Origin of the sequence: Mesorhizobium sp. NZP2077 (assembly GCF_013170805.1) — a bacterium.
GTDB lineage: Bacteria > Pseudomonadota > Alphaproteobacteria > Rhizobiales > Rhizobiaceae > Mesorhizobium.
This window is the reverse complement of sequence record NZ_CP051293.1, coordinates 1125581-1350986: the sequence shown is the minus strand read 5'-3', so window position 1 is coordinate 1350986 and position 225406 is coordinate 1125581. Positions and strand designations below refer to the sequence as shown.

General features: G+C 63.3%; 221 protein-coding genes, 1 tRNA gene, 1 other RNA gene, 3 pseudogenes and 1 riboswitch (1 of these 227 only partly in view). Of the genes and pseudogenes, 98 read left to right on the top strand and 128 right to left on the bottom strand.

The genetic code is table 11. The features are described from left to right. Positions 1-5 precede the first annotated feature (5 nt). The 6 genes and pseudogenes from HGP13_RS06605 to HGP13_RS06585 all read right to left on the bottom strand — a co-directional run bounded on the left by HGP13_RS06605 (position 6) and on the right by HGP13_RS06585 (position 4503). Positions 6-1136, bottom strand: a complete 1131-nt coding sequence (locus HGP13_RS06605) for a sterol desaturase family protein (RefSeq protein WP_172223014.1) — start codon at positions 1134-1136, stop codon at positions 6-8. Between the two features lie 188 nt (positions 1137-1324). After that, positions 1325-1504 (bottom strand): hypothetical protein, encoded by a 180-nt coding sequence (locus HGP13_RS38515; protein WP_281410999.1) that lies wholly within the window; start codon positions 1502-1504, stop codon positions 1325-1327. An 86-nt stretch (positions 1505-1590) separates the two neighbouring features. Beyond that, a pseudogene (locus HGP13_RS38510) lies at positions 1591-1872 on the bottom strand (chloramphenicol phosphotransferase); the annotation flags it as partial. 17 nt (positions 1873-1889) lie between these two features. Further along, the gene (locus tag HGP13_RS06595; protein WP_172223011.1) at positions 1890-2744 is read right to left on the bottom strand and encodes a lytic transglycosylase domain-containing protein; all 855 of its coding nucleotides are present in this window, start codon (positions 2742-2744) and stop codon (positions 1890-1892) included. Between the two features lie 5 nt (positions 2745-2749). Next, a complete protein-coding gene (gene ispG, locus HGP13_RS06590) occupies positions 2750-4003 on the bottom strand; it encodes a flavodoxin-dependent (E)-4-hydroxy-3-methylbut-2-enyl-diphosphate synthase (protein ID WP_172223009.1) in 1254 nt (417 codons plus the stop codon). Positions 4004-4323: 320 nt separating this feature from the next. Further along, positions 4324-4503 (bottom strand): YdcH family protein, encoded by a 180-nt coding sequence (locus HGP13_RS06585; RefSeq protein ID WP_010911953.1) that lies wholly within the window; start codon positions 4501-4503, stop codon positions 4324-4326. Between the two features lie 240 nt (positions 4504-4743). Between HGP13_RS06585 and HGP13_RS06580 the strand changes: the two genes are divergently transcribed. Continuing rightward, positions 4744-4947, top strand: coding sequence for a YdcH family protein (locus HGP13_RS06580; RefSeq protein ID WP_172223006.1), 204 nt, complete (start codon positions 4744-4746; stop codon positions 4945-4947). A gap of 10 nt (positions 4948-4957) precedes the next feature. Here the strand turns inward: HGP13_RS06580 and HGP13_RS06575 are convergent, their stop codons facing one another. After that, complete coding sequence (locus HGP13_RS06575; RefSeq protein WP_172223004.1) at positions 4958-5746, bottom strand: IclR family transcriptional regulator; 789 nt, start codon at positions 5744-5746, stop codon at positions 4958-4960. Between the two features lie 171 nt (positions 5747-5917). On the opposite strand from HGP13_RS06575, the gene HGP13_RS06570 reads away from it, so the two are divergent. From HGP13_RS06570 to HGP13_RS06505, 14 genes are all read left to right on the top strand, one after another. Further along, on the top strand, positions 5918-6748 hold the full coding sequence (locus HGP13_RS06570) for a transporter substrate-binding domain-containing protein (protein ID WP_172234627.1): 831 nt from the start codon (positions 5918-5920) through the stop codon (positions 6746-6748). A gap of 70 nt (positions 6749-6818) precedes the next feature. Then, positions 6819-7484 carry an amino acid ABC transporter permease gene (locus HGP13_RS06565; RefSeq protein WP_172223001.1) on the top strand — a complete coding sequence of 222 codons (666 nt, stop codon included), beginning with the start codon at positions 6819-6821 and terminating at the stop codon, positions 7482-7484. Between the two features lies 1 nt (position 7485). Then, positions 7486-8136 (top strand): amino acid ABC transporter permease, encoded by a 651-nt coding sequence (locus HGP13_RS06560; RefSeq protein WP_172222999.1) that lies wholly within the window; start codon positions 7486-7488, stop codon positions 8134-8136. A gap of 4 nt (positions 8137-8140) precedes the next feature. Further along, a complete protein-coding gene (locus HGP13_RS06555) occupies positions 8141-8929 on the top strand; it encodes an amino acid ABC transporter ATP-binding protein (RefSeq protein ID WP_172222997.1) in 789 nt (262 codons plus the stop codon). A gap of 68 nt (positions 8930-8997) precedes the next feature. Next, positions 8998-9459 (top strand): RidA family protein, encoded by a 462-nt coding sequence (locus HGP13_RS06550; RefSeq protein WP_172222995.1) that lies wholly within the window; start codon positions 8998-9000, stop codon positions 9457-9459. Positions 9460-9484: 25 nt separating this feature from the next. After that, positions 9485-10690 carry an aminotransferase class V-fold PLP-dependent enzyme gene (locus HGP13_RS06545; RefSeq protein WP_172222993.1) on the top strand — a complete coding sequence of 402 codons (1206 nt, stop codon included), beginning with the start codon at positions 9485-9487 and terminating at the stop codon, positions 10688-10690. Positions 10691-10830: 140 nt separating this feature from the next. Continuing rightward, positions 10831-11034 carry a hypothetical protein gene (locus HGP13_RS06540; RefSeq protein ID WP_172222991.1) on the top strand — a complete coding sequence of 68 codons (204 nt, stop codon included), beginning with the start codon at positions 10831-10833 and terminating at the stop codon, positions 11032-11034. Between the two features lie 37 nt (positions 11035-11071). Next, positions 11072-11611, top strand: coding sequence for a sigma-70 family RNA polymerase sigma factor (locus HGP13_RS06535; RefSeq protein WP_172222989.1), 540 nt, complete (start codon positions 11072-11074; stop codon positions 11609-11611). Next, on the top strand, positions 11608-12507 hold the full coding sequence (locus HGP13_RS06530) for an anti-sigma factor (protein WP_172222987.1): 900 nt from the start codon (positions 11608-11610) through the stop codon (positions 12505-12507). The genes HGP13_RS06535 and HGP13_RS06530 overlap by 4 nt, the downstream gene beginning before the upstream one ends. A 186-nt stretch (positions 12508-12693) precedes the next feature. Then, complete coding sequence (locus tag HGP13_RS06525; RefSeq protein WP_172222984.1) at positions 12694-13683, top strand: sugar phosphate isomerase/epimerase family protein; 990 nt, start codon at positions 12694-12696, stop codon at positions 13681-13683. Positions 13684-13696: 13 nt separating this feature from the next. Then, positions 13697-14572 (top strand): MurR/RpiR family transcriptional regulator, encoded by an 876-nt coding sequence (locus HGP13_RS06520; RefSeq protein ID WP_172222981.1) that lies wholly within the window; start codon positions 13697-13699, stop codon positions 14570-14572. Next, positions 14569-15468, top strand: a complete 900-nt coding sequence (locus HGP13_RS06515; protein ID WP_172222978.1) for a ribokinase — start codon at positions 14569-14571, stop codon at positions 15466-15468. The genes HGP13_RS06520 and HGP13_RS06515 overlap by 4 nt, the downstream gene beginning before the upstream one ends. A gap of 102 nt (positions 15469-15570) precedes the next feature. Next, positions 15571-16068, top strand: a complete 498-nt coding sequence (purE, locus tag HGP13_RS06510) for a 5-(carboxyamino)imidazole ribonucleotide mutase (RefSeq protein ID WP_172222975.1) — start codon at positions 15571-15573, stop codon at positions 16066-16068. Continuing rightward, positions 16065-17141: a 5-(carboxyamino)imidazole ribonucleotide synthase gene (locus HGP13_RS06505; protein WP_172222972.1), complete on the top strand. Its 1077-nt coding sequence runs from the start codon at positions 16065-16067 to the stop codon at positions 17139-17141. Before purE ends, HGP13_RS06505 begins: the two co-directional genes overlap by 4 nt. 15 nt (positions 17142-17156) lie before the next feature. Here the strand turns inward: HGP13_RS06505 and HGP13_RS06500 are convergent, their stop codons facing one another. Continuing rightward, positions 17157-17576, bottom strand: a complete 420-nt coding sequence (locus HGP13_RS06500) for a lysozyme inhibitor LprI family protein (RefSeq protein ID WP_172222970.1) — start codon at positions 17574-17576, stop codon at positions 17157-17159. Positions 17577-17808: 232 nt separating this feature from the next. Here HGP13_RS06500 and ykgO point away from each other — a divergent pair, with 232 nt between their 5' ends. From ykgO to HGP13_RS37760, 4 genes are all read left to right on the top strand, one after another. After that, positions 17809-17934, top strand: a complete 126-nt coding sequence (gene ykgO, locus HGP13_RS06495) for a type B 50S ribosomal protein L36 (RefSeq protein WP_006327841.1) — start codon at positions 17809-17811, stop codon at positions 17932-17934. 109 nt (positions 17935-18043) lie between these two features. Continuing rightward, the gene (locus HGP13_RS06490; protein WP_172222967.1) at positions 18044-18652 is read left to right on the top strand and encodes a hypothetical protein; all 609 of its coding nucleotides are present in this window, start codon (positions 18044-18046) and stop codon (positions 18650-18652) included. 247 nt (positions 18653-18899) lie between these two features. Beyond that, complete coding sequence (locus tag HGP13_RS06485; protein WP_172222964.1) at positions 18900-19967, top strand: alpha/beta hydrolase; 1068 nt, start codon at positions 18900-18902, stop codon at positions 19965-19967. A gap of 6 nt (positions 19968-19973) precedes the next feature. Then, positions 19974-20162: a hypothetical protein gene (locus tag HGP13_RS37760; RefSeq protein WP_246707300.1), complete on the top strand. Its 189-nt coding sequence runs from the start codon at positions 19974-19976 to the stop codon at positions 20160-20162. Positions 20163-20508: 346 nt separating this feature from the next. Here HGP13_RS37760 and pyk read toward each other — a convergent pair whose 3' ends face one another. After that, positions 20509-21945, bottom strand: a complete 1437-nt coding sequence (pyk, locus tag HGP13_RS06475; protein WP_172222962.1) for a pyruvate kinase — start codon at positions 21943-21945, stop codon at positions 20509-20511. Then, positions 21942-22388: a DUF1036 domain-containing protein gene (locus HGP13_RS06470; RefSeq protein WP_246707430.1), complete on the bottom strand. Its 447-nt coding sequence runs from the start codon at positions 22386-22388 to the stop codon at positions 21942-21944. Before HGP13_RS06470 ends, pyk begins: the two co-directional genes overlap by 4 nt. Here HGP13_RS06470 and HGP13_RS37755 point away from each other — a divergent pair. The 4 genes from HGP13_RS37755 (at position 22345) to HGP13_RS06455 (ending at position 25103) form a co-directional block, all read left to right on the top strand. Beyond that, entirely contained in the window at positions 22345-22533 is a 189-nt protein-coding gene (locus HGP13_RS37755; protein ID WP_246707504.1) for a hypothetical protein, read from the top strand. The two genes, HGP13_RS06470 and HGP13_RS37755, sit on opposite strands and share 44 nt — an antisense overlap. A gap of 143 nt (positions 22534-22676) precedes the next feature. Next, positions 22677-23474, top strand: coding sequence for an N-formylglutamate amidohydrolase (locus tag HGP13_RS06465; RefSeq protein ID WP_172222956.1), 798 nt, complete (start codon positions 22677-22679; stop codon positions 23472-23474). Between the two features lie 11 nt (positions 23475-23485). Continuing rightward, positions 23486-23794: a DUF1244 domain-containing protein gene (locus HGP13_RS06460; RefSeq protein WP_172222954.1), complete on the top strand. Its 309-nt coding sequence runs from the start codon at positions 23486-23488 to the stop codon at positions 23792-23794. Positions 23795-23927: 133 nt separating this feature from the next. Then, complete coding sequence (locus tag HGP13_RS06455) at positions 23928-25103, top strand: MFS transporter (protein ID WP_172222951.1); 1176 nt, start codon at positions 23928-23930, stop codon at positions 25101-25103. Here the strand turns inward: HGP13_RS06455 and HGP13_RS06450 are convergent. Then, on the bottom strand, positions 25067-25975 hold the full coding sequence (locus HGP13_RS06450; protein ID WP_172222948.1) for a LysR family transcriptional regulator: 909 nt from the start codon (positions 25973-25975) through the stop codon (positions 25067-25069). The two genes, HGP13_RS06455 and HGP13_RS06450, sit on opposite strands and share 37 nt — an antisense overlap. Positions 25976-26088: 113 nt before the next feature. Here HGP13_RS06450 and HGP13_RS06445 point away from each other — a divergent pair, with 113 nt between their 5' ends. Further along, a complete protein-coding gene (locus HGP13_RS06445; protein WP_172222945.1) occupies positions 26089-27048 on the top strand; it encodes an SDR family oxidoreductase in 960 nt (319 codons plus the stop codon). 27 nt (positions 27049-27075) lie between these two features. Here the strand turns inward: HGP13_RS06445 and HGP13_RS06440 are convergent, their stop codons facing one another. From HGP13_RS06440 to HGP13_RS06420, 5 genes are all read right to left on the bottom strand, one after another. Next, the gene (locus tag HGP13_RS06440) at positions 27076-27234 is read right to left on the bottom strand and encodes a DUF3309 family protein (protein WP_172222942.1); all 159 of its coding nucleotides are present in this window, start codon (positions 27232-27234) and stop codon (positions 27076-27078) included. 114 nt (positions 27235-27348) lie between these two features. Next, positions 27349-30519, bottom strand: coding sequence for an efflux RND transporter permease subunit (locus HGP13_RS06435; RefSeq protein WP_172222940.1), 3171 nt, complete (start codon positions 30517-30519; stop codon positions 27349-27351). Between the two features lie 73 nt (positions 30520-30592). After that, on the bottom strand, positions 30593-31768 hold the full coding sequence (locus HGP13_RS06430) for an efflux RND transporter periplasmic adaptor subunit (RefSeq protein WP_172222937.1): 1176 nt from the start codon (positions 31766-31768) through the stop codon (positions 30593-30595). Positions 31769-32647: 879 nt separating this feature from the next. Then, positions 32648-33778, bottom strand: coding sequence for a patatin-like phospholipase family protein (locus tag HGP13_RS06425; RefSeq protein ID WP_172222934.1), 1131 nt, complete (start codon positions 33776-33778; stop codon positions 32648-32650). 209 nt (positions 33779-33987) lie between these two features. Further along, entirely contained in the window at positions 33988-35064 is a 1077-nt protein-coding gene (locus HGP13_RS06420; protein WP_172222931.1) for a citrate synthase/methylcitrate synthase, read from the bottom strand. A gap of 94 nt (positions 35065-35158) precedes the next feature. Here HGP13_RS06420 and HGP13_RS06415 point away from each other — a divergent pair, with 94 nt between their 5' ends. Next, positions 35159-36301, top strand: a complete 1143-nt coding sequence (locus tag HGP13_RS06415) for a citrate synthase (RefSeq protein WP_172222928.1) — start codon at positions 35159-35161, stop codon at positions 36299-36301. 15 nt (positions 36302-36316) lie between these two features. Here the strand turns inward: HGP13_RS06415 and ftrA are convergent, their stop codons facing one another. Next, positions 36317-37330 (bottom strand): transcriptional regulator FtrA, encoded by a 1014-nt coding sequence (ftrA, locus tag HGP13_RS06410; protein WP_172222925.1) that lies wholly within the window; start codon positions 37328-37330, stop codon positions 36317-36319. A gap of 109 nt (positions 37331-37439) precedes the next feature. On the opposite strand from ftrA, the gene HGP13_RS06405 reads away from it, so the two are divergent. Next, positions 37440-37859: a rhodanese-like domain-containing protein gene (locus HGP13_RS06405; RefSeq protein WP_172222922.1), complete on the top strand. Its 420-nt coding sequence runs from the start codon at positions 37440-37442 to the stop codon at positions 37857-37859. Beyond that, the gene (locus HGP13_RS06400) at positions 37856-38344 is read left to right on the top strand and encodes a GNAT family N-acetyltransferase (RefSeq protein WP_172222919.1); all 489 of its coding nucleotides are present in this window, start codon (positions 37856-37858) and stop codon (positions 38342-38344) included. Before HGP13_RS06405 ends, HGP13_RS06400 begins: the two co-directional genes overlap by 4 nt. Positions 38345-38386: 42 nt before the next feature. On the opposite strand, the gene phaR is transcribed toward HGP13_RS06400, so the two are convergent. Together phaR and HGP13_RS06390 are read right to left on the bottom strand one after the other, a co-directional pair. Then, complete coding sequence (gene phaR, locus HGP13_RS06395) at positions 38387-38995, bottom strand: polyhydroxyalkanoate synthesis repressor PhaR (protein ID WP_172222915.1); 609 nt, start codon at positions 38993-38995, stop codon at positions 38387-38389. A gap of 81 nt (positions 38996-39076) precedes the next feature. Continuing rightward, positions 39077-39256 carry a hypothetical protein gene (locus HGP13_RS06390; protein ID WP_172222912.1) on the bottom strand — a complete coding sequence of 60 codons (180 nt, stop codon included), beginning with the start codon at positions 39254-39256 and terminating at the stop codon, positions 39077-39079. A 41-nt stretch (positions 39257-39297) separates the two neighbouring features. Between HGP13_RS06390 and HGP13_RS06385 the strand changes: the two genes are divergently transcribed. Together HGP13_RS06385 and phbB are read left to right on the top strand one after the other, a co-directional pair. Further along, positions 39298-40482, top strand: a complete 1185-nt coding sequence (locus HGP13_RS06385) for an acetyl-CoA C-acetyltransferase (RefSeq protein ID WP_172222909.1) — start codon at positions 39298-39300, stop codon at positions 40480-40482. Between the two features lie 90 nt (positions 40483-40572). Next, positions 40573-41298 (top strand): acetoacetyl-CoA reductase, encoded by a 726-nt coding sequence (gene phbB / locus HGP13_RS06380; protein ID WP_172222906.1) that lies wholly within the window; start codon positions 40573-40575, stop codon positions 41296-41298. A 49-nt stretch (positions 41299-41347) separates the two neighbouring features. Here phbB and HGP13_RS06375 read toward each other — a convergent pair whose 3' ends face one another. After that, positions 41348-42598, bottom strand: a complete 1251-nt coding sequence (locus tag HGP13_RS06375) for an NAD(P)/FAD-dependent oxidoreductase (RefSeq protein WP_172222903.1) — start codon at positions 42596-42598, stop codon at positions 41348-41350. Between the two features lie 84 nt (positions 42599-42682). Here HGP13_RS06375 and HGP13_RS06370 point away from each other — a divergent pair, with 84 nt between their 5' ends. The 5 genes from HGP13_RS06370 (at position 42683) to HGP13_RS06350 (ending at position 49314) form a co-directional block, all read left to right on the top strand. Continuing rightward, entirely contained in the window at positions 42683-43264 is a 582-nt protein-coding gene (locus HGP13_RS06370; RefSeq protein ID WP_172222900.1) for a TetR family transcriptional regulator, read from the top strand. Positions 43265-43889: 625 nt separating this feature from the next. After that, complete coding sequence (locus HGP13_RS06365) at positions 43890-47261, top strand: helicase-related protein (protein WP_172222897.1); 3372 nt, start codon at positions 43890-43892, stop codon at positions 47259-47261. Between the two features lie 127 nt (positions 47262-47388). After that, positions 47389-47775 carry an RNA-binding S4 domain-containing protein gene (locus HGP13_RS06360; protein WP_172222894.1) on the top strand — a complete coding sequence of 129 codons (387 nt, stop codon included), beginning with the start codon at positions 47389-47391 and terminating at the stop codon, positions 47773-47775. Between the two features lie 248 nt (positions 47776-48023). Continuing rightward, the gene (gene fdxA, locus HGP13_RS06355; RefSeq protein WP_095201183.1) at positions 48024-48362 is read left to right on the top strand and encodes a ferredoxin FdxA; all 339 of its coding nucleotides are present in this window, start codon (positions 48024-48026) and stop codon (positions 48360-48362) included. 370 nt (positions 48363-48732) lie between these two features. Further along, positions 48733-49314 (top strand): CarD family transcriptional regulator, encoded by a 582-nt coding sequence (locus HGP13_RS06350; RefSeq protein ID WP_010911999.1) that lies wholly within the window; start codon positions 48733-48735, stop codon positions 49312-49314. An 80-nt stretch (positions 49315-49394) separates the two neighbouring features. Here HGP13_RS06350 and HGP13_RS06345 read toward each other — a convergent pair whose 3' ends face one another. From HGP13_RS06345 to HGP13_RS06335, 3 genes are all read right to left on the bottom strand, one after another. Beyond that, the gene (locus HGP13_RS06345; protein WP_172222891.1) at positions 49395-50168 is read right to left on the bottom strand and encodes an amino acid ABC transporter ATP-binding protein; all 774 of its coding nucleotides are present in this window, start codon (positions 50166-50168) and stop codon (positions 49395-49397) included. Continuing rightward, positions 50165-50845, bottom strand: coding sequence for an amino acid ABC transporter permease (locus HGP13_RS06340; protein WP_172222888.1), 681 nt, complete (start codon positions 50843-50845; stop codon positions 50165-50167). Before HGP13_RS06340 ends, HGP13_RS06345 begins: the two co-directional genes overlap by 4 nt. Before the next feature lie 127 nt (positions 50846-50972). Next, positions 50973-51746 carry an amino acid ABC transporter substrate-binding protein gene (locus HGP13_RS06335; RefSeq protein ID WP_172222885.1) on the bottom strand — a complete coding sequence of 258 codons (774 nt, stop codon included), beginning with the start codon at positions 51744-51746 and terminating at the stop codon, positions 50973-50975. Positions 51747-52074: 328 nt separating this feature from the next. On the opposite strand from HGP13_RS06335, the gene HGP13_RS06330 reads away from it, so the two are divergent. Then, positions 52075-52938 (top strand): RNA polymerase factor sigma-32, encoded by an 864-nt coding sequence (locus HGP13_RS06330; RefSeq protein WP_172222882.1) that lies wholly within the window; start codon positions 52075-52077, stop codon positions 52936-52938. Positions 52939-52955: 17 nt separating this feature from the next. Here HGP13_RS06330 and HGP13_RS06325 read toward each other — a convergent pair whose 3' ends face one another. From HGP13_RS06325 to thiB, 4 genes are all read right to left on the bottom strand, one after another. Continuing rightward, on the bottom strand, positions 52956-54425 hold the full coding sequence (locus tag HGP13_RS06325; protein ID WP_172222879.1) for a M48 family metalloprotease: 1470 nt from the start codon (positions 54423-54425) through the stop codon (positions 52956-52958). Positions 54426-54685: 260 nt separating this feature from the next. Continuing rightward, entirely contained in the window at positions 54686-55462 is a 777-nt protein-coding gene (gene thiQ, locus HGP13_RS06320) for a thiamine ABC transporter ATP-binding protein (RefSeq protein ID WP_172222876.1), read from the bottom strand. Then, complete coding sequence (thiP, locus tag HGP13_RS06315) at positions 55455-57080, bottom strand: thiamine/thiamine pyrophosphate ABC transporter permease (protein WP_172234626.1); 1626 nt, start codon at positions 57078-57080, stop codon at positions 55455-55457. Before thiP ends, thiQ begins: the two co-directional genes overlap by 8 nt. An 8-nt stretch (positions 57081-57088) precedes the next feature. Next, complete coding sequence (gene thiB / locus HGP13_RS06310) at positions 57089-58087, bottom strand: thiamine ABC transporter substrate binding subunit (RefSeq protein WP_172222874.1); 999 nt, start codon at positions 58085-58087, stop codon at positions 57089-57091. 43 nt (positions 58088-58130) lie between these two features. Continuing rightward, positions 58131-58245: riboswitch (TPP riboswitch) on the bottom strand. An 88-nt stretch (positions 58246-58333) separates the two neighbouring features. Here thiB and HGP13_RS06305 point away from each other — a divergent pair. The 4 genes from HGP13_RS06305 (at position 58334) to HGP13_RS06290 (ending at position 61463) form a co-directional block, all read left to right on the top strand. Then, complete coding sequence (locus tag HGP13_RS06305; RefSeq protein ID WP_172222872.1) at positions 58334-58993, top strand: thiamine diphosphokinase; 660 nt, start codon at positions 58334-58336, stop codon at positions 58991-58993. Between the two features lies 1 nt (position 58994). Next, on the top strand, positions 58995-60815 hold the full coding sequence (locus tag HGP13_RS06300) for an ABC-F family ATP-binding cassette domain-containing protein (RefSeq protein WP_172222870.1): 1821 nt from the start codon (positions 58995-58997) through the stop codon (positions 60813-60815). Positions 60816-60921: 106 nt separating this feature from the next. Then, a complete protein-coding gene (locus tag HGP13_RS06295) occupies positions 60922-61164 on the top strand; it encodes a type II toxin-antitoxin system CcdA family antitoxin (RefSeq protein ID WP_027053876.1) in 243 nt (80 codons plus the stop codon). After that, positions 61164-61463, top strand: coding sequence for a CcdB family protein (locus HGP13_RS06290; RefSeq protein WP_172222868.1), 300 nt, complete (start codon positions 61164-61166; stop codon positions 61461-61463). The genes HGP13_RS06295 and HGP13_RS06290 overlap by 1 nt, the downstream gene beginning before the upstream one ends. 26 nt (positions 61464-61489) lie before the next feature. On the opposite strand, the gene HGP13_RS06285 is transcribed toward HGP13_RS06290, so the two are convergent. Next, positions 61490-63205 carry a hypothetical protein gene (locus tag HGP13_RS06285; RefSeq protein ID WP_172222866.1) on the bottom strand — a complete coding sequence of 572 codons (1716 nt, stop codon included), beginning with the start codon at positions 63203-63205 and terminating at the stop codon, positions 61490-61492. Between the two features lie 76 nt (positions 63206-63281). Further along, positions 63282-64580, bottom strand: a complete 1299-nt coding sequence (locus HGP13_RS06280; RefSeq protein WP_172222864.1) for an adenylosuccinate synthase — start codon at positions 64578-64580, stop codon at positions 63282-63284. A 213-nt stretch (positions 64581-64793) separates the two neighbouring features. Here HGP13_RS06280 and HGP13_RS06275 point away from each other — a divergent pair, with 213 nt between their 5' ends. Beyond that, a complete protein-coding gene (locus tag HGP13_RS06275) occupies positions 64794-65705 on the top strand; it encodes a DMT family transporter (protein ID WP_172222862.1) in 912 nt (303 codons plus the stop codon). A gap of 54 nt (positions 65706-65759) precedes the next feature. Here the strand turns inward: HGP13_RS06275 and serA are convergent, their stop codons facing one another. From serA to glmM, 5 genes are all read right to left on the bottom strand, one after another. After that, entirely contained in the window at positions 65760-67361 is a 1602-nt protein-coding gene (gene serA, locus HGP13_RS06270) for a phosphoglycerate dehydrogenase (RefSeq protein WP_172222860.1), read from the bottom strand. Positions 67362-67422: 61 nt separating this feature from the next. Beyond that, positions 67423-68598, bottom strand: coding sequence for a phosphoserine transaminase (locus HGP13_RS06265; protein ID WP_172222856.1), 1176 nt, complete (start codon positions 68596-68598; stop codon positions 67423-67425). 202 nt (positions 68599-68800) lie between these two features. Beyond that, positions 68801-69583 (bottom strand): outer membrane protein, encoded by a 783-nt coding sequence (locus tag HGP13_RS06260; RefSeq protein ID WP_172222853.1) that lies wholly within the window; start codon positions 69581-69583, stop codon positions 68801-68803. 239 nt (positions 69584-69822) lie between these two features. Continuing rightward, on the bottom strand, positions 69823-70665 hold the full coding sequence (locus HGP13_RS06255; protein ID WP_172222850.1) for an outer membrane protein: 843 nt from the start codon (positions 70663-70665) through the stop codon (positions 69823-69825). 256 nt (positions 70666-70921) lie between these two features. Continuing rightward, on the bottom strand, positions 70922-72274 hold the full coding sequence (glmM, locus tag HGP13_RS06250) for a phosphoglucosamine mutase (protein ID WP_172222847.1): 1353 nt from the start codon (positions 72272-72274) through the stop codon (positions 70922-70924). A 367-nt stretch (positions 72275-72641) separates the two neighbouring features. On the opposite strand from glmM, the gene HGP13_RS06245 reads away from it, so the two are divergent. Together HGP13_RS06245 and HGP13_RS06240 are read left to right on the top strand one after the other, a co-directional pair. Beyond that, the gene (locus HGP13_RS06245) at positions 72642-73493 is read left to right on the top strand and encodes a hypothetical protein (RefSeq protein WP_172222844.1); all 852 of its coding nucleotides are present in this window, start codon (positions 72642-72644) and stop codon (positions 73491-73493) included. Positions 73494-73876: 383 nt separating this feature from the next. Beyond that, on the top strand, positions 73877-74257 hold the full coding sequence (locus HGP13_RS06240) for a hypothetical protein (protein WP_246707299.1): 381 nt from the start codon (positions 73877-73879) through the stop codon (positions 74255-74257). 197 nt (positions 74258-74454) lie between these two features. On the opposite strand, the gene ftsH is transcribed toward HGP13_RS06240, so the two are convergent. The 12 genes and pseudogenes from ftsH to ybgC all read right to left on the bottom strand — a co-directional run bounded on the left by ftsH (position 74455) and on the right by ybgC (position 86716). Continuing rightward, a complete protein-coding gene (gene ftsH, locus HGP13_RS06235) occupies positions 74455-76383 on the bottom strand; it encodes an ATP-dependent zinc metalloprotease FtsH (protein ID WP_172222841.1) in 1929 nt (642 codons plus the stop codon). 123 nt (positions 76384-76506) lie between these two features. After that, positions 76507-77901: a tRNA lysidine(34) synthetase TilS gene (gene tilS / locus HGP13_RS06230; RefSeq protein WP_172222839.1), complete on the bottom strand. Its 1395-nt coding sequence runs from the start codon at positions 77899-77901 to the stop codon at positions 76507-76509. 58 nt (positions 77902-77959) lie between these two features. Further along, on the bottom strand, positions 77960-79075 hold the full coding sequence (gene ybgF, locus HGP13_RS06225; RefSeq protein WP_172222836.1) for a tol-pal system protein YbgF: 1116 nt from the start codon (positions 79073-79075) through the stop codon (positions 77960-77962). A gap of 224 nt (positions 79076-79299) precedes the next feature. Beyond that, positions 79300-79806, bottom strand: coding sequence for a peptidoglycan-associated lipoprotein Pal (gene pal, locus HGP13_RS06220; RefSeq protein ID WP_172222833.1), 507 nt, complete (start codon positions 79804-79806; stop codon positions 79300-79302). Positions 79807-80346: 540 nt separating this feature from the next. Continuing rightward, a complete protein-coding gene (locus HGP13_RS06215) occupies positions 80347-81414 on the bottom strand; it encodes an acyltransferase (protein WP_172222831.1) in 1068 nt (355 codons plus the stop codon). Between the two features lie 215 nt (positions 81415-81629). Next, positions 81630-82940 carry a Tol-Pal system beta propeller repeat protein TolB gene (tolB, locus tag HGP13_RS06210; protein WP_172222828.1) on the bottom strand — a complete coding sequence of 437 codons (1311 nt, stop codon included), beginning with the start codon at positions 82938-82940 and terminating at the stop codon, positions 81630-81632. Positions 82941-82979: 39 nt separating this feature from the next. Beyond that, entirely contained in the window at positions 82980-84158 is a 1179-nt protein-coding gene (locus tag HGP13_RS06205; protein WP_172222826.1) for a TonB family protein, read from the bottom strand. A gap of 7 nt (positions 84159-84165) precedes the next feature. Continuing rightward, complete coding sequence (tolR, locus tag HGP13_RS06200) at positions 84166-84618, bottom strand: protein TolR (protein ID WP_027141797.1); 453 nt, start codon at positions 84616-84618, stop codon at positions 84166-84168. Positions 84619-84629: 11 nt separating this feature from the next. Further along, positions 84630-85340: a protein TolQ gene (gene tolQ, locus HGP13_RS06195; RefSeq protein ID WP_027059218.1), complete on the bottom strand. Its 711-nt coding sequence runs from the start codon at positions 85338-85340 to the stop codon at positions 84630-84632. 260 nt (positions 85341-85600) lie between these two features. Beyond that, positions 85601-85888 (bottom strand): annotated as a pseudogene (locus tag HGP13_RS06190) (type II toxin-antitoxin system RelE/ParE family toxin); the annotation flags it as partial. 13 nt (positions 85889-85901) lie between these two features. Next, complete coding sequence (locus HGP13_RS06185; RefSeq protein WP_172222823.1) at positions 85902-86177, bottom strand: type II toxin-antitoxin system ParD family antitoxin; 276 nt, start codon at positions 86175-86177, stop codon at positions 85902-85904. A 56-nt stretch (positions 86178-86233) separates the two neighbouring features. Continuing rightward, on the bottom strand, positions 86234-86716 hold the full coding sequence (gene ybgC, locus HGP13_RS06180; protein WP_172222820.1) for a tol-pal system-associated acyl-CoA thioesterase: 483 nt from the start codon (positions 86714-86716) through the stop codon (positions 86234-86236). 158 nt (positions 86717-86874) lie between these two features. Here ybgC and HGP13_RS06175 point away from each other — a divergent pair, with 158 nt between their 5' ends. Continuing rightward, complete coding sequence (locus HGP13_RS06175) at positions 86875-88125, top strand: cellulase family glycosylhydrolase (RefSeq protein ID WP_172222818.1); 1251 nt, start codon at positions 86875-86877, stop codon at positions 88123-88125. A 15-nt stretch (positions 88126-88140) separates the two neighbouring features. On the opposite strand, the gene HGP13_RS06170 is transcribed toward HGP13_RS06175, so the two are convergent. The 8 genes from HGP13_RS06170 to HGP13_RS06135 form a co-directional block, all read right to left on the bottom strand. Further along, positions 88141-89037, bottom strand: coding sequence for a metallophosphoesterase (locus HGP13_RS06170; RefSeq protein ID WP_172222815.1), 897 nt, complete (start codon positions 89035-89037; stop codon positions 88141-88143). 160 nt (positions 89038-89197) lie between these two features. Further along, positions 89198-90235 (bottom strand): Holliday junction branch migration DNA helicase RuvB, encoded by a 1038-nt coding sequence (gene ruvB, locus HGP13_RS06165; RefSeq protein WP_172222813.1) that lies wholly within the window; start codon positions 90233-90235, stop codon positions 89198-89200. A gap of 43 nt (positions 90236-90278) precedes the next feature. Continuing rightward, positions 90279-90899: a Holliday junction branch migration protein RuvA gene (gene ruvA, locus HGP13_RS06160; protein WP_172222810.1), complete on the bottom strand. Its 621-nt coding sequence runs from the start codon at positions 90897-90899 to the stop codon at positions 90279-90281. Positions 90900-90914: 15 nt separating this feature from the next. Beyond that, positions 90915-91328, bottom strand: a complete 414-nt coding sequence (locus HGP13_RS06155; RefSeq protein WP_172222807.1) for a type II toxin-antitoxin system VapC family toxin — start codon at positions 91326-91328, stop codon at positions 90915-90917. A 2-nt stretch (positions 91329-91330) separates the two neighbouring features. Next, complete coding sequence (locus HGP13_RS06150) at positions 91331-91582, bottom strand: AbrB/MazE/SpoVT family DNA-binding domain-containing protein (protein ID WP_013529138.1); 252 nt, start codon at positions 91580-91582, stop codon at positions 91331-91333. 61 nt (positions 91583-91643) lie between these two features. Next, complete coding sequence (gene ruvC / locus HGP13_RS06145; RefSeq protein ID WP_027042013.1) at positions 91644-92153, bottom strand: crossover junction endodeoxyribonuclease RuvC; 510 nt, start codon at positions 92151-92153, stop codon at positions 91644-91646. Positions 92154-92249: 96 nt separating this feature from the next. Then, positions 92250-92783: a DUF1465 family protein gene (locus HGP13_RS06140; protein WP_172222804.1), complete on the bottom strand. Its 534-nt coding sequence runs from the start codon at positions 92781-92783 to the stop codon at positions 92250-92252. A gap of 382 nt (positions 92784-93165) precedes the next feature. Beyond that, positions 93166-93546, bottom strand: a complete 381-nt coding sequence (locus tag HGP13_RS06135) for a hypothetical protein (protein ID WP_172222802.1) — start codon at positions 93544-93546, stop codon at positions 93166-93168. Positions 93547-93876: 330 nt separating this feature from the next. On the opposite strand from HGP13_RS06135, the gene HGP13_RS06130 reads away from it, so the two are divergent. After that, on the top strand, positions 93877-94428 hold the full coding sequence (locus HGP13_RS06130) for a DUF2269 family protein (protein WP_172222799.1): 552 nt from the start codon (positions 93877-93879) through the stop codon (positions 94426-94428). Between the two features lie 30 nt (positions 94429-94458). Here HGP13_RS06130 and HGP13_RS06125 read toward each other — a convergent pair whose 3' ends face one another. The 3 genes from HGP13_RS06125 to HGP13_RS06115 all read right to left on the bottom strand — a co-directional run bounded on the left by HGP13_RS06125 (position 94459) and on the right by HGP13_RS06115 (position 96557). Beyond that, positions 94459-95229: a sulfite exporter TauE/SafE family protein gene (locus tag HGP13_RS06125; protein WP_064991206.1), complete on the bottom strand. Its 771-nt coding sequence runs from the start codon at positions 95227-95229 to the stop codon at positions 94459-94461. A gap of 89 nt (positions 95230-95318) precedes the next feature. Then, positions 95319-96047, bottom strand: a complete 729-nt coding sequence (locus tag HGP13_RS06120) for a class I SAM-dependent methyltransferase (protein WP_172222797.1) — start codon at positions 96045-96047, stop codon at positions 95319-95321. Positions 96048-96104: 57 nt separating this feature from the next. Then, positions 96105-96557: an Lrp/AsnC family transcriptional regulator gene (locus tag HGP13_RS06115; protein WP_172222794.1), complete on the bottom strand. Its 453-nt coding sequence runs from the start codon at positions 96555-96557 to the stop codon at positions 96105-96107. A gap of 132 nt (positions 96558-96689) precedes the next feature. Between HGP13_RS06115 and HGP13_RS06110 the strand changes: the two genes are divergently transcribed. The 9 genes from HGP13_RS06110 to HGP13_RS06070 all read left to right on the top strand — a co-directional run bounded on the left by HGP13_RS06110 (position 96690) and on the right by HGP13_RS06070 (position 104635). After that, positions 96690-97595 carry a DMT family transporter gene (locus tag HGP13_RS06110; RefSeq protein ID WP_172222791.1) on the top strand — a complete coding sequence of 302 codons (906 nt, stop codon included), beginning with the start codon at positions 96690-96692 and terminating at the stop codon, positions 97593-97595. A 132-nt stretch (positions 97596-97727) separates the two neighbouring features. Further along, positions 97728-98375 (top strand): thiamine phosphate synthase, encoded by a 648-nt coding sequence (locus tag HGP13_RS06105; RefSeq protein ID WP_172222789.1) that lies wholly within the window; start codon positions 97728-97730, stop codon positions 98373-98375. Position 98376: 1 nt separating this feature from the next. Continuing rightward, positions 98377-99417 carry a tetratricopeptide repeat protein gene (locus HGP13_RS06100; protein WP_172222786.1) on the top strand — a complete coding sequence of 347 codons (1041 nt, stop codon included), beginning with the start codon at positions 98377-98379 and terminating at the stop codon, positions 99415-99417. A 142-nt stretch (positions 99418-99559) separates the two neighbouring features. Next, positions 99560-100126 carry an elongation factor P gene (gene efp, locus HGP13_RS06095; protein WP_027031631.1) on the top strand — a complete coding sequence of 189 codons (567 nt, stop codon included), beginning with the start codon at positions 99560-99562 and terminating at the stop codon, positions 100124-100126. An 84-nt stretch (positions 100127-100210) separates the two neighbouring features. Then, positions 100211-101011: an inositol monophosphatase family protein gene (locus tag HGP13_RS06090; RefSeq protein WP_172222784.1), complete on the top strand. Its 801-nt coding sequence runs from the start codon at positions 100211-100213 to the stop codon at positions 101009-101011. 98 nt (positions 101012-101109) lie between these two features. Next, positions 101110-101796: a hemolysin III family protein gene (locus HGP13_RS06085; protein WP_172222781.1), complete on the top strand. Its 687-nt coding sequence runs from the start codon at positions 101110-101112 to the stop codon at positions 101794-101796. 105 nt (positions 101797-101901) lie between these two features. After that, on the top strand, positions 101902-102927 hold the full coding sequence (locus HGP13_RS06080) for a MotA/TolQ/ExbB proton channel family protein (protein WP_172222778.1): 1026 nt from the start codon (positions 101902-101904) through the stop codon (positions 102925-102927). Position 102928: 1 nt separating this feature from the next. After that, complete coding sequence (locus HGP13_RS06075; protein ID WP_172222776.1) at positions 102929-103960, top strand: peptidoglycan -binding protein; 1032 nt, start codon at positions 102929-102931, stop codon at positions 103958-103960. A gap of 246 nt (positions 103961-104206) precedes the next feature. Continuing rightward, complete coding sequence (locus tag HGP13_RS06070) at positions 104207-104635, top strand: hypothetical protein (RefSeq protein ID WP_172222773.1); 429 nt, start codon at positions 104207-104209, stop codon at positions 104633-104635. A 77-nt stretch (positions 104636-104712) separates the two neighbouring features. On the opposite strand, the gene HGP13_RS06065 is transcribed toward HGP13_RS06070, so the two are convergent. Further along, the gene (locus HGP13_RS06065; RefSeq protein WP_172222771.1) at positions 104713-105066 is read right to left on the bottom strand and encodes a DUF1304 domain-containing protein; all 354 of its coding nucleotides are present in this window, start codon (positions 105064-105066) and stop codon (positions 104713-104715) included. Positions 105067-105309: 243 nt separating this feature from the next. Between HGP13_RS06065 and HGP13_RS06060 the strand changes: the two genes are divergently transcribed. The 5 genes from HGP13_RS06060 to HGP13_RS06040 all read left to right on the top strand — a co-directional run bounded on the left by HGP13_RS06060 (position 105310) and on the right by HGP13_RS06040 (position 108930). Further along, positions 105310-106794 carry a carboxypeptidase M32 gene (locus HGP13_RS06060; protein ID WP_172222768.1) on the top strand — a complete coding sequence of 495 codons (1485 nt, stop codon included), beginning with the start codon at positions 105310-105312 and terminating at the stop codon, positions 106792-106794. A 232-nt stretch (positions 106795-107026) separates the two neighbouring features. Then, entirely contained in the window at positions 107027-107788 is a 762-nt protein-coding gene (locus tag HGP13_RS06055; RefSeq protein WP_172222765.1) for a DUF3857 domain-containing protein, read from the top strand. Positions 107789-107791: 3 nt separating this feature from the next. After that, positions 107792-107929 (top strand): hypothetical protein, encoded by a 138-nt coding sequence (locus tag HGP13_RS06050; RefSeq protein ID WP_172222762.1) that lies wholly within the window; start codon positions 107792-107794, stop codon positions 107927-107929. 21 nt (positions 107930-107950) lie between these two features. Then, positions 107951-108583 carry a hypothetical protein gene (locus tag HGP13_RS06045; protein WP_172222760.1) on the top strand — a complete coding sequence of 211 codons (633 nt, stop codon included), beginning with the start codon at positions 107951-107953 and terminating at the stop codon, positions 108581-108583. Continuing rightward, a complete protein-coding gene (locus HGP13_RS06040) occupies positions 108475-108930 on the top strand; it encodes a hypothetical protein (protein ID WP_172222758.1) in 456 nt (151 codons plus the stop codon). Before HGP13_RS06045 ends, HGP13_RS06040 begins: the two co-directional genes overlap by 109 nt. Positions 108931-108945: 15 nt before the next feature. Here the strand turns inward: HGP13_RS06040 and HGP13_RS06035 are convergent, their stop codons facing one another. Beyond that, positions 108946-110745: an ABC transporter transmembrane domain-containing protein gene (locus tag HGP13_RS06035; RefSeq protein ID WP_172222756.1), complete on the bottom strand. Its 1800-nt coding sequence runs from the start codon at positions 110743-110745 to the stop codon at positions 108946-108948. 207 nt (positions 110746-110952) lie between these two features. Between HGP13_RS06035 and rpmE the strand changes: the two genes are divergently transcribed. After that, complete coding sequence (rpmE, locus tag HGP13_RS06030; protein ID WP_096451251.1) at positions 110953-111174, top strand: 50S ribosomal protein L31; 222 nt, start codon at positions 110953-110955, stop codon at positions 111172-111174. A gap of 54 nt (positions 111175-111228) precedes the next feature. Here the strand turns inward: rpmE and HGP13_RS06025 are convergent, their stop codons facing one another. Beyond that, positions 111229-111936 carry a hypothetical protein gene (locus HGP13_RS06025; RefSeq protein WP_172222754.1) on the bottom strand — a complete coding sequence of 236 codons (708 nt, stop codon included), beginning with the start codon at positions 111934-111936 and terminating at the stop codon, positions 111229-111231. Positions 111937-112097: 161 nt separating this feature from the next. Between HGP13_RS06025 and HGP13_RS06020 the strand changes: the two genes are divergently transcribed. After that, positions 112098-113177: an AraC family transcriptional regulator gene (locus HGP13_RS06020; protein ID WP_172222752.1), complete on the top strand. Its 1080-nt coding sequence runs from the start codon at positions 112098-112100 to the stop codon at positions 113175-113177. Between the two features lie 16 nt (positions 113178-113193). Here HGP13_RS06020 and HGP13_RS06015 read toward each other — a convergent pair whose 3' ends face one another. Next, entirely contained in the window at positions 113194-113823 is a 630-nt protein-coding gene (locus HGP13_RS06015) for a TetR/AcrR family transcriptional regulator (protein WP_172222750.1), read from the bottom strand. A gap of 125 nt (positions 113824-113948) precedes the next feature. Between HGP13_RS06015 and HGP13_RS06010 the strand changes: the two genes are divergently transcribed. Both HGP13_RS06010 and HGP13_RS06005 read left to right on the top strand, forming a co-directional pair. After that, positions 113949-114776 (top strand): NAD(P)H-binding protein, encoded by an 828-nt coding sequence (locus HGP13_RS06010; RefSeq protein ID WP_172222748.1) that lies wholly within the window; start codon positions 113949-113951, stop codon positions 114774-114776. A gap of 1 nt (position 114777) precedes the next feature. Further along, a complete protein-coding gene (locus HGP13_RS06005; protein ID WP_172222746.1) occupies positions 114778-115254 on the top strand; it encodes a DUF1772 domain-containing protein in 477 nt (158 codons plus the stop codon). A gap of 45 nt (positions 115255-115299) precedes the next feature. Here the strand turns inward: HGP13_RS06005 and HGP13_RS06000 are convergent, their stop codons facing one another. The 9 genes from HGP13_RS06000 to HGP13_RS05960 all read right to left on the bottom strand — a co-directional run bounded on the left by HGP13_RS06000 (position 115300) and on the right by HGP13_RS05960 (position 121135). Further along, positions 115300-115611 (bottom strand): SelT/SelW/SelH family protein, encoded by a 312-nt coding sequence (locus HGP13_RS06000; RefSeq protein WP_172222744.1) that lies wholly within the window; start codon positions 115609-115611, stop codon positions 115300-115302. Next, entirely contained in the window at positions 115608-116393 is a 786-nt protein-coding gene (locus HGP13_RS05995; RefSeq protein ID WP_172222741.1) for an RDD family protein, read from the bottom strand. Before HGP13_RS05995 ends, HGP13_RS06000 begins: the two co-directional genes overlap by 4 nt. Before the next feature lie 105 nt (positions 116394-116498). After that, positions 116499-117248: a YebC/PmpR family DNA-binding transcriptional regulator gene (locus HGP13_RS05990; RefSeq protein WP_112559692.1), complete on the bottom strand. Its 750-nt coding sequence runs from the start codon at positions 117246-117248 to the stop codon at positions 116499-116501. Between the two features lie 221 nt (positions 117249-117469). Continuing rightward, positions 117470-118237, bottom strand: a complete 768-nt coding sequence (locus HGP13_RS05985; RefSeq protein WP_172222738.1) for a TerC family protein — start codon at positions 118235-118237, stop codon at positions 117470-117472. A gap of 68 nt (positions 118238-118305) precedes the next feature. Then, positions 118306-119130: a YmdB family metallophosphoesterase gene (locus HGP13_RS05980; protein ID WP_172222735.1), complete on the bottom strand. Its 825-nt coding sequence runs from the start codon at positions 119128-119130 to the stop codon at positions 118306-118308. A 53-nt stretch (positions 119131-119183) separates the two neighbouring features. After that, entirely contained in the window at positions 119184-119684 is a 501-nt protein-coding gene (locus HGP13_RS05975) for a DUF3592 domain-containing protein (protein WP_172287157.1), read from the bottom strand. A gap of 108 nt (positions 119685-119792) precedes the next feature. Next, complete coding sequence (locus tag HGP13_RS05970; protein WP_172222730.1) at positions 119793-120377, bottom strand: 5-formyltetrahydrofolate cyclo-ligase; 585 nt, start codon at positions 120375-120377, stop codon at positions 119793-119795. A 97-nt stretch (positions 120378-120474) separates the two neighbouring features. Further along, positions 120475-120630, bottom strand: a non-coding RNA gene (ssrS, locus tag HGP13_RS05965) — 6S RNA. A gap of 25 nt (positions 120631-120655) precedes the next feature. Beyond that, the gene (locus HGP13_RS05960) at positions 120656-121135 is read right to left on the bottom strand and encodes a DUF4345 domain-containing protein (protein ID WP_246707297.1); all 480 of its coding nucleotides are present in this window, start codon (positions 121133-121135) and stop codon (positions 120656-120658) included. Positions 121136-121226: 91 nt separating this feature from the next. Between HGP13_RS05960 and HGP13_RS05955 the strand changes: the two genes are divergently transcribed. From HGP13_RS05955 to msrB, 6 genes are all read left to right on the top strand, one after another. After that, complete coding sequence (locus HGP13_RS05955; protein WP_172222727.1) at positions 121227-122066, top strand: MoxR family ATPase; 840 nt, start codon at positions 121227-121229, stop codon at positions 122064-122066. A gap of 2 nt (positions 122067-122068) precedes the next feature. Then, positions 122069-122410: a hypothetical protein gene (locus HGP13_RS05950; protein ID WP_172222724.1), complete on the top strand. Its 342-nt coding sequence runs from the start codon at positions 122069-122071 to the stop codon at positions 122408-122410. 85 nt (positions 122411-122495) lie between these two features. Further along, positions 122496-122942 carry a GNAT family N-acetyltransferase gene (locus tag HGP13_RS05945; protein WP_172222721.1) on the top strand — a complete coding sequence of 149 codons (447 nt, stop codon included), beginning with the start codon at positions 122496-122498 and terminating at the stop codon, positions 122940-122942. 8 nt (positions 122943-122950) lie between these two features. Beyond that, a complete protein-coding gene (locus HGP13_RS05940; RefSeq protein WP_172222718.1) occupies positions 122951-124141 on the top strand; it encodes a VWA domain-containing protein in 1191 nt (396 codons plus the stop codon). Positions 124142-124159: 18 nt separating this feature from the next. Continuing rightward, on the top strand, positions 124160-124957 hold the full coding sequence (locus HGP13_RS05935; RefSeq protein WP_172222715.1) for an MBL fold metallo-hydrolase: 798 nt from the start codon (positions 124160-124162) through the stop codon (positions 124955-124957). A 100-nt stretch (positions 124958-125057) separates the two neighbouring features. Further along, positions 125058-125456: a peptide-methionine (R)-S-oxide reductase MsrB gene (msrB, locus tag HGP13_RS05930; RefSeq protein WP_172222712.1), complete on the top strand. Its 399-nt coding sequence runs from the start codon at positions 125058-125060 to the stop codon at positions 125454-125456. A 70-nt stretch (positions 125457-125526) separates the two neighbouring features. Here msrB and HGP13_RS05925 read toward each other — a convergent pair whose 3' ends face one another. From HGP13_RS05925 to HGP13_RS05865, 13 genes are all read right to left on the bottom strand, one after another. Further along, a complete protein-coding gene (locus tag HGP13_RS05925; RefSeq protein WP_172222709.1) occupies positions 125527-125823 on the bottom strand; it encodes a hypothetical protein in 297 nt (98 codons plus the stop codon). 6 nt (positions 125824-125829) lie between these two features. Continuing rightward, positions 125830-126270: a hypothetical protein gene (locus HGP13_RS05920; protein WP_172222707.1), complete on the bottom strand. Its 441-nt coding sequence runs from the start codon at positions 126268-126270 to the stop codon at positions 125830-125832. A gap of 50 nt (positions 126271-126320) precedes the next feature. Continuing rightward, a complete protein-coding gene (locus tag HGP13_RS05915; RefSeq protein WP_010912082.1) occupies positions 126321-126581 on the bottom strand; it encodes a DUF2312 domain-containing protein in 261 nt (86 codons plus the stop codon). A 327-nt stretch (positions 126582-126908) separates the two neighbouring features. After that, complete coding sequence (pyc, locus tag HGP13_RS05910; RefSeq protein WP_172222704.1) at positions 126909-130367, bottom strand: pyruvate carboxylase; 3459 nt, start codon at positions 130365-130367, stop codon at positions 126909-126911. 300 nt (positions 130368-130667) lie between these two features. Next, positions 130668-131786, bottom strand: a complete 1119-nt coding sequence (locus HGP13_RS05905) for a branched-chain amino acid ABC transporter substrate-binding protein (RefSeq protein WP_172222701.1) — start codon at positions 131784-131786, stop codon at positions 130668-130670. Between the two features lie 138 nt (positions 131787-131924). Next, complete coding sequence (locus tag HGP13_RS05900; protein WP_172222699.1) at positions 131925-132272, bottom strand: DUF6867 family protein; 348 nt, start codon at positions 132270-132272, stop codon at positions 131925-131927. Positions 132273-132384: 112 nt separating this feature from the next. Further along, positions 132385-133113, bottom strand: a complete 729-nt coding sequence (locus HGP13_RS05895; RefSeq protein ID WP_172222696.1) for an ABC transporter ATP-binding protein — start codon at positions 133111-133113, stop codon at positions 132385-132387. After that, positions 133113-134711 carry an ABC transporter ATP-binding protein gene (locus HGP13_RS05890; RefSeq protein ID WP_246707296.1) on the bottom strand — a complete coding sequence of 533 codons (1599 nt, stop codon included), beginning with the start codon at positions 134709-134711 and terminating at the stop codon, positions 133113-133115. The genes HGP13_RS05895 and HGP13_RS05890 overlap by 1 nt, the downstream gene beginning before the upstream one ends. Continuing rightward, on the bottom strand, positions 134711-136306 hold the full coding sequence (livM, locus tag HGP13_RS05885; RefSeq protein WP_172222693.1) for a high-affinity branched-chain amino acid ABC transporter permease LivM: 1596 nt from the start codon (positions 136304-136306) through the stop codon (positions 134711-134713). Before livM ends, HGP13_RS05890 begins: the two co-directional genes overlap by 1 nt. Positions 136307-136310: 4 nt before the next feature. Further along, on the bottom strand, positions 136311-137213 hold the full coding sequence (locus tag HGP13_RS05880; protein WP_172222691.1) for a branched-chain amino acid ABC transporter permease LivH: 903 nt from the start codon (positions 137211-137213) through the stop codon (positions 136311-136313). A gap of 330 nt (positions 137214-137543) precedes the next feature. Then, positions 137544-138545 (bottom strand): 4-hydroxyproline epimerase, encoded by a 1002-nt coding sequence (locus tag HGP13_RS05875; protein ID WP_172222688.1) that lies wholly within the window; start codon positions 138543-138545, stop codon positions 137544-137546. 33 nt (positions 138546-138578) lie between these two features. Beyond that, positions 138579-139892: an FAD-binding oxidoreductase gene (locus tag HGP13_RS05870; protein ID WP_172222684.1), complete on the bottom strand. Its 1314-nt coding sequence runs from the start codon at positions 139890-139892 to the stop codon at positions 138579-138581. A 14-nt stretch (positions 139893-139906) separates the two neighbouring features. Next, positions 139907-140842 (bottom strand): dihydrodipicolinate synthase family protein, encoded by a 936-nt coding sequence (locus HGP13_RS05865; protein WP_172222682.1) that lies wholly within the window; start codon positions 140840-140842, stop codon positions 139907-139909. Between the two features lie 123 nt (positions 140843-140965). Here HGP13_RS05865 and HGP13_RS05860 point away from each other — a divergent pair, with 123 nt between their 5' ends. Continuing rightward, complete coding sequence (locus HGP13_RS05860) at positions 140966-141604, top strand: GntR family transcriptional regulator (protein WP_246707295.1); 639 nt, start codon at positions 140966-140968, stop codon at positions 141602-141604. Between the two features lie 111 nt (positions 141605-141715). On the opposite strand, the gene HGP13_RS05855 is transcribed toward HGP13_RS05860, so the two are convergent. From HGP13_RS05855 to HGP13_RS05845, 3 genes are all read right to left on the bottom strand, one after another. Further along, on the bottom strand, positions 141716-142132 hold the full coding sequence (locus HGP13_RS05855; protein WP_172222677.1) for a type II toxin-antitoxin system VapC family toxin: 417 nt from the start codon (positions 142130-142132) through the stop codon (positions 141716-141718). Then, complete coding sequence (locus HGP13_RS05850; protein WP_172222674.1) at positions 142129-142521, bottom strand: hypothetical protein; 393 nt, start codon at positions 142519-142521, stop codon at positions 142129-142131. The genes HGP13_RS05855 and HGP13_RS05850 overlap by 4 nt, the downstream gene beginning before the upstream one ends. 132 nt (positions 142522-142653) lie before the next feature. Then, complete coding sequence (locus HGP13_RS05845) at positions 142654-144150, bottom strand: CoA-acylating methylmalonate-semialdehyde dehydrogenase (protein WP_172222671.1); 1497 nt, start codon at positions 144148-144150, stop codon at positions 142654-142656. A gap of 161 nt (positions 144151-144311) precedes the next feature. Here HGP13_RS05845 and HGP13_RS05840 point away from each other — a divergent pair, with 161 nt between their 5' ends. The 3 genes from HGP13_RS05840 to HGP13_RS05830 all read left to right on the top strand — a co-directional run bounded on the left by HGP13_RS05840 (position 144312) and on the right by HGP13_RS05830 (position 147939). Next, positions 144312-145193, top strand: a complete 882-nt coding sequence (locus tag HGP13_RS05840; RefSeq protein WP_172222669.1) for a LysR family transcriptional regulator — start codon at positions 144312-144314, stop codon at positions 145191-145193. A 152-nt stretch (positions 145194-145345) separates the two neighbouring features. Continuing rightward, complete coding sequence (locus tag HGP13_RS05835; protein WP_172222666.1) at positions 145346-145789, top strand: hypothetical protein; 444 nt, start codon at positions 145346-145348, stop codon at positions 145787-145789. Beyond that, positions 145786-147939 (top strand): phosphatidylserine/phosphatidylglycerophosphate/cardiolipin synthase family protein, encoded by a 2154-nt coding sequence (locus HGP13_RS05830; protein ID WP_172222664.1) that lies wholly within the window; start codon positions 145786-145788, stop codon positions 147937-147939. The genes HGP13_RS05835 and HGP13_RS05830 overlap by 4 nt, the downstream gene beginning before the upstream one ends. 67 nt (positions 147940-148006) lie before the next feature. Here the strand turns inward: HGP13_RS05830 and HGP13_RS05825 are convergent, their stop codons facing one another. From HGP13_RS05825 to obgE, 13 genes are all read right to left on the bottom strand, one after another. Beyond that, on the bottom strand, positions 148007-149263 hold the full coding sequence (locus HGP13_RS05825) for a D-amino acid dehydrogenase (protein WP_172234622.1): 1257 nt from the start codon (positions 149261-149263) through the stop codon (positions 148007-148009). A 105-nt stretch (positions 149264-149368) separates the two neighbouring features. After that, positions 149369-150514 carry an alanine racemase gene (gene alr, locus HGP13_RS05820; protein WP_172222636.1) on the bottom strand — a complete coding sequence of 382 codons (1146 nt, stop codon included), beginning with the start codon at positions 150512-150514 and terminating at the stop codon, positions 149369-149371. Between the two features lie 74 nt (positions 150515-150588). Beyond that, the gene (locus HGP13_RS05815) at positions 150589-151107 is read right to left on the bottom strand and encodes an RNA pyrophosphohydrolase (RefSeq protein WP_172222633.1); all 519 of its coding nucleotides are present in this window, start codon (positions 151105-151107) and stop codon (positions 150589-150591) included. 49 nt (positions 151108-151156) lie between these two features. Beyond that, the gene (locus HGP13_RS05810; RefSeq protein WP_172222631.1) at positions 151157-152338 is read right to left on the bottom strand and encodes a divergent polysaccharide deacetylase family protein; all 1182 of its coding nucleotides are present in this window, start codon (positions 152336-152338) and stop codon (positions 151157-151159) included. A 208-nt stretch (positions 152339-152546) separates the two neighbouring features. Further along, positions 152547-153878: a S41 family peptidase gene (locus HGP13_RS05805; RefSeq protein WP_172222628.1), complete on the bottom strand. Its 1332-nt coding sequence runs from the start codon at positions 153876-153878 to the stop codon at positions 152547-152549. A 1-nt stretch (position 153879) separates the two neighbouring features. Next, positions 153880-155241 carry a murein hydrolase activator EnvC gene (locus HGP13_RS05800; protein WP_172222625.1) on the bottom strand — a complete coding sequence of 454 codons (1362 nt, stop codon included), beginning with the start codon at positions 155239-155241 and terminating at the stop codon, positions 153880-153882. 205 nt (positions 155242-155446) lie between these two features. Then, complete coding sequence (gene rlmH / locus HGP13_RS05795) at positions 155447-155929, bottom strand: 23S rRNA (pseudouridine(1915)-N(3))-methyltransferase RlmH (RefSeq protein WP_172222622.1); 483 nt, start codon at positions 155927-155929, stop codon at positions 155447-155449. Between the two features lie 72 nt (positions 155930-156001). Beyond that, positions 156002-156379, bottom strand: coding sequence for a ribosome silencing factor (gene rsfS, locus HGP13_RS05790; protein ID WP_023777607.1), 378 nt, complete (start codon positions 156377-156379; stop codon positions 156002-156004). A gap of 179 nt (positions 156380-156558) precedes the next feature. Continuing rightward, positions 156559-157854 carry an MFS transporter gene (locus tag HGP13_RS05785; protein WP_172222619.1) on the bottom strand — a complete coding sequence of 432 codons (1296 nt, stop codon included), beginning with the start codon at positions 157852-157854 and terminating at the stop codon, positions 156559-156561. 96 nt (positions 157855-157950) lie between these two features. Further along, the gene (locus HGP13_RS05780; RefSeq protein ID WP_246707294.1) at positions 157951-158583 is read right to left on the bottom strand and encodes a nicotinate-nucleotide adenylyltransferase; all 633 of its coding nucleotides are present in this window, start codon (positions 158581-158583) and stop codon (positions 157951-157953) included. Positions 158584-158610: 27 nt separating this feature from the next. Then, positions 158611-159897, bottom strand: coding sequence for a glutamate-5-semialdehyde dehydrogenase (locus HGP13_RS05775; RefSeq protein ID WP_172222617.1), 1287 nt, complete (start codon positions 159895-159897; stop codon positions 158611-158613). Positions 159898-159900: 3 nt separating this feature from the next. Then, a complete protein-coding gene (gene proB, locus HGP13_RS05770; RefSeq protein WP_172222615.1) occupies positions 159901-161037 on the bottom strand; it encodes a glutamate 5-kinase in 1137 nt (378 codons plus the stop codon). Between the two features lie 3 nt (positions 161038-161040). Continuing rightward, complete coding sequence (gene obgE / locus HGP13_RS05765) at positions 161041-162072, bottom strand: GTPase ObgE (protein WP_172222613.1); 1032 nt, start codon at positions 162070-162072, stop codon at positions 161041-161043. 132 nt (positions 162073-162204) lie between these two features. On the opposite strand from obgE, the gene HGP13_RS05760 reads away from it, so the two are divergent. Then, positions 162205-163074, top strand: a complete 870-nt coding sequence (locus HGP13_RS05760; RefSeq protein WP_172222611.1) for an endonuclease/exonuclease/phosphatase family protein — start codon at positions 162205-162207, stop codon at positions 163072-163074. Positions 163075-163081: 7 nt separating this feature from the next. Here HGP13_RS05760 and HGP13_RS05755 read toward each other — a convergent pair whose 3' ends face one another. From HGP13_RS05755 to HGP13_RS05740, 4 genes are all read right to left on the bottom strand, one after another. Then, the gene (locus tag HGP13_RS05755) at positions 163082-163615 is read right to left on the bottom strand and encodes a GNAT family protein (protein WP_172222609.1); all 534 of its coding nucleotides are present in this window, start codon (positions 163613-163615) and stop codon (positions 163082-163084) included. A 21-nt stretch (positions 163616-163636) separates the two neighbouring features. Continuing rightward, entirely contained in the window at positions 163637-164224 is a 588-nt protein-coding gene (locus HGP13_RS05750) for a GNAT family protein (protein WP_172222607.1), read from the bottom strand. A gap of 117 nt (positions 164225-164341) precedes the next feature. After that, positions 164342-164611 carry a 50S ribosomal protein L27 gene (gene rpmA, locus HGP13_RS05745; RefSeq protein WP_095771984.1) on the bottom strand — a complete coding sequence of 90 codons (270 nt, stop codon included), beginning with the start codon at positions 164609-164611 and terminating at the stop codon, positions 164342-164344. A gap of 98 nt (positions 164612-164709) precedes the next feature. Further along, positions 164710-165393, bottom strand: coding sequence for a 50S ribosomal protein L21 (locus HGP13_RS05740; protein ID WP_172222605.1), 684 nt, complete (start codon positions 165391-165393; stop codon positions 164710-164712). 244 nt (positions 165394-165637) lie between these two features. On the opposite strand from HGP13_RS05740, the gene HGP13_RS05735 reads away from it, so the two are divergent. Both HGP13_RS05735 and HGP13_RS05730 read left to right on the top strand, forming a co-directional pair. Beyond that, positions 165638-166732 carry a serine hydrolase domain-containing protein gene (locus HGP13_RS05735; RefSeq protein WP_172222603.1) on the top strand — a complete coding sequence of 365 codons (1095 nt, stop codon included), beginning with the start codon at positions 165638-165640 and terminating at the stop codon, positions 166730-166732. A 125-nt stretch (positions 166733-166857) separates the two neighbouring features. Continuing rightward, positions 166858-166947: transfer RNA gene (locus HGP13_RS05730), tRNA-Ser, on the top strand. A gap of 179 nt (positions 166948-167126) precedes the next feature. Here HGP13_RS05730 and HGP13_RS05720 read toward each other — a convergent pair. Next, the gene (locus HGP13_RS05720; protein ID WP_172222598.1) at positions 167127-168017 is read right to left on the bottom strand and encodes a LysR family transcriptional regulator; all 891 of its coding nucleotides are present in this window, start codon (positions 168015-168017) and stop codon (positions 167127-167129) included. Positions 168018-168128: 111 nt separating this feature from the next. On the opposite strand from HGP13_RS05720, the pseudogene HGP13_RS05715 reads away from it, so the two are divergent. The 6 genes and pseudogenes from HGP13_RS05715 to HGP13_RS05690 all read left to right on the top strand — a co-directional run bounded on the left by HGP13_RS05715 (position 168129) and on the right by HGP13_RS05690 (position 172608). Next, positions 168129-168842: pseudogene (locus HGP13_RS05715) on the top strand (SDR family oxidoreductase). Next, entirely contained in the window at positions 168842-169159 is a 318-nt protein-coding gene (locus HGP13_RS05710) for an Atu4866 domain-containing protein (protein ID WP_172222595.1), read from the top strand. The pseudogene HGP13_RS05715 and the gene HGP13_RS05710 overlap by 1 nt, the downstream one beginning before the upstream one ends. A 160-nt stretch (positions 169160-169319) precedes the next feature. Further along, positions 169320-170162, top strand: a complete 843-nt coding sequence (locus HGP13_RS05705; RefSeq protein WP_246707293.1) for a transporter substrate-binding domain-containing protein — start codon at positions 169320-169322, stop codon at positions 170160-170162. Between the two features lie 143 nt (positions 170163-170305). Further along, complete coding sequence (locus HGP13_RS05700; protein ID WP_210266343.1) at positions 170306-171052, top strand: ABC transporter permease subunit; 747 nt, start codon at positions 170306-170308, stop codon at positions 171050-171052. A 9-nt stretch (positions 171053-171061) separates the two neighbouring features. Then, positions 171062-171793, top strand: coding sequence for an ABC transporter permease (locus HGP13_RS05695; protein WP_172222590.1), 732 nt, complete (start codon positions 171062-171064; stop codon positions 171791-171793). Then, on the top strand, positions 171793-172608 hold the full coding sequence (locus HGP13_RS05690) for an ATP-binding cassette domain-containing protein (RefSeq protein WP_172222588.1): 816 nt from the start codon (positions 171793-171795) through the stop codon (positions 172606-172608). The genes HGP13_RS05695 and HGP13_RS05690 overlap by 1 nt, the downstream gene beginning before the upstream one ends. 21 nt (positions 172609-172629) lie before the next feature. On the opposite strand, the gene recQ is transcribed toward HGP13_RS05690, so the two are convergent. Beyond that, entirely contained in the window at positions 172630-174465 is a 1836-nt protein-coding gene (recQ, locus tag HGP13_RS05685; protein ID WP_172222585.1) for a DNA helicase RecQ, read from the bottom strand. A gap of 253 nt (positions 174466-174718) precedes the next feature. Between recQ and HGP13_RS05680 the strand changes: the two genes are divergently transcribed. Beyond that, a complete protein-coding gene (locus HGP13_RS05680; RefSeq protein WP_172222582.1) occupies positions 174719-176140 on the top strand; it encodes a coniferyl aldehyde dehydrogenase in 1422 nt (473 codons plus the stop codon). A 183-nt stretch (positions 176141-176323) separates the two neighbouring features. Here the strand turns inward: HGP13_RS05680 and HGP13_RS05675 are convergent, their stop codons facing one another. Continuing rightward, positions 176324-176662, bottom strand: a complete 339-nt coding sequence (locus HGP13_RS05675) for a cupin domain-containing protein (protein ID WP_172222580.1) — start codon at positions 176660-176662, stop codon at positions 176324-176326. Between the two features lie 46 nt (positions 176663-176708). Further along, positions 176709-178118, bottom strand: coding sequence for a glucuronate isomerase (uxaC, locus tag HGP13_RS05670; protein WP_172222577.1), 1410 nt, complete (start codon positions 178116-178118; stop codon positions 176709-176711). Positions 178119-178272: 154 nt separating this feature from the next. Here uxaC and HGP13_RS05665 point away from each other — a divergent pair, with 154 nt between their 5' ends. Beyond that, positions 178273-179775: a mannitol dehydrogenase family protein gene (locus HGP13_RS05665; RefSeq protein ID WP_172222575.1), complete on the top strand. Its 1503-nt coding sequence runs from the start codon at positions 178273-178275 to the stop codon at positions 179773-179775. A gap of 27 nt (positions 179776-179802) precedes the next feature. Here HGP13_RS05665 and lepB read toward each other — a convergent pair whose 3' ends face one another. From lepB to HGP13_RS05620, 9 genes are all read right to left on the bottom strand, one after another. Next, positions 179803-180543 carry a signal peptidase I gene (gene lepB / locus HGP13_RS05660; RefSeq protein ID WP_172234619.1) on the bottom strand — a complete coding sequence of 247 codons (741 nt, stop codon included), beginning with the start codon at positions 180541-180543 and terminating at the stop codon, positions 179803-179805. A gap of 324 nt (positions 180544-180867) precedes the next feature. Then, positions 180868-181275, bottom strand: coding sequence for a F0F1 ATP synthase subunit epsilon (locus HGP13_RS05655; protein ID WP_172222572.1), 408 nt, complete (start codon positions 181273-181275; stop codon positions 180868-180870). Between the two features lie 60 nt (positions 181276-181335). Further along, entirely contained in the window at positions 181336-182928 is a 1593-nt protein-coding gene (atpD, locus tag HGP13_RS05650; protein WP_172222569.1) for a F0F1 ATP synthase subunit beta, read from the bottom strand. A gap of 70 nt (positions 182929-182998) precedes the next feature. After that, a complete protein-coding gene (locus HGP13_RS05645) occupies positions 182999-183883 on the bottom strand; it encodes a F0F1 ATP synthase subunit gamma (protein ID WP_027043027.1) in 885 nt (294 codons plus the stop codon). A 32-nt stretch (positions 183884-183915) separates the two neighbouring features. After that, positions 183916-185445 carry a F0F1 ATP synthase subunit alpha gene (gene atpA, locus HGP13_RS05640; RefSeq protein ID WP_172222567.1) on the bottom strand — a complete coding sequence of 510 codons (1530 nt, stop codon included), beginning with the start codon at positions 185443-185445 and terminating at the stop codon, positions 183916-183918. Continuing rightward, entirely contained in the window at positions 185445-186005 is a 561-nt protein-coding gene (locus tag HGP13_RS05635; protein ID WP_172222564.1) for a F0F1 ATP synthase subunit delta, read from the bottom strand. The genes atpA and HGP13_RS05635 overlap by 1 nt, the downstream gene beginning before the upstream one ends. A gap of 246 nt (positions 186006-186251) precedes the next feature. Further along, complete coding sequence (locus tag HGP13_RS05630) at positions 186252-186647, bottom strand: DUF4345 family protein (RefSeq protein ID WP_069090425.1); 396 nt, start codon at positions 186645-186647, stop codon at positions 186252-186254. 95 nt (positions 186648-186742) lie between these two features. After that, the gene (locus HGP13_RS05625; protein WP_172222562.1) at positions 186743-187438 is read right to left on the bottom strand and encodes an aspartate/glutamate racemase family protein; all 696 of its coding nucleotides are present in this window, start codon (positions 187436-187438) and stop codon (positions 186743-186745) included. A gap of 45 nt (positions 187439-187483) precedes the next feature. Beyond that, positions 187484-189667 carry a primosomal protein N' gene (locus HGP13_RS05620; protein ID WP_172222559.1) on the bottom strand — a complete coding sequence of 728 codons (2184 nt, stop codon included), beginning with the start codon at positions 189665-189667 and terminating at the stop codon, positions 187484-187486. Between the two features lie 91 nt (positions 189668-189758). On the opposite strand from HGP13_RS05620, the gene fsa reads away from it, so the two are divergent. Continuing rightward, positions 189759-190415, top strand: a complete 657-nt coding sequence (fsa, locus tag HGP13_RS05615) for a fructose-6-phosphate aldolase (RefSeq protein WP_172222557.1) — start codon at positions 189759-189761, stop codon at positions 190413-190415. Between the two features lie 86 nt (positions 190416-190501). Here the strand turns inward: fsa and HGP13_RS05610 are convergent, their stop codons facing one another. From HGP13_RS05610 to leuS, 3 genes are all read right to left on the bottom strand, one after another. Continuing rightward, entirely contained in the window at positions 190502-193084 is a 2583-nt protein-coding gene (locus tag HGP13_RS05610) for a DNA translocase FtsK (RefSeq protein WP_172222554.1), read from the bottom strand. Positions 193085-193340: 256 nt separating this feature from the next. Next, the gene (gene lptE, locus HGP13_RS05605) at positions 193341-193925 is read right to left on the bottom strand and encodes an LPS assembly lipoprotein LptE (RefSeq protein ID WP_172222551.1); all 585 of its coding nucleotides are present in this window, start codon (positions 193923-193925) and stop codon (positions 193341-193343) included. Beyond that, on the bottom strand, positions 193912-196536 hold the full coding sequence (leuS, locus tag HGP13_RS05600) for a leucine--tRNA ligase (protein ID WP_172222548.1): 2625 nt from the start codon (positions 196534-196536) through the stop codon (positions 193912-193914). Before leuS ends, lptE begins: the two co-directional genes overlap by 14 nt. A gap of 155 nt (positions 196537-196691) precedes the next feature. Between leuS and HGP13_RS05595 the strand changes: the two genes are divergently transcribed. From HGP13_RS05595 to HGP13_RS05585, 3 genes are all read left to right on the top strand, one after another. Beyond that, positions 196692-197354: a YggS family pyridoxal phosphate-dependent enzyme gene (locus HGP13_RS05595; RefSeq protein WP_172222545.1), complete on the top strand. Its 663-nt coding sequence runs from the start codon at positions 196692-196694 to the stop codon at positions 197352-197354. A gap of 53 nt (positions 197355-197407) precedes the next feature. Next, positions 197408-197662, top strand: a complete 255-nt coding sequence (locus HGP13_RS05590) for a type II toxin-antitoxin system Phd/YefM family antitoxin (RefSeq protein ID WP_172222543.1) — start codon at positions 197408-197410, stop codon at positions 197660-197662. Positions 197663-197813: 151 nt separating this feature from the next. Continuing rightward, positions 197814-198863, top strand: a complete 1050-nt coding sequence (locus tag HGP13_RS05585) for an aldo/keto reductase (RefSeq protein WP_172222540.1) — start codon at positions 197814-197816, stop codon at positions 198861-198863. 57 nt (positions 198864-198920) lie between these two features. Here HGP13_RS05585 and HGP13_RS05580 read toward each other — a convergent pair whose 3' ends face one another. After that, on the bottom strand, positions 198921-199826 hold the full coding sequence (locus HGP13_RS05580) for a LysR substrate-binding domain-containing protein (protein WP_172222537.1): 906 nt from the start codon (positions 199824-199826) through the stop codon (positions 198921-198923). 139 nt (positions 199827-199965) lie between these two features. Between HGP13_RS05580 and HGP13_RS05575 the strand changes: the two genes are divergently transcribed. Next, positions 199966-201147 (top strand): MFS transporter, encoded by a 1182-nt coding sequence (locus tag HGP13_RS05575; RefSeq protein WP_172222534.1) that lies wholly within the window; start codon positions 199966-199968, stop codon positions 201145-201147. A gap of 59 nt (positions 201148-201206) precedes the next feature. Further along, positions 201207-202241 carry an aldo/keto reductase gene (locus HGP13_RS05570; protein WP_172222532.1) on the top strand — a complete coding sequence of 345 codons (1035 nt, stop codon included), beginning with the start codon at positions 201207-201209 and terminating at the stop codon, positions 202239-202241. 49 nt (positions 202242-202290) lie between these two features. Here HGP13_RS05570 and HGP13_RS05565 read toward each other — a convergent pair whose 3' ends face one another. Beyond that, positions 202291-202683, bottom strand: coding sequence for a DoxX family protein (locus tag HGP13_RS05565; protein ID WP_172222529.1), 393 nt, complete (start codon positions 202681-202683; stop codon positions 202291-202293). 124 nt (positions 202684-202807) lie between these two features. Beyond that, on the bottom strand, positions 202808-203080 hold the full coding sequence (locus HGP13_RS05560) for an usg protein (protein WP_027060428.1): 273 nt from the start codon (positions 203078-203080) through the stop codon (positions 202808-202810). Positions 203081-203383: 303 nt separating this feature from the next. On the opposite strand from HGP13_RS05560, the gene acs reads away from it, so the two are divergent. From acs to HGP13_RS05545, 3 genes are all read left to right on the top strand, one after another. Beyond that, the gene (gene acs, locus HGP13_RS05555; protein ID WP_172222526.1) at positions 203384-205339 is read left to right on the top strand and encodes an acetate--CoA ligase; all 1956 of its coding nucleotides are present in this window, start codon (positions 203384-203386) and stop codon (positions 205337-205339) included. 51 nt (positions 205340-205390) lie between these two features. Continuing rightward, complete coding sequence (locus HGP13_RS05550) at positions 205391-206131, top strand: MOSC domain-containing protein (RefSeq protein WP_172222524.1); 741 nt, start codon at positions 205391-205393, stop codon at positions 206129-206131. A 156-nt stretch (positions 206132-206287) separates the two neighbouring features. Further along, on the top strand, positions 206288-207106 hold the full coding sequence (locus HGP13_RS05545) for a sugar phosphate isomerase/epimerase family protein (RefSeq protein ID WP_172222521.1): 819 nt from the start codon (positions 206288-206290) through the stop codon (positions 207104-207106). A 19-nt stretch (positions 207107-207125) separates the two neighbouring features. Here the strand turns inward: HGP13_RS05545 and HGP13_RS05540 are convergent, their stop codons facing one another. The 3 genes from HGP13_RS05540 to HGP13_RS05530 all read right to left on the bottom strand — a co-directional run bounded on the left by HGP13_RS05540 (position 207126) and on the right by HGP13_RS05530 (position 211305). Then, positions 207126-208388, bottom strand: coding sequence for a cyclopropane-fatty-acyl-phospholipid synthase family protein (locus HGP13_RS05540; protein WP_172222518.1), 1263 nt, complete (start codon positions 208386-208388; stop codon positions 207126-207128). Between the two features lie 373 nt (positions 208389-208761). Next, entirely contained in the window at positions 208762-210123 is a 1362-nt protein-coding gene (locus HGP13_RS05535; RefSeq protein ID WP_172222516.1) for a pilus assembly protein, read from the bottom strand. 312 nt (positions 210124-210435) lie between these two features. Then, a complete protein-coding gene (locus HGP13_RS05530; RefSeq protein WP_172222514.1) occupies positions 210436-211305 on the bottom strand; it encodes a transglutaminase family protein in 870 nt (289 codons plus the stop codon). 165 nt (positions 211306-211470) lie between these two features. Here HGP13_RS05530 and HGP13_RS05525 point away from each other — a divergent pair, with 165 nt between their 5' ends. After that, the gene (locus tag HGP13_RS05525; RefSeq protein ID WP_172222513.1) at positions 211471-212136 is read left to right on the top strand and encodes an HAD-IA family hydrolase; all 666 of its coding nucleotides are present in this window, start codon (positions 211471-211473) and stop codon (positions 212134-212136) included. Positions 212137-212299: 163 nt separating this feature from the next. Here HGP13_RS05525 and HGP13_RS05520 read toward each other — a convergent pair whose 3' ends face one another. Next, positions 212300-212521, bottom strand: coding sequence for a DUF1674 domain-containing protein (locus HGP13_RS05520; RefSeq protein WP_172222512.1), 222 nt, complete (start codon positions 212519-212521; stop codon positions 212300-212302). A gap of 105 nt (positions 212522-212626) precedes the next feature. Here HGP13_RS05520 and htpX point away from each other — a divergent pair, with 105 nt between their 5' ends. The 4 genes from htpX (at position 212627) to purH (ending at position 218587) form a co-directional block, all read left to right on the top strand. Continuing rightward, the gene (gene htpX, locus HGP13_RS05515; protein WP_172222500.1) at positions 212627-213646 is read left to right on the top strand and encodes a zinc metalloprotease HtpX; all 1020 of its coding nucleotides are present in this window, start codon (positions 212627-212629) and stop codon (positions 213644-213646) included. Next, the gene (locus HGP13_RS05510; protein WP_172222497.1) at positions 213637-215025 is read left to right on the top strand and encodes an RsmB/NOP family class I SAM-dependent RNA methyltransferase; all 1389 of its coding nucleotides are present in this window, start codon (positions 213637-213639) and stop codon (positions 215023-215025) included. The genes htpX and HGP13_RS05510 overlap by 10 nt, the downstream gene beginning before the upstream one ends. A gap of 136 nt (positions 215026-215161) precedes the next feature. After that, positions 215162-216886, top strand: coding sequence for a heparinase II/III family protein (locus HGP13_RS05505; RefSeq protein WP_172222495.1), 1725 nt, complete (start codon positions 215162-215164; stop codon positions 216884-216886). Between the two features lie 84 nt (positions 216887-216970). After that, the gene (gene purH, locus HGP13_RS05500) at positions 216971-218587 is read left to right on the top strand and encodes a bifunctional phosphoribosylaminoimidazolecarboxamide formyltransferase/IMP cyclohydrolase (RefSeq protein ID WP_172222492.1); all 1617 of its coding nucleotides are present in this window, start codon (positions 216971-216973) and stop codon (positions 218585-218587) included. A 152-nt stretch (positions 218588-218739) separates the two neighbouring features. Here purH and HGP13_RS05495 read toward each other — a convergent pair whose 3' ends face one another. Beyond that, a complete protein-coding gene (locus HGP13_RS05495) occupies positions 218740-220116 on the bottom strand; it encodes an MFS transporter (RefSeq protein ID WP_172222489.1) in 1377 nt (458 codons plus the stop codon). A 198-nt stretch (positions 220117-220314) separates the two neighbouring features. After that, positions 220315-225105: an NAD-glutamate dehydrogenase gene (locus tag HGP13_RS05490; RefSeq protein ID WP_172222487.1), complete on the bottom strand. Its 4791-nt coding sequence runs from the start codon at positions 225103-225105 to the stop codon at positions 220315-220317. A 137-nt stretch (positions 225106-225242) separates the two neighbouring features. Between HGP13_RS05490 and HGP13_RS05485 the strand changes: the two genes are divergently transcribed. Further along, on the top strand, positions 225243-225406 hold the 5' end (the start) of the coding sequence (locus HGP13_RS05485) for a peroxidase-related enzyme (protein WP_172222484.1). It continues 400 nt past the right edge of the window; the window shows 164 of its 564 coding nt (coding positions 1-164); it begins with the start codon at positions 225243-225245; the stop codon falls past the right edge of the window.

Genomic DNA, 225406 nt, shown 5'->3' with positions numbered 1-225406 from the left:
TAAATTCAGCCGCGCCGAAAGGGATACAAAAATTGCCGCCAATATCCCTTCGGCACGGGGTGGCCGTGGATGCCATAGCCCTTCGGCCATCGTCCCTCAGGCAGATGGTAGGTACCGAACAGCCGGTCGAGCAGCGGGAAATGGATGGCGAAGTTGACGTCGAACGCCTCTTTCTCGAGGCCGTGATGCCAGTGGTGATAGCGCGGCGACACCAGCAGTTTTTCGGCCGGGCCAAAACTGGTTCCAATGTTGGAATGGATGAACGACGAATACACATAGACGATCAGGATATAGGTCTGGATCGCCGATTCATCGAACCCCAGCACGAACATCGGCGTGGCGGTCAGGCTGCGCAGCACGATGATTTCCAGGAAATGCATCCGCGCGCCGGCAATCCAGTCCATCGACTTGGCGGAATGATGCACGGCATGGAAGTTCCACAGAAAGGGAATGCGGTGGAAGGCCCGGTGCACCCAATATTGGGCGAGGTCGGTGAGGAACATCACCGCCACCAACTGCACCAACCAAGGCAGGTCGTGGACCCAGGCGCGCACCGAGCCAAGACCGCCCTGCGCGTTGACCAGATTGGACGGCGCCAAGGTCAAATAGGTCAATATCTGCACCAGCAGCGACGAGACCAGATAGTAAAACAGGTCTTCGCGCCATTCGTCGCGGAACACCGTCTGGTCTTTGTTGCGGGCGAGAATGCGTTCGAGCGGAACAAACAGCACACCCATGAAGAGCGCGTTCAGAATGAAGAAATCGAGACCGAAGAAGACGCCGTCAATCTGCAACTGATGACGAACCGGCAGCATGCCGAGCAGCGAGGCCAGCAGCACGGTGAACATCGCCGCCGCGCCGAGCGTCTTTTCCCTGCGCAGCATCATGCTCAGTATGGCCAGGATATAGCCGGAGATGAGCACGAAATAGAGCACCGGCTTGAAGAACAGCATCTGATGGATAGGCGCCAGATCCGGCATCGAGGTCAGCGACGGGTAGCGCAAGACGATGACCATCAGCAGGCCAGTGACTCCGGCAAGCAAAGCAATCGAGCCGGACAGCCAGCCGGAACCGAATGGCCGCTTGGAGCGCGGCGTTTCGAGTTCGCCGACAATCTTTCTAAGGAAATTTGCCATCGGTATGATGCCCCCTGGTCAAAGGGCGCGAACATAGCTGGGCCGGAAATACTGGTCCTGCCTTTGCTATAGCACAACTTGTTAAGATTTAATCGACGCTGCTCTGACCGACGCCGCTTGCTGCAACGTCAGCTGCGGGCATTGTTGTTAAGTGGTGAAAGCTGTCGCCGTGATAAGAGATGCCTCCGCTATAGATGGAATCTTTGCTGGATGCGCTGGGCGCATTCGAGCGGCGTAAGCCGACTGGTGTCGACTTCGAGATCATAGCGTGTTCCCTTGTGCACCCGGTCATACTGCCAACGCGCCAGCCCCGGCAGCCTGTCTGCTCGCTGGGCTTCGCGGACCTCCAGGACCTCCAGCGGCGCCATGACGCCGACCAGATGGAGGTCGAAGGCAAGAGTTCGACATAGTCCGATATCCCGCCATTGCACAGAACCTCATCGAGGATGAGGTTGTTGCCCTGCCCGGCCATGGCGGCGACGGCGTGGCGCATGCCGCGCAGGGTTCTTTCGCCCACCGGTCCGACCCTGATCACAACCGCGGACTTGCCGTCCTGTTTAACGGTTTCATAGGAGAAACCATCGGCATGGTCCTGCAAGGCATCGGGCAGCATGTCGAGAAAACTGTCCATCTGGACATGCAGGAACGGTGCGGCGGTTATTGTCTGCAACGCCCTGGCGATCGAACTTTTGCCGGCGCTGCCGACGCCATTGAGCAGGACGATCCTTGCTTTCACGCCGATGCTCCTTCGAACTACCGGTTGCGCACCACCACGCAGGCCCCGCCAACGCTCTGCAATTTCTGGCAGATAACGTTGGCCGTGGCACGATCGTCGATGCCGATCCTGACGGCATAGATGCCGCGTCGGCCGATCGGCGTGCGCACCCGGCTCACCACCGGAACATGGCCGGCGAGCAAGGCCGGAAACCGGCTCCTCACCCGAAGCCACTGGTTGATCGCCGCCCCGCGCCTGAAATTGCCGGCGACCTGGACGCCCCACGGCTTTATGTTGATCGAGGCCATCGCCACGGTCTGCGACATGATCACCGGTAGCTTGCGGCAGGCAACCGCAAAGCTCGCCTTCTTGTCGAGCGGCTGGATGGTTCCGGCATAGCTGGTATCGGCGAACTTGTCCGCTGGCTCGCCCATGATGTCGAAAACATAGCTCTCGGTCTCCATCGGCAGGAAGCCGCCCGAGCCCAGCCAGCGCGACACCCGGCTTTCGCCGGCATTGTAGGCGGCCGCCGCCAGGCCAAGATTGCCATAGCTGGTCTTCATTTCGGCGAGGTATTTCGCCGAGGCCGGGATCGCCTGGTTGATGTCGAAGGAATTTTCGAGCCCTCGCATCTTGGCAGTGCCCGGCATGAACTGGGCGATGCCCTCGGCGCCGACGGGGCTGACGGCGTCGGGGTCGAAACGGCTTTCCTTCCAGATCAGCCGGGCGAAGAAATCCCTGGGCAGGCCGTTCTGGTCGGCATGGGCCTGGATCAGGTTGCAGACCTTGTCGATCAGCCTCTGCTTGGCCGATTGCGGCGGATCGGCCTCGACAAAAGTCGACCAGGCCATACCGCACAGGACAATCAGCGCCGCCCAGAGGAAACGCTGCATATGGTCTACTCTGCCGCGGCTTTGCCGCCGCGACCGAACCTCTGATCTATATAGTCGGCGACCATTTTCTCGAAATCCGCCGCGATCGACGGTCCGCGCAGCGTCGCCGCCTTCTTGCCGTCGACGAAAACGGGCGCCGTCGGCGTCTCGCCGGTGCCGGGCAGCGAAATGCCGATATCGGCATGCTTGGACTCACCCGGGCCGTTGACGATGCAGCCCATCACCGCGACCTTGAGGTTCTCGACGCCTGGGTATTTTTCGCGCCACACCGGCATGTTCTTGCGCAGATCCGCCTGGATGTTCTGGGCGAGCTCCTGGAACACGGTCGAGGTCGTGCGGCCGCAGCCGGGGCAAGCGGCGACGATCGGCACGAACTGTCTGAAACCCATGGTCTGCAGCAATTCCTGCGACACCTGCACTTCGCGCGTGCGGTCGCCATTCGGCTCCGGCGTTAGCGAGATACGGATGGTGTCGCCAATGCCTTGCTGGAGCAGGATGCCCATGGCGGCGGACGAGGCGACGATGCCTTTCGAGCCCATGCCGGCTTCGGTGAGGCCGAGATGCAGCGCATGGTTGGAGCGGGTCGCGAGTTCGGTATAGACGGCGATCAGGTCCTGCACGCCGCTGACCTTGGCCGACAGGATGATCTTTTCGCGGCCGAGGCCGATCTCTTCGGCCATCTCGGCCGACAGGATCGCCGACTGCACGATCGCCTCGCGCGTCACTTCCTGCGCCGTCAGCGGAAAACCCTTGTCCTGGTTGTCGTCCATCAGCCGGGTCAACAACTCCTGGTCGAGCGAGCCCCAGTTGACGCCGATGCGCACCGGCTTGTCGTGCTTGATCGCCATCTCGACGATAGCGGCGAACTGCCGGTCCTTCTTGTCCTTGAAGCCGACATTGCCGGGATTGATGCGGTATTTGGCCAGCGCCTCGGCGCAGGCCGGATGGTCGGCGAGCAACTTGTGGCCGATATAGTGGAAGTCGCCGACCAGCGGCACGTTGATGCCGAGGCGCAAAAGCCGCTCGTGAATGCGCGGCACGGCGGCGGCACTCTCGTCGCGGTCGACGGTGATGCGCACGATCTCGGAACCGGCACGATGCAACGCCGCGACCTGCGCGACGGTCTGATCGATATCGGCGGTGTCGGTGTTGGTCATCGACTGCACGACAACCGGGGCGCCGCCGCCGACGACCACGCCGCCCACATCGACGCCGACCGAGGTGCGGCGGGGGAAAGGAAAAGAAAAATATCCGGTCATGCCGGCAGCCTTTTGTCTCTGGGGCGCCGTGCGCCCGCTTGGACGCGCAAGGTGCGCTCCGGGCCGATGCGCTGAGGTTCGGGCATGAGGTGGAGGAGCAAAGATGGCTTGTCAATGGCGACAGGTCGCCACTGGCCGCATTTGATCCCCGCCGGCGACCTAAAAGCAGGGCCCGGCCCGGCGATGGTCAGGCATGATACAGGTCTGAAAGGATATTAGCTGCGGCTTATGGCTCGGTGCTGAAATCAAACCGACCACACCGGCGGCGATCGCCGCCGGCAAGGAAGACCGCAATAGTGGGCGGCTATGTCAGTCAGTCATCAATGCGTGGTCGGTTGCGCTTTCAGTTTCTCAATCGCATCCTTGAGTGCCAGCTTGCGTCGCTTGAGATTCACGATTTCGAGGTCGTCCACCGACGGGTGGTTCATCGCGTCATCGATTTCGCGTTCGATGTCGCCGTGTTTCCGCTGCAACTCATCAAGATGGGAAGCAAGAGACATGATTGGTTCTCCCTTTCATGGTTTCCTCGATTGCTACCGCCAAAGGCGCGTCCACCGCAGGTCGCTTCTGTGACGGCACAATGACACTTTGCCACCTTCCGACTGCGATGTCGAATGCTGCGTGGTAGCATTCCACGGCAATGTGAAATGTGATATGGCGTGCGCGCCGGTGGCAGAGATTGCCGCCCCCGCCCAATCAGGCCCAGTTTTTGGGCGCCGCAGACGTGCAGACGGTAGAGAATGTCCGATCAGGAAAAGGCCGATATTCGCCTCGAATTTTCCCGGCTGAAGCAGGAACACGCCGATTTCGACGCGGCGATCAACGCGATGATCGCTACCAACTGCGATCCCCTGCAGATTCAGCGCATGAAAAAGAAGAAGCTGGCGCTCAAGGATCGGCTGATGACCCTGGAAGACAGGATCATTCCCGACATTATCGCCTGAACGCTTTCCCCTATCCGCCGATCGAAAGCCGGCCGGCGCGATCACGCAGCAGGCCGATGAGACTGCCCGTCCGCTCGTCCGACGTGTCGATGGGGACCACCAGACACATCGTCGCCTCGACCTTGCCAGGCGCTGAAAAGACCGGCACGGCAAGGCATTTCGTATAGGCATCGACCAGGCCCGAAGTGACACAGTAGCCGGTCACCCGCGCCTTGGCGATATCGTCAATGAAATCATCGAGACGCAGCTTGCGGCCGTCGGGCAGCAAGAGATCGTCGTCAGACACCATGGCTTCGATCTCGGCCCGCTCCAGCCCCGCCAAAAGCAACCGGCCAGACGCGGTCCACGGCAGCGGTATCTGCAGGCCGGTGGCGGAGCTGATACGGAACGGCCGGGTGCCCGGGCTTGCGTGGACGATGGTGTAGCGGCCGCTCTGCAGCATGCACAATTCCGACGTCTCGCCGGTCTCCCGTGACAGATGGTCGACCTCCTGGCGCCCGCGCCGCAACAGGTCGTTGCCGCGCACGTAATCCATTCCGTAGAGATAGAGCTTCTTGCCGAAATAGACGCGGTTGCCGTCGCCTTCCATCTCCAGCAGGCCGGCGTCGACCAGCGAGCGCACCAGGGTGTAGGTCGTCGAACGCGGGGCATTCACCCCCTTGGCAAGGTCGCCAATGCCGATCGCCCGCTGCGTCGTGTGCAGAAAGTCCAGGATCTCGAGCACCCGGTTGAGCCCCTTCTCGCGGGAAGCCGTGGTCTTTTCGTCAGCTGAAACTGCCAAGGCATTGCCATCTTGCATTGTCGATTCCTAGTGCTAGTATCTGTCTTGTACAGGATACATGCGTCTCTTGTAAGAGACAATCTTACCCTAATCACCGTCGCGTGTATTGCCTGTGCGTAGGGGAACACAACACGAAAGGAGGTCGCCGTGAACGACACATCCGGAAGACGTGATTTTCTGAAATTGGGAATGGCGGGACTGGCCACCGCCGGCGTGCTGGCAACCGTCGATGCCCAGAAGGCCGCTGCCCAGGCCGCATCCGACAGTCTGCTGCGCACCGTACTCGACCGCGGCAAGCTGATCGTCGGCACCGGCAGCACCAACGCGCCTTGGCATTTCGAGAATGATGCCGGCGAACTGGTCGGCATGGACATCACCATGGGGCGCATCCTGGCCAAGGGCCTGTTCGATGATCCGACCAAGGTCGAGTTTGTCATGCAGGACCCGGCGCAGCGCATTCCCAACGTCACCACCAACAAGGTCGACATCACCATACAGTTCATGACGATGACGGCGCAGCGCTCGCAGCTGATCAACTTCACCCGGCCATACTACGTCGAAGGCGTTGCCTTGCTGACGCTGCCCACCGCCGAGAACAAGACCTTCGACAAGTTGCTTCCCGGTGGCGCGGCGACGCGCATCTCCATCCTGCAGAATGTCGATGCCGAAAGCTCCGTCCACTACGCCTTGCCGCAGGCGCAGGTGCTGCAGATCGACACCCAGGCCAATGTGCTGCAAGCGCTGGAATCCAAGCGCGCCGACGCTGCCGCGGTCGATCTGTCCACCGTGCGCTGGCTCGCCTCGCGCAATCCGGACAAGTACTTCGATGCCGGCAAGAGCTGGTATTCAATGCTCTACGGCGCGGCATTGCGGCAAGGCGATCTCGACTGGCTGACCTTCGTCAACCAGACCTTCACCATCGCCATGTTCGGCCATGAATCGGCGCTCTACGACGCCGCCTTCAAGGATTATTTCGGCCAGGAGCCGCCGGCGCGCCATCCCGGCTTCCCGGTGATCTAATCCCATTGCGGAAGGGCGGCATTCCGCCCTTCCGCAATCTATTCGACGCCCTTCACATCGAGGCGGACGTATGGGCTATGCCCTCAATTTCAATCTGATCTGGCGGCATTTCGACAAGCTCTGGGGCGGTCTGCTGCTCAGCCTCGAGCTTGCGGTGATCTCGATCGCCATCGGCGTCGTCATCGGCCTGGTGCTCGCGGTCTGGTATGTCTCGGCCGGTCGCACGGTGCGCACGGTCATCGCTGCCTATGTCGAATTCATCCGCAACGTGCCGCTGATCCTGCTGGTCTATCTCGTCTTCTACGGCCTGCCGACCGTGGTTGACCTGGCCTACAGCGCGCCGACCTCGTTTGTCCTGACGCTGTCGGTCTATAGCGGCGCTTATCTGGTCGAGGTGTTTCGCTCAGGGCTAGAGGCCGTCCCCCGCGGCCAGCTCGATGCCGGCAAGGCAATCGGCCTTACGCCCTGGCAAAGGCTGATCCACGTGCGCCTGCCGACCATGCTGCGCATCACGCTGCCGGCGCTGTCCAACACCTTCATCTCGCTGTTCAAGGACACCTCGATCGCCTCGGTGATCTCGGTGCCGGAGCTCACCTTCGGCGCCCAATGGATCAACTTCAACACTTTCCGCATCGTCGAGGTCTATCTGGTGACGACGGCGATGTATCTGGTGACCGGCTACATCCTGCTTTTCGGGCTCAGGCTCGTCGAGCGACGGTTCAGGGCGGCGCGCTGACATGCTGAGCCAGATCCTCTACGCCCTACCCTTCCTCGCCAAAGGCTTCGCCCTGACCTTATGGGTGTCGCTGCTGGTCGTCACCCTGTCGCTTATCGCCGGCGTCGTGCTGGGTGTCGGCCTGGTCTATGGCCCTGCCCCGTTGCGCTGGGCGGTGCGCATCTTCTCCGACACCATCCGCGGCATTCCGATCCTGGTCTTGATGTTCTTCGTCTATTACGGCCTGCCCGCCATCGGCCTGCATCTGCCGTCCTTCTGGGCCGCCGTGCTGGCGCTGACCCTGTTCAAGACGGCGCAGGTCATCGAATATCTCAGGGGCGCGGTCGGCTCGATTCCGAAAGGCCAATCCGAGGCCGCGATGGCGATCGGTCTGACCTTTCGCCAACGCCTCACCTACGTCATCTTTCCGCAGGCCTTCAGGCGCTTCCTGCCGCCCTGGATCAACGGCGTCACCGATGCGGTCAAGGGCAGCGCCCTGGTGTCGCTGCTCGGCATCACCGATTTGATGCAGGCCATCAACCAGGTCATCGGCCGAACCTATGAGGCGATGCCGCTCTATATCATCGGCGCGCTCATCTATTTCGCGGTCAACTACGCGCTCTCGCTCGCCAGCCGACGGCTCGAGCGGCGCTTCTCCTTCATTCGGGAATAGCACGATGTCCGACGCCCCCAGTCCCGCGCTGCTCGACGTGCGCGATGTCTCCAAGGCCTTCGGCCCTGTCGAGGTGCTGCGTTCCGTCAGCCTTCAGGTGAACCGCGGCGAGGTGGTGACCGTCATCGGCCCCTCCGGCAGCGGCAAGACCACGCTGCTGCGCTGCGTCAACTTCCTCGAAAGCTACGACTCAGGCTCGATCCGCATCGACGGCAAGGAGGTCGGCTACCTCTCAGCCGGAACGCGCCAGCGCCGCAGCGAACGCGACTTGGCCAGCATGCGCGCCGAGACCGGCATGGTGTTCCAGAGCTTCAACCTGTTTCCGCACCTGACGGCGGCCGGCAACATCATGCTCGGCCTCACCAAAGTGCGCGGAAAGAGCCAGGCCGAGGCGCGCCAGGTCGCCGAACATTGGCTCGGCCGCGTCGGCCTCGCCCACAAAGCCGACAGCCTTCCTGCCGAACTCTCCGGTGGCCAGCAGCAGCGCGTCGGCATCGCGCGCGCCGTGGCGATGGAGCCGAAAATCCTTTTGCTCGACGAGATCACCTCGGCGCTCGACCCCGAATTGGTCGGCGAGGTCCTCGCCGTAGTGCGCAGCCTCGCCGAGGACGGCATGACCATGCTGATGGTGACGCACGAAATGGCCTTCGCCCGCGACGCTTCGAGCCGCATCGTCTTCATGGCCGATGGTGGCGTCAGCGCCGTCGGCCCGCCCAAGGAGATCCTCGCGGCGGAGACCAGCAACGAGCGCCTCCGTACCTTCCTGGCGCGCTTCCGCGCCTCGCATTTCTGACATTGGACGGTCGACGCCATTTACTTTCGACATCGGATGGCCGAAGCCATCCAAGGGAGCCTTCTTCCATGACGCCTTACATCCGGCTCGCCGAACTCGGCCTGACGCTGCCCGAGCCGCCGACGCCCATCGCCAACTTCGTCACCCATGCCGAGAGCGGCCGGTTGATCTTCCTGTCCGGCCAGGGGCCGCTGCGCGCCGACGGCACGCTCTGCACCGGCAAGGTCGGCGAGGATGTGACGGTCGAGCAGGCCTATGAGCATGCGCGCTTGACCGGGCTCAACCTGCTTGCCGTCATGCATGCCGCCGCCGGCGATCTCGGCCGCATCGTGCGCGTCGTCAAGCTGCTCGGCTTCGTCAACGCGACGCCGACCTTCAGCGACCACCCCAAAGTCGTGAATGGCTGTTCCGATCTTTTTGCCGATGTCTTCGCTAATATTGGCGGCCACGCCCGATCGGCTATCGGCGTCGGCTCGCTGCCTAGAAACATCACAGTCGAAATCGAAGCGGTCGTCGAGATTGCCGCTTGACCTGCCACCCACGGGATCTGCTCACATGAAAACCACCTCCGCCGCCGGCTCCAACACCACCATCCGCGAACGGCTCGGCCTTCGCCCGATCATCAATGTCTCGGGCACCATGACTGCGCTCGGCGCATCGATCATTGTTCCCGAGGCGATCAGCGCTATGGCCGAAATGGCTTCGCAATGGGTGGAGATGGACGACCTGCAGCGCGCCGCGAGCACGGTCGTCGCGCGCCTCACCGGCGGCGAGGCCGGCTTCATCACCGCCTGCTGCGCCAGCGGCATCACCATGGCAATCGCCGGTGCGATGACGGGAACCAACCTGCTTGCCATCGAACGCCTGCCTGACGACACCGGCGACCTCAAGACGGAGGTCGTCATCCAGCTTGGCCACATCGTCAATTACGGTGCGCCGATCGACCAGTCGGTCCGTGTCGCCGGCGCCAAGGTGGTGCCTGCCGGCACGGTCAGCGTGACGCAGGACTATCATGTGCGCGAAGCGATCAACGACCGCACGGCGGCGGGCCTTTATGTCGTCGCCCACCACACCGTGCAGTACGGCATGCTGTCGCTGGAGGAATTCTGCGAGATCTGCCACGCCAAGGGCGTGCCGGTGATCGTTGATGCCGCGTCCGAATACGATCTGCGCGGTTTCCTGGCGCGCGGCGCCGACGTCGTCATCTACAGCGGCCACAAATTCCTGAGCGGACCGACCAGCGGCATCGTCACCGGCCGCAAGGACCTGGTGCGATCAGCCTATCTGCAGAACCGCGGCGTCGCCCGCGCCATGAAAGTCGGCAAGGAAAGCATCGCCGGCACCATGGCAGCGCTGGAAGCCTGGGAGAAGCGCGACCATTCCGGCATCCGCCGGCGCGAGGAGGCGGCGCTCAATCTATGGAAAGACGCGTTGCAGGGACTGCCGGGCATCTTTGCGAAAATTATCCCGGACCCGACCGCCAATCCGCTCGACCGGCTGCAGATCTTCGTATCGCCCGAGAGCCGCTTCAGCGCCGCCGGCCTCACCTCGGCGTTGGCCGCAGGCTCGCCGCCGATCATCGTGCGCAACCACGAAGTCGAGCGCGGCCATTTCTTCCTCGACCCCTGCAACCTCCATCCCGGTGAAGCGGAGATCGTCGCCGAACGCCTGCGCGCCATATTGACCGCGAAGGACCGTCCCGCCGATGCGATGAAGGTCGCCCGCAAGGATTCGTCCGGCGTCTTGCGTTGGCCAGATTGAGCGCCAAACCGACCAAAGATCCCCAAAAGCGCCGGCTGATCACGCGACTGTGAACAGCCGGATTTGTTCGCGGCGGGAATAAACCGGCGCCGTGACAAGTCTCTTCAGCATACGCCACGGCTGGCGTTGAGGAGATCGGCATGCCCCGTCAATGCGAAAACAGCGACCATGGCTGCGGCACCGACCGTGATCATGCGCTGGCGCGCATAATCGTCATCAGTCTCTCTTCCATGGCGCTTGACACTGGTGATGCAGATGAATTCACTTTCAGCGGGACAGGCAACTTTACCTGTTACAGGGGGCTTTCCCCCCACGAGCAGGCCAAGGTCGCCGTCGCATCTTGAGGCGGCCCGGCCCGGAGTATCGGATCATGGTGCTGCGTTGAGCGAGAGGGCCCTGGCAGAACGTTTCAACCAGGTGGTGCTGCCGCATCTCGGCGACGCGCTGGCGCTTGCCCGCTGGCTGACCGGCAATGCCGCCGACGCCGAGGATGTGGTGCAGGACGCCTGCATCAAGGCGCATGCCGGCATAGCAGGCTATGCCGGCGGCAACGCCCGCGCCTGGCTGCTGACCATCGTGCGCAACACCTCCTACACCTGGATGGCGCGTAACCGGCCGCGTGGCATGCTGGCGGTCGGCGACCTCGGCGATCTCGACGACATGGCGGCGGCACACGGCACCAGCCTGCCCGACGAAGACGGCCCGGAGGCGAGCCTGATTGCCAAGGCTGATACGGCAGCACTGGAAGCCGCGATCGCTGCCCTGCCGCAGCCGTTTCGCGAAACGCTGGTGCTGCGCGATATCAACGGCCTCAGCTATCGCGAAATATCGACCATGCTTGGCGTGCCGATCGGCACGGTCATGTCGAGGCTCGCCCGCGCCCGTGGCCTGCTGGCGTCTGAACTGGGGAAAGCGTCATGACGCACGACGACGGACTGCCCAACGATCCCGAAGGTATCAGACTGATGATCCATGCCCTTGTCGATGGCGAGCTTGATGCGGCGGCCGCTCTTGCCGTCGAGCGTCGCATCACCGCCGACCCCAAGCTTGCCGCCGAGCATGCCCGCATTGTCGCCTTGCAAGGCGCGGTCAGCCGCCTGCCGCGCCCCGATGTCAACGACGCGTTTCGGGCCCGCATCGCGTCGATCGGCATGGCGAGCACCGGACAGCAGGCGCCGGTCGAGGCGGAGCCCCAGCGGGATACGCCGTCGGCGCTGTCGGGGTTGATTGCAGGCGGCGGCCAGAGGCGAGACGCCGGAACACGCCCCTCCCAAACGCGTGCACAGCCAAGGGCGCGCCGTTTCGGCTCGTTCGACTGGCGGGCCATGGCGGCGTCGATTATGATCAGCGCGGTGCTGGCCAGCGGGGCGACACAATGGGTGATGCAGAGCGGCGTCGACGACGGCTTTGCCGCCGCGGTCGCCAGCGGCCATCGCCGCAGCCTGCTTGCGGCGAGCCCGATCGACATCGTCTCGTCCGACCGCCACACCGTCAAACCATGGCTTGATGCCCGCATCGGCGTCTCGCCGCCGGCGCCGGACCTTGCCCAGGACGGCTTCGCGCTGATCGGCGGCCGGGTCGAGGTGATATCAGGTCGGCCGGTGCCAGCCCTGGTCTACCGTCACCGCGAGCACCTGATCACGCTGGTCGCCGAGCCACAGCAAGGCGGCAAGACCACTCAGCCCGACGACCTGTCATCAGGCGGCTTCTCGATGGTGCACTGGAGCGACGGCGCCTTCTCCTACTGGGCGATCTCCGACATGGAGCGCCCCGAACTCGACGACTTCGTCGCCCGCTTCCGTAAGGCGGCTGTTTGAGGGCAGTCCTGCCCCATTGTTGATCCTAACGCTCTGAGGCAGTCGCCCGACCGGGAGACTGCCGGCGCGCCCGTGCGTGCTCAGCCCCGGCTACAAGCCGGCTCGCCGGGCCTCGCGGTTTCCCTCAAACAATAACTTTACAAATATTTTTATTTATGTGAAGTCATGACGATTGAAGGGTCGACCATGACAGCCAATCGTTTCGCCACGCGTCTCAATTCCTTTGCCTCGCGGCCGCAGGCCGAATGGCCCGCCCTTACCGGAAAGCCGTCGCTGATGCAGATGGCGGCGCGCGCCGCCAAGGTCGAGGGGCTTACCGATCTCGACCTCAACTTCCCTGACCATGTCGGTGAAAAGCCCGTGGAAATCGCGCGCAAACTGGGCGATCTCGGGCTTTCCATTAACGGCTTTGCCATGCGCTACTATTCCAACCCCGCCTTCAAGCTCGGCGCCTTCACCAATCCCGATCCGGCGGTGCGCCGCGAGGCCATCGATCTGACCAAGGCCGGCATCGACGCCACGCGTGAAGCCGGCGCCAGCCTGATGACGCTGTGGCTGGGACAGGATGGCTTCGACTACGCCTTCCAGGCCGACTATGCGACGCTCTGGCAACACGAGATCGATGGAATTCGTGAAGTAGCGGCGCATGATCCCGACTGCCAGATCAGCCTGGAGTACAAGCCCAACGAGCCGCGTTCCTATTCGCTGATACCGGATGCCGCGACCACCTTGCTGGCGATCCGCGAGGTCGGCCTGCCCAATCTCGGCGTCACGCTCGACTTCGCCCATGTGCTCTACGCCGACGAGCAGCCGGCCTTTGCCGCTGCCCTCGTTGCCCGGCACAGCAAGCTGCTCGGCGTGCATCTCAACGACGGCTACGCCAAGCGCGACGACGGTCTGATGGTCGGCGCCGTGCACACGCTGCAGACGATCGAATTGCTGCGCCAGATCCGCCACGACGGCTACGCCGGCGCCATTTATTTCGACACCTTTCCCGACATGACCGGGCTCGATCCGGTGCGCGAGTGCGAGGTCAACATCGCCACCGTGAAGCGCATGCTCGGCGTCGTCGAGCGGCTCGACAAGGACAACCGTCTGTCATCCGCCATCGACCGCCAGGACGCAGTCGCCACGCAGTCCATCGTCCAGGAGATCATGCTCGGGGCGATCGCGTAACGAGGGGGCGTGGATGACCTTGAGCTGGCTGGACCTGAAAGCGGTAGGACCGCGCATCCGCATGATGATGCCGCATCTCACCCCACTGGAAGCCAAGGTGGTGGAAACCGTCTTCGGACGGCGCGGCTTCGACGAGACGATCCCGTTGAAGCAGATCGCCGAGGAGTCCGGCGTGTCCGAGGCGATGGTGGTCAAGATCGCCAAGAAGCTCGGCTTCTCCGGCTACCGCGACTTCCGCACCGCCGTCTATGAATACAGCCGCCTGCCGACCGCCGAGATGCACCAGGAATTGTCGTCCGACGACAGTTCGGCCGAGATCGTGCAGAAAGTGTTCCGCACTTCCATCCAGGCGCTGGAGGAGACCCTCGCCATCCTCGATATCGAGGATTTCGACCGCGCCGCCGAGCTGCTCTTCCGGGCGAAGAACCGCGACTTCTACGGCGTTGGCGGTTCGGCGCAGATCGCGCGCGACGTCTCGCACAAATTCCTGCGCATCGGCATCCGCGCATCGGTCTACGACGATTCGCACATGATGCTGATGTCGGCCTCACTGCTCGGCGCGGATGACATTGCCGTCGGCTTCTCGCATTCGGGCAACACCTCGGCCGTCATCGACGCGATCCAGCTCGCCCGCAAGAATGGCGCCCGGACCCTGGCCATCACCAATTACGACAACTCGCCGCTGGCCCAGGTCGCCGACATCGTGCTGTGTTCGACCGCGCAGGGCTCGCCGCTTATGGGCGAGAACGCGGCGGCGCGCATCGCCCAGCTCAACATTCTCGACGCGCTGTTCGTGGCAGTGGCGCAGCGCGACTACCAGGCAGCGGAGCGCAATCTCGGCCGCACCATGTCGGCGGTGACATCGAAACGAAAAGACCGGGGCTCATGACGCCGTCGACAACACCGCTCGTCACTGTCTTCGGCAGCCTGCATTACGACATCATGGTCGACGCCCCCGACCGCCCGCGCAAGGGCGAGACGGTGACCGGCCATGCCTGGCACCCGAAATGCGGCGGCAAGGGCGGCAACCAGGCGGTTTCAGTGGCACGAGCCGGCGCCAGATCCGCAATGATCGGCGCCGTCGGCGACGACGATTTCGGACGCGCGCTGCTGGGCAATCTCGATCGCGCCAAAGTCGACCGCAGCTTCGTGCGGGTGGCAACAGGCGTTGGCTCCGGCATGAGCGTGGCGATCTTCGACAGTGATGGCGACTATGGCGCGGTGATCGTCTCCGGCAGCAATCTCACTCTTGGCGAAAGGGATGTCGCGGCCGCTTCCGAAATGATCGCCCGAACGGCGGTGCTCCTGTTGCAGAATGAGGTGCCGGAAGCCGCCAACATTGCCGCTGCGTACGCGGTGAAGGCGCAAGGTGGCCGCGTCGTGCTCAACGCGGCGCCGGCACGCAAACTCTCAGACGACTTGATCGCACTGGTCGACATCCTCGTGGTCAACGCCATCGAGGCGGAATTCCTGGCCGGCATAGCGGTGGTCGAGACGCTCGACGGTGCCGCGCAAGCGGCACGGCGTCTGGTCGATCTCGGTCCCGTGGTGATTGTCACCGCGGGCGGCGAGGGCGTCGCCTGTTGCGACCGGAACGGCGAGGCCTTCGCGTTGCCGGCCATCCCGGTCAAGCTCGTCAGCACGCATGGCGCGGGCGACGAATTCGTCGGCGCTTTGGCCGCGGCATTTGCCCGTGGCGAGGACATGCGAATGGCCGTCACCGCCGCCAACGCCGCTTCGGCCCTTCTGGTCTCGACGCCCGAAGCCGAGCGTCAAAGCATCTAGTAGGCTGGTTTCCGCCTTGCCGGGCGGCAGGCATGCCTGCCTATCCTTGCCGTCACTGCCAAATTCCGCTAAGGCGCGCCTTTGTCGCCGGGGAGCACGAGCTTGGACGATCAACGCGCCGACGTCGCCATCATCATGGGCAGCCAATCCGACTGGGCAACGATGCGCCAGGCGGCCGAAACGCTGGAGGCGCTGGGCGTCCCGCACAAGCGGCTGATCATCTCGGCGCATCGCACGCCCGACCGCCTCTATGAGTTCGCCAAGGGCGCCAAGGCCGCCGGCTACAAGGTCATCATCGCCGGTGCCGGCGGTGCGGCGCATCTGCCCGGCATGACGGCGGCTATGACGCCGCTGCCGGTGTTTGGCGTGCCGGTGGAATCGAAGGCGCTTTCGGGGCAGGATTCGCTGCTCTCCATCGTCCAGATGCCGGCCGGCATTCCCGTCGGCACACTGGCCATCGGCAAGGCGGGTGCGGCCAATGCTGCCTTGCTGGCTGCCGCGGTGCTGGCGCTGAATGACGACAAGCTTGCCCAGCGCCTCGATGCCTGGCGCGCCGCGCAGACCGCCAAGGTTGCCGCTGAACCGACGGATACGCCGTGAGCCTGCCCGCCGGATCGACCATCGGCATCATTGGCGGCGGCCAGCTCGGCCGCATGTTGGCGATGGCTGCCGCCCGCCTCGGCTACCGTACCGTCGTGCTGGAGCCGCAGCCGGATTGCCCGGCCGCGCAGGTCGCCAACCGGCAAATAACAGCCGCCTATGACGACCGGGCGGCGCTTGCTGAGCTGGCAGCGGCGAGTGCCGTCATCACCTACGAGTTCGAGAACGTGCCCGTCTCAGCCGCCATTTCGCTTGGCGCCCAGGTTGCGGTCTATCCGCCGGCGCGTGCGCTTGACGTGGCGCAGGACCGAGTGAGCGAAAAGACCTTCCTCAACGGCATCGGCATCGCCACCGCCGATTTCCGTGCGGTTGACACTGATGAAGAGCTGACGGCGGCGCTGAAAGCGTTCGGCGGCAGCGGCATATTGAAGACGCGGCGCATGGGCTATGACGGCAAGGGCCAGCGGGTCTTCCGCAACATGGAAACGGGTGGCTTTGCCGGCACCTGCGAGGCGATGGGCAATGTGCCGCTGATCCTCGAAAGTTTCGTGCCTTTCGAGCGCGAGATTTCGGTGATCGCCGCGCGTGGATTGGACGGCGCTGTGGCTGCCTACGATCCGGCCGAGAATGTCCACCGCAACGGCATTCTCCACACCTCCACCTTGCCTGCCAGTGTCAAACTTGACAGGGCTGACGCGGCGCGCGCAGCGGCGGCAAAAATCCTGTCGGCGCTCGATTATGTCGGCGTCATCGGCGTCGAGTTCTTCGTGCTGGCCGACGGTTCGCTACTGGCCAATGAGATCGCGCCACGTGTGCACAATTCCGGCCACTGGACCGAAGCCGCCTGCATCGTTTCGCAATTCGAACAGCACATCCGCGCCGTTGCCGGCCTGCCGCTCGGCAGCCCGGACCGCCATTCCGACTGCGTGATGGAGAACCTTATCGGGAACGACGTGTTGCGCGTGCCGGCCCTGCTCGCCGAGCCTGACCTGATGCTGCATCTCTACGGCAAGGCCGAGGCGCGCCCCGGCCGCAAGATGGGCCATTTCACCCGTATCAGCTCGCGTACCTAAATGCCGGACACGAGCCTATTGCACCTCGTCGCTGTCCTGGTCGGGACTGGCGCAACTCGCATCACCCTCCTTGCAATTGGCCGAGGCCGCAAGCTGCTTGATGCGATCATTGGTCAGCCTGGTCAGGCATTGCGAAACCTCCATCGCGTGGATGGAACCGCCTGTGCTGGCGGCGGTGGTGTGCGCGCACTCGGCGTCGCGGAAGCTGATCCAGGCCCGCTGTGCCGCCTGCAGCAGTCCCTTCTCATCGGCATCATCTGAGCCGATCAGCGCCTGATAGGCCGCATTGAGCTTGGCGTCGGCGGCCTGATAGTCCTCGCCGGCACAGATGTTCATCATCTGCTGGCTGTCGTCAGAGCGATCGCATTCCTGAGCGCGAGCAACCGAAGCTCCCGCCAGCAGGACAAGGCAGGCAGACAGGAGTTTTCGGCGCATCGTCGTCCCCCAAATCACTTGAAATACACGGCATCATCCCAGCCGGCCCATGGCCGCGCAATGCCGCACGACCGACATGGCGGATATTTGATGATATGGGGGTGTGGAGCACGCTTGCGGTTGACACGGACAAGGCTCCTCGTTTATGAGCCACCCACCGTTGAAAAGGCGCGTCTTCTGGCGCGCCTTATAATTTCGACCCGGAACCGGGTTCACACCGACAGGCAAGACCATGAAGATCAAGAATTCGCTTAAGGCGCTGAAGGCGCGTCATCGCGACAACCAGCTGGTTCGCCGCAAGGGCCGCGTTTACATCATCAACAAGACCGCCCCGCGCTACAAGGCACGCCAGGGCTGAGTTTTAGGCCGGAGGCTTTTTGCCTCCGCCCATTGATGTTTGTCGGCCTGCCGAACAACTCACGGTAAAATCACTTTGCTGTTCCGCCGCCCGGGACTAGGATCGGGCGATGCGGATTCTTTTTGCATTTTTGACAGCTCTGCTTGTTTCCGGCGCCATGAGCTTGCCGGCCAGAGCCGCGGACGATCAGCCGGCGGCGCCGGCCACCCCGGATGCTCCGGCCGCGCCGATGACCAAACAGGCCCGGCTCGACAAGCTGTTCTCCGACCTCAAGCGCGAACGCAACGAAAAGGCCGCCGAACGCATTGCCGGCAACATCTGGAGCGAATGGTTCCAGTCCGGCAGCGCCTCGATCGACCTGATGATGCTGTGGTCGCAAAAGGCGATGGACAATCAGAAGTTCGATGTCGCGCTCGATTTCCTCGACCAAGTGGTGACCTTGCAGCCGACCTACGCCGAGGGCTGGAACCGGCGCGCCACGGTCCATTTCATGATGAAGAACTACGGCAAGTCGATGGCCGACATCGACCGCACACTGCAGCTCGAACCGCGCCATTTCGGTGCGCTGTCGGGTCTGGCGCAGATCATGGCCCTGACCGGCCACAAACAGTCGGCGCTCGAAGCCTGGCAGAAGGTGCTGGCCATCTATCCCATGATGCGCAGCGCCCAGGACCAGGTCGCAACGATTTCGGAAGAGCTTGCCGGCGAAGGAATTTGATCCCTGAAGGCAGTAGGGGAATAGGACAGTAAGGCAGTAGGGGTTGAGGAACACACTTCCTACTGCCCTACTGCCCTACTGCCCTACTGCCCTACTGCCCTACTGCCCTACTGCCCTACTGCCCTACTGCCCTACTGCCCTACTGCCCTACTGCCCTACTGCCCTACTGCCCTACTGCCCTGCTGCCCTGCTGCCCTACTGCCCATCCCCCCAAAACTAATCCGGTCCCACCCCCGTATATCCCCGCATGAACCTGATCTACGCCGCGCTCGCCTTCCTTTTCGCACTTGTCTTCACCCTGGTCGGCGTTACTCGCGTCGGCTCGTGGCTGATCGAGCGCCGCTATCAGCCGATCGGTGAATTCGCCGACATCGGCGGCGCGCGCATCCACTATGTCCACATTCCCGCCCCGGCCAATGCGGACCTGCCGCCGATCGTCTTCATCCATGGCGCCAGCGCCAACCTCCGGGATCAGATGTTGCCGCTGCGGCCACTGCTCGAAGGCCGCACTGAGATGCTTTTCTTCGACCGACCGGGCTTTGGCTGGTCCGGGCGCGGCCCCGGCAATAATGAGGATCCGTCGGCGCAGGCCAACACCATCGCCACCCTGATGGACCGTCTCGGCATCAAGAAGGCGATCATCGTCGGCCATTCCTTCGGCGGCGTGGTGACGGCGGCTTTCGGCCGCGAGCATGCCGACAAGACGCTCGGTCTCGTCTTCCTGGCACCGGCGACCCATCCCTGGCCGGGTGGCGCGACGTCCTGGTACTACGACTTGACCACCATTCCTTTGATCGGCCGGCTGTTTTCCGAGACACTGACCTACCCGGCCGGAACGCTGCAAATGGCCGATGCCACGACCTGCGTGTTCTCGCCCAACAAGGTGCCGGACAATTATCTCAACACAGCCGAGATCCCGCTGGTGCTGCGGCCGCCGGCCTTTCGCGCCAACGCCACCGACGTTGCGGGGCTCTATGCCTATGCACTTGGCGCCGCACCACACTACAACCAGATCACCGCGCCGACCGTGGTCATCTCCGGCGACCGCGACAAGGTCGTCTACGCGCATATCCATTCCGTCGGCCTGGTGCGCGACATAGCAGGCGCCGAACTCGTCTGGGTGCACAATCTCGGTCACAAGCCCGACTGGATCGCCGCCGACCTCGTCGTCGGTGCCATCGGCGAGGTCGCCGGCAAGGACGTCGATCTGAAGGCGATGGCCAGGACAGTGGAAGCCCGGATCGCCGGCGACACCTATGGCGCCGGCAAATGCGCCGACCTCAAAGTCCCTGAAGCCGAACTCGCCCCGACCTGACAGGGCATGTATGTCCTGAAGCACGGCATCAAGAAAAACCCTGAAAAATTCTGGGCGCTGCCGGACCGCATCTTCTTCGGTTACGGCGCCTGTCCCATCCTGGCGGGTACCTTCCTCAAATACCTCCCATGGACGGATTTTACGGCGAGCGGATCATTCCGGGTGGGGATTTTTCCGGAAACCATATCTTTGTGACGAACGGCGTGATCGCCTTCGACTACCACGGCTATTCCATCCGTGAGCGGCTTCTGGAACACCATCGAAGAGGATGGGCTTCGCACGGCGCCGGTTGGCACTGCACGCTGGAAAGGGTCGATTTCGATCTGCTCGACACCGCCGAAGTCAATCGGAGAAAGATGCGAGGTCCGGATCAGTATCTATGGGACCCTGTCCCGCGCGCTGTTCGGTTCCTTGGGCGCATAGAGCACGCCAAAACCGCGGCAAGAGTGCTTGCAATTGCAACGGGTCCGAGCAGTTCGGCCCCTGGCGTACAGACTTGAAGCGCGACGCGCTTCAAGTCGATGTTTGGAGCAGACCGGGCTTAGTGGCCGGCCTGTGCTTCCGACCCGACATAGGCGATGCGCAGCATGTTGGTCGAGCCGGGCGTCCTCAGCGGCACACCGGCCGTGATGATGACGCGATCGCCCGGCTTGCCGAAGCCTTCTTCCAGCGCAATGCGGCAGGCGCGGTTGACCATGTCGTCGAGATCGGTCGCATCGGGCGAGACAACGCAATGCGTGCCCCACAAGAGCGACAGCCTCCGCGCGGTGTTGAGGATCGGCGACAGCGCTATGATCGGCACCTGCGGCCGTTCGCGCGCGGCGCGCAGGCCGGTGGTGCCGGACGCCGTGTAGGTGATGATCGCCGCCAGTTTCAGCGTCTCGGCGATTTCGCGGGCGGCCAGCGAAATGGCATCCGCGCCGGTCGCTTCCGGCTCGGAGCGCTGAGCGTTGATGATGCCAGCATAGGTCGGGTCGGTTTCGACCTTGGTCGCGATGCGGTTCATCATCGCCACGGCTTCGACGGGATAGGCGCCCGCCGCCGATTCCGCCGACAGCATGATGGCGTCGGCACCCTCGAAGACGGCGATCGAGACGTCGGACACTTCGGCGCGGGTCGGCACCGGTGCGGTGATCATCGATTCCAGCATCTGCGTGGCGACCACCACCGGCTTGCCGGCGCGGCGCGCGGCGCGGGTGATCTGCTTCTGGATGCCGGGCACGGCTTCCAGCGGCATTTCGACACCGAGATCGCCGCGGGCGACCATCAGCGCGTCGGACAGTTCGATGATCTCGGCCAGGCGGGCGACGGCCTGCGGCTTTTCGATCTTGGCCATGATCAGCGCCCGGCCGCGCGCGATCTTGCGCGCCTCGGCCAGATCTTCCGGCCGCTGCACGAAGGACAGTGCGACCCAGTCGACGCCCGTGGCGAGCACCGCGTCGAGGTCCTTGCGGTCCTTCTCGGTCAGCGCGCCGACCGGCAGGTCGGTATCGGGCAGGCTGACGCCCTTCTTGTCGGAAATCGTGGTGCCGGCAATGACGGTGCAGACGATCGACTTGCCGTCGCTCTTCACCGCCTTCAGTTCGAGCTTGCCGTCATCGATCAAAAGACGGTGACCAGGCTCGACCGAACTCAGGATTTCCGGATGCGGCAGATAGACCCTGGTCGACGTGCCGGGCTCCGGATTGTCGTCGAGCGTGAAGGTCTGGCCTTGTGTCAGCACTTCCTTGCCATTGGCGAACTTGCCGACGCGCAGCTTGGGGCCCTGCAGGTCGGCGAGGATGCCGATAGGCCGGCCGACCTTTTCCTCGACGGCGCGGATGCGGCCGACCAGCGTGCGCATCAGTTCGTGATCGGTATGGCTCATATTGATGCGGAACACATCGGCGCCCGCTTCGAACAATTTCTTCAGCATCTCCTCGGAAGAGGAGGCCGGACCGATTGTGGCTAGGATCTTGACCTTGCGGCTGCGTCTCATTGACTGTTGGTTCCCGGGGCGGCTGGAGCGCCTCCCGTTGCGGGCTCATCGGTCAGCTGGACCATCCAGCTTGCCTGTTCGCCCGTGTCATATTCCTGAAATCCGGCGCGCTGGAAGCCCCGGGCGACGCAGTCGTTTACGCCGGCGATCTTGAACTCTTTTTCAGCCACGCACATGTTGATCGGGCCGTCCCAGCGTCCACCGCGCTCTGCGTCTTCTGCATAAAGATAGTAAAACCTTGATGACAGCGGCCCTTCGATCAACGTCTTGCAGCTCGATCCTTCAATGTGCCACCAGCCTTCGGTGATCCAGCCGGCCTTGGCGCGATAGCCGATGCCGACACCGACCAGGTTCTGTGTGGCGTTGCAGACGCGGAAATCGGCGCGCGCCGGCGAGGCCATGACCATCGCCGACAGGCCAATGGTCAAGGTCAGGAGCGGCATGGCAAAGGCAGAGCGCATGCGCTGCCTGCCGGCGGAACCCATCCCAAAACCCCTCAACAACCACATCAGCATCTCTCTGCGCCCCTTTTCGGAAAAGTCCGGGCGCATGTCAACGCGCCGTTTTGATCAATTCCAATCGATTTAGGAAGGCTGCCGGCGCACTATCCGTCGCCCCTTGCCAGATTTCCCGGGAAACCTTGGCCAAACAACGGCATTGCACACGCGTCGTCTTCGTGGAATGACGATAGCACCCTCCCCGGAAGCCAGCGAACAGACCATTTCCCGCCAATGACCCGATCCACAGTTTTCGCGCCTCTCGACATTGTCGAGGGCGACCGCAAGCGGGGCATCGTGCTTCTGGCCGATCATGCCCGCCGCGACCTGCCCGACGAGTATGGCAGCCTCGGCCTGCCCGCGGCGGAATTAGACCGCCACATCGCCTACGATATCGGCGTCGAGGCGGTGACGCGCGAGCTCGCCGCCTCGCTCGGCGTGCCGGCGCTGATCGCCAATTTTTCACGGCTGTTGATCGATCCCAATCGCGGCGAGGACGATCCCACGCTTATTCGCCAGCTCTATGACGGCACCGTCGTGCCGGGAAACTATCCTATGGCGCCGGAGGAACGCGAAAGGCGGCTCGACCGCTTCTACCGGCCCTATCACGACGCCGTCGGCGCCATGATCGCTTCCGTCGCGCAGGCTTCTGGCCAGGCGCCTTTCATCTTCTCGGTGCATTCCTTCACGCCAGTCATGCAGGGCAGGCAGCGTCCCTGGCATGTCGGCATTCTCTGGGATCTGGACGACCGGGTAGCGCGGCCGCTCATCGATATGCTGGCCGAGGACAAAAAACTCCTCGTCGGCGACAATGAGCCTTATGACGGCGCGCTGCGCGGCGACACCATGTTCAAACACGCCATCGTCAACGGCTATGCCCACGCGCTGATCGAGATCCGCCAGGACCTGATAGCGGATCAGAAGGGCGCACTCGACTGGGCCGAGCGTCTGGCGCCGATCGTTGACGCGATCGACCGTCGTCCCGATATACATGTCGTGAAGATGTTCGGCTCTCGCACCGGGCCGTTATAACGGAGGTTTCGATGACTGAACTCAGCGACGAGCAGAAGCGCGATTTCGAAGCCGCCGCCTTTCGCCGGCTCGTCGAGCATCTCAGGGAACGCAACGACGTGCAGAATATCGACCTGATGAACCTCGCCGGCTTCTGCCGCAACTGCCTGTCGAACTGGTATCGCGAGGCAGCCAATGCCGAAGGCGTCGATCTCTCCAAGGACCTGTCGCGCGAGATCGTCTACGGCATGCCTTATGCGCAATGGCAGGCACTCAACCAGACTGAAGCATCGGATGCCAAGAAGGCGGAGTTCGAGGCCAGGCGGCCGAAGGACCATTAGGTCCTCCGTCGACACACCCTCCATCGCTTCAAGCCTCCGTTTGGTCCAAGCACTTCCTCAAGGCCGGTTCTTGACTACGAATTGAATCGATCTAATTTGCCGCGCAAAGCCATTTCCTGACCGGATTCGCCTTATGAACGCGCAAAACGCCATGCAGACTGCCATTCGCGGGCGATCGGCCGTGGCGGCCATTTTCCTCGCCAATGGCTTCCTGACCGGCAGCTGGGCGCCGCAGATCCCTGTCTTCCTGACCCGGCTCGACATTTCGAAATTCACGCTTGGGCTGCTGATCCTTTTGTTCGGCGCCGGCGCGGTCACAGCCATGACCTGGTGTGGCCACCTGATCTCGAAGCACGGCTCGCGCACCGTGCTGCGCTGGTTCGGCTTGTGCGGCAGCCTCGGCCTGCTGGTCGTGGCCCTGGCGCCCAACGTACCGCTGGCGGCCATCGCCATGTTCATCTTCGGCGGCTCGATCGGCGGCATGGATGTCGCCATGAATGCCAATGCGGTGGTGGTCGAGCGAAAATTGTCCCGCGCCATCATGTCGTCCTCGCACGGCTTCTGGAGCCTCGGCGGCTTCGCCGGCGGCGCCCTCGGCGGCTTCGCCATCCAGCACTACAGCCACCTCGCCCATGCCGCGGTCGTGACCGCGCTTGCCTTCGCGGCGATCGCGATGGCGGTCGGGTGTCTCGTCGCCGAGGACAGGCCGCAGGCGGCCGAGCATCATAAATTCACGCTGCCGGCAAACCCGCTGGTCTACCTGATCGGCCTGATGGCGCTGCTGACGATGGTCTCCGAAGGCGCGGTGCTCGACTGGGCGGCACTGTATCTCCGGCAGGAACTTGGCGCCGACCTTGCCGTCGCCGGTCTTGCCTACGCCGCCTTTTCCGGCGTCATGGCGATCATGCGCTTTTTCGGCGACGGCGTGCGCAACCGCTTTGGCGCGGTGACGACACTGCGTGGTTCGGCCATCGTTGCCGCCGCCGGCATGCTGGTCGCCGGCCTGTCGCCATCACCCTGGCTCGCCATCGCGGCCTTTGCCCTTTGCGGCTTCGGCATCGCCAACATGGTGCCGATCATCTTTTCGGCCGGCGGCAACCAGGAAGGCATGTCGTCGGGCACCGGCATGAGCGTCGTCACCACCATGGGCTATTCCGGCATTCTGGTGGCGCCGTCGGCGATCGGCTTCGTCGCCGAACATTCCAGCTTCGGGCCGATCTTCATTGCCATGTCGGTGCTCCTGATCGTCGTCTTGCTGATGGCGGGCCTCGCTCACCGCGCCGAATTCGCCGCCGCCCCCGCCGAATAGAATTTCAGCTCCTCGTGGAGAAAATCCGCCACGCGGCGGATGCGCACGCTGCTGCGCACATCGCGATGCATGGCCAGCCACACCGGCAGGCTTGGCAGCGGCAGGCCAGGCAACACCTTCTCCACCAGCGGATCGCGATCGGCCAGCGGCTCCTGGCCAAGGCCAATGCCGTTTCCCGCCCGCACCGCCTCCCATAAAACGATCTGGTTGTCGGCCCTGAAGCGGAAACTGCCCCGGGTGACAGGGATGCCGAATTGCGTGAAGCCTCGGATGATCTCATCGCTGCGATCGAACCCTATCAGGTCATGATTGAGGAGATCAGCGGACCCGAGCGGGCGGCCACGCCGATCAAGATAGGAGGCCGCCGCGCAGGCGCAGAGCGGGATATCGCAGACCTTGCGCGCCACCAGTTCGTTCTGCGCCGGCTTGACCATGCGGATGGCGATGTCGGCATCCCGGCGCAGCAGGTTCTCGACCTGGTTCGAGGCAACGATCTCGACCTCAATGCCGGGTTCCTCGATGCCGAGCCGCGCCATCATGTCGGGCAGCACATAGGCAGCCACCACTTCGCTGGCGGCAATGCGCACCGTGCCTTCGATGGCCTCGACCGAACCCAGCGCCAGCCGTGAAAAGGCGCTCGCCTGTTCGCTGACCGCCTTGCCGCGCTCGAACAGCGTGGCGCCGGCTTCCGTCAGCGCATAACCGTTTCGCCCGCGCCGGAACAGCGTGACACCCAGCGCCTGTTCCAGCTCCCCGATGTGACGGCCAAGCGTCGGCTGGCTGGCCGACAGTTTGCGCGCCGCCGCCGACAGGCTGCCGGTTTCCGCAACCGTGACGAAACTCTTGATCAGGTTCCAATCGATGTCCGTCATTCATTTTTGAATATCAAAACTCCATACATAGTCAATTTCTATTCGAATGTGATGCGCCGATATTCGACCTGCAAACAACGACACCCCAGCAAACACCAAGCAGGAGAACTCAAATGACCAAGATCGCAATTCTCGGCGCCAATGGCCGCCTCGGCCGCGTCGTCGGCAAAGCCTTCATCGACGCCGGTTTCGATGTCCGCGCCATCACCCGCACCGGCAAGGTGCCGGCGGAACTCAAGGGCGCCACGGCGGTTGCCGGCGATGCGCTGGACCGTCAATCGCTGATCCGCGCCACCGAGAGCGTCGACATCATCTTCAACGGCCTCAACCCGATCTACACCGACTGGGGCAAATGCCTGCCGATGGCCGAAAACGTCATGGCCGCTTGCCATGCCAACAACGCGCTGCACCTCTTCCCGGGCACCGTCTACAATTACGGCTCGCCAATGCCGGCGGCGATCACCGAAGACACACCTTTCCACCCGACGACCGAAAAGGGCCGCATCCGCTGTGCCATGGAGGATCTGTTCCGCCGTGAGGCGGACGCGGGCCGGGTGCGCACCATTCTTCTGCGCGCCGGCGATTTCTTCGGCGGCACCGGCAGCGGCTCGTGGTTCGACCTGGTCGTCGCCGCCAAGATGAGCAAGGGCGTCTACACCGCGCCCGGCCCGGCCGACCTGGTGCATGAATGGGCCTATCTGCCGGACTTCGCTATGGGTTTCGTCGCATTAGCCAAGAACCTCGACAAGCTCGGCTCCTATGAGGCGTTGAATTTTCCCGGCCACGCGATCACCGATCTGCAGATCAATGCCGCCGCAGAGAAGGCGCTCGGGCGACCGCTCAAGATGACCTCGATGCCTTGGTGGGTGCTGCGGGCCGGCAGCCCGTTCGTGGCAATGTGGCGCGAGATCGTCTCGATGTCCTATCTGCGCTTCGAGCCGCACCAATTGGCCTCGACGCGGCTGGAAGGCATCATCGGTGAAATCCCGCACACGCCGCTTAATCGGGCCGTCGCCCAGGCGCTCGAGGATATCGGCATCGCCACTGTGAAGGGCACGTCGAAAGCTGCCTGAACGCAAAGCTGGAGTCGGCGCATCAGCTCAGAGCCGCCCCATCAGCAACAACACCAGAACCACCACCAGCACCACGCCAAGAATGCCCGACGGTCCATAACCCCAGGAGCGCGAATGCGGCCAGGCCGGCACCGCGCCGATGAGGATAAGAATCAGGACGATGATGACGATGGTGGTGATTGGCATGAGACTTCCCCGCGCATTGTTTCGGGGCAATGTCTTCACATTGCCCCGGGGGGACAATGCAAAAGGCCGCCCGGTTGTTCCGGACGGCCTTTGCCAGTCAGATCGGCAACCGGCCTATTCGGCGGCTTTCGGGAAGGCGATCGCAGGCTCGGCATCCGCTATCGGCGCATCCGATGAGATCTCGCCCTTGCCACGCCGGAACAGCCGGCTTAACAGACCGCGCCGGGCGCCGGGCTTGACCTTGGCGCGGGTGAACACCATCAGCATCGACGGCGTCACCACGAGCGTCAGCACGGTCGCGAAGGACAGGCCGAAGACGATCGCCGAAGACAGCGAAATCCACCACTGCGTCGACGGCGCGTTGATCGTCGTCTCGTGATGGAAGATTTCCAGCCCCAGGCCGAAGGCGATCGGCAGCACGCCGAGAATGGCCGACACCGCCGTCAGCACCACCGGTCGCGCACGCTCGCGGCAGGTCTGCAGCACGGCCTCCATCTTGTCCCAGCCTTCATCACGCAACCGGTCATAGGTGTCGATCAGCACGATGTTGTTGTTCACCACCACGCCGGCCAGCGCGATAACGCCAATGCCGGACATGACGATGCCGAACGTCTCGCCTGTTATCAGCAGCCCAAGGAACACGCCGATCGTCGCCATGACCACGCAGGACAGCACCAGCCAGACGCTGGTGAACTTGTTGAACTGCGCCAGCAGCACCAGGAAGATCAGGAAGATCGCCGCACCGAAGGCCTTGCTGAGGAAGGCGCTGGCCTCGGCGCTGTCCTCGTTCGAGCCGGCGAGCTTCCAGCGGATGCCGCTGCCGAGATTCATATCGGTGACGGCCTGGGTGACCTCCTGCTGAACGGCAGCGACCTGGGCGCCGGCAGCGACGTTGGCCTGCACCACCACGGTGCGAGCGCCGTCGATGCGGTTGAGGATGCCGACGCTCGGCTTCGCCTTGCGGACGACGAAGTTGGAGATCGGCACCGATCCTTGCGAGGTCTGCACCCTGAGCTCGTCGAGCGTCGACAGCGTGCGCCGGTCCTCCGGCAAGCGCAGGCGGATGTCGACGGCCTTGTCGGCACCGGCGGGCCGGTATTCCGAGAGCTTCAGGCCGTTGGTGACGAGCTGCACCACCGTCCCGACCGAGGTCGGGCTGATGCCATATTGCGCTGCCTTGGCGCGGTCGACCTCAAGCGCCCAGTCGACGCCGGGCGGCGGCAAGCCATCGGAAATGTCGATAACGCCGGGCACCTTGGCGATACGCGCCGCCACCGCACGCGCCTTCTCGTCCAATCCCTCGGGGTCGATGGCCGAAAGCCTGATCTGGATCGGCTTGCCGGTCGGCGGGCCGGCCTCCGGCACGCGCACCTCGACGTCGACGCCGGGAATGCCTGCCATCACGCCGCGCAGGTCGCTCAGGATCTGGTTAGCCGACTTCCGTTCGCGCCAGTCGGTGAACTCGTACTGGATGACGCCGACGACGTCTTCGGGCACATCCTGGCCGCCGCCGTCGGATTTGCCGACGCGGGTATAGACCGACTTCAGGCCTGGCCAACCGAGCAGCCGATTTTCGGCAATCTTGGTCGCCGTGTCCATTTCGGCCAGCGAAAGGTTGCCGCGGGCGTGCACATAGAGCAGGCCGTAGTCGGGCTCGACACTCGGGAAGAACTCGACGCCGGCGCCATATTTCGAATAGCCAACGAAGATGCCGGCCAGCAGCACGACGGTGAGCACCAGCACGGTAATGGGGAAGCGCACCGCCTGCTTGACGACCGCCATGTACCAGCCGTCGCGATTGTCATCCTCGTGATGCTGCGGCGCCTTGGCGAAGATCGCCCCCAGCGTCGGCGCGAAGACCAGCGCGTAGAGCATCGAGGCCGACAGCGTGACGATCAGCGTGATCGGCATGTACTTCATGAAGTCGCCGATGATGCCGGGCCAGAACAGCAGCGGCGAGAAGGCGGCGATGCGCGTCATCGTCGCCGCGATGACCGGACCGGCCATGCGCTTGGCGGCAAGCGCGAAGGCTTCCTGCTTGGGCATGCCCTCGCTCATCCGTCGTTCGGCGAATTCGGTGACGATGATGGCGTCGTCGACCAGCATGCCGACCGCCAGGATGAGGCTGAACAGCACGATCATGTTGATCGTGTAGCCCATCATGGCGAGCAACAGGATGCCGATCAGGAAGGACGACGGGATGGCGAGGCCAATGAGCAGCGAGGCGCGGCCCGACAGCGCGTAGAGGATGACGATGAACACCAGGATGACGGCGATCATCACGTGGTTCTGTAGGTCACCCAGCAACTGGTTGACGAAAACCGACTTGTCCTGCGTGTAGGTGACGTGCATCCCTTCTGGCATCGTCTTGACGAAGGTATCGGACACCTCCCGCACCTTCGTCAGCGTGTCGATCAGATTGGCGCCGATGCGCTTCTTGACTTCGATGGCGATGGCCGGCTTGCCGTTCAGGCGCGTGATCGTCGTGGCGTCGGCGAAGGTCGAGCGGATCGTCGCGATGTCCTTGGCCTGCACCACGGCATTGGGGCCGGCGACCACGGGGAGTGCAGCCACATCTTCGGGCGTCTCGATCAGTGATGGCACCTTGACGGCGTATTTGCCTTCCGAGCCCTCGATGTTGCCGGCGGCGACAAGGCTGTTGGAAGCGCCGACGGCGCCGATCAGCTGATCCAGCTGCAAGCCGTAGGACGACAGCTTCATCGGATCGATGACGACTTCGACCAGATCGTCGCGTGAGCCCTGCAGCGAGCCTTCGAGAACGCCCGGTACCTCCTCGATGCGGTCACGCAACTCGCGTGCCGCGGCGGCCAGTACGCGTTCGGGCAGTTCGCCGGACAAAGTGACGACGAGCACCGGGAATTCGGAAATGTTGACCTCGGTGACGACAGGTTCCTCGGCCGCCTGCGGCAAGTCGGCCTTGCCGTCCTGCACCTTGGAGCGTGTATCCTGCAGCGCCGTCGCCAGGTTGGTCTGCGGCTGGAACTCGACCAGCACATAGCCACCACCCTGGAAGGCAGCCGAGCGCATTTCCTTGAGGCCCTTCAGGCTTTTCAGCTTGCTTTCCATCGGCCGCAGCAGAAGGCGCTCGGAATCTTCAGGCGAAATGCCTTGATAGATCAGGCTGACATACATCATCGGAATCGGAACGTCGGGTTCCGCTTCCTTCGGCGTCGACTGATAGGCGACCCAGCCTGCAATCAGCAGGAAGACCAGGACCGAGATGGTCAGGCGGGCATTGTTGATTGCGAGTCTGACGATATCCATGACTTGTGCCTGCTGTTGATTTCGGCGAACGGACTGACGTCGCCGGGCAAGGCCCGGCGCCGGCGCCCCTGCGCTACTGCGTCCCGCCGGTGGCTTCGCCGATCAGCTTGTTGATGGTCGCCTGGTCGGCTTCGACCGGCTTGACCTCATCGCCTTCCTTCACCAGCTCCTGGCCGGCAACGATGATGCGCGCGTCGGCCGGGATGCCGCCAAGCACGAGGCCGGTCGGCGTGTCATCGACAAGATCGATCGGGAAGAACGCCACCTTGTTGTCCTTGCCGACGGCGCGGATGCCGAGATCGCCCTTGTCGCCGAGCGTCACCACCGAACGCGGCAGCAGAACCGCGTCGGTCGGCAGCGCGCTGAGCTGGATTTCCGCCGTCATGCCGGCCGGCACCGAGCCGTCGGCATTGGGGATGGCAACCTCGACACGGAAGGTGCGGGTCGCCGACGACGCGTCGCGGCTGATATAGCGCACGGTGCCTTCGACGGTCTGGCCGCTGACCAGCCGAACGCTGGCCTTGTCAGCGATCTTGAGATAGCCGAGGTCGCGCTCGCTGATCTCGCCGCGCGCGATCACCGGATCGAGCTTGAGGATGGTCGCCACCTCGCCGCCCTGCATGACGGAGCTGCCGAGTTCCACGGGGACCCGGTCGATGACGCCGTCGAAAGGTGCCTTGACCTCGTTGCGATCGAGCTCGGCCTGCGCGGTATCCAGCTGCGATTGCGCCAGGGTCAGATTGGAGCGGGCGGTGTCGAGCTGCAGCTTGGGCAGATTGCCTGATTTCATCAGCCGCAGCGACGCGTCCAGCTCGGCCTGCCGCTGCGCGACAAGCTGCTTGGCATTGTCGACCATCGAGATCTTTTCCTCGGCGGCCAGCATCAGCACCAGATCGCCGGTCTTGACGTGATCGCCTTGCTTGACCGGCAGCTTGTCGATGACGCCGGCGACCCGTGTGGCAAGCACCGCGCGCTTGTCGGCCTCGGTCAGCCCGGAAATGCGGATGGCGCGCGCATAGGTCTTGCGTGGCGGCGTCACCACCGCGACGGTGCGCAGCGGCACCTTCGGTTCGGCTTCGGCGGCCTTCGGCTTGCTCGCGTCCGGCGTCTTGCCCTGCTCGACTTCGGCCGCCTTGGCCTTGTTGGCCGCTACGCTGCCGACCGACGAGAACTCGCCTGTCCCCATCCACGCCGCGAAACCAATGAGCACAACAATGGCTGCAAGCTTGTGAAACCTGATTTTAGGCATCGTCATTTTTCCACTGCGGGTTCGGCCAGCACCGCGCCTTCATGACGCGGGCGCGTCGCCGATATGGGTGCGCGCCTGACCGTGTTCAAATTGCCGTGATAGGCGAGCGCGCTTCTACATCAAAGTTGCACCGCAATATAGTCCGAAAGTTGCAGCAGCATTGCGTAGCCGGGCAAGGTGTGGCCGCCGCGAAACTCTTCTCGACCTGCTAAAATACCGGTTCAGCGGGCTTGCAGCCGGCTAACGATCCGCCGCTCATGATCAACCGCGAACGACCGATCGGTTATCGCCGACAGGCAGCGCGATGCTCCCCGAAATACAGCCGCCATCACTCGCCTAATCGTTTACCGAATGCGGATTCTGACCGACGGGCCAGATCATTTTCGGTTAGCGAACGAAATCAAACCGGGGCGACGTGGCGCCCGACCAATACATTGGAATTGCTCGGGAAATTACAGGGCATGCCGTTCGATCGGGAACCACCTGAGGCCAGTTTGTTGACATGGAACCCAGCGTCGAGAACGCCGGCACCCGTGGCCCCGGAACGGTTAGGATCGGCGTGGCCCACCAGTTCGTAAGGTGATGCGAGCACGCTGCGGCTACGGAGGCTCGGACTATGTTCTGTGTTATTCGCAGGGCTGGTGTCTACCGTTCCGCTTGCGATTGCCCAGCGACATCGCACCGCCTCGTCAGGATGTCGGTGGCAGCAGGCGTCAGCATGATGAAGTGTTCTCCGCACGCAAAGGTTGCTGCCTTGCCGGATCGCGCTATCAGCCGTTCCGATTTCCGAAAGAGATCGCAGATGGTCTTGATCGATCCGGGGATAGCCGGGCAGCGCCTGACGCAGATCGGCTATCGCTCCTTCGGCAACCGGTGGGCTCAGGCCCGCCGGCGCTCCGCCTCCGGGTTCTTGCGCGCTGCAAGAAACTCCTTCACCCGGCGGCCGGGCGCCGGCCCGCGCACCGGCTTGAAACCGTCGTCGAGTTCGCCGGAGAGATCGAGCGTAGGCCGCTTGCCGACGGCATCGTAGTTCTCTTCCAGCCAGTCGCTGGCCGCCGTGCGGCCAAGGTCTCTGAGATAGCTCAGGAACGCCCATTCGGCGTTGACCTTGGACGATGCCGACAGGTCCTTGAACGCCTCGTCGGCATCGATGCGATGCATACGGATGTCGCGGTACTCGCCATGCGGCAGACGGCCGGCGGCGATCAGTTCCTTGACGAAGGCGATCGAACGAAATTCGCGCAGCAGCCCGGCATTGAAGGTGATCTCGTCGATGCGGTTCTGGATCTCGTTGGCGCTCTTTGGTGTTCCCTCGCGCACCACCGGGTTGATCTGCACCAGAAGCACGTCCTCGGTCGCTTCCGTCTTGAAGAATGGGAACAGCGCCGGGTTGCCGCCATAGCCGCCATCCCAATAGGGCACGCCCTTGATCTCGACGGCACGAAACAATTGCGGCAGGCAGGCCGAGGCCATCACCGTATCGAGGTCGATCTCGCCGTCGGAAAACACCCGCAACTGCCCGGTCTCGACATTGGTGGCGGAAATGAACAGTTCCATCGATTTGCAGGCGCGGACGTTCTTGAAATCGATCTCCTGTGCGACCACGTCGCGCAGCGGATTGAGGCCGAGCGGGTTGGCGACATAGGGCGAAAACACCCGCGAGATGGTGTCGAAGACGACGTAGCCAGGCGTGTTCTCGATCGACCAATTGCCCCAGGCGACGTCCCACGGCAGGCGTTGCACCGGGCTGAACCGGCCTTTCGCCGCCACAGCACGCCAGAAATCGTCCAGCTTCTTGCGCGCGCCCTCGACACCGCCGCTCACATATCCGTCGGCCAGCGCCACGGCGTTCATGGCGCCCGCGCTGGTGCCGGAGACGGCCGATATCTCCAGCCTGCCGTCCTCCAGCAGCCGGTCGAGCACGCCCCAGGAAAAGGCGCCATGCGAGCCGCCGCCCTGAAGCGCGATGTTGATCTTCTTCTTTTCCTCCGCCTTGCCGTTCTTCGTCATGGCGTTCCTGTCATCCTGATGCGCCTGCCTGCCCCCACGTCATTGAAGGAAGCAGTCCCCGGCGGCCTATGTTGCAGTGCAGCATATAAGGACGGACCAAGGCAAGAACACGAACACGGTCGCGTGATCACATGAAATTTCGGTCATACGGAAAAGCCCCTCCGTTTGAAGCGGAGGAGCCCCGAGTCTTTCGAAACAGGCAAGGACGCCTAAGCGACGAGGTCCGGCACCGGGCCGATATAGCGCGATTGCGGGCGGATCAGCCGTCCGGTCGTCTGCTGCTCGCGCGCATGCGCGATCCAGCCGGAAACGCGCCCTGCGGCAAAGACATTGCTGAAGGCTTCAGGCGGAAAACCCGCAGCTTCCAGCACGAGCGCGGTGTAGAACTCGACATTGGTCTGCAGCGCGCGCTGCGGCTTGGCGATCCGCAGCACTTCAAGCGCCGTCTGTTCGACCTTTTCGGCGAAGGCCAGCCGGCGGCCGGTTTCGCCCTCATTGCCGAGCTGCCGCACCACCGCCTTCAGCACATCCGCGCGCGGATCGCGCACGCGGTAGATGCGATGGCCGAAGCCCATGATGCGCCTGCCCTCAGCGATCTCGTCGCGCAGCCAGCCGGCGGCATCGCCATGCGCCTGGATCGCATCCAACATCTCGATCACGGGGCCGGGCGCGCCGCCATGCAGCGGCCCCTTGAGCGCGCCGAGCCCTGCCAGCACCGACGATGTCAGCCCGGCCAATGTCGAGGCAACGACGCGGGTGGCGAAAGTCGAGGCGTTGAGGCCGTGGTCGCAGACGGTCACCAGATAGGTGTCGAGCGCTTTCGCCAAGGCCGGCGAAGGAACGGAACCCCTGAGCATCCGCAGCATGTCGGCGGCATGGTCGGCCTTGCCATCCGGCGAGATCGGCTGCTCGCCGCGCTGCAGGCGCAGCAAGGCGGGCGTCAGCACCGCCGGCGCCGCAATCAGCCGAAGCGCGTCCGTCAGCGTCTCGCCGTCCGGCAACAAGGCCATGCCGGCGCGCATGGCGCTGTAGATTTCAAGCGACGCCAACAACGGCAGCGAAGGCTTGAGCCGCTCGAACACCTCGACGCGTGCCTTGCCCAATTCGGCATCGCCAGGCAGATGCTCGAAGAACCCATCCAGCAACAGGCGAACCACTTGCGGATAGGTCCATCGTCCGGCCAGTTCCGGCAGCGAATGGCCGCGGATCGTCAGGTGGCCGCCCAGACCATCCACGTCTGACAGCACAGTTTCAGCCGCCACCACGTCATCGAGCCCATTCGCCATAGCCTTAGTCTCCTTGAAGCTTTTCCGGATCGGAGATAAGGCTGGGCGGCGTTGCCATCAATCTTGATCAATAGAATCAATATCAGGGCCCGAAATGTCGGAATGGTTGTCGCGGGAAGAAGCGCTGGAAAGGCTCAAGGTGAGGCCGCAGACGCTTTACGCCTATGTCAGCCGCGGCCGCATCGGCATGCGTCCGGACCGGGTTGATCCGCGCCGCAGCGAATATCGCGCCGACGATATCGCGGCGCTCGCAACCCGCCGGGCGCGCGGGCGCAGCCCGTCAGCCATCGCCGAAAGCGCCATTGCCTGGGGCGAGCCGTCGATCGTCACGGCGGTTTCGACCGTTTGGCACGGCCAGCTCATCTATCGGGGCAAGAACGCCGCTGCGCTGGCCGACCATGCCACTCTGGAAGAGACAGCCGCTCTGCTTTGGGCCTTGTCTGAGCCGGTCCGTTTCGAAGCGCCGCAGCCGGATGCGCCGCGCCAGTTCGGCCGTGCCCCGGCCTTTGCGCAACTTGCTTTGCTGGCCGGCCAGGGCCGGCCTTCGCTTGGCCGCAACGGTGCCTCGTTGTGCGCCGACGCCGCACGCGCGATCGGTGTGCTGGCCAGTGCCCTTGGTGCCGAGGCGGGACCGGATCCGGTGCATCGGCGACTGGCGCGGGGCTGGGCGGTCGAAGATGGCGGCGCGGACGCGATCCGGCGTGCGCTTGTGCTGCTCGCCGATCACGAGCTCAACGCATCGACCTTCGCGGCCCGCGTCGCGGCCTCGACCGGAGCCTCACCCGCCGCTTGCCTGCTGGCGGGCCTCGCAACACTGTCCGGCCCACGCCACGGCGGCGCCGGCGAAGCGGTGATGCAGTTGGCGGAAGATGCGGCGCGGCATGGCGCCGATACCGCGATCCGACGCTGGCTCGGCCATGACCGGCCTTTGCCGGGCTTCGGCCACCAGCTCTATCCTGAGGGCGATCCCCGCGCCACGGCGCTTCTGGCGGCCATCGGCAACCCTGACGACACATTGCGGTCACTGGAAACCGCAGCGATTGCAGCAACCGGCGCCCAGCCGAACATCGATTTTGCCCTGGCCGTGCTGACGCGCGGTCTTGGCTTGCCGCGCGATGCGCCGTTCCATCTGTTCGCACTTGGGCGCAGCGTCGGCTGGGCCGCGCATATGGTCGAACAGATCGTGAGCGGCAGCATCATCCGGCCGCGCGGCCGTTATGAGGGACTTTTGCCCTGACAGCTTACAGCGCGGTCAGGTGGAGTTGGCATTGGTCCCGAACCGTGCCCGGTACGCGGCGGGCGTGGTGGCGAATTGCTGCCGGAAGTGATGCCGCAGTGTGCCTGCCGCGCCAAATCCGGCGGTCTCGGCAATTCGCTCGATCGGCATGGCGGTGTCCTCCAGCAATGTGCGCGCCCGCGAAAGCCGTTCCGAGAGCAGCCATCGCGCCGGTGTGACGCCGGTTGCGGCCGCGAAGCGGCGCAGAAATGTCCGCTCGCTCATTCCAGCCAGGCCGGCCAGGGTGGCGACGGGATAGTCGGCGGAAATATCGGCGCGCATCCTGTCGATCAAAGGCCCAAGCCGACTGCGTTCGTGCGGCTCGGGAACGGAACTCTCTACAAACTGCGCCTGGCCGCCGTCGCGATGCGGCGGCACGACCAGGCGACGCGCCACCATGTTGGCCGCCTTTGTGCCGAAATCGCGCCGAACCAGGTGCAGGCAAAGGTCGATGCCGGCCGCGCTGCCGGCCGATGTCAGGACATTTCCCTCATCGATGTACAAAACGTCAGGAACCACGGTGATGTCGGGATACAGCTCCCTCAGTTTCTCGCTGTAGCGCCAATGCGTGGTCGCCTTCTTGCCTGAGAGCAGGCCTGCGGCGGCAAGCACGAACACACCCGAACAGATGGACAGGATGCGTGCGCCCCGCGCGTTGGCCTTGCGAAGCGCCTCGATCAGCAAAAGCGGTACCGGACAATCCACGCCGCGCCATCCAGGCACGATCACCGTGCCGGCCTCGCCGATCAGATCGGGTCCGCCATCGGCGACGATGCGCACGCCGCCCATCGCCCGCATTTCACCGGCGTCTATGCCGGCGACGGCAAAACGGTACCAGTCCGCACCCATCTCCGGTCGGGGCAAGGCGAACACCTCGGCCGCCACGCCAAATTCGAACGTGCACAGCCCGTCATAGGCGACAGCAACGACCAGTGGATTGGCAAGGGGCGGATTGGCAAGAGGCCGATTGGCGGGGGGCACATTTGGCATGATCTTGACGATATATGGCAAATCCGCCAGCTGCAATCGCCCGGTGTGGTGCGCTACCTCAACTCCATCAGTGATGGAGACCAGCTCCATCAGCCAATGGAGAAGCTTGATGAGCTACGTGACAGACATTCCTGCGGCATCGCCGGAGATTGCCCGAGACCATTTCTTGCGCCGGCTTTCCGTTGAGACCGACTGTTCCGACGTTGCAGCAGCACTGCGCACTGGAGAGCCGGATTTTGTCCTTCTGCATGTGGTCGGCTCGCCGGAAGCCTATGAACGCCGCCATGTGCCCGGCGCGTTGCATCTGCCGCACCGCGAGATATCGGCCGAGCGGATGGCACAATGGCCGGCAGGCACGCTGTTCGTCGCCTATTGCGCCGGACCGCATTGCAACGGCGCGGATCGGGCAGCTTTCAAGCTGGCCAGCCTCGGCCTGCCGGTGAAGATCATGAACGGCGGCATAACCGGCTGGCAGGATGAAGAGCTTCCTTTCGCTTCCGGCAAGGAGCCCGGTGCTCTGCGGGCATGATCCAGACCCGGAGCCCCGCGCGCAAAACGGCGGTTGCCATCCGTCCGTTCGAGCGGGGGGATGTCGGCGCGGTACTCGTCCTCATGCGGGCCCTCGCCGTCTTCGAAGGCTATGCCGACAAGTTCAGTGTCACCGAAGCCGACATCGTCGAACACGGGCTGGGGCCTTCGCCCTGCTTCGGGGTGTTCGTGGCGGACGTCGGCGGAGCGATCGTCGGCATCGCCGTCCACTACCTCATCCCGTGGACTTATGACCTGAAGCCGGTTGTGTGGCTGAAGGAACTCTACGTGGCCGAGACGGCGCGCGGCATGTCGGTCGGCCATGCCCTAGTGAAACGGCTCCGCGACCATGCCATCGGCATTGGTGCATCCGCCATCAAATGGACGGTGCTGCGATCCAACCTGCCCGCCAAGGCTTTCTATCGCTCGCTTGACGGGCGGGCCGACGAGATCTGGGAATCGTGGCAGATGACGATCGACGCATAAGAAGGCACGGCCGGATTGGCCTGAGCCTTACCGGCGGTCGGCTTACGACATCGTGTCGAGCTTGCGCTGCATGGCCGCGATCTGGCTCTTCAGCTCCTGAAGGTCGTCGGACTTTTCCGGCACTTCCTTCTTGGCTGGCTCGGCTGGAGCTGCGGCTGGCGCGGACCCAGCTGGCGGGAACGGCGTGAACAGCCGCATCGCATTCTGGAACATTTCCATGTTGCGGCGCGTCTGTTCTTCCAGCGCCTTGATCGGCGTCGCGATCTTCATCACGTCCAGCGGCGACTTGCCGATGGCGCCCTTCATCTGCTCGCGGAAGCGTTCCTGCTCCTTGGAGAAGGCGATCATAGACTGTTCGAGGAAGCTCGGCACGATCATTTGCATCTGGTCGCCGTAGAAGGCGATCAGCTGGCACAGGAACGGGATCGGCAGCATGTTCTGCCCATCCTTGTTCTCCAGTTCGAAAATGATCTGCGTCAGCACCGGATGTGTGATGTCGTCGCCGGTCTTGGCGTCCTGGACGGTGAACTCCTCGCCCTTCTTGACCATCTCGGCCAGATCCTCGAGCGTCACATAGGTGCTCGTCCCCGTATTATAGAGCCGGCGATTGGCGTATTTCTTGATAATGATCGGCTCGTCTTTTGCGGCCATCTGTATCCTCCCCGGACACCGGCACGCCTGAGTAAGCAGCCGGTAACGATTGCGCCCTTTTCGAGGATATGCGCAAAAGCCTCATAATTCCAAGCAGTTTGTGCAGTGCGGGATCACATAATGCTGCATAGCAGGCAAAATATGCTGCGCAGCAGCGGCCTGCCCGCCGGCACCGCGACGCGTGACCTGCTTGCGGCGCATCGGCGCCATGCCGATTTCCGGTTTGACTTGGATCATGGAAAGGGCAAGAAAAGTCGCCAACAATGCCCAAAAATACGACAGCTCGAAGTCTGGAGAAGAAAATGTCCTCTGCCAATTCCATCGTTGTCGCCAGTGCCGCACGCACGGCCGTCGGCTCCTTCAACGGTGCTTTCGCGGCCATCCCGGCACATGAACTCGGCGCCGTCGTCATCAAGGAACTTTTGTCGCGCGCCGGTGTCGAAGCCGCCGAGATCGACGAGATCATCCTCGGTCAGGTGCTGACCGCCGCTCAAGGGCAGAACCCGGCCCGCCAGGCCTCGATCATCGCCGGCCTGCCCAAGGAGACCACCGCCTGGGGCCTCAATCAGGTTTGCGGCTCGGGCCTGCGCGCCATCGCGCTCGGCATGCAGCAGATCGCCACCGGTGACGCCAAGGTGATCATCGCCGGCGGCCAGGAATCGATGTCGCTGTCGCCGCACGCCGAGCATCTGCGCGCCGGCGTCAAGATGGGCGACTACAAGATGATCGACACCATGATCAAGGACGGGTTGTGGGATGCCTTCAACGGCTATCACATGGGCAACACCGCTGAAAACGTCGCCCGCCAGTTCCAGATCACCCGCGACGATCAGGACCAGTTCGCGCTGGCCTCGCAGAACAAGGCCGAGGCGGCGCAGAAGGCCGGCAAGTTCAAGGACGAGATCGTCGCCTTCACCATCAAGGGCAAGAAGGGCGACACCATTGTCGACCAGGACGAGTACATCCGCCACGGCGCCACGATCGATGCCATGACCAAGCTGAAGCCGGCCTTCGACAAGGACGGCACGGTGACCGCAGCCAACGCCTCCGGCATCAATGATGGCGCGGCCGGCGCGCTGCTGATGAGCGAAGCGGAAGCCGTAAGGCGCGGCATAACCCCGCTGGCGCGCATCGCGTCCTGGGCAACCGCCGGGGTCGATCCGGCGATCATGGGCACCGGGCCCATTCCCGCCTCGCGCAAGGCGTTGGAAAAGGCCGGCTGGTCGGTCGGCGATCTCGACCTGGTCGAGGCCAACGAGGCTTTTGCCGCCCAGGCCTGCGCCGTCAACAAGGACATGGGCTGGGATCCCTCGATCGTCAACGTCAATGGCGGCGCCATCGCCATCGGCCATCCGATCGGCGCCTCGGGCGCCCGCATCTTCAACACGCTGGTTTTCGAGATGCGCCGCCGCGGCGCCAAGAAAGGCCTCGCCACCCTGTGCATCGGCGGCGGCATGGGCGTCGCCCTGTGCGTGGAAGCGCTCTGACAAAAACTGAGGATGGGCGGCCCGAGCCGCCCGTTTCCTATCCAGTGCCTGCCAAGCCCGACAACAGGGTGATATCAAAAGGGGAAATGCATGACCAAGGTTGCAATCGTCACGGGTGGATCGCGTGGCATCGGTGCGGCGATCTCGATCGCTTTGAAGAACGCCGGCTATTCGGTTGCCGCGAACTATGCCGGCAATGACGAGGCGGCGGCGAAGTTCAAAGCCGAAACCGGCATTCCGGTCTACAAATGGTCGGTCGCCGACTATGACGCTTGTGCTGCCGGCATCAAACAGGTCGAGGCCGACCTCGGCCCGGTCTCGGTTCTGGTCAACAATGCCGGCATCACCCGCGACGCCATGTTCCACAAGATCACGCGCGAGCAGTGGAAAGAGGTCATCGACACCAATTTGTCCGGTGTTTTCAACATGACGCATCCACTGTGGAACGGCCTGCGTGAGCGCAAGTTCGGCCGCGTCATCACCATCTCCTCGATCAACGGCCAGAAGGGCCAGGCCGGCCAGGTCAACTACTCCGCCGCCAAGGCCGGCGACATCGGCTTCTCGAAGGCGCTGGCTCAGGAAGGTGCTCGCGCGGGCATCACCGTCAACGTCATCTGCCCCGGCTACATCGCCACCGAGATGGTCAAGGCGATCGACGAGAAGGTGCTCAACGAGCGCATCATCCCGCAGATCCCGGTCGGCCGCCTCGGCGAACCGGAGGAGATCGCGCGCTGCGTCGTCTTCCTCGCTTCGGAGGATGCCGGCTTCATCACCGGCTCGACCATCACGGCCAATGGCGGCCAGTACTTCGTCTGAGGCTTGGCGACGCTCGGCAACCGCCTGGCTGCCTGACAATCGCGATTTGTCAGGCAGCCAGTTTCAGTTCGGGTCCGGCTTCAGACTTGCTGGCCGCGACTGATCCCGGCTTGCCCGAAGGCGCCGGAAGCCGGGCCAGCGACGCCCGGCTTAGCCCTGACAGTTTCAGCGCGATGCGACGCTTCAGGAGCGGGCTGAGGTTCACCACGGAAAGCGCCAGATTGCGCAGGAACCGCTTCACCGGATTGCGGGCAAGCGCCATGTCGGTCATCCTGCCCGCGAGTCCGAGGACCTCCTGAGCCGCCGGGCGGCGCAGCGTTTCATAAAGGTCGAGTTCCGCCTCGGAACGAACGCCGTTCACCACATCGCCAAGCAATTGGCCAAGCACGACAGCATCGATGATGCCTGTGTTCATGCCTTGCCCACCCGCCGGGCTATGGACATGGGCGGCATCGCCCATCAGGAACAGCCGGTCCTTGCGATAGGCCCGGACCAAGCGATGATGAACGCGGAATCGCGAACTCCAGGTGATGCCAAGCACCCGGGCTCTCTTTGTTGTCGGTCCACGGCTGTCGAGCAGCGCCTGGATGTCGGCGACATCAGGTTTCTCCGGCGCCTCATCCATTGTCGCGACGACACGATAAGATCCGTCCGGAAGTGGTGCCACAACCACCAGTCCGGCCGGGGCAAAGAACAGCGACACCTCTGTCGGCCCCACCGGCCAGTCGAGACGAACGTCTGCCAGCACAAACGAGCCGTCATACGCCTCGCCGTCGAACTCGATGCCTGTCGACTTGCGTACCAGGCTCTGCATGCCGTCGGCGCCGACGACGTAGCGCGCCGATATGATTTTCTCTTGGCCGTTTTCGACCACTGTCACCCGCGCGCCGTCACTGTCTTGAGCAAACGCCACAGCCTCGACTTCGCGATGAATGGTGCCGCCAAGTGCGAAGATCCGTTCGGCGAACACCTGCTCGGTCAGATTCTGCGGCAGCATCATCAAGTAAGGATATCTTGATGGGAGCTTGCCGAAATCGAGCTTGAGCAGCGCCCTGTTTCGGTCGCGTATGGTGAAATCTTTCAGCTTCACCGAAAGCTCGCTCAGCCGCTGCGTGACGCCGAGCGGTTCGAGCGATTCCAGTGTTTGCGCATGGATGACACCGGCGCGCGACGTCTGCAGGCCCTGCGCAAGCTTCTCGATCAGCACGTGATCGACACCGGCCTGGTGCAGTGCAATGGACAGCGCCATGCCGGTCGGACCAGCACCTATGATCAGGACTTCAGTTTTTTCGGGCAGCATTTTCCCACCTCCATTTATCAACAATCGTTGACTTTTTAGCGAACCGCATTGCATTTGTCAACAGGTGTTGGCATACGCATTTTCATGACCGAGAATCAGCCGAAAAAAATAACCAAGTCAGACCGTACACGGGCTCAAATCCTCGAAGCCGCGCGCCAACTTTTCGCCGAGCACGGCTATGACGGCGCCTCCATCCGAGACGTTGCAGCACAGGCCTCAATCGATCCGGCGATGGTGATCCGTTATTTCCACAGCAAGGACGAGTTGTTCGCCAGGGCGGCAGTCGTGAACCTGCAACTGCCCGATCAGCGGATCGATCCAGCCGCTATCGGCGAAACGCTGATCAGGCGCTTTCTCGTGAACTGGGAAGGTCCGGCCAACGGACCCGGAATGATAATCCTGCTGCGCTCGGCGGCTTCGAACGAGCACGCAGCCGACAAGGTCCGCGATGTCTTCGCCAACCAGGTGAGGCCCATGGTCGCTTCGATCGGTGACCCGGCGGATGCCGGTAGACGCGCCGGGCTGGTTGCCAGCCAGTTGCTGGGTCTCGCCATGTGCCGATACCTGCTACGGCTTGAGCCGGTGGTCGCGCTATCCCATGAAGACATCATCCGAAACATCGGCCCCGTATTACAACGCTACGCTATGGGTCACGACGCGCATTGACTTTGGGGATGTGCCCCAATCCGGCACGCAAAGGTTAATGGCGGCAGCGCCGCGTGTGCGAACCATGTGGGCAAGCCTGTGAATTCTCGGTGGATAAGCTGTTCACAACACCAGATATTGGCGGAACAAAACGGGAAAATTCCGCCAGCGCTGTTTTGTCTCCTATTCGTTCTGGCTTTGAGCGGAAGTTAACGTTAATGGCCCGGAATCGCCTGTAATTCTTTAACACCCGGTTCAGAAAGATTAACAATTTCATTACCTTGGGCGACCAGCATCGCGTCGTCTCCCTCGTTTCACGGCAAAGATTAATAGCTAAGCTCGCCTAGCATAAAACGGGCCAGTTCGGCGATTCAGCATGTGGTGAGACTCATGGTCACGAAATCCACATGTAGCCGTGAACAAAAGCTGAATCTGTCGGAGTCACTGATTCGTCGCCGATTCGTTCCAGACTCGTTCCAACTCTTAATCAGCAACCACTTAAGGGCTTGACAGCGAGGCCTTCGAGCCGCTGGCGGAACATTCCGCTTTCGCTTCGCGCCCGAAATCCCTATGTGTCGCCTGTCATACGCGCCAGTTGGGGCGCGCTCCCGACAACCAGAGGCCAGAAAGCCTTATTTCCAGGTCGATGAACATCCAGCCGAAACACACTGAGCCGCTGATCCTGTCGGGCCGCGACGTGACCGCGGTGCTTGGCCCGACCAACACCGGCAAGACCCACCTCGCCATCGAGCGTATGGTGGCGCACGAAACCGGTGTCATCGGCCTGCCGCTCCGGCTGCTGGCCAGGGAGGTCTACAGCCGCGTCTGCGAAAAGGTCGGCGCCCACAAGGTCGCGCTGATCACCGGCGAGGAGAAGATCCAGCCGCCCGGCGCGAAATATTCTGTCTGCACCGTCGAGGCCATGCCGCGCGAGACAGACGCCGCCTTCGTCGCCATCGACGAGGTGCAGCTGGCCGGCGACCTCGAACGCGGCCACATCTTCACCGACCGCATCCTGCATCTGCGTGGCCGCCAGGAAACGCTGCTGCTGGGTGCCGCTACCATGCACGGCATCCTCCAGCGCTTGCTGAAGGGCGTCTCGGTGGTGACGCGGCCGCGGCTGTCGCATCTGGCCTATGCCGGTTCGAAGAAACTGACCCGACTGCCCCGCCGCACGGCGATCGTCGCTTTCTCGGCCGACGAGGTCTATGCCATCGCCGAACTGATCCGCCGCCAGCAGGGTGGAGCGGCCGTCGTGCTAGGGGCGCTCTCGCCGCGCACCCGCAATGCCCAGGTGGCGCTGTTCCAGTCAGGCGATGTCGACTATCTCATCGCCACTGACGCCATCGGCATGGGCCTCAACCTCGATCTCGACCATGTCGCCTTCGCCCAGAACCGCAAATTCGACGGCTACCAGTATCGCAATTTGACGGCGGCCGAGCTTGGCCAGATCGCCGGCCGCGCCGGCCGGCATCTGCGCGACGGCACCTTTGGCGTTACCGGCCAGGTCGACCCGCTCGACGAAGACCTGGTCAAGAAGATCGAAGGCCATGATTTCGAGCCGGTGAAGGTGCTGCAGTGGCGCACCGCCCATTTCGACTTCGCCAGTCTGGATGCATTGAAACGCTCGATCGAGACCAACGCGCCGGTCGAGGGCCTGACGCGGGCGCTGCCGGCGGTGGACGCGCAGGCGCTCGAATACCTCTCCCGCGACGAGGACATCCGTGCGCTCGCCACCAATGCCAAGCGCGTGGCGCTGCTGTGGGAAGCCTGCGCGCTGCCCGACTACCGCAAGATCGCGCCCGCCCAGCATGCCGACCTCATCGCCTCGATCTATATGGACCTTGCCCGCCATGGCCATGTCGACGAAAACTACATGGCCGAGCAGGTGCGCCGCGCCGACACCACCGAGGGCGACATCGACACACTGTCGCACCGCATTGCCCAGATCCGCACCTGGACATTCGTGTCGAACCGGCCCGGCTGGCTGGCCGATCAGGCACACTGGCAGGAAAAGACGCGCGAAATCGAAGACAGATTGTCGGATGCGTTGCATGAGCGGTTGACGAAACGCTTCGTAGACCGCAGGACTTCCGTCCTCATGCGGCGCCTTAGAGAAAATACCATGCCTGAAGCCGAAATTAGTCCTACCGGAACCGTTCTTGTCGAAGGCCACCATGTCGGCGAGTTGCAAGGGTTCCGCTTCACCGCCGACCAGACCGCCGGCGGCGAAGACGCCAAGGCCGTGCGCACGGCCGCGCAAAAAGCGCTGGCCGCCGAATTCGAGGCGCGCGCCGAACGTTTTGGCGCTTGCGCCAATGGCGACCTCGCACTTGGCTCGGACGGCACACTGCGCTGGATCGGTGCACCGATCGGGACGCTGGTTTCCGGCGAAGACGCGCTGAAGCCGCGCCTGGTTCTGCTGGCCGACGAACAGTTGACCGGCCCGGCGCGCGACAAGGTCGCCGCGCGCGCCGAACGTTTCGTCAATTTCCAGATTGAAAGTCTGTTGAAGCCGCTGGTCGACCTGAAGAACGCCGACCAGATTTCCGGCATCGGTCGTGGCATCGCCTTCCAGCTGGTCGAGAATTTCGGCCTCATCAACCGCCGCGATATCGCCGAGGAGATGAAGTCGCTCGACCAGGAGGGTCGTGCAGCGCTACGCCGGCTTGGCGTGCGCTTTGGCGCTTATCATGTCTTCGTGCCGGCGCTGATCAAGCCGGCGCCCGCCGGACTGGTGACCTTGCTGTGGGCGCTGACGAATGACGGCAAGGACAAGCCTGGTTTCGGCGACGTGGTCCACGCGCTGGCGTCCGGCCGCACGTCCGTGGTCATCGATCCGGCCTTCGACAAGGCCTTCTACAAGCTTGCCGGCTACCGCAATCTCGGTCGCCGCGCCGTCCGCATCGACATATTGGAACGGCTGGCGGATCTCATCCGTCCGGCGACCAACTGGAAGCCCGGCCTCGGCCAGCGTCCGGATGGCGCCTATGACGGCCAGTCCTTCATGGTGACGCCGCCGATGATGTCGATCCTCGGCGCCACCGCCGACGACATGGAAGAGATCCTCAAGGGTCTCGGCTATCGCGCCGAGCCGAAGCCGGCGGCGGAGGTCAAGGCGCGGCTCGAAGCGCAGGACACTGCCGCGCGGGAAGCCGTGGCTGCGAAACGTGCAGCGGAAGAGGCTGCACGTGCCGAGCAGGCCAGGGCTGCAGAGGCTGCCGCAACAGATGCGGTGGCGGAGGCAGCAGTCGAGGGTTCGGAACCGGCTGCTGTCGAAGCGCCGGCTGAAGTGATCGCCGAAACGGCAGAAGAACCTGTCGCCGAAGAGCCGACCGAAGCTCCGGCCGAGGTCACGGAAGAGCCCGCAACAGCGGCTGCCGCCGAAGCGGCTGCTGAACCTGCTGCCGAGCCAGAAGCGGAAGCCGAAACTGTCGAGGCCGCGGCAGCGGATCCGGTTTTCGAAGCTGTGCCGGCGACGGAAGCGGTTTCGGGCGAACCCGCAGTGGTGGCCGAGGCGGCCGCCGGCGAGCCCGCCGCCGAAGCCGAAGCACCCAAGCCGATCCTGTTGTGGCGTCAGGGCCGTTTCGAACAGCGCCCCCGCCATCACGAAGGCCGCAACAACCGCCAGCGCAACGGACAAGCACGTGGACGCAGCAATGCGCCGGCCGATGCCGCCGGCGCTCCGGCCGCAGCTGCACCTGGAGAACGCCCTGCGCACGAGGGACGACGTGACGGTGCCGGCAAGCCGCGCTTCGACCGCTCGAAGTTCAAGCCCAAGCCGCAGGCCGAAGGCGAACAGCGCCGCGACGGTCGCCCCCAAGGCGAGCGTCCTGAGCGTCGTGACGGCCGTCCCGACTGGAAGGGCGGCAGGCCCGAAGGCAAGGGCGGTCGCCCCGATCAGGGCGGCGCAAAGCCCGCCTTCCAGCCAAAGCCGCGCGAGGAGCGCCCGGTGCGCTTCGATCCGGATTCGCCCTTCGCCAAGCTCGCCGCCTTGCGCGACCAGCTGAAGAAGTAGGCCAGAGCCGGATGATTTCAGGTCGACTCGACCTGAAATCTGAATCCGCCTCTAAACTAAGAGATGGAGCATGATGTCGCCCGAAAACCGCTTCGCACTTTTCGGCATCATGCTCTAGGCGGGTTCGATGGTTGCAGAAGGCCGCCAGCGGATCGACAAATGGCTCTTCTTCTCGCGCGCGGTGAAATCACGCTCGCTGGCGGCGAAGCTGGTCGTCGCGGGGCGGGTGCACATCAATCGCGACAAAGCAGCGCAGGCCTCCGATCTGGTCAAGCCGGGCGACGTCCTAACCATCACGCTCGACCGGCGCATCTTCGTCTGGAAGGTGCTCGGCGCCGGTGTCCGGCGCGGCCCGGCGGAGGAAGCCCGCACCCTCTATGAGGACATGTCGCCGCCGCCCGCACCGAAGGGTGAGGCGCTTCCCGATGCTATCCCGGCGCTGCGCGAGGCCGGCAGCGGCCGCCCGACCAAGAGAGAGCGCCGCCAGACCGACCGCTTGCTTGGCGAAGATTGAGGCTGCCGACCGGAACGGGGGCCGCGATCTCAGGTCAACGGCGGACGCGCGACGGAACCGAACCCGGCAAACAACACGCTCAACGCGACATCGCACGCCCCTGGCGCGCTTGCTGCCTGGAATTCCATTCCGGAAACGCCGAAGCCGTCGGGCATGGCAACCCTTGCAAGCGACGGGCAAAGGCGTTACCTCACGGAAAAAGCCCAAGAAAACTGGCCCATTTAGCTGGGACGTCCCGGAGCCGATCGATGACCTATGTCGTGACCGACAATTGCATCAAATGCAAATATATGGACTGCATCGAGGTCTGTCCGGTCGACTGTTTCTATGAAGGGGAGAACATGCTCGTCATCCATCCCGACGAGTGCATCGACTGCGGCGTCTGCGAGCCCGAATGCCCCGCCGACGCGATCAAGCCCGACACCGAGCCCGGCCTCGACAAATGGCTGCAGATCAACACCGAATATGCCGACAAATGGCCCAACATCACCGCCAAGAAGGAGCCGCCGGCAGACGCCAAGACCTTCGACGGTGAGGCAGGCAAGTTCGAGAAATACTTCTCGGCCGAACCCGGCGAAGGCGATTGACAACAAGGCCGCGAAAGCCGGTATTACGCTAGGTAAGAGCCTTGCCGCATCAACCGCCTTGACAGGCGGCGCGGACCTATGGCCTTCGCGAATGCAGCAAAACCTTGATTCTTCCGACTTTTTGTGTTACATCAGCGAAACATGCCGGTGACACAACGTCGATTTATGGCGCAGACGCCCCAAATCACTGAAAGGTGAAAATCCCACTCCGGACCAGAGCGATCTGGGCCAGGCGGTCGCAGTTCGTGCGGTTTGCCGGTCCCGGCCTTTCCGGTGGGTTCATCTGTTGTGCGGCTAACGATCGGTTTCCCCGGTCGCACGAGTTCGGGCCGGCAGGACGCCGGTACCACAACAAGGAGTTCAGGGCGTAATGGCAACGATCACCCCCCAGAAGAAGTCCACTGGTGCGCGTCATGGTTTCAAGACCGGCGAGTACATCGTCTACCCGGCGCACGGCGTTGGCCAGATCGTGTCGATCGACGAGCAGGAAGTGGCTGGCCACAAGCTTGAACTGTTCGTCATCGACTTCCAGAAGGACAAGATGCGCCTGAAGGTTCCGGTCGCCAAGGCGACCTCCATCGGCATGCGCAAGCTGTCGGAAGAGGATTATGTCGAGCGCGCGCTGAAGGTCGTGCAGGGCCGCGCCCGCGTCAAGCGCACCATGTGGTCGCGCCGCGCCCAGGAATATGATGCCAAGATCAATTCGGGCGACCTGATCTCTATCTCGGAAGTCGTGCGCGACCTCTACCGCGCCGACAACCAGCCGGAGCAGTCCTATTCCGAACGCCAGCTCTATGAGGCGGCACTCGACCGCATGGCCCGCGAGATCGCGGCCGTCAACCGCATGTCGGAAACCGAAGCCGTGCGCCTGATCGAGGTGAACCTCAACAAGGGCCCTAAGCGCGGCGCCAAGGCCGACAATGAGGAAGCCGAGCAGGAAGAAGCTGCCTGATCGCTTTCGCCTCTGGATTTGAAAAACCCGGCCTCGCGCCGGGTTTTTTGTTTTTCGGACTGGCGAAACAACGGCCGCGCCTACGCCTGGCCGCCGCCTTCCTTCTCCGCCTCCTGCTTCAGCGTCGCGATGAACCGCTTCGTGCGTTGCTGCTCCGGATTGCCGAACAGCACGGCGGAAGGCCCCTTCTCGACGATGACGCCAGCATCGAGGAACACCGCTTCCTGCGCGATCTTGGAGGCAAGCCGCAGATCATGCGTCGCCATCACCATGGTCGTGCCCTCGCTGGCGAGCTTCCCCAGCACGTCGACCACTTCTTGCGCCAGTTCCGGATCGAGCGCCGAAGTCGGCTCGTCGCACAGCAGCACTTTCGGCGACGGCGCCAGCGCACGCGCGATCGCCACGCGCTGTTGCTGGCCGCCCGACAGCGTCGCCGGCCAGGCATCGGCCTTGTGCGCCATGCCGACCTTTTCCAGCAAAGCAAGCGCCCGCTCGCGCGCCTTCTCCGTCGGCCATTTCAGCACCGTCACCAGCCCTTCCATCACATTATCGATCGCCGTGCGATGCGGGAATAGCTGGAAATTCTGGAACACCATGCCGGTCTGCAGGCGCAGGCGCTGGATATCCTTGGCCGCGACCTTGCCGCCTGGCCGGAACTCGAGCGTCTCATCGCCAATGCGCACGGTTCCCGAGGTGGGTATCTCCAGCAGGTTGATGCAGCGCAGAAGCGTACTCTTGCCACCGCCGGAGGGGCCGACGAGGGCAGTGACACTGCCTTCGGCGATGGTAACGGTGACACCCTTCAGCACGAGATTGTCGCCGAAGCGCTTTTCGATGTTGCTGAGGCCGATCATGAGCGTGCCTCCAGGAAGCCGCCATAGCGGTTGAGCCGGCTTTCCAGCCGCGTCTGCAGGGCCGACAGCACCGAGCTCAGCGCCAGATAGAGGATCGCCGCCTCGACATAGAGGATCAGCGGCTCATAGGTGGTGGCGACGATGCGCTGCGCCGCCTGGAACATCTCCGGCACGGTGATGGCGGCGGCCAGCGAAGTGTCCTTGACCAGCGAGATGAAGGTGTTGGAGAGCGGCGGCACCGCGAACCGGCCGGCCTGCGGCAGGATGGTGCGCCGCATCGCCTGGCTCCAGGTCATGCCAATCGAATAGGCGGCTTCCCACTGGCCTTTCGGCACCGAACCGATCGCAGCACGGATGATCTCCGACGTGTAGGCGCCGATGTTGAGCGTGAAGCCGATCAGCGCGGCCGTGAAAGCGTCGAGCAGGATGCCGACCGACGGCAGGCCGTAGAAGATCAGGAATAGCTGCACCAGGAGCGGCGTGCCGCGGAAGATCCAGACATAGAAGCGCACCAGGGCGACCAGCGGCTTCGGCCCGAACAGCCGGCCGAGTGCTGCCCCGAGGCCAACCGTCAAGCCGAGGACGAAGGACAGCAGCGTCAACGGTACGGTGAAGATCAGAGCGGCCCAGAGCAGCGAAGGCAGCGACTCCAGCATCAGTTGCAGCCAGTGCGGCACGAATGGCCCTCCAGAATGAATGGTCGAAATGCGAATGCAGGCGTCATATCACGACAAAAGCGGGGAGCCGGCAAAAACGGCTCCCGCTGGATCCTTGCAGGGCGACAATCGGCCCGCCTCGAAAAAATTACTTCGAAACGTCCTGGCCGAAATAGGTGTCGGCGATCTTCTTGTAGGTGCCGTCAGCCTTGATGTCGGCCAGCGCCTTGTTGATGGCGGCAACCAGTTCCGGATCGCCCTTGCGCACGATGACGCCGGAATAGTCGGCGTTTTCCGCTTGCGCGGCGACCTTCACATTGGCGTCGGGCTTGTGCTTCTTGAAGTCGAGGAACGACAGGCTGTCGTTGATCGTGGCGTCGGCGCGGCCGGTCAAAAGCAGTTGGATCGACTGGTCGAAGCCGTCGGTGCCGACGAGTTCGGCGCCGTTTGTCTCGGCCAGTTTGCCGAAGTTCGAGGTCAGCGACTGCGCCGACTTCTTGCCCTTGAGATCGGCGAAAGTCTTGATGTCGCTGTTGTCGCCGCGCACGATCAGCACGGCCTTGGAGGCAATGTAGGGATCGGAAAAGTCGTACTTGGCCTTGCGGGCATCGGTGATGCCGACCTCGTTGATGACGGCGTCATAACGGCTGACGTCGAGGCCGGCGATCAATCCATCCCATTTGCCTTCGAGGAACTCGACCTTGACGCCAAGCTTGTCGCCGATCGCCTTGGCGATCTCGACATCGAAGCCGACCAGCGCGCCGGAAGCGTCATGATAGGTGAAGGGTGCGTAAGTGCCCTCGGTGCCAACCTTGAGGGTGCCGGCCTGCTTGATCTGATCGAGATTCGCGCCGGCATGGCCCGATGTGACCGCCAGAACCTGCAGCGTTCCAGCGACGATAAACGACTTGAGCCATTTCATTTTTCTGTGATCCCGTCTTTGGCCTGATGTCAGGCATGTTGTGAGGGCTGGAAAATGGCAGATGCGACCGGAAAGAATAAGGAACTGGTTTTCAAAAACAGCTTGTTTCTGAAATCAGATTCTTGAACTTCCGTTTCTTGGCGATATTCGAAGTCGTTACTGGCCCGTGCGGACATCGTTCAAGCAAGATGATCCGCCTGGCAACAGCCAGGGAACCATTCCCGCACACCGCACGTTTTGGCTGTTCTAGGGCGGGACGCCGCGATTTCAACCGGTGCCCTGCCAAGTTCGCAACATCAGTCATATCGCCTGAGCCAGGGAGCGCCTCATGATGGAAGACACGGCAGGACGGATCATGGTCCGCGCGGCGATGAAAGCGCCCTACCTCGAACGGGACGAGGAACATCGGCTGGCCTTGCTGTGGAAGGAAGACAACGATCAGAACGCGCTGCACTGCATCACTGTCGCCCATATGCGGCTGGTCATTTCCATGGCCTCCAAATTCCGCCACTACGGCCTGCCGCTCGGCGACCTGATCCAGGAAGGACATGTCGGCCTGCTCGAGGCCGCCGCCCGCTTCGAGCCCGAGCGCGAAGTGCGGTTTTCGACCTATGCGACATGGTGGATCCGCGCCTCGATGCAGGATTACATCCTGCGCAACTGGTCGATCGTGCGCGGCGGTACCAGCTCGGCGCAGAAAGCTCTGTTCTTCAACTTGCGACGGTTGCGTGCCCGGCTGGCGAACGGCGCGGAGCCGCTTTCCAACACAACCCTCTACCGCGAGGTGTCGGTCGCGCTTGGCGTCTCCGAGGCCGACGTGGCGATGATGGATTCACGGCTGTCGGCGCCTGACTCCTCACTCAACATGCCGCTTGGCGACGATGCCGGCGCCACCGAGCGGATGGACTTTCTTGTCTCCGACGACCCGCTGCCCGATGAGATTGTCGGCGACAAGATCGACGTGGCACGTCGCTCGCTGTGGCTGAAAGAGGCTCTTCACGCGCTCAATGCGCGGGAACTCAGGATCATCGAGGAACGCCGGCTGAACGATGAGGGCGCCACGCTCGAAGCGCTCGGCGAGACGCTCGGCATTTCCAAGGAACGCGTCCGCCAGATCGAGGCCCGCGCCATGGAAAAGCTGAAGGTCGCGCTGGTGAAACAGAATCCGGAATTTCTGGCGACAGCCGCCTGATCCCGCCGCGACTGACGCTATTTGTCCGTAACGATCTTGACCTTGTCGCCGGCCGAAACCGCGGCACCGGGCGACAGCGCATTGAGCACCCGGAACAAATCGAGCTTGCGGTCGACGCCGACCATCTGCGCGGCGAGCGTGCCCATGGTCTGGCCCGGCTGCACGGTAAGCACGCGGATATGCAGCGGCTTCAAGGCCGCCTTTTCCGCGGGGCTCAGGATACGGAACGAACCACTGACCGAGCGCGCCACCGTCTCCAGCGAGGTGCTGGCCGACGGCGCCGCGGTCAGCAGCCGGTAGACCTGGCCGCCGGCACGGATCACCGCGATGTCGAACTGCCAGCCTTCTGCACCGGCATGCGCGGTCGCGGCCTCGTTGCCGTTGATGGTTTCCTGCTTGACCGTGCTGTCGTCGAGACCCGCCACCCAGCCGCTTCTGATGTAATCGGTCAGGGCGCGGTTCTTGTCGATCGAAACGCCATCGAAACGGATCGCAATGTCGCCCGGCCCGGTCGCCGTCACCGCTGCCGCCGAATTGTCGATGATGAAACCGTCCGGCACCGTGAACGACACACCGAGGCCCGGATGCAGGAAGGTCTCGCCGCGCACATAACCTTCTTCCGGCGTGTCGCCATAGAGCAGCCCGTCAATGCCGGCGAGGAAGGAATCGCGGTCACGCGTGCCGACGCCGGGCGCGCCGAACTGGCGGGCATGGCGCTGCGCCAGATCAATGCGCTGCGGCGTGTTGGGGTGCGTCGCCAGGAAGTCGAGGCTGGCGTCGGTGGCGCCGCTGATCGAACGGAAATCGGTGTATGCCGACATCGACTGCAGGAAGCGTCCGGCGGCGTAAGGATCGTAGCCCGCTTCGCCGATCGACTTGATGCCGATGGCGTCTGCCTCCAGTTCCTGGTTGCGCGAGAACTGTGCCAGCCTGAGCTTGCCACGGATCAGCGCCGCCTTGGCCGTCGGGCTGTCGCCGAGCACGTCCGAGACCACCTTGGTCGCCAGGCCTTCCTCGGCCTCCAGCTGCTGACGCTGCAGGCCGTGATTGGCGGTGACGTGGCCCATCTCATGCGCGATGACGGCGGCTAGCTCGGACGAATCATTGGCCAGCGCCAGCAGGCCGCGCGTGATGTAGAGATAGCCGCCCGGCAGCGCGAAGGCGTTGACGTTGGGCGAGTTGAGAATGGTGATGCGATAGGTCTGGGTCGGGTTGGCCGACACCACGGTCAGGTTGCCTACGACCTTGGCGACCATGCGCTCGAGCTTGGGATCGGAATATTCGCCGCCATAGGTGGCCAGGATGCGCGGATGCTGCGCCTTGGCCAGCTCCGCGAGCTTGTTGTTGGCGCCGACATTGTCAACCGTGATCGGCTTGTCGGAAGGCTGGAAGCCTGATTCCTGCACGTCCGGAGGCGTGAACATCTGGCAGCTTGCCAAGGCCACGGCAACGCCGGCCAGCGCCAGAAAGCGCGCCAGCGGATTCATTCTTAGCCTGTCAACGCCGATCGCCAGAACGGCTTCCTTTCGGGTCCCGGCGCATGACGACGATGATCGGGGGCGATCTTCGAAGAGTGTCACGCGCTACTTCAAACTGCTACAGCATCCGTCGCACGTCCCTCAGGGCGGACGGCGGATGCTGTAGGCAAATCACGGCGTTTGCCGGACCGGTATTGAGCGGACCTAGCCACACTACTCCAGTCATGGCAAGCAAGCGCCACATTGCCTCGAACCGGTTTGGGCGTAAATTATGTCCGCTTCCGGGCAATATCTCGTGATCCAGCCGTCTGGATGCTTGTGCCAACATAGCGCCGGAACGCCTCCGGGCCAGCCCCGGCAAAAAAATCGGCCGCCGTGCCGGTGGCAGCAACAGTGCCATTGTCAAGGAACACCACATTCTGGCCGATACGGCGGGCATCTTCCGGCTGGTGCGTGACGAAAAGGACCGTCATGCCGCGTTCGGCATGGAGGCCGGCAACCAGGTCGAGCATGTCGTCGCGCAAGGCGGGTCCAAGCGAGGCAAAGGACTCGTCGAGCAGAAGCACCGGGCGATCGCGCACCAGCACGCGCGCCAGGGCAACGCGCTGGCGTTCGCCACCGGAAAGTTCGCGCGGTAGGCGTTTTTCCTTGCCGGCAAGGCCGGTGCGCGCAAGCGCCTCGGCGATGGCGCTTCGATCGGCTTCGGTCAGCCGGAGCGATGGCGAGCGGCCGAGGCCGACATTCTCCTCGACGGAAAGATGGGCGAAAAGGTTGTTCTCCTGGAAAACCATCGACACTGGCCGCGCGGCCGGCGGCGAGGCGCCGACATCGACCCCGCCGATCAGTACGCGGCCGGATTGTGGTGTCTCGAAGCCGGCGACCAGGTTGAGCAGCGTCGACTTGCCCGAACCGCTCGGCCCCATGATGGCGGTGACTTCCGCTGCGGCGAAGTCGACATCGAAAGCGAACGATGCCTCGCCATAGCTGAACGAGACCTTGTCCAGCCGCACCGGAGCACCCTTCCCGCCCATCGCCCCGTCAGACATTGCGGACCTTTTCCCTTCCCAGCCAGTCCGCTGCCAGCACCAAGGCGAGGCAGACCAGGCCAAGCAACAGCGCCAGGCCGGCGGCGTCCTCGGTGCGGTAGCTGCCCATGCGCGAAAGCAGAAGGTAGGGCAAGGTCTGCACGGAATCACTGCCGAACAACGCGATGACGCCGAGATCGCCGAGCGACAGCGCCATGGCGAAGGCGAAGGCGGTGGCGAGCGGACGCCGCGATGATGGCCAGTCGACCAGCCGCAGCCTGGCCCAACCGGAGATACCCAGCTGCGCGCATAGCCGTTCATGACGCTCGCTCGCCGCGTCATAGGCGGGGCGGACGGCGCGCAGCGCGAACGGCATCGCCATGACGGCATTGACGGTGACGACCATGACCGGGGCGACGGCGAAGACGTCGCCGCCATGGCGCAGCAACAGGAACCAGCCGGCGCCGATGACGATCGGTGGCACGACCAGGACAAAGCCGGCGCCGGTATCGGTGACATGCTCAAGCAGTGTCTTTGGGCCGGTGCCGCGGCCCAGCGCCAGCGCCCGGCGGGCCATGGTCAGGGCCAGCGACAGCATCACCGAAAGCAGCGCCGACAGGAAGGCGAGCACGACGCTGGTCAGCGTCGCCTGCCGCACGGTCGCTTCGCCGGCGAGCCGGCCGAGATCGGCACCCAATCCGGCGATCACCGTGGCTGCCATCGGTCCGACAACGAACAGCAACGCCAGCACGATGAGCCCGGCGTTCAGCGACGCTTCGGTCCCGTTGACGGAGAGATAGCGGCGCGGCGCCACTGGCAGGTTGCTGTCGCCAACGACATTGGCGCCAAGCCGCGTCAGCGCCAGCACCACCAGCAAGGTCAAGGCGATCTGCAGCAATGTCAGCGTCACCGCACGCGCGGGATCGAAGTCGAATCGAAGCGCCTGATAGATGCCGACCTCCAGCGTCGTCGCGGCCGGTCCGCCGCCGAGTGTCAGCACGATGGTGAAGGAGGTGATGCAGAGCATGAAGACCAGCCCGGCGATCCCGGGCAGAGCGGCGCGCAGCATCGGCCATTCGATCAGCCGGAACGCCGCTCGCGCCCCCATGCCGAGCTGGCTCGCCAGCCGCCATTGGTCCGCGGGAATTGTCTGCAGCGCCTCGAGGAACAGCCGGACGCTGAGCGGCAGGTTGAAGAAGACGTGGGCGACCAGAATGCCGGACAGGCCGTAAATGCCTGGCCACCCCGGGCCGCCAACGGCGCTGAACAAGCCGGCAAAATAGCCGGCGCGGCCATAAAGTGCCAGGATGCCAAGCGCCGCGACGATCGCCGGCAGCGCCAGCGGCACGGCGAAGAGCTGCAGGATGAAGGCGCGGCCAAAGAAGCGCGGATGCCGCGACAGAGCACGCGCAACGAATAGTGCCGGGCCGACCGAAAGCAGCGTCGAAATGATCGCTTGCCAGAGCGTGAAGCGCACGACGCGCAGGAGATAGGGATCGAAGGCTGCCCAGGCGCCCGAAAGGTCGTGGGCGCCTTCGACAAGCAGCCCGGCAAACGCGCCGCCGATCAACAGGGTGATCGCGGCAAGCGCCACGATGCCGGCGCCGACACGAGGATCCGTGGGATGTGCCGGCGCCATCGCGTTGCCTACTTGCTCATCACCGCCAGCCATTCATCCACCCAGGCCTTGCGGTTGGCGGCAACCTCCTCGGGGCTGAACAGCAGCGTCTTGGTCGGCTTGACCAGCTTGTCGAAGGCCGGGTTGAGCGGCTTGTCGGTCTTGCCTGCCGGGAACATCCAGTTGGTCTCCGGGATGGCGTCCTGGAATTTCGGCCCGGTCATGAAGGCCATGAACTTTTCCGCCAGCGGGTTCTTCGCGCCGGTCGTGGTGATGCCGGCGACCTCGATCTGCAGATATTCGCCTTCTTCAAAGGAAGCCGCCTGGTAGCGCTCGGTGTTCTCGGCGACCATGTGATAGGCTGGCGAGGTCGTGTAGGACAGCACCATCGGCGCCTCGCCCTTGGTGAACAGGCCGTAGGCCTCGCTCCAGCCCGGCGTCACGGTCAGCACTTTTGTCTTCAGATTGGCCCAGGCTTCCGGCGCCTTGTCGCCATAGACCGACTTGATCCACAAGAGCAAGCCGAGGCCGGGTGTCGAGGTGCGCGGATCCTGGATGACGATCTTGTCGTCGGCACTGCCTTCGACCAGATCCTTAAGGCTCTTGGGCGGCGTCTTCAGCTTCTGCGTGTCATAGACGACAGCGAAATAGCCGTAGTCGAAGGGAACAAAAGTGTCGTCGGTCCAGCCGCCCGGCACGTTGACATCGCTCACCGCGCCATGCGGGGCAAACAGGCCAGAGGCCTTCGCATCGGCAGTAAGATTGGTGTCGAGGCCGAGCACGATATCGGCCTTTGTCGATGCGCCTTCGAGCTTGACGCGGTTGAGCAGCGCCACGCCATCGGCGACCGAGACAAACTCGACGTCGCAGCCGCATTCGGCCTCGAATTCCTTCTTCACCACCGGGCCGGGACCCCAGTCGGCGGTGAAGCTCTCATAAGTGTAGACAGTGAGCTTGTCCTTGGCCAAGGCCGGCCCGGACAGCGCCACGACCATGGCTGAGACAAGAGCGTATAAAAGCGTGCGCATCGGCGCCTCCTTCGTTCGAATTGAAAGGAATTGAGGCGTCGGACTGTCCGAAACGTCTAATCCCTCCGCCGGTACAAACCGGATCAGGTTCAGCGGGTTGGCGAGATTGCCTCTCAGCCGGTCCGCGAAGATCGCAGCCGGCACCCCGTTAGAGCGTTTCGACACATAGGCCCGGCCGAGGAACCGCGCAAGTGGCAGTTTGCCGGCCTTCCGTTTCCGCTGCCGGGCTGGTACAGGCCACCAGATATGAGCACATTCACCATCCTGCTTGGCGGCGATCTCATCCGCACGCCCCGGCTCGACCGCCAGGTCGAAGGCTCGCGCGTCATCGCCGCCGACGCCGGCATCGGCCATGCGCGGCTGCTCGGCCTTGTGCCTGAGCTGTGGGTGGGCGATTTCGATTCCGTGCCGGCCAATCTGCCGGACGATCTCGCCGCGGTGCCCCGCCAGACCTTTCCGGCGGAAAAGGACAAGACCGACGGCGAACTGGCGATCGCTGCAGCCCTCGACCGCGGCGCGACCCGCCTTGTGCTGGCAGGCGCTTTTGGCGGCAAGCGTGCCGACCACGCCTTCCTGCATCTGGCGCTCGCCCTGCGGCTGGCCGAGGCTGGAAGGGACGTGCTGCTGACCAGCGGCGCCCAGGAAGGCGTGCCCTTGCTGTTGGGAAAGGCCGGGTTCGACTATGCCGACGGCACGCTGTTTTCGATCCTCGGTTTTTCCGAGCTTGCCGGCTTGACCGTCTCCGGCGCCAAATGGCCGCTGAGCGAGGTCGAGGTGGCGTTCGGCTCGTCACTGACCATCTCCAACGAGGTCAAGTTCGACAAGACCGGGGGCCGCCTCGAAATCGCGCTCGGCCACGGCCGCGCACTGCTGCTCGCCCATCCCTATCCCTTGCCTGAAAGCTGACATGGCCCCGCCCCTTCTCAATCTCGACGGGATAAAACTGACCTTCGGCGGCACGCCGCTGCTCGATGGCGCAGCCTTGACGGCTTCGGCCGGTGACAAGATCGCGCTGGTCGGCCGCAACGGGTCGGGCAAGTCGACGCTGCTCAAGATCGCCGCCGGCCTGATCGAGCCGCAGGACGGCGAGGTCTTCCGCCAGCCTTCGGCGACCGTCCGCTATCTGCCGCAGATGCCCGACATGGAGGGTTTTGCCACTGTGCGCGCCTATGTCGAGGCAGGGCTGGGACCCGCCGACGATCCCTACCGCGCCAGCTATCTGATGGAGCATCTCGGCCTGTCCGGCGAAGAGCGGCCGGGCGATCTGTCGGGCGGCGAGGCGAGGCGCGCAGCGCTTGCTCGCGTCATGGCGCCGGAGCCGGACATTCTGCTTCTTGATGAGCCGACTAACCACCTCGATCTGTCGGTCATCGAATGGCTGGAAGAGGAACTCGTCCGCACCTCCTCTGCGCTTATCGTCATCTCGCACGACCGCCGCTTTCTCGAGCGCGTGTCGCGCGCCACCGTCTGGCTCGATCGCGGCCAGACCCGCAGGCTGGACAAGGGCTTTGGCCATTTCGAGGAATGGCGCGACCTGGTGCTGGAAGAAGAAGAGCGCGAGCAGCACAAGCTCGGCCGGCAGATCGTGCGCGAGGAGCACTGGTTGCGTTACGGCGTGACCGCGCGACGCAAGCGCAACATGCGCCGACTCGGCGAATTGCAGACCATGCGCAAGAATTTTCGCGGTCATCGCGGCGCCGAAGGCAACGCCACCATGGTGGCGAGCGACGCGGCCGAATCCGGCAAGCTGGTGATCGAAGCGAAAAACATCGAGAAAAGCTTTGGCGATCTCACTGTGGTCAAGGGCTTCTCGACCCGTATCCAGCGCGGCGACCGCGTCGGCCTCGTCGGACCGAACGGCGCCGGCAAGACCACGCTTTTGAAGATGCTGACCGGCGAGTTGGCGCCGGATGCCGGCTCGATCAGGCTCGGCACCAATCTGGAAATCGCCACGCTCGACCAGAAGCGCGAGGCGGTCGACCCGCAGGAAACTCTGGCGCAGTACCTGACCGACGGGCGCGGCGAAAACCTCGTCATCAATGGCGAGCAGCGCCATGTCGTCTCCTACATGAAGGACTTCCTGTTCAAGCCGGAGCAGGCACGCACCCCGGTGCGCGAGCTGTCCGGCGGCGAGCGGGCGCGGCTTATCCTGGCGCGTGTGCTGGCGCGGCCGGCGAACCTCCTGGTGCTCGATGAGCCGACCAACGATCTCGACATGGAGACGCTGGAACTGCTGCAGGAACTGGTCGCCGGTTTTGCCGGGACCGTCATCCTGGTCAGCCACGATCGTGACTTTCTCGACCGCACGGTAACCAGCCTGATCGCCCCGGACGGCGACGGGCGCTGGATCGAATATGCCGGTGGCTATTCCGACATGCTGGCGCAGCGCGGCGGCACAAGGCTCGACGACCGCAAGGCGCGCGCCAAGGCCGAAGCTGGCGACGGGTCGGCGCCAGGCAAGAGCGAGGCGGCAGCGCCAAAAGGACCGGCGAAGAAACTGTCGTTCAAGCAGAAATTTGCGCTGGAGTCGCTGCCGAAGAAAATCGAGGCGGTGATGGCGTCGATCTCGCGGCTGGAGAACAACATCGCCGATCCGGCCTTTTACGAACGCGATCCGGCCTCGTTCCAGAAGACCATCGCCGCCCTCGACAAGGAACGTGCGACACTGGCCGCACTCGAGGAAGAGTGGCTGGAATTGGAGATGCTGCGGGAAGAGATGGAGGGGTGAGGAGCGCTCGGCCATAGCGGAGGGCCGGGCGCCTCACCCATATTCGCCCGATTATTGCTCTCGTACGAGAATGCGCATATATTATGCGCATGTTGCGGAGGGTATAATGCGTAAGATTGCCTTGAATGCGATCCGTCAGCCAGCAAATCTGTCCATCGATTCCAACCTCATGAGGGAAGCCAAGGGGCTTGACGTGAATGTCTCGCGCGCCGCGGAAGCCGGCATCGCGGAGGCTGTGGCGGCTGAAAAGACGCGGCTGTGGAAGCTTGAGAACCGGGCCACGATGGATGCGTGGAACGACTATGTCGAGAAAAACGGCATTCCACTGGACGAATACCGGCAGTTCTGATGGCCCGCTATGATGTCTTCGCCGGCCGCATCGAAGGCAACTATCTGCTCGACGTCCAATCCGACCTGCTCGATAATTTCAAGACACGGGTCGTCGTCCCGCTTCTTCCGATTGCAGCGGTGCCGCCGCCGATGCGAAAGCTTCACCCGATCTTCGAGATCAATGGCCGGAAGCTGGTCATGGCGACACACCTGATTGCCACCGTTCCAATAAGCGAATTGGGTGAAAGTCGGCTGAACCTGACGAAGCACCACGACGACATTGTCGCCGCGCTCGACATGCTGTTCCAAGGTTTCTGAACGAAGGCGACCGTTACGCCGCCCTCTCAGCCCGCCGTCTTGGCCTGCCAGGCCTTGATTGCCTCGTCGAACACCTTCTCGCCGGGAATGCCCTTTTCCATGGTCAGCAGCGCCCGTCGGCCGGTCTTGTAGACAACCGGCACGTCGATCCAGTCCTGGCCGCGCAACAAGGTCATGTTGGCGTCCTCGTCGGCCTTGGTGTCGTTGAGCGCGACGAGGAAGAAGCCGTCGGCGATCTTGGCCGGAATGCCGATCAGCGGGCTGCCGGCATCCTGCTCCGAACTCTTCATGGCGACGCGCAATATGTTGTCGACACCGCCGCCCTCAAACCCGTCGGGCGTCAGGAAGATCATTTCGATGATGTGGCTGGCCGGCAGCGTCTGGTCGGTGTTGCGGCGGATGGTCATGCGCAACTGGATGTCCTTGCCGGGGATGGTTGCTTCGGCGCGGATCGCCGGCTCGGGCGGCAGGTCGCCGCCGGGCGATTCCTGCACCAGCGACCAGACGATGCTGCCGGGGTCGGCCGAACCCTGTGCCGTGCTGGTGCGCTCCTCATAGAAGATCGCCTTCTGGCCGACCGGAACCGAGGTCGCCGTCGCCGGAGCGGGCGCCGGTGTCGCGGGTGTGGCGGCTGCCGGCGGTGTACCGGTTGCCGGAGCGGGCGGCGGCGTGGCGGCGGCATCGGCCGGCGCCGCGGGCGCGGTTCCGTTGGCAGGCGGGGTTGCGGCGGGCGCGGCGCCTGCCGCGGGTGCGGTCGCAGCAGGTGCCGCAGCAGCAGGTGTCGCCGCGGCGGGCGCGGCTGCAGCCGGTGGCGCCGCGACCGGCGCATTCGTGGCGGTAGGCGGCGTCGTCAGCGCGGCGACGGATTCACCCTCGCCTATGCCGGTTTGACCACCGGCAGGGCCGGGGTCGGTTTCGCCACCTTCAGGCGTCAGCCGCTGCGTGAATTTCGTCCCTTCGGCGCCTGCCGCGGGCGCCGGAGGCGTCGCCGCCGCATCGGTCGCTGGCTTGGCCGGCGCCGGTTTCACCGGTTCGGTCTTGGCAACAACCTTGCTGCCGTCCAGGCCCAGCATCTTGCTGAAGGCGTCCTTGTTCAGCCAGATGCCATAGCCGCCGCCGGCAACGACCAGCAGGGCAACCACGGCGGCAATCAGCCCGCCATAGCTGCGCTTGCGCTCGGCCGGACGCAGGCGTGGGAAAGCGTCAGCTTCCGCGACTGGCTCCTCGTCGTTCGGGAAGACGTCATCCTGGCCATCGTCGCGATCCGCAAGCATGCCCGGCAGCGGCTGGTCCGCCGGCTTCGGGGCAGGCTGCGCCGGTGCGGGCTGCCAGCTCGGCTCGACTTTCGCGGCCGGCGGCGGCGCGGGCCGGTAGCGTTCCGGCTTGTAGGGTTCCGGCTTGGTAACCGGCGGCGCCGGCGACGCCGGCTCCGCCTTCACCGGCTGGCGCGTGTGGCTCGGCTGGTTCTTGTTGCGGTCGATCGAGGAAAAGATGTGTTCCAGTTCGGCGAGCGGATCGGCTTCCGGCACGCCCTTGGCATAGTCGCGCTCGACACTCGCAATGGCGTCTTCCAGGGAACGCTTCTGCTTGGCCACGACGTCGGCCGACAATGGCGGCGAAAATTCCGCAAGCTTCTTGACCAGCGCGGAACGCGCGCCGTCATAGGTCCGCGTGCGCGTCTCGGGCGTCGGCTCGCCATACTTGTCGAGCGCCTTTTTCAGAACAGCAACAAAATCTGCCATGCTTCAGTCGACCTGTATTTTTGCTTCCGCGCCGGCCCCCGCAAATCAGCCGCGATGCCCGGAAAGGCTTCAGAAACTAGTCTTGAAACGGATCGGTCACAAGTATTGTGTCGTCCCGTTCCGGGCTGGTGGAGAGGAGGGCGACCGGCGCGCCGATCAGCTCCTCTATGTATCGGACATATTTGACCGCCTGGGCCGGGAGATCGTTCCAACTGCGCGCGCCGGCGGTGGTGCCTTTCCACCCTTCCAGCGTCTCGTAGACCGGTTCGACACGGGCCTGTGCGCCCTGGCTCGCCGGCAGATAGTCGATCATCTCGCCGTCGAGGCGATAGCCGGTGCAGACCTTGATCTCGTCCAGCCCGTCGAGCACGTCGAGTTTGGTCAGTGCAACGCCCTTGATGCCGTTGACGGCGACAGCCTGGCGCACCAGCACCGCGTCGAACCAGCCGCAGCGGCGCTTGCGCCCGGTGACGACGCCGAATTCGTGGCCACGCGTGCCGAGGAATTCGCCGATCTCGTTCTTCTGTTCGGTCGGGAACGGACCTTCGCCGACACGCGTCGTATAGGCCTTGGTGATGCCGAGGACATAGCCGATCGCGCCCGGACCGACGCCGGAGCCGGCGGCCGCCTGCCCGGCCACGGTGTTGGACGAGGTGACGAACGGATAGGTGCCGTGGTCGATGTCGAGCAACGTGCCTTGCGCGCCCTCGAACAGGATGCGCTCGCCGGCACGGCGCTTGTCGTCGAGGATCTTCCAGACACGGTCCATATAGGGCAGGATCTCGTCGGCGACCGAGGTCAGCTCACTCAAGATCGCGTCATGCGTGACTTCGGCATGGCCAAGCCCACGGCGCAGCGCATTGTGGTGCGTCAGCAGCCTGTCGATCTTCAAGGGCAGTGTTTCCAAATCCGCCAGATCCATCACCCGCACCGCGCGCCGACCCACCTTGTCCTCATAGGCCGGACCAATGCCCCGCCGGGTCGTGCCAATCTTCGTCCCGGAATTTGAGGCGGCGTCCTCGCGAAATCCGTCCAGTTCCCGGTGCAGCGACAGGATAAGCGCTGTGTTTTCGGCTATTTTCAGGCGATCCGGCGTTACTTCGACACCTTGCGCCTTGAGCTTCGCCACCTCCGCCACGAAAGCATGCGGGTCGAAGACCACGCCATTGCCGATGATGGACAGCTTGCCCTGCCGCACGACACCGGACGGCAACAGCGACAGCTTGTAGACCTTGCCGTCGACGACCAGCGTGTGGCCGGCATTGTGGCCGCCCTGGAAACGCACCACGACGTCGGCGCGCTCCGACAGCCAGTCGACGATCTTGCCCTTGCCTTCGTCGCCCCATTGCGAGCCGACGACCACCACATTGGCCATGTTTCTTTTCCCTTGAGACGCCGCCGAGCGGCTTGGATATGGTTCGAAACGACAGGCCTCTATAGCGTCAAGACCTCGCGAGTGCGACCTTTCTTTGCCGCCGAAAATGCCCTGAGGCACAACAATTTTCGGCTTTGACATCATTTACTTGGGATGACGGGGGCAATAGGCCGGCAAACACCGCAACGCATCCGTCGCGGCCGGAATCCCGCGATGCACCGAAGCGCTTATTTATTCCTGCTGCTCACCACCCTGTTGTGGGGCGGCAATTCGGTGGCCGGCAAGCTTGCGGTCGACCACGTCTCGCCGATGATGCTGGTCTTCCTGCGCTGGGTGCTGGCGGTGGCGATCCTGCTGCCGATCGGCTGGCGCACGATCCAGGAGGACTGGCCCGTGGTGCGCCGGCACTGGTTCGTCCTGGCTGCACTCGGCGCCAGCGGCTTTACCCTGTTCAACACCATCTTCTACACGGCGCTCAACTACACGACCGCGATCAACGTCTCGATCGAACAGGCGGCGATGCCGATCCTGATCATGACAGCCAATTTCATCTTCTTCCGCCTGCGTGTGAACTGGGCGCAGATTGCAGGCGTCGTGCTGACCATTGCCGGCGTCATCCTGACCGCTTGCCACGGCGACCCGCGCCGGCTGTTGACGCTGGAACTCAATTTCGGCGACGCCATCATGCTGGTGGCGGTCATCCTTTACAGTGGCTATTCGGTCGGCTTGCGGCTGAAGCCGGCGATGCATTGGCAGAGCCTGATGCTGGCCATGTCGATCGCAGCGCTCATCACCTCGCTGCCCTTCTTGCTGTGGGAGGTCGCCGCCGGCAAGGTGATCGTGCCCGATGCACGCGGCTGGACCGTCATCATCTACACCGCGATCGGCGCCTCGGTCATTTCGCAGATAACCTACATCAGGGGCAACGAGCTGATCGGCGCCAACCGCGCCGGGCTGTTCATCAATCTGGTGCCGATCTTCGGCACGCTGCTTTCGGTGCTGATCGTCGGCGAAACGTTCCAGCTCTATCAGGCGCTGGCACTGGTCCTCGTGCTGGGCGGCATCGCGCTCGCCGAATACAGCGGACGCAGGAAGGCGATGCTGGACCGCTCCACGACGCGCTGAGCAGCAAGAAGGCGCGACCAACGCCGCGCCTTCTGATCTTGACGAAAGCAGGGATCAGACCCCGCCCACGTCGAATTGCAGCCGCTTGGCCGAGTCGATCGACTTGTGCGCCCGCACCTGCTCCAGCACTTTTTCCGGGAACGGCGCATCGAGATAGAGCAGCGCTATGGCGTCGCCGCCCGGCCGGTTGCGGCCAAGCTGGAAATTGGCGATGTTGACGCCGTTCTCGCCGCACACCGTGCCGAGCAGGCCGATAATGCCCGGCGCATCGGCGTTGGTCGTGTAAAGCATGTGCTGGCCGACCTCGGCGTCCAGGTTGATGCCCTTGATCTGGATGAAGCGCGGCTTGCCGTCCGAGAAGCAGGTGCCGGCGATCGAGCGCGTCATATGCTCGGTCTTGACCGTCAGCTTGATGTAGCCGTCGAACACGCCCGACTTGTCGCGCTTGACCTCGGCGACGATGATGCCGCGCTCCTTCACCATGATCGGCGCCGACACCATGTTGACGTCGGCGACCTGCGGCCGGATCAGCCCGGCAAGGGCAGCGCTGATCAGCGCGCGCGTGTTCATCGTCGCGGTCGAGCCATCGAACAGTATCTCGACCTCCTTGATCGGATCCTCGGTGACTTGGCCGACAAAGGCGCCGAGCACTTCGGCGAGCTTGACGAAGGGCTTCAGCCGCGGCGCTTCCTCCGCCGTGATCGACGGCATGTTGATGGCGTTGGAGACCGCGCCTTTGATCAGATAGTCCGACATCTGCTCGGCGACCTGCAGCGCGACATTCTCCTGCGCCTCCGCCGTCGAGGCGCCGAGATGCGGTGTCGCCACCACGTTTTCCATGCCAAACAGCGCGTTCTGCTCGGCCGGCTCCACCTCGAACACATCGATGCCGGCGCCCGCCACCTTGCCGCTCTTCAGCGCCGCGATCAGATCGGCCTCGACGACCAGCCCGCCGCGCGCGCAATTGATGATGCGCACGCCCTTCTTCATCTTGGCGATTGCCGCGGCATCGATGATGTTGCGCGTCTTGTCGGTCAGCGGCGTGTGCAGCGTGATGAAGTCCGCGCGCGCGAACAGCTCGTCGAGTTCGACCTTGTCGACACCCAGCTCCTCGGCGCGCTTGTCCGACAGGAACGGGTCGAAGGCGATGACATGCATCTTCAGGCCGACGCCGCGCGTGGCGACGATCGAACCGATATTGCCGCAGCCGATGACACCCAGCGTCTTGCCGGTGATCTCGACGCCCATGAAGCGGTTCTTTTCCCACTTGCCGGCATGGGTCGAGGCGTTGGCCTCCGGGATCTGCCGCGCCAGCGCAAAGATCATCGCCACGGCATGTTCGGCCGTCGTGATCGAATTGCCGAAGGGCGTGTTCATCACGATGATACCCTTGCGGCTGGCCGCCGGTATATCGACATTGTCGACGCCGATACCGGCGCGGCCGATGACCTTGAGGTTCGTGGCGGCGCTGATCAGCTTCTCGGTGACCTTGGTCGCCGAGCGGATGGCGAGGCCGTCATACTGGCTGATCACTTCGAGCAGCTTTTCCTTGTCCTTGCCGAGGTCGGGCAGATAGTCGACCTCGACGCCGCGATCCTTGAATATCTGCACGGCGGTGGGAGAGAGTTTGTCAGAGACGAGAACGCGGGGCGCCATGACGGCCTCCTTGAGAACGGGATTGTCGGGGAAATGGCGGCCCGCAGGCCGCCATGAAATCTCAGGCCGCTGCTTTCAGCGACGCCTTCTGCGCGGCGAAGGCCCAGTCGAGCCAGGGCAGCAGCGCTTCGATATCTGAAGTCTCGACCGTCGCACCACACCAGATACGCAGGCCGGGAGGCGCGTCACGATAGGAGCCGATGTCATAGGCGACATCTTCCTTGTCGAGCGCCGAAACCAGCCCCTTGGCGAAAGCCGCCTGCGCGTCAGCGTCGAGCGCCGCGATATCCGGATCGGTGAAGGACAGGCATACGGATGTGTTCGACCGCGTCGCCGGCGCGACGGCGAGATGGCCGAGCCAGGATGATTTACCGACAAAGCCATCAAGGACGGCCGCATTGGCATCCGCCCTGGCGACCAGTGCATCAAGGCCGCCGATCGACTTCGCCCAGTGGAGCGCGTCGAGATAGTCCTCGACGCACAGCATCGACGGCGTGTTGATGGTCTCACCCTTGAAGATGCCCTCGATCAGCTTGCCGCCCGAGGTCAGGCGGAAGATTTTCGGCAGCGGCCATGAAGGCTTGTAGCTCTCCAGCCGCGCGACGGCGCGGGGCGACAGGATCAGCATGCCATGCGCGCCCTCGCCGCCCAGCACTTTCTGCCAGGAGAAGGTGACGACGTCGAGCTTTTCGAAATCGAGCTTTTGCGCGAAGGCGGCCGAAGTGGCATCGCAGATGGTCAGTCCCTTGCGATCGGCAGGGATGAAATCGCCGTTCGGCACGCGCACGCCCGACGTGGTGCCGTTCCAGGTGAAGACCACGTCGCGGTCGAAATCGATCTTGGCCAGGTCCGGCAACTCGCCGTAGCCGGCCTCAAGCTTGCGCACATCGGCGAGCTTCAGCTGCTTGACCACATCGGTGACCCAGCCGGAGCCGAAGCTTTCCCAGGCGACCATGTCGACGCCGCGCTCGCCGAGCAGCGACCAAAGTGCCATCTCGACAGCACCTGTGTCCGACGCCGGCACGATGCCGATGCGGTAGTCGGCAGGAACTTGCAGGATTTCGCGCGTCAGCTCGATCGCCTGTTCGAGCTTGGTCTTGCCGATCTTGGCGCGATGGGAACGGCCGAGCGCGGCATTCCTGAGCGCCTCGACCGACCAGCCGGGACGTTTAGCGCAGGGACCTGAGGAGAAATTGGGGTTTGCCGGACGGAGTCCGGGCTTCGTATGCGTCGTCATCGTGGTCTATCCTTCCAGATAGTGGCCCCTCGTTGGGGAGGGGTGGCCCACGGACGGCGATATGCGTTCAGGCTTCGGGCGTCAAGAGGAAAGTTTATGTCGCTGCCGGGATACCGGCGATCCGCGATGAGGATCGCGTGATTTTCAAACGCAAACGGCGGACCGCAGGGATCCGCCGCCAAAATCCAGTTTGTCCCCAAGCCTACCAGAGATCGTAGCGCAGCCCGAGCTTGACCTGGTGATTGCTGATTCCCTTCTTGACCGGAAAGGAGGTCAGGCTTTCGGCCGTCCCATACTCCGCGCTCGGGGCGGAAAAATACTGATAGCCCAGGTCGACGGCAACATTCTTCGTCACCTGGTAGGCAAGGCCGGCATTCAGAGTATAGGCGAGGGAGTATTGTGTCGCATTATCCTGCAGGCTGAAACTGTTGGCGGGGACATTGTTGTCGGTGTAAGTCGCCGAAAGCTTCCGCGAACTGCGGACAAAACCGATGCCGGCGCCAACATAGGGCGTGATTCCGACATATGTGCCGAGATCGACATAGCCATTGAGTATTCCCGAGAAGGCATAGTTCTTCAGCGATCCGGATCCCTGGGTCGGCAATGTCGGCAGTGCTACGACCGCTGAATCGTCATAGCCGAAGCTGGCCTTGTTACCCGGCAAATAGCCGAGGTTGAGATCGGCGCGGAGGTAATCGTTGAAATGATAGCCGAAACCGATGCTCCCGAAGGCCGCGTTGTCGCTCTCGCTAAAGTTTTCGTTGTTGATCGCCGACGGGAAGGTGAAATCCCCATTTTTGAAGCTCTTCTGCACCAGATAGGAGACGTCGCCGCGCAGATACCACCCCGAGCCGACCTCGACCGGCACATAGTCGGGCGCCTGGTCGGCGTAGACCGGCGGATCGTAGTCGGCGGCAAATGCGGGGTCCAGTGGCAAGAGGCCAAGTCCGGCAAGCGCCAGCACAATACGCGATGTGAGTGTCATGATCCCAACTCCCGGATTTGGCGACGCCTGCAATCAACGCGGCAGCCATCGTTTCAGGAAGCATTGTTAACCATAGTGGTTAAGTCGCAGTTAAGGCTAACAGAGCGTTAGCGAATTCATTTCTGCTAATGCATGGGATCCTGATTAACCTGCCGTTCCACGCATTCATTGGCGGCAGCTCAAACGAAAACCGCCCGGTCAAGCCAGGCGGTTCGCGCATATTCTAAGCTGTAACGTTCTTACTTGGTGTAGATCGGCTCGGGTTCGGGCTGGTAAGCAACCACCGGCGCAGCGCATCCATTATTGCCGCCGAACTGATAGCGCAGGCCACCGCGTACCTCGTGGGTGTTGATGCCGCGGTCGAAGCCAGGACCCGCGCTGCTCGTATCCCATTCGAACATACGGCCGCCCTGGATATGGGAGAAGCGATAGCCGGCATCAAGGATGACCTTGTCGGTCAGGCAGTAGGAAGCGCCGGCCATGAGGGCGTAGGCGAAGCGCCAGTTGGATGCTCCGGGATTGGTCTCGGTAGCGCCCGGGGTCGGATCATAGACAGTCTCCCACTTGACATGCGCGCCGCCGATGCCGGCGCCGACATAGGGCGTGATGCCGTGCCAGGTGCCAATGTCGACATAGGCATTGGCGAGCAGCAACAGGGCGCTCATCTTCGACACTTCGACCGAAGATGTGAGGAGATCCGAGGTACCGCCGTTGAAGTTCGACTTGAACCAGTAGTCGGCGGTCACGTCAGCGCGCAGATGATCGCTGATCTTGTAGCCGACGCCGCCGCCGAGCGAGAAACCGCCCTTCAGCTTGGCGTAATCGAAGCTTTTGCCACCAACCAGGATATTACCGCAATTGCAGGGATCGAGGCTGTAGGTCGAATAGTCGATGCCGCGCACATCGGACTTGTGATAGTCGATGTCGCCACGGATATACCAGCCACCGACATCGACCGGCTGCTCGTAAGCCGGCGGCGGTGCCTCTTCGACCTGCGGCTCGGGCAGGTCGGCTGCGAACACTGGCCAGGCCAGGCCCGCGAACAGCAACGCGAACAGGGCCTTTCTTGCTGTATTGAACATGCTTTTCACCCCTAGGAACCCTCGGAACGGCGATCGTGTCCGAATGAGATTGGCTTTCAAGCGTGGATAATGAATTGCAAAAGTTAAAAGGCGTTTAACCCTGTCGATTAACCACGAATCTCTAGAATTCGAAGCATTCGCGGATGATTTCGACAGCCAGGCGGGCCGGTTCCCGGTCAACAAAAAGCCCGCCGGAAGGGCGGGCCTGGATGCGACCGGAGAGCGGCAGCGTGACGCCTCTTGGGCGCGCTGGAGATCAGGCGGCGCTGCGGGTTTCCGAGATAACCTCGACGATGTCGTTGACGACAGCCTCGACCAGCTGCGGATCGTCGCCCTCGGCCATGACACGGATCAGCGGCTCGGTGCCGGAGGGACGGATGACCAGCCGCCCGGCCTTGCCGAGACGGTGGAGTGCATCCTCGATGGCGGCCTTGACCGGAGCTTCCTCGAGCGGCTTGCCGCCGGCGATACGGACGTTCTTCAGGAGTTGCGGCACCGGCTCGAACTTCTTCGACAGTTCGCTGACCGGACGACCCTGGCGCTTGATACAGGCCAGCACCTGCAGCGCCGATACGAGACCGTCGCCGGTGGTCGAGAAATCCGACAGCACGATGTGGCCCGACTGCTCGCCGCCGACATTGAGCCCGTGCGCGCGCATATGCTCCACGACATAGCGGTCGCCGACCTTGGTACGGTGCAATTGCAGCTTCATGTCGCCGAGGAAGCGTTCGAGGCCGAGATTGGACATGACCGTGGAAACCACGCCGCCGCCGGCAAGCCGTCCGCTCTGATGCCAGGATTCGGCGATCAGCGCCATGATCTGGTCACCATCGACGATCGCGCCATTCTCGTCGACGATCACGACACGGTCGGCATCGCCATCGAGCGCGATACCGATATCGGCGCGCACTTCATGCACTTTCTTCTGCAGGCCGGCCGGATGGGTCGAGCCGCATTCCTTGTTGATGTTGAAGCCGTTGGGCTCGACATTGATGGCCACGACTTCGGCGCCGAGCTCCCACAGCGCCTCGGGCGCCACCTTGTAGGCGGCGCCATTGGCGCAATCGACGACGATCCTGAGGCCCGAGAGCGACATCGAGCGCGGCAAGGTGCGCTTGGCGAATTCGATGTAGCGGTCATGCACGCCGTCGACGCGCTTGGCGCGGCCAAGCCCGTCAGAATCGGCGAGTGCCAGTTCGATATCCTTGTCGAGCATGCTCTCGATGCGCTCTTCGATCTCGTCGGAGAGCTTGTAGCCGTCCGGACCGAACAGCTTGATGCCATTGTCGTAATAGGGGTTGTGCGAGGCCGAGATCATGACGCCGATATCGGCGCGCAACGAACGCACCAGCATGGCAACGGCCGGCGTCGGGATCGGCCCGAGCAAGAAAACATCCATGCCGGCGGCGCAAAGACCGGCCACCATCGCATTCTCGATCATGTAGCCCGAAAGCCTGGTGTCCTTGCCGAGAACGACACGATGACGGTGGCTGCCGCGCTGGAACGAAAGGCCTGCGGCCATGCCGACGCGCATAGCGATTTCAGCGGTCATCGGAAACTTGTTGGCGCGCCCGCGAATGCCGTCGGTGCCGAAGTAATTTCCTGCCATGCTAGTTAGAGTCCCTGAAGGTTCTTTGCCGGCATCTCATGCCACAATTGGCCGGTGCGCCATGATCACATTGTGTGATTATATGTTACCAATCCTTAGAAAATCATTGTTGTGCACCGCACACAACAAAGCCGCAGCCTAACATGACGACATTGTGGCGCCGCAATATACCAGTTCTGCGAGCTATTCGGCGCGGATGCACGCGGAAAATCTTGTTTTTGACCCGTAAGGAACAATGATTTCATCACCTTATCGGGAGAAGCCAGGTCCCGGCGATATATACCTCACTTAGCATCTGGCGCAACCGACCGTTGAGCGTTATTGATTCGCAGGGACGTATAATGGGCTGCTGCAACGGAGAAACGCCATGCTCATCCACCGACTTGCCACTTTGACCGGCCTTGCCGTAGCGACGTTGTTCCTGGCCGCGCCAGCCAACGCGTTGACGATGGCCGAATGCAGCACGAAGTATAACGCCGCCAAGGACGCGGGGACACTTGCCGGGGCAACCTGGAACCAGTTCCGCAAGGCACAGTGCGGCACCGACGCCGCTGCCACCACGGACACCAAGCCGGCCACGACCAAGGCTGCCGAAACCAAGCCGGCCAAGACCACCAAGGCTGCGGCCGCGGCGGCTGACAGCACGGCCAAGGGCCTGACGGCCAAGGAATGCAGTGCCAAGTACCAGGCGGCGAAGGCTGCCGGCACGCTGAACGGCCAGAAGTGGAACGACTTCCGCAAGGCCGAATGCGCCGCCGGCGCGTCCGCCGCCGCCGATACCACCAAGCCGGCAACCACCAAGCCGGCAACCACCAAGGCTGCCGCGGCTGCCGCCGACGGCAAGGGCCTGACCATGGCCGAGTGCAGCGCCAAGTACCAGGCTGCCAAGACGGCGAACACGCTGAAGGGCCAGAAGTGGAACGACTTCCGCAAGGCCGAATGCGGTGCCGCCGCGTCCGATGACGACAGCGTGCCTGCTCCGAGTGAAGCAAACTACACCAAGGAGCCGGCAAAGCCGACCACGGTTGCGCCCAAGGGCGTCACCTTCCCGTCCGCGATCTCGGCGAAATATGCCAGCGAGACCCCCGGAAAGGGCCGCATGCACACCTGCCTCGACCAGTACTATGTCCTCAAGGACGCCAACGCGCTTGGCGGCCTGAAGTGGATCCAGAAGGGCGGCGGCTTCTACAGCCTGTGCAATGCCAAGCTGAAGGGCTGAGCCACGCATGGTATTCCCCCAGATCGATGAGGCATGAGCCGGTTGAGATCGAATTGAAGTAGACGGAAAATCTGGCAAGGACCGGCAAAGGCCCGCGATGCATCTGCTTCGCGGGCCTTTTGTTGCGCGCGACGACGTCCGCCGCCTTGCCCGCATCCGTATATCGCGGGAGCTGTCGGCATCATCAATTCGCCCACACTGCCCACCGCCAGGCTTGTCGGTAGCTCCCAAAGATTTTTATTGAACATACCAGGAACAAACAGTATACAAAAAGACATTAGCTTGTTATCAACCAGGAGGATCTTATGCTCAATTTGAAATTGGCGGTATTGGGTGCGACGGCATTGGTTGCTTGAAGCGTCGGCCCTGCAAGCGCACTGACGATGAAGGAATGCGGCGAGACCTATCGGACAGCCAAGGAAGGCGGCACTCTGAACGGCATGGACTGGGCCGCTTTCCGCAAGGAGAAATGCGCGGCTTCCGCTGCGGAGAGTGTCAGCGCGGATACCGTCAAAACCGCGCCGCAGCCGAAAAAGGAAACCGGCGCGGCGGTCGCCCCCACTGTGGCGCCGGCGGGCGTGACATTCCCGACCACACTCGCCGCCGAGTTCAAGACAGAAAAGCCCGCGAAGGCGCGGATGAAAACCTGCCTCCAGGGTTACCACGGCAACAAGGAGGCAGGTACGTTGAATGGCCTTCGCTGGATACAGAAGGGCGGCGGTTATTACAGCCTGTGCAATGCGCGGCTCAAAGCTGAATCATAAAATCGAATACGGCGGATAAAGCAGCTCACCGTTTTTCACGCACACGTTCAGCCGTGATCCCCGGGCTTGTCCGGAGGATCTGCTGTCCGCCCTGGGTTAGAGCGTTTCACCGTTTCATGGAAACGGCGAACCGCTCTAACTCTTTGTTTTGACGCGATTCCAGACGGAAAACCGCTCACACTTCTCCTGGAATTGCTCTAGCCCTGCGGCTGCGGCTCCATGCCGCCTTCGGGCTCGGGGCCCTTCTTGCGGCGGCCACCGGACTTCGGCACGGCCGAGCCACGGCTGGTCGGCGTATCGTCGCCAAGATCGCGCGAGGGCTTCTGACCGGCGATCAGCTGCTTGATCTCTTCGCCAGACAGCGTCTCGTATTCGAGCAGGCCCTGCGCCAGCGTGATCCATTCCTTCTTCTTCTTGGTCAGGATGGATTTGGCCGAGACGTAGGCCTCGTCGATCAGGCGGCGCACTTCGGCGTCGATGATCTGCGCGGTCTCTTCCGAGATGTTCTGCGTGCGCGCCACCGAATGTCCGAGGAACACCTCTTCCTGGTTGTCGCCATAGGCGACATGACCGAGCTTGTCGGAGAAGCCCCAGCGCGTGACCATGGCGCGCGCCAGCTTGGTCGCCTGCTCGATGTCGGAGGAAGCGCCCGAAGTGATGTTCTCCTTGCCGAACTTGAACTCCTCGGCAACGCGGCCGCCCATCATGATGGCCAGGCGCGAGATCATGTACTTGTAGCTCATCGAATAGCGGTCGCCTTCCGGCAACTGCATGACCATGCCGAGTGCCCGGCCACGCGGGATGATGGTGGCCTTGTGCAGCGGGTCCGCCGACGGCACGTTGAGCGCCAGGATGGCGTGGCCGGCCTCGTGATAGGCGGTCAGCTCCTTCTCGGCCTGGGTCATCGCCGACGAGCGGCGCTCGGCGCCCATCATGATCTTGTCCTTGGCGTCCTCGAACTCGGCCATGGTAACGAGGCGCTTGTTGCGCCGCGCCGCCATCAGCGCCGATTCGTTGACCAGGTTCATCAGGTCGGCGCCGGAGAAGCCCGGCGTGCCGCGTGCAACGACCTTGAGATCGACATTGGGCGCCAGCGGCACGTTGCGCACATGCACCTTGAGGATCTTCTCGCGGCCGACGATGTCGGGGTTCGGCACCACCACCTGGCGGTCGAACCGGCCCGGACGCAATAACGCCGGATCGAGCACGTCGGGACGGTTGGTGGCGGCGATCAGGATGATGCTTTCATTGGATTCGAAGCCGTCCATCTCGACCAGCAGCTGGTTCAGCGTCTGCTCGCGTTCGTCATTGCCGCCGCCGAGGCCGGCGCCGCGATGGCGGCCGACGGCGTCGATTTCGTCGATGAAGATGATGCAGGGCGCATTCTTCTTGGCCTGGTCGAACATGTCACGCACACGGGATGCGCCGACGCCGACGAACATCTCGACGAAGTCCGAACCAGAAATGGTGAAGAACGGCACGTTGGCTTCGCCGGCGACCGAGCGGGCGAGCAGCGTCTTGCCGGTACCGGGAGGGCCGACCAGCAGCACGCCGCGCGGAATCTTGCCGCCGAGGCGCTGGAACTTCTGCGGGTCGCGCAGGAACTCGACGATCTCTTCCAAATCTTCCTTGGCTTCATCGACGCCAGCGACGTCCTGGAAGGTAACGCGTCCATGCGCCTCCGTGAGGAGCTTGGCCTTCGACTTGCCAAAACCCATGGCGCGCCCGGATCCGGACTGCATCTGGCGCATGAAGAATATCCAGACGCCGAGGATGAGGATCATCGGCAGCCACGAGATCAGGTAACCGAACAGCGAATTGGAACCGTCGGTTTCAGGCCGCGCATTGATGGTGACATTCTTGTCCTGCAGCCGAGAGACCAGCTGGGGATCGCCGGGCGAATAGGTCTGGAAGCCGGTGGAATTGTCGGTGTAGGTGCCGGTGATGCGGGCACCCGCAATGGTCACCGTCTTGACTCGGCCGGCCGCGACATCCTGCAGGAACTGCGAATAAGGCACATCGCTCGAAGCCCCGCGCGTCTGCGGCGTCTGGAACAGATTGAAAAGAGCGATGAGCAGGACCGCTATGATCGCCCAGAGCGCGAGGTTGCGATAGTTCGGATTCATCAATTGTCCCGTTGGCGTCCGCGGACGGACAGCATCATGAGAGGAAACTTGGGCCTAACATAGGGAGAGCGCCTCCCCTTGCCAAGCAGAACAGCACGTATGGGTTAAGCTTTCGACCAACCATCAATCGGCACTGTGGCCGCGCAATGGCGGCGGGGGAAGCGGCGACGCGCCGATCAACCCCGCGACGGCCCGCGCCGGCGCCAGATCGAAGGACGGCAGAAAGCGGGCAAAAGGCGACACGACCGGCCGCACCACGAACCCTGCCGACCCTGGCTCGCCCTGCGGCAAGCCAGGGGTTTCAAAGGCTTGCTGGGATGTCGGTTCCGCAGCCAATGCAGCACGCATCAGGCTTACCGGGATTTCTCCATCATCGATCTCCAGGCGCTTCGCTGCGGTCGCACCCAGCGGAGCGATCAACAATCCGCCGGAGCTGTCGTTCAATGTGATGTGGCGACGGCCATCCCAGATGGTGTTGTCGACAGCAGCAGTGGCGAGCGGCAAACCCCGTGCCTCGCGGCGCAGGAAGATGCCGGCACGCCGGAAATCAACCACGGTCCGCGACAATGTGGCGCAAAGAAATCCGCCCTTCAGCCGATCGAACAACGCCTCGCTGCGTGCCTGGTCCGGAAGAAAGGCAGCGCCACCGGCGGTGGCCAGCAAAATACGCAACGCGTGGATGGCCGCCCGATCGTCGCCGGCCGAAAGCAGGCTTAGGTCGAGGCGGATGAGACCCGTGGCCGGCTGGCTGGCAAAGCGATGGATCAGATCGGCGGCGCCGGCGCCAAGCCGACTGCGCTCCACGGCGGCCTGGCCGGCGAGCAGCAGCCTGCCCTCCATGGACTCGACGCTCTCGCCGGCAAGCGCGGCGCGCACGCGTGGCCGCTCGAAGGCCAAGTCGGTGTTGGTCGGATCATCGGCCCAGCCGACATGTTCACGCCGCAGGAAATCGCGAAGTGCTGCGCGCCGCGTGCCCAGAAGCGGGCGAACGATCCACTCGCGCCAATCATAGAGCGTGGCTGGTGCCATGCCGGCAAGCCCGCGGCCTGCGACTTCGGCAAACTCCCGGCCCTCATCCCGCGCCTGCCGCATCAGCACCGTCTCGGCCTGGTCGTCGGCGGTATGGCCGGTGACGATCAGGCCGATGCCTTGCGCGCGCGCCGCTTCGGCCAGCAGCCGGTAGCGCGCATCCCGCGCCGCCGCCGGCAGACCGGTCGATGGCTTGCTTCCGGCCCAGGCCAGGGTGCGGTGGGCAATGCCGCGCTCAGCGCAAAGCTTCGCCACGGTCTGCGCCTCGGCCGCCGAACCTTGTCGCAGGCCATGGTCAACCGTCACGGCCAGCAGCTTCGCTGACGGCGCGGTTCGATCGAGATGCAGTTTGAGAAGGAGAAGCAGGGCCGTCGAGTCGCTGCCGCCAGACACGGCCGCAACGGCGCCGTGGCTAAAATCGATATGCGAGAAGAGGCTCTTCGCATGGGAAAGAAGGCTGGTCGAAAGATCGGCCTCAGTCGCGAGCATCAACGCATGTCATCCAAAAGTGGTCCCGGTTTTGGGACTGAGACATGCGTAGGAAAAATCAGCACGCAGCCAGGGCCTTCTCCTGCTTGACGCGTTCCTTGAGTGCATTGGAGATATCGGGGTAGCGCTTGCCGACCTCGCTGAAGGTGGCGCAGGCGACATCGTGTTGCTTGAGGCCGACCAGCGACACGCCGAGCTTCAACAGCATGTCGGGTGCCTTCTTGGCCTTCGGGTAGTCCTTGCTGGCGGCGAGGAAGACTTCGGCCGCGTCGCGGTATTTCTGCTGGCCAAGCAGCGATTCACCCAGCCAGTAATGCGCGTCCGCCGTCTTGGCATCTTTGGGGAAGCGCGAGATATGATCGCGGAAACCCTGTTCGGCCGTGCTGTAATCGCCCGACAGGATGAACTGATAGGAATTGCGGTAAAGCTCTTCCGGGTCCTTGGTGGAAGGCAGCGCCGCGACGATGGTGCCATTGGACTTGCCGGCCTTGGCCGGAGCGTCGGTGGCCGGGGCAATGTCTTGCGCCGGCGCGGTTGCCTGGGTCTTGCCGCCGGCGTCGATCACATTGCCGTTCTTGTCGACGGTGATCGAGCCAAAAGTCTTTTCCGGCGCTCCCGTGCCGGGGATCACCTTGCCGGGATCGCCATCGGGTGATTCGACGATGACATCCTCAACCGTCTTGCCGCCGGTCGACTGATCGCTGCCGGTCGCGGCGCCGGCATCGGCCGGCGCCTGGGTTGCCGGAGCCGCGGCCACGTCGGTGTTGGTGTCGGTGGTTGCGTCGGACTTCTTCTTCGGTGCCGCCGGTGCCTGTCCGCCCTGCGAGCCGCCTTCCAGTTGCTGGAAGCGGAACTCGTTGTCTTCCTGCTGCTTGCGGATCTGCTCCTGCATCTGCAGGACCTGGAAATTGAGTTCCTCGATCTTGCCGTTCATCTGCCGCAACTGGTCTTCCAGGCTGGTGACGGCAGTAGGATCGGACTGCACCATCTGGACCTGATCCGGCTTCTTCTTTTCCCCGAAAAGACTGGGCAGCTCGATGCTGGGCAGATGGAAGGAAAAGCCGCTGTCGGTTGATTGCCCTGTGCCACTGGCCCCCAGGCCACTAGCCGGGGCGATGACGCCTGATAGGAGCAGCAGCGCAAGCGTGCCGCTCAGAACCGATCTCAAATGCATGTGCCTCTCGCCGTGTGTCGTTAGTCTGTTTCGCGCCTTCCAACCAGAGTGGGACCAGCCAAGCGCCCTCGGCTCATAGCAGGGCGCGAGACTTCGGCCAAATTTTGTTTCAGGTGTCCGGATATGAAAAAGGCGGCCCGAGGGCCGCCTTTCGCAAAGGTGTGTTGTATTTTTGTCGCTCGACAGCGGCGCATCTTGCGACGCGCCGATCGGCTGTATCCGGCTCAGGAACCGGCGCCGCTGAGCGTTGTGACCGCACGGCGGTTCTGCGACCAGCAGGAGATGTCGTCGCACACAGCGACCGGACGCTCCTTGCCGTAGGAAATCGTCTTCAGGCGGCTGGAAGCGACGCCCTTGGAGACCAGGAAGTCGCGGGTAGCCGCGGCGCGGCGGGCACCGAGCGCCAGATTGTATTCGCGCGTGCCGCGTTCGTCGGCATGACCTTCGACGACGATGGCATACTGCTTGTACTGGTTCAGCCACTGCGCCTGGCGCGAAAGCGTCGTCTGCGCGTCGGCACGGATCGAGGTCGAGTCCGTGTCGAAGAAGATGCGGTCGCCGATATTGACGGTGAAGTCCTTCGCCGAGCCGGGCGTTGCGGCACCGGCACCGTTGAGGCCAAGGTCAGCGGCATTGTTCGGGGTCTTCTTCGAGGCGCAACCGGTGATGGCGAGCATCGCCACCAGCGCGATCATGACCGGGTTTCTGGTAAGTGCTGCGATACGGCCCATGCCGCCTCTCCTTCGTATTTCGAGTGATCGTATTCGAGTGATTTCGTTGATCACCCAGTAACCACGTTTGGGTTAACCGGCATTCAAGAAACACGGTTAAAATTTGGTTTAGGCTGCCCGTCCGCAACCTCTTGATCCGAGGCCACAGTTGGCGCGGACCCTAGGCGGAAATACGGCCAAAACACGACAAAGGCGTGGAAAATGAGGAATTGAGGAGGTGGGGAATTGAAGAACTGAAGAGAGAAATCACTTTAGCTTCTGTCTGAGATTCAGCAGCATTTCGTAGATGCGGGCATAGGGTAGATGCGGGCATAGGATTGTACCCATTCGTCGCGTTGCGCCTGCAAGATCCATTCCAGGTCGAGCACGTAAGGGATATCCACGTCTCCCGTAGCGCGACAGCCGGTTTTGATTTCTCGACAGCGGGTTTTAGCCTCGCGCGGCACTGTATGATCGGCACTTAAGTCCCCGTTGAGAGGGCCTTGAGGAGCGCCCGGCAGGAACAGTGGCTTCACAGCAGGCATCGTTGATGCAGAGCCGTCAGGCCCGAAGTGATTGCGGCGGCGCGTCTTGACGACGCGCCGGTTTGAAGCGAAGCGCCGGCTTCTCGATGAACCGCCACGAGAGCCACGCCGCCGCCATCGTCGCTGGCAAGGCCAAGGCGGTCATTTCGTACCCATTTAGGTCGGGTCCGACAAAATGCCGGATTAACTGTGTGATCGGCCAGCCGTAGAGGTAAACGCCATAGGAAATGTCCGTCCCTTCATAGAAGCGGGGCATCGGGTTGAATGCCGCGCCGCCGAACCAGATCAGCGGATAGGCGACGAGAAAGCAGAAGGCCTGCGGCAGGACGCCGAAATATGCAGCCGGGACGAGGCCGGTGAGAGATGCCAGAGCGATCCATCCGCTCGGCCGGTGACGCTGGACCAGCCAGTTCATGAGAATGCCGCAGCACAGCGATGGCAGGACCAGCAGCAGTTCCGAGATCCATTTCGTCTTCACGGAATAAGCATAGGCCATGGTCGCGACGATGAGACTAATGACGATCGCGATCATGACCGGTTGCAGCCGTGCCTTGAACAGCGAGGCAGCGGCCATCAACCCGATCAGCACATAGCCGATGACCTCAATCCGGATGGTCCACAGCACTCCGTTTGCAACACTTGGCAGCCAGTCGGCCTCGTTCAGCTTCGGATAGAAGGTCACATTGGCAAAGTAGAAACCCGCGCTGTGCAGCGAGACGATCTGCATGACCAGGTTGAGCACCGAACCGTCAATGACGAAGGCCAACGGCCCGTCGGCAGCGAACGGCGGGCAGACCAAATAGGCGACAACCAAGGTGCTCACGACCAGCGCCGGCGCAATCCTCAAAAATCTCTTGAGCATGAAGTCGGGGAGGGTCGCGGTGCGCTTCGCGCTCTCGGTTACCAGAAAGCCGCTGAGAATGAAGAAGATGAAGACGCCGTAGATGCCGGTCACTCGTCCCGTGCCTGCCAACGGCTCTGTCGCTTCGGACCCCGTGGCTATCAGAAACGAGTGCGAAAATACGACCGTGCCCGCCGCGAACAGCCGCAGCGCATCGAAGTTCCGGTAGTGTGTCGCCACCATTGACGATCCCAATCCCCGCTGCACAGAAGCCTTCGACGCGCACTGGCCGACCAGTTGCGTATTGCTCAATCTTCGGGAAAGCGAGCGTGGCTCTATGTAGGTCGAGAGAAACCGTATCAGCGCGCTTATAAACCTCTAGATCCTTCGCGCGCTTAATGTAGCTGCCCGCCTTCTCCCATTCTTCAGTTCTTCAATTCGCCAGTTCTTCAATTCCTCTATTCCAACAACGGCGACCAGGCCGGGTCCGAAGCGAAATTCGCCGTCGGGATCGATTGCTCATTACGCCCGGTAAGATCGACCGAAACCAGTTTTGGCCCCCCTGCGGAATCGCGGAAGAACATCAGCACGCGGCCATTCGGCGCCCAGGTCGGTCCTTCCTGCTGGAAGCCGGACGACAGGATGCGCTCGCCCGAACCATCGGTCTTCATGACGCCGATCTGGAATTCGCCGCCGGTCTGCTTGGTGAAGGCGATGAGATCGCCGCGTGGCGACCACACCGGCGTCGAATAGACGCCGTCGCCGAAGGAGATGCGGGTCTGGCCCGAGCCGTCGGCGCCCATGACATAGATCTGGGCACGGCCGCCACGGTCGGAAGTGAACACCACCTTGCTGCCGTCGGGCGAATACGAGGGCGAGGTGTCGATGGCGGTCGAGTTGGTCAGCCGCGTCGTCGAGCGGCTGCGCAGGTCCATGGCGAAGATGTTGGAATTGCCGTCGTCGCGCAGCAGGCTCATGATCACCTTCTGGCCGTCGGGCGAGAAGCGCGGCGCAAACGTCATGCCAGGGAAGTTGCCGACCAGCTCGCGCTGCCCGGTCTCGATCTGCAGGAGATAGACCCGCGGCTGGCCGCTTTCGTAGGACATGTAAGTGATTTCCTGCCGGTTCGGCGAGAAACGCGGCGTCAGCACGATCGACTTGCCATCCGAGAGGTAGCGGACGTTGGCGCCATCCTGGTCCATGATGGCGAGCCGCTTCTTGCGGGCGTTCTTGGCGCCGGACTCGTCGATGAAGACGACACGCGTGTCGAAATAGCCCTTCTCGCCGGTCAGCCGCTCATAGATCGCGTCGGCGATGATGTGGGCGACGCGGCGCTGATTGGCGTCGTTGGCGAAGAACTGCTCGCCCGCCATCTGCTGACCGGCGAAAGTGTCCCAAAGCCGGTACTGCGCACGGATGCGCCCGTCTGCTTCCTTGCTGACGCTGCCGGTGACCAGCGCCTGGGCATTGATCACCTTCCAGTCGTCGAAGCGAGGGGCGGCGTCCGGGTTCGTAATCTTTTCGATGAAAGCGCTCTTGTCGATCGGCGCGAACAGCCCGGAGCGCTTCAGGTCAGCGGTGACGATCTGGGATATCTGGGCGCCAAGCGCGTCGCCGCCCTGGAAATCCGTGATGGCGATCGGCAGCGGCTCGACATTGCCCTTGTTGACATTGAGCTCGACGAGCGCCAGCGCCGGCAGCGTGCCGGCAGCGGTCATGCCCATCGCCATTGCTGCGATCATCAGGAGCGGCTTGAGGATTGATTTCATGTCTTCTCGCTTCTCATACTGATTTTCGGATGTCAGGGCCTAGAGGCCCAGCATCTCCCTTGGATCGAAGGTGACCCGGATGTCGTTCCAGATGTCCTGCTTGCCGGCCGGAACCTGCAGGCCGGCCACGTCGCATTTCTGAACCGCGCGCACCGCGCTTTCATCGAATTGCCGGTTGCCGCTCGACTTTTCGACGGACGGGCGACCATCGAGTTTGCCGGAGTTGTCCAGGTTGAAGCGCACGACGACGACGAAATTCTCTGAACCTTCCAGCCCGACCGGCAAGGTCCAGCAACCACCCAACTGGCTCTCCAGCGCGCCCTGCTCCGACTTCGACAGCTTTTGACCCTGATCTTTGTCACCGCCAAGCGACGCCTGCTGCGTCGAACGCTTGGCGCCGCCGCCGGATGGCTTCTGCTTGTCGAGCAGGGCCGATATCTCGTTCGCGTTGAATTGCTTGTCGTCGGACTTCGGCTTCGACGAAGCGTCCTTGACCGGCTTGTCGGCATCCTTGCGCTCCGGCGCCTTGGCGCTTTCGGCCGGTGCCGGCTGCGGCTTCGGCCGCGCTTCAGGTGCCGGCGCCGAACTCGGCAGTTGCGTCTCTTCGGTCGGCGGGTCCTTGGCTATGGCCTCGGGGACCGCATCCGGCTTGACCTCGGGCGTCGGATCTATTGCCGCGGTCTTGTCCTGCGGCGGTGGGGTCGGGGGGGGGGGGGGGGGGGGGGGGGGGGGGGGGGCCGGCGTCGGCTTGGGTTCCGTCTGCTTGACCGGCTCGGGCTTGACCTCTTCCTTGGGCGTCGGCGCCGGCGCCACTTCCGTCGCCGGAATGGGCTTGGGCTTTTCCTGCGGCTTCGGCACGTCCTCGGGCTTCGGCTTTTCGGTCGGGGTTGGCGCCGGCGGCGGAGCCGATGTGGTGTCGACCGGCTTCGGCTTGGCCTCCGGCGTTATCGGCTTGTCGGTGTCGACGCTGTTTTCGCCGACCTTCTGCGCAGCCGGCACGATATCGGGACGCTGCGTCGGCAGCGGCGCCGGCTTTTCGTGCATCACGGCCTTCTTGTCGCCCTGCAGCGTCTGCGCAATGGCTTCCATCGGCACGATATCGACCGCGACGGACTCGACATCGGCGGACGGAAGCGCGGCCGGCGCCGACAGGGTGAACAGGCCGAAGGCCAGCACCGCCGCGTGCAAGATCACCGATGTGGTGAGGCCGGTCTTCATCTCGCGTTTATTGATCCTGTTCCTGCAGCGAAACCAGCCCGATATTCTTGTAGCCAGCGGCCGAAATGCGGGCCATGACCTTCATCGCAGTGCCATAGTCGGTAGACTTGTCGCCACGGATGAAGATACGTTCCTCGTAACCGGTCTTTGAGATCGCCTGCAGCTTGGCCACCAGCTCCTCGATCGGGATCTCGGTTTCCTGCAGAAAGATCTTGCCCGTGGCATCGATGGAGACGGTGATTGGCTGCGTGTCGGCATTCATCGCCTTGGCCTGCGTATCCGGCAGGTCGATCGGCACGCCGACCGTCAGCATGGGTGCGGCGACCATGAAGATGATCAGCAGCACCAGCATCACGTCGACCATCGGTGTGACGTTGATTTCCGACATCAATGCATGGTGACGGCCGCGCCGCCGGTGGCCGCGCCCGCCGCGTCCCCCCATGCCTACGGACATACCCATCTCGTTGCTCCTCAGGCCTTCGGCGCGACTTTTTCATCGATTTGGCGCGAGAGTATGGCGGAGAACTCGTCGGAGAACCCTTCCATGCGCACAGCGATCTTGCTCGCATCCGATGACAGCTTGTTATAGGCGATGACGGCCGGGATGGCTGCGAGCAGGCCGATGGCCGTTGCCAGCAGCGCCTCGGCGATGCCGGGCGCGACCACAGCAAGGCTGGTGTTCTTGGAGCCGGCAATCGCCTGGAACGACGTCATGATGCCGATGACCGTGCCGAACAGGCCGATGAAGGGGGCCGCCGAGCCCGTGGTGGCGAGGAAGCCGAGGCGTCCCTCCAGTTTTTCCATCTCGCGGGTCAGCGCCAGGTCCATCGCCTTGTCGATGCGGGTCTGCAGCCCGAGCGGCGTCTTGGCGCCCTTCTCGAAGCTCTTCTTCCACTCGCGCATGGCGGCGACGAAAATGGCGCCCATGCCGCTGGTTTTGCGGTCGGCGAGCGTGCGGTAGAGTTCTTCCAGCGACTGCCCGGACCAGAAGACCTGCTCGAACCGGTTGAGCGCCAGCCGCATGCGGCCATAGGAGACGAGCTTGTCGACGATGATCGCCCAGGTCCAGACCGAGGCGCAGAGCAAGCCGATCATGACCAGCTTGACCACCCAGCTGGCCGAAAGGAACAGCGACCAAACCGACAATTGCGCGCCCGGATCGGCGAGTGCGATATTTTCCATCTTTACGTCCTTAAGATTTTCCGAGCAAAGCTGGCGGCTGGCCCATGGCATCCCTTGTGGTCGGTTCGCGCGAAGCTACCGTGACAACCCCAAACTGTGCCGTTGACGGCCTTTTCGGGGCAAATATTGGTGAAAGGAAGGCGTTGGATAGCGCCAATCTTCACCAATCTCTTCATGAACCGTTATGGTTAAGGATGGGTTAGTAAATATGGCGCGGCGCATTGCCGCGCCCGGTGGCGGAGCCGATGCGCTTCCATAGGCTAGGAGCCCGTCTCGTCCACGTGGTGGGGGTAGTCCTGCCCGCCATAGAGGACACGCAGGATGAGCACCTGCTTCCCGTCGACCCGGGACAGGATCGACGCGCGACGTTCAAAGCCGACGACGCCGATACCGGGGCCGATGGCGTCACGAACGACGCCACGTTCCGGGAACGTCGATAGCGCCATGCACGCCGCCTCAATGCGGTCGATATAGCCACCGGCACACGCGGCACCGCTTTCCTTTTCAATGTAGTTGTAAATGGCAACGAGGTCGGACTGCGCCGAAGGTCTGAAAACGACCTTATGCGTGACGCTTGGCGGCCTTCATGCGGTCTGCATGGTGCTCGCGCAATGCCTTGAACACGTCCTCGGCCGGGATGTCCGGGCGCGGATCGTCGAGAGCTTCCTGCACCTTGGCCCGCATGACGGAGGCGATCACCTGATCCTCACGGTCAAGGGCACGAAGCGCGGCACGGATGACTTCACTCGCGGATTCGTACGCTCCCGACGCCAGACGGGCGTCGACGCTGCTCTGCTGGCGTCCGAGCGTTACGCTTATGGGCTTGCTGGTTCTCATGGGGATTGTTTCCTTGTCCTCGCCATTAGCACAATGTATGACACTGTCATACCCTTTCAATCAGCCGAAGCACGTGCCTTGGGCATGAACGCCGCGACCCATTCCCTGGGAAAGCGTCTCGGCCGGCCATTCTCGCCGATGATCGCCGCCTCGACCTTGGCCTCGACCAGCACCTCGTCGCCGCGCTTGAGCTGCTGCGCCATGTAGATGCGCGCGCCGGAAATGCTGTCGGTGCGGGTGTCGACGGTCAGGATGTCGTCGATGCGGGCCGGGCTGCGGAAGTCGATCTCCATGCGGCGCACCACCCACACGATCTTCTCGCCATGCTTGCCGTCGGCAAGTTCCGTGTGATGCACGCCGGTGAGCCTGAGATAGTCGGAACGGCCACGCTCGAGGAATTCGAGATAGCGCGCGTGGTAGACGACGCCCGAGAAATCGGTGTCGGCATAGTAGACCCGCGCCATCAGCCGGTGGCCGAACGTCGTCAGCGCGCCGGAAAGGCCGGCGAGCAGCGTCGCCGATTCACCATGATCGTCCATTGCGCTTCCTTTTTCGGTCTCGACGAGGCACCTGTCCTTACGTGACCTAGAGCATGATCCCGAAAAGTGGGAACCGGTTTTCGGAAAAGATCATGCTCCGGCAAAGAAAATAGATCGGGATGACGGTTCAACCAAACGTCATCCTGATCTAACATCGGATGGCACTGTTGACGGCGATGATCAAGAGTTTGATGGCGGCGCTGCTTGTGCTGGTGGCTTTGGCGCTTCCTGGCCAGGCGGCAACCTTCTCGATGAAGCGCGGCCTCAATCTCGACCTGTGGGTCACCTGGCCCGGCGAGGATCAGTGGGGCGACGCCAAGGCCATCCTGCCTTATCCGGAATGGCGAAAGTTCCTAAAGGAGGACGATCTCAAGGCACTCAAGCAAGCGGGCTTCGATTTCCTGCGTATGCCTGTCGACCCCTCGCCTTTCCTGTCCGACCAGACCGAGGCCCTGCGCGACGACCTCTATGCTAGCGTGCTGGACTCGGTGCACATGATCAACCGCGCCGGGCTGAAGGTGATCGTCGACATGCACCTGATCCCCGCCGGCGGCAGCCGCAAGATCGGCATGGCCGAGGTGATGGACGATCCGCGGACCTTCGACCGCTACGTCGACATGGTGCGCAAGATGGGTCGCGCCCTGGCCGGCGAGGATCCCCAAAAGGTCGCCTACGAACTGATGAACGAACCGATCGTCGACTGCGACAGCGACGGCACCAGCCTGTGGCCGGACCGCCAGCAGAAATTGTCCGCCGCGGCGCGTTCCTCGGCGACAAAACTAACATTGGTGCTGACCAGCGCCTGCTATTCCGCCGCCTCGTCGCTGGAAAAGATCGATCCCAAGGCGATCCCCGACGACAATGTCATCTGGACCTTCCACTCCTACGATCCGTTCCTGCTGACCCACCAGGGCGCGACCTGGGCCGGCGACTTCATTCCCTATGTGACCGGCCTGCCCTATCCGCTGACCGCGGTGCCCAAGGCGCAGTTCGACGTGACGCTCGATACGATCCGCGCCCGGATCAAGGCCGAGGCGCCCTGGACACGGCAGGGCGGCCTGCTTGCCTATCTCGATGAACAGGTCGCCAGCATGGACAGCCCCGACAAGCTGCTTGGCCTGATGGATGCGCCGTTTAAAAAGGTCGAGGCTTGGGCGAAGGCCAACGGCATCAAGCCGGAAAACATCTCGCTGGGCGAGTTCGGCATGATCCGCCAGGAATACGGCAATGCCTATGTCATGCCGGCCGAATACCGCGCCGCCTATGTCAAGGATATGGCCGCCCGCGCCGAGGCACGCGGCTTCTCCTGGTCGGTGTGGAGCTATGGCGGCGCCTTCGGCATCGTCGACGCCTTCAATGGCGACAAGGCCGAGCCTGACGTGATGGACGTGATCCGCTCACTTCACTGAGAGCTATTCTTCAGATCAGCCGAGGTCGATCTGCAGGATTTCGGGTCGCATCCCAAAACGAACCGGCATGATGCTGAAGCCAAGGCCACCGGAAACGATCAAGTTGCGGTCGTTCTCGACGACGTGGCCATAGGCGTAGCGATTGCCGAAACGCGACGGCACGACAGGCGAATAGCCAAACAGCCGCACCTGTCCGCCATGGGTGTGGCCCGAAAGGGTCAGCGACACCCGCCACGGCACGGTGGCAAAAATGTCGGGCTCATGAGCGAGCAGGATGATCGGCGCGGTGTCACTGATCTTGGCCAGTGTGCCGTCGAGATCGTCCAGCCCCGTCAGTCCGGGGCGCCCCTCGGTCGGCAACAGGGCCTGCTGGTCGGCCAGCCCGGCGATCCACACGCCGTGCCCATCCTTCTCCAGCCGCACGACATCGTTCTCCAGCACCGGGATGCCGACCTTCTCCAATGCCTTGCGCGCTATGGTTGGGCCGACTCCGGCTCGCTGCGCGAAGCCGTCGTGCCACCAGTCATGGTTGCCAAGGATCGACAGCACGCCGAGCGGCGCCTTGAGGCCCGACAGAGCGGACGCCCATTGCGATGGCGTCACCCCGCCTGTCACCAGGCGCATGCCGGCGATATAGTCGCCAAGCAGAACGATCACATCCGGCTGCAGGGCATTGGCATCCTCGACAAGCGAGGCGATCCGCTCCGGTGTCATCCACGGCCGGCAGGCATGGATATCGGCGAGCGCGACGACCCGCAGCTTCAAGCCATCAGGCCAATGCGGCGGCGTCAGCGCATAGCGCTTCACATGTGTCAGCAGCATCGGCTCGATGCCGACCGCATAGGCTCCCAGCGCGGCGGCCGTCACGAACGACCCGCCGATGAAGCGCAGGAACCCGCGTCTGGTTATCATTCTATGGCTCCGGCACGTGGATCGCGGCGGCATGCCGCGAGACAGCGCCGATAAAATCCACGATTGCGCCGGCAAATCGACAAAGACGAGCAGATTCTGCGCAAGACGTTCACGGATGCTTGATCACCGGCCAGGGAACCCCCGCCTGAGCGCTTGGTGGCTATTCTTCCTGGAACAGGTTGATCTGCTGCTGCGCCAGGTCCTTCGGCGCGTCGAGGCCGAGATGCCGCCAGGCATTGGCTGTCAGCATGCGGCCGCGCGGCGTGCGCTGGATGAAACCCTGCTGGATCAGATAGGGCTCGATGATGTCCTCGATGGCGTCGCGCGGCTCGGACAGGCCGGCGGCGATGGTCTCGATGCCGACCGGGCCGCCGCCGAAATTGCGCGCGATCATCGAGAGATAGCGGCGGTCGAGCGCGTCGAGGCCGAGCGCGTCGACCTCGAGCCGGGTCAACGCCTCATCGGCGATCTTACGGTTGACATGACCGTCGCCGGCGACCGAGGCGAAATCGCGCACGCGACGCAACAGCCGGCCGGCGATGCGCGGCGTGCCGCGCGCGCGCCGCGCGATCTCGAGCGCGCCGTCGTCGCCGAGCGGCATTTGCAGGATGCGCGCACCGCGCCGCACGATCTGCTCGAGTTCCTCGACCGTGTAGAAATTGAGCCGCACGGGAATGCCGAACCGATCGCGCAGGGGATTGGTGAGCAGGCCAAGCCGCGTGGTGGCGGCGACAAGCGTGAAACGGGCAAGGTCGATCTTGACCGAGCGCGCCGCCGGTCCTTCGCCGATGATCAGGTCGAGCTGGAAATCCTCCATTGCCGGATAGAGGATTTCCTCCACCGCCGGGCTCAGCCGGTGGATCTCGTCGATGAACAGCACGTCGCCTTCTTCGAGGTTGGTGAGCAGGGCGGCGAGATCACCGGCCTTGGCGATGACCGGCCCTGAGGTCGAGCGGAAATTGACGCCGAGTTCACGCGCCATGATCTGCGCCAGCGTCGTCTTGCCAAGGCCTGGTGGCCCGACGAACAGCACATGGTCAAGCGCCTCGTTGCGGCCTTTGGCGGCCTCGATGAACACTTTGAGATTGGCCCGCACCGCGGCCTGGCCGACGAAATCGTCAAGCGTCTGTGGCCGTAAGGTCTGCTCGGCATCCTCGCCGCGTTTTTCCGGCGCAATGAGACGGGGTGGCAGGCTCATGCGGCCTTCCTCGCATAAGGCAGATGACCGGACAAGCGAGCCCTCACCGCGCCAGTTCCTTCAGGCCGAAGCGGATCAGCTTCGAGGCGTCGGCATCCTCGCCCGCAGTCTTCAGCGCCGCCGCTATCGCGTTGGCAGCGGTGTCGCGCGAATAGCCAAGATTGACCAGAGCCGAGACAGCGTCGGTGATTGGCGCTGATGCCACGCCCTCACCGAGTTCCTGCTTTAGCCCGATGGTGCCGGAGGCAGTGCCCGCATAGGCCGGCGCCTTGTTCTTCAATTCGGTGACGATGCGCTCGGCCACCTTCTTGCCGACGCCGGGCGCGCGGGAAACCATGGCGATGTCGCGCAACGCAATCGCGTTGGCGAGGTCGGCCGGCGCCAGCGTCGACAGGATGGCGAGCGCCACCTTGGCGCCGACACCCGGCACGTTGTTCATCAGCAAGCGGAACCACTCGCGCTCGAGCTGCGACTGAAAGCCGTAGAGCCGCAGCATGTCCTCGCGCACATAGGTCTCGATGAACAGCACCACCGCCTCGCCGGGCGAAGGCAGTGCCGCCAGCGTGCGCGCCGAGCAATAGGCGACGTAGCCGACGCCATGGATGTCGACGAGGCAATGATCCTCGTCGATCTCGTCCAGCGTGCCCTTGAGCTTGCCGATCATTGGACGCAGCCCCCGTTAGGGATGAGTATCGGGCGTAATGAGCTCGACATCTGGAAAGTACTTTCTGAAACCTGCGGGATCGCGAGTAAGAATGGGATAGCCTCGGATGGCAGCGTGAGCCCCAATCAGGAAGTCGGGCATCACCTTCTCTCGGGGTCCGCCCAACCGCCGATAGACCGAGAACGCTCTCGACGCCGCAAAGGCCGCTTCGAACGGGAGACTTTCGCGCCGGAACTCATCTTCAGGCAAGGCATCATCGACATCGTCTATCGCCTCATAGCGCATCGAAAACTCGGCGTAGATAATCTGATTGATGACCAGGCTGCCTTGCTCAAGGGCAGACACCATTTTGGACGACGACCACTTTGACCAGACAGGATCGCGAACGGCGACATCGATAAGTACATTGGTGTCGACAAGCGTCGCCAAGATCAGCGATCCCGGGTCAAAGCCATGACGGCATCGGCATTCATCGTCTGATCGCCACTGCCCTCAAGCCGATCGAGCGCAGCAAGAAAACGATCTAATCTTTCGCGGTCGGCCAGCCGCCCTTTGTCATGCTTCGGCGTGATCGTGATCTTGCCGCCCTCAATCCCGAAGATGACTTCGCTGTTGGCGCCTATCCCAAATGTCTCCCGCAGATCCCGTGGGATTGTCACTTGGCCTTTGCTCGTCACACGCATGAAACACACCTTTCTTACAAGTAAGGAATATTCCAACTATGTGAACAAGTCAAGAACATCGCTAGCCGGCAAGCGCCATCCGATAGGCCACACTCTGCCGGTGATGCGCGTGGCAAATGGCAATGGCCAGTGCGTCGGCAGCATGTTCGGTGTCGAAGGTCGCCTTCGGCAGCAGCACCTTGACCATCATGTGGATCTGCTTCTTGTCGCCGTGGCCGACGCCGATGACAGCCTTCTTCACCGCATTGGGCGCATATTCGGCGACGACGAGGCCGGCCCGCGCCGGCACCAGCATGGCAATGCCGCGCGCCTGGCCGAGCTTCAGCGTCGCCACCGCATCCTTGTTGACGAAGGTCTGTTCGACGGCCGCCTCGTGCGGCATGGCTTGATGCAGGACTTCGGCAAGTCCGTCATGCAATTGGCAGAGCCGCGTCGCCAGCGCCGCCTTGTCATCGGAGCGCACGGTGCCGGACGCGACGAAGCGCAAGGAATTGCCGAGACTCTCGACGATGCCCCAGCCGGTGCGCCTGAGCCCCGGATCGATGCCGATGATGCGAATCGCGTCCCCCATCCGGTTACTCTACCTCCGGCGGACAGCGATGCCAGCGAAATGTGAACAAACCGGCAACAATGCCCTTGCCGGGCCAGGAGAATCTAGTGGGATCGCCTAGTTGCGGGCGAAAGCCGTGTTCAGCAAGCTGATCTGGTCGGAAACCGGATTGGGCCGGCGGCCCACAGGCTGCATGTCGACCACGGCGCCAGCGCCGTAGATCTCGTCGTCCATGCGGCGCACCAGCGCCTGCAAGCGCAGCGAGCGGTTGACGAGATCGAGGAAATCCTCCGGCAGTTCGGCCCAGCCGGCGGCTTCGTCATGGGCGGAAGCGGTATCGAGGCGGACCTTGGACTTTTCCGACGCCACCTGATCGCGGGTCATCTCGCCGGAGTTGGCGGCGCGCTGCAAAAGCAGCCAGGAGGCAACCTGCATCAGCCTGGTCGTCAGCCGCATCGATTCGGCCGCGTAGAGCGTAGCCGCCAGCCGCGACAGTTTCTTGGCCTCGGCGCGGCCCTTGCCGTCGAGATACTCAGCCGCCTGTTCGACCAGCCCCATGCCTTCCTGGTAGAGCGGTTTGAAGGAGTGCGAAAAAACCCGACGCTCCGCCAGCTTCACGGTTTTCGCACTGCCCTTCGAAGGCTCGTTCATTGCTACGCCCCTGCACTTGCAACCGGCCGATTCGGCTCACTGCCGATACACCCGGGACCCTATATGACTGAAGCTTGAAAATGCGCTTCGCCGGGGGTGAAGGCAAGCACATGTTTAACAGAAGGTTAACAGCCATCCATCGCGCAGGTTGCCGCCGAAATGCAGACAAAAAAAGAGCCGCGGATAAGGCGGCTCTCAGGAGTTTAACAGGGAGGCGTCAAACAAAGTGGCTCCAACCACTCGGTAAGAATCCAGATCACTGGATGCGCATAGTAAACGCCTGTAAAGCTTAATGAACCTTTAACGGCACCGATGTTTTTCGACCGAATGCCCGATTCCTGTGCCGTAACAGCACAGTCTCAAGACCTCGGACGGCACCAGTTCAGGCCTTTTTCCAGACCACCGGCAACGCGATGAAGGCAAACAGCAGCATGCCTGCGTAGAAGCCGATCGAGGCGATTCCCAACAGCGGTTCGATTGCCGGGTTGCCGGCAAGCAAGATGTAGAGGCCGATCATAAGCCCGATTCCGCTGATCGCGGTCAGCCAGAAATGGACAACGGCGATCGTCTTTTGCCCGACCGCCGGAAACAGATGGTAGAAGAAGGCGAAGACCGCCGACATCAGCCATCCGGCCACCATGGTGTGGGCATGAGTTGGCATCTGGCCATGGTCTTCGCTGATCGCCATGTGGATGCCGAGCGCCATGCCGCACAAAGCATAGATGATCGCCAGCGTGAAGAAATTCCGTGCTACCCCTTGCATGTCTGTCCCCTCGAATTGCCTTTTCCCGTTTTCGGGAATGGGTTGATCGTCAGGCGATTGCAGTCGCCACCGGGCTCCCGGCGCCGGCGCACTAGCATCGGCAGTGTTTCGAGACGATGTCGCGCTCCCCTGACGCATCCGACAATAGCGGAAAATGAAACCGCGCATCGGCTTGTTGTCGAGAAACGCGTCGGTCGAAAACTGCCGAAACAGAGCCAATTTTCCGCGACATCGTTCCGAAACAGGCGCCACGCTAAACGGCCGCTCCTCGGACGGCCGGCGCAAATCGGCGCCACCGCAAACCCAACAGAAACATCCAAGGAGCAACCGATGGACTGGTATTCGATCGTCAAATTTCTCCACATCGTCTCAGCCACTTTGTGGGTCGGAGGCGGCTTCGTGCTGTTCCTGCTCGGCGTGCTAGCCGAGCGCGCCGGCAACATCGAGGACAAGCTCCAGGCGATGCGTTCCAGCGGACAATTGGGCGGGCGTTTCTTCGCGCCGATGTCGATGCTCACCTTGCTCTTCGGCCTCATCATGTGCGCCTTCTGGATCGGCTTCTTCGACCTGTGGATCATCATCGGCCTGGTCGGCTACGCCACGACCTTCTCGATCGGCATGTTCATCTTCAAGCCGACCGGCGAGCGCATGGGAGCGATGATTGCCAAGGAGGGGGTGACGCCTTCCGTGCTTGCCACTGGCCAGCGCATGATGAGCGCGGCGCGCTTCGACTATGCGGTGATGCTGGTGATCGTCGCCGACATGGTGCTCAAGCCGACCACGCATGACGTTGGCATCCTCGCCGGCATGATGCTGGTCTTGGTGGCGGGCGCCACGCTGGCCTTCGGCGGCAGCCGCCGGCTGGTGGAAAGCGCCGCCTGAGCATCGTGCGGCAGCAAAGGCGCCGGCCTGTTACAGCAGGCCGGCAATGCCATCCCACAAAAGCTTCAGCGCCACGACCGCCACGGTCGCGTAGGTGAAGGGATAGAAGATCTCGGGCCGCATCCGCCGAACCAGCCAGGCGCCGGCGATGGTCGACAGCGGCGCCAGCGGCATCAGCACCGCGGACGCCGTCAGATTGGCGGTGTCGAACTGGCCGAGCGCGAAATAGGGAATAAGCTTCAGCGCATTGGTCGCGGCAAAGAAGATCGCAGCGGTGCCCGACAGCACCTTGGGATCGAGCCGGATCGGCAGTGCATAGACCTGGAAGGGCGGACCGCCGACATGCGCGACGAAGCTGGTGAAGCCGGCGACCGTGCCCCAGATCGCGGCAGCCACGCGATTGGGCTCGGCGGCGTGGTCGGAGCCATGGCGGAACTGCAGATAAAGCCAGCGCAGCACGAAGATGATGGCGACCGCGCCGACGATCAGCCGCACAGCCTCCTCGGTGACCAGTGCGGCCGTCAGCCAGCCGAGGCCGATGCCGATGACGGCGCCCGGCATCATGTCGACCAGCATCTTGCGGTCGTACACGCCCCACCATGTCCACACCGAGACGATGTCCATCAGGCACAGGATCGGCAGCAAGATGGCGGCCGCCTGCACCGGCGGCATGGTCAGCGCCATCAGCGGCACGCCGACGAAACCGACAGCGCCGCCGAAGCCGCCCTTGGACAGGCCGACCAGAATGACCGCCGGGATGGCGGCCGCGTAGAACCACGGATCGAGAAGCAAGCCTGACATGGGAGGGACTGGTCTGGAGGGAAAGCGGTCGATGCTTGATAACCCAGAATTACGTCTCGGGCGACTGGAAATCCCGGCCAGCGCCTGCCCTATCGCCGGGCCGAGACCAGCAGGAACATCGGCCGCTCGAGTTCTTCCGCCAATTCCGGCCTCGCCGCGATCTGTGCGGCGGTCGGACAGAATTCCTCGACATGTTCGATCGCGAAACCCGACCGGATCAGCGCGTTGAGCGTGGTGCCGATGGTGCGGTGGTATTTCACCACGCCCTTGGCCAGCCAGTCGGTCTTGCGCGGGCCTTCCACCAGATAGCGGTCGACAGGCCACGTCTTGCGGCCTTCGGCATCCACCGCCCAGCCGGGCCCGGTCGGGGCCATGTAGATCGGATGTTCCGTCGAGAAGACGAAATGCCCGCCGGGCGACAGGGCCTCATGCACGATCCTGAACAGGCGCACGACATCCTCGACATAGTGCAAGGCAAGCGAGCTGTAGGCAAGATCGAAGCCGCCTTGCGGCAGGCTGAGTTGGTCGAGGTCGGCTCGCTCATAGGTAATGCCGGTGTCCGGACCGGCGGCCCTCGCCTGGGCCAGCATCTTCTCCGACAGGTCCAGCCCAAGGACCTGGCTCGCCCCGTGTTCATGCGCCCAGCGGCAGAACCAGCCGAAGCCGCAGCCGAGATCGACGATCCGCAGACCGCCGACATCAGGCAGCATCGCACGCAGCGCCGGCCATTCGGCAGCGCCCGCAAGGCCTTCGACCGACCGACCGAGCTGGCTGTAGCCGGCGAAGAATTCCGGCTGGTCGTAGATATTCTGCGCCATGTCTTCCTCGTCTCTCAGTCCATCATCTCAGCGCATTTCCATCGCAGCCATGCGGAGTCAAGACGATGAGGCCACCCCAAGCGGTGGCGGTCGCCGCCGGATCGGCTGCGCCTTGATGATCGCGGTGCTGGTCTCGGCCTTGTCGGCGATGCGGTCGAGAATGCCATCGAGGTCGCCGATCGAGCGCACGAACAGCCGGGCGACAAAACAGTCGTCACCCGTCACCTTGTCGCATTCGCCGAACTCGGCAATCTCCTCGATCAGCTTCTGGACGATGTGCAGCTTGCCCGGCAAAGGCTTGATGCGCACGATCGCCTGCAGCGTGTAGCCGAGTGCCAGTGGATCGATCTCGACCGTGAACGCCCGGATGACGCCGCGCTCCTCAAGCCGCCGGAGCCGCTCCGAAACGCTTGGCGACGACAGCCCTACCTGGGCGGCCAGGTCCTTCAGCGAGGTCCGTGCATCCCTCACCAGGATTTCGAGAAGATTTCGGTCGAGATCATCCAGCATTTTTCTATTCTCACAGAATCGGAGGGATCGCCTAATATAATTAGGACCGCCATCCATATCGCCTTCCCTAAGCAATGGAAAGCACCGCTACCGCATGAGATCGTGTCGCCTCAACTGGCTCAGAGGTTTATCATGAACGATACGGTACGGGGCACGGTCGAAATGTCGGCCGCAATGGCGATCCTGGGAACGATCGGATGGTTCGTCATCATGTCCGGGCAGCCGATCATGGATGTGGTGTTCTGGCGCTGCGCGTTCAGCGCGGTGACGCTGCTCGTCATCTGCGCTTCGCTTGGATTGCTGCGCAACAGGCTGTCGTTGCCCGTCATCGGCCTCGCCGCGCTTGGCGGTGCGGCCATCGTCATCAACTGGCTGCTCCTGTTCAGCGCCTTCTCACGCGCCTCGATCTCGATCGCCACCGCCGTCTATAACACCCAGCCCTTCATGCTGGTCGGCTTCGGCTCCCTCTTCTTCGCCGAGCGGCTGACGCTGACCAAGCTGACATGGCTGGCGATAGCCTTCGCCGGCATGGTGCTGATCGTCGAGGCCGCGCCTGACGCCGGCGATGTCGGCACCAACTATTTTGCCGGCATCCTCATGGCGCTGGCGGCGGCCTTCTTCTGGGCCGTCGCGGCCATCGTCACCAAGAAGCTCAAGGGCACGCCGCCGCATCTGATCGCGCTGATCCAGGTTTGCGTCGGCGTCGTCATGCTGGCGCCCTTCGCCAGCCTCTCGCATCTTCCCACCGCCCCATGGAGCTGGGCCATGCTGGCGACGCTCGGCATCGTCCACACCGGCCTGATGTACATATTGATGTACGGCGCCATCCAGAAGCTGCCGACGCATCTGCAGGGGTCGCTGTCCTTCATCTATCCGGTCGTCGCCATCCTGGTCGATGTCACCGCTTTCGGCCATCGACTGCACCTCAGCCAGATCGTCGGCGCTGCTTTGATCCTGACAGCTGCGGCCGGAATGAATCTCGGCTGGACCTTGTGGAAGTCGAAACCGTCCGCCACGAGCCCTGAGCTGGTCAAGTAGGGCAGCACACCGACTGTCCGGCTGTTCAGGAACGCGATCCCGACTGCCCGCCTGTTCAAAGCGGGCAGTTTGCTCTATGCCGCAATCCAACCATCTTCGCCCGGCATAGGCGAAATCCGGGATCGAAGAGCAATGAACGACACCACACCCCCAAATCGCTGCCGCATCGTGCTGATCGCGCCGTCCGGCGTGCCGGCCGCCCGCATCGCCACCGCATTCGACGGCGGTGACGTCGCCTCGCTGATCCTGCCCGAGAACGGCATGGACGAGGCCTCCTTCCAGGCCTTCGCCGAACAGATCGTGCCGGCGGCGCAGGCCGCGGGCGCCGCCGTCATCATCGCCGGCGACACCCGCATCGCCGGCCGGGTCCAGGCCGACGGCATCCATGTCGAGGTTTCCAAGGCCGAACTCGCCGAGACGATCGGACATTTTCAGGCGAAAATGATGGTCGGCGCCGGCGGCGCCAAGACGCGTGACGACGCGCTTGAGCTTGGCGAGACGCGGCCCGACTACATTTTCTTCGGCCGCTTCGGCTACGACAACAAGCCCGAGCCGCACCCGCGCAACCTGTCGCTGGGGCGATGGTGGGCCGACATGATCCAGATCCCCTGCATCGTCATGGCCGGATCCGATCTGGATTCCATCGAGGAAGTGGCCGCCACCGGCGCCGAATTCGTCGCGCTGTCGAGCGCGGTGTTTGCCGACGGCGTCGATCCGCAAGCGGCCATTGCTAAGGCGAATGCGCTGCTCGACGAAACCGCGCCGCGCTTCGAGGACTGATGTGGCTCGGGTAAGGCTTCCCCTTCAGGCCTTGCTTGCAGCGGTCATGATCCAGGCCGCCGCCGCCGAAACCATACCCTTGCCGCAACCCAAGCCTGAAACCGGCGTGCACACCGACAAGCCTATCGAAAGGCAGCTGCCGCAGCCCGCCACCACGGCGGAGCCGGCACCGCCGCCCTCCGCTGACAGCATCAATCCCGACCGCTTCGGCGCCAAGCCGGCGGACGCGGCCTATGGCGCCTTCCAGCGCGGGCTCTACAAGACGGCCTACAACCTCGCGCTGGTGCGTGCCCAGAACGGCGACCCGGCTGCGCAGACATTGGTGGCCGAGATCCTGTCGCGCGGGCTCGGCGTGCCGTTGAACGCGGCGGAAGCCTCCAAATGGTATGCGCTTGCCGCCGAGCAAGGCGTGCCGGAGGCGCAGTTCCAGTACGCGCTGATGCTGCTCGACGGCCGCTACGTCAAGAAAGACACGAAAGAGGCCTACGCCCTGATGCAGGCCGCCGCCGAAGCCGGCAACCAGCTGGCGCAGTTCAATTTCGCGCAGCTGCTGATCCAGTTGGATCCCGGCGACGCGGGCCTGGCCAAGGCTGCCACCTACTATGAGCGCGCCGCTGCGACCGGCCTCGCTGACGCGCAATACGCCATGTCCCAGATCTACGCCAACGGCGTCGGCGGCAAGCCGCGCGACGACGCGCAGGCAAGGCGCCTGCTGGCGCAGGCCGCACGACAGAACTACGACACCGCGCAGATTGATCTCGCCGCCTGGATGATCGAGGGCCGCGGCGGCGCCCGCGACCTGAAATCGGCCTTCGGCTGGACGAAGCAGGCCGCCGAGGGCGGCAATGTCGCCGCCGAGAACCGCCTGGCAAAACTCTACATGCAAGGCATCGGCACCGACCCCGACCTGGTGCTTGCCGGCGCCTGGTACATCGTTGCCCGCCGCGCCGGTCTCATCGATCCCGACATGGACGATTTCCTGCAAGGCTTGAGCGATGACCAGACCAAGCAGGCCCTGCAGAAGGCGAACCGTCTGCCCTGACGGCCGCCCGACGCCGGGCCCACTGCTGATCGCTCCCTTGCCTCTCCGGACGATTTGTGGTCTTGGGAGCCGCAAAATCGCTTTCCCGCGAACATCCCATACCAACGGCCTGGCCGTTGGTAGCATTCCGGATCCCATCATCATGGCCAAGATCAATGGCAACGAAATCCGTCCCGGTTACGTCATCGAGCACGATGGCGGCCTCTGGGTGGCGGTAAGGACCAACACCGTCAAGCCCGGCAAGGGCGGCGCCTACAACCAGGTCGAACTTAAGAACCTTATCAACGGCACCAAGCTCAACGAGCGCTTCCGCTCGGCCGAGACGGTCGAACAGATCCGCCTCGACCTGAAGGATTTTTCCTTCCTCTACGCGCAGGAAGACGCGCTGGTGTTCATGGACACCCAAAGCTACGAACAGCTCGAGCTGAACAAGGATTTCGTCGGCGACCGCGCCGCATTCCTGCAGGATGGCATGATGGTGACGGTTCAGCTGTATGAGGAGAGGCCGATCGGCATCTCGCTGCCCGATTATGTGACCCTGACCATCACCGAAGCCGATCCGGTGGTGAAGGGCCAGACGGCGGCATCCTCCTACAAGCCGGCGGTGCTGGAGAACGGTATCCGCGTGCTGGTGCCGCCCTTCATCGGTGCCGGCGAACGCATCATCGTCGACACCAACGAAATCACTTACGTGCGCCGCGCCGACTGATGCATGTCGCCCAAAAGTGGCCCCGGTTTTGGGTCACCGACATGCATCAAGACAGAGTTTAATGCGGGTACAGGAAGACACACAATGGCACGCTCAGCCCTTCTCAACGTCATGGTCCAGGCCGCAATGAAGGCCGGCCGCTCGCTGTCGCGCGACTTCGGCGAGGTCCAGAACCTGCAGGTCTCTTTGAAGGGTCCGGGCGACTATGTCAGCCAGGCCGACCGCAAGGCCGAGGACATTCTGTTTGCCGAATTGTCGAAGGCGCGCCCGGGCTATAGCTTCCTGATGGAAGAGCGCGGCGTGGTGGAAGGCGACGACAGCCAGCATCGCTGGATCGTCGACCCGCTCGACGGCACCACCAATTTCCTGCACGGCATTCCGCTCTTCGCCGTCTCGATCGCCCTAGAGCGCCAGGGCCAGATCGTTGCCGGCGTGATCTATAATCCGGCAATGGACGAGCTCTATACGACCGAGCGCGGCGGCGGCGCCTTCATGAACGACCGCCGGCTGCGCGTCGCCGGCCGCATCAAGCTGGTCGACACGGTGATCGGCTGCGGCATGCCGCATCTGGGACGCGGCCACCATGGCAATTTCCTCGTCGAATTGCGCAACGTCATGGCCGAGGTCTCGGGCGTGCGCCGTCTCGGCTCCGCCGCGCTCGATCTTGCCTATGTCGCCGCCGGCCGCATGGACGGCTTCTGGGAAACCGGGCTGTCGGCCTGGGACATCGCTGCCGGCCTGCTCTTGATCCGCGAAGCCGGTGGTTTCGTCTCGGACATGGACGGCGGACAGGACATGCTCGACAACGGCTCGGTGGTCGCCGGCAACGAGGTCATCCAGCGCGCTTTGCTGAAGGCCGTGAAGAAGCCTCTCTCGGCACGCTGACAGGTACGGCGCGCTGAAGGGCCGCAGTCGCAAAACCGCAACCAAAGCTTGAAATACTGTCCGGCGGCTACCCAGATAGAGGTGACGCAGGACGTGAGATGACGAACACACCGCCGCAACTCGAAATCCCCTTTGTCGGGCGCTGGCACTATTCCCGTGCGGAGATGATCGCCGACGGCGTTGTGCATGCCGTCGGCATCGTGCTGGCGATCGCGGCCGGCTCGGCGCTGCTGGCGCTGGCGGCGTTTCGGGTCGGGCCTGGCGAATATATCGCCGCCGCCTTCTATGTCGTTTCGCTGCTTACCGTGCTGTCGGTATCGATGACCTACAATCTCTGGCCGGTGACGTCGCCGGCGAAATGGGTCTTGCGGCGCTTCGACCACGCCGCGATCTATCTCCTGATCGCCGCCACCTACACGCCCTTTCTTGCCCAGCTCGATGGCTCGCCATTGGCCAGCTGGATGATCGTCCTGGTGTGGGCAGCGGCCGCCATGGGCATCGCCATAAAAGTGTTTTTCCCCGGCCGCTTCGACCGGCTGGCTGTTGTCTTCTACCTCGCCATCGGCTGGAGTGGCATCATTCTGGCAAAGCCCCTTGTCCAGACCCTGCCGACGACATCGCTTGCGCTCATCATCGCCGGTGGCGTCGTCTATTCCTGCGGTGTCATTTTCTTCGCCTGGAAGGGGCTGCGCTTCCACAATGCGCTGTGGCATGGCTTCGTCGTCACCGGCGCCGGCCTGCATCTGGCGGCCATGGTCGACTGTCTGGTCATCAATCGTCTCTGACAACGACTATCGGTGTGGCAATATTGCCAAGCGCCATTCAATTTGGTCACAATTCCGTTTAGAGTCGCCATCTACGTGATCGGCGGCATCGGAAACGGGGCACGGATGGCTTTTCTCAGATCCTTCGGCATAGGCAGGCGCTCCGACGTCCTGATCTACGATCCGCATAAACTGTCGAGTCCGCAGGTCTTCCTGCTGACCATGGTTATCTTCCTGGCCATCGTCGCCTTCATTGCCGCCATCCTGACCCGCCAGATCTCGACCGCCTTTGGCAGCAATCCCGGGCTCAACGGCCTGATCGTCGGCGTGCTCGTGGTCGGCATCCTGCTCGCCTTTGCCCAGGTCGGGCGGCTGTTTCGCGAGGTGCGCTGGGTCAACTCCTTCCGTGCCGGCTCCGAGACAACAGAGCCGGTTCTGCTGGCGCCGATGAAGGCGATGATCGGCCGCTCCTCCGCGACGGCCTTTTCGACCAGTTCGATGCGCACCATGCTCGATTCCATCGCCACGCGCCTCGACGAGAGCCGCGACACCTCGCGCTATCTCGTCGGCCTGCTGGTGTTCCTCGGCCTGCTCGGTACCTTCTGGGGCCTGTTGAACACGATCGGCTCGATCCGCGAGACCATTGAATCGCTCGACCCCGGCACGGGTGACGCGGCGGCGGTGCTCGATTCGCTGAAGCAGGGCCTGTCGGCGCCGCTGGCCGGCATGGGCACGGCCTTCTCGTCCTCGCTGTTCGGTCTGTCGGGCTCGCTTGTCCTCGGCTTCCTCGACCTGCAGGCGGGCCGCGCCCAGACCCGCTTCTACACCGAGCTTGAGAACTGGCTGTCCTCGGTCACGGACCTGTCGTCCGACATCGTCGTCTCCGACCCGGCCAAGACCGAATCCTCCGACGAGATCCGTGTGCTGTCGGAACGGCTGCGCAGCATGCAGGAGAATGGCGGCGGCTCCAATCCGCGCGTCGCCACCGCCATGGCCAATCTCGCCGACGGCATTTCCGGCCTGGTCAAGAACATGCGCTCCGAGCAGCAGATCATGCGCGACTGGGTCGAGGCCCAGTCCGATGAGCAGAAGGCGATGCGCAACACGCTGGAAAAGATCGCCGAAGCCCTGAAGAAGCCCGGGGTGCACTGACATGGCGCTCGCCAGGGGCAGACGTGCCGATCGCCGCATCGACTACTGGCCAGGCTTTGTCGACGCGCTGTCGACGCTGCTGCTCGCCATCATGTTCCTGCTCACCGTCTTCGTGCTGGCGCAGTTCCTGCTCGGCCGCGAACTCTCCGGCAAGGATACAGCGCTCACACGCCTCAACTCGCAGATCAATGAACTGACGCAGCTTCTGGCGCTGGAGCGCTCGACGGCGCAGGACAAGGACGATTCGCTCGCCAATCTGCAGGCGTCGCTATCGGCGGCGGAGGCGGAGAAGAGCCGGCTCGAACAGTTGCTGGCGCAAGGCGCCGGCGCCGGCGACGCCGCCACCCAGCGGGCCGTGGAACTAGGCGGCGAACTCGACAACCAGCGCCAGATCAGCCAGCAGGCGCTGAGCCAGGTCGAAATCCTCAACCAGCAGATCGCGGCACTGCGCAAGCAGATCGGAGCGCTCGAGGATGCGCTCAACGTATCGGAAACCCGCGACCGCGATTCCAACACCAAGATCGCCGATCTCGGCCGCCGGCTGAACGTGGCGCTTGCGCAGCGCGTGCAGGAATTGAACCGTTACCGCTCCGACTTCTTCGGGCGTCTGCGCGAGATTCTCGCCGACCGCGAAAACATCCGCATTGTCGGCGACCGCTTCGTCTTCCAGTCGGAAGTGCTGTTCCCGACCGGGTCCGAGGTGATCAACGATGCCGGCAAGGTCGAGATGAAAAAGCTCGCCGACGCCATCATCGAACTGCAGAAGGAGATCCCGCCCGAAATCAACTGGGTGCTGCGCGTCGACGGCCACACCGACAACAAGCCGCTCTCCGGCACCGGCCGTTACCGCGACAATTGGGAACTGTCGACGGCGCGTTCGACCTCGGTGGTCAAGTTCTTGATCGAGAACGGCGTGCCGGCCAACCGGCTGGTCGCCGCCGGCTTCGGCGAGTTCCAGCCGCTCGATCCCGCCGACACCGACGAAGCGCGCAACAAGAACCGCCGCATTGAACTGAAGCTCACCGAACGGTGATCCATCATCGCGGCGAAGTCACGCGAACTTGTTCGTCGGCTCAACTCTAGGGCGCAGGCCAAAGCCGGCAATGCCTGAAAAGATTATCTTTTTTTAATTACACTTCACGCCGGAGCGCTCCTAGCTTGCTGCGCAGGGCCGAGAACCGCCGGCGATACCTCCCATCGCGACACGACGGAACCGGACGGCCCGCGGCTGGAAGGCAGGCGAAGAACAGCCGCCTTCCTCTTCAGAGGAGACGCGACGATGCGCTCTTTTCCACCCTCGCTAAGAACTGCAACACTGACCGCATTCTTGATCGCCATTCCGCTCACCGGCGCCTATGCCGCGAGTCATAACAGAGGCGTTCTCGACCCGACCACCCCGAGCGACTTGACGGGGCAGCGTGTCGAGGCTCTCATTGAACAGGCTCAAGGCGTCCGCCAGGGCATCGTCGACGCCAGGCAGGCCAACAACATCACCCCGGCCGTGGCGGAACACCTGGAAATGCGCACCAACCAGATCAGCCGGACCGCCGAGAAGATTGCCGCGTCCGATCACGGCAGGATCCCGGCCGCGCAATACCATGACCTGCTGCGTCATCTCGACAATGTCGACCAGCGCTTGCGGGTCGACACCGGCAGCGGTTTCCCGATGGGTGGCGGCTCCGACGGCGGAAGCTATCCGAACGGCTGAGGCAGCCCATCTGGAAAGGTCCGACAGGAAGGGACCACCTGGCGCCTTCGGGACCCCAATCCCGCGGGCGTCCTTTTTCACCAACCGAACCAGACCGCGATCAGGGCGACCACCGCCGGCACGGTCTGGATGAAGAGGATTTTTCGCCCCACCGTCGCCGCGCCGTAGAGGCCGGCAATGGCCACGCACAACAGGAAGAAAACCTTGACCTGAAAACCGGCGGCACCGAGATAAAGCCCCCAGATCAGGCCGGCGGCGAGAAATCCGTTGTAAAGGCCCTGATTGGCGGCTAGCACCTTCGAAGCTCTGGCGAATTCCGTCGTCAGGTTGAAGGCCTTGTGTCCGCGCGGCGTGTCCCACAGCACCATCTCGAGATAGACGATATAGGCATGGATCAAGGCCACCAGCCCGACCAGGATGTTGCCGATCATGTGCTCCCCCTTGATGCGTCACTGGCAGCATTTCATGTGTGGCATCGCCTGCGCAAGGTGCATCTGCCGGATGGCGTCTAGAGCAATTCCAGGAAAAGTGTGAAGCGGTTTTCCGTCCGGAATTGCGCCAAAATAAAGAGGCGGAGCGGTTTGCCGTTTCCGTGAAACGGTAAACTGCTCCGAGGGTTGCCAACGCTTTTGCGTTGGTGTCTTTTCGCGCCGTCCTCAATCACGGAAGCCGCCATGTCCTTTCAGAAACTCGACGACCTCGGCCACAAGCTCGAAGCACTTGAGCATGCACTGGCCATTCTCGGCGCCGATGAGGCGACGCATATGGCCGTCGGCGGCGGCGAGAAGCGTGCCGAGGCGATGGCGGCACTGGCCGGCATGTACCACACCAGGGCAACTGCACCGGAAATCGCCGACTGGATCGCCGCCGCCGAAGGCGAGGCGCTCGACGATGAGCAGCGCGCGGCACTCACCGAACTGCGGCGGCAGTACACAAACCTGACCTGCCTGCCGGTCGAATTCGTCGAACGCCAGACGACGGCGCGCATGCGTTGCGAGCAGCTGTGGCGCGACCTGCGCGCCAAGAACGATTGGGTAGGCTTCCAGCCCGCGCTCGAGGGCGTGGTGGCGCTGGTGCGCGAAGAAGCGGCTCTGCGCTCCGACGTGCTCGGCCTCGCCCCCTACGATGCGCTGATGGAGCAATTCGACCCCGGTAACCGCACCGCCGACATCACCCCCGTCTTTGCCGACCTGAAAGCCTTCCTCAAAGGCTTCGTGCCGGAGGCGCTGGCGATCCAGGAAGCGCGGCTGCGCAAGCATCCGCTAAAGCCGCTTTCGGGCACCTATGCGATCGACAAGCAGCGCGAACTCGGCCTTGCCATGATGGCGGCGGTCGGTTTCGACCTGACGCACGGCTCGCTGTCGGTGTCGCACCATCCCTTCTGCGGCGGCGTGCCCAGCGACGTGCGTATCACCACCCGCTACAAGACATCGGATTTCCTGTCGGCGCTGATGGGCGTGCTGCACGAGACCGGCCACGCGCTGTACGAACAGAACCTGCCGAAGGCGTGGTCGCACTGGCCGCTCGGCAAGGCGCGCGGCATGGCCGTGCACGAAAGCCAGAGCCTGTTCGTCGAAAAGCAGGTCGGCCGCAATCCCGCCTTCTGGCGCTGGGCGCTGCCGGTGGTGGAAAAGCATCTCGGCGAGGCCTGGTCGCTCGACGATCTGCTGCCGCATGTGCATCGCGTCGAGCGCGGCCTGATCCGCGTCGACGCCGACGAGGTGACCTATCCGCTGCATGTCATCCTGCGCTACGAGCTGGAGCAGGAACTGGTCTCGGGCCGGCTGGAGGTGGCTGATCTCCCCGAAGCCTGGGACGCCAAGATGCGCGACTATCTCGGCCTCTCGACCATCGACAATCCGGCCGACGGGCCGATGCAGGACGTGCATTGGCCGGGTGCCGCCTTCGGCTACTTCCCGTCCTACACGCTGGGCGCGATGATGGCGGCGCAGCAATGGGCCGCGCTGACGCGCGAGCATCCTGCCGCCGACGACGACCTGGCGAAAGGGAATTTCGCGGATATCAACGACTGGCGCCGCAAGAAGATATGGTCACAGGGGTCGCGCTGGTCGACGCCGGACCTGCTCGAGCGCGCCACCGGCGAAAAACTCAACGCGGTGTATTTTGTCAATCACCTGAAGCAACGCTACGGCGCATGAGATCGACCATCGTGCCGTCCCGATTTGGGTGATTGGCGACAACAGCCGGCGATCAACAAGGACGCGTCATCGCCTTGCGACGATCTTGCAGGATTGCCTCTACTTTTCTATCACTGGTGGTATCCGACGATCGAAGCGTGCGGATCACAAGGGCGGGTACTTTCCGGTGACATCTTCTACGATCACACGGCTTGTCATCTTTATTGCCTTCGCGATTTTCTGGGCGCCGGCCATGGCCGACACAGAAATTCACAAGGGCAGCCCTGGCGCCTGGATCGACAGGGTCGAGCTTCCCAAGGCGGACCCACGCTTCGACAGCCAGATCAAGGGCGGCATCTCCAATCTCGTCTCTGAATATCAGATCCGGCAGCGGCCTGGTGGCATCGAGGCCTTCGACCGCTATGCCTACAAGATCGTCGACCGCACCGGGCTCGAGCACGGCGCCGCCATAAATTTCGAATTCGACCCGGCGACGTCGCAAGTCACGATGAACTGGCTGAACATCATCCGCGACGGCGTGGTCATCGACCGGCTGCCCCGAGCCACGTTCGACGTATTTCGGCGCGAGAAGGATGCCGAGAAGGGCCTGTTCGACGGCTGGCTCACGGCCTATGTGAATGTCGACGATGTCCGTGTCGGCGACATCATCGACTATGGCCGGACCACCGTCAGGACACCGATCGTCGGCGCCGATCTGTTTTTCCACTCGGTCGCCATGGCCTGGGGCGAACCCATCGCTCTCATTCGCGAGAAGGTGACATGGCCGGCAAGCCAGCCCTTGAACATCCGCCAGGTGCGCACTGACATCCAGCCTGATGTCAAAACCGACGGCGCGTCGAAATCCTACACCTGGCAAAGCGTCAACCCTGCCCCGGTCAAATCAGAGGAAAACCTGCCGGCGGATTTCCTGACCTATCCGACGATCCAGATCTCCTCGACAGCCAAATGGCAGGACGTTGTCGATGCGATGTTGCCCTACTATCGGCTCGACTAGGAATTGCCGGCCGCTTTCGCATCGAAGCTCGATGACATTGCCGCCAGATACGCCAGGCCGGAAGACCGGATGATCGAGGCAATGCGGCTGGTCCAGGACACCATCCGCTATGTAAGCCTGTCGATGGGCCGCGGCTCCTAAATTCCCCGCAGCCCCGGCACCGTGATCGCCTCAGGCTTCGGCGACTGCAAGGACAAGGCCGTGCTTCTTGCCTACAGCCTGCGCCGGCTGGGCGTCCAGGCCGAGCCGGCCCTGACCGACCTCGACGACGGACTGGCGCTTGGCGACATGCTGCCGACGATCCGCGCCTTCGACCACGTCATCGTCAAGGCAACGATCAAAAGCCAGACCTACTGGATCGATGCGACCAATTATTTGCAGGGAGGCCGGGCCGAAAATCTTGTTCCGCCCGACTATGGCTTTGCCTTGCCTGTTATCGCCGGCAAGGCACAGATCGAGAGGATGGAGCGCAAGGAGCTTTTCCAGCCGACTACTTTCGTCAGCGAGGCATTCGACTTTCCCAAGCTCAAAGGCGAGGCGCTCAAGCTGACGGTCAGCACGACCTATCGGGACGCCGATGCCGACTCCATGCGCTACAGGCTGGTTTCGCAATCGGCCACCAAGCTCGCCGACGACTATCTGCAGTATTACAACCGGCAGTATCCCGGAATGACCAGCATGGCGCCTTGTCGGCACATGACGATCGCGACGGCAACGTCGTCACGACGGTCGAATCCTACGCGCTTCCGGCCGATGATCTCGACGCCGATGATCTCGTCAAGAACTTCCCACTGAAGGCGGATGTCGGCATCAGCAATCTGCCGGAGCCGGACATGGTTGGCCGGGCCAGGCCGATCTGGCTCGGCAGCCAGATGTTCAAGCGCCATCAGTGCATCGTCCGGAACCTGAAGGCGGCATTTGTCGGCCCCGAAAAGTCCGACGACGTGATCACGCCCTATGTCGCCTTCAAGGCGCGCTGGTCGAGCACGCCGACCGAATTCCAGGTCGACTGGTTTCTCAAGACGATCGGCGATCGGGTTCCCGCCAAGGACATCGGTTCGTATCTGAGGTCGCGCAGGAAGATGAGCGACAACGCCTCATGGAGCTACAATTTCGGCTATGCCGAAACCGAGGCGAATTGAGCCATCTCTGGATGGTTACTCCGCCGCGCCCCTGAAGGCGTTGGCGCCGGTCTCGAACTGCAGCTTGGCCAGCCGTGCATAGATGCCGCCCTTGGCGACCAGGCTCTGATGCGTGCCTTCCTCGACGATACGGCCGCCATCCATGACCAGGATCCTGTCGGCCTTCAGCACCGTCGCCAGCCGGTGGGCGATGACGATGGTGGTGCGGCCCTGCATCAGCCGTTCGAGTGCGACCTGCACCAGCGTCTCGCTTTCGGCATCGAGTGCCGAGGTCGCCTCGTCGAGCAGCAGGATCGGCGCGTCGCGCAGAATGGCGCGGGCGATCGCCACCCGCTGGCGCTGGCCGCCGGACAGCGTCACGCCGCGCTCGCCAACCTGGCTGTCATAGCCGTTTTCGAGCCTGAGGATGAATTCATCGGCCAACGCGTCCTTGGCCGCCGCCTCGATCTCGGCTTCGCTGGCTCCGGGCCGGCCAAAACCGATATTGTCGCGCGCGCTTGCCGCGAAGATGGTGACGTCTTGCGGGACGATGGCGATGCGCTCGCGCACCGAGACGGGATCGGCTTCCCGCACGTCGACGCCATCGATCAGGATCTTGCCGGTTTCGGGATCGTAGAAGCGCAGGATCAGCGAAAAGACCGTGCTCTTGCCGGCTCCCGAGGGGCCGACGATGGCCACCGTCTCGCCGGGCATGACCTGAAAACTCAGGCCGTGGACGGCGGCGCGGTCGGGCCTTGCCGGATAGGAGAAGGAGACATCGTCGAAGACGATCGCGCCCTTGGCGACCGCCGGCAGTGGCTTCGGATCGGCCGGCGCCTGGATCGCCGGCTTCTCGGCCAGGATCTCTGTCAGCCGTTCGGCCGCACCCGCCGCTTGCGCAAGTTCGCCCCAGACTTCCGACAGCGCGCCGAGCGCGCCTGCGGCGAACACCGAATAGAGCAGGAACTGGCCGAGCGTGCCGGGCGATATCGTGCCTTCCAGCACATCACGTGAGCCGAACCACAGCACCGCGACAACGGACGAGAAAATGGTGAAAATGGCAAAGAAGGTGAGGAAGGAGCGCGCGAAGATCGAGGCACGCGCCGCCTCGAAGGCAGCCTCCACCGCGCCCGAAAAATGACTGGTGACCAGCTTCTCGTTGGTGAAGGCCTGCAGCGTACGCACCGCGCCGATCTGCTCGCTGGCATAGGCTGTGGCATCGGCAAGCGTGTCCTGCGCCTGCCTTGACTTGCGCCGCACCGAACGGCCGAAGGCGACCAGCGGCAGCACGATGATTGGAATGGCCGCGATGACCAGGCTGGACAGTTTCGGGCTGGTGACGACCATCATCGCCAGCGCTCCAAGGCCGAGGATGACATTGCGCAGTGCGACCGAGGCCGTGGCGCCGACCGCCGACTTGACCTGCGTGGTGTCAGCGGCGAGCCGCGACACGATCTCGCCCGACTGGGCGGTGTCGAAGAAGGCAGGCGACAGCGTCGTCACATGGGCAAAGACATCGCGCCGGATATCGGCGACGACACGCTCGCCGAGCGTAATGACGAAATAGTAGCGGCAGGCCGATGCCGCCGCCAGCATGGCGGCCATCGCCACCAGTGCGGCAAAGTACTCGGCGATGAAGGTGGTGCTGGACGATGAGAAACCATGGTCGATCATGCGCCGGACCGCCAGCGGCAGCGTTAATGTCGTTGCCGCCGCGATGGCCAGCGAGATGAGGGCGCCGACGACCAGCGTGCGATATCCGGTGATATAAGGGAACAGGCGTCTGAGCGGCTTGAGCGAGCGTCGGCGCTCGTCTGCGCTGCTTGATTGCGCCATCTCGGTTGTTTCCTCTAGCCGCTTCGGCTTCATGCGCCGCAATATGCGCTTGCCGCGGCCTTGTGATTCAATTCCGCCTGATGTATAGGCTCGCCGACCGTTTTAGAAGCCGTGGCTCCTCAATAGCTGCGGCTTCGAGTTTTAAAAAGAGGCGCATCGACGCAGGCTTATGCCCGTCAGCCGCGCCGGCAAGCCAGGAACCGAGCCATGAAGAGCGCTATTCATCCCGATTACCACACCATCAAGGTCGTCATGACCGACGGCACCGAATACATGACCCGTTCGACCTGGGGCAAGGAAGGCGATACGATGAACCTCGATATCGACCCGACCACGCACCCGGCCTGGACCGGCGGCCAGCAGACCCTGCTCGACCGCGGCGGCCGCCTGTCGAAGTTCAAGAAGCGTTTCGAAGGTTTCGGCCTCTAAGCCATTTCGGCATCGCCGCAGATCAAAAACCCGCCTTCGAGGCGGGTTTTTTGTTCAGCGAATGGTGGCACGAACAAAGTCGCCCTTGATGACGACCGAGGGCTTGGCACCGGCGGTGCTGGCAAGCGCGCTGTCGACTAGGGACGCCGTCGCGGTCACCGAATAGCTGATCGCAACCCCTTGCCCGAAGGACAGGGTAGCATCCAGCGCCTTGCCGGTGATGGCGATGTTTTCGTCCTGCCTGACGCTGCCGAAGGCGAGATTGGCTTTCAGCGCATCGCCTCTGAGGTCGACGGTCGAGGCATGCCCGTCCAGCGAAACATCGGCCGCCTTGCTGGTTATGGCGATGGTGGAGAAATTCCCCGCCATGTCGGCCTGCAGCGCCGCCTGGTCGATCGACACCGAACTTTCGGGCTGAATGTTGGCATTGATCTCGACCCGGCAGTCGGACGGATCCAGCCATGAGGAGGGGGCAACGTCGATACGCAATGTCGAGGCCTCCAGCTTCATGTCGCTGGCAAGGCTGCAGTCATTGGTGAACCAGCTCGAATACCAGCGCGAAAACCAGCCTTCGCGGCGGCTGCCGATCGTCGCCTGGTAAGGCGCCGAGGCCGAAGTGGTGAGCCTGACGGAACTGGCTTCGCCCGAAATGACGACGGCGCTCACGCCGGCGAGATCGAGTGTCTTGCCGGCATCCCCGCTTGCCGGTGACGCAAGCACGACGCTGCCGAATGACAGCAGGCCAAGAATTGCGGATTTCATTGATATCTCCGATCATGTGTGGCGGTCCCTGCTGGACCGTGGCGGTGTCGGAATGACCCGGGGACGTCGATTTCCGCGACCTCGATCGCGATCCGGGACGACCGTGAACGCAATCCAGGTCATTGTCGGTCGCTGCCAGCCTTGGAACCACGCTTGCGATCATGATCTTCATCCCCCTGCCGTTCGTCGTCGCCCTGCTGCTCATCATCCTGCTTGTGCAGATGATCCGCGCAAACGAGGCCGATCTGCGCGAGCACATCGCCTTCATGCTACTGATGGCCGCCTATGCCTTGCAGTCGGTGCTGATCGGCATCCGCTGGGGTTATGATGTTAGGGCCATGATGCCGGTGCAGTCGGTGCTGGCGACGCTGATCGCACCGCTTGCCTGGATTGCCTTCAGCGGCTTGACGAAGGAACGATCGGAGCATGGCCTGGCACGGTTGTGGCCGCATCTGCTGCCGGCCTGCCTGGTTGCCTTGCTGCTGGTCTTCTGGCGCGAGCCGGTCGGCCCGGTGATCATCCTTGTGTTCCTGTCGTATGGGCTAGCGCTTCTCTGGCTTGCACTGGCCGGCCCCGATGTCCTTGTCGAATCACGCCTCGACGGCGTCTTGCGGTCCTACCGGTCGCTGTGGGTGACGGCGCTGGCGATCCTCGCGTCGCCGATCACCGACATCATCATCAGTTTTGACATGCAATGGACCGGCGGAGCTCATTCCGGCGCGGTGATTGCCGGCGGCAACGTTCTGGCGCTGTTGCTTCTCGGCGGTGCTGCCGCGGTCGCCAGCGAAGCCACCGCTCCGGACGAAGATGAGGAAGAAGAGGATGAGCCTCAGCTGCAAGCCGCACCACGCATAACCAGCGAAGACTCCGCGATCGCGGCGGCGGTCGACGCGCTGATGCGGTCGAAGGAACTCTACAAGGATGTCGATCTCAACCTTGGGCGCATCGCCAGGCGGCTCGGCCTGCCGGCACGGCAAGTGTCGTCGGCGATCAATCGCATCCACGGATCGAGCGTGTCGCAATATGTCAACAACCAGCGGATCGACGAGGCGCGTCGCCTGCTGGCGACGACGGACGAACCGATCACCCGCATCATGTTCGACGCCGGTTTCCTCAGCAAATCGAACTTCAACCGCGAGTTCCTGCGCATCACCGGCCTGAGCCCGAAAGCCTGGCGGCTCGAGCACCAGCCGCCAGGCGGTGCGATGCCGGCCACATCCTTGCTGGAGGGGGGAAAATGAACAGGCGCGGTGCCACTCAGTCTCCGGTCAATTCCCGCAGTGCCATGCGCTTGTAGGCGGCGACCAGCCTGTCGCCCTCCTCCCGCTCGACCGAGATGGCCAGCCGCATGACGGCCTCGCCCATCTGCCAGACGAGAAATGCGGTTGTCTCCAGGGCGACCGGGTCGGCACCGGGACGCAATCGCTTCAGCACCGCCACAAGGAACTCAGCGTTGGCCCGGCTGTCGGCGAGTTCGAGCTGGCGCAGCGCCTTGTCGGCCTGCGTGCCCGACCAGATGTCGCGCATCACCGGCTCGGCCAGAAACAGCCGATAATAGATATCGACCAGTTCCGAGAATGCCCGCCGCAGGCCTTCGGCATCGCTAACATCCCTGAGTTCGGCCGAGATGCAGGCCTGGCTTTCGGCGGTGTAGCGCTCGGCCAAGGCCCAGATGATCGCCCGCTTGTCGGGAAAGAACTGGTAGAGCGAGCCGATCGACACCCCTGCCCGTTCAGCGACTTCGCCCATGCGCATGGCATCGCTGCCTTGCTCGGTGATCAGCGCCGAGGCAGCCGCCAGCATGCGCTCCACCCGCTCGCGGCTCCGCTGCTGGCTTGGTGCCCGCCTTGGCGAAGCCATCTGCTCATTGGCCGGCGTGCCTTCCATGGACTGTCTCCAACAAACGTGTTCGGCAAATCGCCGAGGAAATGGCTTGACTCACAAAATACGAGGGTTTATCACGTTTTGCAAATGTGAGGATTACTCATATTTTGCAACAAAGGAAAACCACCATGATCGACACCAAACCAATCCTGATCCTCGGCGGCACCGGCAAGACCGGCCGCCGCCTCGCCGAGCGGCTGACGGCGCGCGGCATTCCGGCACGGATCGGTTCCCGTTCCGCCGCGCCTCGTTTCGACTGGGAAGCTCCCGCAAGCTGGGTGCCCGCACTCGAGGGCGTCAGCGCGGTCTACATCAGCTACTATCCCGACATCGCCGTGCCAGGCGCCGCCGAAGTGATCGGTGCATTCGCCCGTCTTGCCGTGCGGCATGGCGTTCGCCGGCTGGTGCTTTTGTCGGGTCGCGGCGAGCCCGAGGCGCAGCGCGCCGAAGAGATGCTGAAGGCTTCCGGGGCCGACTGGACGATTCTGCGCTGCGCCTGGTTCTCGCAGAATTTCAGCGAAGGCCTTCTCGTCGAGCCGCTGCTGGCGGGCGAGGTGGCATTGCCGGTCGGACCTGTCGGCGAACCCTTTGTCGATGTCGACGACATCGCTGACGCCGCCGAAGCGGTGCTGACTGAGCCCGGTCATGTCGGCCAGCTCTATGAGCTCACGGGGCCGCGGCTGTTGAGCTTCACTGATGCGGTCGCCGAGATTGCCAAGGCGGCAGGACGCGACATCCGCTTTGTCAGAATTTCGCATGACGAGTTCACTGCCTCTGTCACGTCGCATGAACTGCCACCCGAAATCGTCTGGCTGCTCGATGAGCTGTTCACCCAGGTGCTCGACGGCCGCAACGAGTCGCTCACCGACGGCGTCCAGCGCGTGCTTGGCCGTGCGCCGAAAGACTTTTCCGCCTACGCAACCGAAACCGCCGCAACCGGCATCTGGAGCAACTGAAATGACCAAGCTTGTTCCCGCCCTCACCATCATCGCCGCAATCGGCTCGGGCGTCGTCGGCGGCGTGTTCTTCGCCTTTTCCAACTTCGTCATGGCAGCACTTGCCCGGCTGCCAGTTCCGACTGGCATCGCGGCGATGAATTCGATCAACATCACGGTGATCACGCCGACCTTCATGACGGCGCTGTTCGGCACCGGCCTGCTCTGTCTGGTGCTTATCGCCGCCGCCATCATGGGCTGGAGCCAGTCCGGCTCGTACTGGCTGCTTGCCGGCGCGGTGGTCTACGTGATCGGCAACCCGATTGTGACCATGGTCTTCAACGTGCCGCTCAACGATGCGCTTGCCGCCGTCGACCCGGCCAGCAGCAACGGCGCCGCCGTGTGGGCGAACCATCTGAGCCAATGGGTGATGTGGAACCACGTCCGCACCGTCGCCGCCATCATGGCGATGGCCTGCTTCATTTTCGCGCTGCTTTAGGAGGCGCTGTCTGAAAGCAAGAAGACCCCGCTCAGGCGGCCTCGCTCAGGCGGGGTCTTTTTGCGTGTGACCCTTGCGGTCGGAATGACCGAGATCGCGGTCGGGGTCGATCACGTCGCGCACCAATTGCTTGAGCTTGGCGGCATCGGGAAAGCCGCCGTCGCGCTTGCGGTCCCAGATAAGAACGTCGTTGCAAGAGATGGTGAAGATGCCGCCGGTGCCGGGCACCAGCGTCACTTCACCGAGATCGGTGCCGAAGGTGGACAGCAGCTCCTGCGCCATCCAGCCGGCGCGCAGCAGCCACTGGCACTGCGTGCAATAGGTGATGACGACGCAATGCTTCCCTGACGCGTTCATTGGTCCGTCTCCAGAACGCGCACGGTCGTTCCAGCAACCCGATCATGTATTGGCTCGTTGCCGAGTGCGATGGTCAGCGCGATCCAACATGGCCAGAGGAAAGCTAGGGCAGACACGGTAAAGGCGATTACGATTTCCAGTCGGGAATAGTTCAGGATGGGTGCCGGAACGGTTTTCCAGGTCTGGAAAGCAAAGAAAGCTCCGACCAGCGTCGCAGGTAGATAGCCCAGGAATTTTACCACCTGCCGACGAACGGCTTTTTGCAAGGCGAGGCCTTCCCGATGCCAATCCAACTCGTCATGGACGAAGAGGGCCAGGACCCCCTTGCCCAGCGACCGGCTGAAAGCCCCCTCCATCACAAGAAGATAGGTCGCCAGGACCAGCACCTTGAGGAAGCCTAGATCCAGTGCCGCTGTTCGAAAATTTCCGTTTGAATCAAGGTCAATCGAAAGGGTTGAGACTGCCTTCGATTGAGGGTCCGTACTCGTGCCAGCTGCCCATCTGGCCACTGGAAAACCGAAAAAGGATGTTGCACAAACCTGCCAATCGTAGCGGGAAAGTGACAGATCGCCTGTTCCTTTCAGACTGGCGGACTGGCAGGTTTTCCAGTTCAGCCAGAAGTTGCCTTTCACTCCGCCGTCGGTCATCAGAAACAAGGCCGCAACCAGCGCATAAAGGGCGACGAAGATGACAAGGTAGTCGATAAGCGAGGCGAAAAGCCGTCGCCAAAGGCCGCCGGGACGAGGCCAGGTCACGGCAAATTCAACGCCTTCGTCAGTCATCTTCCCTCTCGCCGACAACTGACTGCGCTACACCTTCGGCGGACGTTTCTCAAGTAGCGAGGCCATGCTACCCGCCTGTAGCGCCTTTGGCCACCGCCTTGCAGCTCACGCCGCGCTAAGTTTGGCCATGGTCTCGTCGTCGACCTCGAAATTGGCATAGACGCTCTGCACGTCGTCATCGTCTTCGAGCGTGGCGACCAGCTTCATCAGCGATTGTGCACGCTCTTCGTCGACGGGGACGTTGTTCTGCGGCTGCCAGATCGGCTTCACCGATTCGGCCTCACCAAGCGAGGCTTCCAGCGCCTTCGACACTTCGCCCATACTCTCGAAGGCGCAATAGATCGTGTGGCCTTCCTCATCAGATTCCACGTCATCGGCGCCGGCCTCGATTGCCGCGTCCATGACCTTGTCGGCGCTGCCGACGGAGGCCGGATAGTAGATCTCGCCGGCACGATTCCACATGAACGACACGGAGCCGGTTTCGCCGAGCGCCCCGCCGGCCTTGGTGAAGGCGGCGCGTACATTCGACGCCGAGCGGTTGCGGTTGTCGGTCAGGGCCTCGACGATCAGCGCCACGCCGCCCGGCCCATAGCCTTCATAGCGCACCGCTTCATAATTCTCGGCATCGCCCATCGACGCCTTGTTGATGGCGCGCTGGATGTTGTCCTTCGGCATCGACACCGCCTTGGCGTTCTGGATCGCCAGCCGAAGGCGCGGGTTCATCGATGGGTCGGGCGTGCCGCTCTTGGCGGCGACGGTGATTTCTCGCGCCAGCTTGGAAAACATTTTCGACCGCACCGCGTCCTGGCGGCCCTTGCGGTGCATGATGTTCTTGAACTGTGAATGGCCAGCCATGGCACCCCTGTCGTCTTCTCGGCTAGAGCATCATGTAGCCAGGTGGATCACCTCGCCCTTGCAACAATGCTCGAATTCAAAATTTCAGAGCGTCCGAGCTGCTACCCGCGGAAGCACGTCGTTCTCTGTCGGAATGGCCGGCTTATAGATAAATCGGCTCAATTCGTCCAGACGCGCCGTGCTGGGGCGCGGTTGGTCATGATGATCCCGCTGCCGATCGCTTAGTGCCCGATGCCTGGCTTCGCCTTCTTGCGCCGACGCGCCAGCATGTTGAGCCCTTCGACCAGGGCTGAAAAGCCCATCACCGCATAGATGTAGCCCTTGGGCACGTGGTAGCCCATGCCGTCGGCGATCAGCGTCATGCCGATCATCAGCAGGAAGCCCAGCGCCAGCATGACGATGCTGGGATTCTTGGCGATGAAGTTGGCCAGCGGCCCGGCCGCCAGCATCATCACGGTGACGGCCACGATCACGGCGATGTACATGATGGCGATCTCGTCGGTCATGCCTACGGCGGTGATGATGGAATCGATCGAGAAGACGAGGTCGAGCAGCAGGATCTGGAAGATCGCGCCGGCGAGGCTGATCTGCAGCATCCCGCCCAGCATCGTGTCCTGGTGGTCCTCGGGGTCGACCGTGTGATGGATTTCCTTGGTCGCTTTCCAGACCAGGAACAGGCCGCCGGCGATCAGGATCAGGTCGCGCCAGGAAAAGCCGTGGCCGAAGGCGGTGAAGACCGGCGTCGTCAGCTGGACGATGATCGAAATGGTGGCGAGCAGCACCAGCCGCATGACCAGCGCCGCCGAGATGCCGAGCCGGCGGGCGCGGGCCCGCTGCGCTTCCGGCAGCTTGTTGGTCAGGATCGAGATGAAGATCAGATTGTCGATGCCGAGCACAATCTCAAGCACCACCAGCGTCAGCAACGCAACCCAGGCTGTCGGGTCGGATACAAAATGAAAATGCGGCGCCAGAAACTCAATGAGCTGCATGGAGGTCGTCCCCTACGATCTAGAGCAGTGTCGCCGGCAGTTAGGTACTGCAAACCTCTATATCAATGTCACGACCAGAAAGATGGAGCCGTTTCTTCTAATCGCGGCCCGCGACGAAACGGCGCGATCTTCTCGGTTAGGCCGGTACGATCGGAAATATTGACACCAACCCCACACAATGTCGCCGGTCCCGTCGCCGCCTCGAAACGCCCCTTCGGCACTTTCGACAGGAACCGGTTGAGCGGCTCCTCCTTGTCCATGCCGAGCGAGGAATCGTAGTCGCCGCACATGCCGGCATCGGACAGATAGCCGGTACCGCCATTGAGGATCTGGTGGTCGGCGGTCGGCTGGTGGGTGTGGGTGCCGACGACGAGACTGGCGCGGCCATCGACGAAATGCGCGAAGCACATCTTTTCCGAGGTCGCCTCGGCATGGAAGTCGATGACCACCGCATCCGCCTGTTCGCCGAGCGGACAGGCGGCGAGCTCGCGCTCGCCGGCCTGGAACGGATCGTCGAGTTCGGGGTGCATGAACACCCGGCCCATGATGTTGGCGACCAGCACGCGCGCGCCGCCCCTGGAGATGTAGACGCCGGAGCCGCGCCCGGGCGTGCCCTTGGGAAAGTTGGAGGGGCGCAGAAAACGCTCTTCGCGCGGCGCGAAGGCGAGCGCGTCGCGCTGGTCCCAGACATGGTTGCCGGTGGTGACAACATCGGCGCCGGCCGCGATGGTCTCGCGGAAGATCTCTTCGGTGATGCCGAAGCCGCCGGCAGCATTCTCGCCATTGACGATAACGAAATCGAGTTTGAAATCCGAGATCAGCCCAGGCAGTTGTTCCCAAACCGCCGTGCGTCCCGTCTTGCCAACCATGTCGCCGAGGAAAAGAAGTCTCATATCCACTTCTATCCAGAGCCATGGACGCTAGGCAAGCGGTACTACGGCTGGCCCTAACGCCGGCCGAAAGTGGCGCGCGGCGGCTGGGACGGTTTTGCGCTCGGGCTCGCTAAGCCAACGGACGACGGCGTCATCGGCAATGTCGGTGGCGCGTTCCGTCGGCATAGCCAGAAGAACCAGATGTAGAAGGCGATGAAACCGCCGGTAACGGCAAGCAGCAGCAATCCGCCGCGCCAGCCTTTCATCGCGGCGGTATCGAGCTTCGATGGATCGGCAGGGTTGTAATACATCTCCACCTTGTGGCCCACAGATGCCTTGTAGAGACCGATGATCTTTCCCTTGCCGGACCAGCTCATCGTCGCGTCGTTGGCGACATAGGTGACGGCGACATCGATGCCATCCGTGGTGAGGCCGTTTTCCTGCTTTTCACTGTAGGGGCTGACCGACGTTACGGTTGCGACGGTCTGATGCCAGGCGGCCTGGTGATGCAGGGAGGTTCCGATGACGTGCAATGCCATCGCCAACAGCACTACCGCGAGCAGGACGAACGGCATCAGCAGGAAGCATGCAAAGACAAAAGTCATGGTTGCCGTCGGCCCGGACTGTATTATGGGAACACTATCCGACATGTCTTGGAAACGCGTTAAGCAGATCGCGATCTTTTAAGCGATGCCGAAGCGGCGCAACCCGCTCTCGGTGAGTATTTCCGGAATGACGACGTCGTGGGGTTCGTCCGGAACCTGCGAAACCTCCTGGCAGTCGAAGGCGATGCCGATCAATCGGGGCGCATGCCCCTTGTCGACAAGTTTCGCGATCGCGCGGTCGTAATAGCCGGCGCCATAGCCGATGCGATGGCCGCGCGCATCAAAGGCGGCGAGCGGCACCAGCATCACCTCGGGATCAAGCACCTCCGCCTCTTCATGGGGCCCGACTGTGCCAAAACCCATTTCGACCATCGGCGCGCCGCGCACCAGCTCGCGAAAGACGATCGTGGTCTTGTCGAGAATGGCAGGCAGGCAAAGCCTCGCGCCCTTTTCACGCAAGGCAAACATCAGCGGCCGCACGTCAACCTCCGAACGCATCGGCCAGAAACCCGATACGATCTGACCGGGCTCGATGGCGAGATGATCGCGCGCCGTCTCGGCCATTTCGAGCGCTGCCTCCACCCGCCAGAATTCATCGAGCGCATCGCGGCACCCAAGCGCTGCGAGCCGCAGCTGTTTTTTCAGGTCTTTGAGAGATGTCATGCGCGGACGATAGAAAAGGCCGGATGTGGATGGCGTTTTGGGAGCGACGTTTTCTACCGCATGATCCACCGAAATGCGTGGATACCGGGGCAAGAAGTGACGATCCACACAACCGGTGGAGAGAGCGATCCCGGGAACCTACAAAGTAGGTGGGCGCCGTATGAGAAAACCCACGGGTCTTCCCAGGGACAGCTCCCTAAGGATCGTTAAGGCCCCGGGGAAAATGTTCTCCTGCCGGGAAGCACAGACCGTCCTCCCCAATATAGGCCCCTGGTTGCCTAAGCGCCAGTGAGACGGGCACACTCACTGGCTTTATTCGCGACACGCCTTTGCCACCAGACCAGCGCCGGCACCGCCAGCAGTTCGACGCAGAGGCCGGCTATGTGTCCCGCCGATGGCGCGCCGACCAGAACCAGCGAAACAAGCCGTGCCAGTCCGCCGGTGAACGTGCAGGCGGCAAGCAGCCGGAACCGCTCGGTCTTGGTCTCGATGCCGGGAATGCAGCTGTACCAGGCAATGCCGATGGCCAGGAAAAACCCGGACAGGAAGCGGAAATGGCTGTCGAGATCGGCCGGCCATGGACGGATGACGTGCAGGAATTCCGGTCCGGACAGGATACCCTCGATGCCGACCAAGACCGGCGTGGCCGCCAGCACCGCGACAACGATCTGCAGTGCGGTCTTGCCTGATATCTTGTCGTTCATGCCGCCGCCCTTCGGCCTGCCAAGCGGCCTCACGTCAGCAACGGATATTTCCATCCCGGGTTTCAAGCCCATTCGTCGCAGCCGGCTCGCCCTTGCACAGGCTGACCGGCGTCCTTACGCTCATGGCGTGAACCAAGGAGCAAAAATGCGTTTCGAAGGCACGGCGGCCTATGTCGCCGACAAGGATCTGATGGTGGCCGTCAACGCGGCGATCGCGCTGGAGCGGCCCTTGCTGGTCAAGGGCGAGCCCGGCACCGGCAAGACCGAACTTGCCCGCCAGGTGGCATCGGCACTCGGCCTCGACCTCATCGAATGGCACGTCAAATCGACGACGCGGGCGCAGCAGGGCCTCTATGAGTACGACGCTGTGTCGCGGCTGCGCGACAGCCAACTCGGCGACAGCAGGTTCAACGATATCAAGAACTACATCAAGCGCGGCAAGCTCTGGGAGGCGTTCGCAGCGGGCAGAAAAGTTGTGCTTTTGATCGACGAGATCGACAAGGCCGACATCGAGTTCCCCAACGACCTGCTGCAGGAACTCGATCGGATGGAGTTCTTCGTCTACGAGACCGGCGAGACCATCCGCGCCGCCGTCCGCCCTATTGTCATCATCACCTCCAACAACGAGAAGGAGCTGCCGGACGCCTTCCTGCGCCGCTGCTTCTTCCACTACATCCGCTTTCCCGACGTCGACACGCTGCACAGGATTGTCGATGTCCACTATCCCGGCATCAAGCAGAATTTGGTGCGCGCGGCCCTCACCCAGTTCTACGAAATCCGCGACGTACCGGGACTGAAGAAGAAGCCGTCGACCTCCGAAGCGCTCGACTGGATCCGCCTGCTGGTCGCCGACGACATCGCGCCCGAGGATTTGCGCGCCGACCCGAAGAATGCACTGCCCAAGCTGCACGGTGCGTTGCTGAAGAACGAACAGGACGTGCACCTGTTCGAGCGGCTGGCCTTCATGGCGCGGCGGCAGGGTTAGGCATGCCGGAAGAGTACGCGGACATAGAAGTTTCGATAACGCGCTGGATCGACGACGACCCGCAACCGCGAATCGTCGAATTCGAATTCAGCGACCGATTTGGCCGCCAATGGCGCTTCCACGAAAAGCAGGTCTATGCTTCGTCAGAGTGGCTGGATGCTGATTGCGCCTATCGGCGACTAGGTGATGTCCGTTGCCTCGTATTATCCCGATGGCAAGACGAAGAAGGCCGAGCGATCGTGGGAATCGACACGTTTCGGGGAGGCTCTGTTGAATCTCTGGAGGAAGTTCGTCGCTTCGAAGTCTTCGCCAGCCAGCTTTTGCCCAGAGGGCCGTCAAGTTAAAACAGGATTAGACGGTTATCGTGCATGGACCCTTGTGGCGGCAGTGGACATTGCCGAAGCTGGCTCATGAAATGGGAGCATTCCAATGTCTGAGATTACTATCCGCCCGCTCGCACAGTCCGACCACGCCGACTGGAAGCGCCTGTGGACCGACTACCTGACCTTCTACGAGACCAAGCTGCCGGAAGAGGTCTACGCCGTCACCTGGAAACGGCTGTTCACAGCGGGTGAGTTCGAGCCGAAGGGTTTTATCGCCACCCTCGACGGCAAGGCGGTCGGCATCACCCACTATCTCTACCACCGCTCAGGCTGGTCCGAGAAAAACAACTGCTACCTGCAGGACCTGTTCGCCGACCCGGACGTGCGTGGCAAGGGCATCGGAGCCGCGCTGATCAAGGCTGTGAAGGACGCGTCGGAAAAGATCGGCGTTAAGAACGTCTACTGGATGACGCACGAAACCAACACCACCGCACGCAAGCTCTACGACCACGTCGCGCGTCGCACCGGTTTCATCGAGTATGATCTGCTGTAGATAGAAAAATGTTCATCCCCTTCTTCCTCGAATTGAAGGCAGCGCGGGTTCCCATTTCGCTCCGAGAATATCTGTCGCTGCTGGAGGGCCTGGAGGCCGGGCTGGTCGACTACGACGTCGAAGGTTTCTACTACCTCGCCCGCGCCGCTCTGGTGAAGGACGAGCGCCATATCGACCGCTTCGACCAGGTGTTCGCGCATGTCTTCAAGGGCATCGAGGTGCTTGGCGGGCCGGATGCGGTCGACGTCGCCAATATTCCCGAGGAATGGCTGCGCCGGCTCGCCGAAAAGCACCTGACCGAGGAAGAGAAAAAGCTGGTCGAGGCGCTTGGCGGTTTCGAGAAGCTGATGGAGACCTTGAAGCAGCGGTTCGAGGAGCAGAAGGGCCGCCACCAGGGCGGCTCGAAATGGATCGGCACCGGCGGCACCTCGCCCTTCGGCGCCTATGGCTACAACCCCGAAGGCGTGCGCATCGGCCAGCACGAAAGCCGCAACCGCCGCGCGGTAAAGGTCTGGGACAAGCGCGAGTTCAAAAACTTCGACGATGCCGTCGAGCTTGGCACCCGCAACATCAAGATCGCGTTGAAGCGGCTGCGCCGCTGGGTGCGCGAAGGCGCCGAGGAAGAATTCGACCTGCCCGGCACCATCCACGCCACCGCCGAGCACGGCTATCTCGACGTGCAGACGCGGCCCGAACGGCGCAACGCCGTGAAGCTCCTGATGTTCTTCGACGTCGGCGGCTCGATGGACGATCACATCAAGAGTGTCGAGGAGCTGTTTTCGGCGGCGCGTGCCGAATTCCGCCAGCTCGAATATTTTTACTTCCACAACTGCCTCTACGAGGGCGTGTGGAAGGACAACCGGCGCCGCCATGCCGAGGTGATCCCGACCTTCGATCTTCTCCACAAATACGGTGCGGACTACAAGGTGATCGTCGTCGGTGACGCCTCGATGAGCCCCTACGAGATCGCACACCCCGGCGGTTCGGTCGAACACTGGAATCCGGAGGCCGGCGCTGTCTGGCTCGGCCGCCTGCTGCAGCAATGGCCGAACGCGGTATGGCTCAATCCTGAGACCCAAAAGAACTGGGGCTTTACGCATTCGATCACGATGATCCGCGACATTTTTGGCGGCCGCATGTTTCCGCTGACGCTGGCCGGGCTCGAAGGCGCGACGAAGCAGCTTTCCAGAAAGCATTGAAAGAACGACGGAGTTCCGATGGCTTGCTTCCTCTGCCTGCAGTGCGGCGTCCAGTTCGCGGCGACGGAGACGCCGCCAAAACACTGCCCGATCTGCGAGGACGAACGGCAGTTTGTGCGCTGGGAGGGCCAGGCCTGGAGCACACAGCAAGAGCTCGCTGCCGGGCATAGGCTTGTGATGCTGGACGATGCCGGTGTGCTCGCCTTCGGCATCGAGCCGCGCTTCGCCATCGGCCAGCGGGCGCAACTCGTGCAGACGCGGCACGGCAACGTGCTGTGGGACTGCGTCTCGATGGTGAGCGACGAGGCGGTAGCCGAGATCAACCGTCGCGGCGGCCTGGCGGCCATCGCCATCTCGCACTGCCATTTCTATTCGGCGATGGCCGGATGGAGCGAGGCCTTTGGCGGCGTGCCGATCTATCTCCATGCCGACGACCGCCAGTGGATCATGCGGCCGCATCCCTCGATCGTCAGCTGGGAAGGCGAAACTCTTGCCATCAATCCCTCGCTGACACTCATCCGCTGCGGCGGCCATTTTGCCGGCAGCCAGGTGCTGCACTGGCAGCACGATGGCGGCAACGCCCTGCTGACGGGCGACACCGTCCAGGTGACGCCGACCCGCCGCCATGTCAGCTTCATGTACAGTTATCCCAACCAGATACCGCTCAACGCGGCCGCCGTGCGCCGCATCGCGGCAGCACTTGAACCATATGACTTCGACGACATCCGCGGCGCATGGTGGGAGCTGAACATCATCGGTGGCGCAAAAGCGGCGTTCAACGCATCGGTCGCTCGTTATCTCGCGGCTATCGCATGACAGTCGATCGAAAATGCGAGAAAATCGCGTAACAAATGCCTATGTTGGAGCGAATATCCGGTTGCAATCAACAACGAGCCGCCAAGGCTGAGGAGATCAAATGGACACCTACCCCGTCACCCGCACCGACGCCGAATGGCGCGCCCGGCTGACGCCGGAGCAATATGCGGTCATGCGCGGTCACGGCACCGAGCGGCCGGGAAGCTGCGCCTTGCTCTACGAGAAGCGCGCCGGCACATTTTCCTGCGTCGGCTGCGACCAGCCGCTGTTCGAATCCAAGCTGAAGTTCGAGAGCGGCACCGGCTGGCCGAGCTTCAACGATCCGGTGCCCGGCTCGGTCGAGAACACCATCGACCGCAGCTACGGCATGGTCCGCACCGAATGCCACTGCGCCCGCTGCGGCAGCCATCTCGGCCATGTCTTCGAGGACGGCCCGCCGCCGACCGGCCTGCGCTACTGCATCAACGGCGTGGCGCTGAAATTCGACCCAGCGGCCTGAACGGGCCCTGATGGTCGGATCATACAAAGGGCGGCTTCGGCCGCCCTTTGTCGTGCTGCGTTCGGCCCCTTCAGACCGCCACCGTGGCGACGAGCCAGAGCGCCGAGCCCAAAAGCATCAGCGAGGCCTTGGCGCCCGATTGCTCTGCCGTCCGCCAGACCGCGATGGTCAGGAAGATGTTGTAGGGCACCGGTGCGAAATGCACCGCCAGCACGAGGCCGAGCGGCATTTTCAATCCAAGCAGGATCAGTGCTGCCGCGGACGAAGCAACGTTAATCCCCGTCCCGACGAAGATCATGTCGCGCCAGAACAGCCGGTCGATCGGCACCTGGCCAAGCCAACGCGAGCGGAAGAAATCCGCGAACACCGACGCCTACCTCTGTCCAAGCACTTCGATGACAGCGCGCTCGACACGCGAGCATTCCGTCACCAGCCAGTCGGTCATGGCAGGCCAATTGTCCTCGGCATAGCAGTTCACCCGCCACATCGAATTGATGCCGAGGCCCTCGCAGCTTTGCTCCGGCCTGAGCCTCAGCCTGTCTTCGATGGCTGGCTGGAACGGCTTCAACCGCGACCAGCTTTCCGTGGCGCCGAACTTCTCGTTGCGGCCGAAGAAGACGCCGACATGGTTCTGCGCCGGCGCGACATACATGGAAAGAACCAAGGCGAAGTCGGGCAGCCCGCGCTGCCAGAACCAGGGTCCGCGCCGCGCCAGCCGGGCTCGTTCTTCCGGATGCCGCTCAGCGAACAGCGTCCAGAAGCCGCGATGGCTGAATTCCGAGGCGCGGCGACCGCCGAAGTCGAATTCGCTCATGGTTCAAACCGTATGACCGGCGACCGCATCGGCGCCGGGGCGGTTAGTTCTTACACCATGCCGAGTGCGGCCATATACAGATCGAGGATGGCGTCCTCTTCCTGGCGCTCGGCCTGATCCTTCTTGCGCAGACGGATGATGGTGCGGATCGCCTTGGTGTCGAAGCCGGTGCCCTTGGCCTCGGCGAAGACTTCCTTGATGTCGTCGGCGATCGTCTTCTTTTCTTCCTCGAGCCGCTCGATGCGCTCGATCAGGGCACGCAGCTGGCCGGCGGCAACAGTCTGGCTGGTCTCGGTGATATCGTCGGCCATGTTCTTCTCCAAAGATTGGTTCTACGCCGCGACTCGCGGAAAGACGGCGGCGAATTTGAGCCGGTTCGATGCCCGACCGGCGGCGGCGGGTCAAGCTGTTATCGAACAGCTAACCAAGGGCTGCCGACAGAAGCCGACAGCCATCTCGCCCACATGGACCTGGGCATGCCGAGATTCAGGTCAGGCCGAGCCGAGAATGGTGGCTTCCGAGAACCGGAGCGGAGCGTACTTAAAGTACGTGAGCACAGTTCTACTGCGACGCAGTAGAACGGGGAAGCGCAGGAAGCCGCTATTCGAAGGCCGGCATCACCTGAATATCGATATGCCCTAAGCGAAGGCGATCAGCAGGTCCTTGGCATCGATCTGGTCGCCGGCCTTGACCAGCACCTCGGCGACCGTACCGTCGCGCTCGGCATGCAGCGCCGTCTCCATCTTCATCGCTTCGATGGAGAGCAGCACGTCGCCGGCCTTCACCGCCTGGCCGGCGGCGACCGAAAGTGCCGAGACCACGCCTGGCATCGGTGCGCCGACATGCGCCTCGTTGCCGGGCTCTGCCTTGCGCCGCGCCTTGGCGGCGGAGGCGCCATGTGCCCGGTCCGGCACCTTCACGCGACGCGGCTGGCCGTTGAGCTCGAAGAACACGGTGACCATGCCCTTGTCGTCGACATCGCCGATCGCCAGGCAGCGCACGACCAGCGTCTTGCCCTTCTCGATATCGACAAAGATCTCGTCTTCCGACTTCATGCCGTAGAAATAGGTCGGCGTCGGCAGGACGCTGACCGGGCCGTAGGTCTCCTGCGCGCCGGCGAAGTCGGTAAACACCTTCGGATACATCAGCCACGAGGCGAATTCGTATTCCGAGAGCTTGCGCTCCAGCTTCTCCTCGATCTCCCTGCGGCTGGCCTTGAGATCGGCCGGCTTGAGCAGCGATCCGGGCCTGGCCGTGATCGGCTTGTCGCCCTTCAGCGCCTTCTTCTGCAGCGCCTCTGGCCACCCTCCCGGCGACTGGCCGAGATCGCCGCGCAGCATCGAGACGACCGAGTCCGGGAAGGCAATGTCCCTTGCCGGGTTCTCGACATCGGCGACGGTCAGGTCCTGGCTCACCATCATAAGCGCCATGTCGCCGACGACCTTGGACGACGGCGTCACCTTGACGATGTCGCCGAACATCAGATTGACGTCGTGATAGGTCTGCGCCACCTCGTGCCAGCGTGTCTCCAGCCCGAGCGAGCGCGCCTGCTCCTTGAGGTTGGTGAACTGTCCGCCCGGCATTTCGTGCAGGTAGACTTCCGAGGCCGGCCCTTTGAGATCGCTTTCGAAGGCGGCGTACTGGTTGCGCACCGCTTCCCAGTAGAACGAGATTTTGCGGATCCATTGCGGGTCGAGGCCGGGGTCGCGCTCGGTGCCCTTCAGCGCCTCGACGATCGAGCCCAGGCAAGGCTGCGAGGTGTTGCCGGAGAAGGCGTCCATCGCCGCGTCGATGGCGTCGACGCCGCTCTCCACCGCCGCCAGCACGGTCGCCGCCGACAAGCCCGACGTGTCGTGGGTGTGGAAATGGATCGGCAGGTCGGTCGCCTCGCGCAGCGCCTTGAACAGCACGCGCGCCGCTGCCGGCTTCAAAAGGCCGGCCATGTCCTTGACGGCGATGATGTGGGCGCCGGCGGCCTGCAGTTCGCCAGCCAGCCCGACATAATATTTCAAATCGTACTTGGCCCGCGCCGGATCGAGAATGTCGCCGGTGTAGCACATCGCCGCCTCACACAGCTTGCCCTCGGCGCCGACGGCGTCCATGGCGACGCGCATGTTCTCGACCCAGTTCAGGCAGTCGAAAACCCGGAACAGGTCGATGCCGCCGCTCGCCGCCTGCTTGACGAAATGCTGCACGACATTGTCTGGATAGTTGGTGTAGCCGACGCCGTTGGCGCCGCGCAGCAGCATCTGCAGCAACAGATTGGGGGCCGCCTCGCGCACCAGCGAAAGCCGCTCCCACGGATCCTCGGTGAGGAAGCGCATGGCGACGTCGAAGGTCGCGCCGCCCCAGCATTCCAGCGACAGAAGCTGCGGCAGGGCGCGCGCGTAGGTCCCCGCAATATTGGCAATGTCGTGCGTGCGCATGCGCGTGGCGAGCAACGATTGATGGCCGTCGCGCATCGTCGTGTCGGTGACCAGAACTTCCTTCTGCTCGCGCATCCAGCCGGCAAACTTTTCCGGCCCGAGCAAGTCGAGCTTCTGCTTGCTGCCGCCGGGCACATTGCCGTTGAGATAGGGCACGACGGGTGCGGCCGCATCGGCCTTCGGCGTCGGCCGGCCGCGCGTCTCGGGATGGCCGTTGACGCTGACATCGGCCAGATAGTTGATGAGTTTGGTCGCGCGGTCCTGCCGCTTGACCTGCTGGAACAGCTCCGGCGTCGTGTCGATGAACTTCGTCGTATAGGAATTGTCGGCGAAGCTCGGGTGGTTGATGATCGCTTCGAGGAAGGTGAGGTTGGTGGCAACGCCGCGGATGCGGAACTCGCGCAGCGCGCGGTTCATGCGGGCGATGGTCTCGGCCGGCGTCGGCGCCCACGCCGTCACCTTCTCCAACAGCGGATCGTAGAAGCGGGTGATGACCGCGCCGGAATAGGCCGTGCCGCCATCCAGCCGGATGCCGAAGCCGGTGGCGCCGCGATAGGCGGTGATGCGGCCGTAATCCGGAATGAAATTGTGCTCGGGATCCTCGGTGGTGATGCGGCACTGCAAGGCATGGCCGTTCAGCCTGATGTCCCGCTGCGCCGGCACACCCGATTCAGGCGTGCCGATGGCGAAGCCGTCGAGGATGTGGATCTGCGCCTTGACGATGTCGATGCCCGTCACTTGCTCGGTGACGGTGTGCTCGACCTGGATGCGCGGATTGACCTCGATGAAATAGAATTTTCCGCTGTCGGCATCCTGCAGGAATTCAACGGTGCCGGCGCCGATATAATTGGTTTCACGGGCAAGCTTCAGCGCATGGCCGCAAAGCTCCTCGCGCTGCGCCATTTCGAGATAGGGTGCGGGCGCCCGCTCGACGACTTTCTGGTTGCGGCGCTGGATCGAGCAGTCGCGCTCGAACAGATGCACGACATTGCCATGCGTGTCGCCAAGCACCTGCACCTCGACGTGGCGGGCGCGCTCGATCAGCTTTTCGAGATAGACCTCGTCCTTGCCGAAGGCGGCTTTCGCCTCGCGCTTGCCTTCCATGACTTCGCGGGCGAGATCGGCCTCGGCGCGGATGGCGCGCATGCCGCGCCCACCACCGCCCCACGAGGCCTTCAGCATGACCGGATAGCCAACCTCCTTGGCCAGTTTCTTGACCGCCTCCATGTCGTCCGGCAACGGATCGGTGGCGGGAATGACCGGCACGCCGACTTCGATGGCGAGGTTGCGCGCCGCAACCTTGTTGCCGAGGCGGCGCATCGTGTCCGGCTTCGGGCCGATGAAGGTGATGCCGGCTTGCGCACAGGCTTCGGCGAATTCGGGGCTTTCCGACAGAAGTCCGTAGCCCGGGTGGATGGCATCGGCGCCCGAAAGCCTGGCGACGCGGATCACTTCCTCGATCGACAGATAACTCTCGATCGGTCCCATGTCCTTGCTGAGATGCGGACCGCGCCCGACCTGGTAGCTCTCGTCGGCCTTGAAGCGGTGCAACGAATATTTGTCTTCCTCGGCCCAGATCGCCACGGTTTTGAGGCCCAACTCGTTGGCCGCGCGAAAGACGCGGATGGCGATTTCTGACCGATTGGCGACGAGGATCTTCGTGATGGCCAAGGACTGGGCTCCAGCAGCGGAAGGAACGGGAAATCGGAGCAATGATTAGCGTGAAAATGCTGCAGTGCAAACAAATTTGACAGATGATTCAATCGATTTAAATCGAATCTTTGCGACAAAGCCGGTCGCATTCATTCGAACACGCAAAAAACTGCCGGTGCTGCTGTTCAAGGCTTGATCATTTTTCGGCTAAGCTGCACGTCGTTCCGCCAATCTGGCGCGCTTTGGGCGACATGCATTGAAACGAAAAATGCCCGGCGCGAAGCGCCGGGCATTTCATATTGATCGAAGTCGACAGGCTTACATCTTCTGGATGTAGGTGTACTTGCCGTCGGCGCCCTTCTTCCATTCGTAGATGACGTAGCCGGGCAGCGTCGGGTCGCCCTTGGCGTCATAGGACAGGTCGCCGAGCACGGTCTTGAACGGGCCGTTTGCATGCAGCGCCTTGGCAACTGCCTGCGGATCGTTCGACTTGGCAGCAGTTGCTGCTTCCGCGATCGCCTGCACGGCAGCGTAGGCGTAGAGCGTATAGGCCTCCGGCTCGAAGCCCTGCGCACGGAACTTCTCGACGAGTTCCTTGTTGGCGGGGATCAGGCGCGGATCCGGGCCAAATGTGTTGAGCGTGCCCGCAACCGCGTCGCCCGCGATCGAAGCCAGTTCGTTCGACACGATGCCGTCGCCGGAGACCAGCGTCGCCTTGAGGCCCTGGTCAGCCGCCTGGCGGATGATCAGGCCGGCTTCGGTGTGCAGACCGCCCCAATAGATGATGGTAACGCCGGCTTCCTTCATCTTGGCGATCAGCGCCGAGAAGTCCTTGTCGCCGACATTGATGCCTTCATACATGACTTCCGTCAGGCCCTTGGCATTCATCGCCTTCTTGGTTTCGTCGGCAAGACCCTGACCGTAGGTGGTCTTGTCGTGAACAACGGCGATCTTGGCATCCTTGAAGTTCGCGGCGAGATAAGCGCCGGCAATGCTGCCCTGCTGGTCGTCGCGTCCGCAGGTGCGGAACACGTTCCACAGGCCGCGCTCGGTGAACTGCGGATTGGTGGCAGCCGGCGTCACTTCGACGATGTTGTTTTCAGCGTAGACTTCCGAGGCCGGGATCGAGACGCCCGAGTTGAAGTGGCCGACCACGAACTTGACGCCGTCGCCGACGAACTTGTTGGCGACCGAGATGCCCTGCTTCGGATCGGAGACGTCGTCGCCGATTTCGAGCTTGATCTGCTCGCCGTTGATGCCGCCCTTGGCATTGATGTCGGCGACAGCCGCTTCCGCACCCTTCTGAAGCTGTGCGCCGAAAGCTGCGTTCGGACCGGTGATCGGGCCGGCGACGCCGACCATGACGTCAGCCCACGCGGCGCCGCCGAACGCGACGAGCGCGCCTACGGCGACAGCGGACAACAATAATTTTCTCATGTAAAACGCTCCCATTAACGGAGTGGGCGTGGATGAAGCTTTCATGCGATGCCCACCCTTATCGCAGAAGGCATAGTTTGCCGATTTTCAGGCCCTTGTCACGCCGATTCATCCCCGAAGCGGCGTTAATGATGAACGTCAACCTTTCGGTTTCCAGCTCAAGACTGAAGCTCTTTCGTAGAGCCAATTATACTGCGTCACCATCTGGTTTGTTCGTGTGTATTGATAGCCGACGAAGCCCAGTATCATCAGCACGATGGTGTCGACGATATAGTAGTGCAGCGAGAACATCGTGCCGCCGAACAGCGCGTGATGAATGAACCGGATGCCGATGCCGAGGCCCAGCAGATAGGCGAACAGCTGCGGAAAGCTGCGCCAGGTCTGGGCGCTGGCCTTGCCCGTCATCCAGGCCGCCCAACCGCCAAGCAGGCAGGTGACGAAGAAGAACTGCCAGATCGAGGGTTCCTCATAGAGAATGCCCTGCATGATGAAGTCTCCTTAGCATGATCCCGAAGAGTTGCAGACTTTTCGGACAAAGGTCATGCGACAAACAAACAATCTGGAGCCGAATACCGGATGCACACTTTCCGCTCCAAACTCAGTGGTGTCCGCCTTCGAGATAGGCGGCGCGCACTTCGGGATTGGCGAGCAGTTCCTTGCCGGTGCCGCTCATCGTCACATTGCCGTTGACCATGACATAGCCGCGCGTGGCGAGTTTCAACGCACCAAAGGCGTTCTGCTCGACCAGGAACACGGTCAGCCCCTGCGTGCGGTTCAACTCGCGGATGGCATCGAAGATCTGCTTGACGATCAGCGGCGCCAGACCCAGCGACGGCTCGTCGAGCAAAAGCAGCTTTGGCCGCGCCATCAGCGCGCGTCCGATCGACAGCATCTGCTGCTCGCCGCCCGACAGGGTGCCGCCGCGCTGGGCGATGCGCTCCTTGAGCCGCGGGAACAGCGTGAACACTTTCTCGACGTCCTCGTCATAGTGCTTGAGGTTGTCGAGGCTGGCGCCCATCTGCAGGTTTTCCATCACCGTCATGCGCGGGAAGATACGGCGACCTTCCGGCGACTGGGCGATGCGCATGCGGGCGATCTCGTGCGTCGGCATCTGGGTGATGTCGGTGCCGGCGAAGGTGATGCTTCCCGCGCGGGCGCGCGGCGCCCCGAAAATGGTCATCATCAGCGTCGACTTGCCGGCGCCGTTGGCGCCGATCAGCGCCACGATCTCACCCTCATTGACGGTGACGTCGACGCCGTTCAGCGCCCGGATGTTGCCGTAGTAAGTCTGGACGCCCTTGATATCGAGCAGCGTTGTCCCGGCCATCACTTGCCCCCTCCACGCTTGCCCGACACAGGCTTGGCCGTGCTGGCGGTCTTCGCGGAAGCGTGGCTGGTCGCCACCTTGCCGGCATCGACACGGCGCGCGAATTCCGTGTCCTTGCCCTGGCCGAGCAGCTTGGCCTGCTTGACCCACTCTTCACGCGCGATGCGTCCATCAAAGGCCAGGTAAGCTTCAGCAGCCTCGACATCGGCCTTTTTCCAGGCGCCGATCTGGTCGAAGTGGAAGATGCCGTGATCGTTGAGCTTCTTCTCGTTGACCGTACCGATGCCCTTGATGCGGGTCAGATTGTCGGCCTTGCCACCGCGGGGCGCCGCTAGCCTGTTGGAGATTTCCCCAGCCTTGCCCGCCGCAGTCTTAGCCATTGGAGCCTTAGCCACTGGAGCCTTGGCTGCCGGTTTGGCCGCAGCAGGCGCCGCAGTCGACTTCACCGTCGTCCCGGTTGCCGACTTTGACGCCGCTTTCGGCGCAGGCTTTGCTTTCGCCGCAGGAGCGGGCTTTGCAGCCGATGCCGCCGTCAGCGCGGCAGCCTTGTTTGCCTCGGCGAGCGACCTGGCATCGACCTGCTCCGCCTTTGAAGCGCCCTTCGCCACGGTAACGCGCTCTCCAGAACTGTGACCGACCGTGTCTGTTACCGGCCCGGCGAGATACGATGACGATGTCCCAGGCCCATGCGCGGAATCAGGCCCCGTATCAAGCTGTTCGATGACGTCCTCGTCGCCGACTTCGGTGAGGACCTGCTCGACCTCCTCGTCGTCAACGCCGAGATAGGCGGCGATGACGCGCGGATCGGTACGCACCGATTGCGGACTGCCGTCCGAAATCTTGCGGCCATATTCCAGCACCACGACATGGTCGGAGATCTGCATGACCACGGACATGTCATGCTCGATCAAGAGGATCGAGGTGCCTGATGTGTTCTTGATGTCGATCAGCAGTTCGTTGAGCGCCGCCGACTCCTTTGGATTGAGGCCGGCCGCCGGCTCGTCCAGGCACAGCAGCTCCGGACCCGTGCACATGGCACGTGCGATCTCGAGACGCCGCTGCGCGCCATAGGGCAAGTCACCGGCCGGATCGTCGGCACGGTCGACAAGGTCGGCCTTCTCCAGCCAGTGCCTGGCAAGCTCGACCGATTCGGCTGAGGCCTTGCGGTAACCGCTGAAGCCGAACAGGCCAAGGACCGTATAGCCCGACGCCTTCATCAGCTTGTTGTGCTGGGCAACCAAAAGGTTCTCCAGCAGCGTCATGCCCGAGAACAGGCGAATGTTCTGGAAGGTACGCGCCACCTTGGCGCGCGCCGGAATCTCATGGTTGGGCAGCCGTTCGAGCAGGAAGCTCGACCCGTCCGCCCGGTTGAGGGTGATCATGCCTTCCGACGGCTTGTAGAAACCGGTGATGCAATTGAACACGGTGGTCTTGCCGGCGCCGTTGGGGCCGATCAGCGCGGTGATCTCGCTGCGCCTGGCGGCGAAGGAAAGGTCGCCAATGGCGACCAGGCCGCCGAATTTCATCGACAGATGTTCGACCTGCAGGATGGCGTCGTTCATGCCCGGATTTGTCTTCTGCATCGGGTTCGCGTTCATCAGCCGTGGCCCTCCTTGGTGAAGGAACTGGAGACAGCCCTTCGCTCTTTGAGGAAGGCCGTCGGTTCACGACTGCCGACGAAGCCGCGCGGCTTCCACAGCATGACGATGACCATTGCCATGCCGAACAGCAGCATGCGGTAGAGCTCCGGGGTGAAGTCAGGCCCGAATATCTGCTTGAGGAAGTCGAGCTCGCGCAGCGCCTCGGTGCCGCCAATCATCACCATCGCGGCAACCGCGATGCCGACCAGCGAGCCCATGCCGCCGAGAACGACGATGGCCAGGATGATGGCCGATTCCAGGAAGACGAAGGATTCCGGGCTGACGAAGCCTTGCCGCGCGGCAAAGAAAGAGCCGGCGAAACCGCCGAACATGGCGCCGGTGGCAAAGGCGGTCAGCTTGGTGGTGGTGGTGTTGATGCCGAGCGAGCGGCAGGCGATCTCGTCCTCGCGCAGCGCTTCCCAGGCCCGGCCGACCGGCAGGCGGCGCAGCCGGATGGTGACGAAGGCGGTGAGCAGGCACAGGCCCAGGATCAGATAGTAGAGAAAAATCTTGTAGTAGGCGCCTGACTGGGCGATGCCGAGCACCTTGGCGATATAGTTCGGGTCCGACACGTTGAACGACATCAGGCCGAAGAAGCTGACCTTGGGAATGCCGGAAATGCCGGCCGATCCGTTGGTGACCTCGCGCCAGTTGATCAGCACCAGGCGGATGATCTCACCGAAAGCCAGCGTTACGATCGCCAGATAGTCGCCACGCAGGCGCAGCACCGGGAAGCCGAGCAGAACGCCCCACAGCGCCGCCATGGCACCGGCGGCCGGCAACAGGATCCAGAACGACAGGCCGAACTGCGTGGCGAGAAGCGCGTACGCGTAGGCGCCAAGCGCATAGAAGGCGACGTAGCCGAGATCGAGCAGGCCGGCGAGGCCGACGACGATGTTCAGGCCCCAGGCCAGCATCACATAGATCAGGATCTGGATGCCGAAATTATCGACCCATTTCAGCGAACCCTGCAGCCCGCCAGTAATGGACCAGGCGTTCAGCGACAGCACCGCGACCACGAGGATCGGGTAGAGCACCAGCGCCGTGATGCCCAATTTGGTGAAGTTGGCATGGATGAAGGCGCGGAAGTAGTAGATCACGCAAGCCAGCACGTAGATGATCGCCAGGGCGCGCAGGAATTGCAGGTAGCCGGCCGGTTCCGCGCCCACCCATCCGGCGAGCGAGCCGTTGAACACGAACAGCAGCACCGCTGCGACAACAGCGGCGATGAACCACGGCAACTGGAAGAACCGTGATGCCACGCTGGCCGGCAACAGGCCGGTGGCAACGTTGGTTATCTTCTGGCTGGCCATGAAGGGCTGGCCATAGGCGACATAGAGGAAGCGCCCGACGGCCGTGGCGATCACCACGGCGGCAAGCAGGCCCCAGCGCGTCGTCACGACCAGTTCGTTGGAAATGTTCTGACCGGTCTTCAGCCCGACGAACAGCACGAACAGGCCAAGCGAAATGGCGCCGGCATAGAACCCTTCCTTCAGGGCGCGTTGGGTAGGGGTGGCGACGACGTCGCGCTCGGGAGATACGGTGACGGCCATGATCTCAGACCTTTTCGACTTCTGGCCGGCCCAGAATGCCGGAAGGCAGGAAGATCAGCACGATGGCCAGGATCGAGAACGCCGCGACGTCCTTGTAGTCGATCGAGAAATAGGCCGACCACATGCTTTCGATGAAGCCGATCATCAGCCCGCCGAGCACCGCGCCCGGCAGCGACCCGATGCCGCCGAGCACCGCCGCGGTGAACGCTTTCACACCCGGCGTGAAGCCGTCGGAGAAGGCGATGACGCCGTAGTACATCAGGAACAGCGTGCCGGCGACGGCGGCTAGGGCAGCACCCATGATGAAGGTGATCGAGATGGTGCGGTCGACATCGATGCCGAGCAGCGCCGCCATCTTGCGATCCTGTTCGCAGGCGCGCTGGGCGCGGCCAAGCGAGGTCTTGTTGACCAGGTACCAGAACAGCGCCAGCAGCAGCGCGGTGACGACGACGATGATAATCTGCTTCAGCGACACGCTGATGCCGCCGATGTCGTAGACTTTCGACACCATCGGCGGGATCGGCTTGTTGCGCGGCCCTTGCGTCACCTGGACGAAGTTCGACAGCGCGATCGACATGCCGATGGCGGTGATCAGCGGCGCCAGCCGGAACGAGCCGCGCAGCGGCCGGTAGGCCACCTTCTCGATTGTCCAGTTGTAGAGGCTGGTGAGCAGCATCGCCACGATCATCATGACCAGCAGTGCTACGACCACGGGCACCGAATAGAACAGAGCGCCAAGGACGAGGAAGACGATCAGCGCCGTGAAGGCGCCCACCATGAAAATGTCGCCATGGGCGAAGTTGATCATGCCGATGATGCCGTAGACCATCGTGTAGCCGATCGCGATCAGCCCATAGATCGATCCCAGCGTCAGCCCGTTGATAAGCTGCTGGACAAAGTACTGCATGTGTACATGGCTCCCCTGGAATGTCGCCCATGCAGACGCATTCCTTTTCGTATTTCCCCTAGTCGTAAAGTTTCGAGCCCGGATTGCAACGTCATTTTTCAACCGTCATGCGTGTTTTGTCGACCGTCCGATTGCCCGTTTTCTCCCATCCGACCCCTGGACTATCGCGGACCCTATCATTGGCATAACGCAATGTCTTTGACGATTCAGCCGTATCATGCGCCCCGTTTCGAAGAAATCGCCGTCAAAATTCGGTGATAAGAAGATTCGTTGCGTTCCTGACACCGTTCATCTTTTCGTCACGTTGCTTTCCCCAGGGGCAGGATTCCCTCACTTGACCACAAAGCCATGCGCGAACGGATCGCGGTCGTCGATGAAGATCGTGTTCAGTCCGGTCATGCGCGCCCAGCCGCCGATCGAGGGAATGATCGCCGCCTTGCCCGCGACAGCGACCTCCTTTTCGACCTTGCCCTTGAACAGTGAACCGATGATCGATTCATGCACGAAGGCATCGCCGGCCTTGAGCTTGCCCTTGGCATGAAGCTGCGCCATACGCGCCGAGGTGCCGGTGCCGCACGGTGAACGGTCGATCGCCTTGTCGCCGTAGAAGACGGCATTGCGGGCGTCGGCCCCGTCCACCGTCGCCTTGCCGGTCCACAGCATATGCGACAGCCGGTTGATCCCAGGATTTTCCGGATGCACGAAAGTGTATTTCTCGTTCAGCCGCTGGCGCACCACCGGGCTCCAGGCGATGAGGTCGCCGGCCGAATGATCCGCCATGTCGCGATAATTCGCCTGCGGCTCGACGATGGCGTAGAAATTGCCGCCATACGCGACATCGACGGTGATCTCGCCGAGCCCGGGGCATTCGACCGTCAGACCCTCGGCATAAAGGAAGGACGGCACGTTGGTGATGCGCACCTCCTCGACATACTCGCCGACCTGTTTGTACTCGGCGATGACCAGGCCGGCCGGCGTGTCGAGCCTCAGCACACCTGGCGTCTTCGGCTTGATCAGCCCGTGTTCTATCGCCATCGTCACCGTGCCGATGGTGCCGTGCCCGCACATCGGCAGGCAGCCGGAGGTTTCGATGAACAGGATGGCGATGTCGCAATCCTCGCGCGTCGGCTGGTACAGGATCGAACCCGACATCACGTCATGGCCGCGCGGCTCGAACATCAGGCCGGTGCGGATCCAGTCATATTCGGCGAGGAAATGCGCGCGCCGTTCCATCATCGTCGAGCCCTCAAGCAGCGGGCCGCCGCCGGCGACCAGCCGCACCGGATTGCCGCAAGTGTGGCCGTCAATGCAGAAGAAGGATTTCTTGGCCATGTCGTTCCTCGAAAATTCAAAACCGCGATGAGCTCAAAAACGTTGTGGACTGAAAGGGGCCAGATCTAAAGGCAGAGTCTGCCCCAGGATGATTTCCCGGATCAACCGTCCCGTTGCTGCCGCCTGGGTCAGGCCGAGATGGCCGTGGCCGAAAGCATAGACCACCGGCCGGCTTCCCGAAGCCTTGCCGATGACAGGAACCGAATCCGGCAGCGAAGGCCTGAACCCCATCCATTCGCGCCCGCCCGAGGGATTGAGCCCCGGCAGGAATTTCTGTGCCTTCTGCAGAAGCGCCTTCGACCTGGCATAATTGGGCGGCCGCTCGATGCCGCCGAGTTCGACGGCACCGCCGACGCGCAGGCCCGTCTCCAGCGGCGTGATGACGAAGCCATGCCCGGAAAAGATAAGCTGCCGCTTCACGTCGAAGGCGCCCTTGGGCAAGGTCGTGTTGTAGCCGCGCTCGGTTTCCAGCGGAATGCGATCGCCAAGTTGCCGCGCCAAAAGGTGCGACCAGGCGCCGGCGGCGACGACGAGCTGCCTCGCATGCCTGGTCGTGCCATCGGCCAGCGTCAGTGTCGCGCCATCCTGGTCCGCAGCGACCCGGTCGATGCGGGCCATTTCAAAGCGGGCGCCTTTGGCTTCGGCGTAAGCCCACACCGCCTTGCCGAGCGGTTTTGGGTCGGCGACCGTCTTCCAGCCCGGCACGAAGGTGCCCTTGACGAAACGCGGTGACAGGCCTGGCTGCAAGCCCGCCAGATCCTTACCCTCGACATGGCGAAAGCCGATGCCGAAACGTTCGCGCGCCGCCCAACCGGACAGCCCAGCCTGAAACTCGGCCTCACTCTCGTAGAGTTCGAGCGAGCCATCCTCGCGCAGCATCGGCCGCGTACCGGAGCGATCGAGCAGGCCCATCCATTCCGCTTCAGCGAGCTTCATCATGCCGGCCTGGGCGGCGAGACTGGCCTCGTATTTTTCCGGCGCGCCGGCACGCCAGAAGCGGATCAGCCAGGGCAGCAGCTTCGGCAGGTAGGCCGGCGGAATGCTGAGCGGGCCAAGCGGATCGGCCAGCCATTTCGGCAGGTTCTTGATCATGCCCTTGTGCGCCAGCGGCAGCACGTCGGAGAAGGCGAAGGCAGCGGCATTGCCGGAACTCGTCTCCTCGCAGATGCCGGTGCGGTCGAAGATTGTCACGCTGCGCCCTGCCTCGGCAAGGAAGGCCGCCGCGCAGATGCCGATGATGCCACCGCCGACGATGGCGATGTCCTCGCCTTCCCCCCGCCAACGAGGAGAACATGCCCCAGTGGCGGAGCGTTGCTCCTGTTCCGGGGATTTGGAATTTCCTGGCACGTCGGTGCTGTCCCTTATTCGGCTGCCACCAGTCTGTCCGCCGATAGAGGAGACGTCTGGAGCGACGGCAGCTTCGGCCGCACCGCCAGCGCATCCCTTATGATCTTCTCCACCGCCTTGCGGCGTTCGCCCGACAGGGGCTGGCGCGGCATGCGCACGCGGTCATTGGTACCAATCGCAAGCACTTCGGCAAGCTTGATGTTCTGTACCAGATAGGTCGAGACATCGAGATCGAGCAGGGGGCGGAACCAGCGGTAGATGGCGAGTGCCTCCTGGCGGCGGCCCTGCTTCATCAGCTGGTAGATAGCGACAGTCTCGCGCGGGAACGCGGTGACCAGGCCGGCCACCCAGCCGATGGCGCCGATCGACAGCGCCTCGAAGGCGAGATTGTCGACACCGGTGAACAGATCGTAGCGGTCGCCCAGCCGGTTGATGATCTCGGTCGAACGCCTGATATCGTCGGAGGATTCCTTGATGGCGACGAAGCGCTTGTCCGATGCCAGCTCCTCCATCTGGTCGACGGTGACGTCAACACGGTAGGCGAGCCGGTTGGAGTAGATCATCACCGGCAGGTCGCCGGCCTCGGCGGCCGCGCGCAGCGCCGCGACCGTCTCCTCCGCGTTGGTGTGGTAGATCGGGCTCGGCACCACCATCAGGCCATTGGCGCCTTCCCTGGCGGCGCGCTTGGCGATGCTTGCGGCCTCGCGGGTGCCCGCCTCGTTGACCGTCAGCAGCACCGGCTTCTTGCCGGCGACTTTCTGCGCGGTCTTCAGCACTTCGATCTTCTCGTCAGCCGACAGCATCGGCCCTTCGCCGAGTGAGCCGCAGACGATGATGCCGTCGCAACCGGCCTCCATCTGCAGGCTGAAACAGCGCTCCATCTCGGCATGGTCGAGCTGGTCGTCGGCGGTGAATTTGGTCGTGACGGCGGGGAAAACTCCGGTCCACATGATCATCTCTCCATCTGATATATCAGCCGTATATCTGTTAGGAAACGCGCTGTCAATGCGGAATCCGTTATGATATATGCAAGATATATCAGGAGATCGCCTTTGATATCCACGGAAGCACCCATGACGTCCGAACCGGCGGCGGCCAAGGCTTACCGCGTGCTCGAGCATATGATCGTCACGCTGGAGCTGGCGCCGTCCAGCTTTGTCACCGAAGGAGCGCTCATCGAAAAGCTGGCGCTCGGCCGCACGCCGGTGCGCGAGGCGATCCAGCGGCTGGCCTGGGAAGGGCTGCTCGATGTGCGGCCACGCGCCGGCATCACGATCGCGCCGCTGCATCCCGGCGACTGGCTGCGTGTGCTCGATGCCCGGCGCGGCGTCGAAGTGGTGCTGGCCCGTTCGGCTGCCCGCTTCGTCACCCGCGAGGCCGCCGACCTGTTTCACGAGGCAGCGCTGGCCATGCAGAAAGCGGTCATCTCGGGCAATGTGCTTGCCTTCATCCAGGCCGACAAGGCGCTCGATGAGGCCTTGGCGATGGCCGCGGACAACCCCTTCGCGGCGCGGCTGGCCGCCCCCCTGCAAACCCACAGCCGCCGCTTCTGGTTTCGCTACAAGGCCGACACCGGCCTCGCCGAATCAGCCGAGCATCACGTCGCGCTGATCCGCTCGATCCTCGACGGCGACGAGGAGGCAGCCGCCAAGGACGCCAAGCGGCTGATGGCGCTGCTGCGCGGCCATGCCGAGACGGCGGCGACGCGGTAAAGCCGCGTCAGCTTTCGGTGGGTTCTTTTTGCGCCGCCCATTTCCACGGCGTCGAATACGTCATCGACGGCGGCACGATTGCAACCGTGTAAGCTTCATATTCTTCAGACTTCAGCAGCCGAGAGCGGCCACATGGCCTAGCCCTGCGTAATCAAGAATCGGCTTGTCGCGCGTGACGATCGTCAAGCCGAACTGGCGAGCCGTTGCTACGACAATCCGGTCGGCGGGATCACCGGGAGGATCTGCAGGAAGAAAAGAGGACTCGATCAGGATTCCGTGATGCAAACTCGCCAATGTGATTGCGGGATGATCCACGACTTTGGAAAACCACAGCGCTGGCGGCATGGTAAGAGCAATCTTGCTCTTACGAACCAGCATCCCGATTTCCCAGCCGGAAAACGGTGAAACATAGAGCTGGCCTGCTGTGGCTGCTTCCGAAATGGCAGTTCGCGAGGTCTCGGTAAGCGGTGACCTGTTGAACAACCAGATCACCGCACATGTATCAAGAAGCAACGGCATGGAGTTCATGCGTCACCGGCTTCGGCGTCCCACATTTCGCCAACCGGAGATGTCAGGGCATTTTCGTCATGAATGGTCACAGTGCCTGCGAGTGCACCCCACGGGTCAAGGGAAAGCGGGGCGGTTGGCGGAGTTATCGGCACAATTTGCGTTGACTCAGAAACACGAGCAAACGTTACGCTACGACGAACCAGGTCCAGGTTTTCGGTCTTCCATCCGGCATCGAGCCAGGACCTGCCTTGGCTATGGCTGACATCATTGGCCCACCAAGCCTGATGATCGTAGGCACTTCGCGGAAGAGACGCGCCCAGGATCTCTTCTATCTTCTCAAAATCCAGACTCAGCTCATCGAGCGCTTGCATCTGCAGGAAATCGGCGATGGGAGCATACTTTGTCACGAGTCGAACCCTTTCCCAATTTAGTATGTCCTTAGTATATACTATTTGTCGATGACATCAACCGGCATGAATGCAAACAATAAGGGCGCGACAAAAGCCGCGCCCTTAACTCGCTGAAACAAATGTCGGACTTCAGTTCATCGTCGGGATGACGAATTCCGCACCATCCTTGATGCCGGATGGCCAGCGCGAGGTCACCGTCTTGGTCTTGGTGTAGAAGCGGAAGGCGTCCGGGCCGTGCTGGTTGAGGTCGCCGAAGGACGACGCCTTCCAGCCGCCGAAGGTGTAATAGGCGATCGGAACCGGGATCGGTACGTTGATGCCGACCATGCCGACCTGGACACGGCTTGCAAAATCGCGCGCGGCGTCGCCGTCACGGGTGAAGATGGCGACGCCATTGCCCATTTCGTGGTCGTTAGCGAGCTTGATAGCGCTCTCATAGGTCGGCGCGCGCACCACCGAGAGCACCGGCCCGAAGATCTCTTCCTTGTAGATGCGCATGTCCGCCGTCACATTGTCGAACAGGCAGCCGCCCATGTAGTAGCCGTCCTCATAGCCCTGCATCTTGAAGCCGCGGCCGTCGACGACGAGCTTGGCGCCTTCCTTGACGCCGGTGTCGACATAGCCCTTGACGCGTTCCAGCGCCTGAGCCGTCACCAGCGGGCCGAAATCGGCGCCCGAATCCGTCGACGGACCGACCTTCAGGCTCTCGACGCGCGGGATCAGCTTTTCCATCAGCCGGTTGGCGGTGTCGTTGCCGACCGGTACCGCCACCGAGATCGCCATGCAGCGCTCGCCGGCCGAGCCATAGCCGGCGCCGATCAGCGCATCGACGGTCTGGTCCATGTCGGCGTCGGGCATGATGATCATGTGGTTCTTGGCGCCGCCGAAGCACTGCACGCGCTTGCCGGCTGCGGTGCCGCGCGAATAGATATAGTGGGCGATCGGCGTCGAACCGACAAAGCCGATGGCCTTGATGTCCGGATCGTCGAGGATGGCGTCGACGACATCCTTGTCGCCGTTGACCACGTTGAGGATGCCGGCCGGCAGGCCGGCTTCGATGAAAAGCTCGGCGATGCGGATCGGCACGCCCGGGTCGCGCTCCGACGGCTTCAGGATGAAGGCATTGCCGCAGGCGATCGCCGGCGCGATCTTCCACAGCGGGATCATCGCCGGGAAGTTGAACGGCGTGATGCCGGCGACGACGCCGAGCGGCTGGCGCATCGAATAGACGTCGATGCCGGGGCCGGCGCCATCGGTGAACTCGCCCTTCATCATATGCGGCGCGCCGATGCAGACTTCGACCACTTCGAGGCCGCGCTGGATGTCGCCCTTGGCATCGGCGATGGTCTTGCCGTGCTCGCGCGCCAGGATGTCGGCCAGTTCGTCATAGTCGCGGGCGACCAGTTCGAGGAATTTCATCAAGACGCGCACGCGGCGCTGCGGGTTGGTCGCGGCCCATTTCGGCTGCGCCGCCTTGGCGTTCTCGACCGCTGCGCGCAGTTCCGCCTGCGAAGCCAGCGCCACCGTGCCGCGCACCGACCCGTCCATCGGCTGCATGACGTCCTGCTTGCGGCCGCTGGTGCCGGCGACATGCTTGCCGCCGATGAAATGACCGTATTCGATCATGTTGTCTCTCCCTTGTTTGTGATGCTGCATTGTCCGCCTTTGCAGGCGCGATGGCAACGCGAGGGAGAACGCAACCGTTGTGCGTAATTTAGATATCGATTGACGAGCGAGCATCAATTCTCGCAAATGGCTACGTTACAAGATACCTCCTGGGGATTCCCATGAACTGGGATGACGTCCGCATCTTCCTCGCCGTGGCCCGCGCCGGCCAGATCCTCGGCGCCGCCAAACGGCTGGAGCTCAACCACGCCACTGTCTCGCGCCGCATCGCGGCACTCGAGGACGCGCTGCGCACGAAACTCTTTCGCCGGCTGACCACCGGCAGCGAACTGACGCCGGCCGGCGAGAGCTTCCTCGACATTGCCGAGCGCATGGAGGGCGACATGATCGCCGCGCGCTCGACCATATCGGGCGAAGGCGACGATATTTCGGGCACGGTGCGCATCGGCGCGCCGGACGGTTTCGGCGTCGCCTTCCTGGCTAGGCGCCTCGGCGAACTGACCGCGCTGCACCGCGAATTGACGATCCAGCTCGTGCCGGTGCCGCGCTCCTTCTCCCTGTCCCGGCGCGAAGCCGACATCGCCATCACCGTCGAGCGGCCGACAGAAGGCCGGCTGGTGGCGGGAAAGCTGGTCGACTATTCGCTCGGCCTGTTCGCCTCACGCGCCTACGCCGATGCCAATGGTCTGCCGAAAACCGCTGCCGAACTCGGCCGGCACACCTTGATCGGCTATGTGCCTGACCTGATCGTCAGCCCTTCGCTCGACTATGCCTCTGAATTCAGCGCCGACTGGCGCACCAGCTTCGCCATTTCCTCGGCGCTGGGCCAGGCCGAGGCGGTGCGCTCGGGCGCCGGGATCGGCATCCTGCACACCTTCGTTGCCCGCTCGATGCCCGAACTGGTGCCCGTCGATGTCATCGCGCCCATCCGCCGCGCCTACTGGCTGGTCTATCACGAATCGGTCAGGCCGCTGCGCCGTGTCCAGATCGTCGCCAGCTTCATCACCAAGGCGGTGGAACAGGAAAGAAGCCTTTTCCTGTAAAATAGAGGCGCCGCGAGAATAACACGGATGGGCCAGACACGCCGCCTTTCGCTTGCCACAAAACCGGGCAGTGTGGCATCAGGCATGCGGTCGTCGGCCACGCGGCGAGGCCGCCGGGTGGGGAAATCGTTCAGAAAGCTGGCGCGGAAAAAATGCGAGCCGTTCTTGCCATCCTGCCGCTGGTTTTCGTCTCGGCCTGCGCCAACCCTTGGACGAAAGTGCCGGAAGCCGAATTGCCGAAGCCAATCCGTTACGCCATGGCGCGCCCCTCGCCCTTCGTCATTGGTAATTATTGTGGCCCCGGCACCCGCACAGGTGATCTGTCGGCCCGGCCCGTCGACCGCCTCGACGCGGTTTGCCAGACCCACGACGCTTGCTACATCGCCCGTCATAATCATTGCGACTGCGACGGCACGCTCGTCGCCTCGGCCAGGGCAATCCGCGATGACAAGACGGCACCCCGCAAGATGCGCGACGAGGCGGAGCTGCTGATCGCGACTTTCGCCATTCCCATCTGCAAGGTGTTTCCGCAGGGCTTCATGCCGCCGCGCGACCCGGCGCAATTGAGTGCCATGAAGGCCGGAGCCACCGGGTGAACCGCAGCATACCCCTCATCCTTGCCCTGCTCGGGCTGGCCGCCCTCGCCGGCTGCGCCGGCGCGGGCCGCGATGCCTGCGACTCTCTGCCTGGACAGGAGGCCTGCACGCGGCCCTCTCTGTCGGCCAGCACGCCCGGGCCACAGGTCGCTGCGTCACAGTTTTTCGGCGATGCCGGCGCCAGTGACTATGAAAGACGCTTCCTGGCGCTGCTTGCCCACAACCAGATCGGCGCCATGGATCGCGCCAATGGCACCGGACCGTTCGGGCGCAACCGCCGCGACGTCCAGAACCGAGATTTCCAAGCGACCTATTCAACGCTGGAGCAACTGGCCGGACCGGTCGCCAGCGCGCATTTGCAGCCGACCAATGGCGGCAGCGGCGAGGGCCATTTCGACGGACGCTGGCGGGTGTCGCGGCAGACGCTCTATATCGATGCGGCGGCGCGGCCCTCGGCACCCAAGACTTTCGATTTCTCCGGCCTGCAGGCGCGCAGCACCGAGATCGTCCTGCGCCAGACCGGTGAGCAGCCTGCCGACATCGAGGGCACCTGTGATGGTCCTCTGGCGATCCGCGCGGCCGGCGCCTCGCGCACCATCGCCGCCGGCGCGGCATTTCGCTTTCGCCTGTCGGGTGAGGACGATACGGTCAGCCTGTTTCCAAGCGACGGCCTGAACCGCTGCACGGCGAGAATCCGTTCCAGCCTTGCGCCGGCCGGCGCGCCGCTCACCATCCGGCGCGAGGAGACAACCGATCCGGCACTCGCCAGCTTCGACAGCCGCTACCAGCGCTGCCCGGTCCCAAGCGGCGCCAGCCTCGACACGCTTGAGCGCGCCTTCTATGCCAGCCGCTGGCTGTCGCAGACCTGCGCCCTGCCGATCGGCGAACCCAGGCTGCTGCGCAAATCGCGCGACGGCTTCAACGCCAAGGTCGAGGCGCTGATGGGCGCGCCGCTGTCCGATGCGGCAGTCGACAAGGGCGATCCGGAACTGCCGCTTGATTTCTCCAGGGCGCCAAGGCTGAAGTTGATCTATCTGTCCTCGCTCGAATTCAAGGCCGACCTCTCCGGCCGCATCATCGAACGGCTGATCCGCCATCATGCAGCGCTTGGCACCAAGGTGCGCATCATGGTCACCGACGTGCTGGAGCGCGAGAAGGACGACGCCATGCTGCACCGGCTGGCGGCAGAATTCCCCAATGTCGAGCTACAGGAGTACCGCTGGCGCGCCGACCATGGTGCGCCCATCGACGAGCAGATTTCACAACTGCACAAGACCCATCATATCAAGATGCTGGCGACGCTGGCTGATGACCCTGCGCGCTCGCGCGTCATCATCGGCGGCCGCAACATCCATGACGGCTTCCTGTTCCATCAGCCGATCGACCTGTCGCGCTATCCGAACCTGCAGCAATACGGCAAGACCGACGGGCTTTCGCTGAACTACTATTCGAACTGGAGCGACTTCGACATCGAGTTCGCAGACAGGGCGACGGTCGAGACGCTCGCCGCGCATCTGTCGACAATATGGTTGCGCGACGCCGAGACCAATCTGGCGCGCCCCTTCTCCATCCCGGTCCGCAGCGATGACCGCCCCCGGGGCGATGCCCGCCATTTCATTTCGGTGCCTTACGAAGACGACCATGCGCTGGAGGCCTATTTCGTCGAGCTGGTCGACGCCGCCCAACACCATATCCAGATCGTCAACCCCTACCTCAATCTGACGCCGAGCCTCGCCCAGGCCTTCGACCGGGCGCTCGCCCGCGGCGTCAAGATCGACATTGTCGGCCGCATCGATCTCAAGGGCGACATTGGCGGCAAGTTCCTCACCGCGCTCAACAAGCTGTTCGTCGAGAAATATGGTGATCGCATCAACATCCGCGAATTCAAGGCGCCCGACGTGGTGCTGCATGCCAAGATCATGATGATCGACGAAAGGCTGGTCGTCATCTCCTCGGTCAACCTCAACAATCGCAGCTTCTTCCACGATTCAGAGAACGGCATGACTGTGCTCGATCCCGCCTTCTACGTCAGGATGAAGCCGATCTATGACGACTATCTCGCCCATTCGAACCCGGTTTCCACTGAGGTGACGATCCCGTTGGCCTACCGGCTGCTGTTCGACGAGACCTGGGTCAGGCAGGCGTTCTGATGCATGTCGCCCAAAAGTGGCCCCGGTTTTGGGGCAACGACATGCATAAAAGCAAAACGCAGCGCGCCTATTTCAGGTAGCGTTCCTGCGCCAGGGCACGGGCATCGATGTCGGGCACCCGGCTCGAGATGATGTCGGCCAGCACCTTGGCCGAGCCGCAGGCCATGGTCCAGCCGAGCGTGCCATGGCCGGTGTTGAGAAAGAGATTGGAGAGCTCGGTGCGGCCGATCAGCGGCGGCCCATCCGGCGTCATCGGACGCAGCCCGCACCAGAAGGTCGCCTCGCGCATGGCGCCGGCGCCAGGAAAGAGATCGCCGACCGAATGTTCGAGCGTGCGGCGGCGCGATTCGTGCAGCCTGAGGTCGAAGCCGGAAATCTCCGCCGTGCCGCCGACGCGGATGCGGTCGCCCAGCCGGGTGACCGCCACCTTGTAGGTTTCGTCCATCACGGTCGACACCGGCGCCAGGGCGGCATCCTTGATCGGCACGGTGATCGAATAGCCCTTGACCGGATAAACCGGGATCGACCGTTTCATCCGGCGCATGAAACCCGCCGAATAGCTGCCCAGCGCCATGACATAGGCCTCGGAGGCCTTGAACCCCTTGCTGGTGCTGATGTTGGAAATGCGGTTGCGGCTGCGGATGACGCGCCAGATCGTCGTGTCGTATTCGAACTTCACGCCACGCGCGACGCAGAGCTCGGCCAGTTTCTCGGTGAAGATCTTGCAGTCGCCGGTCTCATCATGCGGCAGCCTGAGGCCGCCGACGAACTTCTCGCGCACCCCGGCCAGCGCCGGCTCCGCCGCAATGCAGCCGTCCTGGTCGAGGGTCTCGTAGGGCACGCCATATTTCTTCAGCACCTCGACATCGCCACCGGTGCCGTCGAGCTGCTTTTGCGTGCGAAACAGCTGCAGCGTGCCCTGGGTGCGTTCGTCATAGGTGATGCCGGTGGCCTCGCGCAGCGCCTTCAGCGTGTCGCGGCTGTATTCGGCCAGCGGCACCATGCGCGACTTGTTGATGGCATAGCGCTCGGCCGTGCAGTTTCGCAGCATCTTGACCAGCCATGTCCACATATGCGGGTCGAAGGCCGGCCGCACCACCAGCGGGCCATGCTTCATCAACAGCCATTTGATCGCCTTCAGCGGAATGCCAGGCCCGGCCCAGGGCGAGGCATAGCCGGGCGAAATCTCGCCGGCATTGGCGAAGCTGGTTTCCAGCGCTGGGCCTTTCTGGCGGTCGATGACCGTCACCTCGTGGCCGGCCTCAGCAAGATAATAGGCCGTGGTCACCCCGATGACGCCACCGCCCAGCACCATGATCTTCATCGCATCACGCTCCACGCCGCCACTGACACCGGGCATGCCATTCCCTGTCTGCCGGATTTTGCCGCGCCCGCCAAGGGGCTAGCTCCAAGGGTTACCCCCAAAGGATCACCCGCCGACGTAGCGCCGGTGAAAGCGTGGGCCGAGACTGGCCAGGATTTCATAGCCGATGGTGCCGGCATGGCCGGCGGCATCGTCGACGCTCTGCGAGGGACCGAGCAGCTCGACCAGATCGCCCTCGCGCAGTCTGCCGGGCGGCAGGGCAGAAATGTCGAGAATGATCGAATCCATCGACACACGCCCGAGGAAAGGCAGGCGCACCCCCTCGAACCACGCCGCCGAAGCGGAGCGGCGCAGCCAGCCATCGGCATAGCCGAACGAGATCGTCGCCAGGCTCAGCGGACCTTCCGCGTGGTAGGTGTGGCCATAGCCGATGCCGGCGCCCTTTTCGACGCGGCGCGTCTGCGCCACCTTGGCTTGCAGCCGCACGACAGGCAGCATCGGATTGGGCTCGCCAGGCGTCGGATTGATGCCATAGACCGCGGCACCGGGGCGGGCGAGGTCGTAATGGTAAGACGGTCCGAGAAAGATGGCGGATGAATTGGCGAGCGAGGCGGGAGACTCAGGCAGCATGGCGCGCAGCCGCTCGAAGGCCTGACGCTGTTGTTCATTGGCCGGATGGCGCGGCTCGTCGGCGCAGGCCAGATGGCTCATGACATATCTGACGTCGATACCATCGAACGCGCTGGGATCCCCGGCCAGCGCCTCGACTTCCGCTGGCGCCATACCGAGCCGCGACATGCCGCTGTCGACCTGAACTGCCGCCGGCAGCTTTCGGCCGGCAGCGCGTGCAGCGGAACTCCAGGCTTTCAACTGCGCGCCACTGTTGATGACCGCGCAGAGGTCAGCCGCCACCGCTTCCGGCTCGGAGCCCGGCGGCAGCCCGTTCAGCACGTAAATGTCGGGGCCAGCCCCGATCGCCTTGCGCAGCTTGATGCCTTCGGCCGGCAGCGCGACGAAGAAGGTGTCGCAGCCTTCGCTGGTTAGCGCCGATGCTACCTGGCTGGCCCCGAGGCCGTAGCCATTGGCCTTGACCACGCCGGCGCAGCGCACGTCCCCCAGCCGCGCCTTCAGTCGCCGGTAGTTTTCACGGACCGCGCCAAGGTCGATGGTGAGGATGGCCCCAGCCGCCGCCTCGCTGACCGGCCAATCGGTGACGGTTTTCGCAGCAACCCGGTTGACGGTGTCGTTCATGGCGACCCTCATTGCATCAGCCATCAATACGACCAGTGCACCGGGGCGGCAACCTCCACCAGAGTCTCGCGCGACTATCGCGCCAGATGGCTGAACACCGCCACCACCTCTTCATAGACCTTGCGCTTGAACGGCACGATCAGGTCGGGCAGGTCCCGCATCGGCCGCCACGACCATTCGTCGAACTCGGCGGTGTGGCCGCCCGGCGGCGGGTTGATCTGGATTTCGCTGCTGTCGCCATGGAAGCGGAAGGCGAACCATTTCTGCATCTGGCCGCGATACCGGCCCTTGAAGGCAATGCCGACGAGATGGTCCGGCAGATCATAGTTGATCCAGTCCGGCGCCTCGGCGAGCAGCGAGACGTTGCGCATGCCGGTCTCTTCATAGAGCTCCCGCTCCGCCGCCTGCAGCGGCTCCTCACCCTTGTCGATGCCGCCTTGCGGCATCTGCCAGAGCTGCGTCGTGCCGGCGAATTCGCTGTCGGGTTCGGCAATGCGATGCCCGACCCAGACCAGGCCCTCTCCATTGAGGATCATCAGCCCGACACAAGGACGGTAGGGCAGCGTTTCGCGATCAACTGTCTTTTTAGCCATCTGACGCTCTCTCTGGCCGTCTTGGGAGTTCGGTGCGATCAGCAGATCGCTAGCCCTTTTGCGGATCGATGGCCACCGCCGAAATCGGCACGATCTCGATGCCGCGCTTCTTGGCCTCGGTAATCCAGGACGAGACGGTGTCGACCGTGAGATCAAAGGCCGAGCCGATGCCGACGGCAGAGCCCTTGGCCCGCGCGGTGGCTTCGAGGCTGTCGAGTTTCTTCAGGATGGCGCCGCGATCCTGCACCGCGTCGATCGCCATGTCGCCGGCGACAAAGGGCACACCGTCCTTCAGCGCCAGATCGGGTGCCAGGCTGCGTGCCGACGAGCCGTCGTCGATATAGGCCAGCCCCCGTTTGCCGAGCTCGGCCATGAACGGCTCCATCGCCGCCGTGTCGGCGGAAAAGCGCGCGCCCATATAGTTCATGACACCGGTATAGTTCGTCGTCCGCGACAGCGCCCAGTGCAGGTTTTTGATGTTCTCGTCCGCGCTCGCCGCCACCGTCAGCGTGTTTCGACCGGGGTTGACGTTGGGATAGTCGAACGGTTCGAGCGGCACCTGCATGACGATCTCATGGCCGCTTTGCCTGGCGGCCTGCATCCAGCGCCCGATGCTGTTGCCTTGCGGCGCGAAAGCCAGCGTCACTTCCGGCGGCAACCTGGCGATCGCTGCCTGGGTGCCGGTCTGCGATACGGCAAGTCCTCCGATGACGATCGCAATGCGCGCGCCGCGCGAGCCGGACCAGGGCCGCGCATAGACATCGAACGGCCGCCTTCCGTCGGCCGAGCGCATCGGCAAAGGTCCGGTGTCGCTGGCTTCGATCAATGCCTTGTCGGGAAGATGCGCAATCTTCAGGTTCTGCCCGACAGCAGACGGATCACGGATGACGATGGCTGCCTGCGGAGGACCATCGCCCTCCTCCTTCTGCACATGGATGATCTGCGGACCACCGGTCTTGGTCGGTGTTTCAACCTTCGGCGCCGCGGCCGGAGCCAAGGCGGATGGCGCGGCAGCGGGCTCGGCCGCCGCAGTCACTTTCGGCGTCGAGACGGCGACCTCTTGCGGCTTGCGAAACGGCTTTTCCCTGAGCGCGATCGCGGCCGAGACGCCGACCACCGCCAGCACGACAACGGTCGACACGATCACGCCCGCGCTGACCTTGCCGGCAGCGCGCGGCGCCCGGACGGTCTGTCCAAGCGGGCGTTCGATGTCCTTGCTGATATCAGCCAAGCCCTGTCCCCGGGGCGCATGATTCCGAAGCTGATCCCTTCGGGAGGACATGCGCGAATTCATCAAGCTGGCGCACCCCTGGCGCCGTATCTGGAGGCCTCGCCTTGCCTCCCCGAATCAAACTGCCGGAACCTTTCGGTCCCGGCAGCATCGCATTGCTTCGTTCAGGCGGCCAGACCTGGCCAGCCAAACCGTTACTGCCGAACCATTACTGGTTGAGCACGGCCTTGTCCGGGTTGGGCGGGAAGGCCGGATCGGTCTTTTGGCCGCGCAGCAGCTGCTCGGCGAAGATCAGCTGCAGATCGTCCTTGGGATCCGGCGGCACATAGGCTGCCGAGCCCGAGCCGGTCGAGCTCTCGTCGGCGCCCTTGATGTGGCCCTTGAGGTCGGATTCACCGCGCGTCAAATCCCTGCCCTGCAGTTCCGGCGGCAGCGGCTGGTCGACCTTGATGTCGGGCGTGATGCCCTTGCCCTGGATCGACTTGCCCGACGGCGTGTAATAGAGCGCCGTCGTCAGCCTGAGCGCACCATTCTCGCCGAGCGGAATGATGGTCTGCACCGAACCCTTGCCGAAGGACTGTGTGCCGACAACCGTGACGCGGCGCAGATCCTGCAACGCGCCGGCGACGATTTCAGACGCACTGGCCGAGCCGCCATTGACGAGCACGATGATCGGCTTGCCGTTGACGTCGTCGACCTGCTTCGGCTTGGCGTCGAAGCGGGTGACGTCCTTGGGATCGCGGCCGCGCGTCGAGACGATCTCGCCACGCTTCAGGAAGGCGTCGGACACGCTCACCGCCTGGTCGAGCAGGCCACCCGGGTTGAGGCGCAGGTCGAGCACATAGCCCTTGAGCTTGTCGTCCGGCACCTGCTTCTTGATGGTGTCGATGGCATTCTCGAGGTCGTCATAGGTCTTTTCGGTGAAGGAGGTGATCTTCATGTAGCCGATGTCGTTCTCGACCCGGAACTTGACCGCCTTGACCTTGATGATGTCGCGAACCACCGTCAGCTCGATCGGCTTGTCGGCGCCCTGGCGCAGGATGGTGAGCTTGATCGGTGTGTTGACCAGGCCTCGCATCTTCTCGACCGCGTCGTTGAGCGTCAGGCCGCGAACTTCTTCGCCGTCGATCTTGGCAATATAGTCGCCGGCCAGCACGCCGGCCTTGGCGGCGGGCGTATCGTCGATCGGCGTGATCACCTTGACCAGGTCGTTCTCCATGGTGACCTCGATGCCGAGGCCGCCGAACTCGCCCTTGGTCTGCACGCGCATGTCCTGCGCCTGTTCGGCATTCATGTAGGAGGAGTGCGGGTCGAGCGACGAAAGCATGCCATTGATGGCGTTCTCGACCAGCGACTTGTCGTCGGGCGGCGTGACATATTGTGCCCGCACCCGCTCGAAGATGTCGCCGAAGATCGCCAGCTGCTTGTAGGTCTCCGATCCCGCAGCGTTCGCCGACGCGCCAGGAGCGCCATAGATAAGGCTCATGGCGGATGCGCCCATCAGCGCACCGGCAAACAGAAGCGACAGTTTCCGCATCATTTCACGTCCTTCCAGAAAAACGGTCCGCCCACCATGGGGCCGGATCGACGGGTTTTCCATCCTTGCGGAACTCGACATAGAGTTCCGGCGTGGCATTTCCATTCTTCGAAACCGAGGTGCTTGCCACCCGGGCCTCTCCCATCGCGCCGACCGGCTCTCCTGCGAGCACCGACTGGCCGGTCACGACGCTGATTCTGCTCATCCCCGCCAGGACGACATGATAGCCGTCCCCGGCATTGAGGATCAAGAGTTGACCATAGGAGCGAAACGGCCCCGCATAAAGGACATTCCCATCCGCCGGCGCGGTGACGATGGCTCCCGATTGTGTCGCAAGCATGTCTCCAAGCATCACCGCGCCGTTACCGTCATCGGCGCCAAACCGGCGTTTGATGCGGCCGGTGACCGGCAGCGTGATCTGCCCCTGCAGTGCCGAAAAGGGGGCTGCCGCAGCAAGCTGGTTGCCTTCGGGGACCGGCAGCGACGCCGTTGGGTCGCCACCCGTCTTGTCGTCCCCTGCCTGGCCCGCAGCGGCCGCCTTTGCGGCATCCGCGGCCTTGCGGGTCTTGTCGGCCTGCGCTTCCAGCGACGCGATCAGATCCTTAAGGCTAGAGGCCTTGGCCGCCAGCTGCTCGGAACGCTGCTGTTCGGCCGTCATTTGCGCCTGCGTGTCGGTCTCGAGCTTCTGCTTGGCTTCCAGCAGCATGCCGAGCCGCTTCTTTTCCGCCACCTGCTCGCCGACCGCTTCCGTCAGCCGCGCCCGTTCGGCCTCGATCGAGGCGGTCACCCGGGTCTGCTCCTTGAGGTCGGCCAGCAGGCTGTCGGTCTGCTGGCGCAATTCCGGCACCACGGCGCCGAGCAGGATGGCGCTGCGCACCGACGACAGCGCGTCCTCCGGCTTGACCAGGATCGCCGGTGGCGGGTTGAGCCCCATGCGTTGCAGTGCGCCCAGCACTTCGGCCAGCACGTCGCGGCGCGCCATAAGCGAGGCACGGATTTTCTGCTGCTGGCCCTTCAGCCCTTCCAGCTTGGCGCCGATGTCCTCGATGTCCTGGCCGAGCTTCTGCTCGGTCATTGCCGACTGAATCAGCGCCGCGGTGATCGAGGCATGGTCCTTCTTGACCGCGGCGATATCGGCGGCGAGCTTGGCCAGCCGTTCCGACGACAGCGTGATTTCCTTCGAAACCTGTTCGTATTCGGCGCGGCTCTGGTCGGGATCGGGCGCCATGTCGAGCGTGTTCTCGGCCCACGCCGCGTGGAACGACAAGAGTAACGCCGCCGCCGCGGTCCCGCAGCGTGCGCGCCAGGAGCCCGCTATTGAGCCCCCTGTTGATAAACTCAGTGTCGATTCCCGGCCTTCAGACATTCGCCATCGACTCTATCCGCGGCACGTTAACGAACCATCAACCATGTTTGAACAGCTCGTCCCAGAATGCATGTCGCCCAAAAGTGGTCCCGGTTTTGGGAAAACGACATGCATAAAGCTAGAGATTTTCGATCTTGCGAGGCATTGGGGCGGAAATCCGGGCAACGGCGACGAATCACAGCTGCCGACAATTGTAGCGGCAGGCTCACGCGCGATGATAGGGGTGGCCGGAGAGGATCGTCGAGACCCTATAGAGCTGCTCCCCCAGCATAACCCGCACCAATTGGTGCGGCCAGGTGAGCGCGCCGAACGACAGCACCAGATCGGCCTGGTCGCGCAGTGACGGATCGTGACCGTCGGCGCCGCCGATTGCCAACACCAGCGCCTTGCGCCCGCCATCACGCAACTGCCCGATGCGATTGGCTAAATCCTGCGAGGAAAGGCTCTTGCCGCGTTCATCGAGCAAGATGAGGGCCGTGCCTGGCTGCAGCTGCGCCTGCAGCCTCGAGCCTTCATCGCGCTGGCGCTCGGCAGCGCTCTGCGACCGGCCCTCGGCGATCTCGGTGATCCCGGCGAATTCAAGCCCGACCGCTGGCCCGCTCTTGGCGAAGCGCTCGAAATAGCGGTCGGCCAACTCCCGCTCGGGGCCGGTTTTCATTCGGCCCACGGCATGAACTGAAATCTTCATCCCGCCTCTATAAGCCGCTAATGCCTGTCGCCCAAAGGAGAAATCCGATTCTGGGCAACGACACGAAGCCGCTTAATGAAGGGTCTCTTCCTCGAGATCCGGCGCCTGCCACATCTTTTCGAGATTGTAGAATTCGCGGACTTCGGGGCGGAAGACATGGACGATGATATCGCCGGAATCGATCAGGACCCAGTCGGCGCCGGACAGCCCCTCGACGCGCGCCGTGCCGAGGCCGGCATCCTTGAGCGCCTTGAGGAGATGGTCGGCGACTGCCGAGACATGACGGTGCGATCGGCCCGACGCGACGACCATATAGTCGCCGAGGCTCGATTTCCCCTGAATGTCGATTGAGACAATATTTTCGGCCTTGGAGTCTTCCAGACTGGCAAGGACTGTCTTGATGGCACGGGACACGGCGTCGTCTACGCTGATCCTGGCCGGCGAAGGCATGATATCGGCCTTCTTCCGCAGTGCTGTTCTCAGTGTATTTCCTTTCGCAGCAAGAACAACCAAATCACCCCCTAAAGCAGGTGACACCGCTTAGATAGGCAGAGTTCCCTGACAGTTTCAAGACGCAGCCGCACAAGCAGGTTCGCCTGGCATCACGGGCGAAGCCCCGTCGGCCGGGGTCAGCCCGGTTTCCTGGCGTTATCGTCCGGCGCATAGGCGAGTTCGACCGGCAATGGCGCCTGCGCCGTCATCGGTGCGAAGCTGCCGGTCTCGGTGGCAGGCACAGCCTGGGTGGTGAAGACGCGCAACAGCACGAACAGGCAGAAGGCGCAGGCAATGACGATTGCCACATAGATAAAGGCTTGCGTGCCGAAGGCGGCCGACAGCGCGGTGACGATGCCCGGCACGATGAAGCCCGACAGCGACCAGGCAAACAAGAGCGAACTGGACAGCGCCACCATGTCGTCCTTGCCGGCGCGGTCGGCGGCGTGCGCGCTGGACAGGGAATAGATCGATTCCGATGCACCGTCCCACAAGACATAGATCACCAGCAGCGCCGGCAGCGCACCGCCATCGAAGCCGAGTGCGAACATGCCGGCCAACGCGGCAAGCCCGGATGCCCCGATCAGAACATAGCGGCGGTCGGTGCGGTCGGAAATCCAGCCGAATGGGAGCTGCAGGATCAGCGTGCCGAGCGGCATAACCGACAGCAACAGCGCCACATCGGCCTGGCTATAGCCCTTGGCGGTGGCATGGATCGGCGCAAAGCCGGCAATCGACATCGACAGGCCGCCGACCGCCAGCATGCCGGCAACGCCGACCGGCGAAATCCGCCAGGCCCGGCGCAGCGCCACCGAGGCCGCCTGCGGCGCCGGCGGCTGCGCCAGCCGTGTCATGCCAACGGGCAGGATTGACAAAGCGGTGAAGGCGATGCCGATCAGCGGCGCATCCGCGGTCTTGATGTCGACCAGTGCCAGCGTCGCATAGCCGACACCGAGCCCTGCGACATACGCAACGTAGAAGAACGCCATCACCCGTCCGCGTATGGCGTTGGCCACGGCATCGTTCAACCAGCTTTGCGCGACGATGAACAGGCCGCATATGGCAAAGCCGTACAGAGCGCGGGCAGCGATCCACAGAACCGGATGCGGTCCAGCGCCGACGGCTGCATTGGCCAGCGCAATCAGCGCTGACAGCACCATGAAGGCGCGGGCGTGACCGACCCGGCGCACCAATGGTCCGGTGAGGATACAGCCTGCGAGGCCGCCGGCCGACAGGCCGGTAATGATCAACCCGGCCCAGGTCGGATCGAAACCTTCTGCGCCGAGCCGGACCGGGATATAGGCAAACATCAGCCCGTTGCCGATGGCGATCAGCGCCATCGACACGATGACGCTGGCAATCGCGATCAGCGGCGCCGGCGCGCTGCCATGCTCCGGGTCGACTGCGAGTCGGGTTGTGGTTCGGGTTGCCATATCAGGCCAGCATCGCCGATCGGCTGGGTGCGCGCCGCTGTAAAAACGACATGGCCGGGCGGCCGAAATACTGGCTCTTCCCGTTGCGGAGAGGCGCTATTCCTTCGCCATTTTCCGGATCGCGCTCGACGACAGCGAGGAGCGCGGGCCGTGGATGAAGGTCCAGGCCGGCGCCTGCATGCGGGCAAGCAGCGGCGCGTCGCCTTCATCGACACGGGCGTAGTCGAAGGTCTTGGCGACGACAGATGACAGGAACGACAGCGTGGCGCCCGGCCGGTCGATCACCGCGATCGGGAAGGTCAGCACGATCTCGCGCCAGCGCTGCCAGCGGTGGAAATCGCGCAAACTGTCCGCGCCCATGATCCAGACGAAATCGACGCCGGGATTGCGCGCCTTGACCAACGCCAGCGTGTCGGCAGTGTAGCGCACGTGATGCGCCGCCTCGAAGGCGGTGACCTTGATCTTCGGGTTCCTGGCGATCTTCTCCGACAGCTGCAGCCGCTCGGCCAGCGGCGCCAACTCGCGCGTGCTCTTCAGCGGATTGCCCGGCGTCACCATCCACCACAACTGGTCCAGCGCCAGACGGCGGAGCGCAATCTCCGCGACCAGCGCATGGCCGGCATGCGGCGGGTTGAACGAGCCGCCGAACAGGCCGACGGCGAGGCCCTTTTCGGCATACGGCATCTTCAGGTAACGGGAGGGGACCGCCGGTTGGGAAGATGCCAGCATCGCCTCAGGCTCTAGCGACGAAAAGCTTCAAGGCCTCACCTGTCCCGACCCGCGCACGCGGTATTTGAACGAGGTCAGCTGCTCGACGCCAACTGGCCCGCGCGCATGCATCTTGCCGGTGGCGATGCCGATCTCGGCGCCCATGCCGAACTCGCCGCCATCGGCGAACTGCGTCGAGGCATTGTGCAGCAGGATCGCCGAATCGATCTCGTTGAAGAACCGCTCGACGACATTTGCGTCCTCGGCAATGATCGCCTCGGTGTGATGCGAGGAGAACGTCTCGATATGCTCGATCGCACCACCGATGCCGTCGACCAGCTTCACTGCGATGATGGCGTCGAGATATTCCGTCACCCAGTCGGCATCGGTCGCCGGCTTGGCATCGAAAAACACCTTCAGCACCTCGGCATCGGCATGGATCTCGCAACCGGCCGCGCGCAGCGCGTCGAGGATCGGCACCAGATGGGTGGACGCCACGGCGCGGTCGACAAGCAGCGTCTCGGCGGCGCCACAGACGCCGGTGCGCCGCATCTTGGCGTTGACCGCGATTTTCACCGCCATGTCGAGATTGGCCGAGCGGTCGATATAGAGATGGCAGATGCCTTCGAGGTGGGCGAAGACCGGCACCCGCGCCTCGCTCTGCACCCGTCCGACAAGGCTTTTGCCGCCGCGCGGGATGATGACGTCGAGCGCACCACCCAGGCCCTTGAGCATCTCGCCGACCGCGGCGCGGTCGGTGGTCGGCACGAGCTGGATGGCGTCTTGCGGCAGGCCGGCAGCCTTCAGGCCTTCGACCAGGCCGGCATGGATGGCGGAGGACGAATTGAGCGAATCCGAACCGCCGCGCAGGATCACCGGATTGCCGGCCTTGAGGCACAGCGCGCCGGCATCAGCCGTGACGTTCGGCCGGCTCTCATAGATGACGCCGACGACGCCGAGCGGCGTGCGCACGCGCTCGATCTGCAGGCCGTTCGGCCGCTCCCAGGCGGCAATCACGTCGCCGACCGGATCCTTGAGGTCCGCGATTTCACGGATGCCGTCGGCCATGGCACGGATGCGCGCCGGATTGAGCTTCAGCCGGTCCATGAACGATGCGGACAGGCCCGATTCGTGGCCATTCGAGACATCAATGGCGTTGGCGTCGAGAATCTCCTGCTCACGGGAAATGATCGCGTCGGCCATGGCAAGGAGCGCGGCATTCTTGGCGGCGGCGGTGGCGATGGCCAGCGGTCGGGCCGCGGCGCGGGCGCGGCGGCCGATATCGGCCATCAGCGCCACGGTGTCATCCTCGGATCTTTCATGCAGCTTCAGCATGGCTCATCCTCCGCTTATGTCCCCTCCGGCATGACTCACCACAAGGTCATCGCGGTGGATCATCGCCGAACGCGCTTCGTAACCGAGCACGGTTTCGATCTCGGCAGTCTTCAGGCCAGCGATCCTTACGGCATCGGCGGCATCATAGGCAACCAGCCCGCGCGCGATCTCGCGACCTTCGGGCGACAGGATTGCCACCGTATCGCCGCGCGAAAAATTGCCGCTGACCAGCTTGACGCCGGCCGGCAGCAGCGATTTGCCCGATGTAAGCGCGCCGACGGCGCCGGCATCTACCGTCAGCCGGCCGGCCGGTTCGAGTTGGCCGGCGATCCAGGTCTTGTAGCCCTTCACCGGATTGCTGCTCGGCCGGAAGAAGGTCGCCCGCTCGCCGCGCTCGATCGCCATCAGCGGCGACAGCCGCGTGCCCGATGTGATGATCATCGCCGTGCCGGCGGCGGTGGCGATCTTGCCGGCATCGAGCTTGGTGCGCATGCCGCCGCGCGAGAGTTCGGACGCAGCGGCCCCCGCCATCGCCTCGATATCAGGCGTGATGCGGTCGACCACGGGGATGAACTTGGCATTGGGGTCGCGCGCCGGCGGCGCGGTATAGAGCCCATCGATGTCGGAGAGCAGCACCAAAAGGTCGGCACCCATCATCGTCGCCACCCGCGCGGCCAGCCGGTCATTGTCGCCATAGCGGATTTCGGAGGTGGCCACCGTGTCGTTCTCGTTGATGACCGGCACCGCCTTCATCTTCAGCAGCGTCGAGATCGTTGCGCGCGCATTCAGGTAGCGGCGGCGCTCCTCCGTGTCGCCAAGGGTCAAGAGAATCTGGCCTGATTTCAGCGCGCCCTTGCCGAGCGCATCCGACCAGGCGCCGGCGAGCGCAATCTGTCCGACAGCGGCGGCGGCCTGGCTTTCCTCGAGCTTCAGAGCCCGCTTGCCGAGGCCAAGGATGGTGCGGCCGAGCGCGATGGCGCCCGACGACACGACGAGGATCTCTGCGCCGCCCTGGGCGAGCACGGCGATGTCGTCGGCAAGCGAAGCCAGCCAGTCGCGCTTCAAGCCACTCGCGCGGTCAACGAGCAACGCCGAGCCGATCTTGACGGTGATGCGCCGGTATTTCTTCAGCGACTGCATGCCTTACTTTTCCCAGCGCGTCTCGACCACGGGAGCGGCCTGCGCGCGCGCCTCGGAAATCACCGTCATCAACCCCCGCAACACCGCCTCGACCCCCTCGCCGGTGACGGCGGACAACAGCGTCGGTGCACGGCCGGCGGCGCGCTTCAGCGAAGCGACCTTCTTCTTGCGTGCATCGGCATCGAGCGTGTCGACCTGCGAAAGCGCCACAATCTCGACCTTGTCGGTCAGGCCGTTGCCATAGGCGTCGAGTTCGGCGCGGACGGTCTTGTAGGCCTTGCCCGGATTTTCCTCCTGCGCCGAAACCAGGTGCAGCAGCACGCGCGTGCGCTCGACATGGCCGAGGAAGCGGTCGCCGATACCGACGCCCTCATGCGCGCCTTCGATAAGGCCGGGAATGTCGGCGATGACGAATTCGCGCGCGTCGATGCGCGCGACGCCGAGGCCGGGATGCAGCGTCGTGAACGGATAGTCGGCGATCTTCGGCTTGGCCGCAGTGACGGCGGCCAGGAATGTCGACTTGCCGGCATTGGGCAGCCCGACCAGCCCGGCATCGGCGATCAGCTTCAGCCGCAGCCAGATGTTGAGCTCTTCGCCGGGAAGGCCGGGATTGGCGCGGCGTGGCGCCTGGTTGGTCGAGGTCTTGAAATGCTGGTTGCCGAAGCCGCCATTGCCGCCCTTGGCCAGCAAAAAGCGCTGGCCGACCACGGTGAGGTCGCAGATCAGCGTCTCATTGTCTTCCCCGAACACTTGCGTTCCGGCCGGCACTTTCAGCGTGACGTCGGCGCCCTTGGCGCCGGTCATGTTGCGGCCCATGCCATGGACGCCGGTCTTGGCCTTGAAATGCTGCTGGTAGCGATAGTCGATCAGCGTGTTCAGGCCGTTCACCGCTTCCAGCCAGACATCGCCGCCACGGCCGCCATCGCCGCCGTCGGGCCCGCCGAACTCGATGAATTTCTCGCGCCGGAACGACACCGAACCGGCGCCGCCGTCACCTGAGCGGACATAGACCTTGGCTTGATCGAGAAATTTCATGGGATTGCAGTTTCTTTTATTGGCCTTGCGGCATTGCTCTAAACATTGCGCCTTGATCTAAACCAAGGCGCGGCGAAGGGCGAGGCCGTTTTATGACGATGGCCGCTTGGGGTCGGCCGGAGGAATATCGGTATGAAGCTTGTAACCTACAACATCCAGTACGGCATCGGTCTTGATGGGCACTACGATGTCGGGCGCATCGCTGATGCCGTGCGCGGCGCCGACGTGATCGCGCTGCAGGAGGTCACCCGCAACAATCCGCGAAACGGCGGCCGTGACATGGTCGCCGAGATCGGCGAGGCGCTGCCCGACTATTTCGCCGTCTATGGCAGCAATTTCGAGGCCAATATCGGCTCGCGCATCGAGAACGGCCGCGCCATCACCACGACCTTCCAGCTCGGCAACATGATGCTGTCGAAAACGCCCATTCATCTGTCGCGCAACCTGCTTTTGCCGCGCAGCCGCAGCTTCGAGATGATGAACTTCCAGCGCGGCGCGCTGGAAGCGCTGATCGAGACGCCGCTTGGCTTCATCCGCTTCTATTCCATCCATCTCGATCACCGCAGCCCGGTCGAACGCGCCAGCCAGATCCAGTTCCTGCGCCAACGCCTGTTGAACTATGCGCTTGAGGGCGGCGCGCTATCTGGCGTCGCCGAGATCGGCCTGCCGGAATTGCCGCATCCCGAGGCGTTTGTCGCCTTGGGCGATTTCAACATGCTGGCCGGCTCGCCCGAATATGTCGAACTCGCCGGCCGGCCGGACCACCAATTCGGCATGCCGCTGACTGCCGACTTCGCCGTCGATGCCGCCGTGCGCCTTGATGTCGCCGGCGACGATCTCGTCAGCTGGGTCGACCCCAAGGACCCCGCCAACGCCAGCCGCCACAAGCGCATCGACTACGTCTTCACCAGCGCTTCGCTTGCCAGATCGCTGCAGCGCCTGTGGGTCGACCAGAAGGCAACCGGTTCGGACCATCTCCCGGTGTGGGTCGAACTGGGCTGATGGCTCTTCATCCGGCTGCGTTTTTGCGTTCGACGATCGCCATCATGATCGTATCGCCGTATTGTCCGTCGATACAGATAGCGTCGCTCTGCACACCTTCCCTGACAAACCCGACTTTGTCATAGAGAGCGATGGCGCGGGCATTGTCGGCATGTACGAAAAGCTCGATACGGACAAAGCCGTCCTTGCGCGCTTGCGCCACGGTTGCATCGATGAGCTTCCGTCCAAGGCCACGCCCCCGATAAGACGGGACAATGCCCATCCCAAGCGCGCCGCGATGAGCGTGTATGGGCCGATCATGGCGAGTGATGTCGCACCAGCCGACAACCTCGCCACGAACAGCTGCTACATAGCCTGGATCGCCTCTTGCTACACGGTCCATCACAAATCTTCTGGCTTGATCCAGCGGTGGCGCCTCCAGAAAGGACAAGTACTTTCGCTCACGCGAAACGACATCGAGCGCGCTATGAAAGCTTTCGATATGCTCCGGTGCGAACGGCACGATCTCGACCGATTCAATATCGCTGCTGTCCTCAACCATTGGCTTCACCGGCGCCATGCATCAAAAATGAATCCAGTTCCGCAGGCTGGTCCACGTCTTCCTGTCGAGCCTGTAGCGCTCCACAGGCACCTGGCCGGCGACGATCGAGTTCAGCATGCCCTGGCCGGCATACTGGAAGCCGCACTTGTGGATCACCCGGCGCGAGGCCGGATTGATGACCCGCGTCGAGGCATGCAGCACCTGGATCGATGTCTTCTGGAAGGCGAGGTCGACCAGCGCGTGCGCAGCTTCGGTCGCATAGCCGCGCTTCCAGTGGGGTTCGCCGATCCAGTAGCCGAGCTCCAGCCCGCGATCGGTGGTGTTGAGCCCCGCGCAGCCGACGAAGGTGTCGGTGCCGGCCAGCGTCAGCGCATAGACGATGCCGGCGCGGCGCGACTTGGTCATGGCCAGGAAGGCGCGCGCCTCGGCCTCGCCATAGGGGTGCGGCATGCGCGCCAGCATTTCGGCGACATGACGGTTGTCGGCAAGCTCGACCAGTTGCGCGATGTCGCTTTCGCGCGGCGCCCGCATCACCAGCCGCTCGGTGACCACCACCGGGCAGTCTATCGCGTAACTTTCGTCTTCTGAGTCTTCCGCTTCGGCAACCATTTGAAGTCCTCCAGGCAAAGAAAAAGGGAGATGGAAACCCATCTCCCTTGATCCTTTTCCTGGCTTTGCCAGACACCGGTCCCCGAGATGGGCGCCGGTGTTCTAGTGCGGAACCGGCTACTCCGCGGCTTTGGCAATCGGGTTGACCGATACGTAGGTTCGGCCGTTGGCTTTTTTGTTGAACGTCACGGCGCCGGATTCGAGCGCGAAAAGGGTGTGGTCCGTGCCCATGCCGACATTGACGCCGGGATGCCAGGTCGTGCCGCGTTGACGAATGATGATATTGCCCGGGATGACGGCCTCGCCGCCGAACTTCTTCACGCCCAGACGCTTGGAATGCGAGTCGCGACCGTTGCGCGACGAGCCGCCAGCTTTCTTGTGTGCCATCTAACTAACTCCGTTGCGCCGCAAGGCGCCTAAAAGGCTTTATGAACGCGTTCGCGTTCCGTTTCAAGTCCGATCCGGCGGATGTTTCGCCGGAAAAATTACTTCTTCGCCAGTTCCTTGGCCTGTTCGCGCCAGTCCTTGATCTGGTCGGCGCTGAACGGCATGTGCTCGTCTATCTTGGCGACATCCTTGTCGGTCAGCTTGGCGAGCTGCGCGAAGGTGATGATGCCCTGCTCGGCGAGATCCTTGGCGGCGACCGGGCCGATACCCTTGATCACGGTCAGATCGTCTGGCTCGCCCTTCGGCGCCTTGAACAGCGGTGCGGCGGCCGTCTCGGCCGTCACTTCTGCCTTGGGGGCAGCTTCCTTCTTGGCCTTCGCCTCCTTCGGCGCGGCATCGGCCGTCGCCTCGGCAGCAACCTCAGCCTTGGCTTCCGCCTTCACGGCGGCCTTCTTGGCGGGCTTGGCGCCACCCAGCAGGATCTCGGCGATCCGCACGGTGGTCAGAAGCTGGCGATGGCCGATCTTGCGGCGCGAATTCTGACGGCGGCGCTTCTTGAAAGCGATGACCGTGCGGTTCTTGCCCTGCTCGACGACTTCGGCGGTGACCAGAGCGCCATCGACGAACGGCGCACCGAACGTGACATTCTCGCCCTCGCCATGCGCGAGCACGTGGCCGATCTCGACGATATCGCCGACATTGGCTTCGACTTTTTCGATCTTCAGGAGATCGTTGGCGGCAACGCGATACTGCTTACCGCCCGTTTTAATGACTGCGAACATTTTTTGCCTTTCGCTGTTCGGTCGGCCTTGATGAACCGCCTGAGGCGGTTCGGCCGTCTTTTTGTCAGTCTGCGGGTTCAAAAAACAAGCGGCGTGGAAGAACCCTCCACGCCGATTGCGCGCTGTCCCTAACCGAAGGTTGCGTGGGAGTCAAGGCAAACAGCCGTTGCCGAGACTGTTATTGGCCGGCGAAGACCGAGCGTGTCAACATGGCCTGAGCGTTTTGCCGTCGGGGGAGGCGAGGATGCGTTGCTGGCCGGGACTTTGCTTCTGTTTGATGCTGCTGGCATGGCAGCCCGCTTTGTCGGCGCCGAGCCCCGTTGCTGAAAGCGTCGACGGCGCCGTCACGGCATGGATGAAGACCTATCACATCTCCGATGCGGAAGTTGCCGTCGCCCTGCACCAGAATATTGTCGGCTCCTACGACCATGGCTGGAAACCGACCGAGCGGCACCCGATCGCCAGCCTGTCGAAAGCCATCACCGGCGTCTGCATCGCAGGCCTGGTCGACGATAAGCGCCTGGCAATGACGGATACGCTGGACAGCGTGCTTGTCGGCTATTTCAAGCGCAACAACGGCGCCAACGCGCCGAAGGATCCCCGTTTTACCGCGATTACCATCGATGAATTGCTCACCCATCGCGCTGGCCTGACGAAAAACGCTTTCGATGACAAGAACGACCATTCTGTCAGCGCCTCGTTCAAGACGGCGACGCAGACCATGCTCGATTTCGCGCCCGGCAGCACGATCTCCTACAGCGACAGCGGCTACCTCATCCTGGGCTACATCGCACAGGTGTTCGGCAACCAGGCCTATGGCACAGTTTGCGGCAAGGTCTTCACCAGGCTTGGCATGCCGGCCAATGCCGGCGTGATTGACGATACGCTTGTGGCGCGGGCACCGAATGGCGGCTGGGATATCTCGGCGCAGGATTACGCAAAGTTCCTCTATTCCTTCGACAAGCAGTCCGGGGTTCTCGGCCCGGTGACCAGCCAATGGCTAGACGCGCAGCCGGGCGATGCGGGCTATGCCAAGGGCCAGAAATCGCCGCCGACCCAGGCGCCCTGCCCGCGCTTCCCAGGCAAGCCGGCCTACGCTCTCGGCGTCTGCATGAAGCATACCGCGCTCGGCACCCAGTACTACCATGACGGGTTGCTGCACCATCACATGCCCGACTACCCCAAGACCGGTGGCTCGTTCTTCTTCGTCAACGAGGCCGGCTATGCCGCCGTGGTGATCTTTTCCGGCGAGAACGACGGCAAGGCGTATGGCGCCCTGGAGAAATCGGTGATCGCGGTGATGACCGCCAAAGCCGCCTATGCCGTGCCGGGCCAATGAGCGGCAAACACCGCCTTGAAACCGCTGCTTGTCCAGCGCGCCAAGTATCGGTGGATTTGGCCTTGTAACCTGCCCGTTCAGCCGTTATCTAGTGCGCCGCGCCGGCAACGGCCGACCATGACCGCGGAGAGGTGGCAGAGTGGTCGAATGCACCGCACTCGAAATGCGGCATGGGTGCAAGCCCATCGGGGGTTCGAATCCCTCCCTCTCCGCCACTCTACGCCCTGCGGGCTTCGGGTGGCAGGCCACCCGAAAACGCAATCGGGCGTGGGAGTGTCGCCCGAAGCTACGAAGTAGCGTAGGGGACCATGTGGTGCGTGTATTTCCTAGGGTTCCGTAACAGCGATATCTATGTCGGGTCGACAAACGACCTCCGACGCCGGCTTGAATCGCATCATTTCCAGTGCCTCAAATACTCAACCAGCGCGCGCAATTTTGGCACGGCGTTCCGCCGGCTCGGATAATAGAGATAGAAACCGGCAAAGCGCGCGCAGTAGTCATCGAGGATCGGAACCAGTTCCCCCCGATCGATGAAGGGCCGAAAACTCTCTTCCATGCCGAAGGTGATGCCGGCACCGGCCACGGCCAGCTTGATCATCAGTGCCATGTCGTTGGTGGTGATTTCAGGCGCGACGGCGACGCTGAAATCCTTGCCGTTCTCAGTGAATTCCCAGCGGTAGGGAACCGCCCTGGGTGAAGGCCGCCATCCGATGCAGCGATGCCCGGCGAGGTCGGCGGGATGCGCGGGCATGCCGAAGCGGTCGCGATAGGAAGGCGAACAGACCGTCAGCTGCCGTTCGTCGCCGGCGACCGGCACCGCGATCATGTCCTGTTCGATGACCTCTCCCAGCCTGACACCCGCATCATAGCCTTCGGCAACGATGTCGAATTCCTCGTCTGTCACCGTGACGTCGAGCTGGATTTCGCGATTGGCCTCGGTGAAGCCGGCGAGAAACGGCCCCGACAGGAAGCGCTCGGCGATCGAGGAGACGGCCAGACGCAACTGCCCGCGCGGCCGGTCGCGCCATTGCTCGGTGAGGCTGAGCGCCAAGCGCATGTCGGCGATGGCCGGCGCCACATCTTCGTAGAGCTGCTCTCCCGCCTCGGTCAGGCTGACGCTGCGCGTCGTTCGCGAAATCAGCGCGATGCCGAGGTTTTCCTCCAGCCGCCGGATCGTCTGGCTGACGGCCGAGCGGCTGACGCCAAGCCGTTCGCCCGCCGCCCGGAAACTGCGTTCCTCGGCGACGAGCGCGAACACCGAAAGCATATTGAGATCTGATACCATCGGTTAGTTCAGCTTACCATCGTGGCAACAATTAGAAGTCTTATCGCGACAATGGCCGGAAGATACATTCCTGGCAATCTTGATCCCATTGAAGACGAAAGGATTTTTGCAATGGCACTCGATAAGGTCGTTCTCATCACCGGGGCTTCCAGCGGGATCGGTTCCGGCGTTGCGCGAGAGCTCGGGGCTGCCGGCGCCAGGCTGATGCTGGGCGCACGCCGCACCGACAGGCGGACGAGATCCGGGTGAAGGGCGGGCAAGTGATGACCCGCAGGCTCGACGTGACCGACCGGGCCGATGTCGCCGCCTTCGCGGAAGCCGCTCGCCAGGCCTGGGGGCAGGTCGACGTCATCGTCAACAATGCCGGCATCATGCCGCTGTCGCTGATGGCATCGATGAAGGTCGACGAGCGGGACCGCATGGTCGACGTCAACATCAAGGGCGTGCTGCACGGCATCGCCGCCGTGCTGCCGCAGATGACGGCGCGCGGAGCCGGCCACATCATCAACATGGCATCCGTGGGGGCGCTGACGGTGTCGCCGACAGCCGCCGTCTACTGCGCCACCAAATATGCGGTGCGGGCGATCTCCGATGGCCTGCGGCAGGAGCGGAACGACATTCGCGTCACCTGTATCCATCCCCGCGTGGTTGACAGCGAACTGGCTGACACGATCACCGACAACATTGCCGCCGAGGCCATGGACCTGCCGCGCGATCGCGCTGCAACCAGATGCGATCGGCCGTGCCGTGCGCTTTGCCATCGAGCAGCCGGAGGATGTCGACGTCAGCGAGATCGTCGTGCGTCCGACGCGGGCCGCGCACTGATGCATGGAGCGACCATCGTCGCGTCGCTCTTGATGACGCTCATAGGCTCCGCAAACACAGAGGACCAGATGACCAACCAGACCCATCCCTATGTCGGCATGTGGGTTACCGCCGACCGCAACATCCGCCACGAACTCCTGGCCAATGGCCGCTATGTCGAGGCCCGGGGCGAACGCGAGCGCGCCTATCTCGGGCGCTATGTCGTGACCGGCAACCATATCGAATATTGGGACGACACGGGCTTTACCGCCGACGGCGACTTCATCGACGGCGTGCTGCATCACGCCGGCATGATCCTTTGCCGGGTTGGCAAGTAGGGCCGCGGCCAAACAGCATATGCCCCTCGTCCTTGCGTCCATCGGTTCACGTTACGAGGAGCAGCTCCATGCAGCAGAAAACAACACTTGTCGGGGAATTGGGGCTGGGCTAAGCAATTGGTATCTGAGGGTTCCAAGAACAAAAATGGGAGAAAGTGCCGTGACATCATCACGTTGGATTGCGCTTGCCGCACTAGCGCTGACCTGTTCTACACCGGCGTTGGCCAAGGACTGGAAGACCGTGACGGTTGCCATGGAGGGCTCCTACGCCCCGTGGAACCAGACCGATGCCAGCGGCAAGATCGTCGGCTTCGAGGTGGACATCCTCAACGACGTCTGCGCCCGCGCGAAGCTCGAATGCAAGATCCAGGCTCAGGACTGGGACGGCGTTATTCCCGGCCTGACCGCCGGCAAGTTCGACATCGTCATGGACGGCATGTCGATCACCGATGAACGCCTGAAGACCATCGACTTCTCGATCCCCTATGCCTCATCGCCGGTGGCTTTCCTTGCCGACAAGAATGGGCCGCTGGCGCAGCTGTCCAACAGCGGCAAGATGATCGACCTTTCCAAGGACGACGCCGACTCCAAGGCAGCGCTCGACACGCTGCGCAAGGAACTCACCGGCAAGAATGTCGGCCTGCAGGTCTCGACCACTGAGGCGACGTTTGCCGACAAATATCTCAAGGATGTCGCCAACGTCCATGAATACAAGACCACCGACGAGCATGATCTCGACCTGATGGCCGGGCGCCTCGACGTCGCCTTCGCCGACACCACCTACTTCCTCGGCACGCTGGCCAAGCCCGACGCCAAGGACCTGGAATTCGTCGGGCCGCAGTTCAAGGGCGGCCCGATTCTCGGGCCAGGCATCGGTGCCGCCTTCCGCAAGACCGACAAGGACCTGCAGGATATCTACAACAAGGCGCTCAAGGCCGCTCTCGATGACGGCTCGGTGTCGAAATACTCGATGCAGTGGTTCAAGATCGACATCACCAAGTAATGTCGCGAAGGGAGCAGCCAAGGCTGCTCCCTTTTTGCATTGAGTGCATGTCGCCCGAAAGTGCCTGGTGGTTTCGGGAAAACGACAAGCACCGAAGCAAGGCGACCCGTCGACGCATCATCTCGACGCCCGGGGAGGCGTAGGTGGAGTTTCTCAACAGTCTCAAGGATCAACTGTCGACGGCCTATGAGCTGTTGGCAGCCGGCTGGGGCTTGCAGCTGCTCTGGGGCATTGGCTGGACCCTGGCGGTTACCGTCGTTTCGATGATGATCGGCGCCATGCTGGGATCGCTCGTGGCGGCGGCCAAGCTTTCGCATCGCGTCGGACTGAGATTTATCGGCGAGAGCTACACGACCGTATTCCGCGGTGAGCCGGAGCTTTTGATCATCTACCTTTTCTACTATGGCGGCACGCAGATCCTGACAGGCGTGGCGAGGTCCACGGGATCGATCGGTTCGACCGACATTTTGAACATGCCGAGCTTCCTCGGCGGCGTACTCGCGGTCGGCATCATTTCCGGCGCCTATCAGGCCGAGGTCTTCCGAGGCTCGTTTCTGGCTATCCAGCGCGGCGAGCTGGAAGCGGCGCGCGCCTACGGCATGTCGGCCTTCCTGCGTTTTCGCCTCGTGATCATGCCTCAGGTGCTGCGCCTGGCGGTGCCGGGGCTGGGCAATGTGTGGCAGCTGACCATCAAGGATTCGGCTTTGATCTCGGTCACCGGCGTCGCCGAGCTTATGCTGACGGCGAACAAGGCCGCGCGTTCAACACACCATTCGCTGCTTTTCTACACGGTCGCCGGCATCCTCTACCTCGTGATGACGTCGATCTCGACGCCGATCTTCGACAAGGCCGAGCGCTACACCTCCCGCAGCTTTCTGCGTCCGAAGTAAGAGGTGGCGGTGGATTACGACTTCTACCTTTCGACCATGTGGAGCGTGCTGAAGGCACTGCCGCTGACGCTTGAAATCTGGTTCTTCGGCATAGCCTTCGGCCTGATCATCGCCACCGGCCTGACGTGGCTGCGGGCCTCGGGCTCCAAATCCGGCGAGTATTTCACCCGCGCCTATGTCTTCGTCTTCCGTGGGTCGCCGCTGCTGGTGCAGCTCTATCTGATCTATTTCGGACTTTCCCAGTTCGATTTTGTGCGCCACAGCCCGATCCTGTGGCCGATCCTGCGCGATCCCATGTATTGTACGATCGTCGCGATGGCCTTGAACACCGCCGCCTATGAGAGCGAGATTTTCCGCGGCGCACTCCGGGCCGTGCCGGTCGGGCAGATCGAGGCGGCCAAGGCCTTCGGCATGTCCGCGTTTACACGGTTCCGCATCGTGACGTTGCCCATCGCGCTGCGGCTGGCCTTGCCGGCCTATTCGACCGAGATCATCCTGATGACGAAGGCGACCGCGCTCGCTTCCGTGGTCACGATCATGGAAATGATGGGAACGGCACAGAAGATTCAGCACGACACGTTCCGGCCGATCGAGGTGCTGACTTGCGCCGGTGTCATCTATCTGCTGCTCAACCTGTCGATCGCGCGACTGTTTGCCTGGGTCGAATACCGGCTTTCACCGCATCTGCGCCCCGCGCCCGATCAGTCCCAGCAGATCAAGCCAGTCCCGGAGGTGTTGTGATGTCGGCAAGTCTTGCCGCGGCCGCGAGTGCGGAACCGTCCTCCGACGAGGCGCCAGCCATCAGCGTCAAGGATATGCGCAAGTGCTTTGGCAATCACGAGGTGCTCAAGGGCATCTCGCTCGAGGCCCACAAGGGCGACGTCATTTCCATCCTCGGCTCGTCCGGTTCGGGCAAAAGCACCTTGTTGCGCTGTATCAATCTGCTGGAGACCCCGGACTCCGGCGAAGTGCGTGTGGATGGTGAACTTATCAAGATGAAGCCGGGACGGGACGGCAATCAGGTGCCGGCCGATATCCGTCAGGTGGAGCGAATCCGCGCCAACCTCGCCATGGTGTTCCAGAGCTTCAACCTCTGGTCGCACATGACCGTACTCGAGAACCTGGTCGCGGCCCCGACGCATGTGCTGAAGCGTCCCCGGGCGGAGTGCCTGGAGCAGGCCGAGGCATTGCTGAAGCGCGTGGGGATATGGGAGCGTCGCAACTACTATCCCCCTCACATGTCGGGCGGCCAGCAACAGCGCGCCGCGATCGCGCGAGCGCTGGCGATGAACCCCAAGGTGATGCTGTTTGACGAGCCGACATCCGCTCTCGATCCAGAACTGGTCGGCGAGGTGCTGCGGGTCATGCGCTCGCTGGCGGAGGAAGGGCGCACCATGCTGGTGGTAACGCACGAAATGAGTTTTGCCCGCGACGTATCGAGCAAAGTGATGTTCCTTCACAAGGGCGAGGTGGATTGCCTGGGTGAACCAAAGGAGATGTTCGCGCGCCCCTCCACTCAGCAATTCGGGCAGTTCATCGCGAATTTCAACAAGTGACGTGAACCGTGAAACGCTTCTTCAGCTCAATTGGCCGGATTGATGCGCCGCAATGGCGCTCAGAAAAATCTTCCCGAACTCCTTGAGCTTCGCCCCTCCGACGCCATTCACTTTGGCGAAGGCGTCGAGGTCGCGCGGACAGCGTTCGGCCATGTCGATCAGCGTGCGGTCGGAAAACACCACATAGGCCGGCACCTGGCGCTCCTTGGCCAGACGCAGGCGAAGTGTCTTGAGCGTCGCCAGCAGCGAAGCATCGACGCCTTCGGCACCCGAACCCTCGGCCGCGCGCATCTTGCGCAAGGCGCGGCTGCGCATCTCGACACGGTAGTGGAACGGTACCTCGCCACGGCCAAGCGCGTGGCCTTTTTCGGCGATGGCGAGGCCACCATGGCCGCTCGGATCGGGCTCCAGGAACCCGTTCGCGACCAGTTGCCGGATCAGCGACAGCCAGAGATCCTTCTTGTGCGCCGCGCCGCTGCCGAAGCTGGCGAGCGCTTGGTGGCCGCGGGCGAGGATCTTTTCGGTCTCATGGCCAAGCAGGATGTCGATGACATGGGCGGCGCCGAAGCGCTCGCCGCTCTGCGCGACGGCCGCCAGGATGATGCGCGCCTCGGCAGCGCCATCGGCACGCGGCACCTGGTCGACGCAATTGTCGCAATTGCCGCAAGGCTCGGCTTCCTCGCCGAAATAGCCAAGCAGCACCTGGCGCCGGCATTGTGCCGTCTCGCAATAGCCGATCAGCGTATCGAGCCGGCGATGCGCGCGCTTCTTGTGCTCCACCGCTGCATCCTCGTCATCGATGAACAGCCGACGCATGCGGATATCGCCAAGACCGTAGAGCATATGCGCCTCCGCATTGCGCCCGTCACGGCCGGCGCGGCCGATCTCCTGGTAATAGGCCTCAAGGCTGCCCGGCATGTCGGTGTGGAAGACATAGGCGACGTCGGGCTTGTCGATGCCCATGCCGAAGGCAATGGTCGCCACCATGACGACGCCCGACAGCGTCATGAAAGCGTTTTGATTCGCCTCTCGCGCCTCCTTGCTCATGCCGGCATGGTAGGCGAGCGCGGTGACGCCATTTTTCTCGAGGAAGGCCGCCATCTCCTCCGTCTTCTTGCGCGACAGGCAGTAGACGATGCCGCTTTTGCCGGCATGGCGTTCGATGAAACACAGCAATTGCCGCTTGCTGTCCTGCTTGGATTCGATCGCCAGCTTGATGTTGGGCCGGTCGAAACCCAGCACCAGCGTCTCGACCTGCTCGGCGAACAGCCGGGTAGCGATGTCGCTGCGCGTGCTCTCGTCCGCCGTCGCCGTCACCGCGATGATCGGCACGTTGGGGAAGATGTGCCGCAACCGCGACAGATCCTCATATTCGGGCCGGAACGCCGGTCCCCATTGCGAGATGCAATGCGCCTCGTCGACGGCGATCAGGCTGACGTCGAGCCTCGAGAGCGCCTCGAGCATACGCTCGGTCATCAGCCGCTCCGGCGCCAGATAAAGCAGCCGCGTCTGGCCTGATGCCACGCGGCGCCAGGCGGCGACATTGGCCTCGCGGTCGATAGAGGAATTGATCGTATCGGCGCCAACGCCCGCCAGCCGCAAGGCGGCAACCTGGCCCTGCATCAGCGCCACCAGCGGCGACACGACGAGGGTGAGCCCGCCCAGAACCAGCGCCGGGACCTGGTAGCAGAGCGATTTGCCCGCACCGGTCGGCATCACGGCCAACACATGGCGCCCGCCGAGCAGCGCGTCCATGACATCGGCCTGGCCGGGGCGGAAATCGTCGAAGCCGAACACGTCCTTCAGGACGCGCCGCTTGGGATCCTCGGCCCGAAGGCTCGCTGTCTGCGCCGACATCAGACGGACACCGGACTGGAAGCGATTTTGCGTGGATTGGAGAGGATGTGGAAACCGATCAAGAGACTCTCCGCGTGACGCCTTGGAGTAGCGCAGCTATTCTCGGAACACAACCGGAACGGTACGCCATCTTGACGGAGGACTGATTGGCCGTGCCTGGCGAAGGCTCACCTTCCCCTGCGACACCTGCACCCCCGCTGGATTCCTTCACGTGCTAGGATGTAAGCTCAGCCAGACGAGCCAGGGAGGCACGATGCTGCAGGTGAGACAGGACATCCTCGGCGAACGATTCCGCTTGCAGCGCACCGCCTTCGAGAAGCAGGCCTTTCCGGACCTCAGCGTTCGGAAAGACCGCCTGAAGCGCCTGCTGGCGCTGACTGAGCAGGATGAGGCGGAGATCTGCGCCGCGATCAATGCCGACTTCGGCAGCCGCTCGACACACGAGACGCGCCTTGCCGAGCTGTTTGTGGTGCGCGCCGGCATCCGCCACACGCTGTCCCATCTGAAAGGCTGGATGCGGGAGCGTCGCGTCGCCACCACCTTGCCGTTCCTGCCGGGCCGCAATCGCCTGCTGCCGCAGCCGCTTGGTGTCGTCGGTATCGTATCGCCATGGAATTACCCGTTCCAGCTCGCCGTCGCGCCGGTCACGGCAGCGCTCGCCGCCGGCAACCGCGTGCTGGTCAAGCCGTCCGAGCTGACACCGGCTTTCTCGGAGCTGCTCGCAAAACTCGCCAGCGAGCATTTTTCGCCCGACGAGTTGAGCGTCATCATCGGCGATGCCGAGATCGGCAAGGCCTTCGTGTCGATGCCGTTCGATCATCTGCTGTTCACCGGCTCGACCGCGGTCGGTCGCCATGTCGCGGTCGCCGCTGCCGCCAACCTGACCCCGGTTACGCTCGAGCTCGGCGGCAAATCGCCGGCGATCTTCGACCCTTCCTGCGATCTCGATGCGGCAACAGCCAGCATCGCCTACGGCAAGCTGCTCAATGCCGGGCAGACCTGCATCGCGCCGGACTATCTGCTGGTGCCCAAGGGACAGGCCGTTACGGTTGCCGACAAGTTCGCAACCGCAGTGGCGCGGCTCTACCCAACGCTCCGCGACAATCCCGACTATACCGCCATCATCAGCGACCGGCACTTTCAGCGCCTGCGCGCCATGATTGCGGAAGCCCGCGATGCCGGCGCCGATGTCACCGAAATCAACCCGGCCGGCGAAGATCTCGGCACCACGAGCCGCAAACTTTTGCCGACCCTGGTCCGCAACGCCGGACCGGACCTGCGGCTGATGCGTGAGGAGATTTTCGGCCCGGTGCTGCCGATCGTCGAATACGCCACCATCGACGAGGCGATCAGCCATGTGAACCAGGCCGACCGGCCGCTGGCGCTCTACTGGTTCGGCAACGACAGCGGCGCCCGCCAGCGCATCCTGCGCGAGACCGTCGCCGGCGGCGTCACCATCAACGATTGCATGCTGCATCTGGTGCAGGAGAACCAGCCCTTCGGCGGTGTCGGCGCCAGCGGCATGGGCGCCTATCACGGGCAATGGGGGTTCCGCACCTTTAGCAAGGAGAAGCCGGTTTTCATGCAGTCGCGCCTGAGCGCCGGCGCTCTTCTGCGCCCGCCTTACGGCAAGACGTTCGAGCGGCTCTTCGGCCTGCTTCAACGGATCACCTGACCAATCGTCGTGACCTCCGCGCATTAAGTTTATATTCAACATGATCCGGCAGGTTTCCGATCCTGCGGTGTTGTTTTGAGTACCGCGGCGCATGAGCGCCCAGGCAATAAACCCGCGCCTTCCCTGAAGGCGCGGGTTTTTCATTTTCGGAAACGGTTGGGAAATCGGCGGCGGCTCGCGCATTCAGGTGAGAAAATCGGCCCTGTGCGGCGTGAAACTATCCACCAGCCGCCCGGCTTCCAGCGCCTTGACACCATGCAACAGACCGGACGGCACGATGAAGCTGCCTCCGGTCTCGAGAATCTCAGTCCGGCCGTCGATGGTCACCTCGAAACGGCCTTCGGCAACGTAGCTTGACTGGACATGCGGATGCGAATGCAGGGCACCGACACCGCCCTTGTCGAAACCGAATTCGACCAGCATCAGCTCATCGGTAGAGAGGAGAACCCGCCGCCTGTTGCCGTCAGGCGTCTGCGTCCAGTCGCCCTCGCCGGCATGGGCGAAAATCTTTGTCATCGTCATGTCCTCATCGTCGACGGCTGGCCAGCGGCAATCGCGTCGGCATGCATCAGAGCCGATAGGCTTTCTTGGCAAGCGTATAGGCCAACTCCCCTGCCAGCTCATGCGCCTCGTTTTCGCGCAGCCGGTGCTCGGCGACGAGCCGCGCCAGGAAGGCGCAGTCGACGCGACGCGCCACGTCGTGGCGGGCCGCGATCGAGGGAAAGGCGCGGGTGTCGTCGTTGAAGCCGACAGTGTTGTAGAAGCCGGCCGTCTCCGTCGTCATCTCGCGGAAGCGGCGCATGCCTTCCGGACTGTCATGAAACCACCAGGCCGGCCCGAGCTTCAGCGCCGGATAGACGCCAGCCAACGGCGCCAGTTCGCGCGCATAGCTGGTTTCGTCGAGCGTGAAGGCGATGACGGTCAGGTCGCGCTCCAGTCCGACGCAGTCGAGCAACGGCTTCAGCGCCGTTACATAGTCGGTCCGCGTCGGAATATCGAAACCCTTGTCGCGGCCGAATCTCTGGAAAATAGAAGGCGAGTGATTGCGCCAGGAGCCAGGATGGATCTGCATCACGAGCCCGTCGTCCCGGCTCATCTTGGCCATCTCGGTCAGCATCTGGGCGCGGAACAGCTTTCGCTCGCGCTCGTCCTCCGAGCCGTGGCGGATACGGTTGAACAGCTCTTGCGCCGCCGCGTCGGAAAGGTTGGCGGTCTCCGCCGTCGGATGGCCATGGTCGGACGAGGTCGCGCCAAAACTCTTGAAGAAGGCGCGCCGCTGGCGATGCGCGTCGAGATAGCCGGCCCAGCCGCCGGTGTCGCAGCCGGTTATCTCGCCGAGCCTATCGAGATTGGCTGAAAAACCTTCGAAATCGGGATCGACGACCGCGTCCGGCCGATAGGCCGTGATAACGCGGCCCTCCCAGCCGCTGTCGCGGATCATCTTGTGCCATTTGAGATCGTCGAGCGCGCCTTCCGTCGTCGCGATGACCTCGATATTGAAGCGCTCGAACAAGGCGCGCGGCCGGAAATTCTCCCACTGCAGCAGCGTCGCGATCGTGTCGTAGTGGCGATCGGCCGTCTCGGCACTCAATGGCTCGTCGATACCGAACAGATGCGCAAGCACATGGTCGAGCCACAACCGGGTCGGCGTGCCGCGGAAGAGGAAATAATTTTCGGCAAAACGCCGCCAGATGGTCCTGCCGTCGGCCTCGACTGGTGACCCATCGAGAGCAGCAATGCCGAGATCCTCCAGGCGGACACCCTGGCTGGACAGCATGCGGAAGATGTAGTGGTCGGGCACGATGAGCAGTTGCGCCGGATCCGGAAACGGTTCGTTGAGCGCATACCAGCGCGGATCGGTGTGGCCGTGCGGGCTGACGATGGGCAGGTTCTTGATGCCGGCATAGAGGTCGCGGGCAAGCGAGCGCGAATGCGCTTCGGACGGGAACAGCAGGTCCGGATCGGTCAACGCGACCATGGGAAAAGCGGCTCCTTCCAATCTGGATATCGGTACGTTCGGGTTAAAGCGATGTCAATGTGTGCTGGCAAAGCGGCATCCTTGCGGCAAGCGCAAACAGGTGTTACGCCGCCTGTCATCCGCCGCTTCCCAAGCCCTCAGCCCCGGTATCGTGATGACCAGAAGCCATCTGTCCGACGCCACGCTACAAAAGCTGCCCGAGGGGACCAAAATCCCCGCATATGACCGCGACAAGGTTGTATCGGGCATCGTGCATCTCGGCGTCGGTGCCTTTCATCGCGCCCATCAGGCCGCTTATGTCGACGACTGCCTGGCGGCGGGCGAAACGGACTGGGGCATCGTCGGCGTCTCCTTGCGCAGCGCCGACACACGCGACGCGCTGGCGCCGCAGGACGGGCTCTACACGCTGGCGATCCGCAGCAGTGGCGAGGAGGAGCTGCGCGTCATCGGCTCGATCCAGTCGCTGCTGGTGGCGCCGGAAGACCCCGGTGCGGTGCTGGCCGCGCTGACCGATCCGCGCACCCGCATCGTTACGCTGACCATCACCGAGAAGGCCTATCTCAGGGCCGCGGGCGGCGGACTGGACGCCACCCATCCCGACATCATCCACGATCTGGCCAATCCGCAGGCGCCAAAGACCGCGCATGGTTTTCTGACCGAAGCGCTTGCCCGAAGGCTGGCCGCGGGAACACCGCCCTTTACCGTGCTGTGTTGCGACAACCTGCCAGCCAATGGCGCCACACTGCACCGGCTGCTGACCGAATTCGCCGCGTTGCGCGATGCCGGGCTCGGCTCAACGGGCGATGCTAACCTCGCCAACCACATTGCTGATCACGTCGCTTTTCCGTCGAGCATGGTCGACCGCATCGTGCCGGCAACGACCGATGCCGATCGGGAGCGGATTGCTGTCGAACTCGGCGTCGAGGATGCCTGGCCTGTGATGACAGAGCCGTTCTGCCAATGGGTGGTCGAGTACAATTTTCCGGGAGGCAGGCCGGCCTGGGAAAGATTCGGCGTCACCATGGTCCGCGATGTCGGGCCCTTCGAGGACATGAAGCTGAGACTTCTCAACGGATCGCATTCGGCCATCGCCTATCTCGGCCTGCTCAGCGGCCACGCCACGGTCGACCGCGCTTTCGCCGACCCGGCGATCCGACAATTCGTCGATGCATTGTGGGCGGAAGCCATTCCGACTTTGCCGGAGGATGCCGGGCTCGATACATCAGCCTACACAGCCGAGCTTACCGAGCGTTTCTCCAACACTGCGCTCGCCCACCGCACCGCCCAGATCGCCAATGACGGCAGCCAGAAACTGCCACAGCGCATCATCGCATCCGCCATCGAGTGCCTCGAGGCCGGCACTGAGATGGTCCATCTCACGCTGGTGGTTGCCGCCTGGATCGCCGCCTGCGCCGCGCGCGGAAACACCTTGCCCGAAAACCATTTCACCGATCCGCTCGATGCCGCGCTCACGGCGCTTTTGAGCCAACAGCTACCGGCGAACGAAACGGTCACGGCGGTGTTCGACTTGGCCGGCTTCGCCAAGGATCATGCCGAGCGCCAGACGCTGATCGAACTTGTGGCGGTCCATCTCGTTCACCTGCGAAGGGATGGCCCGGCCCTGGCCTTCGCCGCGCTTGGCATAGGAAGCGAGTAGTCGAGTCGGACCCAATGTGGTTTGGGCCTATCTGGCAGCCGAACTGTCCAACGTCTGCCGGGACGCGTAATCCGTGCCTTGCGAATTCCAGAACAATCGCACGGCCTTGCCGACGAGGTTTTCGTAGGGAACGAAGCCTACCGTGAACCGGCTGTCGGAGGCATTGTCTCTGTTGTCGCCCAGCACGAAATAATGGCCTTCCGGCACCTCGAACACGCGCGTATTGTCACCAATCGAGTTGTCCGTCAGGTTGAGAACGAAATGGCTGATGCCCCCCGGCAGGGTCTCCCGTTGAAGCTTGGCTGACCTCTGCTCATACGAGAACGTGCCGGCATCCTCGAGGCCGACGGCCACATCGTTGATGTGAAGCACGCCGTCGACGATCTGAATCCTGTCGCCGGGAAGACCGACGATCCGCTGGATGTAATCCACGCTGGGGTCTGGCGGGAATCTGAACACCACGACATCCCCTCGCTTGGGTTCCGCGCCGAGTATGCGCCCTTCTATCGGCAGCAGATCGAACGGCACGCTGTAACGGCTGTAGCCGTAAGCGAATTTGGAGACGAAGAGATGGTCGCCCTCCTGCAATGTCGGCACCATGCTGCCGGACGGAATCGAAAACAGCTGGAACAGAAACGAACGGATCACCATTGCGGGCACGGGTGAGGAGAAAAAGACCAGCACCAGCACCCAAAACCCGTGCGCATACCATTTGTTCGGCTTGAACCGGGATGTGAAGGGCACGACGAGCGCCACCCACAGGATCATCAAGCCGATGCTTGAAAGGTTGGCCAGCCAGGCAAGATCGACGCCGGGTAAAACCGGAAAACCGATGTAGATGATCACGAGACTGAGGACGCTGACTGCCACCAGGCAGGCGAGCGCCAGCCTGCCAGCGCCAATCCACAGAAACCCACCGAATGGGCCGCCAAAGGCCGACACCAGCGCCGTCGACCACCTAGACCTGGAAGCCGTTTCTCGTTGATCTGTTTCCTGCGCCATCGGCTGTCCCCACGCCAAACCAGCCGAACTGTCCGACAAACAAAAAGCGAGGCAAGGCCCCGCTTTTCATCAAGTCATCTAGGCCGAATTTCAAGCCGGCAGAAGCGCGCCTTCCAGCGTGGTGAGCTGGCTAAGGAACTGCTCCGCCTTGCTGCGCGCCTGGTCGTCTTTGGCATCAGTGGCATCTTCCTTGGCTTCCTGGATGCGGCGGGCGAGATCGGCGCGGTCGACATCCTTGACCGCGACAGCCGATTCCGCCAGCAGCGTGCAGCCGGCCGGGACGATGTCGGCGAAACCGCCGAACACGACATAGCGTTCTTCGCCGCCCGACGCGGTCTTCACCGTGACGACACCCGGCTTGATCGTGGTCATGACCGGCGCGTGATGCGCCATCACGGTCATCTCGCCTTCGGCACCCGGAATGACGACGGATTCGACCTGCTCGGAAACCAGCAGGCGTTCCGGCGAGACCAGTTCGAACTTGAAAGCTTCAGCCATGGTGTCTCACAAACGCTTGGATCGAAAGCAGCGCAGCTGAACCGCGCTGCCGAATGGGTATTAAGCCGCTTCAGCCGCCAGGCGCTGTGCCTTTTCGACCGCTTCCTCGATGCCGCCGACCATGTAGAAGGCCGCTTCCGGCAAGTGATCGTAGTCGCCGTTGCAGAGGCCCTTGAAGCCCTTGATGGTGTCGGCGAGGTCGACCAGCTTGCCCGGCGCGCCGGTGAACACTTCGGCGACGAAGAACGGCTGCGACAGGAAACGCTCGATCTTGCGGGCGCGCGCCACGGTCTGCTTGTCCTCTTCCGACAGCTCGTCCATGCCCAGGATGGCGATGATGTCCTGCAGCGACTTGTAGCGCTGGAGGATCGACTGCACCTGGCGGGCAACGCCGTAATGCTCGTCGCCGACGACCAGCGGGTCGAGCATGCGCGAGGTCGAATCCAGCGGATCCACGGCCGGGTAGATGCCCTTTTCAGCGATGGCGCGGTTGAGCGTCGTCGTCGCGTCAAGGTGAGCGAACGAGGTCGCCGGCGCCGGATCGGTCAAGTCGTCGGCCGGCACGTAGATGGCCTGCACCGAGGTAATCGAACCCTTGGTGGTGGTGGTGATGCGTTCCTGCAGCGCGCCCATGTCGGTGGCGAGCGTCGGCTGATAGCCGACGGCCGACGGGATACGGCCGAGCAGAGCCGACACTTCCGAACCCGCCTGCGTGAAGCGGAAGATGTTGTCGACGAAGAACAGCACGTCCTGGCCCTGGTCGCGGAAATACTCCGCAACGGTCAGGCCGGTCAGGCCGACGCGGGCGCGCGCGCCCGGCGGCTCGTTCATCTGGCCGTACACAAGCGCCGCCTTGGAGCCTTCGCCGCCGCCCTTCTTGTTGACGCCGGATTCGATGAACTCGTGATAGAGATCGTTGCCCTCGCGGGTGCGCTCACCGACGCCGGCGAACACCGAATAACCACCATGAGCCTTGGCGATGTTGTTGATCAGCTCCTGGATCAGCACGGTCTTGCCGACGCCGGCGCCGCCGAACAGGCCGATCTTGCCGCCCTTGGCGTAAGGCGCCAGCAGGTCGAGCACCTTGATGCCGGTGATCAGGATCTGGGCTTCCGTCGACTGCTCGACATAGGTCGGAGCCGGCTGATGGATCGAGCGCATTTCGGTCGCATCGACCGGGCCTTCTTCGTCGACCGGCTCTCCGATGACGTTGATGATGCGGCCGAGCATGCCCGGGCCGACCGGAACGGTGATCGGCGCGCCGGTGTCGCGCACTTCCTGGCCGCGCACCAGACCTTCGGTCGAGTCCATGGCGATGCAGCGCACGGTGTTTTCACCGAGATGCTGGGCCACTTCGAGCACCAGGCGGTTGCCGACATTGGTCGTCTCGAGCGCGTTGAGGATCGCCGGCAGGTGATCGCCGAACTGCACGTCGACGACGGCGCCGATGACCTGGCGGACCTTGCCGACAACGCCGGTTGCCTTGGCGGCAACAGCCGAAGTCTTGGCGGCCGCGGCCTTGGCCGGCGCTGCCGCCGTCTTTGCCGGAGCTGCCTTCGCGGCCGCTGCCGGAGCCTTCGCCTTCGCGGGGGCTGCGGTCTTCGCGGCTGCGGCCTTGGGGGCCGCCGTCTTGGGGGTCGCTGCTTTCGCCATCGTCTTTACCCTTTTTCGTCCTTTGTTTCTCACGCGGTCCGGTCGCGGGTCGATGACCCGCGGACCGCGCCTAGAGCGCTTCGGCGCCCGAAATGATTTCGATCAGTTCCTTGGTGATCTGCGCCTGCCGCTGGCGGTTGTAGGTGATCGACAGCTTGTTGATCATCTCGCCGGCGTTGCGCGTCGCATTGTCCATGGCGCTCATCTTGGCGCCCATTTCACCGGCGGCGTTTTCGAGCAGCGCACGGAAAACCTGCACGGAGATGTTGCGCGGGATGAGGTCGGAGAGGATTTCGCCCGGCTCCGGTTCATACTCGTAGACCGCGTTGCCGCCATCCACCGCCTCGGCTGGAGCCGAAGCCACGCCGGCCGGGATGATCTGCTGCGCGGTCGGGATCTGGCTGATCACCGATTTGAACTGCGAATAGAACAGCGTGCAGATGTCGAAGCCACCCTCGTTGAACAGGTGGATAACTTTCTTGGCGATGGCATCGGCGTTGACGAAACGGAGCGTCTTGACCTCACGCAGATCGACACGGTCGATGATCATCGATGCATAGTCGCGGCGCAGGATGTCGAAACCCTTCTTGCCGACGCAGATGATCTTGACCTGTTTGCCGTCGGCCAAAAGCCGGCGGATGTGGTCGCGGGCAAGACGGGCGATCTGCGAATTGAAACCGCCGCACAGACCGCGTTCGGCGGTGCAGACGACCAGCAGATGCACGTTGTCCTTGCCGGTACCGGTCATCAGCGCCGGGGCATCGCCGCCGCCGCCGATGGCCTGGGTGATGTTGGCCAGCACGGAACCCATGCGCTCCGAATAGGGGCGCGCTGCTTCCGCGGCCTCCTGCGCACGGCGCAGCTTCGCCGCGGCGACCATCTGCATCGCCTTGGTGATCTTCTGCGTCGCCTTGACCGAGGCGATACGGTTACGAAGGTCTTTTAATGAAGGCATGCTTCAAACCTGATCCCGTCTTGTCGCTTCGCTCAGGCGAAGGTCTTGGCGAAAGCGTCGATCTCGGCCTTCAGCTTGGCGCGCAGATCGTCCGACAGTGCCTTTTCCTTGCGGATGGCGTCGAGAACGTCCTTGCCGGCCGCACGCATGTGGCTGAGCAGGCCATGCTCGAACTTGCCGACCTGGTTGACCGGCAGCTTGTCGAGATAGCCATTGACACCGGCGAAGATCACCGCGACCTGCTCTTCCGTCTTCAGCGGCGAGAATTGCGGCTGCTTCAGGAGCTCGGTCAGGCGCGATCCGCGATTGAGCAGGCGCTGCGTGGCGGCGTCGAGATCGGAGCCGAACTGCGCGAAGGCCGCCATTTCGCGGTACTGCGCGAGCTCGCCCTTGATCGAACCGGCAACCTGCTTCATCGCCTTGATCTGCGCGGCCGAACCGACGCGCGACACCGACAGGCCAACGTTCACCGCGGGGCGGATACCCTGGAAGAACAGATTGGTTTCGAGGAAGATCTGGCCGTCGGTGATCGAGATCACGTTGGTCGGGATATAGGCCGACACGTCGTTGGCCTGCGTCTCGATGATCGGCAAAGCGGTCAGCGATCCGCCGCCCAGATCGTCATTGAGCTTGGCGGCGCGCTCGAGCAGGCGTGAGTGCAGGTAGAAAACGTCGCCAGGATAGGCTTCGCGGCCCGGCGGGCGGCGCAGCAGCAGCGACATCTGGCGATACGCGACAGCCTGCTTCGACAGATCGTCGTAGCTGATCAGCGCGTGCATGCCGTTGTCGCGGAAATATTCGCCCATGGTAGCGCCGGCGAACGGCGCCAGGAACTGCATCGGCGCCGGGTCGGAGGCGGTTGCGGCGACGATGATCGAATATTCGAGCGCGCCGCGCTCTTCCAGCACCTTGACGAACTGCGCGACGGTCGAGCGCTTCTGACCGACGGCGACATAAACGCAGTACAGCTTTTCCTTCTCGGGACCGTTGTCGTGCACCGACTTCTGGTTGAGCATGGTGTCGAGGATGATGGCGGTCTTGCCGGTCTGGCGGTCGCCGATGACCAGCTCGCGCTGGCCGCGGCCGACCGGGATCAGCGCATCGATGGCCTTGAGGCCGGTCGACATCGGCTCGTTCACCGACTTGCGCGGGATGATGCCGGGCGCCTTGACGTCGACGCGCTTGCGTTCGGTCGCCTTGATCGGGCCCTTGCCGTCGATCGGGTTGCCGAGCGCGTCGACGACGCGGCCGAGCAGGCCCGGACCGACCGGAACGTCGACGATGGCGCCGGTGCGCTTGACGATGTCGCCTTCCTTGATGTCGCGGTCGGCACCGAAGATGACGACGCCGACATTGTCGGCTTCGAGGTTGAGCGCCATGCCGCGGATGCCGCCGGGGAATTCGACCATCTCGCCGGCCTGGACATTGTCGAGGCCGTAGACGCGGGCGATACCGTCACCGACGGACAGCACCTGTCCAACTTCGGAGACCTCGGCCTCCTTGCCGAAATTCTTGATCTGGTCTTTCAGAATTGCGGAAATTTCCGCGGCGCGGATGTCCATCAGCCGACCTCTTTCAGTGCAAGCTTGAGCGAATTGAGTTTGGTTTTGAGCGACGTATCGATCTGGCGCGAGCCCATCTTGACCACCAGCCCGCCGAGCAGCGACGGATCGACGGTGACGGAGATGGCCACATCCTTGCCGGCAACGCTTTTCAGCGCGGCCTTCAGTTCTGTTTGCTGGGCAGCCGTCAGCTCATGTGCCGACGTGACATCAGCAGTGGCCTCGCCACGCGCCTCGGCAGCAATCTGACGGAACGCCTTGATCATGCCGGGAATGGCGAACAGCCGCCGGTTCTGGGCGACGACGCGCAGGAAATTGCCGGCGAGGCCGGCAATCCCGGCCTTGTCGGCGATCGCAGCGATAGCCTTGGCCTGGTCCTCGCTGGAGAACACCGGGCTGTTGATCAGGCGGGTAAGGTCGGCGCTGCCTTCGAGCATGGCTTCGAAACTGTTGAGGTCGGCCTCGACCTTGGCGACCGAATTTGCCTGCCGCGCGAGTTCGAACAGCGAACCCGCATAGCGTTCTGCAACACCTGAGATTGGCGATGACGATTGAGCCACGGACCGTCTTTTCTCTTGTCTGACAGGCCGCAGATTGTTGGCGCGAGCAAAAACTCTGGCTAAATCTTTGACCTTACTGCATTTTTTCAAGCACGGAGGCGCGGCTTCCGCTATCCCCGGCCGAAAGTCGATTGCCGTCTAGCACAGGCATTTTAAGACCGCAATGCGTCGTTCCGCATGGTTTTCAGGCACTATTGTCGCATCCGGCAAAAGACTCCCGTCTCGCGCGCCCGAATAGCTAAGGATTCAGGGCACAAAGCCGAAGGCAAAGGCGAGCGGCAATGCCGCCAGGACCAATTCCACCACAATGGAAACCCAATTGAAAGGTGTGTTGGCGCCATCCGACATCATCGACAGCAGCCGGCCGAAGGCGGTGAACAGCCAGGAGAAGCCGAGCGCCATGTAAACCAGTGGCTGCGCCAAGAGGATGCAGCACAGGCCGACGCCAAGATAAAAGCCCGACATCCTGCCGCGCCCCTCGGCGATCGCCGCTGCTTTCTCCGGCTTGGCCTGCAAACGCAGGATGCGGAAGGCCAGGCCCGGCGCCAGGAAAAACAAAAGACCGAGCAGCACGGTGAAGACGGCGCTCGACCAGGCCAGCCATTCGCCCTGGCTCGTCGGCCACGGAAGCGCAAAATCCATACTGTCCCCTCGAAATGCGTATTTTGAAATTGCGGGCATTCTAGCGGAGGAAAAAAGCCGCGCCAGATGGCATCAGGCAGTTTAGGAGAGGCGCATCAACCGAGAGCGAATTCCACCGCCGCCTCGGCATGGATGCGCGTCGTGTTGAAGACCGGAATTTCGAAATCGCCCTGTCCGATCAGCATGGTGATCTCGGTGCAGCCCATGATGATACTGTCGGCGGCCTCTTCCCGGCGCAGGCGTTCGGCCTCTTCTATGTAAGCCGTCTTCGAGGCGTCGGTGACGATACCTTGGCAGAGCTCGTCATAGATGACGCGATGCACCATGTCGCGCCCAGCGGCATCGGGCACCACTGGCGACAGGCCGTATTTGTCGGCGAGCCGGCCCTTGTAGAAATCCTGCTCCATGGTGAAGCGCGTCGCCAAAAGCGCCGGGCGTTGCAAGCCCGCACGCTTGACCGCGGCCGCCGTGGCATCGGCGATGTGGATCAGCGGGATCGACACCGCTCCCTGCACCTGGTCGGCCAGCTTGTGCATGGTGTTGGTGCACAGAAGCAGACCTTCCGCACCACCCGCCTGGAGTTTGCGCGCCGCGTCGACAAGCAGCACACCGGCACCGTCCCAATCGCCGTGATGCTGCCGCTCGGCGATCTCGGCGAAGTCGAACGACCAGAGCAGCAATTTCGCCGAATGCAGCCCGCCCAAGCGCTCGCGCACGATCTCGTTGAGCAAGCGATAGTAGATGGCAGTCGATTCCCAACTCATCCCGCCGAGAAGGCCAAGGGTTCTCATGTGATCTTCCGTTTCTCGCTGCAGCGTTTCGCCGATATCGCGACCCTACAAAAAGCTCTGCGGATCGATATCGACCTGGACCCGGACCGAGCCGCGCTGTTTCGGCCCGTTCGCCAGCATGGCGCGGATAAAGCCTTGCATGTCGGCGCGCCGTTCGCCCTGGATCAGCAGGCGGAAACGGTGACGGCCGCCGAGCAGGGACAGCGGCGCTTCCGCCGGACCCAGCACGAACAGGTCTGACGCCTCGGGCGCGGCGCGGCGCAGGCCGCGTGCATGGCCCTCGGCCTCAGCCCGCGTCACTGCGCTGATGATGACGCCGGCCAGACGGCCGAACGGCGGCAAGGCCGCCCGCTCGCGCTCGGCGATCTCGCGCTCGTAAAACGCCTCGGCATCGCCGGAGACGATCGCCCGCATTACCGGATGGTCGGGTTGAAAGGTCTGCAGCAGCCCAAGGCTCTTCTTGCCGGTGCGGCCGGCGCGGCCGGTCACCTGGCTGAGCAATTGGAAGGTGCGCTCGGCGGCACGTGGATCGCCATTGGCAAGGCCGAGATCGGCATCGACGACGCCGACCAGCGTCATGTTGGGAAAATTGTGCCCCTTGGCGACGAGCTGCGTGCCGATGACGATATCGGCCTCGCCATTGGCGATCGCCTCCAGTTCCAATCGCAGCCGCCGCACGCCGCCCATCAGGTCGGATGACAAAACGATGGTGCGCGCATCGGGGAAATGCGTGACGACCTCCTCAGCGATGCGCTCGACACCCGGGCCACACGCGACCAGATGGTCGAGCGTGCCGCATTCCGGGCAGGCTTCGGGGCGGCGCTCATTGTGCCCGCAATGATGGCAGACCAGCTGGCCGCGAAAGCGATGCTCGACCAGCCAGGCCGAGCAGACCGGACAGCCGAAGCGATGGCCGCAGACGCGGCACAGCGTCAGCGGCGCATAGCCGCGCCGGTTGAGGAATAGCAGCGACTGTTCCTTCCTTTCCAGCGTCTTGCGCATATGGTCGAGCAGCACCGGCGACAGGAAGCCGCCCCGCGCCGGCGGCGCGCGCCGCATGTCGATCGACTTCAACTGCGGCAGTGCGGCCTCGGCGAAACGGGCGGAGAGAACGGCTCTGTTGTATTTGCCTTGGCTCGCATTGACCCGGCTTTCGACCGATGGTGTCGCCGACGCCAGCACCACCGGAAAACTGCCGATGTGGCCGCGCACCACCGCCATGTCGCGCGCATTGTAGAAGACTCGGTCCTCCTGCTTGTAGGCCGGGTCATGCTCCTCATCGACGACGATCAGGCCGAGCTCCTTGAACGGCAGGAACAGCGCCGAGCGGGCGCCGGCGACGACGCGCACCGTGCCTTCCGCCACTTGTCGCCAGACTTTTTCGCGCATCCTGGGCGGCAGGTCCGAGTGCCATTCGCCCGGCTTGGCGCCGAAGCGCTGCTGGAATCGTTCGAGAAAAGCGTGGGTCAGCGCGATTTCGGGCAGCAGGATCAGCACCTGCTTGCCTTGGTCGAGGGCCGCGGCCACCGCCTCGAAATAGACCTCGGTCTTGCCGGAGCCGGTGACGCCGTCGAGCAGCGCGACATTGAACACGCCGGCCGCGACATTGGCGCGAAGCATCAGCGCCGCGTCGCTCTGGTCCGGCATCAGGTCCGGTATGGCGTAGCTGGAGTCAGGCGCGGCCACCACCGAGCGCGGCGGGATCATCACCGCCTCGAATACGCCTTGCGCCTTCAGCCCCTCGATCACCGTCGACGACACGCCTGCCGCATGGGCGAGACCCGAACGCGTCCAGGCCAGCCCACCCTCGGCCGTCTCCAACACGCGCGCCCGCGCATCAGTCATCCGGTCGGGAACGATGAGCGTTCGCTGCAGCCCCTCGATCCAGGGTTCCGGGTCAAAGGCCTCCGGCGCACGCAGCAGCATGCGCGCCACCATTCCGGGTGGTGACAGCGTGTACTGCGCCACCCAGTCGACGAAGCGGCGCATGGCGCGGTCGATCGGCGGGCAGTCGAAAACCTGTTCGATCGGGCGCAGCTTTTTCGCGTCGATATTCTCGACCGCGCCGTCCCAGACGATGCCTGCAACCTGGCGCGGTCCGAGCGGCACGCGCACGATCGAGCCCGGCACCACGCGCATGCCGGCCGGCACGGCATAGGTGTAGGGGCGTTCGGCAGGCATCGGCACCAGCACCGGTGCGGCTGCGACAAAGGGCGAATCTTCGATCATGAGGCGTGACCTTGCCCCGACTTTGGTCTAGATCAAAGAGCAACGCTGAACGTGCCTTCCCAAGCACGACGAAATCGTCAGGAGACCCACCATGAAATTTTTTGTCGACACCGCCGATATCAAGGATATCCGTGAGCTCAACGATCTGGGGCTGCTCGACGGCGTCACCACCAACCCGTCGCTGATCCTCAAATCCGGCGGCAAGATCGCCGACGTCACCAAGCAGATCTGCGATATCGTCGCCGGCCCGGTCTCGGCCGAAGTCGTGGCGACCGAGTACAAGGACATGATGGCGGAGGCCGAGGTGCTGGCCAAGATCGCGCCCAATGTCTGCATCAAGGTGCCGCTGACGCTCGACGGCCTGAAGGCCTGCAAGACGATCCGCACCCAGATGAACCGCATGGTCAACGTCACGCTGTGCTTCTCGGCCAACCAGGCGCTGCTCGCCGCCAAGGCCGGCGCCTCGTTCATCTCGCCCTTCGTCGGCCGCGTCGACGACACCGGCTCGGACGGCATGGAACTGATCCAGGAGATCCGGCAGATCTACGACAATTACGATTTCCAGACCGAGATCCTCGTCGCCTCGGTGCGCACGGTAAACCATGTCAAGCAGGCGGCCCTGATCGGCGCCGACGTCGTGACCGCACCGCCGGCGACGCTGAAGGCGCTGGTCAAGCACCCGCTGACCGACAGGGGCCTGGATCAGTTCGCTGCAGACTGGGCCAAGACCGGCCAGAAGATCGGCTGAGGTCGCATAGATCCAAACAAAAAGGCCGGGCGACCGGCCTTTTTTATTACGCGTAAAAGTAGCTCGATCGCCGAAAAGGCTGCCGATCAATCCGCGCCGTCGTCATCAGGCGCGGCCACCGGCGGGCGCCGGCCCATGATGATCTCGCGCTTGCCGACATGGTTAGGCGCGCCGACCAGCCCTTCCTTCTCCATGCGTTCGACCAGGGATGCGGCGCGGTTGTAGCCGATGCCGAGGCGGCGCTGGATGTAGGATGTCGAGCACTTCTTGTCGCGCACCACCACCTTGACCGCCTCGTCATAGGCGGCATCACTGTCTTCGGCGGCAACGGATCCCTTGTCGAAGACCGCGCCCTGGTCGTCTTCGATTTCTTCCTCGTCCTCGTCGGCGGTCACGGTTTCCAGATATTCCGGACGGCCCTGCGCCTTCAGATGCGCCACGACATGCTCGACCTCCGCATCGGAAACGAAGGGGCCGTGCACGCGCGAAATCCGCCCGCCACCCATCATGTGCAGCATGTCGCCCTGGCCAAGCAGCTGTTCGGCGCCCTGCTCGCCCAGAATGGTGCGGCTGTCGATCTTGGAGGTGACCTGGAAGGAGATGCGGGTCGGGAAGTTGGCCTTGATCGTGCCGGTGATGACATCGACCGAGGGTCGCTGCGTCGCCATGATCAGGTGGATGCCGGCGGCGCGCGCCATCTGCGCCAGGCGCTGGATGGCGCCTTCGATCTCCTTGCCGGCGACCATCATCAGGTCGGCCATCTCGTCGACGATGACGACGATGTAGGGCATCGGCGCGAGATCGATTTCCTGCTCCTCGAACAGAGGCTCGCCAGTGCCCTTTTCGAAGCCGGCCTGCACCGTCATGACGACCGCCTCGCCCTTGTCGCGGGCTTGGGCGGCGCGCTCATTGTAGCCGTCGATGTTACGCACGCCGAGCCGCGCCATCTTGCGATAGCGGTCCTCCATCTCGCGCACCGCCCATTTGAGCGCGGTGACCGCCTTTTTGGGATCGGTGACGACGGGGGTCAGAAGATGCGGGATGCCGTCATAGACGGAGAGCTCGAGCATCTTGGGATCGACCATGATCAGCCGGCACTCTTCCGGCTTCAGCCGGTAGAGCAGCGACAGGATCATGGTGTTGATGGCAACCGACTTGCCGGAGCCGGTGGTGCCGGCGACGAGCAGATGCGGCATCTTCGCCAGTTCGGCGATGACAGGCTCGCCGCCGATGGTCTTGCCCAGGCAAAGCGCCAGCTTGCAGCTGGTATTGCGGAAGCCTTGCGATTCGATCAGTTCGCGGAAATAGACGGTCTCGCGGGTCTCGTTGGGAAGCTCGATGCCGATGACGTTGCGTCCGGGCACGACGGCGACGCGTGCCGAGATCGCCGACATGGAGCGGGCGATGTCGTCGGCGAGGCCGATGACGCGGGACGATTTGACGCCCGGCGCCGGCTCGAACTCGTAGAGGGTGACGACAGGACCTGGGCGAACGTGGATGATCTCGCCGCGGACACCGAAATCCTCGAGCACGCTTTCGAGAAGATCGGCATTCTGCTCGAGCCTCTCCTGCGACATGTAAAAACCCTGCCCTTCCGGCGGCTGCTGCAGCAGCTCTTCCGAGGGAAGTTCATACGCATCGCCTGTCGTGGCCGGCACGATCTTGCCGACCAAGGGCAGCGGCGCAGACACGCGCAGGGCTGGAGTCTGCACGGCCTCCTCCACGCCCTGCGCGACCTGTGGCGGAACGCCGTTGCTGGCAGCAGACGGAATTGCAACCTTCACCCGGGTCCGTTGCGGTGCGCTGCTCGCTGCCGGTTGAACCACGGCTTGGTTCGAGTTGGCCGGGCGGACTTCCGGCACGGTCGACGGAGTCTGCTGGCCTGGAAGGCATTCGATGATCCGGAACAGCGCGGTCGGATCGGCCGTGGCGGAGCGGATGTCGACCCGTGGGGAGACGACCGGCGCTGCCGGCCGCGAAGCCGGAACCGCCCGCGGCGCCGGTAACGGGCTCTCGATCATGTAAGGCGCCATGAGTTCGAAGAAGACGTGATTGGACAGATAGGGCCAGCGTACGGTTTCGCGGCCTGGTGTTTTGGCCGGCGCCGCCATTGCCTGGGCAGACGATGCCGGTGCGGATGCACGTGCCGTCACCGCTGTCCTCGCACCCGCCGGCGCAGCAGCCCGTACATTTTCGCCAACATGCCTTGGCGGAACGGATGCCGCAGCCGGCGCTGCCCGCCTTTCTTGCATCACTGCTCCGTTGCTGGCGGGCGGCCGAGCGGCCTCCAAGGCGGAATTCCGGCGTTTCATCGTCGCCGACAGTGACGGGGAGGAGACTGCGGAGGACGTCGCGGCCGCAGCAGACTGTGCGACTGCTTGTCGCGCCGGCAGCGGATGCGGTTCGCCTTGCTCAGAGGCGATCTGGCGTGGCTGGCGTGTGCTGGTCTCATAGTCCGGCGTGCGCGTGAACCGCACATTGGGCGCCAGGAAAAAGTAGTCCTGCCAAGCCGGGCTTTCATTGCCGCCGAGATCGAGAGGTGGTGGGGAATTGCCGGCCCTGGCCGCGCCGGCCCGCTGGCCGTCCGCCTTGTTGTTCAAACGCTCACCCTCGGGATTATCGGGCGAAACTGTCAATGAATTGACCCGAGGAAAACGCTTGGATTCCATTCTCAAGACTCACGCTGAACCGACTGCTGAGCAATAGGGAGCGAGTGGTTAACAGTTGCTTCCCATCAGCACCGTTGGAGCGACCGAAATGTATCTTTCGCAGTGATGAGGGACGAGCCGGATTCGAGCCGGCGATCGTCGCCCACGATCATCCACTTATCGACAGGCGTAGGGTCGAAAGAAGGGGCTCTCGGCCCGCGCAAAGCGGGCCAAGCACAGGGCCGAGATGGCTTCTTCCGTGAAAGGAAAAGCGGCGCTAGCCAGCCTTCTTGCCGTGCCGGACCAGATCCTGGGCGATGGACAGCTGCAGGGCCTCAGCCAGTTCACGCGCGGCGCGATTTTCGGCATCGATCTGCGCCCGATACGAGGCGAATTCCTGGCGCGGCCTGTCGAAGGACGAGGTGATCGCGCGCTTGCCGACCGTGACGACGGCGCCGGTTGTCGCATCGGTCAGCGTATAGCTGGCGGTCAGTGTCACCGAACCAGCGGTCGGCTCGTCCTGATCGGTTTGGACCTGAACGAGGGCCGAGGATTCGACGGCCTCGGTCACGGTGAGATCAAGCGAATAAACCGGCGAGGCCGGTTCGCCGGCGCCGCGCCCGAAGCCGAAGATCAGATTGTTGCGCACCTGCTGGGCATAGCGCGTCTTGACCGGCTTGATGGCGATCGACGCCAGTTCGGAATTGGCTGTAGTGCTCGAGCCGGGCGACAGCGGCGCATTGGAATAGAGCGGCCGCACCGTGCAGGCCGAAACCAGCGCAAGCGAGCCGATCAGGCCGGCAACCGCGATGCGGCGCAGCAAACGGCTCCGCTCTGTCTTTTCCCGATCAGGCAACGACATTGACGATCCTCTGCGGCACGATGATCACCTTGCGCGGAGCCTTACCTTCGAGCGCTTTCTGCACGAAGTCGAGAGCCAATACCGCTTTTTCGACCGCACCTTGGTCCGCGTCGCGGGCAATTGTCAAATCCCCCCGCTTCTTGCCGTTGACCTGAACCGGATAGGTCACTTCGTTGTCGACGACCAGTGCCGGATCGAAGACCGGCCACTGCCGTTCGGCGACCAGATCGGTGCCGCCGAGCGTCTCCCAGCACTCTTCGGCCAGATGCGGCATGACCGGTGCGACCAGATGCACCAGGATCTCCACCGCCTGGCGGCAGGCGCCTTTGAGTGCCGCATCGGCCTTGCCTTCCGCCACCGCGTTGAGCGGCGTGGTCAGCACGTTGGCCAGTTCATAGATGCGGGCGATGGCACGGTTGAAGCCGAGCTTCTCGATGTCCTCGCCGACGGCCTTCAGGATCTTATGCGTGGCCTTCGAGACCGCTCCCGCCTCACCGGCGTCAGCCGCGGCAGGCTTGACGTCGGCCAGCGTCTCGGCCGCAGTCGCTACCAGCCGCCAGATGCGCTGCATGAAGCGATGCGCGCCGGCGGCGCCATCATCGGTCCATTCGACGTCGCGCTCGGGCGGCGAATCCGACAGCATGAACCAGCGCGCCGTGTCGGCGCCGTAGCCATCGGTGATGTCTTCCGGGCTCACCGTGTTCTTCTTCGACTTCGACATCTTCTCGAGCGGGCCGATGGTAACGGTCTCGCCGGTGGCGATGTCGAAGGCGCGGCGTTCGCCGTCGAGGCCCTCCAGCCGCACCTCGGTCGGCGCCAGCCAGCGGCCATTCGATGCCGATCCGACACGATAGGTCTCGTGCACCACCATGCCTTGCGTGAACAGGCCCTTGAACGGCTCGGCCAGGTCGACATGGCCGGTCTCGCGCATGGCACGGGTGAAGAAGCGCGAATAGAGCAGATGCAGGATCGCATGCTCGATGCCGCCAATATACTGGTCGACCGGTAGCCATTCATTGGCCGCCTTGGGATCGGTCGGCTCGTGCGCCCAGGGCGCAGTGAAGCGGGCGAAATACCAGGACGAATCGACGAACGTATCCATCGTGTCGGTTTCGCGCCGCGCATCCCCACCGCATTGCGGGCACTTCACATGCCGCCAGGTCGGATGCCGGTCGAGCGGATTGCCCGGCCGGTCGAAATCGACATCATCGGGCAGCTTGACCGGCAGGTCGGCCTTCGGCACCGGCACCACGCCGCAAGCCTCGCAATGGATCATTGGGATCGGGCAGCCCCAGTAGCGCTGGCGCGAAATGCCCCAGTCGCGCAGGCGGAAATTGACCTTGCGCTCGGCCATTGGCCGGTTGCCGATCGTCTTCTGCTCCAACAGCTTCGCCACCTCGTCGAAGGCGCGGTCCGGCTCCATGCCGTCGAGGAAGCGTGAATTGATCATCACGCCGTCGTCGACATAGGCTTCTTCGGTGATCTGGAAGGTCTTCGCGTCGGCACCCTCCGGCATCACCACGGGGATCACCGGCAGGCCGTATTTGTTGGCGAAGTCGAGGTCGCGCTGGTCGCCGGACGGGCAGCCGAAGATGGCGCCGGTGCCGTATTCCATCAGCACGAAGTTGGCGACGTAGACCGGCAGCGTCCAGTTGTCGTCAAAGGGATGGACGACTCGGATGCCGGTGTCGAAACCTTTCTTCTCGGCCGTCTCCAGCGCCGCCACCGAAGTGCCCATATGGCGGACCTCGTCGATGAACTTCGCCAGCTCCGGATTGGTCTCGGCGGCTTTTTTGGCCAGCGGGTGATCGGCGGCGACGGCCATGAAGGAGGCGCCGAAAATGGTATCGGGCCGCGTCGTGTAGACTTCCAGCTCATGCTCGCCGGCGATGTCCGAGGCCAGAGGCCAACGGATCAGCAGGCCTTCCGAACGGCCGATCCAGTTCTGCTGCATCAGCTTCACTTTCTCGGGCCATTCGTCGAGGCCGTCGAGCGATTCCAGCAGGTCCTGCGCAAAATCGGTGATCTTGAAGAACCACTGCGTCAGCTCACGCTGTTCGACCAGCGCGCCCGAGCGCCAGCCGCGCCCATCGATGACCTGCTCGTTGGCGAGCACCGTCATGTCCTCCGGGTCCCAGTTGACCTTGGAGGATTTGCGCGTCACCAGCCCCTTCTCGACGAAATCGAGGAACAGCATCTGCTGGCGGTGGTAGTAATCGACATCGCAAGTGGCGAATTCGCGCGCCCAGTCCAGCGACAGGCCCATGACCTTGAGCTGCTCGCGCATGGTAGCGATGTTCTGGTAGGTCCATTCCTTGGGGTGAACCTTGTTCTGCATAGCCGCGTTTTCCGCCGGCATGCCGAAGGCGTCCCAGCCCATCGGGTGCAGCACGTTGAAGCCCTTGGCCCGCTTGTAGCGCGCCACCACATCGCCCATCGTGTAGTTGCGGGTGTGGCCGATATGGATGCGCCCCGACGGGTAGGGAAACATCTCGAGCACGTAGTATTTCGGCTTCGGGTCGTCATTGTGCGCTTCGAACAGCTTCTTCTCAGCCCAGGCCTTCTGCCATTTGGGCTCTGACGCACGCGGGTTGTATCGTTCGGTTGCCATGGGACGTTTTTCACTTAAAAGCAGGCGCGAACCGCGGGCGACAGCTCGGCGGTTCAGGGAATGTGGTCCGGGTGTTCACCATGGTTTGGCAAACCCGTCAACCATATGGGCATCGCGGCGGCTAAAAACGCGAGTCAAAACAGCGGGATTTGCATATGGGTGAAACCGTTCAGCAGTTTTTCGCGGTCAAGGCGAAGATCGCCGCCGCCGAGCAGGAGGCCCGCCGCGAAGCCGGCGCGGTGACGCTGGTCGCCGTCTCCAAGACCTTTGACGCCGCCGACATCCAGCCGGTGATCGAGGCCGGCCAGCGCGTCTTCGGCGAGAACCGCGTCCAGGAGGCGCAAGGCAAATGGCCTGATCTGAAGCAGGCCTTTGCTGATATCGAACTGCATTTGATCGGTCCGCTGCAATCGAACAAGGCCAAGGAAGCAGTGGCGCTGTTCGACGTCATCGAAACGGTCGACCGCGACAAGATCGCCGCCGAACTCGCCAAGGAAGTTGCCCGGCAGGGCCGCACCCCAAAACTCTATGTCCAGGTCAACACCGGTTCCGAGCCGCAGAAGGCCGGCATCGAGCCCCGCGACGCCGTGGCCTTTGTCGCCCGCTGCCGCGATGTCCACGGCCTCGCCATCGAAGGCCTGATGTGCATCCCGCCGGCGGACGAGAACCCCGGCCCGCATTTCGCCCTGCTGGAAAAGCTTGGGCGCGAGGCCGGCGTCGCCAAACTGTCGATGGGCATGTCCGGCGACTATGAGACGGCGATCGCCTTCGGCGCCACCAGCGTCCGCGTCGGCTCGGCGATTTTCGGCAGCCGGTAGGCCCTCTGCCGCGTCTGATATATGCTTGCCAAGCTATTCAGCGAGCAGTCCTCATGAACTGGGATATTCAGAGCGAAAAGTGCAATCTCTCGAAGCTGTTGAGGCAGTTGCGAGAAAGAGGGCCGCAAACCATTACCGTGCACGGAAAGCCAGTTGCCGTCGTATTGGCTGTTGAGGACTATGAACGGCTGATCGGGGCAAAACCTTCGCTTGCGGAACATCTTCTTTCCGGTCCCGGGTGGCATGACGACTTCGCCGAGGAGGTCAATCGTCGCTCAAATACGATGATCCGGGTCATCGATCTCTGACAAATTCTGACACCACCATCATAAATGCAGCGGTCGTGACGGTCGCCCGAGGATGGTCCAGCTTGAAAAGGTCCATTGCACCACCACTGGAAACGAAACGCACCGTTCCTATTTGGTTTGTGTCATCAAATAATCTCCTGGAGCCTTCGCCATGCGTTATAACCAGCTTGAAAATACGGGTATGTTCGTCTCCGAACTGTGCCTCGGCACCATGACCTTCGGCGCCGCCGGCGAAAATGCCCAATGGGGCCTGATCGCCAGCCTCGACCAAAAGGGCGTCAATGAGATTGTCGGCCGCTCGATAGCCGCCGGGGTCAATTTCTTCGACACCGCCGACGTCTACTCCTTCGGTCAGTCCGAGCGCCTGCTCGGCCAGTCGCTTAGGGATCTCGGTGTCGCCAGGTCGAGCGTGGTCATCGCCACTAAGGTCCACGGCGCCAAGGGCCAGGGCCCGAACGAGCGCGGCTCCTCGCGCGGCCACATCATGGATTCGGTCGATGCCGGCCTCGAACGGCTGCAGCTCGACCATATCGATCTCTATCAGTTGCACGGCACCGACGCCGTCACGCCCATCGACGAGACGCTAAGGGGACTCGACGATCTCGTTGCCAGCGGCAAGGTCCGCTATGTCGGCGTGTCGAACTGGGCGGCGTGGCGCATCGCCAAGGCGCTCGGCATCGCCGACCGCAAGGGCTTCGCCCGCTTCGAGACCATCCAGTCCTATTATTCGATCGCCGGCCGCGACCTCGAGCGCGAGATCGTGCCCCTGATCAACGAGGAAAAGCTCGGCCTGATGGTGTGGTCGCCGATGGCCGGCGGCCTGCTCTCCGGCAAATACGGCCCCGGCGCGCCTGGCAATGGCGAGGGCCGCCGCGCGTCCTTCAACTTCCCGCCGGTCAATGAGGACCGCGCCTGGGCGGCCGTCGCCGTCATGCGCGAGATTGCAAAAAAGCATGATGTCAGCGTCGCCACGGTGGCGCTCGGCTATGTCCTGGCCAAGCCTTTCGTGATGAGCGTGATCATCGGCGCCAGCCGCGTGGACCAGCTCGAGCAGAACCTTGCCGCCACTGAAGTGAAGCTCGACGCGGACGATCTCGCCAAGCTCGATGAGGCCAGCGCGCTCCCGTCCGAATATCCCGGCTGGATGCTGGAGCGCCAGGCGGCTGGCCGGCGCCCTGCCCCCTTCGTGCCGAAGGCCTGATCGTCATCGAACTTGCTCGAAAGCCGCGTGCCCATCGGTGCGCGGCTTTTGATTTCGTCAGAGCCGCACGGTCTCGGCCAGGAAATCGAGAAAGGCCCGCACTCGCGCCGGCAGGTGCCGGCCCTGACCGACATAGACGGCGTGGGTCGCCTCCTCGTCGCCCGGATTGAAATCCTCCAGCAGCGCCACCAGCCGCCCGGCGGCGATATCGGCCGCCACGTGCCAGCACGCCAGCCGGGCAATGCCCGCTCCGGCCAGCGCCATCAGCCGCATCGCCTCGCCGTCGCTGACCAGCGTGTTGCCGGTGATCGGGATCACGATGGCGCGGCCCTCCGCGTCGCGGAACGGCCAGCCGTCGATATGCCTGACGAAGCCGAAGCCCATGCGGTTGTGGCCGTCGAGATCGGCCGGCGTCAGCGGTATGCCATGCGTTTCGAGGTAGGAGGGTGCCGCAACCATGACCACAGGACTCTGCCCGAGCTTGCGCGCCACCAGCCGTGATTCGCCGAGCGGACCGGCGCGGATGGCGACATCGGCGCGTTCGGCCATCAGGTCGATGACGCTGTCGGTCAGCACCAGATCGACCGAAATTTCGGGATAGCGTTCGAGGAAACCCGGCAACAGCGGGATCAGCCGGTGCACCCCGAACGGCACATAGGTGTTGACGCGCAGCCGCCCACGCGGTGCGGCACCCGCCGCCGCCTCGCGCTCGGCTGCCGCCATATCGGCCAGGATGCGCAGCCCGCTTTCATAGAACGCGGTCCCCTCAGGCGTCAGCTGCAGCTTGCGCGTTGAGCGGCTGACCAGCCGCGCGCCAAGCCGGGCTTCCAGCCGCGCGATCAGTTTGCTCACCGCCGACGGCGTCATGCGCAGCGCACGCGCGGCGGCGGAAAAACTGCCCGCCTCGACGACGCGGACAAAAACTTCGATCTCGCCCGAGCGGTTGATGTCGGATCTCGCCATCTGTGAATCTATTTCACAGAAAATGTGCCCAATGCAAGTCTGGTTCACAATGCATGGCGACACGATCTTTCGGGTCGGGGCGCGGGTTTGGACAAGGCGCTCGTCGGCTTAACGGGCCGTCTTGGAAGTGGAAACAGCCATGCCTCTTGCTCTCTATGCCCTCGCTGCCGGTGCCTTCGGCATTGGTGTCACCGAATTCGTCATCATGGGTCTGCTGCTCGATGTCAGCAAAGATCTCGGCGTCTCGATCTCGGCCGCCGGCCAGCTCATTTCGGGCTATGCGCTCGGCGTCGTCATTGGCGCGCCCTTACTCACCATCGCCACCGCCAACTGGCCACGCAAGACCGTGCTTCTGGCGCTGATGGCGATCTTCACGCTGGGCAATCTCGCCTGTGCGCTGGCGCCAGACTACTGGACGCTGATGGGCGCCCGCATCATCACCGCCTTCGCTCATGGCACCTTCTTTGGCGTCGGCTCGGTCGTCGCCACCGGCCTGGTCGCGCCCAACAAGAAGGCCTCGGCGATTGCGCTGATGTTCACCGGGCTCACCATCGCCAACATCCTCGGCGTACCCTTAGGCACCTGGCTCGGCCAGGCCTTTGGCTGGCGCGCCACCTTCTGGGCAGTGACGCTGGTCGGCCTGGCGGCCTTCGCAGTCATCCTGGCTCTGGTGGCGCGCAGCCAAGAGGCGCCCGAGAAGAGCGATCTGGGCACCGATCTTGCCGTGCTGCGCCGTACGCCCGTCCTGCTCGGCCTCGCCACCACCGTGCTCGGCTATGCCGGCGTCTTCGCCGTCTTCACCTACATCGCCCCGCTGCTGACCGAGATCAGCGGCTTCAAGGAAGCCGCCGTGTCGCCGATCCTGCTCGTCTTCGGTGGCGGACTCATCGCCGGCAATCTCGCCGGCGGCAAGGTCGCCGACCGCTGGCTGGTGCCGGCCGTGCTGGGCAGCCTCGTTGTGCTGGCGCTGGTGCTGGCAACCATGAGCTTTGCCATCCACAGCCAGGTCATGGCCGTCATCTATGTCGGCCTGCTCGGGGCCGCCGCTTTTGCCACCGTGGCGCCGCTGCAGATGTGGGTGCTGGACAAGGCGCAAGGGGCGGGCCAGAGCCTTGCCTCATCCTTCAACATCGCCGCCTTCAATCTCGGCAACGCCGCCGGTGCCTGGCTTGGTGGCGCGGTCATCGCCCATGGAATGGGGCTCAGTTCACTCACCTGGGTCGCCGCCTTGCTGCCGGTCGCAGCGCTCGGCGTGGCGGGATTGGCCCTGCGTATCGATCGTAGCAATGCGCTCGGCGCGCCTGTCTCCGTTCGGTCCTGACGCTCGTTAGCCAACCGGATCGTTTAGACATCTCTTTCCAAACTACCAGGAGTAAGAAAATGGATTATCGACGTCTCGGCACTTCGGGCCTGAAAGTGCCCGCACTCTCGTTTGGCGCGGGAACCTTTGGCGGCTCCGGCCCGCTGTTCGGCGCCTGGGGCAACAGCGACGCCGTCGAAGCGCGGCGGCTGATCGACATCTGCCTGGAAGCCGGCGTCAATCTGTTCGACACCGCCGACGTCTATTCGAGCGGCGCTTCCGAAGAGGTGCTCGGCGAAGCGTTAAAAGGCCGCCGCGATGCCGTGCTGATCTCGACCAAGACCTCGCTGCCGATGGGTGACGGCCCGGCCGACTACGGCTCTTCGCGTTCGCGGCTGATCAAGGCGGTGGACGCCGGGCTGAAGCGCCTCGGCACCGATTACATCGACCTGTTGCAACTGCACGCCTTCGATGCCGGCACGCCGATCGAGGAGGTGCTGTCGACGCTGGACGACCTCGTACGCGCCGGCAAGCTGCGTTATGTCGGCGTCTCCAATTTCTCCGGCTGGCAAGTGATGAAGTCGCTGGCCGAGGCCGACAAGCACGGCTACCCGCGCTACGCTGCGCATCAGGTCTACTATTCGCTTGTTGGCCGCGACTATGAGTGGGAACTTATGCCGCTCGGCCTCGACCAGGGCGTCGGCGCGCTGGTGTGGAGCCCGCTCGGCTGGGGCCGCCTGACCGGAAAGATCCGTCGCGGCCAACCACTGCCGGAAAAGAGCCGGCTGCATGACACGGCAAGCTTTGGCCCGCCGGTCGAGGACGAGCATCTCTACCGGGTGATGGATGCGCTTGACGCGGTGGCCGAGGAGGCCGGCAAGACCGTGCCGCAGATCGCCATCAACTGGCTGTTGCAGCGCCCGACCGTTTCCTCCGTCATCATCGGCGCCCGCAACGAGGAACAACTGCGCCAGAACCTCGGCGCCGTCGGCTGGTCGCTGACGCCGGAGCAGGTGAAGAAACTCGACGCGGCAAGCGAAGTCACCGCACCCTACCCGTATTTTCCCTATCGGCGGCAGGAAGGCTTTGCTCGGCTGAACCCGCCGGCGGTCTGACATTTCCTTGCCTGGGTCGTGTACCGCACGGCCCGGGCCCCGGAGTGCCCTATCCCCAGATCGGCCAAAGTGCCGGATGGCCGCTACCGATCAGGGCGATGACGATCAGGCAGACGATCCAAAGCGCCGGATATTCCCAGCCACCGCCTGCATTGGTGAACCAGAAGCCATTCTTGCCGTGAACGAGCACGATTGTGCCCAGCATGAGGGGAATGAGCAGGATGGCCGCCAGCCGCGTGGCCACGCCGAAGATCAGGCCGAGGCCGCCGGCTGTTTCGGCGGCGATGGAGATCAAGCCGAAATAACCGGGCACGCCGAGCGACTGGAAATAGTCGGTTGTGCCCTTGGGCGTGAAGACGAAGTATTTCAGATAGGCATGGGCAAGAAACAGGCCGCCGACGCTGACCCGAAGCAGCAGCGCGGCATAGTCGAAGGCGGTCATGTCCGTTCTCCCGATCGCGGACGCCGCCCTGGGCACCTTGCCTTGCCGCGCCGCCGGGAAAGGATAGCCGACGGCAGCTTTGCTGTCGCCGCACGAGAATGGAAACAGACCGTCTGCAACGTCGTCAGTGCAGCACGAACTCGCCATCCACCTTGCGCCATTCATTTGGCGCGATCAGTTTCTGGTGCGTGTAGACGACCGAGTGCAGTGGCCCGTCCAGCTTGGCTTTCCAGAATTCGATGAACCGGATCAGCACCGGAAACTTCGGCGCCAGGTCGTAGTCCTGCCAGATGAAGCTCTGCAGCAGATGCGGATGGTCGGGGAAGTGATAAAGAATCTTGGCCGTGGTCAAGCCATAGCCCTTGAGCATCAAGTCCATTTCGGAATGGTCGCGCATTGCGGTCCCCAGGTTGATTCTCCTGTCCTCCCACAACTGATTGTGCGCGCCGTTGATTAACCGTCTATTGATTTTTTCTTCATTGAAACCGGGTTTAACATGAGAAAACATGCAGTTAGCAGCGAGCCTGTGCGAGTGCTGACAGACACTCAGGAAGCCACCTGCGGCATCCCGCCACGCGAATCCAACGTCTAATATTGCCGTCACCGCGTAACTGTTAATAATGCGCGCGAATTCGCGGCCGCGTCGCCGCGATCCCGTTGGCGGTCAAGCCGGCGGTTTGGTTCGGGAGGAAGTAACGAAATGTCCGAGGTTCATGTGCACCGCGTCCAGCCGGCGTGGAAGAAAAACGCGCTGATCAACAATGACACCTACCTGAAGTGGTACGCCGACAGCGTGAAAAATCCGGACAAGTTCTGGGGCAAGCACGGCAAGCGCATCGACTGGTTCAAGCCCTACAGCAAGGTCAAGAACACCTCCTTCGACGGCAAGGTCTCGATCAAGTGGTTCGAGGACGGGCTGACCAATGTTTCCTACAATTGCATCGACCGTCACCTGAAGAAGCGCGGTGACCAGACCGCCATCATCTGGGAAGGCGACAACCCCTACGACGACAAGAAGATCACCTACAACGAGCTCTACGAGCATGTCTGCCGGCTCGCCAATGTGATGAAGAAGCACGGCGTCAAGAAGGGCGACCGCGTCACCATCTATATGCCGATGATCCCGGAAGCCGCCTATGCGATGCTCGCCTGCACGCGCATCGGCGCCATCCATTCGATCGTCTTCGGCGGCTTCTCGCCCGACGCACTGGCCGGACGCATCGTCGACTGCGAATCGACCTTCGTCATCACATCGGATGAAGGTCTGCGCGGCGGCAAGCCGATCCCGCTGAAGGAGAACACCGACAAGGCCATCGACATTGCCGCCAGGCAGCATGTGATGGTCAAGAACGTCGTCGTCGTGCGCCGCACCGGCGGCAAGATTGGCTGGGCGCCGGGCCGTGACGTCTGGTACCACGACGAGGTCGCGACGGTGAAGGCCGAGTGCAAGCCTGAAAAGATGAAGGCGGAGGATCCGCTGTTCCTCCTCTACACTTCAGGCTCGACCGGCAAGCCGAAGGGCGTCCTGCACACCACCGCCGGCTATCTCGTCTATGCCTCGATGACGCACCAATATGTCTTCGACTATCATGACGGCGATATCTACTGGTGTACCGCCGATGTCGGCTGGGTCACCGGCCACAGCTACATCGTCTATGGCCCCCTCGCCAACGGCGCCACCACTCTGATGTTCGAAGGCGTGCCGAATTACCCGTCGCAGTCGCGCTTCTGGGAAGTCATCGACAAGCACAAGGTCAACATCTTCTACACCGCGCCGACGGCGCTGCGCGCACTGATGGGCGCCGGGAACGATCCGGTGACGAAGACTTCGCGCAAATCGCTGCGCGTGCTCGGCTCGGTCGGCGAGCCGATCAATCCAGAGGCCTGGGAGTGGTATTTCAACGTCGTCGGCAACGGCAAGGTGCCGATCGTCGACACCTGGTGGCAGACCGAGACCGGCGGCATCCTGATCACGCCGCTGCCCGGCGCCACCGACCTCAAGGCAGGCTCGGCGACGCGGCCCTTCTTCGGCGTCAAGCCGCAGCTGGTCGACGGCGAAGGCAAGGTGCTGGAAGGGGCGGCCGACGGCAATCTCTGCATCACCGATTCCTGGCCCGGCCAGATGCGCACCGTCTATGGCGACCATGACCGTTTCGTGCAGACCTATTTCTCCACCTACAAGGGTAAGTACTTCACCGGCGACGGCTGCCGGCGCGATGCCGATGGCTATTACTGGATCACCGGTCGCGTCGACGACGTCATCAACGTCTCCGGCCATCGCATGGGCACGGCCGAAGTCGAATCGGCGCTGGTCAGCCATGACAAGGTCTCCGAGGCCGCCGTCGTCGGCTATCCCCACGACATCAAGGGCCAGGGCATCTACAGCTATGTCACCTTGATGAAGGGCGTGGAGCCGACCGAGGAGCTGCGCAAGGAGCTCGTCGCCCATGTCCGCAAGGAGATCGGCGCCATCGCCTCGCCCGACAAGATCCAGTTCTCGCCCGGCCTGCCCAAGACGCGCTCAGGCAAGATCATGCGCCGCATCCTGCGCAAGATCGCCGAGGATGATTTTGCCGCCCTTGGCGATACATCGACACTCGCCGATCCGGCCGTCGTTGACGATCTCATCGCCAACCGGCAGAACAAGAAGGGCTGAAAACGACTGGTCAGGGTCGCGGGGAAGCCCGGCCAAAGAGAGACCAGCGGAATGAATGATGTCGGCACCGTTGCTGAGCTCTGGCGCTATCCGGCGAGTTCGCTCGCCGGCGAGCGTCAGGACGCCGTCGTGGTCGGACCGGCGGGCATGGCGGGCGACCGCATGTTCGGCCTCGTCGATACCTCGGACAACGAGATCGCGCGGCCCGACCGCGAGGCGAAATGGCACAAGGTGCCGCGCATCCGCACCCGGCTGACCAATGATCGCGAACTGGAGATCGCCATCCCTGACGGCGACTGGCTAGGCGCACCCGGCGCCGCATGCGACCGCGCCATATCGGCCTATCTCGGCTTCGCTGCCTCGATCCGGCCGTTCGGCCGGGAGAATGCGCCACCGGCCTACGCCGGTCCGGTCACCGCGGCCCGCTATGCCAAGGCGCCGATCCATCTCTTGACCACGGCCTCGCTGGCGCGCCTGAAGGCGCTGCATCCGGATGGCGCCGCCGACCCGCGCCGCTTCCGTCCCAACATCGTCGTGGATATGGCGGCGGTCGACGGCTCGTTTCCCGAAACCGAATGGATCGGCCGCAAGTTCGCCATCGGCGACCTGCTGCTGACCATCTCCGAACCATGCCGCCGCTGCGGCTTCACCATCATCGGCCAGGACGGCTTCGAGCACGATCCCGGTATCCTGCGCAACCTGGTCCGCCACAACGCGCACAATCTCGGTGTCTATTGCACGGTCGACCGGCCGGCCCGCGTCGAGATCGGCGCGCCGATGCGCTTCGTCTAGATCCCGCCGAGCCGCGTTGCGGCGGCATGCCGCCTGCATCTCACCTGGAGGCTTGGCACAGCGTGTAATACGCATGACAGAAAACGGCGTCATACAGCCCTCGGCGCGATCCGTCTTGCCGCCCGACACCTTGAAATCAAACCCCTCGGAGTGCCTATGACTTCCCTGCCCGTTCTTGGCGCTGCCATGACGCTCGACGACCTCGAAATCCATCGCGACTGGCTGTTCGAAAAGCAGCGTGACCTGGAACTGCAGAGCTTCGCCGAGGCTGACGTCCTCAATGGCGACTGGGCGCCGCTCGCCGCCCGCGCCAACAAGCTCCTCGACGGACATGAAGGGCGGCTCGGCATTCACGGGCCTTTCTGGGGCTTCACCATTGCCTCGCAGGATCCCGATATCCGTAGTGTCGTCAGCAAACGTCTCATCCAGGGTATCGAGGTCTGCGCTGCCATCGGCGCGACGCATATGGTCGTTCACAGCCCCTACACGACCTGGTCCTATAACAATCTCGACAACAATCCCGGCGAGCGGGAGAAAATAATCGAGTACTGCCATCTGACGATGCGCGATGCCGTCCGGCGGGCTGAGAACATCGGCTGCACGATGGTCCTGGAGAACATTGAGGACAAGGATCCGCATATTCGCGTGGCGTTGGCCGACAGCTTCAACTCCCCTGCGGTTGCCGTCTCGATAGACACTGGCCACGCCTACTATGCCCATGGCTCGACCGGTGCTCCGCCGGTAGATTACTATGTGCATGCTGCAGGCAACCGCCTGCAGCACATCCATTTGCAGGATGCCGACGGCTACGCCGATCGTCACTGGAGCCTCGGCGAAGGCACGCTTCCATGGCGCTCGGTCTTTGCCGCGCTGGCGAAACTCGAAAGCAATCCGCGCCTCATCATCGAGATCAGGGACAAGTCCAAGATCCCCGCTTCGGCGGCTTACATCGCCTCGCTTGGCATCGCCGAGTAAGGCGCGAGCGTGTCTCGCACTACCGGTACAGATCGGCCCGCGTCGGCGGCAGACCGCTCTGGCCCCGCGCGCGCTTGGTGACGACGGTCTGGAAAATTTGCGCCGAACCGCGATCGAAAGTGATCGAACAGCCGGTCAGGTAAAGCAGCCAGAGCCGCGCCTTGGGTTCGCCGACCTCGGCGATCGCCTCGTCGAAGCGGGCATGCAGGCGCTCGGCCCACAGCCTGCATGTGCAGGCGTAATGCTCACGCAGATTCTCGACGTCGGCGACGAGAAAGCCGTGCGCCTCGAGATTGCCTGTTGTCATGCCGATCGTGTCGACCTCGCCGCCGGGGAAGATGTATTTGATCAGCGCCTTGTATTCCGCGCCCTTGCGCAGCGTCTTGCGCGTGGCGCCCTTGCCGCGCCTTGTGATGGCGTGGTGCAGATAGATGCCACCCGGCTTCAGCAGCCGGTGGACGGTCGAGAAATAGGTGGCGTGGTTGGCGAGGCCGACGGCCTCGAACATGCCGATCGACGAGATCTTGTCATAACTGCCGTCGAGCTCGGTATAGGACTTGATGTCGATGGTGATCTTGTCCTCCAGCCCCTCGGCGCTGATGCGCTCGCGCGCCAGACGGGTCTGCTCCTCCGACAGCGAGACGCCATGGCCGATGGCGCCATAATGCTTGGCGGCATGGATCAGCATCGCGCCCCAGCCGCAGCCGATGTCGAGCAGCCGGTCGCCCGGCTTCAGCCTCAGCTTGCGGCAGATATGGTCGAGCTTGTCCTGCTGCGCCTGGTCGATGCCATTGGCGAAATCGGTGAAATAGGCACAGGTGTAGACCATGCGCTCATCGAGGAAGAGCCGGTAGAAGGCGTTCGAAATGTCGTAGTGATGTTCGATCGCCTGCTTGTTCGAACCGCTGACAAAGGGATTGCGCCCGGCCAGATCGGCTCGTTTCGTCATCTGCCGTCGCGAGAACAGGACGGCTGGCAGGTCGCGCAGGATCGCCAGCTTCGGCAACGCTTTGAGCCTCAGCTTTCCCTGTGACGGCAAGGCGTAGAGATCGAACAGCGACCCGTCCTCGACGTCTATGGTCCTGGAAATCCACATCTCCAGCAGCGTCGAGAAATTCGGCCGTCGGGCCAATTGCCAGACGATGTCCTGATCGTTGATGGCCAGCACCGGACCGCTGGCGGGACCGATCCGTTCCCCGGTCCACAGCCTGACGGCAAAGCCCGGCTTCAGCGCCTCGATCACCGTTCGAACGATGCGCGCAGCTCTTTCGGTGGCATCCATGCTCGTTCCCCCACGGCCCGATGCGCAATCTTGTCCGTTTGAGCCGTGGATCGCAAGCCGAAGCACGGGATCAGGCTAGACGCATTTTTCCGACAAGGCGCCTTTTTCAGCATGGCACTTGTCATTTGCTGCGACGCACCCCATCATGAGTGTGTGTTCAACAAATCGAAAGGAGGTGATCCGATGTCGAGTGATTTCGTTTTCCAGAACGTGGCCTCAGCGGATTGCACTTTCGGGAAGCAGTCTTCCCGTTAAGGCGCGAGATGCGCGGCGGGTGACCCACAGGTCGCTGCCACAGGCCGCGCCATGGACGGAAACACGGAAGGCCGCCGGCTTCGAAAGAAGCGGCGGCCTTTTCCTTTTGCGCCAAGCCCTACTTCGTCAACGCGAGGGTTTCGATGTTGCGGGCGATCGTCTGAAAGGCCGTATCCAATTCGACGCCGTCGGCGGCCTGGTAAAAGTGCTTGACCGAACCCGTATCTGGGCTGGCACAGGTCTGTAGTGTCGTGGCTGCGTTGGCTTCGTCGAGTTTGAAGCCGATCGTGAATATCTCTATGCCCTTGTCGCGCATGGCGGCACAGAGTTTTGTCGCCGCCGTGCGGGTCGTTTCCTTGCCGGCATCATTGTAAACCTCGTTAACGCTGGTGGCGTCGAAATAGGACAGGTTGAATTCGCCGTCCGTCATCAGGATCGCATACTTGCCAACTTTCTTCGGATCGGCCTTTGCAGGCCGCTGCGACGCATTGAGCACGCTTCCCCAGCTTTCCGAGAGCATGTACCAGGTCCATTGGACGCCGATATGGCCGGCGGTGCCGCCTGAAGCGACAAGATCCTTGATGACATTCTTGAGCGTGGCTGCGTCGGCCGTCAAAGGCACCAGCGCTGCGACCGGGCAAGCCGCAGTGCGTGTGTTTGCGGCAAAGCTCGACAACAGATAGTCGCGATTGACCATGCTGGAGTCGGGACCCGCCTCCGAATATTGGTCGGCACCCTTGCGTTCGGTGGCGCAATTGTCGGGTCTCGGCGACGCTGAAGCAAGTTGGGCGCTTGCATTGCCGGGCGCTTGCTTGCGCTGGCTGGCGTTGGTTTCGACGTAAACGCTGCTGGCGGCAAGCTGACCGGTATTGACCGAATTGGCATACGGCACGATCGAAACGCGCACCCGTGGCTTGTTCGGATCCTGGCTGCCCAGGAAACTGTCCACCGCATTGGCCGCTGCGGTCTTCAGGTCCTTGATCTTCTGACCGGCCATCGATCCGGTCACATCGAGCATCATCGCCACTTCGATGGTCTTGTCGGAGTAAAGCGATGTCGTCGAAGCAGTCACGCGCTTCGTGTCGCCCATCCCAAAGATCGGGAAGAACAAGGCCACATCGACATGGACGTCCGCCTCCACCGTTTTGGCGATCTTGTCGACGATCAGATTGTCGAGCACGATCTGGTCGGGCTGCAGAATGCCCGCCGTGCTGTTGGCCACGAGAAAGTTCTGCACTGCCTTGTTGGCATCGGCTTCCTTGATGACCCCGGTCGTCAGGTCGCGCGCTGTCGACGTCACCGCCGCGTCGACCACGCCCTGCAGGCTCGATCTGGCGTTGTAAAGCTGTGAGATGTTGACCGAGAAGCCGCCGGCTAGCGCCAAGACCGAGGCAGCAAAGCCGAACAGGACCGCGAAATTTCCACCGCGATCTCTGGCGAACCCGCCGACCGCGTGAACAAGACCCCCGTAATTTCGCATCCAACAGCCTCCGCTTGCCTCGGCCTCGTCGCCGCAATGAGGGCAATGCAGGATTCCAGCCGGACGAAGCCCGTCCTGCGTCAGAACGAGACAAACGATCTCAACCTGTTGTTTTTGTTGGATTTCTCTCTTAGCGAAGGTGAATGGTAAGTAAACGGGGAAACGCGACTTTGGCTGCGTTTACGGACCGCTTACCATGCTCGGATCAAAGCAGTCGCCGAATGCTCAACGCCGTCCTGTTGCGGCACAGGGTCTATGTGCCGCAACGGGCCAACTGTCCCGAGATTGCGGGACGCGAAACGGTGCGAAGGACTACGCCAGCACCTGCGCGCTGGCCGTCCGGTCGATGCCGTGATGGGGCGGGTTGAACAGATTGCCTTCCTGTTCATAGGTCCACACCTTGAACAGGCTGAGCCGGTGCGGGCCGAAGCTGTGCAGCAAAGGCACGTCGGTGGCGTCGCGGCCGCGCGCGATGACGACGCGGCCGGTCCGGGGCCGGTTGTGGCGTGGATCGAACGTGTACCACTTGCCGTCGAGGAAGACTTCCATCCAGGCCGAGAAATCCATCGGCGCCGGATCGACCGGCACGCGGATGTCGCCGAGATAGCCGTTCACATAGCGCGCCGGAATGTTCATGCAGCGACAGAGCGTGATCGCCAGATGGGCGAAGTCGCGGCAGACGCCGACCCGTTCCTCATGCGCCTGAGCCGCCGTGCGGGTCGAACGGGCATAACCGTAGCCGAACGACAGCCGGTTGTGGACATAGTCGACGATCGCCTGCACCCGCGTCCATCCTGCAGGGACCTGACCGAACAATTGCCAAGCCATCCCACTGAGATGATCGGTCTCGCAATAGCGGCTGCCCAAGAGATAGATCAGCGCGTCGTCGGGCAACTCAGCCACCGGCACTTCCCTGGCGAGCGTATTGACCTCATCAATCTCGCCACTGTCTTCGACGACGGCATCATAAAGGATACGAAAGCCGCCGGCGGGAGCGGTAAAGCGGCGGCAGGCGTTGCCGTGCACATCCTGGTAGAGCTTCGTCGGCACCGAGGGCGATGTCAGCACCCGCGTCTGCCGCTTGATATCGGCCTGCCTGTCCTTGTGGATCTCGAGCAGCGAAATCACCGGAGTGGCCTCAATGCATTCGATGGCTATTTCGTAGCCGAGCCGGATCAGCATTGCAGGTCCCCTTCGATCGTCATGGAAACAGTTTTGCTCAAACGTCGCAGTTGTGCCCTGGTTCCCTGGATCGTCCCAAAATACGCCTCGTGCCTTTCCATGTCAGCGCCTTGACGTTACGGTTGCGTCCTCCCTCGACACACTCCCCGGACTTCAAGGAAAATCATGTTTGCTGGCAGAAAATTCGCCGCCTTTCTTTTCGACATGGACGGCACCCTCATCAATTCCATCGCCTCGGCGGAGCGGGTGTGGAGCGAATGGGCACGCCGGCACCGCCTCGACGTCGCGGCCTTCCTGCCGACGATCCACGGCGTGCGGGCGATCGAGACCATCACCAACCTTGCCCTTCCAGGCGTCGACCCGGCGCATGAGGCCGACCTGCTGCTGCAGGCCGAGGCAGCCGATCTGGACGGCATTGTCCCGATCCCCGGCGCCGTGGCGTTTCTCAAGGCGCTGCCAAGCGAAAGCTGGGCCATCGTCACCTCGGCGCCACGTTCGTTGGCGCTTGCACGCATGCAGGCTGCCGGCATTCCTGTCCCTGGGGTCATCGTTGCGGCGGAAGACGTTTCCCGTGGCAAGCCGGCCCCCGACTGCTTCCGGCTTGGCGCACAACGGCTCGGCGTCGATGCGCGCGACTGCCTGGTGTTCGAGGATGCTCCGGCCGGTATAACCGCGGCTGAGGCGGCGCAAGCTTCGGTCATGGTGATCAACGCCACCCACGCGCACCCGGTGCAAACGCCACATACTGCGATCGCCGGCTATGACAATGTCGGCATCACAGTCGACGAGCGCGGCTGGCTGGCGCTCGAACCACAGCGCAACGCTGCCTAACGATGCAACGCAACGCCCGTCTAAAGGTGTGTTGAGATTCAGGTCAGGCCGAGTCGAAAGCGATGGTTTCCGAGAACCGGAGCGGAGCGTACTAAGTACGTGAGCACCGGAAGCGCAGGAAACCAACGCTTGCAGGCCAGCCTCACCTGAATATCAGCATACCTTAGAAGTCGCTAGTCAGGCCCTTGACCTCCCAGTCGCCATAGCGGCCGGGTTCCTTGCCGCCACGGCCGCCGATTTCCCGGGGCAGCGCGGCTTCCTTCTCGCGATAGTCTCGTCGCCGTGCCTCTGCCTCGGCCAGCGCGCGGCTAGCGGCTGGTGTCAGCTCCTTCGGCGAGGCGTCGCCATCGGGTTCAGCGCGCGTTTTACTGGTTTCGTCGGTCATGCGATATTCCCCACGGATTGAAACAGGGGCAGGCGTTTCCCATCATATAGCGATGAACCCGCAGGGATCGACCCCCTTTCACCACCGGTTGGACAGGAGCAGACGATGAACACTTTGCGCACCGCCATGCTTCTTGCCGCGATGACGGCACTGTTCATGGGCGTCGGCTTCCTGATAGGCGGTTCAGGCGGCATGATGATCGCCTTTGTGATCGCCGCCGGCACCAATCTGTTCAGCTACTGGACCGCCGACAAGATGGTGCTGTCGATGAACCACGCCGTCGAGGTCGATGAGAAGAACGCGCCCGAATATTACGCCATCGTCCAGGCGCTGGCCAAGCAGGCCGGGCTGCCGATGCCGAAAACCTATCTGATCGACAATCCGCAGCCGAACGCCTTCGCCACCGGCCGCAACCCGCAGAACGCCGCGGTCGCCGCCTCCACCGGCCTGTTGCAGCGGCTTACCCATGAAGAGGTCGCGGCCGTCATGGCGCACGAACTCGCCCACGTCCAGCATCGCGACACGCTGACCATGACCATCGTCGCCACCTTTGCCGGCGCCATCTCGATGCTCGGCAATTTCGCCTTCTTCCTCGGCGGCAATCGCGACAACAACCCGTTCGGCTTTGTCGGCGTGCTGGCGGCGATGATCGTGGCGCCGTTTGCCGCCATGATCGTGCAGATGGCGGTCAGCCGCACCCGCGAGTACGAGGCCGACCGGCGCGGCGCCGAAATCTGTGGACACCCGCTGTGGCTGGCTTCCGCGCTTGACAAGATCGCCCGTGGAGCAGAACGCATCCCCAACCCCGATGCGGAGCGCAATCCGGCGATGGCGCATCTCTTCATCATCAATCCGCTGCATGGCGAGCGCATGGACAGTCTGTTCTCCACCCACCCGAGCACCGACAACCGCATCGCAGCGTTGCAGGAGATGGCGCGACAGATGGGCGACAGTGCATCGCGGACGACGCAGCGTCAGACGCCAATGCAACCGCAGGCGGAAGAACAGCAGCCGTCAGGCCCGTGGGGTCAGGCAGCGCAGCCCGAGCAGCCGGCAGAACGGGCCGAACCGAAGTCCAATCCGTGGGGTCGCAACCCGACCGGGCCTAAAGGCCGGTGGTCGTGAGCGTGGCGGCACATCGGCGCACGGGCTCGGGCGATCAGGATCATGGAGACTGCGGCGAATTCGTCGCCGGTCTCGCCGCCCGCAAGGCGGCGGCGCGCCTGCTTGCCGCCGTCATCGATGCCAGGACGCCGCTCGACGGCCTGACCGACCACGAAAACGGCCACCCGCAATACAAGACGCTCGATTTGCGTGACCGTGGCCTGGTGCGCGCCATCCTGGTCACAGCATTGCGCTTCCGCATGACCATCACGGGGCTGCTGGCAAAGCGGCTGGAAAAGCCGCTGCCGCCCAATGCCACCGCTTTGTCGCACATCTTGCATGTGGCGGCGGCGCAAATCCTGTTCCTCGACATCCCCGACAGCGCTGCCGTCGATCTGGCGGTGACGCATGCCAAGTCCGATCCGCGCACGCAGCGCTTCTCCGGCCTGGTCAACGGCGTGCTGCGCACGCTCGCGCGGATCAAAGAGAGCGAGCTTCCGACAGCCCTTGCCGCCACCGACGAAGCGCCAAAATGGTTTTCCGATCGGCTGAAGGCCACTTACGGCGCCGATAAGGCGAAGCTAATTCTCGAAGCCCATCGCGTTGAGGCGCCGGTCGATTTCTCGATCAAGGCCGATCCTGAATTCTGGGCCGAAAAACTCGGCGGCATTGTCTTGCCGACCGGCACGGTGCGCGTGGAAAATCTTGCCGGCGCTGTCACCGAACTGCCCGGCTTCGCGGAAGGCGCCTGGTGGGTCCAGGATGCCGCCGCCAGCCTGCCGGCTAGGCTGTTCGGCGATGTCACAGGATTACGCGTCGCCGATCTCTGCGCCGCACCGGGCGGCAAGACCGCTCAGCTCATTCTCGCCGGCGCTAAGGTCACCGCTGTCGACACCTCGAAGAACCGGCTGGCGCGACTGGCGCAGAATCTCGACCGTCTTGGCCTGTCAGCCGAAATCGTCCAGGCCGACCTGCTCAAATACGAGCCAGCGGAACTGTTCGACGCCGTGCTGCTCGATGCGCCGTGCTCGTCGACCGGCACGGTGCGCCGGCACCCCGATGTGCCATGGACCAAGACGGCCGCCGATGTCGAAAAGCTCGCCGACCTGCAAAAGCGGTTGCTCGCCCGCGCCGTCACACTGGTCAAACCCGGCGGCCGCATCGTCTTTTCCAACTGTTCGCTCGACCCGCTCGAAGGCGAGGAGCTTTATCGGGCTTTCCTTAAAGAGACGCCGGCGATCCTCGACGATCCGCTGCGGCGAGGCGAGATCGCCGGCATCGATTCGTTCCTGACGGCGCAAGGCACGCTGCGCACCACCCCCGCCGATCTCGACCTCGGCGCGCCGGAGCGCTCGGGCTTGGACGGCTTCTTCGCCGCGCGCATGTGTCGAGCCGACTAACGATTTAACTACGCGTATTTGCTGACTTTTTTAGGGAGGGTATGGGGCACAGGACCCAACCCCAGGAATTCGCCTTCGCACGACTAGTGCAATCATGTAAACTCGGCGCCGGGGTAGAGGACGACCAGGAGGGCTTTTGGCACTCGTTGCCAGCAACACGACGCGTCTTTGGACGCTTGTCGCGAAGGAGTTCTGGCGCAAGACGCGCCGGCGCCTGCGTGCCGGGCCGGTCTATCGCTGGCGCTATTCCGGCCGCACGCCCGAACGTGTCCTGATCGCGCCACCGGACCTGCGCCTGGCCGACCCGCAGATCGCGCTTGAGATCTATTACGGCCGTTATCCCCTGTCAGGGCACCTGGTCGAAACCGGCGGCAAGTCGCCGTTCCAGATCAATGTGCCCAATCATGGCTGGCAGAAGACGCTGCATGGCTTTCGGTGGCTGCGCCACATGCGCGCCGCCGGCACCGAGCTTGCCGCGGCCAATGCGCGTGCGCTGGTGTCCGACTGGATCGCCATGCATGGCAACAACATTGCCGGTGTTGCCTGGGAGCCGGGAACGACGGCCAAGCGCATCATCGCCTGGCTGCAGCATTCCTCCGTCGTGCTGCAGGGTGCCGAATTCCCCTTCTATCGCGCCTTCCTGAAATCGCTGGCCGTCCAGATCCGCTACCTCAGGTCGATGGCGCGCGAAATGCCCGACGGCAAGGACCGGCTGCGGGCCCGCATAGCACTTGCCTTTGCCGCCCTTTCCCTGCCTGCGACGGCTTCGGCGCTGCGCGGCGCCACCCGCAACCTGGCCGAAGAACTCAACCGCCAGATCCTCGCCGATGGCGGCCACATCTCACGCAATCCGATGGCGGTGCTGGAAATCCTCGCCGACCTTTTGCCGCTGCGCCAGACCTATGCCAACCAGGCGGAAACCCCGCCGCAGGCGTTGATCGGCGCCATCGACCGCATGTTGCCGGCCCTGCGCTTCTTCCGCCACCAGGATGGCAGCCTTGCCCGCTTCAACGGCATGGGCGCCACCATCCATGACCGCATCGCCACCATATTGCGCCATGACGACACCGCCGGCGCGCCGCTGCTGCACGCGCCGCATTCAGGTTATGAGCGGCTGTCGATGGGCGGCGTCACCGTCATCGCCGACACCGGCCTGCCGCCGCCGGTCGACGTGTCCAACGCCGCGCATGCCAGCTGCCTTGCCTTCGAACTGTCGTCCGGCCGCCAGCACTATATCGTCAATGCCGGCATCGACACCTATGGCGCCGCCGAGTTCCGGCCGCTGGCCCGCGCCACCGCCGCGCATTCGACCGCCACCATCAACGACACCTCTTCGGCACGCTTCAGCCATTCGATACGGGTCAACGACCTGCTTGGTTCGCCGCTGATCGGCGGCCCGCAGCACGTGCAGTGCAAGCGCATCGACCAGAAGGGCGTCCAGGGCTTCATCGCCCGCCATGACGGCTATGTCCCGCGTTTCGGCTTCCTGCATGAGCGCGAGCTGAAGCTGTCGACGAGCGGCAACGTGCTGGCCGGCAGGGACCGGTTCCTGCGCCCCGGCAATGCCGCGATCCGCAACAATGGCCGCGACTTCATCACGGTGCGCTTCCATGTCCATCCCGACATCACCCTTTTGCAGGACGAGCACGACCGCCTGGTGCTGACCGCCGATCAGGCCGATAGCTGGGTGTTCACCTCAGGCGAAGTGGTGCCGGAGGTCGAGGAATCCATCTATTTCGCCGGTCTTGGCGGCCCGCGCCGCAGCCGGCAGATCGTGCTTGCCTTCAAGGCCTCGGACGTGTCCGAAGTCCACTGGCAGCTAACGCGCACCAGCATCGCCAGTTATCCGGAAAACAACTGAGGCGGCTCAGGCCGGTTTGATTTCCATGCGTCATGTGCTACGGCGCGGGCATCCACCACACCAGCCGTGAAAGGCCGCCAGCCCATGGCCGTCGCCGCCAAGAACATTCCCGCTCCGGATCTCGTTCCCGTCCGCCGTGCCTTGCTCTCCGTCTTCGACAAGACCGGCCTCATCGACTTCGCCAGGGCATTGGCCGCGGCCGGTGTCGAATTGGTCTCGACCGGCGGCACCGCCAAGGCGATCGCCGAGGCCGGGCTGGCGGTACGCGACGTCTCCGAGCTCACCGGTTTTCCCGAGATCATGGATGGCCGCGTCAAGACGCTGCATCCCTCGGTGCACGGCGCGCTGCTTGGCGTGCGCGACGACCCTGAACACGCGGCGGCAATGCGCAAACACCACATCGAGCCGATCGATCTCCTCGTCTCCAATCTCTATCCGTTCGAGGAAGTCCGCCGCTCCGGCGCCGACTATGCCGCGATCGTCGAGAATATCGACATTGGCGGCCCGGCGATGATCCGCGCCTCGGCCAAGAACCACGCCTATGTCGCCATCGTCACCGATCCCGGTGATTACGCCTCGGTGCTGAACGCGCTGGAAATGAACATCGGCTCGCTGTCGCTGGATTTCCGCAAGAAGCTGGCGGCCAAGGCCTTTGCCCGCACCGCCAGCTATGACGCGGCTATTTCCGGCTGGTTCGCCGAGGCGCTGGAGATCGAGCATCCGACCTGGCGCGCCTTCGGCGGCAAGCTGACCGAGGTGATGCGCTACGGCGAGAACCCGCACCAGAGCGCCGGCTTCTACGTCAATGGCGACAAGCGGCCAGGCGTCGCCACCGCGCGCCAGCTGCAGGGCAAGCAGCTCTCCTACAACAACATCAACGACACCGACGCCGCCTTCGAACTGGCCGGCGAATTCGATCCCGCCCGCTCCGCCGCCGTCGCCATCATCAAGCACGCCAACCCGTGCGGCGTCGCCGAGGGCGCCTCGCTCAAGGCCGCCTACGCCAAGGCGCTGGCCTGCGACCCGGTTTCTGCCTTCGGCGGCATCGTCGCTCTGAATCGCACCCTCGATGCCGAAGCGGCGCAGGAGATCGTGAAAACCTTCACCGAGGTCATCATCGCGCCCGACGCGACCGACGAAGCTGCGGCAATCATAGCGGCGAAGAAGAACCTGCGCCTGCTGGTTACCGGCGGCCTGCCGGATCCGCGCTCGCCCGGCACGACGGTCAAATCCGTTTCCGGCGGCATGCTCGTCCAGGGCCGCGACAATGCCGTGGTCGACGATCTCGAGCTGAAAGTGGTGACCAAGCGCGCGCCGACAGTGGCGGAAATGGCCGATCTCAAATTCGCCTTCCGCGTTGCCAAGCACGTCAAGTCGAACGCCATCGTCTACGTCAAGGACGGCGCCACCGTCGGCATCGGCGCCGGCCAGATGAGCCGTGTCGATTCCTCACGCATCGCCGCCCGCAAGGCGCTCGACGCGGCGGAAGCAGCCGGTATGGCCGAACCGCTCACCAAGGGCTCGGTCGTCGCCTCCGATGCCTTCTTCCCCTTCGCCGACGGCCTGCTTGCGGCAGTCGCAGCAGGCGCCACCGCCGTTATCCAGCCCGGCGGCTCGATGAACGACAAGGACGTCATCGCGGCGGCCGATGAGCATGGCATCGCCATGGTGTTTACGGGGGTTAGGCATTTTAGACATTAGCGCCGGCGGAGAGGCGTTCTGAGAATTCGCTCCGCTGAGTCGGATGGCGTGGGTTTCGAGAGCCGGAGCGGAGCGGACATTCAAGTCCGTGAGCACCGGAAGCGCAGAAACCCGCGTCAGGCGGCCAGCGGAGTAGAATTATCGAACGTCTCTCACTCCACCGGCTGATCCGCCGGATATGGCGTCTTGACCAAAATCGCCATGCCGATCGCCAGGAACAGGATGATCACCGCCATGCCGAGCCGCGCCGAATCACTCAGCGCGGTGATGGTCGCCACCATGAACGGCGCCAGGAAGCTGGTTGCCCGTCCGGCCAGCGCATAGATGCCGAAATAGCGGCCGGATTCCGCCGCCGTGACGCTGCGTGCCATGTAGGAGCGCGACGACGCCTGCACGGGGCCGAAGGCCAGCCCGATCAGCAGGCCATACATGATGTAGGCCTTTTCGGCCGCCGTACCGAACAGACCACCTGAGTCGGTGGTCGAGAGCTGGATCAGGCCGAGCAGCGTGAAGCCCGGACCGGTAGAGACGACGCCGACGGTTGCGACGGACAGCATGACCAGCGAAATCATCACCACCGCCTTGGAACCGAGCGCGGTGTCGAGCTTGGCGGCGATCCAGCAGCCGAAGATGGCGACGACGTTGAGGATGATGCCGAACATGCCGATCTCGGTGATCGACCAGTGGAACATGCCCGCCGCGAAGGTGCCGCCAAGCGCCAGCAGCGCGTTGACGCCGTCCTGGTAGATCATGCGGGCAACCAGAAAGCGGAAGATGCCGCCGCGCCTGCGCACCTCGGCCAGTGTCGATTTCAATTCCGACAGGCCCTCGCGCACCGCCGGCCCGATCGGGATGCCCTTGATGGCGTCGGGGGTGAAGAAGAACATCGGCAGGATGAACAGGAAATACCAGCCGGCCGACAGCGGCCCGGTGGCGCGCGCATCCTCGCCCAGTTTCGGATCGAGCCCGAACAGCGGGTCGATGCCGATGATCGTCTTGCCGGTCTCCGGCGAACCCGCCAGACAGGTGACGACGAAGATCAGCGCGATCATGCCGCCGAGATAGCCGAGGCCCCAGGCCGTGTTGGAGATGCGGCCGATCTCGCTCTTCGGCACCAGCCGCGGCATCATGGAATCGTTGAACACGGTGGAGAATTCCGCCGCCACCGAGGCCAGCGAGAACAGCGCCACGACAAGGAACAGATTCGAACCGGGAGCGGCGAACCAGAGCAGGGCAAGGCTGCAGATCTTGATCGCGGCGAAAAAACCGATCCACGGCTTGCGTGGCCCGGTCTGGTCGGCGATCGAGCCGAGGATCGGCGACAGTATCGCGATGACCAGCCCAGCGGCGGCAATGCCATAACCCCAGACGGCCTGGCCGGTGTTGGGATCGCTCGCCATGCGCGAAACGAAATAGGGGCCGAAGATGAAGGTGGTGACGACCGTGAAGAACGGCTGCGCCGCCCAGTCGAAGAACATCCATCCCCAGATGCCGCGCCCGGATGCACGCTGCACTGCTACCTCGGCCATATCCCCTCCACTCGCCTCATGTCGCTGGCGGTTTGCGCCATGTCTGCATGTTTTCCGATGGTCATGCAAACGAACAAGCGTCGCGGGCACCAACCCTTACTTCCCCTTGCGGGGAGGTCGGACCGAAGGTCCGGGCGGGGGTCGGCGCCGCCCCACCCCACGGCTTCGCAGCGGCCCTCCCCCCAAGGGGGGTAAGCCTCACATCCCCGTCAGATCGCTCATCAGCCCGGACGCCACCGACAGCCGCGACACGGTGATGTCGCCGCCTTCGGTCAGCGCCTGCAGCCGCTCGCGGATGCGCGCCGCCCGCTCGCCGCCGGCTTCCAGCCAGGCCGCGACCGGATCCGCCGTCTTGGCATGGCCGGTGAGTGCCGCCACCGCGATGCCGCGCCGTGCAGCACCGATCGTGTCGGTGGCGCGTGACAGCGCGAGTTGGTCATAGTAGTCCGACGGCGTGATCGAGCGCGCGGCGTCCTCGACACGCGGGATACGGAAAGCATCACTGACCGCGAAGAACGCCTTGGCAGCGGCGACGATGTCGGCATTTGCCATCCGCGCGGTCAGCGCGATGTCGGGGATCAATTCCGCCACCTCGCTCAGCGCCAGTTGCTCGGCGAGTTTTTCCGGTGCGCCGGCCTTGAACAGCCCGTGCCGCTTCTCCTCGATGCGTTCGCGCGAGAAGGCCGGCAGCAGCGAGACGAGTTTCGGCTCCAGCGCCTTGCGCGCCTCGAGCAGTTCGGCAATGCGCTGGCCGAGCGGTTCCGTGCCGGCATCGTTCTTCAGATACCAGCCGCTGGTCACATAGATCAGCCGGCTCACCATCTGGTAGAGATCGAGCTGCACCTGGCCGTCGATCTGGTTGTCGAGCGCGTCGATCTCGCGGTAGAGCGCCGGCAGCGCAAAGCCGTCACGCACCACGGCGAAGGTGCGCACCACATCGGCGGCGGTGCGCCCGGTGGCTTCCTGCAGCCGGTTGACGAAGGACGGGCCGCCGCGGTTGACCAGATCATTGGCGACGACGCGGGCGATGATCTCGCGGCGCAGTCGGTGGCCATGGATTTCGGCGGCGTATTTCTTTGCCATCCGATCCGGGAAATAGCCCATCAGGTCGCGATCGAAATGCGCATCGTCCGGCACGTCGCTGGCGACGATGTCGGAAAACAGCACGATCTTGGCATAGGCGAGCAGCACGCCGAGTTCGGCCCGGGTCAGCGGTTCGCCCCTCGCCTCGCGCTCGGCAAGGGCGGCCGGTGACGGCAGCGTCTCGACCACGCGGTCGAGCAGGCCGCGCGCTTCCAGCGCCGTCATGAAACGGCTCTGATGCGCGATGTCGGCAAGGCCGCGCTTGCGGGCGATCGAAAGTGCCAGCGTCTGCTGGTAGTTGTTGGACAGCACCAGCCCGCCGACCTCGTCGGTCATCTCGGCCAGCAGCTTGTTGCGGGCCGGACGCGTCAGCGATCCCTTGCGCATGGCCGAGGCCAACGCGATCTTGATGTTGACCTCGACGTCGGAGCAATTGACGCCGCCCGAATTGTCGATGGCGTCGGAATTGCAGCGGCCGCCATTCATGCCGAACTCGATGCGCGCCCGCTGCGTGACACCGAGATTGGCGCCCTCGCCAATCACCTTGGCGCGCACATCGAGCGCCGTGACGCGGATGGCATCGTTGGCGCGGTCGCCGACCTCGGCATTGGTTTCGGTGGAGGCCCTGAGATACGTGCCGATGCCGCCGAACCACAACAGGTCGACCGGCGCCTTGAGGATGGCGGTCATGATCTCGGCCGGCGTGGCGGTCGTTTTCCCAAGGCCGATTGCCGCCGCTGCCGCAGTCGGCAAGGTGATCGACTTCTGGCTGCGCGAGACGATGATGCCGCCTTCCGACAGCTTCGTCTTGTCATAGTCCTGCCAGCTCGAACGGGCGAGAGCGAACATGCGCTCGCGCTCAGTCATCGACGCAGCCAAATCCGGATCAGGATCGATGAAGATGTCGCGATGGTCGAAGGCGGCGATCAGCCTTGTCTGCGGCGACAACAGCATGCCGTTACCGAACACGTCGCCGGACATGTCGCCGACACCGACGACGGTAAAGGGCGAGGTCTGGATGTCGCGGTTGATCTCACGGAAATGCCGCTTGACTGCTTCCCAGGCGCCCTTGGCGGTGATGCCCATCTTCTTGTGGTCGTAGCCGGCCGAGCCGCCGCTGGCGAAGGCGTCGTCGAGCCAGAAGCCATGCTTCTCGGAGATGGCGTTGGCGGTGTCTGAGAAGGTCGCCGTACCCTTGTCGGCGGCAACGACGAAATAGGGATCGTCCTGGTCACGCCTGATCACGCCGGCCGGCGGAATGACACCGTCCAGCCCGATATTGTCGGTGATCGACAACAGGCTGGAGACGAAGTTCTTGTAGGCCGACGTGCCGGCCTCGAAGATCGCGTCGCGGCTGCCGCCAGCCGGAAGGCGCTTGGGGAAGAAGCCGCCCTTGGCGCCGACCGGAACGATGACGGCGTTCTTGACCTGCTGCGCCTTGACCAGGCCAAGCACCTCGGTGCGGTAGTCCTGGGCGCGGTCCGACCAGCGCAGGCCACCACGCGCCACCGGGCCGAAGCGCAGATGCAAGCCTTCGACCTCAGAGCCGTAGACGAAGATCTCGCGCCACGGCCGTGGCGCCGGCAGACCCTCGACCGCCTGCGATTCGAGCTTGATCGCCAGCGACTGGCCTTTCTGTTTCGTATCGGCAACGAAATGATTGGTCCGCAGCGAGGCTTCGATCAAATTGAGATAGCGGCGGATGATGGTGTCGTCGTCGATGTTGGGCACATCCTCCAGCGCATCCTTGATCTTCGCCTTGAGATGCTTTGCCGCCACCACGCCTTCGCCCTCGGCTGTCGGGCCAAGCCGGGCGATGAACAGCGCGTGCAGGCCGCGCGCGATGTCGGGATAGCGGTTGAGCGCCGCAGCGATGAAATCCTGGCTTTGCGGAATGCCTACCTGCTGCAGATAGCGGCCATAGGCGCGCAGGATGGTGATTTCGCCAGACCACAGGCCGGCGGTCTGGGCAAGGCCGTTATAGCCGTCATTGTCGACGTCGCCGCGCCACACCGACAGGAACGCGTCCTCGAACAGCGCGCCGCCATCGGTGAGGTCGATCGGCTTGCCGTAGCTGTTCTCCAGCTCCATGTCGTGGATGAAGACCGTCTCGGCGCCGTCCTCGCCAACTTCGAAAGTCCGTTCGCTGATGACGCGGAAGCCGATGTTTTCCAGCACCGGCACGCGCCTGGACAATGCCACCGGGCTGCCATGGTGATAGATCTTCAGCGACGCCTGATGCGGCTTCTGCTCGGCACGGCGATAATAGTCGATGGCGATCGGATTATCGGCGCTGATCTTGGCGATGCGCCCGGCGTCGGCCAGCGCCACCGCGGCGCTGAACGAATCGCGGTAGCTTTCCGGCAGCCTTGCGGCGATGGCCTTCAACGCCTGGTCGCCGCTACCGGCATCCGCCGCGTCGGAAAGGGCGTCCTCCCAGGTCCGCACGATGTCGCGGATTGCCGCCTCGATCGTCGCCTGCTCGACCTTCGGCGTCTTACCGCCGGAGCGGCCGATGATGAAATGCACGCGCGCCAGCCCGCCTTCGGGGAAGGCCGGGTAATAGGCCGACAGGCGGCCCTCGAACACGGTTTTGAGATAGGCGCCGATCTTCTCGCGCACGACGCTGTCGTAACGGTCGCGCGGCACAAAGACGAGGATCGAGACGAAGCGGTCGAACTGATCGGCGCGCACCAGCGCCCGCACCCGCGGCCGCTCGACCAGGCCGAGAATGGCCGCGGCGTGCTTGCGCAGGATCGGCACCGGCACCTGGAACAATTCGTCGCGCGGATAGCTTTCCAGCACGTTGATCAGCGCCTTGCCGGAATGGTCGTGCCGGTCGAAGCCGGACTTCGCGATGATGGTTTCGGCCTTGGACCGGAGATACGGGATCTTCATCACCGAGCGCGTGTAGGCGGTCGAGGTGAACAGGCCGACCATCCGCAGCTCGCCCGCCAGCGCGCCCTTGGCGGTATAGGTCTTGACGCCGATATAATCGAGATAGATGCGCCGGTGCACGGAAGACTTGGCATTGGCCTTGGTGACGATCAGCGGCTCCGGTCCATGCAGGAAGGCGCGGATTTCAGGCGTTGTCGTCACCGCTTCGGTGCCGCGCCGCAGCACCAGCACGTCAGGATCGCTGAGGATGCCAAGGCCCGGCTTGTCGGCGCGCTCCAGATTGCCGCTCTCCTCGCCGCCGGTGTATTTGAACTCGCGCATGCCGAGGAAAGTGAAATTGTCGTCGCGCAGCCACTCCAGGAAGGCGATCGCCTCGGCGACGCTCTTCTTGTCGAGCGGCACCGCCGAATAACGGAACTCCGAGATCGCCTGGTCGAGCCGGGCCAACATCGGCTTCCAGTCGTTGACGGCGGCATGCACCTGGCCAAGCATCTTGCGCAGCCGTTCGGTCAAGCCGTTCGCCGCCTCTGCCGTCAGCCGCGGGATATGGACGTGGATGACGCTCAGCCGGTCATGATTGCCGTCGTCCTTGGCGAAATTGCCGTCGCCGAGGATTTCATCCACACCGCGTTTGCCGTGGCGCACCGTGATGACTGGGTGGGTGACGAGCGTCGGTTCGCCTGATGCCTCGGTGATCTCGCCCAGAACGGAATCGAACAGGAACGGCATGTTGTCGTTGACGACCGTGATGACCGTGATCGGCCGGCCCTCGCGAACGACGCCCGAATCGGTCTCGACCGCAACGACGCACTCGCCCTTCTTGTGTCCTGCGACGGCCTGGCCAGCGAGGTCGGCGGCGCGTTCGAGGTCGGCCGCGTCATAGCTGGCGATGTCTTCGGCCGGCGCGCGGGCGAGCAGGTAGTCGGCAAACCTGGCTGGCCTTTCCTCCGCCTTTGTCGCTGATGTGGCTTTTTTCTTCGGCTTAGCTGCGGATTTCACGCTGGCCATGACGCTATTCCCTCCCGTCGAATGCTTTTACGACTATCGTAGCAGATGACCGCTGTTTGGCGACAAAGGTTTGACGGCTTGCCAAGAATTATCGGAATTCGGCAGCAAGCCATCACCAGACGAGGAGAAATGCTCCCATGACCGATAAAATCACCGCGCTCGATCTGGCTTCAGGTGAGCTGAGTGACGCAACAAAAGCCTATTTCGCCAAATGCGAGGAGAAGCTTGGCCTCGTTCCCAACGTGCTCAAGGCCTACGCCTTCGACGACAAGAAGCTGCGCGCCTTCACCGACATGTACAA

Excerpts from the sequence above, each read along its gene's own strand:
- HGP13_RS06605 (WP_172223014.1), bottom strand. The coding sequence starts at position 1,136 with ATGGCAAATTTCCTTAGAAAGATTGTCGGCGAACTCGAAACGCCGCGC.
- HGP13_RS38515 (WP_281410999.1), bottom strand. The coding sequence starts at position 1,504 with ATGGCGCCGCTGGAGGTCCTGGAGGTCCGCGAAGCCCAGCGAGCAGAC.
- HGP13_RS06595 (WP_172223011.1), bottom strand. The coding sequence starts at position 2,744 with ATGCAGCGTTTCCTCTGGGCGGCGCTGATTGTCCTGTGCGGTATGGCC.
- ispG (WP_172223009.1), bottom strand. The coding sequence starts at position 4,003 with ATGACCGGATATTTTTCTTTTCCTTTCCCCCGCCGCACCTCGGTCGGC.
- HGP13_RS06585 (WP_010911953.1), bottom strand. The coding sequence starts at position 4,503 with ATGTCTCTTGCTTCCCATCTTGATGAGTTGCAGCGGAAACACGGCGAC.
- HGP13_RS06580 (WP_172223006.1), top strand. The coding sequence starts at position 4,744 with ATGTCCGATCAGGAAAAGGCCGATATTCGCCTCGAATTTTCCCGGCTG.
- HGP13_RS06575 (WP_172223004.1), bottom strand. The coding sequence starts at position 5,746 with ATGCAAGATGGCAATGCCTTGGCAGTTTCAGCTGACGAAAAGACCACG.
- HGP13_RS06570 (WP_172234627.1), top strand. The coding sequence starts at position 5,918 with ATGGCGGGACTGGCCACCGCCGGCGTGCTGGCAACCGTCGATGCCCAG.
- HGP13_RS06565 (WP_172223001.1), top strand. The coding sequence starts at position 6,819 with ATGGGCTATGCCCTCAATTTCAATCTGATCTGGCGGCATTTCGACAAG.
- HGP13_RS06560 (WP_172222999.1), top strand. The coding sequence starts at position 7,486 with ATGCTGAGCCAGATCCTCTACGCCCTACCCTTCCTCGCCAAAGGCTTC.
- HGP13_RS06555 (WP_172222997.1), top strand. The coding sequence starts at position 8,141 with ATGTCCGACGCCCCCAGTCCCGCGCTGCTCGACGTGCGCGATGTCTCC.
- HGP13_RS06550 (WP_172222995.1), top strand. The coding sequence starts at position 8,998 with ATGACGCCTTACATCCGGCTCGCCGAACTCGGCCTGACGCTGCCCGAG.
- HGP13_RS06545 (WP_172222993.1), top strand. The coding sequence starts at position 9,485 with ATGAAAACCACCTCCGCCGCCGGCTCCAACACCACCATCCGCGAACGG.
- HGP13_RS06540 (WP_172222991.1), top strand. The coding sequence starts at position 10,831 with ATGCCCCGTCAATGCGAAAACAGCGACCATGGCTGCGGCACCGACCGT.
- HGP13_RS06530 (WP_172222987.1), top strand. The coding sequence starts at position 11,608 with ATGACGCACGACGACGGACTGCCCAACGATCCCGAAGGTATCAGACTG.
- HGP13_RS06525 (WP_172222984.1), top strand. The coding sequence starts at position 12,694 with ATGACAGCCAATCGTTTCGCCACGCGTCTCAATTCCTTTGCCTCGCGG.
- HGP13_RS06520 (WP_172222981.1), top strand. The coding sequence starts at position 13,697 with ATGACCTTGAGCTGGCTGGACCTGAAAGCGGTAGGACCGCGCATCCGC.
- HGP13_RS06515 (WP_172222978.1), top strand. The coding sequence starts at position 14,569 with ATGACGCCGTCGACAACACCGCTCGTCACTGTCTTCGGCAGCCTGCAT.
- HGP13_RS06500 (WP_172222970.1), bottom strand. The coding sequence starts at position 17,576 with ATGCGCCGAAAACTCCTGTCTGCCTGCCTTGTCCTGCTGGCGGGAGCT.
- ykgO (WP_006327841.1), top strand. The coding sequence starts at position 17,809 with ATGAAGATCAAGAATTCGCTTAAGGCGCTGAAGGCGCGTCATCGCGAC.
- HGP13_RS06490 (WP_172222967.1), top strand. The coding sequence starts at position 18,044 with ATGCGGATTCTTTTTGCATTTTTGACAGCTCTGCTTGTTTCCGGCGCC.
- HGP13_RS06485 (WP_172222964.1), top strand. The coding sequence starts at position 18,900 with ATGAACCTGATCTACGCCGCGCTCGCCTTCCTTTTCGCACTTGTCTTC.
- HGP13_RS37760 (WP_246707300.1), top strand. The coding sequence starts at position 19,974 with ATGTATGTCCTGAAGCACGGCATCAAGAAAAACCCTGAAAAATTCTGG.
- pyk (WP_172222962.1), bottom strand. The coding sequence starts at position 21,945 with ATGAGACGCAGCCGCAAGGTCAAGATCCTAGCCACAATCGGTCCGGCC.
- HGP13_RS37755 (WP_246707504.1), top strand. The coding sequence starts at position 22,345 with ATGACCATCGCCGACAGGCCAATGGTCAAGGTCAGGAGCGGCATGGCA.
- HGP13_RS06470 (WP_246707430.1), bottom strand. The coding sequence starts at position 22,388 with ATGCCGCTCCTGACCTTGACCATTGGCCTGTCGGCGATGGTCATGGCC.
- HGP13_RS06465 (WP_172222956.1), top strand. The coding sequence starts at position 22,677 with ATGACCCGATCCACAGTTTTCGCGCCTCTCGACATTGTCGAGGGCGAC.
- HGP13_RS06460 (WP_172222954.1), top strand. The coding sequence starts at position 23,486 with ATGACTGAACTCAGCGACGAGCAGAAGCGCGATTTCGAAGCCGCCGCC.
- HGP13_RS06455 (WP_172222951.1), top strand. The coding sequence starts at position 23,928 with ATGAACGCGCAAAACGCCATGCAGACTGCCATTCGCGGGCGATCGGCC.
- HGP13_RS06450 (WP_172222948.1), bottom strand. The coding sequence starts at position 25,975 with ATGACGGACATCGATTGGAACCTGATCAAGAGTTTCGTCACGGTTGCG.
- HGP13_RS06445 (WP_172222945.1), top strand. The coding sequence starts at position 26,089 with ATGACCAAGATCGCAATTCTCGGCGCCAATGGCCGCCTCGGCCGCGTC.
- HGP13_RS06440 (WP_172222942.1), bottom strand. The coding sequence starts at position 27,234 with ATGCCAATCACCACCATCGTCATCATCGTCCTGATTCTTATCCTCATC.
- HGP13_RS06435 (WP_172222940.1), bottom strand. The coding sequence starts at position 30,519 with ATGGATATCGTCAGACTCGCAATCAACAATGCCCGCCTGACCATCTCG.
- HGP13_RS06430 (WP_172222937.1), bottom strand. The coding sequence starts at position 31,768 with ATGCCTAAAATCAGGTTTCACAAGCTTGCAGCCATTGTTGTGCTCATT.
- HGP13_RS06425 (WP_172222934.1), bottom strand. The coding sequence starts at position 33,778 with ATGACGAAGAACGGCAAGGCGGAGGAAAAGAAGAAGATCAACATCGCG.
- HGP13_RS06420 (WP_172222931.1), bottom strand. The coding sequence starts at position 35,064 with ATGGCGAATGGGCTCGATGACGTGGTGGCGGCTGAAACTGTGCTGTCA.
- HGP13_RS06415 (WP_172222928.1), top strand. The coding sequence starts at position 35,159 with ATGTCGGAATGGTTGTCGCGGGAAGAAGCGCTGGAAAGGCTCAAGGTG.
- ftrA (WP_172222925.1), bottom strand. The coding sequence starts at position 37,330 with ATGCCAAATGTGCCCCCCGCCAATCGGCCTCTTGCCAATCCGCCCCTT.
- HGP13_RS06405 (WP_172222922.1), top strand. The coding sequence starts at position 37,440 with ATGAGCTACGTGACAGACATTCCTGCGGCATCGCCGGAGATTGCCCGA.
- HGP13_RS06400 (WP_172222919.1), top strand. The coding sequence starts at position 37,856 with ATGATCCAGACCCGGAGCCCCGCGCGCAAAACGGCGGTTGCCATCCGT.
- phaR (WP_172222915.1), bottom strand. The coding sequence starts at position 38,995 with ATGGCCGCAAAAGACGAGCCGATCATTATCAAGAAATACGCCAATCGC.
- HGP13_RS06385 (WP_172222909.1), top strand. The coding sequence starts at position 39,298 with ATGTCCTCTGCCAATTCCATCGTTGTCGCCAGTGCCGCACGCACGGCC.
- phbB (WP_172222906.1), top strand. The coding sequence starts at position 40,573 with ATGACCAAGGTTGCAATCGTCACGGGTGGATCGCGTGGCATCGGTGCG.
- HGP13_RS06375 (WP_172222903.1), bottom strand. The coding sequence starts at position 42,598 with ATGCTGCCCGAAAAAACTGAAGTCCTGATCATAGGTGCTGGTCCGACC.
- HGP13_RS06370 (WP_172222900.1), top strand. The coding sequence starts at position 42,683 with ATGACCGAGAATCAGCCGAAAAAAATAACCAAGTCAGACCGTACACGG.
- HGP13_RS06365 (WP_172222897.1), top strand. The coding sequence starts at position 43,890 with ATGAACATCCAGCCGAAACACACTGAGCCGCTGATCCTGTCGGGCCGC.
- HGP13_RS06360 (WP_172222894.1), top strand. The coding sequence starts at position 47,389 with ATGGTTGCAGAAGGCCGCCAGCGGATCGACAAATGGCTCTTCTTCTCG.
- fdxA (WP_095201183.1), top strand. The coding sequence starts at position 48,024 with ATGACCTATGTCGTGACCGACAATTGCATCAAATGCAAATATATGGAC.
- HGP13_RS06350 (WP_010911999.1), top strand. The coding sequence starts at position 48,733 with ATGGCAACGATCACCCCCCAGAAGAAGTCCACTGGTGCGCGTCATGGT.
- HGP13_RS06345 (WP_172222891.1), bottom strand. The coding sequence starts at position 50,168 with ATGATCGGCCTCAGCAACATCGAAAAGCGCTTCGGCGACAATCTCGTG.
- HGP13_RS06335 (WP_172222885.1), bottom strand. The coding sequence starts at position 51,746 with ATGAAATGGCTCAAGTCGTTTATCGTCGCTGGAACGCTGCAGGTTCTG.
- HGP13_RS06330 (WP_172222882.1), top strand. The coding sequence starts at position 52,075 with ATGATGGAAGACACGGCAGGACGGATCATGGTCCGCGCGGCGATGAAA.
- HGP13_RS06325 (WP_172222879.1), bottom strand. The coding sequence starts at position 54,425 with ATGAATCCGCTGGCGCGCTTTCTGGCGCTGGCCGGCGTTGCCGTGGCC.
- thiQ (WP_172222876.1), bottom strand. The coding sequence starts at position 55,462 with ATGTCTGACGGGGCGATGGGCGGGAAGGGTGCTCCGGTGCGGCTGGAC.
- thiP (WP_172234626.1), bottom strand. The coding sequence starts at position 57,080 with ATGGCGCCGGCACATCCCACGGATCCTCGTGTCGGCGCCGGCATCGTG.
- thiB (WP_172222874.1), bottom strand. The coding sequence starts at position 58,087 with ATGCGCACGCTTTTATACGCTCTTGTCTCAGCCATGGTCGTGGCGCTG.
- HGP13_RS06305 (WP_172222872.1), top strand. The coding sequence starts at position 58,334 with ATGAGCACATTCACCATCCTGCTTGGCGGCGATCTCATCCGCACGCCC.
- HGP13_RS06300 (WP_172222870.1), top strand. The coding sequence starts at position 58,995 with ATGGCCCCGCCCCTTCTCAATCTCGACGGGATAAAACTGACCTTCGGC.
- HGP13_RS06295 (WP_027053876.1), top strand. The coding sequence starts at position 60,922 with ATGCGTAAGATTGCCTTGAATGCGATCCGTCAGCCAGCAAATCTGTCC.
- HGP13_RS06290 (WP_172222868.1), top strand. The coding sequence starts at position 61,164 with ATGGCCCGCTATGATGTCTTCGCCGGCCGCATCGAAGGCAACTATCTG.
- HGP13_RS06285 (WP_172222866.1), bottom strand. The coding sequence starts at position 63,205 with ATGGCAGATTTTGTTGCTGTTCTGAAAAAGGCGCTCGACAAGTATGGC.
- HGP13_RS06280 (WP_172222864.1), bottom strand. The coding sequence starts at position 64,580 with ATGGCCAATGTGGTGGTCGTCGGCTCGCAATGGGGCGACGAAGGCAAG.
- HGP13_RS06275 (WP_172222862.1), top strand. The coding sequence starts at position 64,794 with ATGCACCGAAGCGCTTATTTATTCCTGCTGCTCACCACCCTGTTGTGG.
- serA (WP_172222860.1), bottom strand. The coding sequence starts at position 67,361 with ATGGCGCCCCGCGTTCTCGTCTCTGACAAACTCTCTCCCACCGCCGTG.
- HGP13_RS06265 (WP_172222856.1), bottom strand. The coding sequence starts at position 68,598 with ATGACGACGCATACGAAGCCCGGACTCCGTCCGGCAAACCCCAATTTC.
- HGP13_RS06260 (WP_172222853.1), bottom strand. The coding sequence starts at position 69,583 with ATGACACTCACATCGCGTATTGTGCTGGCGCTTGCCGGACTTGGCCTC.
- HGP13_RS06255 (WP_172222850.1), bottom strand. The coding sequence starts at position 70,665 with ATGTTCAATACAGCAAGAAAGGCCCTGTTCGCGTTGCTGTTCGCGGGC.
- glmM (WP_172222847.1), bottom strand. The coding sequence starts at position 72,274 with ATGGCAGGAAATTACTTCGGCACCGACGGCATTCGCGGGCGCGCCAAC.
- HGP13_RS06245 (WP_172222844.1), top strand. The coding sequence starts at position 72,642 with ATGCTCATCCACCGACTTGCCACTTTGACCGGCCTTGCCGTAGCGACG.
- HGP13_RS06240 (WP_246707299.1), top strand. The coding sequence starts at position 73,877 with ATGAAGGAATGCGGCGAGACCTATCGGACAGCCAAGGAAGGCGGCACT.
- ftsH (WP_172222841.1), bottom strand. The coding sequence starts at position 76,383 with ATGAATCCGAACTATCGCAACCTCGCGCTCTGGGCGATCATAGCGGTC.
- tilS (WP_172222839.1), bottom strand. The coding sequence starts at position 77,901 with ATGCTCGCGACTGAGGCCGATCTTTCGACCAGCCTTCTTTCCCATGCG.
- ybgF (WP_172222836.1), bottom strand. The coding sequence starts at position 79,075 with ATGCATTTGAGATCGGTTCTGAGCGGCACGCTTGCGCTGCTGCTCCTA.
- pal (WP_172222833.1), bottom strand. The coding sequence starts at position 79,806 with ATGGGCCGTATCGCAGCACTTACCAGAAACCCGGTCATGATCGCGCTG.
- HGP13_RS06215 (WP_172222831.1), bottom strand. The coding sequence starts at position 81,414 with ATGGTGGCGACACACTACCGGAACTTCGATGCGCTGCGGCTGTTCGCG.
- tolB (WP_172222828.1), bottom strand. The coding sequence starts at position 82,940 with ATGAAATCAATCCTCAAGCCGCTCCTGATGATCGCAGCAATGGCGATG.
- HGP13_RS06205 (WP_172222826.1), bottom strand. The coding sequence starts at position 84,158 with ATGAAGACCGGCCTCACCACATCGGTGATCTTGCACGCGGCGGTGCTG.
- tolR (WP_027141797.1), bottom strand. The coding sequence starts at position 84,618 with ATGGGTATGTCCGTAGGCATGGGGGGACGCGGCGGGCGCGGCCACCGG.
- tolQ (WP_027059218.1), bottom strand. The coding sequence starts at position 85,340 with ATGGAAAATATCGCACTCGCCGATCCGGGCGCGCAATTGTCGGTTTGG.
- HGP13_RS06185 (WP_172222823.1), bottom strand. The coding sequence starts at position 86,177 with ATGAGAACCAGCAAGCCCATAAGCGTAACGCTCGGACGCCAGCAGAGC.
- ybgC (WP_172222820.1), bottom strand. The coding sequence starts at position 86,716 with ATGGACGATCATGGTGAATCGGCGACGCTGCTCGCCGGCCTTTCCGGC.
- HGP13_RS06175 (WP_172222818.1), top strand. The coding sequence starts at position 86,875 with ATGGCACTGTTGACGGCGATGATCAAGAGTTTGATGGCGGCGCTGCTT.
- HGP13_RS06170 (WP_172222815.1), bottom strand. The coding sequence starts at position 89,037 with ATGATAACCAGACGCGGGTTCCTGCGCTTCATCGGCGGGTCGTTCGTG.
- ruvB (WP_172222813.1), bottom strand. The coding sequence starts at position 90,235 with ATGAGCCTGCCACCCCGTCTCATTGCGCCGGAAAAACGCGGCGAGGAT.
- ruvA (WP_172222810.1), bottom strand. The coding sequence starts at position 90,899 with ATGATCGGCAAGCTCAAGGGCACGCTGGACGAGATCGACGAGGATCAT.
- HGP13_RS06150 (WP_013529138.1), bottom strand. The coding sequence starts at position 91,582 with ATGCGTGTGACGAGCAAAGGCCAAGTGACAATCCCACGGGATCTGCGG.
- ruvC (WP_027042013.1), bottom strand. The coding sequence starts at position 92,153 with ATGGGGGACGCGATTCGCATCATCGGCATCGATCCGGGGCTCAGGCGC.
- HGP13_RS06140 (WP_172222804.1), bottom strand. The coding sequence starts at position 92,783 with ATGAACGAGCCTTCGAAGGGCAGTGCGAAAACCGTGAAGCTGGCGGAG.
- HGP13_RS06135 (WP_172222802.1), bottom strand. The coding sequence starts at position 93,546 with ATGCAAGGGGTAGCACGGAATTTCTTCACGCTGGCGATCATCTATGCT.
- HGP13_RS06130 (WP_172222799.1), top strand. The coding sequence starts at position 93,877 with ATGGACTGGTATTCGATCGTCAAATTTCTCCACATCGTCTCAGCCACT.
- HGP13_RS06125 (WP_064991206.1), bottom strand. The coding sequence starts at position 95,229 with ATGTCAGGCTTGCTTCTCGATCCGTGGTTCTACGCGGCCGCCATCCCG.
- HGP13_RS06120 (WP_172222797.1), bottom strand. The coding sequence starts at position 96,047 with ATGGCGCAGAATATCTACGACCAGCCGGAATTCTTCGCCGGCTACAGC.
- HGP13_RS06115 (WP_172222794.1), bottom strand. The coding sequence starts at position 96,557 with ATGCTGGATGATCTCGACCGAAATCTTCTCGAAATCCTGGTGAGGGAT.
- HGP13_RS06110 (WP_172222791.1), top strand. The coding sequence starts at position 96,690 with ATGAACGATACGGTACGGGGCACGGTCGAAATGTCGGCCGCAATGGCG.
- HGP13_RS06105 (WP_172222789.1), top strand. The coding sequence starts at position 97,728 with ATGAACGACACCACACCCCCAAATCGCTGCCGCATCGTGCTGATCGCG.
- efp (WP_027031631.1), top strand. The coding sequence starts at position 99,560 with ATGGCCAAGATCAATGGCAACGAAATCCGTCCCGGTTACGTCATCGAG.
- HGP13_RS06090 (WP_172222784.1), top strand. The coding sequence starts at position 100,211 with ATGGCACGCTCAGCCCTTCTCAACGTCATGGTCCAGGCCGCAATGAAG.
- HGP13_RS06085 (WP_172222781.1), top strand. The coding sequence starts at position 101,110 with ATGACGAACACACCGCCGCAACTCGAAATCCCCTTTGTCGGGCGCTGG.
- HGP13_RS06080 (WP_172222778.1), top strand. The coding sequence starts at position 101,902 with ATGGCTTTTCTCAGATCCTTCGGCATAGGCAGGCGCTCCGACGTCCTG.
- HGP13_RS06075 (WP_172222776.1), top strand. The coding sequence starts at position 102,929 with ATGGCGCTCGCCAGGGGCAGACGTGCCGATCGCCGCATCGACTACTGG.
- HGP13_RS06070 (WP_172222773.1), top strand. The coding sequence starts at position 104,207 with ATGCGCTCTTTTCCACCCTCGCTAAGAACTGCAACACTGACCGCATTC.
- HGP13_RS06065 (WP_172222771.1), bottom strand. The coding sequence starts at position 105,066 with ATGATCGGCAACATCCTGGTCGGGCTGGTGGCCTTGATCCATGCCTAT.
- HGP13_RS06060 (WP_172222768.1), top strand. The coding sequence starts at position 105,310 with ATGTCCTTTCAGAAACTCGACGACCTCGGCCACAAGCTCGAAGCACTT.
- HGP13_RS06055 (WP_172222765.1), top strand. The coding sequence starts at position 107,027 with ATGGCCGACACAGAAATTCACAAGGGCAGCCCTGGCGCCTGGATCGAC.
- HGP13_RS06035 (WP_172222756.1), bottom strand. The coding sequence starts at position 110,745 with ATGGCGCAATCAAGCAGCGCAGACGAGCGCCGACGCTCGCTCAAGCCG.
- rpmE (WP_096451251.1), top strand. The coding sequence starts at position 110,953 with ATGAAGAGCGCTATTCATCCCGATTACCACACCATCAAGGTCGTCATG.
- HGP13_RS06025 (WP_172222754.1), bottom strand. The coding sequence starts at position 111,936 with ATGAAATCCGCAATTCTTGGCCTGCTGTCATTCGGCAGCGTCGTGCTT.
- HGP13_RS06020 (WP_172222752.1), top strand. The coding sequence starts at position 112,098 with ATGATCTTCATCCCCCTGCCGTTCGTCGTCGCCCTGCTGCTCATCATC.
- HGP13_RS06015 (WP_172222750.1), bottom strand. The coding sequence starts at position 113,823 with ATGGAAGGCACGCCGGCCAATGAGCAGATGGCTTCGCCAAGGCGGGCA.
- HGP13_RS06010 (WP_172222748.1), top strand. The coding sequence starts at position 113,949 with ATGATCGACACCAAACCAATCCTGATCCTCGGCGGCACCGGCAAGACC.
- HGP13_RS06005 (WP_172222746.1), top strand. The coding sequence starts at position 114,778 with ATGACCAAGCTTGTTCCCGCCCTCACCATCATCGCCGCAATCGGCTCG.
- HGP13_RS06000 (WP_172222744.1), bottom strand. The coding sequence starts at position 115,611 with ATGAACGCGTCAGGGAAGCATTGCGTCGTCATCACCTATTGCACGCAG.
- HGP13_RS05995 (WP_172222741.1), bottom strand. The coding sequence starts at position 116,393 with ATGACTGACGAAGGCGTTGAATTTGCCGTGACCTGGCCTCGTCCCGGC.
- HGP13_RS05990 (WP_112559692.1), bottom strand. The coding sequence starts at position 117,248 with ATGGCTGGCCATTCACAGTTCAAGAACATCATGCACCGCAAGGGCCGC.
- HGP13_RS05985 (WP_172222738.1), bottom strand. The coding sequence starts at position 118,237 with ATGCAGCTCATTGAGTTTCTGGCGCCGCATTTTCATTTTGTATCCGAC.
- HGP13_RS05980 (WP_172222735.1), bottom strand. The coding sequence starts at position 119,130 with ATGAGACTTCTTTTCCTCGGCGACATGGTTGGCAAGACGGGACGCACG.
- HGP13_RS05975 (WP_172287157.1), bottom strand. The coding sequence starts at position 119,684 with ATGCCGTTCGTCCTGCTCGCGGTAGTGCTGTTGGCGATGGCATTGCAC.
- HGP13_RS05970 (WP_172222730.1), bottom strand. The coding sequence starts at position 120,377 with ATGACATCTCTCAAAGACCTGAAAAAACAGCTGCGGCTCGCAGCGCTT.
- HGP13_RS05960 (WP_246707297.1), bottom strand. The coding sequence starts at position 121,135 with ATGGAAATATCCGTTGCTGACGTGAGGCCGCTTGGCAGGCCGAAGGGC.
- HGP13_RS05955 (WP_172222727.1), top strand. The coding sequence starts at position 121,227 with ATGCGTTTCGAAGGCACGGCGGCCTATGTCGCCGACAAGGATCTGATG.
- HGP13_RS05950 (WP_172222724.1), top strand. The coding sequence starts at position 122,069 with ATGCCGGAAGAGTACGCGGACATAGAAGTTTCGATAACGCGCTGGATC.
- HGP13_RS05945 (WP_172222721.1), top strand. The coding sequence starts at position 122,496 with ATGTCTGAGATTACTATCCGCCCGCTCGCACAGTCCGACCACGCCGAC.
- HGP13_RS05940 (WP_172222718.1), top strand. The coding sequence starts at position 122,951 with ATGTTCATCCCCTTCTTCCTCGAATTGAAGGCAGCGCGGGTTCCCATT.
- HGP13_RS05935 (WP_172222715.1), top strand. The coding sequence starts at position 124,160 with ATGGCTTGCTTCCTCTGCCTGCAGTGCGGCGTCCAGTTCGCGGCGACG.
- msrB (WP_172222712.1), top strand. The coding sequence starts at position 125,058 with ATGGACACCTACCCCGTCACCCGCACCGACGCCGAATGGCGCGCCCGG.
- HGP13_RS05920 (WP_172222707.1), bottom strand. The coding sequence starts at position 126,270 with ATGAGCGAATTCGACTTCGGCGGTCGCCGCGCCTCGGAATTCAGCCAT.
- HGP13_RS05915 (WP_010912082.1), bottom strand. The coding sequence starts at position 126,581 with ATGGCCGACGATATCACCGAGACCAGCCAGACTGTTGCCGCCGGCCAG.
- HGP13_RS05905 (WP_172222701.1), bottom strand. The coding sequence starts at position 131,786 with ATGAGAAAATTATTGTTGTCCGCTGTCGCCGTAGGCGCGCTCGTCGCG.
- HGP13_RS05900 (WP_172222699.1), bottom strand. The coding sequence starts at position 132,272 with ATGCAGGGCATTCTCTATGAGGAACCCTCGATCTGGCAGTTCTTCTTC.
- HGP13_RS05895 (WP_172222696.1), bottom strand. The coding sequence starts at position 133,113 with ATGGCCGGGACAACGCTGCTCGATATCAAGGGCGTCCAGACTTACTAC.
- HGP13_RS05890 (WP_246707296.1), bottom strand. The coding sequence starts at position 134,711 with ATGAACGCGAACCCGATGCAGAAGACAAATCCGGGCATGAACGACGCC.
- livM (WP_172222693.1), bottom strand. The coding sequence starts at position 136,306 with ATGGCCGTCACCGTATCTCCCGAGCGCGACGTCGTCGCCACCCCTACC.
- HGP13_RS05880 (WP_172222691.1), bottom strand. The coding sequence starts at position 137,213 with ATGCAGTACTTTGTCCAGCAGCTTATCAACGGGCTGACGCTGGGATCG.
- HGP13_RS05875 (WP_172222688.1), bottom strand. The coding sequence starts at position 138,545 with ATGGCCAAGAAATCCTTCTTCTGCATTGACGGCCACACTTGCGGCAAT.
- HGP13_RS05865 (WP_172222682.1), bottom strand. The coding sequence starts at position 140,842 with ATGTGGACCGGAGTTTTCCCCGCCGTCACGACCAAATTCACCGCCGAC.
- HGP13_RS05860 (WP_246707295.1), top strand. The coding sequence starts at position 140,966 with ATGACGTCCGAACCGGCGGCGGCCAAGGCTTACCGCGTGCTCGAGCAT.
- HGP13_RS05855 (WP_172222677.1), bottom strand. The coding sequence starts at position 142,132 with ATGAACTCCATGCCGTTGCTTCTTGATACATGTGCGGTGATCTGGTTG.
- HGP13_RS05845 (WP_172222671.1), bottom strand. The coding sequence starts at position 144,150 with ATGATCGAATACGGTCATTTCATCGGCGGCAAGCATGTCGCCGGCACC.
- HGP13_RS05840 (WP_172222669.1), top strand. The coding sequence starts at position 144,312 with ATGAACTGGGATGACGTCCGCATCTTCCTCGCCGTGGCCCGCGCCGGC.
- HGP13_RS05835 (WP_172222666.1), top strand. The coding sequence starts at position 145,346 with ATGCGAGCCGTTCTTGCCATCCTGCCGCTGGTTTTCGTCTCGGCCTGC.
- HGP13_RS05825 (WP_172234622.1), bottom strand. The coding sequence starts at position 149,263 with ATGAAGATCATGGTGCTGGGCGGTGGCGTCATCGGGGTGACCACGGCC.
- alr (WP_172222636.1), bottom strand. The coding sequence starts at position 150,514 with ATGAACGACACCGTCAACCGGGTTGCTGCGAAAACCGTCACCGATTGG.
- HGP13_RS05815 (WP_172222633.1), bottom strand. The coding sequence starts at position 151,107 with ATGGCTAAAAAGACAGTTGATCGCGAAACGCTGCCCTACCGTCCTTGT.
- HGP13_RS05805 (WP_172222628.1), bottom strand. The coding sequence starts at position 153,878 with ATGATGCGGAAACTGTCGCTTCTGTTTGCCGGTGCGCTGATGGGCGCA.
- HGP13_RS05800 (WP_172222625.1), bottom strand. The coding sequence starts at position 155,241 with ATGTCTGAAGGCCGGGAATCGACACTGAGTTTATCAACAGGGGGCTCA.
- rlmH (WP_172222622.1), bottom strand. The coding sequence starts at position 155,929 with ATGAAGATTTCAGTTCATGCCGTGGGCCGAATGAAAACCGGCCCCGAG.
- rsfS (WP_023777607.1), bottom strand. The coding sequence starts at position 156,379 with ATGCCTTCGCCGGCCAGGATCAGCGTAGACGACGCCGTGTCCCGTGCC.
- HGP13_RS05785 (WP_172222619.1), bottom strand. The coding sequence starts at position 157,854 with ATGGCAACCCGAACCACAACCCGACTCGCAGTCGACCCGGAGCATGGC.
- HGP13_RS05780 (WP_246707294.1), bottom strand. The coding sequence starts at position 158,583 with ATGCTGGCATCTTCCCAACCGGCGGTCCCCTCCCGTTACCTGAAGATG.
- HGP13_RS05775 (WP_172222617.1), bottom strand. The coding sequence starts at position 159,897 with ATGCTGAAGCTGCATGAAAGATCCGAGGATGACACCGTGGCGCTGATG.
- proB (WP_172222615.1), bottom strand. The coding sequence starts at position 161,037 with ATGCAGTCGCTGAAGAAATACCGGCGCATCACCGTCAAGATCGGCTCG.
- obgE (WP_172222613.1), bottom strand. The coding sequence starts at position 162,072 with ATGAAATTTCTCGATCAAGCCAAGGTCTATGTCCGCTCAGGTGACGGC.
- HGP13_RS05760 (WP_172222611.1), top strand. The coding sequence starts at position 162,205 with ATGAAGCTTGTAACCTACAACATCCAGTACGGCATCGGTCTTGATGGG.
- HGP13_RS05755 (WP_172222609.1), bottom strand. The coding sequence starts at position 163,615 with ATGGTTGAGGACAGCAGCGATATTGAATCGGTCGAGATCGTGCCGTTC.
- HGP13_RS05750 (WP_172222607.1), bottom strand. The coding sequence starts at position 164,224 with ATGGTTGCCGAAGCGGAAGACTCAGAAGACGAAAGTTACGCGATAGAC.
- rpmA (WP_095771984.1), bottom strand. The coding sequence starts at position 164,611 with ATGGCACACAAGAAAGCTGGCGGCTCGTCGCGCAACGGTCGCGACTCG.
- HGP13_RS05740 (WP_172222605.1), bottom strand. The coding sequence starts at position 165,393 with ATGTTCGCAGTCATTAAAACGGGCGGTAAGCAGTATCGCGTTGCCGCC.
- HGP13_RS05735 (WP_172222603.1), top strand. The coding sequence starts at position 165,638 with ATGCGTTGCTGGCCGGGACTTTGCTTCTGTTTGATGCTGCTGGCATGG.
- HGP13_RS05720 (WP_172222598.1), bottom strand. The coding sequence starts at position 168,017 with ATGGTATCAGATCTCAATATGCTTTCGGTGTTCGCGCTCGTCGCCGAG.
- HGP13_RS05710 (WP_172222595.1), top strand. The coding sequence starts at position 168,842 with ATGCATGGAGCGACCATCGTCGCGTCGCTCTTGATGACGCTCATAGGC.
- HGP13_RS05690 (WP_172222588.1), top strand. The coding sequence starts at position 171,793 with ATGTCGGCAAGTCTTGCCGCGGCCGCGAGTGCGGAACCGTCCTCCGAC.
- recQ (WP_172222585.1), bottom strand. The coding sequence starts at position 174,465 with ATGTCGGCGCAGACAGCGAGCCTTCGGGCCGAGGATCCCAAGCGGCGC.
- HGP13_RS05680 (WP_172222582.1), top strand. The coding sequence starts at position 174,719 with ATGCTGCAGGTGAGACAGGACATCCTCGGCGAACGATTCCGCTTGCAG.
- HGP13_RS05675 (WP_172222580.1), bottom strand. The coding sequence starts at position 176,662 with ATGACGATGACAAAGATTTTCGCCCATGCCGGCGAGGGCGACTGGACG.
- uxaC (WP_172222577.1), bottom strand. The coding sequence starts at position 178,118 with ATGGTCGCGTTGACCGATCCGGACCTGCTGTTCCCGTCCGAAGCGCAT.
- HGP13_RS05665 (WP_172222575.1), top strand. The coding sequence starts at position 178,273 with ATGACCAGAAGCCATCTGTCCGACGCCACGCTACAAAAGCTGCCCGAG.
- lepB (WP_172234619.1), bottom strand. The coding sequence starts at position 180,543 with ATGATCCTGTGGGTGGCGCTCGTCGTGCCCTTCACATCCCGGTTCAAG.
- HGP13_RS05655 (WP_172222572.1), bottom strand. The coding sequence starts at position 181,275 with ATGGCTGAAGCTTTCAAGTTCGAACTGGTCTCGCCGGAACGCCTGCTG.
- atpD (WP_172222569.1), bottom strand. The coding sequence starts at position 182,928 with ATGGCGAAAGCAGCGACCCCCAAGACGGCGGCCCCCAAGGCCGCAGCC.
- HGP13_RS05645 (WP_027043027.1), bottom strand. The coding sequence starts at position 183,883 with ATGCCTTCATTAAAAGACCTTCGTAACCGTATCGCCTCGGTCAAGGCG.
- atpA (WP_172222567.1), bottom strand. The coding sequence starts at position 185,445 with ATGGACATCCGCGCCGCGGAAATTTCCGCAATTCTGAAAGACCAGATC.
- HGP13_RS05630 (WP_069090425.1), bottom strand. The coding sequence starts at position 186,647 with ATGGATTTTGCGCTTCCGTGGCCGACGAGCCAGGGCGAATGGCTGGCC.
- HGP13_RS05625 (WP_172222562.1), bottom strand. The coding sequence starts at position 187,438 with ATGAGAACCCTTGGCCTTCTCGGCGGGATGAGTTGGGAATCGACTGCC.
- HGP13_RS05620 (WP_172222559.1), bottom strand. The coding sequence starts at position 189,667 with ATGATCGAAGATTCGCCCTTTGTCGCAGCCGCACCGGTGCTGGTGCCG.
- fsa (WP_172222557.1), top strand. The coding sequence starts at position 189,759 with ATGAAATTTTTTGTCGACACCGCCGATATCAAGGATATCCGTGAGCTC.
- HGP13_RS05610 (WP_172222554.1), bottom strand. The coding sequence starts at position 193,084 with ATGGAATCCAAGCGTTTTCCTCGGGTCAATTCATTGACAGTTTCGCCC.
- lptE (WP_172222551.1), bottom strand. The coding sequence starts at position 193,925 with ATGTCGTTGCCTGATCGGGAAAAGACAGAGCGGAGCCGTTTGCTGCGC.
- leuS (WP_172222548.1), bottom strand. The coding sequence starts at position 196,536 with ATGGCAACCGAACGATACAACCCGCGTGCGTCAGAGCCCAAATGGCAG.
- HGP13_RS05595 (WP_172222545.1), top strand. The coding sequence starts at position 196,692 with ATGGGTGAAACCGTTCAGCAGTTTTTCGCGGTCAAGGCGAAGATCGCC.
- HGP13_RS05590 (WP_172222543.1), top strand. The coding sequence starts at position 197,408 with ATGAACTGGGATATTCAGAGCGAAAAGTGCAATCTCTCGAAGCTGTTG.
- HGP13_RS05585 (WP_172222540.1), top strand. The coding sequence starts at position 197,814 with ATGCGTTATAACCAGCTTGAAAATACGGGTATGTTCGTCTCCGAACTG.
- HGP13_RS05580 (WP_172222537.1), bottom strand. The coding sequence starts at position 199,826 with ATGGCGAGATCCGACATCAACCGCTCGGGCGAGATCGAAGTTTTTGTC.
- HGP13_RS05575 (WP_172222534.1), top strand. The coding sequence starts at position 199,966 with ATGCCTCTTGCTCTCTATGCCCTCGCTGCCGGTGCCTTCGGCATTGGT.
- HGP13_RS05570 (WP_172222532.1), top strand. The coding sequence starts at position 201,207 with ATGGATTATCGACGTCTCGGCACTTCGGGCCTGAAAGTGCCCGCACTC.
- HGP13_RS05565 (WP_172222529.1), bottom strand. The coding sequence starts at position 202,683 with ATGACCGCCTTCGACTATGCCGCGCTGCTGCTTCGGGTCAGCGTCGGC.
- HGP13_RS05560 (WP_027060428.1), bottom strand. The coding sequence starts at position 203,080 with ATGCGCGACCATTCCGAAATGGACTTGATGCTCAAGGGCTATGGCTTG.
- acs (WP_172222526.1), top strand. The coding sequence starts at position 203,384 with ATGTCCGAGGTTCATGTGCACCGCGTCCAGCCGGCGTGGAAGAAAAAC.
- HGP13_RS05550 (WP_172222524.1), top strand. The coding sequence starts at position 205,391 with ATGAATGATGTCGGCACCGTTGCTGAGCTCTGGCGCTATCCGGCGAGT.
- HGP13_RS05545 (WP_172222521.1), top strand. The coding sequence starts at position 206,288 with ATGACTTCCCTGCCCGTTCTTGGCGCTGCCATGACGCTCGACGACCTC.
- HGP13_RS05540 (WP_172222518.1), bottom strand. The coding sequence starts at position 208,388 with ATGGATGCCACCGAAAGAGCTGCGCGCATCGTTCGAACGGTGATCGAG.
- HGP13_RS05535 (WP_172222516.1), bottom strand. The coding sequence starts at position 210,123 with ATGCGAAATTACGGGGGTCTTGTTCACGCGGTCGGCGGGTTCGCCAGA.
- HGP13_RS05530 (WP_172222514.1), bottom strand. The coding sequence starts at position 211,305 with ATGCTGATCCGGCTCGGCTACGAAATAGCCATCGAATGCATTGAGGCC.
- HGP13_RS05525 (WP_172222513.1), top strand. The coding sequence starts at position 211,471 with ATGTTTGCTGGCAGAAAATTCGCCGCCTTTCTTTTCGACATGGACGGC.
- HGP13_RS05520 (WP_172222512.1), bottom strand. The coding sequence starts at position 212,521 with ATGACCGACGAAACCAGTAAAACGCGCGCTGAACCCGATGGCGACGCC.
- htpX (WP_172222500.1), top strand. The coding sequence starts at position 212,627 with ATGAACACTTTGCGCACCGCCATGCTTCTTGCCGCGATGACGGCACTG.
- purH (WP_172222492.1), top strand. The coding sequence starts at position 216,971 with ATGGCCGTCGCCGCCAAGAACATTCCCGCTCCGGATCTCGTTCCCGTC.
- HGP13_RS05495 (WP_172222489.1), bottom strand. The coding sequence starts at position 220,116 with ATGGCCGAGGTAGCAGTGCAGCGTGCATCCGGGCGCGGCATCTGGGGA.
- HGP13_RS05490 (WP_172222487.1), bottom strand. The coding sequence starts at position 225,105 with ATGGCCAGCGTGAAATCCGCAGCTAAGCCGAAGAAAAAAGCCACATCA.